The 230686-nt window shown below is 55.4% G+C and carries 194 protein-coding genes, 3 tRNA genes, 1 pseudogene, 1 riboswitch and 1 other annotated feature (2 of these 200 cut by a window edge); of the genes and pseudogenes, 87 read left to right on the forward strand and 111 right to left on the reverse strand.

Translation table 11 applies throughout. The features are described 5' to 3' along the window. On the reverse strand, nt 1-307 hold the 5' portion of the coding sequence (locus L384_RS02225; protein ID WP_023324927.1) for a universal stress protein. The gene continues 125 nt to the left of window position 1, outside the view; 307 of the gene's 432 nt are visible here — the first part of the coding sequence; the start codon lies at nt 305-307; its stop codon lies off the left edge, out of view. Between the two features lie 472 nt (nt 308-779). On the opposite strand from L384_RS02225, the gene L384_RS02220 reads away from it, so the two are divergent. From L384_RS02220 to L384_RS02210, 3 genes are read left to right on the forward strand one after another with little or no spacing between them, the layout of a single operon-like run. Then, the gene (locus tag L384_RS02220) at nt 780-1865 is read left to right on the forward strand and encodes an efflux RND transporter periplasmic adaptor subunit (protein WP_023324929.1); all 1086 of its coding nucleotides are present in this window, start codon (nt 780-782) and stop codon (nt 1863-1865) included. Next, entirely contained in the window at nt 1865-4927 is a 3063-nt protein-coding gene (locus L384_RS02215) for an efflux RND transporter permease subunit (RefSeq protein WP_023324930.1), read from the forward strand. The genes L384_RS02220 and L384_RS02215 overlap by 1 nt, the downstream gene beginning before the upstream one ends. Next, entirely contained in the window at nt 4924-5889 is a 966-nt protein-coding gene (locus tag L384_RS02210; protein ID WP_023324931.1) for an acyltransferase, read from the forward strand. The genes L384_RS02215 and L384_RS02210 overlap by 4 nt, the downstream gene beginning before the upstream one ends. Here the strand turns inward: L384_RS02210 and pagP are convergent. Beyond that, nucleotides 5886-6461, reverse strand: a complete 576-nt coding sequence (gene pagP, locus L384_RS02205) for a lipid IV(A) palmitoyltransferase PagP (RefSeq protein ID WP_023324932.1) — start codon at nt 6459-6461, stop codon at nt 5886-5888. The genes L384_RS02210 and pagP overlap by 4 nt on opposite strands. Nucleotides 6462-6717: 256 nt before the next feature. Here pagP and shiA point away from each other — a divergent pair, with 256 nt between their 5' ends. Both shiA and L384_RS02195 read left to right on the forward strand, forming a co-directional pair. After that, nucleotides 6718-8034 (forward strand): shikimate transporter, encoded by a 1317-nt coding sequence (gene shiA, locus L384_RS02200; protein WP_017383305.1) that lies wholly within the window; start codon nt 6718-6720, stop codon nt 8032-8034. 76 nt (nt 8035-8110) lie between these two features. Continuing rightward, nucleotides 8111-9565, forward strand: coding sequence for an AMP nucleosidase (locus L384_RS02195; RefSeq protein ID WP_023324933.1), 1455 nt, complete (start codon nt 8111-8113; stop codon nt 9563-9565). A gap of 135 nt (nt 9566-9700) precedes the next feature. Here L384_RS02195 and L384_RS02190 read toward each other — a convergent pair. Beyond that, nucleotides 9701-9776: transfer RNA gene (locus tag L384_RS02190), tRNA-Asn, on the reverse strand. 103 nt (nt 9777-9879) lie between these two features. Continuing rightward, nucleotides 9880-11298, reverse strand: coding sequence for a multidrug efflux MATE transporter EmmdR (gene emmdR / locus L384_RS02185; RefSeq protein ID WP_023324934.1), 1419 nt, complete (start codon nt 11296-11298; stop codon nt 9880-9882). A 226-nt stretch (nt 11299-11524) separates the two neighbouring features. Here emmdR and L384_RS02180 point away from each other — a divergent pair. Further along, nucleotides 11525-11600: transfer RNA gene (locus tag L384_RS02180), tRNA-Asn, on the forward strand. A 147-nt stretch (nt 11601-11747) separates the two neighbouring features. Here the strand turns inward: L384_RS02180 and L384_RS02175 are convergent. From L384_RS02175 to dacD, 4 genes are all read right to left on the reverse strand, one after another. Further along, nucleotides 11748-12083 carry a DUF496 family protein gene (locus tag L384_RS02175; RefSeq protein WP_000450410.1) on the reverse strand — a complete coding sequence of 112 codons (336 nt, stop codon included), beginning with the start codon at nt 12081-12083 and terminating at the stop codon, nt 11748-11750. Nucleotides 12084-12230: 147 nt separating this feature from the next. After that, on the reverse strand, nt 12231-13289 hold the full coding sequence (locus L384_RS02170) for an FUSC family protein (protein ID WP_023324935.1): 1059 nt from the start codon (nt 13287-13289) through the stop codon (nt 12231-12233). A gap of 91 nt (nt 13290-13380) precedes the next feature. Continuing rightward, a complete protein-coding gene (gene sbmC / locus L384_RS02165) occupies nt 13381-13854 on the reverse strand; it encodes a DNA gyrase inhibitor SbmC (protein ID WP_023324936.1) in 474 nt (157 codons plus the stop codon). 118 nt (nt 13855-13972) lie between these two features. After that, the gene (gene dacD / locus L384_RS02160) at nt 13973-15145 is read right to left on the reverse strand and encodes a serine-type D-Ala-D-Ala carboxypeptidase DacD (protein WP_047740833.1); all 1173 of its coding nucleotides are present in this window, start codon (nt 15143-15145) and stop codon (nt 13973-13975) included. A gap of 191 nt (nt 15146-15336) precedes the next feature. On the opposite strand from dacD, the gene sbcB reads away from it, so the two are divergent. Further along, nucleotides 15337-16773, forward strand: a complete 1437-nt coding sequence (sbcB, locus tag L384_RS02155) for an exodeoxyribonuclease I (protein ID WP_015572402.1) — start codon at nt 15337-15339, stop codon at nt 16771-16773. 123 nt (nt 16774-16896) lie between these two features. Here sbcB and plaP read toward each other — a convergent pair whose 3' ends face one another. The 4 genes from plaP to L384_RS02140 form a co-directional block, all read right to left on the reverse strand. Next, a complete protein-coding gene (gene plaP, locus L384_RS02150; RefSeq protein WP_003859499.1) occupies nt 16897-18255 on the reverse strand; it encodes a putrescine/proton symporter PlaP in 1359 nt (452 codons plus the stop codon). Next, nucleotides 18245-18307 (reverse strand): membrane protein YoeI, encoded by a 63-nt coding sequence (gene yoeI / locus L384_RS22575; RefSeq protein ID WP_099458931.1) that lies wholly within the window; start codon nt 18305-18307, stop codon nt 18245-18247. The genes plaP and yoeI overlap by 11 nt, the downstream gene beginning before the upstream one ends. A gap of 219 nt (nt 18308-18526) precedes the next feature. After that, nucleotides 18527-19456 (reverse strand): LysR substrate-binding domain-containing protein, encoded by a 930-nt coding sequence (locus L384_RS02145; protein WP_023314446.1) that lies wholly within the window; start codon nt 19454-19456, stop codon nt 18527-18529. Nucleotides 19457-19497: 41 nt separating this feature from the next. Next, a complete protein-coding gene (locus tag L384_RS02140; protein ID WP_023314447.1) occupies nt 19498-20322 on the reverse strand; it encodes an SDR family oxidoreductase in 825 nt (274 codons plus the stop codon). A 172-nt stretch (nt 20323-20494) separates the two neighbouring features. Here L384_RS02140 and hisL point away from each other — a divergent pair, with 172 nt between their 5' ends. From hisL to hisIE, 9 genes are all read left to right on the forward strand, one after another. Continuing rightward, nucleotides 20495-20545: a his operon leader peptide gene (gene hisL / locus L384_RS22580; protein WP_099516347.1), complete on the forward strand. Its 51-nt coding sequence runs from the start codon at nt 20495-20497 to the stop codon at nt 20543-20545. Then, nucleotides 20521-20644 (forward strand) — a sequence feature (His leader region). Its footprint overlaps the gene before it by 25 nt. Before the next feature lie 45 nt (nt 20645-20689). Continuing rightward, entirely contained in the window at nt 20690-21589 is a 900-nt protein-coding gene (gene hisG, locus L384_RS02135) for an ATP phosphoribosyltransferase (RefSeq protein WP_003859492.1), read from the forward strand. 5 nt (nt 21590-21594) lie between these two features. After that, nucleotides 21595-22899 carry a histidinol dehydrogenase gene (gene hisD / locus L384_RS02130; protein ID WP_023324937.1) on the forward strand — a complete coding sequence of 435 codons (1305 nt, stop codon included), beginning with the start codon at nt 21595-21597 and terminating at the stop codon, nt 22897-22899. Next, a complete protein-coding gene (gene hisC / locus L384_RS02125) occupies nt 22896-23957 on the forward strand; it encodes a histidinol-phosphate transaminase (RefSeq protein ID WP_003859488.1) in 1062 nt (353 codons plus the stop codon). Before hisD ends, hisC begins: the two co-directional genes overlap by 4 nt. After that, nucleotides 23954-25021 carry a bifunctional histidinol-phosphatase/imidazoleglycerol-phosphate dehydratase HisB gene (gene hisB / locus L384_RS02120; protein ID WP_003859487.1) on the forward strand — a complete coding sequence of 356 codons (1068 nt, stop codon included), beginning with the start codon at nt 23954-23956 and terminating at the stop codon, nt 25019-25021. The genes hisC and hisB overlap by 4 nt, the downstream gene beginning before the upstream one ends. Beyond that, nucleotides 25021-25611, forward strand: coding sequence for an imidazole glycerol phosphate synthase subunit HisH (hisH, locus tag L384_RS02115; RefSeq protein WP_003859485.1), 591 nt, complete (start codon nt 25021-25023; stop codon nt 25609-25611). Before hisB ends, hisH begins: the two co-directional genes overlap by 1 nt. Then, the gene (gene hisA / locus L384_RS02110; protein ID WP_003859483.1) at nt 25611-26348 is read left to right on the forward strand and encodes a 1-(5-phosphoribosyl)-5-[(5-phosphoribosylamino)methylideneamino]imidazole-4-carboxamide isomerase; all 738 of its coding nucleotides are present in this window, start codon (nt 25611-25613) and stop codon (nt 26346-26348) included. The genes hisH and hisA overlap by 1 nt, the downstream gene beginning before the upstream one ends. Continuing rightward, nucleotides 26330-27106, forward strand: coding sequence for an imidazole glycerol phosphate synthase subunit HisF (hisF, locus tag L384_RS02105; protein WP_003859481.1), 777 nt, complete (start codon nt 26330-26332; stop codon nt 27104-27106). Before hisA ends, hisF begins: the two co-directional genes overlap by 19 nt. Continuing rightward, complete coding sequence (gene hisIE, locus L384_RS02100; protein WP_003859480.1) at nt 27100-27711, forward strand: bifunctional phosphoribosyl-AMP cyclohydrolase/phosphoribosyl-ATP diphosphatase HisIE; 612 nt, start codon at nt 27100-27102, stop codon at nt 27709-27711. Before hisF ends, hisIE begins: the two co-directional genes overlap by 7 nt. Before the next feature lie 38 nt (nt 27712-27749). Here the strand turns inward: hisIE and wzzB are convergent, their stop codons facing one another. Continuing rightward, nucleotides 27750-28730, reverse strand: coding sequence for an LPS O-antigen chain length determinant protein WzzB (gene wzzB, locus L384_RS02095; RefSeq protein ID WP_003859479.1), 981 nt, complete (start codon nt 28728-28730; stop codon nt 27750-27752). 192 nt (nt 28731-28922) lie between these two features. Between wzzB and L384_RS02090 the strand changes: the two genes are divergently transcribed. Next, nucleotides 28923-29927, forward strand: coding sequence for an NAD-dependent epimerase (locus L384_RS02090; protein WP_003859478.1), 1005 nt, complete (start codon nt 28923-28925; stop codon nt 29925-29927). 48 nt (nt 29928-29975) lie between these two features. On the opposite strand, the gene ugd is transcribed toward L384_RS02090, so the two are convergent. The 31 genes from ugd to L384_RS01945 all read right to left on the reverse strand — a co-directional run bounded on the left by ugd (nt 29976) and on the right by L384_RS01945 (nt 64785). After that, on the reverse strand, nt 29976-31142 hold the full coding sequence (gene ugd, locus L384_RS02085; RefSeq protein WP_003859477.1) for a UDP-glucose 6-dehydrogenase: 1167 nt from the start codon (nt 31140-31142) through the stop codon (nt 29976-29978). A 239-nt stretch (nt 31143-31381) separates the two neighbouring features. Beyond that, complete coding sequence (rfbA, locus tag L384_RS02080) at nt 31382-32263, reverse strand: glucose-1-phosphate thymidylyltransferase RfbA (RefSeq protein ID WP_003859476.1); 882 nt, start codon at nt 32261-32263, stop codon at nt 31382-31384. Beyond that, the gene (rfbB, locus tag L384_RS02075) at nt 32264-33349 is read right to left on the reverse strand and encodes a dTDP-glucose 4,6-dehydratase (protein WP_003859475.1); all 1086 of its coding nucleotides are present in this window, start codon (nt 33347-33349) and stop codon (nt 32264-32266) included. It lies immediately after the preceding gene. Nucleotides 33350-33438: 89 nt separating this feature from the next. Next, the gene (gndA, locus tag L384_RS02070; RefSeq protein WP_003859473.1) at nt 33439-34845 is read right to left on the reverse strand and encodes an NADP-dependent phosphogluconate dehydrogenase; all 1407 of its coding nucleotides are present in this window, start codon (nt 34843-34845) and stop codon (nt 33439-33441) included. Nucleotides 34846-34973: 128 nt separating this feature from the next. Next, nucleotides 34974-35432 (reverse strand): PssE/Cps14G family polysaccharide biosynthesis glycosyltransferase, encoded by a 459-nt coding sequence (pssE, locus tag L384_RS02065; RefSeq protein WP_022651472.1) that lies wholly within the window; start codon nt 35430-35432, stop codon nt 34974-34976. Further along, complete coding sequence (gene pssD, locus L384_RS22195; RefSeq protein ID WP_022651473.1) at nt 35429-35923, reverse strand: PssD/Cps14F family polysaccharide biosynthesis glycosyltransferase; 495 nt, start codon at nt 35921-35923, stop codon at nt 35429-35431. Before pssD ends, pssE begins: the two co-directional genes overlap by 4 nt. After that, nucleotides 35910-36959, reverse strand: coding sequence for a glycosyltransferase family 4 protein (locus L384_RS02060; protein ID WP_003859470.1), 1050 nt, complete (start codon nt 36957-36959; stop codon nt 35910-35912). Before L384_RS02060 ends, pssD begins: the two co-directional genes overlap by 14 nt. Nucleotides 36960-36961: 2 nt before the next feature. Beyond that, complete coding sequence (locus tag L384_RS02055; protein WP_022651474.1) at nt 36962-38452, reverse strand: asparagine synthase (glutamine-hydrolyzing); 1491 nt, start codon at nt 38450-38452, stop codon at nt 36962-36964. A gap of 1 nt (nt 38453) precedes the next feature. Further along, entirely contained in the window at nt 38454-39632 is a 1179-nt protein-coding gene (locus tag L384_RS0121395) for a hypothetical protein (protein ID WP_022651475.1), read from the reverse strand. Beyond that, nucleotides 39629-40447 (reverse strand): WzyE family oligosaccharide polymerase, encoded by an 819-nt coding sequence (locus L384_RS02050; protein WP_003863578.1) that lies wholly within the window; start codon nt 40445-40447, stop codon nt 39629-39631. Before L384_RS02050 ends, L384_RS0121395 begins: the two co-directional genes overlap by 4 nt. Before the next feature lie 640 nt (nt 40448-41087). Beyond that, nucleotides 41088-41981 (reverse strand): GalU regulator GalF, encoded by an 894-nt coding sequence (galF, locus tag L384_RS02045; protein ID WP_003863536.1) that lies wholly within the window; start codon nt 41979-41981, stop codon nt 41088-41090. Nucleotides 41982-42155: 174 nt separating this feature from the next. Continuing rightward, complete coding sequence (gene wcaM, locus L384_RS02040; RefSeq protein ID WP_023324939.1) at nt 42156-43547, reverse strand: colanic acid biosynthesis protein WcaM; 1392 nt, start codon at nt 43545-43547, stop codon at nt 42156-42158. A 12-nt stretch (nt 43548-43559) separates the two neighbouring features. Then, nucleotides 43560-44780, reverse strand: coding sequence for a colanic acid biosynthesis glycosyltransferase WcaL (gene wcaL / locus L384_RS02035; protein WP_023324940.1), 1221 nt, complete (start codon nt 44778-44780; stop codon nt 43560-43562). Next, on the reverse strand, nt 44777-46057 hold the full coding sequence (gene wcaK, locus L384_RS02030) for a colanic acid biosynthesis pyruvyl transferase WcaK (protein ID WP_017383279.1): 1281 nt from the start codon (nt 46055-46057) through the stop codon (nt 44777-44779). The genes wcaL and wcaK overlap by 4 nt, the downstream gene beginning before the upstream one ends. Nucleotides 46058-46072: 15 nt before the next feature. Then, nucleotides 46073-47551, reverse strand: a complete 1479-nt coding sequence (gene wzxC, locus L384_RS02025) for a colanic acid undecaprenyl disphosphate flippase WzxC (protein WP_023324941.1) — start codon at nt 47549-47551, stop codon at nt 46073-46075. 1 nt (nt 47552) lies between these two features. Then, nucleotides 47553-48947: an undecaprenyl-phosphate glucose phosphotransferase gene (gene wcaJ, locus L384_RS02020; RefSeq protein WP_003863525.1), complete on the reverse strand. Its 1395-nt coding sequence runs from the start codon at nt 48945-48947 to the stop codon at nt 47553-47555. 128 nt (nt 48948-49075) lie between these two features. After that, nucleotides 49076-50446, reverse strand: a complete 1371-nt coding sequence (gene cpsG / locus L384_RS02015; protein ID WP_022648631.1) for a colanic acid biosynthesis phosphomannomutase CpsG — start codon at nt 50444-50446, stop codon at nt 49076-49078. Between the two features lie 109 nt (nt 50447-50555). Next, nucleotides 50556-51992: a mannose-1-phosphate guanyltransferase gene (gene cpsB / locus L384_RS02010; RefSeq protein WP_003863522.1), complete on the reverse strand. Its 1437-nt coding sequence runs from the start codon at nt 51990-51992 to the stop codon at nt 50556-50558. Nucleotides 51993-51995: 3 nt separating this feature from the next. Next, a complete protein-coding gene (gene wcaI / locus L384_RS02005; RefSeq protein WP_022651482.1) occupies nt 51996-53219 on the reverse strand; it encodes a colanic acid biosynthesis fucosyltransferase WcaI in 1224 nt (407 codons plus the stop codon). Continuing rightward, nucleotides 53216-53695 carry a GDP-mannose mannosyl hydrolase gene (locus L384_RS02000; protein WP_003863519.1) on the reverse strand — a complete coding sequence of 160 codons (480 nt, stop codon included), beginning with the start codon at nt 53693-53695 and terminating at the stop codon, nt 53216-53218. The genes wcaI and L384_RS02000 overlap by 4 nt, the downstream gene beginning before the upstream one ends. 2 nt (nt 53696-53697) lie before the next feature. Next, nucleotides 53698-54663 carry a GDP-L-fucose synthase gene (locus L384_RS01995; RefSeq protein ID WP_023324942.1) on the reverse strand — a complete coding sequence of 322 codons (966 nt, stop codon included), beginning with the start codon at nt 54661-54663 and terminating at the stop codon, nt 53698-53700. A 2-nt stretch (nt 54664-54665) separates the two neighbouring features. Continuing rightward, on the reverse strand, nt 54666-55787 hold the full coding sequence (gmd, locus tag L384_RS01990; RefSeq protein WP_003863514.1) for a GDP-mannose 4,6-dehydratase: 1122 nt from the start codon (nt 55785-55787) through the stop codon (nt 54666-54668). A 24-nt stretch (nt 55788-55811) separates the two neighbouring features. Continuing rightward, nucleotides 55812-56360 (reverse strand): colanic acid biosynthesis acetyltransferase WcaF, encoded by a 549-nt coding sequence (wcaF, locus tag L384_RS01985; protein WP_003863512.1) that lies wholly within the window; start codon nt 56358-56360, stop codon nt 55812-55814. Between the two features lie 16 nt (nt 56361-56376). After that, entirely contained in the window at nt 56377-57123 is a 747-nt protein-coding gene (wcaE, locus tag L384_RS01980) for a colanic acid biosynthesis glycosyltransferase WcaE (protein WP_023324943.1), read from the reverse strand. A gap of 16 nt (nt 57124-57139) precedes the next feature. After that, nucleotides 57140-58360 carry a colanic acid polymerase WcaD gene (gene wcaD, locus L384_RS01975; protein WP_003863508.1) on the reverse strand — a complete coding sequence of 407 codons (1221 nt, stop codon included), beginning with the start codon at nt 58358-58360 and terminating at the stop codon, nt 57140-57142. Next, nucleotides 58335-59552: a colanic acid biosynthesis glycosyltransferase WcaC gene (gene wcaC / locus L384_RS01970; RefSeq protein WP_023324944.1), complete on the reverse strand. Its 1218-nt coding sequence runs from the start codon at nt 59550-59552 to the stop codon at nt 58335-58337. Before wcaC ends, wcaD begins: the two co-directional genes overlap by 26 nt. After that, on the reverse strand, nt 59549-60040 hold the full coding sequence (wcaB, locus tag L384_RS01965; RefSeq protein ID WP_003863505.1) for a colanic acid biosynthesis acetyltransferase WcaB: 492 nt from the start codon (nt 60038-60040) through the stop codon (nt 59549-59551). The genes wcaC and wcaB overlap by 4 nt, the downstream gene beginning before the upstream one ends. After that, entirely contained in the window at nt 60040-60882 is an 843-nt protein-coding gene (gene wcaA, locus L384_RS01960) for a colanic acid biosynthesis glycosyltransferase WcaA (RefSeq protein ID WP_017383272.1), read from the reverse strand. The genes wcaB and wcaA overlap by 1 nt, the downstream gene beginning before the upstream one ends. A gap of 151 nt (nt 60883-61033) precedes the next feature. After that, nucleotides 61034-63196 (reverse strand): tyrosine-protein kinase Wzc, encoded by a 2163-nt coding sequence (gene wzc, locus L384_RS01955; RefSeq protein ID WP_015572374.1) that lies wholly within the window; start codon nt 63194-63196, stop codon nt 61034-61036. Nucleotides 63197-63198: 2 nt separating this feature from the next. Beyond that, on the reverse strand, nt 63199-63642 hold the full coding sequence (gene wzb / locus L384_RS01950; protein ID WP_003862078.1) for a low molecular weight protein-tyrosine-phosphatase Wzb: 444 nt from the start codon (nt 63640-63642) through the stop codon (nt 63199-63201). 6 nt (nt 63643-63648) lie between these two features. Beyond that, on the reverse strand, nt 63649-64785 hold the full coding sequence (locus tag L384_RS01945) for a polysaccharide export protein (RefSeq protein ID WP_003862079.1): 1137 nt from the start codon (nt 64783-64785) through the stop codon (nt 63649-63651). A gap of 693 nt (nt 64786-65478) precedes the next feature. Here L384_RS01945 and L384_RS01940 point away from each other — a divergent pair. Continuing rightward, a complete protein-coding gene (locus tag L384_RS01940; RefSeq protein WP_023314474.1) occupies nt 65479-67062 on the forward strand; it encodes a TerC family protein in 1584 nt (527 codons plus the stop codon). A 113-nt stretch (nt 67063-67175) separates the two neighbouring features. On the opposite strand, the gene asmA is transcribed toward L384_RS01940, so the two are convergent. The 3 genes from asmA to udk form a co-directional block, all read right to left on the reverse strand. Continuing rightward, a complete protein-coding gene (gene asmA, locus L384_RS01935) occupies nt 67176-69026 on the reverse strand; it encodes an outer membrane assembly protein AsmA (RefSeq protein ID WP_022651488.1) in 1851 nt (616 codons plus the stop codon). Between the two features lie 23 nt (nt 69027-69049). Next, nucleotides 69050-69631 (reverse strand): dCTP deaminase, encoded by a 582-nt coding sequence (dcd, locus tag L384_RS01930; protein WP_013097886.1) that lies wholly within the window; start codon nt 69629-69631, stop codon nt 69050-69052. 91 nt (nt 69632-69722) lie between these two features. Then, nucleotides 69723-70364 (reverse strand): uridine kinase, encoded by a 642-nt coding sequence (udk, locus tag L384_RS01925; protein ID WP_000130320.1) that lies wholly within the window; start codon nt 70362-70364, stop codon nt 69723-69725. Nucleotides 70365-70706: 342 nt separating this feature from the next. Here udk and L384_RS01920 point away from each other — a divergent pair, with 342 nt between their 5' ends. After that, nucleotides 70707-74036: a diguanylate cyclase gene (locus L384_RS01920; protein WP_023324945.1), complete on the forward strand. Its 3330-nt coding sequence runs from the start codon at nt 70707-70709 to the stop codon at nt 74034-74036. On the opposite strand, the gene alkA is transcribed toward L384_RS01920, so the two are convergent. Further along, nucleotides 74001-74873 (reverse strand): DNA-3-methyladenine glycosylase 2, encoded by an 873-nt coding sequence (alkA, locus tag L384_RS01915; protein WP_003862082.1) that lies wholly within the window; start codon nt 74871-74873, stop codon nt 74001-74003. The genes L384_RS01920 and alkA overlap by 36 nt on opposite strands. A gap of 130 nt (nt 74874-75003) precedes the next feature. Between alkA and yegD the strand changes: the two genes are divergently transcribed. The 11 genes from yegD (at nt 75004) to yegS (ending at nt 92537) form a co-directional block, all read left to right on the forward strand. After that, nucleotides 75004-76356, forward strand: a complete 1353-nt coding sequence (gene yegD / locus L384_RS01910) for a molecular chaperone (RefSeq protein WP_023324946.1) — start codon at nt 75004-75006, stop codon at nt 76354-76356. 216 nt (nt 76357-76572) lie between these two features. Next, nucleotides 76573-77775: an MdtA/MuxA family multidrug efflux RND transporter periplasmic adaptor subunit gene (locus L384_RS01905; RefSeq protein WP_023324947.1), complete on the forward strand. Its 1203-nt coding sequence runs from the start codon at nt 76573-76575 to the stop codon at nt 77773-77775. Beyond that, nucleotides 77775-80897, forward strand: a complete 3123-nt coding sequence (locus L384_RS01900; RefSeq protein ID WP_022651491.1) for an MdtB/MuxB family multidrug efflux RND transporter permease subunit — start codon at nt 77775-77777, stop codon at nt 80895-80897. Before L384_RS01905 ends, L384_RS01900 begins: the two co-directional genes overlap by 1 nt. After that, nucleotides 80898-83975 carry a multidrug efflux RND transporter permease subunit MdtC gene (gene mdtC / locus L384_RS01895; RefSeq protein ID WP_023324948.1) on the forward strand — a complete coding sequence of 1026 codons (3078 nt, stop codon included), beginning with the start codon at nt 80898-80900 and terminating at the stop codon, nt 83973-83975. Beyond that, the gene (locus L384_RS01890; protein ID WP_003862087.1) at nt 83976-85391 is read left to right on the forward strand and encodes an MFS transporter; all 1416 of its coding nucleotides are present in this window, start codon (nt 83976-83978) and stop codon (nt 85389-85391) included. It abuts the gene before it with no gap. After that, a complete protein-coding gene (baeS, locus tag L384_RS01885) occupies nt 85388-86791 on the forward strand; it encodes an envelope stress sensor histidine kinase BaeS (RefSeq protein WP_006811258.1) in 1404 nt (467 codons plus the stop codon). The genes L384_RS01890 and baeS overlap by 4 nt, the downstream gene beginning before the upstream one ends. After that, nucleotides 86788-87510 (forward strand): envelope stress response regulator BaeR, encoded by a 723-nt coding sequence (gene baeR / locus L384_RS01880; RefSeq protein WP_015572364.1) that lies wholly within the window; start codon nt 86788-86790, stop codon nt 87508-87510. The genes baeS and baeR overlap by 4 nt, the downstream gene beginning before the upstream one ends. Before the next feature lie 606 nt (nt 87511-88116). Beyond that, nucleotides 88117-89478, forward strand: a complete 1362-nt coding sequence (yegQ, locus tag L384_RS01875) for a prephenate-dependent tRNA uridine(34) hydroxylase TrhP (protein WP_022651495.1) — start codon at nt 88117-88119, stop codon at nt 89476-89478. A 410-nt stretch (nt 89479-89888) separates the two neighbouring features. After that, a complete protein-coding gene (locus tag L384_RS22660; protein WP_023324949.1) occupies nt 89889-90854 on the forward strand; it encodes a hypothetical protein in 966 nt (321 codons plus the stop codon). A gap of 7 nt (nt 90855-90861) precedes the next feature. Then, nucleotides 90862-91467: a hypothetical protein gene (locus tag L384_RS01870; RefSeq protein WP_022651497.1), complete on the forward strand. Its 606-nt coding sequence runs from the start codon at nt 90862-90864 to the stop codon at nt 91465-91467. Nucleotides 91468-91637: 170 nt separating this feature from the next. Continuing rightward, nucleotides 91638-92537, forward strand: a complete 900-nt coding sequence (gene yegS / locus L384_RS01865; protein ID WP_023324950.1) for a lipid kinase YegS — start codon at nt 91638-91640, stop codon at nt 92535-92537. Between the two features lie 397 nt (nt 92538-92934). On the opposite strand, the gene fbaB is transcribed toward yegS, so the two are convergent. Further along, nucleotides 92935-93987, reverse strand: a complete 1053-nt coding sequence (gene fbaB / locus L384_RS01860) for a class I fructose-bisphosphate aldolase (RefSeq protein WP_000129585.1) — start codon at nt 93985-93987, stop codon at nt 92935-92937. A 248-nt stretch (nt 93988-94235) separates the two neighbouring features. Here fbaB and L384_RS01855 point away from each other — a divergent pair, with 248 nt between their 5' ends. Genes L384_RS01855 through L384_RS01845 form a run of 3 tightly spaced genes read left to right on the forward strand, consistent with a single transcriptional unit; the run spans nt 94236 to nt 97464 of the window. Beyond that, nucleotides 94236-95513 (forward strand): nucleoside permease, encoded by a 1278-nt coding sequence (locus L384_RS01855; RefSeq protein WP_003859236.1) that lies wholly within the window; start codon nt 94236-94238, stop codon nt 95511-95513. Beyond that, nucleotides 95510-96514 carry an ADP-ribosylglycohydrolase family protein gene (locus L384_RS01850; RefSeq protein WP_023314524.1) on the forward strand — a complete coding sequence of 335 codons (1005 nt, stop codon included), beginning with the start codon at nt 95510-95512 and terminating at the stop codon, nt 96512-96514. Before L384_RS01855 ends, L384_RS01850 begins: the two co-directional genes overlap by 4 nt. After that, nucleotides 96511-97464 (forward strand): PfkB family carbohydrate kinase, encoded by a 954-nt coding sequence (locus L384_RS01845; RefSeq protein WP_003859240.1) that lies wholly within the window; start codon nt 96511-96513, stop codon nt 97462-97464. Before L384_RS01850 ends, L384_RS01845 begins: the two co-directional genes overlap by 4 nt. Here L384_RS01845 and L384_RS01840 read toward each other — a convergent pair. From L384_RS01840 to thiM, 3 genes are read right to left on the reverse strand one after another with little or no spacing between them, the layout of a single operon-like run. Beyond that, complete coding sequence (locus L384_RS01840) at nt 97438-98184, reverse strand: GntR family transcriptional regulator (protein ID WP_003859242.1); 747 nt, start codon at nt 98182-98184, stop codon at nt 97438-97440. The genes L384_RS01845 and L384_RS01840 overlap by 27 nt on opposite strands. A gap of 42 nt (nt 98185-98226) precedes the next feature. Continuing rightward, entirely contained in the window at nt 98227-99027 is an 801-nt protein-coding gene (thiD, locus tag L384_RS01835) for a bifunctional hydroxymethylpyrimidine kinase/phosphomethylpyrimidine kinase (protein ID WP_023324951.1), read from the reverse strand. Continuing rightward, nucleotides 99024-99794, reverse strand: coding sequence for a hydroxyethylthiazole kinase (thiM, locus tag L384_RS01830; RefSeq protein WP_023324952.1), 771 nt, complete (start codon nt 99792-99794; stop codon nt 99024-99026). Before thiM ends, thiD begins: the two co-directional genes overlap by 4 nt. 35 nt (nt 99795-99829) lie before the next feature. Next, nucleotides 99830-99926: riboswitch (TPP riboswitch) on the reverse strand. Nucleotides 99927-100541: 615 nt separating this feature from the next. Between thiM and L384_RS22875 the strand changes: the two genes are divergently transcribed. The 4 genes and pseudogenes from L384_RS22875 to L384_RS01820 all read left to right on the forward strand — a co-directional run bounded on the left by L384_RS22875 (nt 100542) and on the right by L384_RS01820 (nt 105434). Continuing rightward, nucleotides 100542-101633: a YadA-like family protein gene (locus L384_RS22875; RefSeq protein ID WP_071789853.1), complete on the forward strand. Its 1092-nt coding sequence runs from the start codon at nt 100542-100544 to the stop codon at nt 101631-101633. 184 nt (nt 101634-101817) lie between these two features. Next, a pseudogene (locus L384_RS22855) lies at nt 101818-102261 on the forward strand (hypothetical protein). 311 nt (nt 102262-102572) lie between these two features. Further along, nucleotides 102573-103949, forward strand: a complete 1377-nt coding sequence (locus L384_RS01825; RefSeq protein ID WP_032628325.1) for a diaminobutyrate--2-oxoglutarate transaminase — start codon at nt 102573-102575, stop codon at nt 103947-103949. Between the two features lie 18 nt (nt 103950-103967). Beyond that, nucleotides 103968-105434 carry a pyridoxal phosphate-dependent decarboxylase family protein gene (locus L384_RS01820; protein ID WP_023324955.1) on the forward strand — a complete coding sequence of 489 codons (1467 nt, stop codon included), beginning with the start codon at nt 103968-103970 and terminating at the stop codon, nt 105432-105434. A gap of 44 nt (nt 105435-105478) precedes the next feature. Here L384_RS01820 and L384_RS01815 read toward each other — a convergent pair whose 3' ends face one another. The 3 genes from L384_RS01815 to L384_RS01805 are packed head-to-tail and all read right to left on the reverse strand — an operon-like array spanning nt 105479 to nt 109265. Continuing rightward, on the reverse strand, nt 105479-107677 hold the full coding sequence (locus L384_RS01815) for a polysaccharide biosynthesis tyrosine autokinase (protein WP_023324956.1): 2199 nt from the start codon (nt 107675-107677) through the stop codon (nt 105479-105481). After that, the gene (locus L384_RS01810) at nt 107677-108126 is read right to left on the reverse strand and encodes an arsenate reductase/protein-tyrosine-phosphatase family protein (RefSeq protein WP_023324957.1); all 450 of its coding nucleotides are present in this window, start codon (nt 108124-108126) and stop codon (nt 107677-107679) included. Before L384_RS01810 ends, L384_RS01815 begins: the two co-directional genes overlap by 1 nt. Next, entirely contained in the window at nt 108126-109265 is a 1140-nt protein-coding gene (locus L384_RS01805) for a polysaccharide export protein (RefSeq protein ID WP_032628327.1), read from the reverse strand. The genes L384_RS01810 and L384_RS01805 overlap by 1 nt, the downstream gene beginning before the upstream one ends. 480 nt (nt 109266-109745) lie before the next feature. Here L384_RS01805 and L384_RS01800 point away from each other — a divergent pair, with 480 nt between their 5' ends. Further along, nucleotides 109746-110078: an RcnB family protein gene (locus tag L384_RS01800; RefSeq protein ID WP_003859260.1), complete on the forward strand. Its 333-nt coding sequence runs from the start codon at nt 109746-109748 to the stop codon at nt 110076-110078. After that, nucleotides 110029-110508 carry a GNAT family N-acetyltransferase gene (locus L384_RS01795; RefSeq protein WP_032609688.1) on the forward strand — a complete coding sequence of 160 codons (480 nt, stop codon included), beginning with the start codon at nt 110029-110031 and terminating at the stop codon, nt 110506-110508. The genes L384_RS01800 and L384_RS01795 overlap by 50 nt, the downstream gene beginning before the upstream one ends. Before the next feature lie 89 nt (nt 110509-110597). On the opposite strand, the gene apbC is transcribed toward L384_RS01795, so the two are convergent. After that, entirely contained in the window at nt 110598-111707 is a 1110-nt protein-coding gene (apbC, locus tag L384_RS01790) for an iron-sulfur cluster carrier protein ApbC (protein ID WP_003859263.1), read from the reverse strand. Between the two features lie 137 nt (nt 111708-111844). Between apbC and metG the strand changes: the two genes are divergently transcribed. Continuing rightward, nucleotides 111845-113878 carry a methionine--tRNA ligase gene (gene metG / locus L384_RS01785; protein WP_023324959.1) on the forward strand — a complete coding sequence of 678 codons (2034 nt, stop codon included), beginning with the start codon at nt 111845-111847 and terminating at the stop codon, nt 113876-113878. A gap of 109 nt (nt 113879-113987) precedes the next feature. Here the strand turns inward: metG and L384_RS01780 are convergent, their stop codons facing one another. The 3 genes from L384_RS01780 to L384_RS01770 are packed head-to-tail and all read right to left on the reverse strand — an operon-like array spanning nt 113988 to nt 116903. Further along, nucleotides 113988-114458 carry a YehS family protein gene (locus L384_RS01780; protein WP_023324960.1) on the reverse strand — a complete coding sequence of 157 codons (471 nt, stop codon included), beginning with the start codon at nt 114456-114458 and terminating at the stop codon, nt 113988-113990. A 46-nt stretch (nt 114459-114504) separates the two neighbouring features. After that, on the reverse strand, nt 114505-115224 hold the full coding sequence (gene btsR, locus L384_RS01775) for a two-component system response regulator BtsR (RefSeq protein ID WP_022648676.1): 720 nt from the start codon (nt 115222-115224) through the stop codon (nt 114505-114507). Further along, nucleotides 115218-116903, reverse strand: a complete 1686-nt coding sequence (locus L384_RS01770; RefSeq protein WP_023314534.1) for a sensor histidine kinase — start codon at nt 116901-116903, stop codon at nt 115218-115220. The genes btsR and L384_RS01770 overlap by 7 nt, the downstream gene beginning before the upstream one ends. 217 nt (nt 116904-117120) lie before the next feature. Between L384_RS01770 and mlrA the strand changes: the two genes are divergently transcribed. Then, nucleotides 117121-117861 carry an HTH-type transcriptional regulator MlrA gene (gene mlrA, locus L384_RS01765; RefSeq protein ID WP_023324961.1) on the forward strand — a complete coding sequence of 247 codons (741 nt, stop codon included), beginning with the start codon at nt 117121-117123 and terminating at the stop codon, nt 117859-117861. Between the two features lie 69 nt (nt 117862-117930). Beyond that, nucleotides 117931-118044, forward strand: a complete 114-nt coding sequence (locus L384_RS22380) for a protein YohO (RefSeq protein WP_022648678.1) — start codon at nt 117931-117933, stop codon at nt 118042-118044. Here the strand turns inward: L384_RS22380 and L384_RS01760 are convergent. From L384_RS01760 to bglX, 5 genes are all read right to left on the reverse strand, one after another. Beyond that, nucleotides 118019-118756 (reverse strand): ABC transporter permease, encoded by a 738-nt coding sequence (locus L384_RS01760; protein WP_003859277.1) that lies wholly within the window; start codon nt 118754-118756, stop codon nt 118019-118021. The two genes, L384_RS22380 and L384_RS01760, sit on opposite strands and share 26 nt — an antisense overlap. Next, complete coding sequence (locus L384_RS01755) at nt 118740-119690, reverse strand: ABC transporter ATP-binding protein (protein WP_003859280.1); 951 nt, start codon at nt 119688-119690, stop codon at nt 118740-118742. Before L384_RS01755 ends, L384_RS01760 begins: the two co-directional genes overlap by 17 nt. Beyond that, nucleotides 119683-120840, reverse strand: coding sequence for an ABC transporter permease (locus L384_RS01750; RefSeq protein ID WP_003859282.1), 1158 nt, complete (start codon nt 120838-120840; stop codon nt 119683-119685). The genes L384_RS01755 and L384_RS01750 overlap by 8 nt, the downstream gene beginning before the upstream one ends. 12 nt (nt 120841-120852) lie before the next feature. Then, complete coding sequence (locus tag L384_RS01745) at nt 120853-121770, reverse strand: glycine betaine ABC transporter substrate-binding protein OsmF (RefSeq protein WP_003859284.1); 918 nt, start codon at nt 121768-121770, stop codon at nt 120853-120855. A gap of 136 nt (nt 121771-121906) precedes the next feature. Then, the gene (gene bglX, locus L384_RS01740; RefSeq protein WP_023324962.1) at nt 121907-124204 is read right to left on the reverse strand and encodes a beta-glucosidase BglX; all 2298 of its coding nucleotides are present in this window, start codon (nt 124202-124204) and stop codon (nt 121907-121909) included. Nucleotides 124205-124393: 189 nt separating this feature from the next. Between bglX and dld the strand changes: the two genes are divergently transcribed. Together dld and L384_RS01730 are read left to right on the forward strand one after the other, a co-directional pair. After that, complete coding sequence (gene dld, locus L384_RS01735) at nt 124394-126151, forward strand: D-lactate dehydrogenase (RefSeq protein WP_003859288.1); 1758 nt, start codon at nt 124394-124396, stop codon at nt 126149-126151. 102 nt (nt 126152-126253) lie between these two features. Continuing rightward, nucleotides 126254-126808: a GNAT family N-acetyltransferase gene (locus tag L384_RS01730; RefSeq protein ID WP_003859289.1), complete on the forward strand. Its 555-nt coding sequence runs from the start codon at nt 126254-126256 to the stop codon at nt 126806-126808. A gap of 96 nt (nt 126809-126904) precedes the next feature. Here L384_RS01730 and pbpG read toward each other — a convergent pair whose 3' ends face one another. Both pbpG and L384_RS01720 read right to left on the reverse strand, forming a co-directional pair. Continuing rightward, complete coding sequence (gene pbpG, locus L384_RS01725) at nt 126905-127828, reverse strand: D-alanyl-D-alanine endopeptidase (protein WP_015572329.1); 924 nt, start codon at nt 127826-127828, stop codon at nt 126905-126907. A gap of 167 nt (nt 127829-127995) precedes the next feature. Further along, entirely contained in the window at nt 127996-128583 is a 588-nt protein-coding gene (locus L384_RS01720; protein ID WP_003859296.1) for a Yip1 family protein, read from the reverse strand. 157 nt (nt 128584-128740) lie between these two features. On the opposite strand from L384_RS01720, the gene L384_RS01715 reads away from it, so the two are divergent. After that, nucleotides 128741-129313, forward strand: a complete 573-nt coding sequence (locus L384_RS01715; RefSeq protein ID WP_023324963.1) for a DedA family protein — start codon at nt 128741-128743, stop codon at nt 129311-129313. Nucleotides 129314-129369: 56 nt separating this feature from the next. On the opposite strand, the gene L384_RS01710 is transcribed toward L384_RS01715, so the two are convergent. The 3 genes from L384_RS01710 to dusC all read right to left on the reverse strand — a co-directional run bounded on the left by L384_RS01710 (nt 129370) and on the right by dusC (nt 132870). Beyond that, the gene (locus L384_RS01710) at nt 129370-130134 is read right to left on the reverse strand and encodes an SDR family oxidoreductase (RefSeq protein WP_023324964.1); all 765 of its coding nucleotides are present in this window, start codon (nt 130132-130134) and stop codon (nt 129370-129372) included. Between the two features lie 50 nt (nt 130135-130184). After that, entirely contained in the window at nt 130185-131603 is a 1419-nt protein-coding gene (mdtQ, locus tag L384_RS01705) for a multidrug resistance outer membrane protein MdtQ (RefSeq protein ID WP_023324965.1), read from the reverse strand. Between the two features lie 331 nt (nt 131604-131934). Continuing rightward, on the reverse strand, nt 131935-132870 hold the full coding sequence (gene dusC / locus L384_RS01700) for a tRNA dihydrouridine(16) synthase DusC (protein WP_003859306.1): 936 nt from the start codon (nt 132868-132870) through the stop codon (nt 131935-131937). Between the two features lie 168 nt (nt 132871-133038). Between dusC and L384_RS01695 the strand changes: the two genes are divergently transcribed. The 6 genes from L384_RS01695 (at nt 133039) to L384_RS0121420 (ending at nt 137895) form a co-directional block, all read left to right on the forward strand. Beyond that, nucleotides 133039-133434: a CidA/LrgA family protein gene (locus L384_RS01695; protein WP_003859308.1), complete on the forward strand. Its 396-nt coding sequence runs from the start codon at nt 133039-133041 to the stop codon at nt 133432-133434. Then, on the forward strand, nt 133431-134126 hold the full coding sequence (locus L384_RS01690) for a CidB/LrgB family autolysis modulator (RefSeq protein WP_003859310.1): 696 nt from the start codon (nt 133431-133433) through the stop codon (nt 134124-134126). The genes L384_RS01695 and L384_RS01690 overlap by 4 nt, the downstream gene beginning before the upstream one ends. A 128-nt stretch (nt 134127-134254) precedes the next feature. Continuing rightward, complete coding sequence (cdd, locus tag L384_RS01685) at nt 134255-135139, forward strand: cytidine deaminase (protein ID WP_022651515.1); 885 nt, start codon at nt 134255-134257, stop codon at nt 135137-135139. Between the two features lie 127 nt (nt 135140-135266). Then, nucleotides 135267-135977, forward strand: a complete 711-nt coding sequence (gene sanA / locus L384_RS01680) for an outer membrane permeability protein SanA (protein WP_003859314.1) — start codon at nt 135267-135269, stop codon at nt 135975-135977. Between the two features lie 134 nt (nt 135978-136111). Next, nucleotides 136112-137461 (forward strand): type II toxin-antitoxin system HipA family toxin, encoded by a 1350-nt coding sequence (locus tag L384_RS01675; protein ID WP_023324966.1) that lies wholly within the window; start codon nt 136112-136114, stop codon nt 137459-137461. After that, entirely contained in the window at nt 137458-137895 is a 438-nt protein-coding gene (locus L384_RS0121420) for a helix-turn-helix transcriptional regulator (protein ID WP_003859317.1), read from the forward strand. Before L384_RS01675 ends, L384_RS0121420 begins: the two co-directional genes overlap by 4 nt. A 38-nt stretch (nt 137896-137933) precedes the next feature. Here the strand turns inward: L384_RS0121420 and mglC are convergent, their stop codons facing one another. The 7 genes from mglC to L384_RS01640 form a co-directional block, all read right to left on the reverse strand. Further along, complete coding sequence (mglC, locus tag L384_RS01670) at nt 137934-138944, reverse strand: galactose/methyl galactoside ABC transporter permease MglC (RefSeq protein WP_003859318.1); 1011 nt, start codon at nt 138942-138944, stop codon at nt 137934-137936. A gap of 15 nt (nt 138945-138959) precedes the next feature. Further along, a complete protein-coding gene (mglA, locus tag L384_RS01665) occupies nt 138960-140480 on the reverse strand; it encodes a galactose/methyl galactoside ABC transporter ATP-binding protein MglA (protein ID WP_003859320.1) in 1521 nt (506 codons plus the stop codon). Nucleotides 140481-140559: 79 nt separating this feature from the next. Further along, entirely contained in the window at nt 140560-141558 is a 999-nt protein-coding gene (gene mglB / locus L384_RS01660) for a galactose/glucose ABC transporter substrate-binding protein MglB (RefSeq protein ID WP_017383382.1), read from the reverse strand. A 295-nt stretch (nt 141559-141853) separates the two neighbouring features. Continuing rightward, the gene (galS, locus tag L384_RS01655; RefSeq protein ID WP_003859324.1) at nt 141854-142876 is read right to left on the reverse strand and encodes an HTH-type transcriptional regulator GalS; all 1023 of its coding nucleotides are present in this window, start codon (nt 142874-142876) and stop codon (nt 141854-141856) included. A gap of 155 nt (nt 142877-143031) precedes the next feature. Further along, nucleotides 143032-144189: a DUF418 domain-containing protein YeiB gene (yeiB, locus tag L384_RS01650; protein ID WP_023324967.1), complete on the reverse strand. Its 1158-nt coding sequence runs from the start codon at nt 144187-144189 to the stop codon at nt 143032-143034. A gap of 18 nt (nt 144190-144207) precedes the next feature. After that, nucleotides 144208-144876 carry a GTP cyclohydrolase I FolE gene (gene folE, locus L384_RS01645; RefSeq protein ID WP_003859328.1) on the reverse strand — a complete coding sequence of 223 codons (669 nt, stop codon included), beginning with the start codon at nt 144874-144876 and terminating at the stop codon, nt 144208-144210. Between the two features lie 102 nt (nt 144877-144978). Next, the gene (locus tag L384_RS01640; protein ID WP_023324968.1) at nt 144979-146127 is read right to left on the reverse strand and encodes a YbfB/YjiJ family MFS transporter; all 1149 of its coding nucleotides are present in this window, start codon (nt 146125-146127) and stop codon (nt 144979-144981) included. A gap of 137 nt (nt 146128-146264) precedes the next feature. On the opposite strand from L384_RS01640, the gene fghA reads away from it, so the two are divergent. Together fghA and L384_RS01630 are read left to right on the forward strand one after the other, a co-directional pair. Beyond that, a complete protein-coding gene (gene fghA, locus L384_RS01635; protein WP_023324969.1) occupies nt 146265-147092 on the forward strand; it encodes an S-formylglutathione hydrolase in 828 nt (275 codons plus the stop codon). A gap of 268 nt (nt 147093-147360) precedes the next feature. Beyond that, on the forward strand, nt 147361-149346 hold the full coding sequence (locus tag L384_RS01630) for a ligand-gated channel protein (RefSeq protein ID WP_023324970.1): 1986 nt from the start codon (nt 147361-147363) through the stop codon (nt 149344-149346). 57 nt (nt 149347-149403) lie between these two features. Here L384_RS01630 and L384_RS01625 read toward each other — a convergent pair whose 3' ends face one another. Further along, nucleotides 149404-150870, reverse strand: a complete 1467-nt coding sequence (locus L384_RS01625) for an amino acid permease (RefSeq protein ID WP_023324971.1) — start codon at nt 150868-150870, stop codon at nt 149404-149406. A gap of 170 nt (nt 150871-151040) precedes the next feature. Then, nucleotides 151041-151907: a DNA-binding transcriptional regulator YeiE gene (gene yieE / locus L384_RS01620; RefSeq protein ID WP_003859337.1), complete on the reverse strand. Its 867-nt coding sequence runs from the start codon at nt 151905-151907 to the stop codon at nt 151041-151043. A 97-nt stretch (nt 151908-152004) separates the two neighbouring features. Here yieE and L384_RS01615 point away from each other — a divergent pair, with 97 nt between their 5' ends. Together L384_RS01615 and nfo are read left to right on the forward strand one after the other, a co-directional pair. Beyond that, complete coding sequence (locus L384_RS01615) at nt 152005-153051, forward strand: YeiH family protein (protein WP_003859339.1); 1047 nt, start codon at nt 152005-152007, stop codon at nt 153049-153051. A 64-nt stretch (nt 153052-153115) separates the two neighbouring features. After that, nucleotides 153116-153973 (forward strand): deoxyribonuclease IV, encoded by an 858-nt coding sequence (nfo, locus tag L384_RS01610; RefSeq protein ID WP_003859342.1) that lies wholly within the window; start codon nt 153116-153118, stop codon nt 153971-153973. Nucleotides 153974-154019: 46 nt separating this feature from the next. On the opposite strand, the gene fruA is transcribed toward nfo, so the two are convergent. The 3 genes from fruA to fruB are packed head-to-tail and all read right to left on the reverse strand — an operon-like array spanning nt 154020 to nt 157790. Further along, on the reverse strand, nt 154020-155705 hold the full coding sequence (gene fruA, locus L384_RS01605; RefSeq protein ID WP_003859344.1) for a PTS fructose transporter subunit IIBC: 1686 nt from the start codon (nt 155703-155705) through the stop codon (nt 154020-154022). Between the two features lie 16 nt (nt 155706-155721). Then, a complete protein-coding gene (gene fruK, locus L384_RS01600) occupies nt 155722-156660 on the reverse strand; it encodes a 1-phosphofructokinase (RefSeq protein WP_006811313.1) in 939 nt (312 codons plus the stop codon). Beyond that, nucleotides 156660-157790: a fused PTS fructose transporter subunit IIA/HPr protein gene (gene fruB / locus L384_RS01595; protein ID WP_003859349.1), complete on the reverse strand. Its 1131-nt coding sequence runs from the start codon at nt 157788-157790 to the stop codon at nt 156660-156662. Before fruB ends, fruK begins: the two co-directional genes overlap by 1 nt. Nucleotides 157791-157865: 75 nt before the next feature. On the opposite strand from fruB, the gene L384_RS22590 reads away from it, so the two are divergent. Continuing rightward, complete coding sequence (locus L384_RS22590; protein WP_136129487.1) at nt 157866-158045, forward strand: hypothetical protein; 180 nt, start codon at nt 157866-157868, stop codon at nt 158043-158045. Between the two features lie 103 nt (nt 158046-158148). Beyond that, entirely contained in the window at nt 158149-159330 is a 1182-nt protein-coding gene (gene setB / locus L384_RS01590; protein WP_032609703.1) for a sugar efflux transporter SetB, read from the forward strand. On the opposite strand, the gene L384_RS01585 is transcribed toward setB, so the two are convergent. Further along, complete coding sequence (locus L384_RS01585; RefSeq protein ID WP_023324973.1) at nt 159327-159581, reverse strand: zinc/iron-chelating domain-containing protein; 255 nt, start codon at nt 159579-159581, stop codon at nt 159327-159329. The genes setB and L384_RS01585 overlap by 4 nt on opposite strands. A gap of 164 nt (nt 159582-159745) precedes the next feature. Here L384_RS01585 and yeiP point away from each other — a divergent pair, with 164 nt between their 5' ends. After that, complete coding sequence (gene yeiP, locus L384_RS01580) at nt 159746-160318, forward strand: elongation factor P-like protein YeiP (RefSeq protein WP_003859355.1); 573 nt, start codon at nt 159746-159748, stop codon at nt 160316-160318. Nucleotides 160319-160434: 116 nt separating this feature from the next. Here yeiP and uxuA read toward each other — a convergent pair whose 3' ends face one another. Next, complete coding sequence (gene uxuA / locus L384_RS01575; protein WP_023324974.1) at nt 160435-161625, reverse strand: mannonate dehydratase; 1191 nt, start codon at nt 161623-161625, stop codon at nt 160435-160437. A gap of 205 nt (nt 161626-161830) precedes the next feature. Here uxuA and L384_RS01570 point away from each other — a divergent pair, with 205 nt between their 5' ends. From L384_RS01570 to yejF, 9 genes are all read left to right on the forward strand, one after another. Further along, the gene (locus L384_RS01570) at nt 161831-163297 is read left to right on the forward strand and encodes a mannitol dehydrogenase family protein (RefSeq protein WP_023324975.1); all 1467 of its coding nucleotides are present in this window, start codon (nt 161831-161833) and stop codon (nt 163295-163297) included. A gap of 123 nt (nt 163298-163420) precedes the next feature. Beyond that, a complete protein-coding gene (locus tag L384_RS01565) occupies nt 163421-164407 on the forward strand; it encodes a CobW family GTP-binding protein (protein ID WP_003859361.1) in 987 nt (328 codons plus the stop codon). Between the two features lie 33 nt (nt 164408-164440). After that, entirely contained in the window at nt 164441-165154 is a 714-nt protein-coding gene (locus tag L384_RS01560; RefSeq protein ID WP_023324976.1) for a phosphatase PAP2 family protein, read from the forward strand. 415 nt (nt 165155-165569) lie between these two features. Further along, nucleotides 165570-166139, forward strand: a complete 570-nt coding sequence (mepS, locus tag L384_RS01555) for a bifunctional murein DD-endopeptidase/murein LD-carboxypeptidase (protein WP_003859364.1) — start codon at nt 165570-165572, stop codon at nt 166137-166139. Nucleotides 166140-166266: 127 nt separating this feature from the next. Beyond that, nucleotides 166267-167820 (forward strand): cyclic di-GMP phosphodiesterase, encoded by a 1554-nt coding sequence (locus tag L384_RS01550; protein ID WP_023324977.1) that lies wholly within the window; start codon nt 166267-166269, stop codon nt 167818-167820. A gap of 75 nt (nt 167821-167895) precedes the next feature. After that, nucleotides 167896-169701, forward strand: coding sequence for an extracellular solute-binding protein (locus L384_RS01545; RefSeq protein ID WP_032628329.1), 1806 nt, complete (start codon nt 167896-167898; stop codon nt 169699-169701). Nucleotides 169702-169710: 9 nt separating this feature from the next. Then, nucleotides 169711-170805 carry a microcin C ABC transporter permease YejB gene (locus L384_RS01540; RefSeq protein ID WP_003859369.1) on the forward strand — a complete coding sequence of 365 codons (1095 nt, stop codon included), beginning with the start codon at nt 169711-169713 and terminating at the stop codon, nt 170803-170805. Next, nucleotides 170805-171830 (forward strand): microcin C ABC transporter permease, encoded by a 1026-nt coding sequence (locus tag L384_RS01535; protein WP_023324979.1) that lies wholly within the window; start codon nt 170805-170807, stop codon nt 171828-171830. Before L384_RS01540 ends, L384_RS01535 begins: the two co-directional genes overlap by 1 nt. A gap of 1 nt (nt 171831) precedes the next feature. After that, nucleotides 171832-173421: a microcin C ABC transporter ATP-binding protein YejF gene (yejF, locus tag L384_RS01530; protein ID WP_023324980.1), complete on the forward strand. Its 1590-nt coding sequence runs from the start codon at nt 171832-171834 to the stop codon at nt 173419-173421. 3 nt (nt 173422-173424) lie between these two features. Here yejF and L384_RS01525 read toward each other — a convergent pair whose 3' ends face one another. The 3 genes from L384_RS01525 to rsuA form a co-directional block, all read right to left on the reverse strand. Then, nucleotides 173425-173769: a YejG family protein gene (locus tag L384_RS01525; RefSeq protein WP_003859372.1), complete on the reverse strand. Its 345-nt coding sequence runs from the start codon at nt 173767-173769 to the stop codon at nt 173425-173427. Nucleotides 173770-174045: 276 nt separating this feature from the next. Further along, nucleotides 174046-175245, reverse strand: coding sequence for a Bcr/CflA family multidrug efflux MFS transporter (locus L384_RS01520; RefSeq protein ID WP_003859373.1), 1200 nt, complete (start codon nt 175243-175245; stop codon nt 174046-174048). Nucleotides 175246-175260: 15 nt separating this feature from the next. Beyond that, entirely contained in the window at nt 175261-175968 is a 708-nt protein-coding gene (gene rsuA / locus L384_RS01515) for a 16S rRNA pseudouridine(516) synthase RsuA (protein ID WP_003859374.1), read from the reverse strand. A gap of 151 nt (nt 175969-176119) precedes the next feature. Between rsuA and L384_RS01510 the strand changes: the two genes are divergently transcribed. Together L384_RS01510 and rplY are read left to right on the forward strand one after the other, a co-directional pair. Further along, nucleotides 176120-177880 (forward strand): DNA repair helicase RadD, encoded by a 1761-nt coding sequence (locus L384_RS01510; RefSeq protein WP_023324981.1) that lies wholly within the window; start codon nt 176120-176122, stop codon nt 177878-177880. Nucleotides 177881-178005: 125 nt separating this feature from the next. After that, on the forward strand, nt 178006-178290 hold the full coding sequence (rplY, locus tag L384_RS01505; protein WP_003859376.1) for a 50S ribosomal protein L25: 285 nt from the start codon (nt 178006-178008) through the stop codon (nt 178288-178290). Between the two features lie 51 nt (nt 178291-178341). On the opposite strand, the gene yejK is transcribed toward rplY, so the two are convergent. Beyond that, entirely contained in the window at nt 178342-179349 is a 1008-nt protein-coding gene (yejK, locus tag L384_RS01500; RefSeq protein WP_017383403.1) for a nucleoid-associated protein YejK, read from the reverse strand. Nucleotides 179350-179483: 134 nt separating this feature from the next. On the opposite strand from yejK, the gene L384_RS01495 reads away from it, so the two are divergent. The 3 genes from L384_RS01495 to L384_RS01485 all read left to right on the forward strand — a co-directional run bounded on the left by L384_RS01495 (nt 179484) and on the right by L384_RS01485 (nt 181641). Then, nucleotides 179484-179711, forward strand: coding sequence for a YejL family protein (locus L384_RS01495; RefSeq protein WP_001135586.1), 228 nt, complete (start codon nt 179484-179486; stop codon nt 179709-179711). Between the two features lie 19 nt (nt 179712-179730). Continuing rightward, nucleotides 179731-181491, forward strand: coding sequence for an LPS biosynthesis-modulating metalloenzyme YejM (gene yejM, locus L384_RS01490; RefSeq protein WP_003859380.1), 1761 nt, complete (start codon nt 179731-179733; stop codon nt 181489-181491). A gap of 73 nt (nt 181492-181564) precedes the next feature. Continuing rightward, nucleotides 181565-181641 (forward strand) — tRNA-Pro (locus tag L384_RS01485). Nucleotides 181642-181707: 66 nt separating this feature from the next. Here the strand turns inward: L384_RS01485 and L384_RS01480 are convergent. Further along, the gene (locus tag L384_RS01480) at nt 181708-181968 is read right to left on the reverse strand and encodes a DUF2534 family protein (protein WP_006811332.1); all 261 of its coding nucleotides are present in this window, start codon (nt 181966-181968) and stop codon (nt 181708-181710) included. Nucleotides 181969-182170: 202 nt separating this feature from the next. Between L384_RS01480 and eco the strand changes: the two genes are divergently transcribed. Then, nucleotides 182171-182680: a serine protease inhibitor ecotin gene (gene eco, locus L384_RS01475; RefSeq protein WP_032609713.1), complete on the forward strand. Its 510-nt coding sequence runs from the start codon at nt 182171-182173 to the stop codon at nt 182678-182680. A gap of 134 nt (nt 182681-182814) precedes the next feature. On the opposite strand, the gene mqo is transcribed toward eco, so the two are convergent. Continuing rightward, nucleotides 182815-184464, reverse strand: coding sequence for a malate dehydrogenase (quinone) (mqo, locus tag L384_RS01470; RefSeq protein ID WP_032628330.1), 1650 nt, complete (start codon nt 184462-184464; stop codon nt 182815-182817). Between the two features lie 187 nt (nt 184465-184651). On the opposite strand from mqo, the gene L384_RS01465 reads away from it, so the two are divergent. After that, nucleotides 184652-185947 carry a SulP family inorganic anion transporter gene (locus L384_RS01465; protein ID WP_032628416.1) on the forward strand — a complete coding sequence of 432 codons (1296 nt, stop codon included), beginning with the start codon at nt 184652-184654 and terminating at the stop codon, nt 185945-185947. On the opposite strand, the gene mgtE is transcribed toward L384_RS01465, so the two are convergent. The 6 genes from mgtE to L384_RS01435 all read right to left on the reverse strand — a co-directional run bounded on the left by mgtE (nt 185910) and on the right by L384_RS01435 (nt 193251). Beyond that, on the reverse strand, nt 185910-187346 hold the full coding sequence (gene mgtE / locus L384_RS01460; RefSeq protein WP_006811337.1) for a magnesium transporter: 1437 nt from the start codon (nt 187344-187346) through the stop codon (nt 185910-185912). The genes L384_RS01465 and mgtE overlap by 38 nt on opposite strands. Nucleotides 187347-187486: 140 nt before the next feature. Then, nucleotides 187487-189130: a multidrug ABC transporter permease/ATP-binding protein gene (locus tag L384_RS01455; RefSeq protein ID WP_003859392.1), complete on the reverse strand. Its 1644-nt coding sequence runs from the start codon at nt 189128-189130 to the stop codon at nt 187487-187489. Nucleotides 189131-189206: 76 nt separating this feature from the next. Then, the gene (alkB, locus tag L384_RS01450; protein ID WP_023324984.1) at nt 189207-189857 is read right to left on the reverse strand and encodes a DNA oxidative demethylase AlkB; all 651 of its coding nucleotides are present in this window, start codon (nt 189855-189857) and stop codon (nt 189207-189209) included. Further along, nucleotides 189857-190915, reverse strand: a complete 1059-nt coding sequence (gene ada, locus L384_RS01445) for a bifunctional DNA-binding transcriptional regulator/O6-methylguanine-DNA methyltransferase Ada (RefSeq protein WP_023324985.1) — start codon at nt 190913-190915, stop codon at nt 189857-189859. Before ada ends, alkB begins: the two co-directional genes overlap by 1 nt. A gap of 72 nt (nt 190916-190987) precedes the next feature. After that, nucleotides 190988-192043 carry an FAD:protein FMN transferase ApbE gene (gene apbE / locus L384_RS01440; protein WP_015572290.1) on the reverse strand — a complete coding sequence of 352 codons (1056 nt, stop codon included), beginning with the start codon at nt 192041-192043 and terminating at the stop codon, nt 190988-190990. A 113-nt stretch (nt 192044-192156) separates the two neighbouring features. Next, nucleotides 192157-193251: a porin OmpC gene (locus L384_RS01435; protein WP_003859401.1), complete on the reverse strand. Its 1095-nt coding sequence runs from the start codon at nt 193249-193251 to the stop codon at nt 192157-192159. Between the two features lie 742 nt (nt 193252-193993). Here L384_RS01435 and rcsD point away from each other — a divergent pair. Further along, nucleotides 193994-196666, forward strand: a complete 2673-nt coding sequence (gene rcsD / locus L384_RS01430) for a phosphotransferase RcsD (protein WP_003859403.1) — start codon at nt 193994-193996, stop codon at nt 196664-196666. A 16-nt stretch (nt 196667-196682) separates the two neighbouring features. Then, complete coding sequence (rcsB, locus tag L384_RS01425) at nt 196683-197333, forward strand: response regulator transcription factor RcsB (RefSeq protein ID WP_003859405.1); 651 nt, start codon at nt 196683-196685, stop codon at nt 197331-197333. Nucleotides 197334-197444: 111 nt separating this feature from the next. On the opposite strand, the gene rcsC is transcribed toward rcsB, so the two are convergent. Both rcsC and gyrA read right to left on the reverse strand, forming a co-directional pair. Then, nucleotides 197445-200291, reverse strand: a complete 2847-nt coding sequence (gene rcsC, locus L384_RS01420; protein WP_022651523.1) for a two-component system sensor histidine kinase RcsC — start codon at nt 200289-200291, stop codon at nt 197445-197447. Between the two features lie 135 nt (nt 200292-200426). Further along, on the reverse strand, nt 200427-203063 hold the full coding sequence (gene gyrA, locus L384_RS01415; RefSeq protein ID WP_023324986.1) for a DNA topoisomerase (ATP-hydrolyzing) subunit A: 2637 nt from the start codon (nt 203061-203063) through the stop codon (nt 200427-200429). Nucleotides 203064-203209: 146 nt separating this feature from the next. Between gyrA and ubiG the strand changes: the two genes are divergently transcribed. From ubiG to yfaE, 4 genes are all read left to right on the forward strand, one after another. Next, the gene (gene ubiG / locus L384_RS01410; protein ID WP_003859413.1) at nt 203210-203938 is read left to right on the forward strand and encodes a bifunctional 2-polyprenyl-6-hydroxyphenol methylase/3-demethylubiquinol 3-O-methyltransferase UbiG; all 729 of its coding nucleotides are present in this window, start codon (nt 203210-203212) and stop codon (nt 203936-203938) included. A gap of 348 nt (nt 203939-204286) precedes the next feature. Further along, nucleotides 204287-206572, forward strand: coding sequence for a class 1a ribonucleoside-diphosphate reductase subunit alpha (nrdA, locus tag L384_RS01405; protein WP_003859415.1), 2286 nt, complete (start codon nt 204287-204289; stop codon nt 206570-206572). A 108-nt stretch (nt 206573-206680) separates the two neighbouring features. Next, a complete protein-coding gene (gene nrdB / locus L384_RS01400) occupies nt 206681-207811 on the forward strand; it encodes a class Ia ribonucleoside-diphosphate reductase subunit beta (RefSeq protein ID WP_023314567.1) in 1131 nt (376 codons plus the stop codon). Beyond that, nucleotides 207811-208065 (forward strand): class I ribonucleotide reductase maintenance protein YfaE, encoded by a 255-nt coding sequence (gene yfaE, locus L384_RS01395; protein WP_023324987.1) that lies wholly within the window; start codon nt 207811-207813, stop codon nt 208063-208065. The genes nrdB and yfaE overlap by 1 nt, the downstream gene beginning before the upstream one ends. Nucleotides 208066-208088: 23 nt before the next feature. On the opposite strand, the gene glpQ is transcribed toward yfaE, so the two are convergent. Both glpQ and glpT read right to left on the reverse strand, forming a co-directional pair. Continuing rightward, entirely contained in the window at nt 208089-209141 is a 1053-nt protein-coding gene (glpQ, locus tag L384_RS01390; protein ID WP_023324988.1) for a glycerophosphodiester phosphodiesterase, read from the reverse strand. An 11-nt stretch (nt 209142-209152) separates the two neighbouring features. Further along, nucleotides 209153-210505 (reverse strand): glycerol-3-phosphate transporter, encoded by a 1353-nt coding sequence (glpT, locus tag L384_RS01385; RefSeq protein WP_003859423.1) that lies wholly within the window; start codon nt 210503-210505, stop codon nt 209153-209155. A gap of 250 nt (nt 210506-210755) precedes the next feature. Here glpT and glpA point away from each other — a divergent pair, with 250 nt between their 5' ends. The 3 genes from glpA to glpC are packed head-to-tail and all read left to right on the forward strand — an operon-like array spanning nt 210756 to nt 214778. Next, entirely contained in the window at nt 210756-212384 is a 1629-nt protein-coding gene (gene glpA, locus L384_RS01380) for an anaerobic glycerol-3-phosphate dehydrogenase subunit A (RefSeq protein ID WP_015572285.1), read from the forward strand. Further along, entirely contained in the window at nt 212374-213591 is a 1218-nt protein-coding gene (gene glpB / locus L384_RS01375) for a glycerol-3-phosphate dehydrogenase subunit GlpB (RefSeq protein WP_023324989.1), read from the forward strand. Before glpA ends, glpB begins: the two co-directional genes overlap by 11 nt. Continuing rightward, complete coding sequence (gene glpC / locus L384_RS01370; RefSeq protein WP_023324990.1) at nt 213588-214778, forward strand: anaerobic glycerol-3-phosphate dehydrogenase subunit GlpC; 1191 nt, start codon at nt 213588-213590, stop codon at nt 214776-214778. Before glpB ends, glpC begins: the two co-directional genes overlap by 4 nt. A 31-nt stretch (nt 214779-214809) precedes the next feature. On the opposite strand, the gene L384_RS01365 is transcribed toward glpC, so the two are convergent. From L384_RS01365 to tctD, 4 genes are all read right to left on the reverse strand, one after another. After that, on the reverse strand, nt 214810-216009 hold the full coding sequence (locus L384_RS01365; protein ID WP_023314573.1) for a nicotinamide mononucleotide deamidase-related protein YfaY: 1200 nt from the start codon (nt 216007-216009) through the stop codon (nt 214810-214812). A 94-nt stretch (nt 216010-216103) separates the two neighbouring features. Further along, nucleotides 216104-216646 carry a YfaZ family outer membrane protein gene (locus L384_RS01360; protein WP_023324991.1) on the reverse strand — a complete coding sequence of 181 codons (543 nt, stop codon included), beginning with the start codon at nt 216644-216646 and terminating at the stop codon, nt 216104-216106. Between the two features lie 129 nt (nt 216647-216775). Continuing rightward, complete coding sequence (locus L384_RS01355) at nt 216776-218185, reverse strand: sensor histidine kinase (protein ID WP_023324992.1); 1410 nt, start codon at nt 218183-218185, stop codon at nt 216776-216778. Next, the gene (tctD, locus tag L384_RS01350) at nt 218172-218846 is read right to left on the reverse strand and encodes a transcriptional regulator TctD (RefSeq protein WP_017693014.1); all 675 of its coding nucleotides are present in this window, start codon (nt 218844-218846) and stop codon (nt 218172-218174) included. The genes L384_RS01355 and tctD overlap by 14 nt, the downstream gene beginning before the upstream one ends. 152 nt (nt 218847-218998) lie before the next feature. Between tctD and L384_RS01345 the strand changes: the two genes are divergently transcribed. Genes L384_RS01345 through L384_RS01335 form a run of 3 tightly spaced genes read left to right on the forward strand, consistent with a single transcriptional unit; the run spans nt 218999 to nt 221948 of the window. Next, the gene (locus L384_RS01345; protein WP_023324993.1) at nt 218999-219979 is read left to right on the forward strand and encodes a Bug family tripartite tricarboxylate transporter substrate binding protein; all 981 of its coding nucleotides are present in this window, start codon (nt 218999-219001) and stop codon (nt 219977-219979) included. Between the two features lie 11 nt (nt 219980-219990). Beyond that, nucleotides 219991-220422 carry a tripartite tricarboxylate transporter TctB family protein gene (locus L384_RS01340; RefSeq protein WP_003859443.1) on the forward strand — a complete coding sequence of 144 codons (432 nt, stop codon included), beginning with the start codon at nt 219991-219993 and terminating at the stop codon, nt 220420-220422. Nucleotides 220423-220433: 11 nt separating this feature from the next. Further along, nucleotides 220434-221948, forward strand: coding sequence for a tripartite tricarboxylate transporter permease (locus L384_RS01335; protein WP_003859445.1), 1515 nt, complete (start codon nt 220434-220436; stop codon nt 221946-221948). On the opposite strand, the gene menE is transcribed toward L384_RS01335, so the two are convergent. The 8 genes from menE to L384_RS01295 form a co-directional block, all read right to left on the reverse strand. After that, nucleotides 221949-223310 carry an o-succinylbenzoate--CoA ligase gene (menE, locus tag L384_RS01330; protein ID WP_023324994.1) on the reverse strand — a complete coding sequence of 454 codons (1362 nt, stop codon included), beginning with the start codon at nt 223308-223310 and terminating at the stop codon, nt 221949-221951. It abuts the gene before it with no gap. Beyond that, on the reverse strand, nt 223307-224272 hold the full coding sequence (gene menC / locus L384_RS01325) for an o-succinylbenzoate synthase (RefSeq protein ID WP_023324995.1): 966 nt from the start codon (nt 224270-224272) through the stop codon (nt 223307-223309). Before menC ends, menE begins: the two co-directional genes overlap by 4 nt. After that, the gene (gene menB, locus L384_RS01320) at nt 224272-225129 is read right to left on the reverse strand and encodes a 1,4-dihydroxy-2-naphthoyl-CoA synthase (protein ID WP_023314580.1); all 858 of its coding nucleotides are present in this window, start codon (nt 225127-225129) and stop codon (nt 224272-224274) included. The genes menC and menB overlap by 1 nt, the downstream gene beginning before the upstream one ends. After that, nucleotides 225126-225902, reverse strand: coding sequence for a 2-succinyl-6-hydroxy-2,4-cyclohexadiene-1-carboxylate synthase (menH, locus tag L384_RS01315; RefSeq protein ID WP_023324996.1), 777 nt, complete (start codon nt 225900-225902; stop codon nt 225126-225128). The genes menB and menH overlap by 4 nt, the downstream gene beginning before the upstream one ends. Continuing rightward, the gene (menD, locus tag L384_RS01310; RefSeq protein WP_023324997.1) at nt 225899-227569 is read right to left on the reverse strand and encodes a 2-succinyl-5-enolpyruvyl-6-hydroxy-3-cyclohexene-1-carboxylic-acid synthase; all 1671 of its coding nucleotides are present in this window, start codon (nt 227567-227569) and stop codon (nt 225899-225901) included. Before menD ends, menH begins: the two co-directional genes overlap by 4 nt. An 88-nt stretch (nt 227570-227657) precedes the next feature. After that, on the reverse strand, nt 227658-228953 hold the full coding sequence (gene menF, locus L384_RS01305; protein WP_003859458.1) for an isochorismate synthase MenF: 1296 nt from the start codon (nt 228951-228953) through the stop codon (nt 227658-227660). An 86-nt stretch (nt 228954-229039) separates the two neighbouring features. Continuing rightward, the gene (gene elaB, locus L384_RS01300) at nt 229040-229345 is read right to left on the reverse strand and encodes a stress response protein ElaB (protein WP_017693006.1); all 306 of its coding nucleotides are present in this window, start codon (nt 229343-229345) and stop codon (nt 229040-229042) included. Between the two features lie 50 nt (nt 229346-229395). After that, nucleotides 229396-229860 (reverse strand): GNAT family N-acetyltransferase, encoded by a 465-nt coding sequence (locus tag L384_RS01295; protein ID WP_023324998.1) that lies wholly within the window; start codon nt 229858-229860, stop codon nt 229396-229398. A 71-nt stretch (nt 229861-229931) separates the two neighbouring features. Here L384_RS01295 and rbn point away from each other — a divergent pair, with 71 nt between their 5' ends. Next, nucleotides 229932-230686: the 5' portion of a ribonuclease BN gene (gene rbn, locus L384_RS01290; protein WP_023324999.1), read on the forward strand. Its footprint extends 163 nt past the window's final position; the window shows 755 of its 918 coding nt (coding positions 1-755); its start codon is at nt 229932-229934; its stop codon lies off the right edge, out of view.

Consider the following 230686-nt stretch of genomic DNA (forward strand, 5'->3'; position numbering starts at 1 on the left):
CCGCCAGTTTGATTACCTCATCACGTATATTCCCGCTGCGAACATGCAGATGGACATTTGCTTCCGGCAGGTTGATTTTTTTTACCAGCGCAGCCAGTTTTTCTTTTGCATTATTAATCATATATTCATTCATCTTTCTCGCGTCTGCAATAAAACCGCGGGTCAGTTCCGCCGAGAACTTTGGCATAACGTACAGCAGATGGACATTACCCGATGCGCTTTGCGCCAGGAATTGGGCATGCTGTAGCGCTTTATCAGACAACGCTGTTTCGTATACATCCACCGGCACCAGAATCGTTTTATACATATCAAGCATCCTTTTTATAACCAACACAACAGTGAGTGAATCAGGAGAGATCGCATCAACCCCATGGGTACAGGCGTGAATGCCTTTTACGGAAAAAAGGAATGGATGCTATTAAACGTAGCACAGGAATATCAGGATGTTATTCAAAGGGGATACGCTATCGTAACGCTTGTTTCGCCTGAGTATGTCACGCCACTAATAATGGTTATTTAACATTTATTTATTCACCGACTATGCTCATAGTCAGGCATGCAACACGTTCATTCTCTTTATCCCGCGCCACCTTCAACCTCATGGAGGAATGCATGTACGGTTTAAGCCTGATTCGCCTTGGTTTGTTTATTGCGCTCGCCACTATCGCCAGCACAGCAATCGGTTTATTTACCTATGTGGTCGTCTCGGCCCTGGCAGAATAGCGCCACCCCAGCATTGATGACGAAATAAATAAAACAATTATTATCAGGGGAATACTGTGAAGCGCTACCTCTCTCTTCTGCCTGCTGTTTTATTGCTGCTGACGGCGTGCGATCCGAAATCCGACCGCGCCGCGCCCCTGCCGAAAATGGTAAAAGTCGCAGAGGTGGTGAAGGCTGGCAACGCGCAGCAGCGCGTCTTTCCCGCCCGTATCGAATCCGGCGACGCCACGGATCTTGCGTTCAAACGTGCCGGGCAGATTGAGACCCTGGACATTCGCCAGGGTGTCGTTGTCAAACAGGGGCAACGGCTCGCCAGTCTTAACGATCGCGAAGCCCGGCAGCGTCTGAACGACAGGCAAACGGCGGCGACCCTGGCTCAGCGGCAATTCGACCGCTTCCAGACCCTGGCAGGACGCCAGGCCGTGTCGAAGGCCGAGATGGATGTCCAGCGCGCAAACCGCGATTCTGCAAACGCCGCGCTTCAGATTGCACGCGAAGAATTGAGTCAGATGACGCTCGTCGCCCCCTTTAGCGGGACAGCGGCCAGCGTACATGTGCGAAACCATCAGGTCGTCTCAGCCGGCCAGCCCGTCGTCACATTGACCCGTACCGATCTACTGGACGTGGTGTTCAGCCTTCCAGAGAACCTGTTTAACACCTTCGATATTCGCAATGCGCAGTACAAACCGGTAGTGAGGATCAACGCCCTGCCCGGTCGCGAGTTTACCGCTGTGTACAAAGAGCACTCAGGCAGTAGCGACAGCAACACTTTGACCTGGCAGGTAATTTTAACCATGCCCCGCCCGGATGATTTTCCCGTCGTGGGCGGCGTCAGCGGAACGGTCACCATCAATTTAACCAACCTACCGGCGGGCGTGGGCAGTGAGGCGCTGGTGGTGCCGGTTGAAGCGGTCTTTAACCCGGATAACCGCCCGCGCAATGAGCCACACGTCTGGGTGGTGACGGGCGAAGGCGATACGTTGCACCTTGAAGATCGTAAGGTCAGCGTGGGGCAAGTCAGCGCTGAGGGGGTCATCATCGTCGGTGGGCTTAAGGCGGGTGAACGCGTGGTGGCCGCAGGCGTTAGGGAGTTACATCCCAACCAGCCGGTACGTATCTGGACGCGTGAACGGGGACTATAATGGATATCTCTCGTCAGTTTATCAGCAACCCGGTTCGCGTCTGGCTGACGATTTTGCTGCTGGGCGTAGGCGGCATTATTGCCCTGTTGAACATCGGCAGACTGGAAGATCCGGCGTTTACCATCAAAACGGCGGTGGTGATCACCCATTATCCGGGCGCGTCGGCGCAGCAGGTTGAGGAAGAGGTCACCCTGCCGCTGGAAAACGCGCTTCAGCAATTACCTTACCTGGATAACGTCAGCTCCATCTCCTCCAGCGGCCTGTCGCAGATTACGGTCAATATAGCCTCGCGCTACCACTCAAATGCGCTGCCGCAAATCTGGGATGAACTGCGTCGCCGGGTGGGTGATGCCGCCCGACAGTTTCCACCCGGCGTAGTGACCCCGTTTGTGAATGACGATTTTGGCGATGTGTTCGGCTTTTTCTTTGCCATTTCCGGCGATGAATTCAGCAATCCGGAACTGGTCCGGTATGCCGAGCAGCTGCGCCGGGAGTTGGTCCTCGTGCCAGGCGTGGGCAAAGTGGCCATCGGCGGAGCCCTCACCCAGCAGATTAACGTGGATATTTCTCTGAGCAAAATGGCCGCGCGCGGGATAACGCTGAACCAGCTTTCTGCCCAGCTCAGCAGGCTGAACGTGGTCTCCAGCGCGGGAGAGATCCCCTCCGGTACCGAGTCAATTCGTCTGCATCCTACCGGTGAATTCGAGAGTATTGACGAGCTGGCCGATCTCATCGTGACCCCGCCGGGCGTTGGGGCGGCTACCCGCTTACGGGATATTGCCACCCTTTCACGCGGGCTGGATGCCTCCCCTGCCAGCATCTACCATGCCAACGGCAGAGAAGCCGTCACCATGGGCGTCTCCTTTATCCCCGGCGTTAACGTGATCGACGTGGGAGATGCCCTGGAGGCGAAGCTTGAGCAGATGTCAGCCGAGAAACCGGCAGGTATCCATATCGACCTGTTCTACGATCAGGCGGCGGAGGTCGGGCATTCCGTTAACGGATTTATCATTAACTTCCTGATGGCGCTGGCGATTGTCGTCGGTGTGTTGCTGATCTTTATGGGCTTACGCAGCGGGATCATTATCGCCTTTTCCCTCGCGCTTAATGTGCTGGGTACGCTGCTGATCATGTATCTCTGGGGTATTGAACTACAGCGCATTTCACTGGGCGCGCTGATCATCGCCCTCAGCATGCTGGTCGACAATGCCATTGTTATTGTCGAAGGGGTACTGATAGCACGGCAGCAGGGCTCGTCCCTGATGAACGCCATTAGCAACATTATTCGCCGTTCTGCGCTGCCGCTGCTGGGTGCGACGGTGATCGCCATCCTGGCCTTTGCGCCCGTCGGGCTGTCGCAGGACTCTACCGGCGAATACTGTAAGTCGCTGTTTCAGGTTCTGCTGATTTCGCTCATGCTGAGCTGGTTCTCTGCCCTCACCATTACACCGGTGCTGATCAAATGGTGGCTGTTTAAACGGGACGCTGCGCCGCCAGAGGCTGACGAAACGGATCCCTATGACAAACGCATCTATCGGATCTATCAGGCGGTGCTCAACGCGCTGTTACGGCGTAAAGCGCCAACGCTGGTGGTGATGGCCGCACTGCTGGCAGCCGCCATCTGGGGCTTTGGCTCGGTGCGGCAGAACTTCTTCCCCTCCTCCAGCACGCCGATTTTCTTTGTCGACCTCTGGCTCCCTTACGGTACCGACATTAAATGGACCGAGAAGATGACCAGTGATATCGAGAAAACCATTAACGGCCAGCCTAGCGTGGAAACCACGGTCTCGACGATTGGTCAGGGAAGTATGCGATTTATTTTGACCTACAGCGGACAGCGGCAGTACAGCAACTATGCGCAAATCATGGTGAGAATGGACGACCAGCGTAACATCCCCGCCCTGACCCGCCACGTTGATGAGTACATCGCCCGGAACTATCCGCAGGTTAACGCCAGCACGAAGCGGGTGATGTTTGGCCCCTCCGGCGACAGCGCTATTGAAGTGCGTATTAAAGGCCCCGATCCCGACAGGCTGCGTCTGATCGCCAGCCAGGTAGACAACATTCTTACGCGCGATCCGGCGACGGACAGCGTCAGGAACGACTGGCAAAACCGCAGCAAAGTGATCCGCCCGCAGTACGTCACCGCGCTCGGACGTGAGCTTGGCGTGGATAAGCAGGACGTCGATAACGCACTGGAGATGAATTTCTCCGGCAGCCGGGCAGGACTGTACAGAGAAGGAAGCGATCTGTTACCCGTGGTGGTGCGCCCGCCGGAAAGCGAGCGGCTGGACGCCAACCACCTGAACAACGTCCTGGTCTGGAGCCAGACCCGGCAGCAGTATATTCCGCTGAGCAACGTCGTCAGCGGCTTCGCGCTGGAGTGGGAAGATCCGCTGATCCTGCGTCGCGACCGCTCGCGCGTGCTGACCGTGCAGACCGACCCTGACCCGTTGAGCCAGCAAACGTCCGGCGATATTCTCGCCCGCGTGAAGCCGCAAATAGATGCCCTGCCCCTGCCTCACGGCTACAGCATTGAGTGGGGCGGGGACGCGGAGAATTCCAGCGAAGCGCAGCAGGGGCTATTTACCACGCTGCCGATCGGGTATCTGGTGATGTTTGTGATCACGGTGCTGATGTTCAGTTCGGTGAAAAACGCCGTCGCTATCTGGCTGACCGTGCCGCTGGCGCTGATCGGCGTGACGCCGGGGTTTTTAATTACCGGCATCCCCTTTGGCTTTATGGCGTTGATTGGCCTGCTGAGCCTGAGCGGGATGCTGATCCGCAACGGCATTGTGCTGGTGGAAGAGATAGAGCAGCAGAAAGCGCAGCAGGATCAGCACAGTGCGATCGTTTACGCCGCCACGTCGCGCCTGCGTCCCATCCTCCTCACCGCCTTTACGACCGTACTCGGCCTCGCCCCCCTGCTGCTGGATGTGTTCTTCCAGAGCATGGCCGTTGTGATTATGTTTGGGCTTGGGTTTGCTACAATCCTGACGCTGCTGGTACTCCCCGTAATTTACGCGTGTTTCCATCGTAAGGACAAAGCTGAACAACAATGAATGCGACAGGGCTGAATATCATCAAGACGCTGGGCTGTATGACGGCGGTTACCTTTTTCACCATCTACAACACCTGGGATCATTACGATTATGACTATCACTGGATCCTCGGTTTTTTAACCTTCATTTCGACCATCGCCACGCCGTTGTTTTTTGTGGTTGCAGGGTATCTGGACGGGCAATCCCGACACGGCACGCGCTGGCAGCTGGATAAGATCAAACGCCTGGTGATCGTCTTTCTGTTCTGGGTAACGATTTACTACCTGTGGGAACCCTATCAGCGCGGATATCTGATCCAGCCCTGGTTCGTGTTCGCGTTTATCGTGATTTACACGTTTCACCCGGTGGTGGAGCGGCTCAGCCAGCGACGAATGCTCTTTTGCGGGGTGATTACCGCCCTGCTGCTTTTCTCTTACGGGTACGATTTGCTGTCGGCCCTCTATCCTGATGCCCACGTCCTTTCATTGTCGCCGCAGTATCGCCTGTGGACGTGGCTGCTGTTTTATCTGACAGGCCAGCTCTTTTGCGATCCGCAGATCGCGGCGTGGATCGGCCGCAAAAACGTGGTCAGGGCCGCGGTGATTGCGATACCGTTCATCTATCTCTTCACATGGTTTTACGAACGGCACTTCTTTTTTGCGCTATTTAAAGCAGACAGAAACGCCTTTATCCTCACCGGATCGCAAATTTACATTCTGATTATTGCCCTGGTGATTGCGGCAAATGGCGTGCGGTTTCGCCGCAATGCGGAGTTTAAAGAGTCCGTGCTGGCCGCCATTAGCAAAACGATGACCGGGGTCTATATCATGCACTACTCGGTGTTTCACCTGCTGACCGCGCTCATTCCGGTGACGTCCCTGAGCACCAAACTTGCTCTGATTGTGCTTACGTTTGTTACGTCGGTCCTGTTTTCGCTGCTGATCCTGTCCAACACAGTGGCCAAAAAAGTGATCACCCTCTAAAAGCCCAGGCGCAGCCAGGCAAACAGCACGTTGCCGTTGTTGTAGGTCCCAGGAATATACGTGAACTGGACGGTGACACGCTTATATCCGGCAGAGAAAAGCGGGAAGATAAACGGCAGCGGGACATAGTTGGCAAAGTCGTCGCGCGCGGTGATCCCCGCGGCGGCCCCGAGCCCCAGACGGAAATCTTTTGCGTTATCCAGAAACCACCCCTTCTCCCAGCCGTAGCCCATCGCGGGCTGCCACTCGTTGTGGGAATCTTTAAACATCATGGCAAACAGCGCGCTCCAGTTGCCCTCGTCGTTGTAGCGAGACACGCCCAGCCCCCCGCCCCACGGCATTTCGTTGTAATTATCCGTTTTCTCTTTGTCATACATGAAGCGTGCATGCCAGCTCAAAAACGGAAGGTAGAGATCGTAACGATCCGGCTGTTCCCAGGTTTGCGCAATATCGTCCGTTACTGCATCCCACCAGCGATGAATACGCTGTTCGCCATAGACTTTCGGCTCCGCATGCAGCGGAGATACGACTAAAAACAGGACTACCCACAGTGCAGGAAAGAGGCGTTGCATCGTTATTCCCTCAGCTTACGTCATACAGCGATCATTATTACTGTAAACCATTCAGCCCTAACCGGAGCCAAACAGGCTGATTTATGTTGTCGCCCGATAAGATGAAATTTATTTATTCTGCGCTTTCAGGAAAGATAAAAACGTTTTCTCAGGCCGCGTGTCGCGGTAGTCTCATACGTTCCGCCAATATGACGGCCGTGATGTGAGTGACCTTTTCTTATACCAATAATTAAAAATCAGTACAGACAGGACAACTATGGACTCCACCCTTATCTCCGCTCGCCGCAACGAGGAGACACCTTCGCTTAACCGCGCCCGCCGCGCCGCTTTAGGTAGCTTCGCAGGCGCCGTCGTCGACTGGTATGACTTTCTGCTCTACGGTATTACCGCTGCGCTGGTCTTTAACCGTGAATTCTTTCCCCAGATCAGCCCCGCCATGGGTACGCTTGCTGCGTTTGCCACCTTCGGCGTCGGTTTTCTGTTTCGTCCGCTGGGCGGGATAATTTTCGGCCACTTCGGCGATCGCCTTGGCCGTAAACGTATGCTGATGCTCACCGTGTGGATGATGGGTATTGCCACCGCGCTAATCGGTATTTTGCCCTCCTTTGCATCGATTGGCTGGTGGGCCCCGGTGTTGCTGGTGACGCTGCGCGCCATTCAGGGCTTTGCCGTTGGCGGCGAATGGGGCGGCGCGGCATTGCTGTCCGTGGAAAGCGCGCCGAAGAACAAGAAAGCGTTCTACAGCAGCGGCGTGCAGGTAGGTTATGGCGTGGGTCTGCTGCTCTCCACGGGTCTGGTGTCGCTAATAAGCCAGCTCACGACAGACGAGCAGTTCCTGAGCTGGGGCTGGCGTATTCCGTTTATCTTCAGCATTGTGCTGGTCGTGGTGGCCCTGTGGATCCGTAACGGCATGGAAGAGTCGGCTGAGTTTGAGCGGCAGCAGCGCGAAAAACCGGTCGCCAAAAAACGGCTGCCGGTGATGGAAGCGCTGGTGCAGCACCCTGGCGCTTTTCTGAAAATTATCGCCCTGCGCCTGTGCGAACTGCTGACGATGTATATCGTCACCGCCTTTGCCCTCAACTATTCCACGCAAAACCTCGGCCTGCCGCGGGAATTGTTCCTGAATATTGGCCTGGTGGTGGGCGGGATCAGCTGCCTGACCATCCCCTGCTTCGCCTGGCTGGCGGATCGCTTTGGGCGTCGACGGGTGTATATCACCGGGGCGCTCATCGGCACACTCAGCGCCTGGCCGTTCTTTATGGCGCTGGAGGCACAGTCGGTCTTCTGGATTGTCTTCTTCGCGATCATGCTTGCGAACATCGCTCACGACATGGTGGTCTGCGTGCAGCAGCCAATGTTCACCGAGCTGTTTGGCGCAAGCTACCGTTATAGCGGCGCGGGCGTGGGATATCAGGTGGCGAGCGTGGTCGGCGGCGGGTTTACGCCGTTTATCGCCGCCGCGCTGGTGACGTTCTCCGGCGGTAACTGGCATAGCGTGGCGATTTATCTGCTGGCGGGTTGCCTGCTTTCTGCTGCCACCGCCCTGTTGATGAAGGAAACCGCGCACAGCTGATCTCCTCACTTTTGTTTCACAGGCGTGTGACATACTATCGGGTATAGCCGCACACCTGTGGAACAAGGAGACAGACATGAATAATAAGGGCTCCAGCCTGACCCCGGCTCAGGCGCTGGAAAAACTCGACGCGCTGTATGAACAGTCTGTCAATGCACTGCGCAGCGCCATCAGTGACTATATCGAAACAGGGAAACTTCCCGATGAAAAGGCCAGAACCCAGGGCCTTTTTGTTTATCCATCGCTCTCTGTCACCTGGGACGGTAGCGCCAGCAGCAATCCGAAAACCCGCGCCTATGCGCGTTTCACCCACTCCGGCTGTTACAGCACAACCATCACGCGACCTGCGCTGTTCCGCCCCTACCTGGAAGAGCAGCTTACCCTGCTGTATCAGGATTACGGCGCGCATATCAGCGTTGAGCCGTCCCTGCACGAGATCCCTTACCCGTACGTGATAGACGGCTCAGCGCTGACGCTGGATCGCTCCATGAGCGCAGGGCTGACCCGTCATTTCCCGACCACTGAGCTGTCGCAGATTGGCGATGAGACGGCGGACGGGATCTATCACCCGGCAGAGTTTTCACCCCTGTCGCACTTTGATGCCCGCCGTGTCGATTTCTCGCTGGCACGCCTGCGCCACTACACCGGCACGCCAGCCGAACATTTCCAGCCGTTCGTGCTGTTTACCAACTACACCCGCTATGTAGACGAATTTGTTCGCTGGGGCTGTAGCCAGATCCTCGATCCGGACAGTCCTTACGTCGCCCTCTCCTGCGCGGGCGGGATCTGGATCACCGCCGAAACCGAAGCACCGGAAGAGGCCATCTCCGACCTGGCGTGGAAAAAGCACCAGATGCCGGCCTGGCACCTGATCACCGCCGACGGTCAGGGCATTACGCTGATTAACATCGGCGTTGGCCCGTCGAATGCGAAAACCATCTGCGACCATCTGGCGGTACTGCGCCCGGACGTCTGGCTGATGATCGGCCACTGCGGCGGCCTGCGTGAAAGCCAGCTGATTGGCGATTACGTCCTCGCCCACGCTTATCTGCGTGACGACCATGTTCTTGACGCGGTTCTGCCGCCGGATATTCCTATCCCGAGTATCGCGGAAGTGCAGCGCGCTCTGTACGACGCCACCAAAGAGGTGAGCGGCATGCCGGGTGAAGAGGTGAAACAGCGCCTGCGTACCGGTACGGTCGTTACCACCGACGATCGTAACTGGGAGCTGCGCTATTCCGCCTCCGCCCTGCGTTTCAATCTCAGCCGTGCGGTCGCAATCGATATGGAAAGCGCCACCATTGCCGCGCAGGGCTACCGCTTCCGCGTCCCTTACGGCACGCTGCTGTGCGTGTCCGATAAACCGCTGCACGGCGAGATCAAACTGCCGGGCCAGGCGAACCGTTTTTACGAAGGGGCGATCTCAGAGCACCTTCAGATTGGTATTCGCGCCATCGATTTACTGCGTGCAGAGGGCGACAAACTGCATTCCCGCAAGCTGCGCACCTTCAATGAGCCACCGTTCCGCTGATAACAAGGACACATCACGCACACCACTCACCCGGCCTGGGATTTCGTAGGTCGGGTAAGGCGAAGCCGCCACCCGACAATTTTACCGAACGCAGAAAAGCAAAAAGCCTGCTTTAAAAGCAGGCTTTTTTAAATTTGGCTCCTCTGACTGGACTCGAACCAGTGACATACGGATTAACAGTCCGCCGTTCTACCGACTGAACTACAGAGGAATCGTGTGAACGGGGCGCATATTATCGATGCGCCCTGAGGATGTCAAAGGGTGAATGCAGATTTTCAATCGTTTGCCGATTTATTCTCCACTTCGCACATTTGTCAGGCACTTGCCGTTTCCGAAACCTCCTGCTCCGGTTTTTTTCGCGGATATTTCCACAGCCAGCGCCCGCTCACCATGCGCCAGTAGAACAGCGCGCCGCGCACGGCCCAGTCAAGGAACATCCCCAGCCAGACGCCGACAACGCCCATACCTAACATTACCCCCAGCGTGTAGCCCGCCACGACGCGACAGCCCCACATGCCGAGCATGGAGACCCACATCGCAAACCGGGCATCGCGCGCCCCTTTCAGCCCGGCAGGAAGTACCCAGGACGCGGCCCAGATTGGCATAAACGCCGCGTTGAGCCAAATGAGTACCTTCACGACCTCTTTCACGTCATTTTCATGCGTATAGAACGAGGCCATCAGCCCGGCAAAAGGCGCAGTTCCCCACGCAATCGCCGTCAGTCCAATGGTTGAAAGCCAGAAGACATGCCGAAGCTGCCGTTCCGCCTGCCCTATCTGCCCCTTTCCGAGACGTCTGCCGGTGATGATCGTCGACGCCGACCCCAGCGCGTTTCCCGGCAGGTTAATGAGTGAGGCAATGGAGAAGGCAATAAAGTTGCCGGCGATGACGTCTGTTCCCATCCCGGCAACAAACATCTGCGTCAGCAGTTTCCCGCCGTTAAACAACACGGATTCGATACTGGCCGGAATCCCGATCCCCATCACTTCCCAGATGATGGCGAAGTTAAGCGGACGGAAATAACTTTTCAGCGTCAGGCGCAGCGATGGCGTAATTCCCGCCATCAGTACGCCAATTATCGCTGCCGCACCAATATAGCGGGAAATGGTCAGCCCTAAACCCGCGCCGACAAAGCCCAGCCCCTCCCAGGAAAAGACGCCATAAATCAAAACGCTGCTGATAATGATGTTCAGGATGTTCATGCCGCCGTTGATCAGCAGCGGGATTTTGGTATTCCCTGCTCCACGAAGCGCACCGCTACCAATCAGCGCGATGGCAGCCGCCGGATAACTCAGCACCGTCATTTCCAGGTAGGTGAGAGCCAGATCCTTCACCTCACTGGTCGCTTCTCCCGCGACAAAGTCGATAATTTCTTTGCCGTAATAATGGATAACCGCCGCAAGGATGATCGAAAAGAGGGTCATGATCATCAGCGACTGTCTGGCCGCTTCGCGGGCACGCTTCGGATCGAGCTTACCCAGGCTAAACGCCACCACCACCGTCGTACCGAGATCGATAGCGGCAAAGAAGGACATCACAACCATATTGAAACTGTCCGCCAGCCCTACCCCGGCCATAGCTTCTTTACCGAGCCAGCTCACCAGGAATGTGCTCAGCACGCCCATCAACAGGACGCAGGTATTCTCCAGGAAAATAGGCACAGCAAGGGGGGTGATTTCACGCCAGAAGAGAACTCGATAACTCTTACGTTTTGCATACCAGGGCGTGCGCATAATCGCCTGGCGTAGGGGTGCGGTGACGTTCAAAATGGACCTTAGCGAGAAAGTTGAAACTCCATTTCAAATGATGGGGCAGAAATGCGTATCCTGCAAAGTATTTTCCATAAAATTATGTTTGGATTTACAACAAAATGACGACAGAATCATCAAACAAACGCTTTTGCTTGAGATCAGGTTTGACAAAAGTTTTTTCGCCGCTAAGATAAGCCTCCACAACGATTCCTCTGTAGTTCAGTCGGTAGAACGGCGGACTGTTAATCCGTATGTCACTGGTTCGAGTCCAGTCAGAGGAGCCAAATTTAAAAAGCCTGCTTTTAGAGCAGGCTTTTTGCTTTTTTGCGTTCGGTAAAATTTTCGGGTGGCGGCTTCGCCTTACCCGACCTACGTGATAACAGTCCTGTAGGCCCGGTAAGCGCAGCGCCACCGGGCAACAGAGTGTGCGATTACTCGCCTTTAGCGTCGACGTTTTTGATTTCGCCCATCACTTTCAGCTTCTTGGAGATGTCGCGACGCTCTTTGGACAGCTCAGCGTTTTTGATGATGTAGTCATCAACGCGATCTTCATAATCGCTCTTCATGCTGGCGATGATGCCCTGAATAGCTTCAACGCTCATTCCTGGCTTGATGTAGTCGCTCAGGTTGTCCAGCAACAGGACTCGTTTCTGGTTGTCACGGATCTTCTTCTCTACGTCCTGGATTTCGCGCTGTAGCTTGTTTTTGCGGCGGAACAGGCGGACGAACTCCAGAACATCCTGGAACGAAGGCTTGGTAGTTTCCATTTTTACACCCCTGATAATGTGAGATTCGGATTCGTTAAAGCAACCGTTTTAACAGACAGCGGCTGCGAATGACAATGAGTATATCGTTTAAAACCATCATAACCCTAATTGTTGCTGAATCGAAGCAGCAGGCATCACATACGCTTTTTATTTGCGCAGAGCCCGGCAAATCAGCTGCGATAACAACTCCAGCTGCCGCGCCAGCTCCATACTCAGCCAGACATAACCATGGATGGGCGTTTCCGCCACATTGTCGCCCTGGCGCTCATTCATCAGCTGTTTGAGCTCGGCGACGATTTCGTTCAGCCGCTCGCTGTTCGCCCGTATTGGCTGCGGGTTACCTTCATAGAGCGCATGAGCGATGGTCAGCAGGGTTTGTTGCGTCATCTGCTGCGTCTCTTTCAGCGTATGCGCGTTGAGCATCAGAAGATGGCTGGGGCGTGAGGCCCAGTGGGCATTGATTTGCAGTTCAAGCATACAGACCAGATTACGGCTGACCGTCTGAATAGCTTCAAAGATGGCTTTCTGGATATGGGTTTCTTTGCTTGCTGGCGTAATTAACCCGCGCATTTTGACCACATCATTGAGGATTTTTTGCAGATGCTTTTCCAGCCGCGGACGCTCAATCAGATTCGGCGAAAACCCGGCCTGGTAGACCCGGTTAAATGCCGTGACGTAGTTTGCCATCTGAATGCGCCAGTGCAGGAAGGCGCGCTGCGGCCAGATGCCGGTAAACAGCATGGCGAGCAACGAGCCGAGGATCACGTCCCCGCTTCGCCACAATGCGGTGGTCATATCGCCCGCAGGTGCGCCGACCACAACCGCGAGCGTAATGCCAATCAGCAGCGCCTGATACGGTTTCTTGCCAAGGGCCAGCCATCCGCAAAGAAACATCGCCACCGCGCACCACAGCAACATGAACGGAAACGAGATCAGCTCCAGTTTCAGGGCGATAAGCCCAAGCGCTGAGCCTAAAACGGTACCGCCTATGCGTTCGAAAGCGCGAGGGACCACGTTCCCCCAGAATGAGATCGGCCCCATCACCACCACCAGCGTGATTAGCGGCCACGTCCCTTCCGGGATATCCAGCAAACGAACCAGTACGAAGGTCAACACAAACGCCAGCGCAATGCGGCAACCGTGCACCACGCGATAATGTTTGTATAACCGAATGTCAAAAGGGGTTAATGACTTGTCGGGGCGCACACCCGTCTCCAGCTCTACGGCAAACCACAATTGTACTGTGTTTTCAGCCGGGTGGATCGCGCCCGGCTGAAAAACCCTGCGTTTCGCAGGATTATCCCACTTTGTGCTCTACCGGTACAAACATCTCAATATCCCAGTAGCCGTCAGCATTGCCATCGTTCAGATAGCGTTCGAAGCAGGGTTTTGGTGCAATCTGGAATTTGCTGTCTTCCAGAAGGGAGTTGAAGAACTGATACCACGGCGTGGCGAAATCATGATTTTCGACGCGCGCGGCGGCAATAGCATACTCTCCGGCAGCAATTTCGGTCTTCATCACCCCTTCGCTGTTTTCAGGAATAGTGAAATCGTCTACTACCGTTACGGCGGTAACGCAGCGGAGCTTTTCTGCCGGCACGTCATCCGGATTGTCATAATAAACGGCCACCCACTCCTGCGGCTGAATATGACGACCATCTACCCACATGACCAGCTGTTCAAATCCCTGCTTGACCGTCTTTTCCCACGGCCCCACGAGATGAAAGCCTGCAATCGTACGTTTCTGTTGCTGCCTGATGCTGTAGTCCATGCTGCCTCCGTTTATTACTGTATATATATACACTGTAAAGCAGAATCGAGATTATCGGCAATCCAGGAGTGTTTATTATGTGAGCAGACTCGCAACACTGCCAGTCTGCCCGAAAAGGTCAGAGTTTATGATGCAGATAATCGCCAAGACGGGAGAAAAGCCCACCCTTTTCAACGCTTTCCAGCGTAACCAATGGCCAGTGCGCGACCACCTTGTCACGATCGTACAGCTGGATCTCCCCTACCCGCTGATGCGCGGCGATCGGCGCTTCCAGCTCTTTTTTATCCATCACGTATTTCGCCTTGATGTTCGGCACTTCCGATTTGGGTAATGCCAGCCAGAAGTCCTGATCCGTGCCCAGCGCGATCTGCTCTTTATCGCCGTACCAGATGCGCTCGGTTCCCACTTTTTTACCGTTATGCAGGATCTGCACCGTATCAAAATTTTGCTGTCCCCAGTGCAGCAGCTTGCGCGCCTGATCTTCACGTCCTTTCGGGCTGTCTGCCCCCATCACCACCGCAATCAGTCGACGCTGACCGTCCACCGCGGAGGCAATCAGGTTAAAGCCCGCGCCCGAGGTGTGTCCCGTTTTCAGACCATCCACGTTCATGGTCTTATCCCACAGCAGGCCGTTGCGGTTCTGCTGGGTGATGCCGTTCCAGGTCAGGCTCTTCTCGCTGTACATGTGGTAGAACTCAGGCTCGCCGTGAATGATGGCCCGTGAAAGCACGGCAAGATCGTAAGCGGAGCTGTGCTGACCCGGTGCATCCAGCCCGTGTACGGTTTCGAAGTGGGTATCGCGCAGGTTCAGTTTTTCAACATAGTCATTCATCATCCTGACGAACTGCGGCTGACCGCCCGCCACGTGATCCGCCAGCGCCACGCAGGCATCATTGCCGGAATCAACAATCAGGCCGCGGCTGAGATCGCGCACGGAAACCCGATCGCCCTCCTTCAGAAACATTAGTGACGAACCGTCAAAGACCGGATTGCCTTTTGCCCAGGCGTCACGTCCGACCGTCACAATGTCATCGGGGCTGATGCGGTGGCTATCAATGGCGCGATCGACAACGTACCCCGTCATCAGTTTGGTCAGGCTCGCCGGATTGCGCTGCTGATGTTCGTTGCCCGCCGTTAAGATTTGACCCGTGGTGTAATCCATCAATACCCAGGAGCCAGCCTGGATGGCAGGCGGCTGAGGTGAAAAATCCAGCGGCTCGGCAGCCAGCGCGGATGAAATACTCGAAGCGAGTAAAGAAACAGCAATAAACAGACGGCGTTTCAACGGTATATCCTCAGGTCAGTAAAAATCGATGACCTTTTTACGGCAGTTCTGATGTCGTTACCTGCCTTAATTGCAAAAAAATGTGACAGAACGCAGATTTTTTCGGAACAAATCTCGCAAATTTCTTGCCTGACGGTGCTTTTTGTTCGGACTGCTCACCCCAATCGTTTACCATAGAGACGTCAATTTTTAACAGGATGAGATTACTGGTGTCTGACTCTGCCGCGCGCCCGACTTTTTTGTTCCACGATTACGAAACCTTTGGCACCCATCCGGCGCTGGACCGACCGGCGCAGTTTGCGGCTATCCGTACCGATGACGAATTTAACGTCATCGGCGAACCCGAGGTGTTTTACTGTAAGCCCGCCGATGACTATCTGCCGCAGCCGGGCGCGGTGATGGTGACGGGCATCACGCCTCAGGAAGCGCGGGATAAAGGCGTTAGCGAAGCAGAATTTGCCCGTCGCATCCACGACCTGTTCACGGTGCCCAATACCTGCGTGGTGGGTTACAACAATATCCGTTTTGACGATGAAGTGACGCGCAATATCTTCTACCGCAACTTCTACGATCCGTATGCCTGGAGCTGGCAGAACCGTAATTCACGCTGGGATTTGCTGGATATCATGCGCGCCTGCTATGCGCTGCGCCCGGAGGGGATTAACTGGCCGGAGAACGACGACGGCTTGCCGAGCTTCAGGCTCGAGCACCTGACGCGGGCCAACGGCATTGAGCACAGCAATGCCCACGACGCGATGGCAGACGTTTACGCGACCATCGCAATGGCGAAACTTGTAAAAACCGCGCAGCCGCGCCTGTTTGAGTATCTATTGAGCCATCGCAGCAAGCAAAAGCTGATGACGCTGATTGACGTGCCGCAGATGAAACCGCTGGTGCATATTTCAGGGATGTTCGGCGCGTGGCGCGGGAACACAAGCTGGGTGGCGCCGCTTGCCTGGCATCCGGACAACCGTAACGCCGTCATCATGGTGGATCTTGCCGGAGATATCTCCCCGCTGCTTGAGCTCGACAGCGACACCTTACGTGAACGGCTCTATACGCCGAAAGAGGCGCTGGGTGACCTGCCAGCCGTACCGGTAAAACTGGTGCACATTAATAAGTGCCCGGTGCTGGCGCAGGCCAACACGCTACGCCCGGAAGACGCCGACCGGCTGGGGATTAACCGTCAGCACTGCCTCGATAACCTGAAAGTGCTGCGCGACAACCCGCAGGTGCGCGAGAAAGTCGTCGCCATTTTTGCCGAAGCAGAGCCGTTCGTGCCGTCTGAGAATGTGGATGCGCAGCTTTATAACGGCTTCTTCAGCGACGCCGATCGCGCGGCGATGAATATCGTGCTGCAAACCGACCCGCGTAACCTGCCCGCGCTGGATATCACCTTCGCAGATAAGCGCATTGAGAAGCTGATGTTTAATTATCGCGCGCGCAACTATCCCGGCACGCTGGATGAAGCAGAGCAGGAGCGCTGGTTACAGCATCGGCGCAACGTGTTTACGCCGGAGTTTCTTAATAGCTACGCCCAGGAGCTGGAGATGCTTTACGGTCAGTATGAAGGGAATGCTGAGAAGCAGGCGCTGCTGAAAGCGCTGTTCCAGTATGCGCAAGAGATTGTCTGAATAGCGGGTACAAAAAAGCCGGAGGCGATGTCTCCGGCTTTTTTATTGCCCGATGGCGCTTCGCTTACGCGGGCCTGCGGGGTATTTAGGTCGGGTAAGACGTAGCCGCCACCCGACGCAGTCTTACGCGACGTCTTCGTACTGAGGAACCGGGTTGCGGAAGCTCTTCGTCACACAGGCCAGGTAAACCAGGCCGATACCTGCCCAAATCAGGCCAAGCACCATTGAGCTCTCTTCCAGGTTAACCCACAGCGCGCCCACGGTCATAGCACCACACATCGGCAGGAACAGATACTGGAAGTGGTCTTTCAGCGTCTTGTTACGCTTTTCACGGATCCAGAACTGAGAGATCACCGACAGGTTAACAAAGGTAAACGCCACCAGCGCACCAAAGTTAATCAGCGCCGTTGCCATCACCAGGTCAAAGTTAATCGCCAGAAGCGCGATCGCACCGACCAGAATGATGTTCATCGCCGGGGTACGCCATGTTGGATGCACGTAGCCGAAGAAGCTTTTCGGGAATACGCCATCGCGGCCCATAACGTACATCAGACGCGCAACGCCTGCATGCGCGGCCATACCGGACGCCAGTACGGTGATGGTGGAGAAGATCAGCGCGCCGACCTGGAACGCTTTACCCGCCACATAGAGCATAATTTCCGGCTGAGAAGCATCCGGATCTTTGAAGCGAGAGATATCCGGGAAGTACAGCTGGAGGAAATAGGTCGAGAAAATAAAGATCAGGCCACCAATCAGCGCCGTCAGGAAGATTGCACGCGGAATTACGCGCTCTGCATCTTTCGTTTCTTCAGACAGGTTGCTGATACCATCAAAACCGGTAAAGGAGAAGCACAGAATCGTCGCCCCGGTAATCATCGGGATCACATGCGCATCACCAGACCAGAACGGCTTGCTGCTCGCCAGAGTGCCCGCGCCTTCACCGTGGAACACACCGTAAATCACCATGCCGAGGATCACGGCAATCAGTACAACCTGAAGCACAACGATAACGGAGTTAAAGTTGGCAACGGACTTGATGCTGCGAAGGTTGAAGGCCGTCATAAAGGCCACCAGCGCCACGACGAACATCCAGGATGGAATCGATGGCACCAGCGCTTCAAAATAAATTTTTGCCAGCAGAATGTTGATCATCGGCGCGAACAGATAGTCGAGCAGCGAAGACCAGCCCACCATAAAGCCCACCGTCGGGCTGATGGATTTCTGGGCATAGGTGTAGGCGGAACCGGCAGACGGATAGCGGCGCACCAGTTTACCGTAGCTGAGCGCGGTAAAGAGGATCGCAATCAGTGCAAAGCCGTAAGCCGTCGGCACATGACCGTCCGTGAGGCCTGAAACGATACCGAATGTATCGAACAGCGTCATCGGTTGCATATAGGCAAGGCCCATCATGACAACCGGAATCAACGTAAGCGTTTTACGTAATTCCACGCGAGAGGTGTTTGGAGTTGCGTTATGCGACATAGTTATTCTCCTTTACGGTGATAACCGCCACGTAAGCGAAAAATTGCCCCATTTCTTTCTTCCTCAGCGACAACAACTGTCGGATTTTAGTAAGTATCTATCCGGTACGAAGCCCGGCCTCTTGGTTTTTAGTTTCGTTTCGTACATGCAAAAAAAAATAACCGACGCCTTTTATATCGTCGATTATTTATTTGTTTGCAGCGGCGGCATTTTGCCCTATTCAAGATACAAAAGGCAATACATTGAGAAACCTGCCCATAAAATAATTTTTCTAACTGGTTGATTTACCATCATCTGCCTGAGTGTAAACTGTCGCGATAGCACTATTTGCTAAAATTTCGTCTCGCCACCAGGCGCTGGCAAGGCCGGCGGTCTGTTCATTCCAGCCCACCCATACCGATTCGTTACTGCTCTGCGCTAAAACTTGTTTTTCCACCAGCGCTCCGCTGTCAATAAACCGCTGCGCTAAATAACGGGGAAGGTAACCGCACCCCAGGCCGCTTATTTGCAGCTCCAGCTTGGTTTTAAAATCAAAAACGGTGATGGCCTCCTGCTCATCCAGCAGCTGCGATGAAATGCCGCACTCGGGGCGAGAACTGTCTCCAACCACAATGGCACGATAGTTTTTAATGACGCGTCGGGTAACCGGCTCCGGTTCATTCGCCAGCGGGTGATGAGGCGCAACGGCAAAAACCTGCTCCAGAACACCCAGCCGCGCAAAACCAAATTCGCTCAACTGGGGAGGCTCATGCAGCGCGCCAACGATGATATCCGCCCTGCCCTGCGTCAGGGCCTCCCAGGAACCGCCCAGCACGCCATTGATAAAAACCAACCGCGTGACGCTGTGGCGCTGATAGAACGCCTCAATAAGCGGGGTAAGCAGGGAGAAAGGGAATGTATCATCAACCCCAATCACCAGCTCATTTTCCCAGCCCTGATGAAGTTTGACGGCCTGTTTTTCCAGCTCGCGAACCGTATGCAGCACGTCACGCCCTTTTTCCAGCAACATCTGCCCTGTACGGGTGAAACGCGCGCGATGCCCGGTGCGGTCAAGGATTTGGATATTAAGATCGCTCTCGAGCTTTTGCACGGTGTAGCTCAGAGCCGAAGGGGTTTTATAGAGCTTCGCCGAGGCGGCGGCAAAGCTCCCCTCTTTTTCCAGCGCATCCAGAATAACAAGAACATCCAGCAGCGGTTTCATCTTCGCCCCCTTGCGGTGTGCGATTGTCTCCGCCGGCGCAATTATTCCATGGGCATTACCAGCGGATCGGGATACTGATATTCAAATCCCAGTTCATGGCAAATACGATTGCCATCAATAATTTTGCCTTTGCGCTCCCCCTGCGCATCACTGAATACCGGCGGCGCCAGGCCAAGCTGGCGCGCCATCAGCGGATAAAAGGTACTACGCGGCGGATGCGAAGGCGCACATATATTATAGATGTGCCCCCCTTTCGGAGCCTGTAAAAGCAGTTCTATTGCACCGATAACATCCTCAAGGTGCACAAGATTAACCCCGTGCTGGCCATCCGGCGCGGATTTACCGGCAAAGAAGCGCCCCGGATGACGCCCCGGCCCCACCAGCCCGGCGAGGCGTAAAATATCCACCTGCGTGCCAGGCAGATTGTGCAGCCAGTCTTCCAGCTCTTTCAGTACCCGTCCGCTGGCGGTCACCGGACGGCGCTCGGTGTTTTCTTTCGCCGTACCGTCGATATCGCCATAGACGGAGGTGGAGCTGGTGAAAATGATGCGCGGGATATGGTGCGCCAGGGCGCTGTCGACAATCTCCTGCACCGCCTGCAAGTAAAACGTCTCGCCCGGGCCGCTGCGCCGCGCCGGTAAGGTAATGACCAGCGCGTCCACATTCATCAGTTCATCCAGCTCGTCGGTATCGCAGATAAGCTCGGGTTCGAGACGCAGCTCGACACCATCAATGCCGCACATGCGTGCCGCTTCAACCCCATCTCGGGTGGTCTTACTCCCTGTCACCTGCCAGCCTTTCGCGGCTAATGACATCGCCAGTGGCATTCCTAACCACCCTAACCCGACAATCGCGACCTTTTTCATTACATTCTCCGCTTAACGATGCCTGTTATAAGGCTACGCCAGCCTGGTGGAACGCACAATTCATACCATCAATATGAAATGAATTAATGATCAAAAAAAGCCCTTGCTTTATGGCGTACAACTGGTTTAGGTTAAAAGACATCAAATGCATAAGCATTCAACGAGAATTTATATGACACGCGTTCCTTTTAAAAACCACCATCATCACCATCATCCTGACTAGTCTTTCAGGCGATGTGTGCTGGAAGACGTTTGGATCTTCCAGTGGTGCATGAACGCATGAAAAAGCCCCCGGAAGATCTTCTTCCGGGGGCTTTTTTTTGGACCGCATTCAGACAGGTTAAAACAGGTTAACGAGGAACACAGAATGTTAGATAACTCACGTTTACGCATAGCTATTCAAAAATCAGGCCGTTTAAGCGACGATTCACGCGAACTGCTGGCCCGCTGCGGGATTAAAATCAACCTGCACACCCAGCGCCTGATCGCCCTGGCTGAAAATATGCCGATCGACATTCTGCGCGTACGTGATGACGATATCCCGGGCCTGGTGATGGATGGCGTCGTTGATCTCGGCATCATCGGCGAAAACGTACTGGAAGAAGAGTTGTTAACCCGCCGCGCGCAGGGCGAAGATCCGCGCTACTTTACCCTGCGTCGTCTGGACTTTGGCGGCTGCCGCCTGTCGCTGGCCACGCCGGTCGATGAAGCCTGGGACGGCCCGGCCGCGCTGAACGGCAAACGTATCGCCACCTCTTACCCTCACCTGCTGAAGCGTTACCTCGATCAAAAAGGCGTGCAGTTTAAATCCTGTCTGCTGAACGGCTCTGTTGAAGTGGCGCCGCGTGCGGGCCTGGCCGATGCCATCTGTGACCTCGTCTCCACCGGCGCCACGCTCGAAGCGAACGGCCTGCGCGAAGTGGAGGTGATCTACCGCTCCAAAGCGTGCCTTATCCAGCGCGACGGCGAGATGGCCGACGCCAAACAGCAGCTCATCGACAAACTGCTGACCCGCATTCAGGGTGTGATTCAGGCGCGTGAATCCAAATACATCATGATGCATGCGCCAACCGAGCGTCTGGAGGAAGTGATTGCCCTGCTACCGGGCGCTGAGCGTCCAACCATTCTGCCGCTGGCGGGCGACCAGCAGCGCGTGGCGATGCACATGGTGAGCAGCGAAACCCTGTTCTGGGAAACCATGGAAAAACTGAAGGCGCTGGGCGCAAGCTCCATTCTGGTGCTGCCAATTGAGAAGATGATGGAGTAACGACCATGAGCTTTAACACAATCATCGACTGGAATACCTGTAGCGACGCGCAACAGCGCGAGCTGCTGATGCGCCCGGCAATTTCCGCCTCGGAGAGCATCACCCGCACCGTGGCGGAGATCCTCGATAACGTCAAAGCCCGCGGGGACGACGCGCTGCGCGAGTACAGCGCGAAGTTTGACAAGACGGAAGTCGGCGCTTTACAGGTTACCGAGCAGGAAATCATTGATGCCAGCAATCGTCTGGGTGATGACATCAAACAGGCGATGGCCGTCGCGGTGAAAAATATTGATACCTTCCACACAGCGCAGAAATCGCAGGCGGTGGATGTGGAAACCCTGCCCGGCGTGCGCTGCCAGCAGGTGACGCGACCGGTGGCGTCCGTCGGCCTCTATATTCCCGGCGGCTCTGCTCCGCTGTTTTCGACCGTCCTGATGCTGGCCACCCCGGCACGTATTGCCGGTTGTCAGAAGGTGGTGCTCTGCTCTCCTCCACCAATTGCCGATGAGATCCTGTACGCGGCGAAGCTGTGCGGCGTGCAGGCGATCTATAAAGTGGGCGGTGCGCAGGCGATTTCTGCCCTGGCGTTCGGGACAGTATCCATTCCTAAGGTCGACAAAATCTTTGGCCCGGGCAATGCCTACGTGACCGAGGCGAAACGCCAGGTCAGCCAGCGTCTGGACGGCGCGGCGATTGATATGCCTGCCGGTCCGTCTGAGGTGCTGGTGATTGCCGACAGCGGCGCTACACCGGATTTCGTGGCCTCTGACCTGCTCTCGCAGGCCGAGCACGGCCCTGACTCGCAGGTGATTTTACTGACGCCAGATGCCGACATGGCAAAACGCGTGGGCGACGCCGTTGAGCGTCAGCTGGCTGACCTGCCGCGTGCGGAAACGGCGCGTCAGGCGCTATTGGCCAGCCGCCTGATTGTGGCCCGCGATCTTGACCAGTGCATCGCCATCTCCAATCAGTACGGTCCTGAGCACCTGATTATTCAGACCCGTAACGCGCGCGATCTGGTCGACAGCATCACCAGCGCAGGCTCAGTGTTCCTCGGAGACTGGTCACCGGAATCAGCCGGGGATTACGCCTCCGGCACCAACCACGTGCTGCCCACGTATGGCTATACCTCAACCTGCTCCAGCCTGGGGCTGGCGGATTTCCAGAAGCGCATGACTGTGCAGGAACTCTCCCGCGAAGGGTTTGCCTCGCTGGCGTCGACCATTGAAACCCTGGCCGCCGCCGAACGTCTGACTGCCCACAAAAATGCCGTGACGCTGCGCGTTGCCGCCCTGAAGGAGCAAGCATGAACATCGAAGAATTAGCCCGCGAAAATGTCCGTCGCCTGACGCCCTATCAGTCTGCGCGTCGTCTTGGCGGCAACGGCGATGTCTGGCTGAATGCCAACGAATACCCCACGCCGGTGGCCTTTGAGCTTTCGCAGCAGACGCTGAACCGCTACCCGGAGTGTCAGCCGAAAGCGGTGATCGAGAACTATGCGCAGTATGCAGGCGTAAAGCCTGAGCAGGTGCTGGTCAGCCGTGGGGCGGATGAAGGGATTGAGCTGCTGATCCGCGCCTTCTGCGAGCCGGGTAAAGACGCGGTGATGTACTGCCAGCCCACCTATGGGATGTACAGCGTCAGCGCCGAAACCTTTGGCGTGGCCTGCCGCAACGTGCAGGCGCTGGACAACTGGCAGCTGGATTTGCAGGGCATCGCCGATAACCTCGACGGCGTGAAGGTGGTGTTTGTCTGTAGCCCTAACAACCCGACCGGGCAGATTATCAATCCGCAGGATATTCGTGCCCTGCTGGAAATGACGCGCGGCAAAGCGCTGGTCGTGGCTGACGAAGCCTATATTGAGTTTTGTCCGCAGGCCACGCTTGCTGGCTGGCTTGAAGAGTATCCGCATCTCGTTGTGCTGCGTACCCTTTCCAAAGCCTTCGCCCTCGCCGGCCTTCGCTGTGGATTTACGCTGGCAAATAAAGCGATTATCGACCTGCTGCTGAAAGTCATCGCCCCGTATCCGCTCTCGACGCCGGTTGCCGATATTGCGGCACAGGCGCTGGCCCCGCAGGGCATCAGCGCGATGCGCGAGCGTGTGGCGCAGATCCTGGAAGAGCGTCAGTATCTTGTCGATGCCCTGAAAACGATTCCGTGCGTGGAAGAGGTGTTCGACTCGGAAACCAACTACATCCTGGTGCGCTTCACCGCCTCAAGCGCGATATTTAAATCGTTGTGGGATCAGGGCATTATCTTACGAGACCAGAATAAACAACCTACCCTGAGCGGCTGCCTGCGTATTACCGTCGGCACCCGTGCAGAGAGCCAGCGCGTGATTGACGCCCTGAAAGCGGAGAAAGTATGAGTCAGAAGTATCTCTTTATCGATCGTGACGGCACCATCATCTCGGAGCCACCCAGCGATTTTCAGGTCGATCGTTTCGACAAGCTGGCCTTTGAACCCGACGTGATCCCGGTGCTGCTGAAGCTTCAGAAAGCAGGCTATAAGCTGGTGATGATCACCAACCAGGACGGTCTGGGCACCGACAGCTTCCCGCAGGCGGACTTTGACGGCCCGCACAACCTGATGATGCAGGTGCTGACCTCGCAGGGCATCGCCTTCGACGAGGTGCTTATCTGCCCGCATATGCCTGCCGACGAGTGCGACTGCCGGAAGCCGAAATTGAAGCTTGTTGAACGTTATCTGGCTGAAGAGGCGCTGGATAAAGCCAACAGCTATGTGATTGGCGATCGCGTCACGGATATCACGCTGGCGGAAAACATGGGCATTGCGGGTCTGCGCTATAACCGCGACACGCTAAACTGGGCGATGATTGGCGAGCAGCTCACCAGACGCGACCGCTATTCCCACGTTGAACGCAACACCAAAGAGACGCAGATCGACGTGAAGGTCTGGCTCGACCGCGAAGGCGGCAGCAAGATCCACACCGGCGTCGGTTTCTTTGACCACATGCTGGATCAAATCGCCACTCACGGCGGCTTCCGTATGGAGATCACGGTTAAGGGCGACCTGTATATCGACGATCACCACACCGTGGAAGATACCGGCCTGGCGCTGGGCGAAGCCCTGAAGCTGGCGCTCGGCGACAAGCGCGGCATCAACCGCTTCGGCTTTGTTCTGCCGATGGACGAGTGCCTGGCGCGCTGCGCGATGGATATCTCCGGACGTCCGCACCTGGAATATAAAGCTGACTTCACCTACCAGCGCGTGGGCGATCTCAGCACCGAGATGGTGGAACACTTCTTCCGCTCGCTTTCTTACACTATGGGCCTGACGCTGCACCTGAAAACCAAAGGCAAAAACGATCACCACCGCGTCGAGAGCCTGTTCAAAGCCTTTGGCCGTACCCTGCGCCAGGCGATCCGCGTGGAAGGTGACGCCCTGCCCTCGTCGAAAGGAGTGCTGTAATGAACGTGGTGATTCTGGACACCGGATGCGCCAATCTGAACTCCGTACAGTCGGCGATTATGCGCCACGGCTACGAGCCGGTGGTGAGCCGCGACCCGGACGTGGTGCTGCGTGCGGATAAACTCTTTCTGCCGGGCGTAGGCACCGCCCAGGCGGCGATGGATCAGATCCACGAGCGCGAGCTGGTTGATCTCATCAAAGCCTGTACTCAACCGGTGCTGGGCATTTGCCTCGGCATGCAGCTGCTTGGCCGCCGCAGCGAAGAAAGCAACGGCGTTGATCTGCTGGGCATTATTGAAGAAGACGTGCCGAAAATGACCGACCACGGCCTGCCGCTGCCGCACATGGGCTGGAACCGCGTTTATCCGAAGGCGGGCAACAGGCTGTTCCAGGGTATTGAAGACGGTGCGTACTTCTATTTCGTCCACAGCTACGCCATGCCCGTGAATACCTACACCATCGCCCAGTGCAATTACGGCGAGGCGTTCACCGCCGCCGTGCAGAAAGATAACTTTTACGGCGTGCAGTTTCACCCGGAACGCTCCGGTGCCGCCGGTGCGCAACTGCTGAAAAATTTCCTGGAGATGTGATGATAATTCCCGCTTTAGATTTAATTGACGGCACGGTTGTTCGTCTCCACCAGGGCGATTACGGGCAGCAGCGCGACTACGGCAACGACCCGCTGCCGCGATTACAGGCTTACGCCGCCGAGGGCGCTGAGGTGTTGCATCTGGTCGATCTGACCGGCGCGAAAGATCCGGCGAAGCGCCAGATCCCGCTGCTTAAAACACTGGTGGCTGGCGTGGACGTCCCGGTGCAGGTGGGCGGCGGCGTGCGTACGGAAGCCGATGTTGCCGCCTTACTGGACGCGGGCGTGGCGCGCGTGGTGGTCGGTTCGACCGCTGTGAAAGATCCTGAGACGGTCAAGGGCTGGTTCCGCCGCTTCGGTGCGGATGCGCTGGTGCTGGCGCTGGATGTACGCATTGACGAGCAGGGTAATAAGCAGGTCGCGGTCAGCGGCTGGCAGGAAAACTCCGGCGTAACGCTGGAAGAGCTGGTCGGGATGTATCTCCCGGTAGGGCTGAAGCATGTGCTGTGCACGGATATTTCACGCGATGGTACGCTCGCAGGATCTAACGTCTCGCTGTATGAAGAGGTATGCGCGCGTTATCCGCAGGTGGCGTTTCAGTCCTCTGGCGGTATCGGCGACCTGGCGGATATCGCCGCTCTGCGCGGAACCGGAGTACGCGGCGTGATCGTGGGTCGCGCGCTGCTGGAAGGCAAATTTACGGTGAAGGAGGCGATTCAATGCTGGCAAAACGAATAATTCCCTGCCTGGACGTGCGTGATGGTCAGGTTGTAAAAGGCGTGCAGTTCCGCAACCACGAGATCATTGGCGACATCGTTCCGCTGGCAAAACGCTATGCCGAAGAAGGCGCAGACGAACTGGTATTTTATGATATCACCGCCTCCAGCGATGGCCGCGTGGTGGACAAAAGCTGGGTGGCGCGCGTGGCAGAGGTGATTGATATTCCCTTCTGTGTGGCGGGCGGGATTAAATCTGCTGACGATGCGGCGAAAATTCTCTCTTTCGGTGCGGACAAAATTTCGATTAACTCCCCTGCGCTTGCAGATCCGGAGCTGATTACGCGTCTGGCGGACCGCTTTGGCGTGCAGTGCATTGTCGTGGGGATCGACACCTGGTTTGATACCGCGACGGGAAAATATCACGTTAACCAGTACACCGGCGATGAAAGCCGCACGCGCGTCACCCAATGGGAGACGCTGGACTGGGTGCAGGAAGTGCAAAAACGCGGTGCGGGTGAAATCGTTCTGAACATGATGAACCAGGACGGCGTTCGTAACGGCTACGACCTCGAGCAGCTGAAAAAAGTGCGCGCGGTCTGCCAGGTTCCGCTGATTGCCTCCGGCGGCGCGGGCACCATGGAACACTTCCTTGAAGCCTTCCGCGATGCGAACGTGGACGGCGCGCTGGCCGCTTCCGTGTTCCATAAACAGATTATCAATATTGGTGAGTTAAAAACGTACCTGGCCGACCAGGGCGTGGAGATCAGGGTATGTTAACAGAGCAACAACAGGCGCAGCTGGACTGGGAAAAAACTGACGGATTACTGCCGGTGGTTGTACAGCATGCCGTTTCAGGCGAAGTGCTGATGCTGGGATACATGAACCAGGAGGCACTGACAAAAACGCTCGACAGCGGCAAAGTGACGTTTTTCTCGCGCACCAAACAGCGCCTGTGGACGAAAGGGGAAACCTCGGGTCACTTCCTGAATGTGGTCAGCATTACGCCAGACTGCGACAACGACACCCTGCTGGTGCTGGTCAACCCGATTGGGCCTACCTGCCACAAAGGCACCAGCAGCTGCTTCGGCGAGGCGAGCCACCAGTGGCTGTTCCTCTATCAGCTGGAACAGCTGCTGGCAGAGCGTAAATCAGCGGATCCCGAGAGCTCGTACACGGCGAAACTGTACGCCAGCGGCACCAAACGTATTGCGCAGAAAGTGGGTGAGGAAGGCGTTGAAACGGCGCTGGCGGCCACCGTGCATGATCGGGAGGAGCTGACGAACGAAGCGTCGGATTTAATGTATCACCTGCTGGTACTGCTTCAGGATCAGGAGCTGGATTTAACGACGGTGATTGAGAATTTGCGGAAACGGCATAAATAAAAAAGACCGGGGAAACCCGGTCTTTTTTTGTGTGTAAATCAGGCTCTTGGTTTGTAGTTTCTCAGCGCGTTACGGCCGAGGACGACAGCAGAACCGATGACCCCGCCGAGGAGAACGGCAAGGATGAGGGTAATAGCAATTTTCGGGCTGTCGCGTCGGATAGGAAGGTTCGGCTTCATGACGTAACGATAGACGTGAATAGTGTCTGGGTTAACGTTGAGGTTCTGAATATCCAGTAAATTTTGTTTGGTTTGGTAGTAAGCGCCTGAGAAGACCAGTGGGCGAGACGCTTCGTTATCAATCATTGATTTCAGCGCTGCTGTCCCCAACAGGAACATAGTTTCTTGAGTCACATCCTGTGTTTGCTGAATCTGGGGTGTAGTAATCTTCGCGGCTTCCGCATTCTTAAATGACTCAGTGATCTGTTTAATACGCAGATCTTTTTGCTCCTGTGCGACTTTCTCCTGGTTCTGGAGGGAGTCGTTCAGGGTTGTGATCTGCTGCTTGAGATTGTCATTGAGGTCAAGCGCCAGTTCTTTTGCTGTCTGTTCATCGATCTGCTGGATATATTGCGCAAGCTGCTTTTGTGCCGCTTCAGCTGTCTCCCCCTGGTAGGTTACGGTCAAAGGTAAACCTTGACCTTTTACAGTAGGTTCAATAGTCAGTTCTTCGGGGTCTTCCTGATTCTCAAGTGCTTGTGCCAAAGCAGAGAAAGAAGAGTTGAAACGACTGATAGCTCGAGATTGAATGTCCAGCATTGAGGGAGCAGCACCGCCATAGAGAATATTCAACGCATTGGAATAAGTAGCTATTTGAGCAGCATCAGGTTGAGCGATGATAGCCGATGATGTCCATTTCTCTTTAGCAACAGTGATGTAAACAACGGCGAGAACGATAAAAGCAGCAATAACGGCCCCTATTACCCACTTACCACGCCACAGCTGTAGCACTAAATCCAGTAAATCAATTTGCTCCGGGTCATTGTTGCGTGTGACCAGGTTATCGTTGTTGTGCGTCATACAATCCCTAACAGATGAAAAAGGGCAAAAACAATCTTGTTTCCATAGTGTATCTGTTGCTGGCGATTTTTCTATAAGAATACGATGAGTTATATCGGAAAGATGGGTTATGTAAGTGAAGTGCGACGCGCTATCATAGTCGGATTCTGATGTCCTGGGACATCAACAAGAACACTGTGAATGAGGGAAGCTATGAAATTTCTTGTAACGGGCGCCGCGGGCTTTATCGGTTCTCATGTCAGTAAGCGCCTGCTTGATGCAGGTCATGAAGTTGTTGGGATTGATAATCTGAATGATTACTATGACCCTAACCTCAAGCTCGCTCGCCTTGAACTGCTCAAATCCGAGAGTTTCACTTTCCACAAGCTAGACTTAGCGGATCGCGAGGGCATGGCTGCGCTCTTCGCCAATGAGAAATTTGACCGCGTGATCCATCTTGCCGCCCAGGCGGGCGTGCGTTACTCGCTGGAAAACCCGCATGCCTATGCGGATGCGAACCTGGTAGGTCACCTGAACGTGCTGGAAGGCTGTCGCCACAACAAGGTTCAGCATCTTCTGTATGCTTCATCCAGTTCTGTTTACGGCCTCAACCGTAAGATGCCGTTTTCTACTGACGACTCCGTGGATCATCCGGTATCCCTGTATGCGGCAACCAAAAAAGCTAACGAGCTGATGTCGCATACCTATTCGCATCTGTACAATCTGCCTACCACTGGCCTGCGCTTCTTTACCGTCTATGGCCCGTGGGGACGCCCGGACATGGCGCTGTTCAAATTCACCAAAGCCATGATTGAAGGCAACAGCATCGACGTATACAACTACGGCAAGATGAAGCGCGACTTCACCTATATCGATGATATTGCGGAGGCGATTATTCGCCTACAGGACGTTATTCCTCAGGCCGATGCCGACTGGACGGTCGAAGCCGGTTCGCCAGCAACCAGCTCTGCCCCGTATCGCGTGTATAACATCGGTAACAGCTCACCTGTCGAACTGATGGATTACATCATCGCGCTTGAAGAGGCGCTGGGCAAAGAAGCGATGAAAAATATGATGCCGATCCAGCCGGGGGACGTGCTGGAGACCAGTGCGGACACCAAAGCGCTGTATGACGTTATTGGGTTTAAACCACAAACCTCAGTCAAAGAAGGCGTGAAAAACTTCGTCGACTGGTACCGCAACTTCTATAACGTTTAAAAACAAAAAACCCGGCACAGTGCCGGGTTTTTTATATCACGATTTTGATCAGTCGCTGCCGAACAAATCGCGGGTATAGACTTTATCTTTCACGTCCGCCAGCTCTTCCGCCATACGGTTGGAGATAATCACGTCCGCTTCTTTCTTAAACGCATCCAGATCGCGGATCACACGCGAATGGAAGAACTCGTCTTCCTGCATGGCCGGTTCATAAATAATGACCTGTACGCCCTTCGCCTTAATACGCTTCATGATCCCCTGAATGGAAGAAGCGCGGAAGTTATCGGAACCGCTCTTCATGATCAGGCGATACACGCCCACCACTTTAGGCTGACGCGCGAGAATAGAATCCGAGATGAAGTCTTTACGCGTACGGTTGGCATCCACAATGGCAGAAATCAGGTTGTTCGGCACCGCCTGATAGTTAGCCAGCAACTGCTTGGTGTCTTTTGGCAGACAGTAGCCGCCGTAACCGAATGACGGGTTGTTATAGTGGTTACCGATACGCGGGTCAAGACACACGCCCTCGATGATCTGACGGGTGTTCAGACCTAAGCTCTCGGCATAGCTGTCCAGCTCGTTGAAGTAAGCCACACGCATCGCCAGATAGGTATTAGCGAAAAGCTTAATGGCCTCTGCCTCGGTGGAATCGGTGAACAGCACCGGAATATCTTTTTTGATTGCGCCTTCCTGAAGCAACGCAGCAAAACGCTCCGCACGCTCGGAACGCTCGCCAATCACGATACGGGATGGGTGCAGGTTATCGTATAACGCCCTGCCCTCGCGGAGAAATTCCGGCGAGAAGAAGACATTATCAATACCCAACTCTTCTTTAATCGATTTGGTGAAGCCCACTGGAATCGTCGACTTGATGATCATCACTGCGTTCGGGTTAATTGCCGTAACGTCTTTGATCACCGCTTCAACAGTTGAGGTATTGAAGTAGTTGGTTTTAGGATCGTAGTCGGTTGGCGTGGCGATGATGACGAAATCCGCATCGCGGTATGCGTCTTCTTTGTCCGTGGTAGCGCGGAAGTTCAGCGGCTTAGTCGCGAGGTATTCTTCAATCTCTTTATCGACGATCGGGGACTTCTTCTGGTTAAGCATGTCCACTTTTGCCTGCACGATATCCAGCGCAACCACTTCATGGTTTTGTGCAATCAGAATACCGTTTGAGAGACCAACATAGCCTGTTCCGGAGATGGTTATTTTCATTTGTTTGACTTCTACACGTTTGAGTTTTTGATAGCCCTATAGTGGCCACCACAATGATTAACTAGGAGTTTTTTAGCGCTAATACTCATTCACTGTCAAGGTTTCAGGATTTTTGAAAAATGTTTTTGCTCAACAAAAAGTCCTGTCGTTACACTAAGCAAAGTACCTGTTTTACAGCGACAATAAGACGTTAAAGGGCTGTCGAGAGTAAGCAGAGGAAAACTGCTTACTTCGTCAAATCAGACTAATCCCTTGGTCAGATTCAGCAGATACTGCCCATACCCGGTCTTTTTCAATGGTTCAGCGAGTACCCGAAGTTGTTCGGCATCAATAAAACCTCGTCGGAACGCAATCTCTTCAGGACATGAAACTTTTAGCCCCTGTCGCTCTTCAATTGTGGCGATAAAATTGCTTGCTTCGATCATACTCTGATGCGTTCCGGTATCCAGCCAGGCGTAACCGCGCCTCATCATTGCGACAGACAATCGTCCCTGCTGCATATAGATGCGGTTGATGTCGGTAATTTCGAGTTCACCTCGCTCGGACGGCGTTAAACTTTTGGCCATCTCAACCACATCGTTGTCGTAAAAATAAAGACCGGTTATTGCGTAATTACTCTTGGGTTGCTGAGGCTTCTCCTCAAGACCAATTGCAGTACCGTCTTTATCAAACTCAACGACGCCATAGCGTTCCGGATCGCTGACATGATAGGCGAATACGGTCGCCCCCTCTTGCTGGCTTGCTGCGCCTTCAAGCAGTCTGGGGAGATCGTGTCCGTAGAAAATATTATCGCCTAATACCAGCGCACAATTATCCTCACCGATAAACTCTTCACCCAGAATAAAAGCTTGTGCCAATCCATCAGGACTTGGTTGCACTTTGTACTGGATATGCAATCCCCACTGGCTACCGTTCCCGAGCAGTTGTTCAAAACGCGGAGTGTCCTGAGGCGTACTGATAATCAGAATATCCCGTATACCTGCCAGCATAAGCGTAGAGAGCGGGTAATAGATCATTGGCTTATCGTAAATTGGCAACAATTGCTTACTTACGGCCATAGTCACGGGATAAAGACGTGTACCCGATCCGCCAGCTAATATAATCCCTTTACGTTTCGTCATTTACTTACGCTCCCCATAATTCTGCTCAATCCAGCTCTTATAGGCGCCGCTTTTCACATTCGATACCCATTCCAGGTTATTCAAATACCATTTAACCGTTTTACGGATGCCGCTTTCAAAGGTTTCCACAGGAGTCCATCCGAGCTCGTCGCTAATTTTATGAGCATCAATTGCATAACGTCTGTCGTGTCCAGGACGATCCGCTACATAAGTAATTTGTGCGCGATAGGATGTTTCTTTCGGTACCATGTCATCGAGCAGATCACAAATGGTCTGAACGACTTCAATATTTTTCTTCTCGTTATGGCCGCCAATATTATAGGTTTCTCCCGGCTTACCCGTGGTCAGAACCGTATACAGTGCACGAGCATGATCTTCAACGTATAACCAGTCACGGATTTGATCGCCCTTACCGTAGATCGGCAATGGTTTATTATCCAGCGCATTAAGGATAACAAGAGGGATCAGCTTTTCAGGAAAGTGGTATGGGCCATAATTATTCGAACAATTTGTCACAATCCCAGGTAAACCATAGGTGCGTATCCAGGCCCGAACTAAATGGTCGCTGGACGCTTTTGACGCTGAGTAAGGGCTACTTGGCTGGTACGCTGTTTTCTCGGTAAACAGCGGTAACGGGACAGAATCATGATATTCATCAGGATGTGGCAGATCGCCGTAAACCTCATCAGTTGAAATGTGATGGAAACGGAAGGTAGATTTTGCTGCCTCGTCCAGTGAAGACCAGTAAGCACGGCTCGTTTCTAACAGGTTATACGTGCCAACAATATTGGTTTCAATAAACGCAGCGGGACCTGTAATAGAACGGTCGACATGGCTCTCGGCAGCCAGGTGCATTACCGCATCAGGCTGATGGGTAGCAAAAATACGCGCCATTGCCTCTTTATCACATATATCGGCATGCTCAAAAACATAGCGTTCGCTATCGCTTACTTCACGCAAGGATTCCAGATTACCGGCATAGGTCAATTTATCAACGTTAACAACGCTATCCCGAGTATTGCTAATAATATGTCGGATAACCGCGGAACCGATAAAACCGGCACCGCCAGTAACTAGAATTTTCACGCAATCTATTCCATTAAACAGTAGGTGGATCGGGCAAGATAAAAAAGCCCGGTATCTCTACCGGGCTTGATCGCATGGCTAAGCGTATATTAATCCAGCCATTCGGTGTGGAACACACCTTCTTTATCCGTACGCTTATAGGTATGCGCACCGAAGTAATCACGCTGTGCCTGAATCAGGTTAGCTGGCAGAACGGCAGAACGATAGCTGTCGTAGTATGCCACCGCAGCGGAGAAGGTCGGAACCGGGATACCATTCTGCACCGCGTACGCAACAACATCACGCAGCGCCTGCTGATATTCGTCAGCAATTTGTTTGAAGTAAGGCGCCAGCAGAAGGTTTGCGATACCCGCATTTTCAGCATAGGCATCGGTGATTTTTTGCAGGAACTGGGCGCGAATGATACAGCCGGCACGGAAGATCTTCGCTATCTCGCCATAGTTCAGATCCCAGTTGTTCTCGTCTGAAGCTGCACGCAGCTGAGAGAAGCCCTGCGCGTAAGAGACGATTTTACCCAGGTACAGTGCACGACGGACTTTTTCAACGAATTCAGCTTTGTCACCAGCGGGTTTAGCCTGAGGACCAGACAGCACTTTAGATGCCGCAACGCGCTGCTCTTTCAGAGAAGAGATATAACGTGCAAATACGGATTCGGTGATCAGGGATAATGGCTCACCCAGATCCAGAGAGCTCTGGCTGGTCCATTTACCGGTACCTTTGTTCGCCGCTTCATCCAGAATCACATCAACCAGGTATTTACCCTCTTCATCTTTCTTGGTGAAGATATCTTTGGTGATGTCGATCAGGTAGCTGTTCAGCTCGCCTTTGTTCCACTCGGTGAAGGTCTTTGCGAGCTCCTCGTTGGAGAGGTTCAGACCGCCCTTCAGCAGAGAGTAGGCTTCAGCAATCAGCTGCATATCGCCGTATTCAATGCCGTTGTGAACCATTTTCACGTAATGACCAGCGCCATCAGGACCGATATAGGTCACGCACGGCTCGCCGTCTTCAGCTACGGCTGCGATTTTAGTCAGGATTGGCGCAACCAGTTCGTACGCTTCTTTCTGACCGCCAGGCATGATTGATGGACCTTTCAGAGCGCCCTCTTCACCACCGGATACGCCGGTACCAATGAAGTTGAAGCCTTCAGCAGACAGTTCACGGTTACGACGAATGGTGTCCTGGAAGAAGGTGTTGCCACCATCAATAATGATGTCGCCTTTATCCAGATACGGTTTCAGTGAATCGATAGCTGCATCGGTACCTGCGCCCGCTTTCACCATTAACAGGATACGACGAGGTGTTTCCAGAGACTCAACGAACTCTTTAACCGTATAGAAAGGAACCAGTTTTTTGCCTGGATTCTCAGCGATGACTTCTTCGGTCTTATCACGGGAGCGGTTGAAAACGGAGACGGTATAACCACGGCTTTCGATGTTGAGCGCCAGGTTGCGCCCCATCACTGCCATACCGACAACGCCGATCTGTTGCTTGGACATTACATACTCCTGTCAGGTGTGGTCGCCGCGACTGTGCGCGGCTTGAAAGTATAAATATCTTAACTTAGGTTTTATTATGAGTATATACAAATTTTGATGTGCCACAAAAACTATAATAACCAATATAGTTAAGGCAATGAGTTAATATAATCCGCTATTGCGTCATACTTATTGAAAGGGATCTTTTGATATTCGTTAGGTACAAAAGTTTCGATCCTTTTCATTAAATCTTCAAAATTGATATAATCCCACCATACTAAGAGATAACCGAATCTCTCCATATAACATGCTAAGTCACTTTGATGCTTGTCTATCCTTTCTAAATTTGGAACAGCTATAATTTTCTTTCGTTTTTCAACCAAAGAATAAATAGTACCAGCTCCGGAGTGGGTGATTATTAAATCAGAATTGATATAGTAACTTTGGATATCATCAGTAAAACCAAAGTACTCACCGCTACGAGGCATATATTTTCCATCAGCCATCTGGAACGTTACCTCATAGTCTTTTCGTCCAAAAAAGTACTCATCAATTCTTTTAATCATTGAATCAAAAGAAGTTGTACCTACTGTGACAAAAACCTTCATAATCTTCCTGAAAAAATTGCTTTAGGATATAATTGCAATAAAGACTCATTTTGAACATAAAATTTTGAAGCCAAATGATACATAATTCGTCCTGAAAATGAGCGTGTTGTAAAGCGTGACCATGTTTCAATATGAATGATTTTAACATTTAGTAGTTTCGCTGCAATTGCAGCAGAAATCGCAATACCGGGTCCTGTAGTAACAATTGCACGACAGTTAGTCCGACGTATAATTAAGAAAGTCTTTAAAAAAATGTTCAACGGCCCTAAATTTTTCAGGACATTTACCCAAGCATATTTATTTCTGAACTCTTGAGTAATAAAATGCTCATCTGCCCATAATGGCTTTTTCTTAGAATCAGATAATGTTATAGCATAATAATTATCAAGTTTATTTAAAAGGTTCGGCGCAAATCTATTCATTTGAGCTTCATGCCCACCTTCGCCATAAACAAACATCAATACTTGCTTAGTTTTTTTATTGAAAAACACCTTTTAGCACCTCTTTAACATTATCAGCTCCATATTTTTGAATAACAATTTCACTATTGCATTTGTTTATATTATTTAATTCATCGTCCCCAAACTGGGAAAATTTCACAATAGCGTCTCGAATCGCGTCAGATTCAAAATTATCAATTTGTAAGAAATTCAACCCCTGGCTTTTGAATTCATTAAAAGCAGGTATTTTTGTTAAAACACAGTATACACCACAAGCCATAGCCTCCAAAGGAACTAATCCAAGGCTTTCACTTTCAGAAGGATAAATTAGCAGGTCGATTTTTTTAAACCAAGAAGCAAGTTCGGTATGAGGTAATGGTTTGATGAATTCTACATTTACATCTTTGCTGATCGCCATCAACTCATTTTTCTGCTCACCGTCTCCTACAATTGATAACTTTAACTTTTCAGTTCCTTTGATTGCCTTGATTATCAGATCAACATTTTTTGATTGAACCAACCTTCCAGCATATCCAATCACTATTTCATCTTTGGATCTTAGAACTGCCCCCTTATAATTAAAGCACCTATCCACGCCTCCAGAAGGATATACGACAATATTTTTATCGTTTGCTTTAAAATTTGCGAGCAAGAATTCTGAATAACTGGGTGAAGGGCATATTATTGTGGAACTTTTTTTAAAAATTGATGTAGTAAGTTGATTTTTCAATCGATGGAATAATTTATTTCTTCCTTTCAAGAGTTTAATATCACCGCCATGTACATGGCTTACAATATTCATTTTTTTACCGAAAGATGAAGCAATTAAAATTGGCAATGCTGTATGAGACACATAATGGCAATAAATGAAGTCGTATTTATTAAAGAATAACTTATAGATCGTTTTAAAATATAGGGTAAGGTAGCTTATAACTTTGGCAAGTTTATTTTCACCTTTACTATCTCTCACGCACAAGTGAATATTATTATTGTTGGCTTCAAGCTCTTTTACTATTCTTTCTACAAAAATCCCAAAATCAGGATGTTTCTTTGAAGGATACATGTTACTGATCAAAAGAATATTCATTCTTATTCCTTTGTATAATTTTTAAATTTCGGATGGAAATTTGTAATAACTCTTCCGAAAAGATTCAAAAAAGGCACTAAATTTGGATTTGTTCCAGGACTGTAGGCACCCTCAGATTTCATTTTCCTGTAAAAGTCATCTTCATTTTTCCAAACCTTGTAAAAAGTTTTATACGTTAATATATCTGAAGCTTTTTGATTAATAAAGTAATTAAATATATTGCGCGAGGCGAATAAGGGAATAGTTGTTTTAAAACAAAGATTCATTACTAAAGCCCCACTAGTAATAAAACGAAGTCCTCTGCCATAAATAAACTCATAGTATGTAACTTTTTGTAAAGAATCTATGGCATTTATTTTTGAGGTTTTATTATAAAAATCTTCTAAAACATATTTAAACTGCTGATTGTTCAATTTTTTGTAACGCTTTCTTAGCAAATACTCAGGCTTTAAAAAAGAAGAGGATAAAAACGGGAAAAGTTTATAAAACTCACCTAACTTTCCTCCAAAGGACATATAAACACCTCGCTGCAATACATCCCCTAAATAGCCATCAAGAGCAATGGTGTTTTTCTCCGATAAACTGGCAGCATGGCGATAGTTACTAAAAAATTGGGGGTTATATGCTTTGACACTTCCACTGAAAAGCTGTTTACATATTGATTTATCGATTTCGGTAACTGGGTTACTTTTAAACCTAAAAGACTCGAATTTAATGTTACGGTATGCAGCTAATTTTTTACCATTCTGTACGTCAGCAGAATTCTCGGGCCCCCAAGTATACGCAAATTGAGGTTCTGAAACTGAGAGAATAAATCTCGAATCGAATCCTGCTGATAATGCTATAGATTGTAAATCAGAAGGTGTGGTTGACAAAAGGGCTCTTGCTTCTTGAATCACATCAATATTAGCTGCTTCAATTTCATAGCCATAGTTAGAAATCTTAATATTAGAATTTTCTATTTCAATTATATCTCCGGGTATAAAGCGATACACATCCTCATAAATTGTATAGTTACCGAAAAGATGTCCCTGTGCTAAAAGGATTTCTTCAATTTTTTTGTTTTTTGGCTGAGAGAATACTGCTGCGCATGGAGAAATATGAAGACTGCCGTCAGAAACATTGTAATAATGAGGTGATAGAGAAAAAGGATCAGTGAAGACCTTAACTTTACCAACATTTTTATCGTGGTAAAAAGCTATAAACATGCCGGAAATTATTTTTTTAGTTATAGTTGCAAACTCCTCACCTTCATCAAGACATTTTTTTAACCAATGTATGTTATTACGTTCATATTTGTCATTTACAAACCAACCTGAAACAATTATCTCACTTTGATTAGATTTCATATGGGGCACATCTAGCCAATCGCTTGAATCATAATATATACAGCCTTCCTCATTAGCTAGAGTAAATTTATATGATGTTTTTGAGGTACGTATAAAATTATCAAACTCTAAATTTATGTTGCTGTTATAAGTTAAAAAAGACACCTTAGACCTCCGCCAATACTTTCTTCATAATAAAATATCTTACATAGTAAGCCATAAGCACTGTACCACTTAAAATAACAATAGCTATTAAAGGTGGGAACGAAATAAATTTATGCATTACGTAATACATAATGATAAAAATTGTAAACGTAATAGCATTTAATAATAATGATAGTTTTTCTTTTCCGACAAGATTTATCAATGTCGATTCAATAATTGAATATTGGCCAACGGAGATAAATGAAAATATACATAAACCTACGATCAAAATCTCAATAGTAGAAGCGTCTTTAGCAGCGATGTAAACATAGCTGATCATAGCAACGAATCCCAACATCATTATATATAGTATCTGTTTTTTGAAAGTTCTTGATTGCTCATGATATTCATCTTTATTATTTAACAGTATTAAATGAAAATCCTTTACTTTCAAATTTAGCATAGCTCTTGGAAAGACAGTAATTATCCCAGCAGCTGTAACCATTAGGGAGATGATTGACGTTATCTCCGCTCCAGACAATGAAAACGCAATCATTGGTAGGAAATATAGAATACCTGAAGAGATAAGATTGGAGTTACCTATATAAAAAGTTCCTTTGAAGGAACTCAGTTTAGGGTTATTTGAATTCTTGAAAAAAATTAGAACAATGAGTAACGATTGTATGATATACATTATTCCTAAAATAGAAATCAAGTCCATTCGACTCATCATCAAAAAAATTAAAGATGGCAACATAAGGACTAATTCGTTTAATGCACCTATTTTAAAGTTTTTGTTCAGGACGATCATATATCTGAGTATTTGATTCATAATCAAACCAACAGATAAAATAATTAAACCTAGCCAACTTGATGATAAAAGATCTTTAAAGAAAAATAAAATAATTAGCGCTGAGCATAGGCTAGTCACGAAACCAATTATTGTAGCTTTAACGAAGCCCAGCATACCAAATTCGGTATTATTTTTTAATATTACTGTTCCAACACCAACTCCACCAATCATTGATATGATAACAGCGATAGAATATACGGAAGAGAAAAGCGCAAAAGTATGTGTTGTAACTACGTGCGATACGATAAAGAACAACACCACTCTATTTACACCAGGCAAAACCGTAAAAAGCAGTGACCAAAATTTATCGCTAACAATCATTGAGAAAATTAAGTTTATTCTATTCATCTTTTTATAATCAACGAACTCATAAATGAATTAAAAGCATACATAATCATCATTATTATCCCGAACTTTATCAAGACATAGCAATATACTTCAAATCCGTCCTGCACCCAGAAGAACAGATATCCAATACTACTTAACAATAATAGTTTCATGTAGCGTGTTTTTGAAGACGATATTATTTTATCAAATATAAAAATAATTAAACCGCATAGTATACCGCCAATCCAATAGAACGTCTGCCCAAACATAATCAAACAACTTCCTAAGAAAGTAGGTGACATTGTCAGATTTGTATCTAAGCCTAATATTTCGGCTGTGTAAAAATAGCCGTTATTGTAAACATTGATAGGTTTCCCTTCCCATAAAAACCTAGGAATAATTATCGAAAATTCATTTAAGAAAGTGGTCGCATATTGAATCTCGAAATAATTCTTTGTTAATGCATCATTTATATTCAATACTGCATGCATAGGGGAAAAAGACTCAAACGCAAATAAGATGACCTGGACTCCTCCATTGAAGATAAAATCTAATGCGTCAGAAAAATTATTTACATAACGATATAACTCCAGGAGCATCAATGTCATAACCCCTATGGCCAGTGCCAAAAAGAGTTGTTTCTTGTTTATATTCTTATATAAAAGTGCCAGATAAACTAAAGAAAACACACCTGCCGCTAATACGTTTCGGGAACCGCCAATAACAATATAGTATATAATGCCACATAATGTACTCAAGCAAAGACAAAGAAATAGATTTTTTCTGTTAGGCATACTTATATATGCTAAAATCATTGCCGGTATATATGCGTACATTAATATGATGGATCAACCTCCGCCTGTATTTGCAGTCAAGCGTTCATTATAAGACAGTCCAAGTGCGATTCCATTTTGCAGAGTGTAAATAACAACTCCAATTGAATATAACAAAAGAAGAAACCGATGGCCTACATTAAATTTAAGAATATTGATTTGAGGTGGACCAATTTTGATAATGACAGATGCAAAACGATAGGTTACAACTGTCACTAATAATAATATGACAGTTTGCCAAAAAGCTTGCCACTCTGAGTCATTCAAATTAATGTCTAAAAAACCATCCTTGCTTATAAAATACACGAAATGACATATTATAAAAAAAGAAATATAACAAATGTAGTAAATACTGTAATTACTATTTTTTGTCCTTAAAAAAATCAAACAGATAAAAAAACCAACCCTAGTGTTAACATTTTGAGTACTTGGATTATTGTAACTTAGAAACTATATCGAACTGGTCACTCAAATAAATGACCACAGCTGATCATTTTTTACTCAGATTTTAATATAAAACTATAATTAGTAGGCACGCTACCGCACTGGCTAAACTTCAGCCAGTGCTACATTATGATACTAATGGTTCCTTTCATAGAACTATTAGCTTAAATAACAATCAAATTTTAGCTCTAACAAATTATTACGAGGAAAGCAACTTGACTACAGTTTCTCTGAACTTCGCCCCTTCCTTCAGGTTACGCAGGCCATAGTTCACAAACGCCTGCATATACCCCATTTTCTTACCGCAGTCATAGCTGTCGCCGGTCATGAGCATGGCATCAACGGACTGCTTTTTCCCCAGCTCGGCAATCGCATCGGTCAACTGGATACGGTCCCAGGCACCCGGCTCGGTTTTTTCCAGCTCAGCCCAGATATCCGCATTCAGCACATAACGGCCGACTGCCATCAGGTCAGAGTCCAGAGTCTGCGGCTGATCGGGTTTTTCGATAAACTCAACGATCCGGCTCACCTGCCCTTCTGTCTCCAGTGGCTCTTTAGTCTGAATAACAGAATACTCGGAGAGATCGCCCTTCATACGTTTCGCCAGCACCTGGCTGCGGCCCGTCTCGTTGAAGCGAGCAACCATTGCCGCCAGGTTGTAACGCAGCGGATCGGCGGAAGCGGTATCAATAATGATGTCCGGCAGAACCACGATGAACGGGTTATCACCCACCACCGGGCGCGCGCAGAGGATTGAGTGGCCCAGACCCAGCGGCTGCGCCTGACGCACGTTCATGATGGTCACGCCAGGAGGACAGATAGACTGAACTTCTGCCAGAAGCTGACGCTTAACGCGCTGCTCAAGCAGCGCTTCGAGTTCATAAGAGGTGTCGAAGTGGTTCTCAACGGCATTCTTCGAAGAGTGCGTCACCAGAACGATTTCTTTGATCCCCGCAGCAACAATCTCGTCGACGATGTACTGAATCATCGGCTTGTCAACGATCGGCAGCATCTCTTTAGGAATGGCCTTTGTGGCGGGCAACATATGCATGCCCAAACCCGCTACCGGTATGACTGCTTTCAAATTAATCATTATTTCTTCCACCTTAAAATGGTTGACGAATTATAGCTTTTAAACCTGTTTTCGCCAGCATGTTTTGCCGTAAATATGAAGTAATCTTAGGTCACCCCACCACAAATTACAGTAGTTGTAATCTGAATAGATCGCGATTCTGTTCCAGGAATAGTCGCAAAATAGTCTGTGCGATTACCTGTGCGGCAGCGCAAAATTCAACCGTTCCGTATTCACCACGTGTTGATCGACCCGATCAATATCCACCGAACTCTGCCCCTTTTCATTAACCGCTTTTATGTTCGCAAGCGACAACAGCGTCTCTTTTTTGGCCATAAACTTCCCGCGCACGTCTTTGCGCAAGTCGAAGTTCATCTTAAGCGCTGGCCCCGTCGCTGATTCCTGCATCACGTTGATATTACGTAAGAAAAGGTGCTGGGGTTTGTTATGCAGCTCAAGCGTTGCCCGCTGCATGTTGACATTGGTGATGGCAACAAACGAGGTGGCATTGCCGGAGGAAATCTGTATCCCGCGCAGCTTATAGGCAAGCTGTCGGTTATCCAGGAGAATATCGTTAAGTTTGAAGTTTTGCGGTATCGACAGATAATCGCCCTTGATCACGCCATACCCGATTAACATTCCGGCGCTGTTCACCATATCGATATTATCGATAACGAAATTATCACAGCCATAAATAGCTACCGTTGCGTTATCAATTCCGGCCTTTTTACTGAAGTCGGGAGTAATATTGCTGGCCTTGATATTACGGATCACAAAGTGTTTACCGTTTTCGACATGCACCAGCTGCCGACAGTTGCTGCCGGTGATATTCGCCACCACGAAGTTTTTAACGGTCTGCTGTTCCGGATAGTCATTGTCGTACGTGCTGCCAGCCAGCCCAATGCCTATGCCCCAGTTGATCTTGCCGTTTGTGCAGTTGATGTTATCGATCACGTGGTCAGAGATCAGGATGTTACGGTCGTTAATCGCCACGTTCCACTCAATCGCGTCACCCTGCAAATGGCTGAATTTGCTGTTGGTAATGCGCGCACCGTCCACCTGATTATGGAAACCCTGGCGCAGAATGGCGTAGTTGGCCTGACTCACGGCAATGCGATCGATAAGCAGGTTACGCATCACTCTCGGCTTTTTACCGCCGATGTAGATCTGGGTGACGGGGCCGAAGCCGCTCATCGCCAGCCCTTTAATGACACAGTCGGAGCCACGCACGTCCAGCGTAATGTTATGCGTGCGCCCCTCTCCTTCCCCAATGACCTTGCAGCCTTCCTGGAGCACAAACCGCCCGCGGCCGTTGCCCTTCAGCGCACCGCGGATCAGCAGGGTTTTGCCATCAGGAATGAAAATGCCGGTATTGATGTTTTCACAGGTTAACCCGGCGGGAACAACAACGGTATCGCCCTCGGTAAATGCCTGCTTAAAGGCGGCGATCCAGTCGTTATTGTTGTAGCGATCGACAGAAACCGTCTTCCCGGTCGCCGCCCGCGCAGCGCGGGGTGACAGCAGCGGCATGGCAGCCAGGACGGATAAAGAAGAGACAAATCGGCGTCGGGTAATCTTTTTCAGCATACAACCTCAGCGTTACAGCGTTTGCAGCAGGCTCGCTAACTGGCGATTAATCACCTGCTGATTGAATTCTGCTTCAACTTTTTGCCGCGCATTTTGCAGCACAGGGATCAGCGTCTGCTGATCGATATCACTGAACGCAGCCAGACGATCCGCCAGCGCCAGCGCATTGTTTTCAGGGACCAGCCAGCCGGAATGCTCAGAGGTGATCAGCTCCGGGATCCCGCTGTGCAGGGTCGAGACCACCGGAATGCCGACCGCCATCGCCTCCATCAGCGCCACGGGAATGCCTTCCATATCGCCGTCGGCGCCGGTTACGGAAGGCAGCAGGAACACATCCGCGTCATCAAGCATGGCTTTCACTTCGTGGCTCGGCTTGAAGCCCGGCATCTCGACCACGTCTTCCAGCTGATACTGTTCAATCAGCGTGCGCAGGCGACGCTCCCACGGCCCGATACCCAGGATGCGGTAGTGGAAGTCCACACCACGCGCCTTCAGCTGGCGACAGGCTTCGATGGCTACGTGCAGCCCTTTCTTTTCGGTCAGGCGGGCAACAGAGATAATTTGCAGCGGCTTGCCCGGCACCTTGACCGGTCGCTGGGTGAAGCGTTCCATGTCCACGCCCATGCGTGAAACGGTGATTTTCTCGCTCGGGCACCCCATGGTTTTCAGGCGCCCGGCCCACAGGTTGCTTATCGGCAGCATCATGTCGCCACGGCGAAACAGCTGCTGATATTCCGGCGTGTAGTGGTTCAGCACTTCCCGGCTGGAGATGTCGATACCGTGGAAAATGGTCGCGATTTTGCCGTCAATCACCCCCAGCTCACGCAGTTTTGCCGCCGTTACGCCCGCCGGGCCAAAGTGGGCGATAAAGACATCTGCCCGGTACGGCTGGGCCGTTTGCCCGCAAATGGCGGATAAGATCAGGTTGCGGGCCTCCGCCCCATAGCGCGACATATTCAGCGCCCGCCACGTCGAGGCGCGATGCAGGCCGCGCAGCGTCTGTCCGGCGCGATGGCGCAATTTGTTCATCCGTCCGGCGGGTTCATCCTGCAACCAGCGGGTTTTTGCCTCCAGCCCATACCGGGTATACGCCGCATGGGTGTTTTGCGTATCGCCCTTTTGCAGGGCGATAATCTCCACGTCATACCCCATATCGATAAACGCGGTGATTTGGTTCAGCACAAAAGTTTCAGACGACAGCGGAAATTTCAGTAAGAAGAAACCAACCTTCATTTCCCCTCCCGGACGCGGTCGAGTACGGATTTCACCATGCCAATACCTTTTTCGCGTTCGGCTTTTACCGCTATCGCCAGACGTTCGTTGATCGCAGGCAGCTGGCCGAGCGTGTCCCCCACCATCGCACCCAGCGATCCGTCCAGCAGATGACGAATATCAACGGCCATTTCCGGCATACCGAGCTGCTGCATAATGCCCGCGGACTTGTGCTCGTAGTTAATGGCGATGGCTGGCGTGCCGAAGTTCATCGAGATAATGGCTGAGTGCAGACGCGTGCCCACGGTCAGGTCGCAGGCGGAGAGCAGCTTGCCCATCTCAAGATCGTTTAGCTCGTCCATCACCACGTGATAGCGGGACGGATCGTTCACCAGGTTGCGCAGGTTGAGCGCCACCATACGGTCATCTTTGTTGTAGCTGTCGATACCGGTACAGGTGGAGAGCGCCAGCACCTGGTAACCGCTGTCCAGCACGCGGTTCACCACGTCGGCAAAGGCTTTCTCGTACGCCGCCTGGGTCGTGCCGAGGCGTTTATCGAACGGCGCAAGTTCACGCAGGGTAATGGCGACGGTTTTCTGCTTTGCCGCCACGTCCAGCCAGTGCTGTACCGCGTAGCTGGCCTGGAAGCTGTCATCCTGATGATCCACCAGCCAGGCGGTGTCTACACCGTGCTCCACTTTGGTGGTGTCGATTTCGCTGCGCTTCATCATGTCGAGGCTGACCGATTCACGCAGGATCAGCGCGTCGCAGTGGCCGAAGACATAGTTCGCCAGCTGGTTAAACTGCGGATCCTGGAATGGCCCGACGCTGTGGCCAATCATAAACAGCGGCTTTTTCGCCATGAAGGTACAAAGCGCATGCTCAAACTGCGGCACGCCGTAGAGATCGACGAAGAACGAACCGCCCACCTGAATAATGGCGTCATAGCCGGACAGCAGACGCACAAAATCGGTAAAGCCCTGCGCGATGGCGATGTTGCGCAGCTTGCCGGTGTCGGTTACGCGAGAAAGCAGCACCTGATGCTGATAGCGGCGACGCAGGACTTTCTTCACGCGCCCCATCACGCCCGCGGCGTTGTTGTGCTGTTTCATCTGGCTGTAGAGCGGGTCGCCCATCACCGGGCGGTTCAGTAACCAGGATGAGCTGACCGGATAACGGCTCATCACATCCACTTCTGTCTCAGGCTTAAGAGTGTTAATTGCATCCAGTAAACCGCGCAGGATGGCGCTGTCGCCACGGTTGCCGCAGGTATGGTTGCCAAGAATAAGTAATTTCATAATGGCCTCGTAAAATTAGCCTGCGCGAAGCAGCGTTTTCATTTTTTCGTTACGGCAAAACTGGCGCTTCATCTCGACCACCAGCGCATTGCGTGACAGCACAATCATCACGCCGAACGCCAGCGCGCCTGCCGCGACCTGCACCGCAAGCAGCGCCGCCAGCGGCAGATGCCCGTTGAGCACCACGCCCAGGCCGTAGCTCACCGCAAGCGTCGGCAAGGAGAGATAAAACGGCAGCCACAGGCTGAGGATGTACTGACGGTAGCTGGAGCCCAGCACCGGTTTGATCATCACGAAGTAGCTCAGCACGGTATTGACGATTTGCACCAGCAGGAAGCCGAGCGTCACGCCAATGGCACCCGCCATGTGCCCGCCCACAATAATTGCCGGAATAAACAGGAAGGTTTTAAACACGTTGAACTTGAAGCTGATATCCACGCGCGCCTTTGCCATCAGCAGAGAACCAATCGGGTTCCCCACCGAGCGCAGCAGCCCCACGACGCACAGCAGTTGCAGGATTGGGATGATGCTGTTCCACTTCTCGCCAAACACCAGCGGTACGAAATTGCTGGCGACCACCATCAGCCCCAGCAGGACCGGGAAGTTGATGATCCCCACCACGGAGAGCAGCTTGTAAAAGTTCACGCGCAGCTTTTCGGTATCGTCCTGAATTTTGGCGAACGCCGGGAACAGGACGCGGGTAATAATCGGGTTGAGCTTCATCGGCGGGACAACCGCGACGTTATACGCCAGGTTGTAGCCACCCGCGACGCTCGCGCCCAGAATGCGCGCCAGCACCAGCGTGGAGAGGTTAGTATTTACGTAGTTGATAATGCTGTCTGCCGTCAGCCACGCGCCGAAGCGCAGGTTGGATGAAACAGACGCCAGCGAAAAATGCAGCCCCGGGCGATAAATCCTACGGCCAAAGAAGCCGAACAGCAGCGTGCGCACGGCAGAGTTAACGAGGTAGCCGAGGATGGCGGTCATCGCCAGCGGCCAGAAATGGGCGCTGACCACGGTGAAGGTAAAGCCCGCCAGCACGGCGCTGGTCTCAATCATGCCGATTTTGTTGAACTCCAGCTCTTTCTGCATCAGCGCGCGGAACTGCTGCCCGTGCGGGATCACCACGAAAGCGAACGACAGGGTGCGCATCAGCGGCGCCAGGTCCGGGTTATGCAGCACGCCGGCAATCACATCGCTCAGCAGGAACACCAGCACAAAAACGAAGATACCCAGCCCGACGTTCAGCCAGTAGAGGGTGGTCAGCTCCAGATGGCTGATCTCTTTGCGCTGGATAATGGAGTTGGCGATACCAAAGTCCGACAGCGTATCGGCCAGGGCGATAATCACCAGCGAGACGGTCAGCAGACCAAACTGGTGATTATCGATAATGCGCGCCAGCACCGTCATCTGCACCAGGCCGAGGCCAATGATGACGATGGTGGCCATGGCTGACCATTTCGCACCGCTGATGGTTTTTTCTCGTAAGCTCATCTTAGTACGCCGCTTTGTTCACGAAACCTTTGAAAATGGTCAGAAAAACAATCTTGATATCGAACCAGAGGCTCCACTCGCGGATGTACTCCAGATCGAACTCGATGCGTTTTTCCATTTTTTCCAGCGTATCGGTCTCGCCGCGCCAGCCGTTGATCTGCGCCCAGCCGGTGATGCCCGGCTTCACCTTATGGCGCAGCATGTAGCCTTCAATCAGGGTACGGTACTGCTCGTTATGGGCCACGGCGTGAGGACGAGGCCCGACGATGGACATCCCGCCGGTGAACACGTTGATGAACTGCGGCAGCTCATCGAGCGAGGTACGGCGCAGGAAGTTGCCCACACGGGTGACTCGCGGATCGTTCTGCGTCGCCTGGGTCACCACCTTGTCGTTCTCCATCACCTTCATGGAGCGGAATTTCCACACCATGATCGGCTTACCGTCCATGCCGTATCGGGTCTGACGGAAGATGATCGGCCCCGGCGAGCTGAGCTTTACCGCCAGCGCAATGCAGCACAGCACCGGGGAGATGAGCAGCAGGATCAGGGACGAAAGCACGATATCTTCCACGCGCTTCAGCACGCGGTTAATCCCCGACAGCGGCGTGTCGTACAGCGGAACAACCGGTACCCCGTTCACCTCTTCAATACGGGAGTGGAGAATATTGAAGGTGAAGACATCCGGGATGAGGATCACCGAGCAGGTGGTATCCGCCAGCTCGCGCATCAGTTTCTTGATGCGGGATTCATCTTTCATCTGCATGGCGATGTAGACGTTATGAATTTTGCCGGCTTTCGCATCGTCAATAAGCTGTTCGTAGTTACCAGCCCAGTCGGACGGCACGCCGCCGGGCTTCGCGTCGTGATAAATCCCGACCACTTCAAAACCTAACCACGGCTCTTTGCGGAAGCTGTCGAGCAACACCTGCCCCACCGGCAGATCGCCCGCCACGGCAACGAAGCGACGGTTATACCCGCGGTTGCGCAGCCAGCCCGCGCCAAAGCGGATCAGCGAGCGGCAGACCACCATGCCAATGCTGGTTAACAGATACCAGCAGAGATAGGTCACAAGACGGTTATCAAAATCATGGCTGAACGCCACCAGGCCTGCGCTGAAAATCAGGCTTAAGGTCCAGTTCTGGAGCAGCAGCATCAGTTCGGTGGTCATTTTGACGCCGCGCCATGAACGATAGAAATCGGTCATGCCGCCGATCATCTGAAACACCACCAGCGCAATCAACGCCATCAGCAAGTGCATGTATAAGAACGACTGCCCGCTGACCCAACACACCGCCCACAGTCCGCCGACCATGATGGTGATATCAGAAAAACGCTGCACCATAGAGATTAACGATGCATTCGTTCTCGCTCGTTCGCGCTTTTTTAGATTTGTCATCGTTGTTCCTTTAGTTCTAAACCTTACCCCTCGCCCCTCACCCCGGCCCTCTCCCCAAAGGGGAGAGGGTGTTCAAGTTCCCTCTCCCCTTTGGGGAGAGGGTTAGGGTGAGGGGTAAGGTTTTCTTTTTACTGATTCAACAGCGCCAGAATGTCCTTCGTTCGGGCTTCCATCAGCGCGGTGTCAGCGCGGGACTCCACGTTCAGGCGCACCACCGGCTCGGTATTGGACGAGCGCAGGTTAAAGCGCCACTGCGGGAACGCCATGCTGATACCGTCGGTACGGTCAATCTCCAGCGCATGAATGGCAAAGTGCTGTTCCACGCGGGCAATGGCCTCAGCGGGCTGTGCCAGTTTGCTGTTGATCTCCCCGCTGGCCGGGAACGCCGCCATGCGGTCGCGCACCAGTTCGCCCAGGCTCTGCCCTTTCAGGCACAGCAGCTCGGTCACAAGCAGCCACGGGATCATCCCGCTGTCGCAGTAGGCAAAATCACGGAAATAGTGGTGGGCGCTCATCTCGCCGCCGTAGATGGCGTCTTCCTCACGCATACGCTCTTTGATAAACGCGTGGCCGGTTTTGGACATCACCGGCTCGCCGCCCGCGGCCTTCACCACGTCGACGGTGTTCCAGGAAAGACGCGGATCGTGAATGATTTTCGCCCCCGGGTTTTTCTCGAGGAACGCTTCCGCCAGCAGGCCAACGATGTAGTAGCCTTCGATAAACTGCCCTTTCTCATCGAACAGGAAGCAGCGGTCGAAGTCGCCGTCAAAGGCGATACCCATATCGGCGCCGTGCTCAATCACCGCGTTGCGGGTGTCGTCGCGGCACTCCGGCAGCAGCGGGTTAGGAATACCGTTCGGAAAGTTGCCGTCTGGCGTGTTGTGCACTTTGACGAAGGTCACCGGCACGTTCAGCGCCTTAAAGCGGGCTTCAAGTGCATCGACAACCGGGCCTGCCGCGCCGTTGCCGGAGTTAATCACCAGCTTCAGCGGTTTGAGGTTTGCCACATTGATGTAGCCCAGCAGGTGGTCGATGTACTCTTTTTGCAGGTTAATCTGCTTATAGCTGCCGCGCTTCGCTTCGTTCACCGGCGGGAAGTCGTTGGCCTCGGCCAGACGTTGCACGTCGCGCAGGCCGGTGTCGCCGCTGATAGGACGCGCGCCCTTGCGCACCAGCTTCATGCCGTTGTAGTCCATCGGGTTATGGCTGGCCGTCACTTCGATACCGCCGTCCACGCCCAGGTGGAATGTGGCAAAATAGATCTCTTCGGTACCGGAAAGGCCAATGTCCAGCACATCGACGCCCGCGTCCTGTAGCCCTTTCGCCAGCGCCAGCTTCAGGGATTCGCTTGTCAGACGCACGTCGCCGCCAAGCACGATAGTTTGTGGTTTCAGGTATTCGCCGTACGCGCGGCCGATGCGCCACGCAATGTCTTCGTTCAGCTCTTCGCCCAGCTTGCCGCGAATATCGTAGGCTTTAAAACAGGTTAATTTTTCCATGATGACCCCTTTTTCAGGCAACAGTTGGCCCTGACCATGTAATGGCCAAATTTATTTTTTTCATTCGTAGGCCCGGTAAGCGCAGCGCCACCGGGCATGATGCGGAGTGCTACACGCGCCCGTAGCGATCCTGGAAGCGGATGATGTCGTCCTCTTCCAGATAGGAGCCGGAACGCACCTCAATTAAGTCGAGCGGAATTTTCCCCGGGTTTTCCAGACAGTGGGTGGCGCCCAGCGGAATATAAATGGACTCGTTTTCACCGAGCAGCTTCACTTCACCGTCGATGGTCACTTTGGCGGTCCCTGCCACCACCACCCAGTGTTCGGCGCGGTGATGGTGCATCTGCACCGACAGCCCTTCTCCCGGCTTCACGGTGATGCGTTTCACCTGATAACGCTCGCCGGCGTCGATGGAGTCATATTTGCCCCACGGGCGGTAGACTTCACGGTGAATATGGTGTTCGTGACGGCCATCGGCCTTGATCTTCTCCACCACTTTTTTAACGTCCTGCACGGCATTACGGTCGGCAATCAGCACCGCGTCTTTGGTCTGCACGACCACCAGATCCTTCACCCCTACCGTAGTGACGAGGCCTGATTCGGCGTAGACGTAGCTGTTTTCCGTTTTGTGGCTGATCACATCACCGTGATGGACGTTACCCTCCGGGGTATGCGCGCTGATCTCCCACAGTGACGACCAGGAGCCGACGTCGCTCCAGCCCGCATCCATCGGTACCACTACCGCATCTGCCGTACGTTCCATCACCGCATAGTCAATGGACTCTTCCGGACAGGCGAGGAAGGCTTCTTCGTCCACGCGGATAAAATCGAGATCCGGATCCACCACCGCCATCGCTTTTTCGCAGGCGCTTAAGATATCCGGACGGTATTTTTCCAGCTCTTCCAGGTAGCGACCGGCGCGGAACAGGAACATACCGCTGTTCCAGTAGTATTCACCGCTGGCCACGTAGGCCTGGGCGGTTTCCAGATTCGGTTTTTCGACAAACTGCGCCACGTCAAAGGCCACGCTGTCGCCTTCACCAGGCGTAACGCTGCCGCGGCGAATGTAGCCATAGCCGGTTTCCGGGAGATCCGGCACGATGCCGAAGGTCACCAGCTTGCCGTTCTCAGCGTAAGGAATCGCGGCGCGTACCGCGTCGCGGAAGGCCTCTTCCTGCTGGATGACGTGGTCAGCCGCCAGCACCAGCATCAGCGGGTCGCAGTCCGGGCTGCTGCGTTTTGCCGCCAGCGCCGCAAGGGCAATGGCAGGCGCCGTGTTGCGTCCGGCAGGCTCCAGAATGATATTTTCGGTCAGTTTGTTCAGCTGGCGCAGCTGCTCCGCAACGATAAAGCGGTGCTGCTCGTTACAGATCACCACCGGGCTTTCACACTCCACGCCGTGCAGACGGTTAACCGTCGTTTGCAGCATGGTGAGGTCGCCTTTCAGGCACAGAAATTGTTTTGGATAAAGCACGCGGGACAGTGGCCACAACCGGCTCCCGGATCCACCCGCCATTACGACCGGATACAAAGTGGTTTGACTCATGATTTATCCCCGTATATCTGCAATAAATTGGCTCAGCACGTTCTCTTTCTCGAGCGTGCGTTCGGCATATTCACGTGCCACCGTGTTCTCTTTTGGCATGGCGAGTGCCTGCTCAATTCCGGTCACCAGCGCAGGAACCGATTCAGGCTCTACGCAAACGGCAATGCCCGGGTAGCTGTTGCACAGCTGGCCTAATTCTGTTGCGGCTTCTGCCGTAATCACCGCGTTTCCGCCCACTGCCAGAATGTTGGTCAGCTTGGACGGCAGCACCGCATCCGCCGCGCCGCGTTTTTGCACCACCAGATGGCAGTCCGCCATTTTCAGCAGCGCGGGCAGCGCGTCATAAGACTGAAGCGGGAAGAAGCGGATATTGGTCAGTCCGCGCTCGCTGGCCATTTTTTCCAGCCGCGCTTTACCACCGCCCTGCCCGACTATCACGAACATCCACGGGTGTTCGCTCAGCTGAAGCGCGGCGTCAATCACGCTCTCCAGCCCCTGTTTTTCGCCGATGTTGCCTGAGTAAAGAATGATTTTTTGCTCAGCAGGCAACCCGAGTTGCGCGCGCAACGCCTGCGCGTCCTGGTCTGTCACATCGCGGAAGCGCGCCACTTCGGACCAGTTCGGAAAGAAGATCACTTTTTCCGCCGGGACGCCCTTCTCCTGCGCCTTGTTCATCATCGAGCGCGAGATGGTCGAGACGTAATCCACGTTGTGCAGGCCGCTGCGCTCAAAGGCGCTGGCGAGCTTCGCCACCTTGCCGCCCTTGCCTTTCCCGGCCATACCCAGCCCGAGCATGGCGTCCACTTCATAATCCTGAATGTGCAGCAGGGTGCGCGCGCCGGAGAGTTTTCCCAGCAGGCGCATGCCTGGCGTGCAGAACAGGGTCGGCACCACGCCGATGATGCGATCCGGCTTCCAGCGACGCTGCGCCATCAGCGGGAAGAAACTGCTCAGGGCAAAGCTGCCCAGATGAATTAAACGTTTCAGCGTCGAGGGCTGTTTCGGCACGTAGAGCGGGCAGCGCCAGACGGTCGCGGCGCCCTCTTCGCGGCGGTAGCGCCAGCTGGAATAGCGTTCGCCTACCTTCCACTCCGGGTAATACGGCGGGGCAGTAATCACCCGCACGTCATGTCCCTGGCTCGCCATCCACTCGACCATCTCGCCGGTGTATTTCCCGATACCGGTAAGCTCCGGCGAGTAGTTAATTCCGTAGACGAGGATTTTCATAGACCTGGCACCTCGGCCTGACGTTCCGCAAGGAAGTACGCCCGACTGTTGTCATGGACGTTGTCGCTTGCCAGCAGCGCCTCTGGCGTTAACCAGCGGTAATCGTCATGCTGAGAATCAGGCAGACGCAGGTCTGCCTCACTCACCTTCAGGCGGAACCCCAGCACGACGTAGTGCGTGGTGAACCCGGTGCCTGAAAAGTTATCGTCATAGAAGTGCTGCCAGACCCCGTAAAACTGGCCCGCTGCCATCGGCAGTTGCAGGCCCAGTTCCGCCAGAGTGAGACGCTCAAACGCATCGGTAAGCGTCTCATCCTTCTGCACGCGCCCGCCGGGCACGAACCAGAAGCCCTGTGCAGGACGATTGGTTCGTTTCCCCAGCAAGAACTCGCCGCGTTCGTTCTCCACGATCAAATCAATTGAGATCAGCGGAGTGGAACGCACTACCGTGGCAAAATCTTCCTGACTTAAAAACATCATTACCCCCGGAAGCGGTGCTGGTTTTCCAGGAACCACTGGTAGGTGCTGGCCAGCCCCTGCTCCAGTGAGACCTCGTGATACCAGCCCAGCTGATGCAGACGGGTCACGTCCAGCAGCTTGCGCGGCGTGCCGTCCGGTTTGGTGGCGTCAAACACCACGCGTCCTTTGTAACCCACCACCTGCGCGATGGTCTGCGCCAGCTCGCGAATGGTGCAGTCTAAGCCGGTCCCGACGTTAATGTGCGACAGCATCGGCTCGGTGTTTTCCTGCCACACTTCGCGATCCAGCTCCATGACGTGAATGCTGGCCGCCGCCATATCGTCCACGTGAAGGAACTCGCGCATTGGCGTACCGCTGCCCCACACCACCACGTCCGGGGCGTTTTCGGCAGTCGCCTCGTGGAAACGACGCAGCAGCGCCGGGATCACGTGGGAATTGCTCGGGTGGAAGTTGTCGTGCGGTCCGTACAGGTTGGTCGGCATCACCGAGCGATAGTCGCGGTTATACTGACGGTTGTAGGATTCACACAGCTTGATCCCGGCAATTTTGGCAATCGCATACGGCTCGTTGGTGGCTTCAAGCGTGCCCTGCAACAGTTCGCTCTCGGCGATCGGCTGCTTCGCCATTTTCGGGTAGATACAGGATGAGCCGAGGAACAGCAGCTTATTCACGTTGTGGATATGCGCCGCGTGAATGATGTTGCTCTCAATCATCATGTTCTCGTAGATGAAATCCGCCGGGTAGGTGTTGTTAGCGACGATGCCGCCCACCTTCGCCGCCGCCAGATACACCTGGTCGATACGTTCACTGGCGAAGAAGTCCTGCACCGCTTTGCTGTCAAGCAGGTTCAGCTCGTCGCGGGTGCGAACAATCACCTCCACGTCACCGCGCTGTTCCAGCTGGCGAACAATCGCGGAACCCACCATTCCGCGATGACCGGCGACAAAAATACGTTGTTTTGTCATTCTCAGGACTCCAGCGCGATGGCAACCTCGTAGCCATGAGACTTGAGCAGGGAGTGTTTTTTCGCTGCTTCAAGATCTTTGGCCACCATCTCGGATACCATTTCTTGCAGGGTGGTTTCTGGTTTCCAGCCCAGCTTCTCGTGCGCTTTGGTTGGGTCGCCCAGCAGGGTTTCCACTTCAGCAGGACGGAAGTAACGCGGATCAACCTGGACAATCACGTCGCCTGGCTTCACGCCCGGTGCGTCATGGCCGGTCACGGAAACAACGATACCCTTCTCTTCCACGCCGGTGCCTTCGAAGCGCAGCTTGATGCCCAGCTGTGCCGCAGCCATCTCAACGAACTGACGTACGGAGTACTGCACGCCGGTCGCAATCACGAAGTCTTCTGGCTGCTCCTGCTGCAACATCATCCACTGCATTTTCACGTAGTCTTTCGCATGACCCCAGTCACGCAGGGAATCCATGTTGCCGAGGTGCAGGCAAGACTCCAGGCCCTGAGCGATGTTAGCGATCGCGCGGGTGATTTTGCGGGTCACGAAGGTTTCGCCACGACGTGGAGATTCGTGGTTGAACAGAATGCCGTTACAGGCGTACATGCCGTAGGATTCACGGTAGTTCACGGTGATCCAGTAGGCGTACAGTTTCGCCACAGCGTACGGAGAACGCGGGTAGAACGGCGTGGTCTCTTTCTGCGGAATTTCCTGCACCAGGCCGTACAGCTCAGAGGTAGATGCCTGGTAGAAGCGAGTTTTCTTCTCAAGACCCAGGAAGCGAATCGCTTCCAGCAGACGCAGCGTACCCATGGCGTCCACGTCAGCGGTGTACTCCGGGGACTCGAAGGAAACCGCAACGTGGCTCATCGCGCCCAGGTTGTACACTTCATCCGGCTGTACTTCTTGCAGGATACGGGTCAGGTTGGAGGTATCGGTCAGGTCGCCGTAATGCAGGTGGAATTTCGGGTTCGCCGCGTGAGGATCCTGGTAAATATGATCGACACGCTCGGTATTAAATGAAGAGGCACGACGCTTAATACCGTGAACTTCATACCCTTTTTCCAGCAGCAATTCTGCCAGGTAAGAACCATCCTGCCCGGTAACGCCGGTGATGAGAGCGACTTTAGACATGTTTATATTCCTCTACTTATGAATTTAATCAGTTTCAACGCGTTCGCGTATCACCACTGCGGGGTTGCCACGGCAAATTTTATTTGCCGGAAGCGATTTAAAAACGCTGCTGCGGGCACCGACTACCGTGCCATCACCAACAGAAACACCGGGTGCAACAAAGACGTCTGTTGCCAGCCAGCATTTTTCACCGATCACAACAGGCGAAGCGGTAATATCAAAATGCGGGCTCATAAAATCGTGGCTACCGGTGCACAAATAACACTTCTGTGAAACCACCGAATTTGCGCCAATCGTAATCTCACCAAGGGTATATAACACCGCGTCATCCCCAACCCAGGCGTAATCCCCAAGCGTTAATTTCCAGGGATAAGTAATTTTCACCGAAGGTCGAATGACTACGTTTTTTCCTATTTTTGCGCCGAACAGACGCAGTAAAAATGCGCGCCAGCGGTACAGTATTTGCGGCGACCAGGCAAATAACGTTGCCTGTACAGCCCACCACAGTTGAACTTTAATACCGCTCCCGCCCCGAAAACCTTTCGGTACGGAGAATCCATTTAATTCCTGCATTACGTTTCCTTATATCTCAGGCTTTGTTATATAAGGCTTTCGCTTTACCCGTCGTTTTCAGACGTAAGAAATAAGATAATTTCGCCCAGACCCCTGGCACGCGTAATATTTTACGCTGCACGTTTTTCGCATCCTGGCACAGTTCCAGATTATTCGAGGTTGACACGCCGCCCATTGAAAATTCAGATACCAGTCCTTTAATTCGACGGAACGGGTAGCCAGATTTGTAAAGGCTGGCGGCCAGGGCATAATCTGATGACACTTTATAGCGCAAATCGTAAGGCTGTTTTTTCAGGCCGCTCATTGGGAAGAAAATAGCCTGATGGCTGGCCGGGAGGCTGTGGTAGATATACCAGCCTGGTTTCGCACCGCGCAGCACTTTTTTCCCCTCGCCGAAATCAAGCAGCGCATCACCGATAAACATGGCATCTTCTTTCTGGCGCGCCAGCTGACGGGCAAACAGCGCCACATCTTCATGGAACACATCGCCGGAATTGAGGAAGATGGCGTAACGCCCCTGCGCCATGTTGATGCCTTTATTCATGGCATCGTAAATGCCTTTATCTTTCTCGCTGATGTAACGTAAGTTGAACTCACCGTTGAGTTTTTCCAGGAACTCCGCCGTGCCGTCGTTCGAGCCGCCATCGACCACGATCCACTCAAACGTGAGGCTCGGATCGCGCGCCAGGTTGCGCAGCGAGCGCCAGGTTTTTACCACCCCTTCGTAGTTACGAAAGGCGACAGTAATGACGCTAAGAAACATAAATCACCTCATTTCGTCATACGCTCGTAATATTCAGCGCTTTGCGCAAAATAAACGGACATACAATTAAGAATGCATATTCCGGGCTAAATATTGACCCGGTAAAAAACAACGACACCGGTGTGAACAGATAAAGTTGCACGCGAAAGTTCTGGTTATCACCAAACGCGTTAATCATCATTTTGAAAACTTTAAACAGATACCACAGTGTCAACAGTACGGCGAACCAGGAAAAATAGATAATTAACAGATACAGACCATTGTCTATGGTTTTACCGACATCCGCACCGTTAAAGATTCCGAATGATGCAACATATTCGTAAAGTGAGCCGAATCTTACTACGCCATCAATATGGGTTAAGGAATAACCCACCATCACCAGTGGACCAATGATGCGATAATAGGACGACGAACCTTCCGTTCCCAAATCACCCAGACGTTCAGAAATGTACGGAAACGCAAATATTACGCCCACTAAAAATACCGTCAGAGAGATTATCGCCAGCGGCAGTTTTTTCTTAATCGCCTCTTTGTTCAGGTACTGGAACGCCCACTCCAGCAGGTAAAACAGAATAAACGTCATTACCCCGGAGAACGACCCTGACAGAACGATTCCTGCAAGAATCATAGCATCGGTCTTGGGGGTTTTGATACCGAACTGTTTGATGCTGAGCCAAATTGAGATTAATGCCAGAGCAAAAAACGCCGGTTCAAAATAGAGCGCGGTTGTACGCTTGCCACCAAACTTAATGAAGTTCAGTACATAGCTGTTACTGTATATAAGATATTTCGAAATTATTTCCATCAGGCTGCTTCCGCCTGTGAGAATAATTTGCGCCATCTCCATTGCCGCAAGCACAACAATCAGCCCGACGACAATATAAAAGAACCTGAGGATTTTCCTATAATTGTGCGGAGAAATAGTTTTAAAGCGAATACTCCACACCATGCCAATAATGATAACGATATAAACAAACAGCATGGTGGAGGTGACATATTTGCTGGCGTCCAGCGACTGACCAAAGATGTAGTTAAACGCCGTAAGACCAAACCCGATGCCCAGCGCAATCATCAGCTTTTTGAGGTTAAGCTTGTCAACGTAAAGCAACAGCAGAACCGGCAGGAAGGTGACGATAGTGATCGGGAAGCTTTCGCCGAGCTGGGCAATCTTAACGTTGACCAGCAGGTAGATTAGCGGCAGCAGCAGATAACTACAGATTCTGATAGAACGAGACATACTCCTCCAGCATCTGTTGTCCACTGTACGCTTTACGGCTGCGGTTGCGGAACGATTCCAGGTCAGTGCCAAAAACAGCCTGCGCGATATCGGCCTTCGACAACTGCACCAGCGGCAGCACCTCGTTTTCACTGAAGGTTTTACCGCCGGATTTCTCCAGCACTTCCCGCGCGGCGTCGCTGTGGGTGGCAATCACCGGCACGCCGATGGAAAGCGCTTCGCACAGGATCAGCGGGTAGTTGTCCACGCGGGAGCTGAACACCAGCGCGTCCATACCGTTCAGCGCGCTCATCAGTTTGCGTTTGTCGGTTTCAAACCCGTGGTTCACCACGTTAGCGCCTTCAAACGGGGAGAATTTGCCAAAGGTATGCAGCTCAATCTTGTCGCCGAGCGCCATCATGTCGCGCACCAGCTGCTGGTTGGTTTTGCCGTCGTAACGCAGGTCATGGGCGACGACCGCAATTTTCGGCTTACCGGCGGTAACGGCTACGGGCGTCAGTTCGGCCAGGATCGCTTCCGTCGCCACATCAATACCGTTGTTGATGATCTGGCAACGCCCTGCTCCGTACAGGCTATTAAAAGCATCCGCCACGTGCTGGCTTGGGGAGATAAAGGTGCAGCCGAGCGAGAGCATATTGCGGAACAGCTGACGCTTACCCTCAACCAGCTGATGCGCGCGATCGATCTTCACCGGCGGGTAGTTGCTGAGCGTAGGGCATTTCTGACAGTTATCTTTCCAGCCTTCGCAGCCGTCGGTAAAGGCGCAGCGTCCGGTCACGCTCCAGTGGTCGTGCAGCGTCCAGACGAATCGGGTATCCGGCTTATGCGCCTTCACCTTGCCACAAAACGCCACCACCTCTTCCAGATTCAGCCAGTAGCTGTGCAACACGTGAAAGTGCAGCACAACCGGGCCGCGAGTGCGGGTGACGGTGCGGTAGAGATTATTCAGGTTGCCGAACAGGTCGCGGTTAAACAGGCGGAACAGCGCGATATTGGCGACGGAGGTCAGACGTGGCGTCTGCTTCAGCACCTGCGGATAGTTATCATGGCTGACGCTTTTCTTGCCACCTTTGCCGTAACCGTAAACGAAGCGCGACTGTAATCCTTTTTGCAGCGCGCGCTGGTGCAGATCCAGCGCTACGCCTGCCGCCCCGCCCTCTGCGAGGCGTACGTTAAATTGCAGAATGTTCATTTTATCACCTTCACGCGGGCTTTCTCGCCCACCACAAGCGCGTTGTCCGGAATGCTGTCCAGCACCACGCTGCCTGCGCCAATCGTCACGTTATTGCCCACGGTAATGTCCCCGATCATCACCACGTTGGCGCCCAGCTCGACGTTATTGCCGATGACCGGGCAGGCCAGGCTGTCCGGCCCGCGGTTGCCGATCGTCACCCCGTGGCGAATGGTGAAATCATCACCCGCGACGACGAACTTGTTGATGACCACCGCATAACCGTGATGAATGGTAAAGCGGCGGCCAATGGTGGCTGCGGCCTGAATTTCATAGCCAAAAAAGCATTCGGTGATGATGCGGTACAGCACCAGCACCGGCGCGGCCCAGATATTGTTCAGCACATTTTTTTTGCGCCACACCGAGCAAAAGTGCGCAATACGGTAGGCCAGAACCATGCAGCACGGGCGCAGGCTCCAGCTGTTAGCGCGGCAATCTTCCAGAAACATTATTTCCCCCGAAGCCCGTCAGCCAGACGCTTGCCGTTACGTACCGACAGCAACGTCAGCAACGTGCGCCAGTTCATGCGCTTGTTACGGATCTGATACAGGGTGAAGAGCTGATACTTCCGGCTGGCACGGTCAAACTTGTCCTTGTGCTTGCGGTAAAAATGGAAGTAGCCCGAGAATTTCTTCGGCGACGAGGTGATTTGCATCTCCCCGTGATTGATGTGCAGGATCTGCGTGGCCTCTTCCACCTTCCACGGCTCGCCGTACTCCACCACCATCCGCAGGAAAATGTCGTAATCCTGCGCGGCCTTCAGCTCGGTATCGAACAGGCACTCCTTAAAGCGCCATGCCCAGGTAAACACCTGATTGCCGATAATGTTGCGCTTGTAGAACAGGCGTCGGGAATACGGTGATTTCGGATACAGCGGCAGGCTGGCCGGCTGCGAGTACACTTCACCCTGGCAAACGTAGTCATTGGCATACAGAAACGCGTGGGTCACCAGCTGCGCTTTGTGCGACAGGAAGATTGACAGACGGTTTGGCGTCCATTCGTCATCGTCGTCGATACCGGTCAGATACTGCCCTTTCGCCTGCATAATCGCCTGGTTGCGCACCGCACACGCCCCGGAGTTGATGGCGTTGTGCGTGTACACCACGCGCGGGTCGTTCAGGTCTTCAACAAACTTTTGCAGTTGTTCGTAAGAGGAGGAACAGTCATCCACGATAATCAGTTCCCAGTTATCGTAATCCTGACGCAGGACCGATTTAATCGCGCGGATCGCCAGCTGCTGACGATTCCATGTCGGCATATAGATAGAAATCAAAGGGCGTTGTGTGGTCATATTTTCCCCTCACCCCGGCCCTCTCCCCATAGGGGAGAGGGTGAAAGGCATCCAGTGGTTATCATTACGTTCGTCCCCCAAATCCAGCACCGAACAGTCCCCTCTCCCCTTTGGGGAGAGGGTTAGGGTGAGGGGTGTGGGGTGCATTTTGTTATTTACTGTCAGACTTGTATTCGTACTCGTAATAGCCGTAATCCTGATACCCGGTCGCGCGGCGGAAGATGGAGTTCAGAATGACCCCCTTCACCTCAATACCGTTCTGCTCAAAGCGGCTCAGGCTGGTTTCCACTTCCTTCAGGGTGTTCACCGCATAGCGTGCGACCATCAGCGTGGTGCCCGCATGACGCCCTACCACGGCGGCGTCGGTAACCGCCAGAATTGGTGGGGTATCGATCAGCACCAGGTCGTAGTTTTTGCTCGCCCACTCAATCAGCTGCGTAAAGCGCTCGCTCATCAGCAGTTCAGACGGGTTCGGCGGCACCTGGCCACGCGGGATCAGGTCAAATTTCGGAATCGACGTCGGCTTGGCGCTCTCGCTGATTTCCCCTTTACCGAGCAGGATTTCCGACAGACCGTTAACGTTGTTGGTCCCCAGCAGCTCATGGGTGTAGCCCTTACGCATATCGCAGTCGATCAGCAGCACGCGTTTGTTGGTCTGGCTCACCACCGCCGCCAGGTTGGCGCAGACGAAGGTTTTACCGATTGATGGGCTAACGCCGGTCATCATCAGGACGTTGTTTTTGGCCTGCATCATGGCGAAGTGGAGGCTGGTACGCAGGCTGCGCACCGCTTCAATCGCCAGGTCAGTCGGGTTACCCACGGCCAGCAGCTGGCTCTGTTTGTAACGCTTGACGCCCTTAACGGTTTTGACGCTGTCACGGGACTTCTGCCACTCGGAGAGCGGGATGCTGGCGTACACGCTGATCCCGTTCTCTTCCAGCACCTGCGGGCTTTCGATACCGCGGTTGAACAGCGAGCGCAGCAGCACGCCGACGATGGAAAGCATCAGGCCGAGAATAATGCTGCCGAGGATAATCAGCGCCTTCTTCGGCTTCAGCACGCCCGGCTGGGTAATCGCCGGGTCAACGATACGTACGTCGCCGACGGTGCTGGCTTCGGTGATTTTCAGCTCCTGCTGTTTGTTCAGCAGCTGCATGTAAACCTGCTGGCCGGATTCCACATCACGCGTCAGGCGTACAATTTCCTGCTGCGTCTTCGGCATCGCGGTCACGCGGTCATTCAGCTTTGCCTTCTCTTCTTCCAGGGTACGACGTTTCTCCAGCAAAGTGCGGTACGCCGGGTGACGTTTGGTATAGAGCTTGGAAATCTCCGCCTCTTTGAAGGTCAGCTCGTTCAGCTGCGCATCAATATTCACCATGGAGTCGAGAACCGATTTCGCCTCCAGCGGCAGATCGACGGAATCTTTGTCCTGACGGTACGCGTTAAGCTTGTTCTCAGCGTCATCCAGACGGGCGCGCACCTCCGGCAGCTGTTTACTGAGGAACGCCAGGCTTTTTGCGGCTTCCGCTGACTTGCGCTCTACGTTCTGCTCAAGATAGTTGCGGGTGATGCTATTAAGGATGTCGCGGATTTGATCCTTGTCTTCACCGGTGAAGGTCATGCTCAGGACGCCGGTATCCTTGCCGTTTTCGGTGACGGTCAGGTTGTTTTGCAGGTTGTTGATCATCCCGAGCGTCGAGAATTTGGTGACCGTAAACTCCCCGCCCTCATGCGCCTGAATTGCGCTGACCTTGATGCTGACGCCCTCTTTAGTCAGCATCTGCCCCACCTCGCCGCGCGCGCTGAAGCCCGCGTCGCTGGTCAGCTGATACTGTTTTGGTCCCAGCACGGTCAGGGTAAAGGTTTGGTCCCCTGCCCCTTTTGGGATCACGAAGTCGGTCACTTTTACCGTATCGTTACTGCGCCCCATCAGGCGATCCCAGCCTGCGCCAAACACCGGGAAGGTGTTTTTGGTGACCGCGATATCCAGCCCCAGATCGTGAACCGTTTTGCCCAGTACCAGGCGCGACTGGATCAGCTGAATTTCGGCTTCCGATGCCGGCGGCTTGTTGGCCAGCGCCGAACCGATATCCTGAACCAGCGAGTTTCCGGTATTTTGTTCGATCTGCACCAGCGCGTCGGCGCTGTAAATAGGCGTCGCGAACAGCGTATAAACGATCGCCGCCACGGCAAAGATGGCGGTAATACCCAGCACCCACCATTTCGCTTCAATAACGGTCCCGACCAGGCGACCGATATCGATTTCATCACTGCCCGACGTCGGGGCGGCAGAAGGTCTTGTTTTTTCTGTCATTGTTATCCCTGCTGAGCTTTCAGTGCCTGCGCCCACTGACGGGCAGACTGGTCTAGTAAGGTGTATACCGCCTCAAAGGCCTCGCGGCTCTTGCGATACGGATCGGGAATTTCGCGCTCACCATCCCAGTGACCAAACAGCATCACCTTGCCGCGCATCTCCGGTGCGATATCGCACAGCGCGTGAATGTGGCGTTTTTCCATCGCGAGGATCAGGTCATATTCCCGGCACATCCGGCCAGAGACCTGACGGGCAACGTGCCCGTCGAGTGAGAGGTTATGCTCAAGGGCAACGCTTGCGGCACGTTCGTCGGCACCTTTTCCGACCAGCGCGCCCAGCCCTGCGGAGTCGACCGTTAACGCAGGCTGGTAATTTTTCAACAGCCTTTCAGCCGTGGGGGAACGGCAAATGTTCCCCACGCACACCACCAGAATTTTGTTAAACATCGCGGCTTACCAGTTATGAACGTCGCTCGCCGTATCCGTCATGTAGCGAACGCCACTGATGGTAGGCAGCAACTGGTTGATCAGACGGTTCCAGCGGGCGACCGGCGCGGTGGTGACATAGACCACATCGTACGGCTGGAGACGGAACGACGTTGCCATGACCAGCGACGTCGCGTCGGACATATCCAGCTGGTAGATGTTGGCAATCTTGCCCTTCGCGTTCTCGCCTTTGATAGGACGGATCACGAAGATACCGCTGGCGTTGGAGGCGGTCAGGTCGATGCCTTCCGCATTGCCCAGCGCTTCGGTCAGGGTCATACCGCTGAAGTCCATCTTGAGGGTGCTCTGTTTCTTCACTTCACCCATCACGAACACTTTCAGATCGTCATTGCGCGGCACGTACAGAATGTCGCCCGGATAGAGGAGGCGGTTCTGGGTCAGGTCACCGTTTTGCATCAGCGCCTGAAGCGAAATGCGCTGCTCTTTGCCGTTGTGGGTTAGCACCACGTTGCGCCAGTCGGCGCCGTCGGTTAAGCCGCCTGCGGCATTGATCGCATCAAGAACGGTGAGCGGGACGTTAGTAATAGCCTGCTGGCCGGATTTATTGACCTGGCCAGAGATATAGGCTTTCTGGGATCGGAACGCGGCGATATTAACGTCCACCTGCGGGTCAGCAATGTACTGCGCCAGGCGGCCGGTAATATCACTACGGATCTCAGCAAGCGTTTTGCCCGCGACGTGCACTTTGCCAATGTAGGGATAGAACATGGTGCCATCGGACTGTACCCAGTTACCGGTGTCGCTTGAGCTGCGGTACTGGCCCGCAGGCGTGGTCAGCTCCGGGTGATCCCAGACGGTCACGTTAATGACATCACCCGGACCCACGCGATACTGGTAAGAGGCAATTTCCTGGTCCAGAGACATATTTGGCTGAGCAACATTTGGACGTGGGCGTAATTGTTCCACCAGACGTGGGGTTAATGGATACACATTCACCATTTTGTCGAGATCAAAATCAGCATCCTGCTGTTTAATCACATCCTTGCCCATTGTCGACATATTGCTGCCGGGAAAGACCGTGCAACCACTCATCAAGGTCACAGACACCAATAATGGCATCAATTTCATTTTGGATTTCATCATTGATTATTTATCACTTTGGCAGAGTAATTATCCTGTGCAATTAAAATAAGCGCGGGTCGTGGTGACAATCAGAATGCAGTTAATCATTTAGCAATATAACTGGCATCAGTCCTAAAAAAAGCTTATTCATCCATTGGCTATTGACAGAATAATTGAGGCTGATTCACACGCTTTCAGGCACGCTACCGCCCTTGGCTTTCAGTTACCAATCCACTGACTAAACAATGCGTTATGGTTGGACACCCTCTTGGATAAGGCCTTTTGCGAAATATATCAAACGCCTCACAGGGGCGATTGATAATGTATAACCTTCACCAAAGACCGAAACAAAAATAGCAACAAGGAGTTTTAACATTTGATGCTGGAAGAATTGTTGCAGCTAACCTAATAGCAGGCAAGGAGACAACCGTCCTAATATTCGTTTTTAAGATTAATATTAAGAGCAAAGTTTTAAGGTTTTCGGATTTTCTTTATATTGACAAAATAGATCGCCGGACCATTTATTGCGATATTTCCTAAATAACGACTTCTGTAATTAAATCTTCGCAATTAACTTATTTACACCGCCCGGCAAATGGGGTTTACCTGAGTGTAGCATTAAGAGAAATCTCACCCCGGCATTGCAATTTCCGTCGGCTTTATCCATGATCGAAGTGTGACATTAGTCATATAACAGAAGGTATTGCATTTACTATGGAATGGATTGCCGATCCATCAATCTGGGCCGGGCTGGTGACGCTGGTCGTCATCGAATTAGTGCTCGGCATTGATAACCTGGTGTTTATCGCCATCCTTGCCGATAAATTACCCCCTTCACAACGCGACCGCGCCCGCGTGACGGGTCTTCTGCTCGCCATGGTGATGCGTCTGCTGTTACTGGCCTCAATCTCGTGGCTGGTGACGCTGACCAAACCCTTATTCAGCGTGCAGGGTCTGAGCTTTAGCGCCCGCGACCTGATCATGCTTTTCGGCGGATTGTTCCTGCTGTTCAAAGCCACGGTTGAGCTTAATGAGCGGCTGGAAGGAAAAGACAGTGAAAACCCCACCCAGCGACGCGGCGCTAAATTCTGGCCGGTGGTCGCACAGATAGTGGTGCTGGATGCCGTCTTTTCTCTCGACTCCGTGATCACGGCCGTCGGGATGGTTGACCATCTGGCGGTGATGATGGCCGCCGTGATCATCGCCATCACCCTGATGGTGCTCGCCAGTAAAGCCCTGACGCGCTTCGTGAACAGTCACCCGACTATCGTCATCCTCTGTCTGAGCTTCCTGCTGATGATTGGCTTTAGCCTGGTAGCGGATGGTTTTGGCTTCCATATCCCGAAAGGGTATCTGTACGCCGCCATTGGTTTCTCGGTGCTGATTGAGTTTCTCAACCAACTGGCCATTTTCAACCGTCGCCGTTTTCTTTCCGCGAACCAGACATTACGTCAGCGCACCGCAGATACGGTGATGCGCCTGCTGAGCGGCAAAAAAGAGGATGCCGAGCTGGATGCTGAATCCGCGGCGATGCTTGCCGACCATAGCGACGGGCAGATCTTCAACCCGCAGGAACGCCGGATGATAGAGCGCGTGCTTAACCTCAACCAGCGCACAGTGAGCAGTATCATGACCTCCCGCCATGACATTGAGCATATTGACCTGACGGCGCCGGAAGAGCAGATCCGTGCCCTGCTGGATAAAAACCAGCACACCCGCGTGGTCGTGACCGGCGGTGAAGAGGAAGAAGAGCTGCTGGGCGTGGTACACGTGATTGACCTGCTGCAACAGCAGCTTCACGGCGAGCCGCTAAACCTGCGCGCGCTGGTGCGCCAGCCGCTGGTCTTCCCGGAAGCGCTGCCGCTGCTCTCCGCGCTGGAGCAGTTCCGCAACGCGCGCACCCACTTCGCGTTTGTCGTTGATGAGTTTGGTTCTGTGGAAGGGCTGGTGACGCTCAGCGACGTGATGGAAACCATCGCCGGTAATCTGCCTAATGAGGTGGATGAGATCGATGCGCGCCACGATATTCAGAAAAACGCCGACGGCAGCTGGACCGCCAACGGCCACATGCCGCTCGAAGATCTGGTGCAGTTCGTTCCGCTTCCGCTGGACGAGAAGCGCGAATATCACACCATCGCCGGTTTGCTGATGGAAAATCTGCAACGTATTCCGCAGCCGGGGGAAGAGGTCCAGGTGGGGGATTACATGCTCAAAACCTTGCAGGTAGAGAGCCATCGCGTGCAGAAGGTGCAGCTGATACCGCTGCGCGGTGAAGATGAGATGGATTTTGAGGTGTAGGTAAAAAGCAAAACGGCAACCTCGTTGCCGTTTTTAGTGTTTGCTCCCTCTCCCCGTCGGAGAGGGCCGGGGTGAGGGCATCAGGCCGTACATGCCACCCGGCACAACAGGCATCACAGCTTATCGAGCAGTTTTTTCACGTCCTTACCTGACTGAGACTCTTTATTGCGGTCCGCCCAGTCATTCAGCCGACGTTTCGCTTCATCCTGAAGGTGCTTACGCAGGATCTGATCGACCTGCAAACTGTAATTCAGCGCCTGCCATTTTCCATAAACGCGCAGCGGTATCGGCGTCTCTTTCAGGAACTCTACAAGCTGGCCTTCGCCTTCCCAGCCAGCCTTCACGCGGACGTTGAAGCGGGTGTCTGCCGTCTCTTTCACCAGATCCAGCGCGCCGGTTCCGGTCAGCGCCAGCAGTGACGAAGTGCCCTGCATGTCGTCCAGCGAGAGCTGACCGTCGTCGAGGGCAAGCTCACTGGTAAAGCTGTCGAGACGGGTTGCGCTGTCGTAGTTTTCATTCGCTTTCACGCTGCTGCTGCGCTCTACCGCCTGCTGCACCAGCTGCTGGAAGTTCAGCCCTTCCATGCGCGTATCTTTCAGCTCAACGTGCGCCTGCCCCTGCCAGCTACGACGGAAGGCATCCGCATCAATCTTCGTGCCAGAGAAATCCCCTGCCAGCGACAGCTGCCCCGTGAGGGCAATTGGGTAATTAAAGGCTTTCAGGATGGTGCCAATTTCAACGTTTTCCAGACGCGGCTGGAACGCGGCGCTGGCAACGTCTTTGCGTACATCCAGCGTGCCCGGCAGGGAGAGGTTCCCTGCTCCCATTTTTCCGCTGAGCTCGGAGATGACCAGCAGGCCGTTGTGGTTGAACATCTGGCTGCTGACGTCAGTAAAATCAATTCCACGCCAGCGCACGCTGTTCGCTTTCAGCAGAATGTCGGCGGTAAATCCGCGCAGGCCGTTGTAGTCAGGCAGATCGAGATTTGAGGAGATCACCGGACGCGACTGCGTGGCCTGGCTTTGCCCTACCTGCGTGGCTCCCTCATCGGTCGCGTTCACCGGTTGGAGCGGAAGCAGGTTCTCGAGATTCAGCTTGTCGAATTGCAGATCCAGCACCCACTTAGGTTTCTCATCAAGCGTGACGCTCGCCTGCCCCTTCAGGGAACTGTCGTTGGCCTGAAGGTTGAGCGCGTTCAGTTCGAGCTGTTTGCGCTCTTCATGCCACACCGCCTGCATCGTGCCCTGGCCGGCAATCCCCTTCGCGGGTAAATCCGCGCCGGTCAGCTGCCAGTTGAGCTGCTGAACGTCCGCCGTCAGCTGGTGCGGATAGTCAGAAGCGTTCACGTTTGCGTTCATCGACAGGTTGAGATCGCGCTGATTGCGGTTGATCCGCCCGGAGAACTCCATGGTGGCGTGATGATTGGCGTCCTGCTCCATCCTGAGATTGATATTGCGTACGGTGATCTGTTCGTCATCCTCATGCTGGAAAACCAGCACGCTGTCAGCAACTTTCAGATTACCAATATCGAACGACCAGCCGGTATCAGAGGGGACGTCAGGCAAGGTGTTTTCACGCGGTGCGACCGGCGCATCCGCCTGACGAACGGCTTCGGTTTGCGGCGTAAGCTGAATCACCGCCCCTTTCAGCATCACCTGTTCAACCTGGAGCTGATGGGATAAGAGCGGGATGAGCGCAACATCAAGACGCATGTTATCCGCCGTCACCAGCGGCTGCGCGGCGCCCGGCGCGGTGAGCGACATACGTCCGGAGAGAATGCTGAGCTGCGGCCAAACGTGCCAGCGCAGGGGCCCGTCCAGCTTGAGTTCATACCCGCTGCGCGCTTCCACCTGCCGCACCATGTAGGCCCGGAAGTCATTCGGGTTAACCAGCAGCACCAACGCTGAAAGGCCAGCCACCAGCACCACCAGCAAAATCATCAGCGTTGTCAGAACTCTTCTCATGGCTTCCTCAGTGAACTCACAGATCAGTCTTTATCGATACGACTGGCAACCGCACCCTGCTGGTCGCGATATTTTGCGTCCTGACGGCGGTTATAAGGACGGTCTGCCGGGCCGGTCAGCGGTTCGAAGCTCAACGCACCAATCATCATTCCCGGACGAAGCGCCAGCGGCAGTTTACCGGCGTTAAAGAACTCCAGCACGATACGGCCCGACCAGCCCGGATCGATACGGTGCGCGGTGACGTGCACCATCAGGCCCAGACGCGCCAGGGAAGAGCGTCCGTCAAGCCAGCCGACCAGATCCGCAGGCAGCGTGACCGATTCAAAGGTCACCGCCAGCGCCAGTTCGCCAGGATGGAGATAAAACGCCTCTCCTTCGTCGATGACGATTTCGTCGCTCATGACGCGATCCAGCGCCGCGCTGACTTCGTCTTTCGGCCCGCTGAGGTCGATAAACGGTGCCGTGTGGCCGCTGAAGGTGCGGAATTTATTCCCCAGACGCACATCGACGGTCACGCCGTTAATACGCTCAACCGGCGGACGCGGGGTGATAGACAGGCGGCCTTCATCCAGCCAGGCTTCTATATCGCGGTCACAAAGACGCATGGCACTTTCTCCTTTCGTGCATCGCGCCCTGAAGCCTTACGGCGTCAGGGCAAAACCAGGTTATCTCTGAACGGTACACAATTCACACGGCTTATTCAAAAAACTGACTGATTTTCGCTTTTAAGATATCAATGGCAATACGGTTTTTACCGCCACGAGGCACGATAATATCGGCGTATTGTTTCGAAGGCTCAATAAATTGCAGGAACATCGGGCGAACGGTTTTCTGATATTGCGCCATCACCGAGTCCATGGAGCGGCCACGTTCATTAACGTCGCGTTTGATACGCCGCATCAGGCAGATATCCAGCGGGGTGTCGACGAAAATCGAGAAGTTCATTGATTCGCGCAGACGGGCGTCGGTGAGCAGCAAAATCCCTTCAAGGATAATCACCTTCTTGGGCTCGATACGGATCGTTTCCTGGGTGCGGGTATGTTCCACGTAGCTGTAGACGGGCAGCTCAATTGCCTCGCCGCGCTTTAGCGCTTCCAGATGCTGGAACAGCAGGCTGTGATCCATCGCACTGGGGTGGTCGTAGTTGGTTTTTACGCGCTCTTCCATCGAAAGATGGGATTGATCTTTGTAATAGCTATCTTCGGGAATAACACCGATATGCTCATCACCCACTTGTTCACGCAGTTCGCGATAAAGCGTACTGGCAATAAGACTTTTACCTGAAGCCGATGCGCCGGCGATGCCTATGATGACGCACTGATGAGACTTATCAGTCATAAATTTAGCGACCTGATTAACCTGGATGTAAGGAAGGACGACGCCGGAGCGTCAAACGCGGCAATTATAGGGATTTCGGGGGCGTGATACCAGTCGAATGCGCAGGTTATGCGAGGCGGGCTGAAAAGCGCCGTTTCACGCCTTTAGCGAAATTTTTACGCGCGGATTTTCACCATTTCATCACCATTCTTCGCAGAGTAACTATTTTATAAGTCTATGAAGTCAAAATCTGAGCACTCGGCATATGAATTGTAAAATGTTTGTACTAGCATAAACCAAATTATTAATTTCACGCGTCCGGACCTGGCTCCTGACAACATGGCGTCCCTGGATAGAGCGGTAATGAATAAACAATACCAGCGGGTTTTGGTTACTACCCCACATCCTTTACTGCGGCTTGTCTGTCTGGGTCTGGTCACGTTCATCTTCACCTTATTTTCCCTCGAACTGACTCGCTTCGGTACGCTGCTGGCGCCATTGTGGTTCCCGACTTCAATAATGATGGTAGCGTTTTACCGCCACGCGGGAAAAATGTGGCCCGGCATTGCCCTCGCCTGCTCTTTTGGCAATATCTTTGCCTCGTGGATGCTCTTCTCATGGGAATCGCTCAACATCACCTACACGGCGATTAATATCATTGAGGCCACGGTTGGCGCGCTGTTACTGCGTAAACTGCTCCCCTGGTATAATCCGCTGCAAAACCTCAACGACTGGGTCCGGCTTGCCCTCGGCAGTGCCCTTGTGCCGCCGCTGGTGGGGGGCGTTCTGGTTCATTTTCTGGTGCCGAGCGCGGAGCCGCTGCGTAATTTCCTTGTCTGGGTACTTTCAGAGGCCATTGGCGCGCTGGCGCTGTTGCCTTTAGGTCTGCTGTTTAAACCGCATTACCTGCTGCGCCACCGCAATCCGAAACTGCTGCTGGAAACGCTGGTGACCCTGGTCGTTACGCTGGTTCTTTGCTGGACGGCAATCACCTGGCTGCCGTGGCCATTCACCTGCATCATCGTTCTGCTGATGTGGAGCGCGGTACGTCTGCCGCGTATGGAAGCGTTCCTGATATTTTTATTCACCATCATGATGGTGTCCCTGATGATGGCGCGAAATCCGCTCTCCATGACGCCCTCCTCCATGATCGTCACCTTCAACGCGCCGTGGCTCCCCTTCCTGATGATGCTGCTCCCCGCCAATATTATGACGATGGTGATGTATGCCTTCCGGGCCGAGCGTAAACATATTACGGAAAGCGAAGAACGTTTTCGTAATGCGATGGAATATTCCGCGATTGGTATGGCGCTGGTGGGCATTGAGGGCCAGTGGCTCCAGGCCAACAAGGCGCTGTGCAATTTCCTCGGTTACAGCCAGTCTGAACTCCAGTCGCTCACGTTTCAGCAGTTAACCTGGCCAGAAGATTTAAATACCGACCTGGAGCAGTTGGGACAGCTGATTAACGGGGAGATCAATAGCTACAGCCTCGAAAAACGCTACTACACTCGCAGCGGAGAGGTGGTGTGGGCGCTGCTGGCCGTCTCCGTTGTGCGCCATGCCGACGGCACCCCGCTCTACTTTATTGCCCAGATTGAAGATATCAACGACCTGAAACAGACCGAGTGGGTCAATAAGCGTCTGATGGAGCGTATCACCCTCGCGAACGAAGCCGGTGGCATAGGGATATGGGAGTGGGATCTCGAGCCGGACGTGATCAGCTGGGATAAGCGGATGTTTGAGCTGTACGAGATCCCCCCGCACATTAAACCCACCTGGCAGCTCTGGCATGCGGCCATGGTGCCTGAAGATCGCACCCACGCCGAACAGGTGCTGCGAGAATCCCTTCAGGCCAGGGTGCCTTTCAAGCTGGAATTTCGCATTCGCGTCAAGGATGGCATCCGCCACATTCGTTCGCTGGCGAACCGGGTACTGAACAAACAGGGCGAAGTGGAGCGGCTGTTAGGGATCAACATGGATATGACCGAGGTGAAGCAGCTGAACGAGGCGCTGTTCCAGGAAAAAGAGCGCCTGCATATCACCCTCGACTCCATCGGCGAAGCGGTGCTGTGCACCGATATCGACATGAACATCACCTTTATGAACCCGGTCGCCGAGAAGATGAGCGGCTGGTCGCAAAGCGAAGCGCTGGGTCAGCCCGTTCTGAAGGTGCTGCACATTACCTTCGGCGAGAACGGTCCGTTAATGGAAAACATCCACAGCGGCGATATGTCCCGTACCGATATCGAACAGGACGTGGTGCTTAACTGCCGCAATGGCGGCAGTTTCGACATTCATTACAGCATTACCCCCCTCAGCACTCTGGAAGGTAACACCATCGGCTCGGTGCTGGTGATTCAGGACGTGACCGAGTCGCGCAAAATGCTGCGCCAGCTGAGTTACAGCGCCTCACATGACGCCCTGACCCACCTGGCGAACCGCGTCAGCTTTGAAAACCATCTGAAGCGTCTGTTGCAGACAGTACAGGAGACCCATCAGCATCACGCGCTGGTCTTTATCGATCTTGACCGTTTTAAGGCGGTGAACGATACCGCAGGTCACGCGGCGGGCGACGCGCTCCTGCGCGAACTCTCTTCGCTGATGCTGACTATGCTGCGTTCCAGCGACGTGCTGGCGCGTCTGGGCGGCGACGAGTTTGGCCTGCTGCTGCCGGACTGCAACGTCGAAAGCGCACGCTACATTGCGGGCCGGTTGATCGACGCCATCAACAACTATCATTTTTCCTGGGAAGGACGCCTGCACCGTATTGGTGCCAGTGCGGGGATTACGCTGATTGACGACACCAATTATCAGGCTGCGGAAGTGATGTCTCAGGCCGATATCGCCTGCTACGCCTCGAAAAACAGCGGGCGCGGCGTGGTCACCGTCTACGAACCCCAGCAGGAGAGGATCCACAGCACGCGCAGCATGATGTCGCTGGATGAGCAGTGGCACATGATTAAAGATAACCATCTGCTGATGATCGCCCGCAGCGTCGCCTCGCCGCGCATTCCCGAGAGCAGTAGCTTCTGGCTGATTTCCTTGCGGCTGTGGACCAGCCAGGGGGAAGTGCTGGAAGAGCATGCCTTCCGCGCCGGGCTGGCGGAGCCGGAGCTGCTGCACGCCCTGGACCGACGTATCTTCAGCGAATTCTTCCGTACCTATGCCGCACAGGTGGCGGCCAAAGGAATGGGCGTCGCGCTGCCGCTCTCAGAAGCGGGTTTAGCCAGCGTCACGCTGGTGGATGAGCTGCTCGACCTCATTACCAAAGGTCCGCTGCCGGCGCGGCTGCTGCATCTGGCGATTGCCGCTGATGTGCTGAGCAATACGGATGAAAACGTGCAGCAGGGTCTGCAAAAGCTTCGTCAGGCTGGCTGTCGCGTGGTGCTGACGCGGGTTGGACGCGATATGAACGTCTTCAGCCAGCTCAGCGCCAACACCGCTGATTATCTGCTGCTGGATGCAGACGTGGTGACCAACGTCCACGGCAATCTGATGGACGAGATGATGGTGACCATCATTCAGGGCCATGCCCAGCGTCTGGGCATAAAAACCATTGCCGGGCCATGCCATCAGTCGATCATGATGAATACGCTGTCGGGCATCGGCGTTGACTTTATCTACGGCGACACCATTGGGGAAGCGCAGCCGCTCGATCTACTGCTGAATACCAGCTATTTCGCCATCAACTGACGGCGACCAGCCGTCGGTGTACCAAATATGTAACAGCGCATACGAGCGCCACGGCTGCCAGCGCTCGGCGTAGCGACGGATCTGCGCGGGCGTCATACCGGCAAAGCGCTGTTTAATCAGATAATCATCCGGCAGGAAAACATCCTTCGCCTGCCAGCCGCGCAGGGCCAGATAATTCGCGGTCCAGCGCCCGATGCCGGGGCGCTGCTGTAGCGCCTTCATCCCGTCCTCAACGTTCGCGGGCGGGAACAGCGGGAATTCACCGTCCACCACCGACTGCGCCAGATGAATCAACGACTCCGCACGCTTGAGCGGCATCCCGAGGGCTTTCAACGCCAGCGGATCCACCGCGGCCAGTACCTCTGGCGGAGGAAAGCAGAGGTAGCCCGGCGCGTCCTGGATGGGTTCACCGCACAGCGCCACCACCCGTGACGCCAGTTTAGCCGCCATCGCCACGCTTACCAGTTGTCCGAGAATGGCGCGCACGCCCTGCTCGTAAGCATCCATTGCGCCGGGCAAACGTAACCCCGGCCGCGCCGCGCCGAGATCGCCGAGGGTCTGTGCAATGTGCTGCGGGTCGCAATCGAGGTCAAAAAGGCGGGCGATGCGGTCCAGGCAGATATCCGCCACCGGGATCAGGCCAGGGCTAAGCGACACCGCAAGCGTATGGGTTGCGCTGTCTGGCGTAACCCGGAAAACGCCCTTGTGCCCGGCATAGCCAAAACTGCGCTCGTAGTAATCCTTCGTAACGGTCTCAACCCCCGTGACCGCACGCGCGGCAAGAAAGCCAAACATCCACGACCAGTCGTAAGGCGGTTGCCAGTTCAGGGTGTACATTGTCTCTCCTTTTGTATTTACCTCAGCATAAACCGAAAGATCGCGTTGCGCCTTGCTTTCATATTCCTGTTGTCGCCTGGCAGACATTTCGCTAAAGTCTCGCCCCTTCTCACCGGCATGGGGATTTATTGTGTTTATTGGATTCGACTACGGCACCGCAAACTGCTCGGTTGCGATAATGCAAAACGGACAACCGCAGCTCCTGAAAATGGAAAACGGCAGTACGCTGTTGCCGTCAATGCTCTGTGCGCCGACGCGTGAAGCGGTGAGCGAGTGGCTGTTCCGCCATCATCAGGTTCCTGCTACCGCAGCGGAAACCCAGGCGCTGCTGCGCCGTGCGGTCAGCTTTAACCGCGAGGAAGATATCGACGTTACCCCTTCCAGCGTGCAGTTCGGCCTCTCTTCCCTCGGGCAGTACATTGAAGATCCGGAAGAGGTCTACTTCGTTAAATCGCCGAAATCCTTCCTCGGCGCCAGCGGCCTGAAGCCACAGCAAGTGGCGATGTTTGAAGATCTGGTCTGCGCGATGATGCTGCACATCCGCAATCAGGCGCAGTCCCAGGTGCCGGATGCCATCACCCAGGCGGTGATTGGCCGTCCGATCAACTTCCAGGGGCTGGGCGGCGACGACGCCAACCAGCAGGCGCAGGGGATCCTTGAGCGTGCAGCGCACCGGGCTGGCTTCCGTGACGTGGTATTCCAGTATGAGCCGGTTGCAGCGGGGCTGGATTTTGAAGCCACGCTGACAGAAGAACAACGGGTGCTGGTAGTGGACATCGGCGGCGGAACGACGGACTGCTCATTACTGCTGATGGGTCCGAAGTGGCATCACCGTCGCGATCGTGAAAACAGTCTGCTGGGGCACAGCGGCTGCCGAGTGGGCGGTAACGATCTGGATATTGCCCTGGCATTCAAGAGCCTGATGCCGCTGCTCGGCATGGGCGGTCAAACCGAGAAAGGCATCGCCCTGCCGATCCTGCCGTGGTGGAACGCGATTGCCATCAACGACGTCCCTGCCCAGAGTGATTTTTACAGCACCGCGAATGGCCATTTCCTCAACGATCTGGTGCGTGATGCACAGGATGCAGAGAAGGTCGCGCTGCTGTATAAGGTGTGGCGTCAGCGCCTGAGCTACCGCGTGGTGCGCACCGCCGAAGAGAGCAAAATCGCCCTTTCCGATCGTCCTGAGCATGCGGTTTCGCTGCCGTTTATCAGTGACGATCTGGCTACGGCTATCACCCAGGAAGGGCTGGAAATGGCGCTGACTCAGCCGCTTCAGCGTATTCTGGAGCAGGTGCAGCTGGCGCTTGAGAATGGCAAAGTGAAGCCGGACGTGATTTACCTGACCGGCGGTAGCGCCCGTTCGCCGCTGATCAAGAAAGCGCTGGCGGAACAGCTGCCGGGGATCCCGATTGCCGGCGGCGATGACTTTGGCTCCGTTACAGCAGGGCTGGCGCGCTGGGCGCAGGTGGTGTTTAGCTAATGGAGTTGTGCCGGGTGGCGGCTTCGCCTTACCCGGCCAACAAGATCCTCCAACCGTTGGCCGGGTAAGCGCAGCGCCACCCGGCGAAGGCGAAACCGCGGCACCACACTCAGACCATTCCTGACAGTCTTCCATATTTCCTCCATTTTTCCACTGTGTTACCTGACTAAACTAGTATCATTCCCCGAAAGAGTTTCAGGATGAGAACGTATAACGATGAAAGGCAGTAACAAATCCCGCTGGGCAATCGCCGCTGGTCTGATTGTGGTGGTCCTGGCCGCCGCCTGGTACTGGCACAGCCAGTCCGCGAACTCCACGGCACCTGCTGGCGCCAGTAGCCCCTCACAACGCCCAACGGGCGGCGGGCGCCACGGTATGCGCGGCGGTGCGCTGGCACCGGTGCAGGCGGCAACGGCGGTGAATAAAGCGGTGCCTCGTTATCTCTCCGGGCTGGGAACCATCACTGCCGCCAACACCGTGACGGTACGTAGCCGCGTAGACGGTCAGCTGATGGCCATCCACTTCCAGGAAGGTCAACAGGTGAAAGCGGGCGATCTGCTGGCGGAAATCGATCCAAGCCAGTTTAAGGTGGCCCTGGCGCAGGCGCAGGGGCAACTCGCGAAAGACAAAGCCACCCTCGCCAATGCCCGCCGCGATTTAGCCCGCTATCAGCAGTTGGTAAAAACCAACCTCGTGTCGCGCCAGGAGCTGGATACCCAGCAATCTCTGGTCAGTGAATCTCAGGGCACCATCAAGGCCGACGAAGCCGCGGTCGCCAGCGCCCAGCTCCAGCTCGACTGGAGCCGGATCACCGCGCCGATTGACGGCCGCGTGGGCCTGAAACAGGTTGATATCGGGAACCAAATCTCCAGCGGCGATACCACGGGCATCGTGGTGATCACCCAGACGCACCCTATCGATCTCGTCTTTACCCTGCCGGAAAGCGACATTGCGACGGTGATACAGGCGCAGAAGGCCGGAAAATCGCTGGTAGTTGAAGCCTGGGATCGCACCAACAAGCAGAAGCTGAGCGAAGGTTCGCTGTTGAGCCTGGATAACCAGATCGACACCACCACCGGCACCATCAAGTTAAAAGCACGCTTCAACAATCAGGACGATGCCCTGTTCCCGAATCAGTTCGTCAATGCGCGAATGCTGGTCGCGACCGAAGAAAACGCCGTGGTGATCCCGACGGCGGCCCTGCAAATGGGCAGTGAAGGCAACTTTGTCTGGGTGCTGAACAGCGAAAACAAGGTCAGCAAACACCTGGTGAAAACCGGGATCCAGGACAGTCAGACGGTGGTGATCAGCGCCGGGCTGTCCGCAGGCGACCGCGTCGTAACCGACGGTATTGACCGGCTGACCGAAGGGGCGCAGGTCGAGGTGGTGGAAGCGCAGAATGCAGGAGCAAAAGCCTGATGCAGGTGATGCCGCCGAGCTCTACAGGTGGGCCATCACGCCTGTTTATCTTACGTCCAGTTGCGACGACCCTGTTGATGGTGGCGATCCTGCTGGCCGGGATCATTGGCTACCGTTTTCTGCCCGTGTCGGCGCTGCCGGAAGTGGACTACCCGACTATTCAGGTTGTCACCCTCTATCCGGGCGCCAGTCCGGATGTGGTGACATCCGCCATCACCGCCCCGCTGGAGCGTCAGTTTGGCCAGATGTCTGGCCTGAAGCAGATGTCCTCCCAGAGCTCGGGCGGCGCCTCGGTCGTCACGCTTCAGTTCCAGCTCGCCCTGTCGCTGGACGTCGCGGAACAGGAGGTGCAGGCCGCCATTAACGCCGCCACCAACCTGCTGCCGTCTGACCTGCCGAACCCGCCGGTTTACAGCAAGGTGAACCCGGCAGACCCGCCGATCATGACGCTTGCCGTCACCTCCTCCGCCATGCCGATGACGCAGGTGGAAGACATGGTCGAAACCCGCGTGGCGCAGAAGATTTCGCAGGTGACCGGCGTCGGGCTGGTTACGCTCGCAGGGGGACAACGCCCCGCGGTGCGCGTTAAGCTCAATGCCCAGGCCATTGCCGCGCTGGGGTTAACCAGCGAAACCATTCGCACCGCCATCAGCAGCGCCAACGTTAACTCAGCGAAGGGCTCGCTGGACGGCCCGACCCGCGCGGTCACGCTCTCCGCCAACGACCAGATGCAGTCCGCCGATGAATACCGTCAGCTGATTATTGCCTACCAGAACGGCGCACCGATCCGCCTGGGCGACGTGGCAACCGTCGAACAAGGCGCGGAAAACAGCTGGCTCGGGGCGTGGGCTAATAAGCAGCAGGCGATTGTCATGAACGTTCAGCGCCAGCCGGGCGCGAACATTATTGATACCGCCGACAGCATTCGCACCATGCTGCCGCAGCTGGTGGAAAGCCTGCCAAAATCGGTCAGCGTGAAAGTGCTCTCTGACCGCACCACGAATATTCGCGCGTCAGTGACTGACACCCAGTTCGAGCTGATGCTGGCGATTGCGCTGGTGGTGATGATCATCTACCTGTTCCTGCGCAACGTTCCGGCAACCATCATTCCCGCCGTTGCCGTGCCGCTCTCGCTGGTCGGGACGTTCGCGGTAATGGTATTTCTCGACTTCTCGATTAACAACCTGACGCTGATGGCGCTCACCATCGCCACCGGGTTTGTGGTGGACGACGCCATCGTGGTAATCGAAAACATCTCGCGCTATATCGAGAAAGGTGAAAAGCCGTTAGCCGCCGCGCTGAAGGGCGCGGGGGAGATCGGCTTTACCATTATTTCGCTCACCTTCTCGCTGATTGCGGTGCTGATCCCGCTGCTGTTTATGGGCGATATCGTCGGGCGGCTGTTCCGCGAGTTTGCCGTGACGCTGGCGGTCGCCATTCTGATCTCTGCCGTGGTGTCGCTGACGCTGACGCCGATGATGTGCGCCCGCATGCTGAGCCACGAATCTTTGCGCAAGCAAAACCGCTTCTCCCTCGCCTCCGAGCGGATGTTCGAGCGCATTATTGCCGCCTACGGCCGCGTGCTGGCGAAAGTCCTGAACCATCCCTGGGCGACGCTCGGCGTGGCCCTCGGCACGCTGGCGCTCAGCGTCATGCTGTGGATTTTCATTCCGAAAGGCTTCTTCCCGATTCAGGACAACGGCATTATTCAGGGCACGCTTCAGGCGCCACAGACGGTCTCCTTCGCCAACATGGCGCAGCGCCAGCAGCAGGTGTCTGAGATCATCATGAAAGATCCGGCGGTGGAAAGCCTGACTGCCTACGTGGGCGTAGACGGCACCAACCCGTCGCTTAACAGCGCGCGCCTGCAAATTAACCTTAAACCGCTCGATGACCGTGACGATCGCGTCAACGCGGTTATTGAGCGTCTGCAAAGCGCTGTGGCGCGCGTACCGGGCATTGAGCTGTATCTGCAACCGATCCAGGATTTAACCATTGATACGCAGGTGAGCCGCACGCAGTACCAGTTTACGCTCCAGGCCACCTCGCTTGATGCACTCAGCACCTGGGTGCCGCAGCTGGTGGACAAGCTGAAAGCACTGCCGCAGATTTCTGACGTCAGCAGCGACTGGCAGGATAAAGGGCTGGCGGCGTACGTGAACGTCAACCGCGACACCGCCAGCCGTCTGGGCATTACCATGTCCGACGTGGATAACGCGCTGTATAACGCCTTTGGCCAGCGCCTTATCTCCACCATTTACACCCAGGCGAATCAGTATCGCGTGGTGCTGGAACATAACACCGAGAACACGCCCGGGCTTGCCGCGCTGGACTCGATACGCCTGACCAGCAAAGACGGCGGGATTGTGCCGCTCAGCGCCATTGCCAGCGTGGAAGAGCGTCACACCCCGCTGTCGATTAACCATCTCGATCAGTTCCCATCCACCACCATTTCGTTCAACGTGCCGGACGGTTATTCCCTGGGCGAAGCGGTGGAGGCCATTCTGGGTGCGGAGAAAGAACTCAGCTTCCCGTCCGATATTCAGACCCAGTTCCAGGGCAGTACTCTGGCGTTCCAGGCCGCGCTGGGCAGCACCGTCTGGCTGATTGTCGCGGCGGTGGTGGCGATGTATATCGTGCTTGGCGTGCTGTATGAAAGCTTTATCCACCCGATCACCATTCTCTCCACCCTGCCGACGGCGGGCGTGGGGGCACTGCTGGCGCTGATGCTGGCGGGGAGCGAACTGGACGTGATTGCGATCATCGGCATCATTCTGCTTATCGGCATCGTGAAGAAAAACGCCATCATGATGATCGACTTTGCGCTGGCCGCCGAGCGCGAGCAGGGTATGGCGCCGCGCGAGGCCATTTACCAGGCCTGTCTGCTGCGTTTTCGCCCGATCCTGATGACCACCCTCGCCGCCCTGCTGGGCGCGCTGCCGCTGATGCTGAGCACCGGCGTGGGGGCCGAACTGCGCCGTCCGCTGGGCATCGGGATGGTCGGCGGCCTGCTCGTAAGCCAGGTGCTGACGCTGTTTACCACGCCGGTTATCTACCTGCTGTTTGACCGTCTGGCCCTGTGGACGAAAAGCCGCTTCCCGAAACGTGAAGAGGAGGCGTAAGTGAAGTTTTTCGCCCTCTTCATTTACCGTCCGGTGGCGACGATTTTACTCTCCGTCGCTATCACCCTGTGCGGCGTGCTGGGCTTCCGGCTGCTGCCGGTGGCCCCGCTGCCGCAGGTCGATTTCCCGGTGATCATGGTCAGCGCCTCGCTGCCGGGTGCCTCGCCGGAAACCATGGCCTCATCGGTGGCGACGCCGCTTGAGCGCTCGCTTGGCAGAATTGCCGGGGTTAACGAGATGACCTCCAGCAGTTCGCTGGGCAGCACGCGCATCATTCTGGAATTCAATTTCGACCGGGACATCAACGGCGCGGCACGTGACGTGCAGGCCGCGATTAACGCCGCCCAAAGCCTGCTGCCGAGCGGCATGCCGAGCCGTCCAACCTATCGCAAGGCCAACCCCTCCGACGCGCCGATCATGATCCTGACGCTTACGTCAGAGACCTACTCCCAGGGCGAGCTGTACGATTTTGCCTCCACCCAGCTGGCGCAAACCATCGCCCAGATTGACGGCGTGGGCGACGTGGACGTCGGCGGCAGCTCCCTGCCCGCCGTGCGCGTGGGGCTGAATCCGCAGGCGCTGTTTAACCAGGGCGTGTCGCTGGACGACGTGCGTTCCGCCATCAGCAACGCCAACGTGCGTAAGCCGCAGGGCGCGATTGAGGACAACAGCCACCGCTGGCAGATCCAGACTAACGACGAGCTGAAAACCGCCGCCGAGTATCAGCCGTTGATTATTCACTACAACAACGGCGCGGCGGTGCGCCTGAGCGACGTCGCCAGCGTCACCGATTCGGTGCAGGACGTGCGTAACGCCGGGATGACCAACGCCAAACCGGCGATTTTGCTGATGATCCGCAAGCTGCCGGAAGCCAACATCATTCAGACGGTGAACAGCATCCGCGCGCGCCTGCCGGAGCTTCAGGAAACGATTCCGGCGGCCATCGATCTCCAGATTGCGCAGGACCGCTCCCCCACCATCCGCGCCTCGCTTGAGGAGGTAGAGCAAACGCTGATCATCTCCGTCGCGCTGGTGATCCTGGTGGTGTTCCTGTTCCTGCGCTCGGGGCGCGCGACGCTGATCCCGGCGGTGGCGGTGCCGGTATCGCTGATAGGCACCTTTGCCGCCATGTACCTGTGCGGCTTTAGCCTTAACAACCTGTCGCTGATGGCGCTGACGATTGCCACCGGGTTTGTGGTGGATGACGCCATCGTGGTGCTGGAGAATATCTCGCGCCATCTGGAAGCGGGCATGAAGCCGCTCCAGGCGGCGCTTCAGGGGACGCGCGAAGTGGGCTTCACGGTCCTGTCCATGAGCCTGTCGCTGGTGGCGGTATTCCTGCCGCTGCTGCTGATGGGCGGCCTGCCGGGGCGACTGCTGCGCGAATTTGCCGTCACGCTCTCCGTCGCCATTGGTATCTCACTGGTGATTTCGCTGACGCTGACGCCGATGATGTGCGGCTGGATGCTAAAGCGCAGCCAACCGCACTCGCAGCCGCGCAGGAAAGGCTTTGGCCGCGTCCTGATGGCGATGCAGTCCGGCTACGGCAAATCGCTGAAATGGGTGCTGAACCACACGCGTATTGTCGGGCTGGTGCTGATCGGCACCATCGTCCTCAACGTCTGGATGTATATCACCATCCCGAAAACCTTCTTCCCGGAGCAGGATACCGGGGTGCTGATGGGGGGCATTCAGGCGGACCAGAGCATTTCGTTCCAGGCGATGCGCGGCAAACTGCAAGACTTTATGAAAATCATCCGGGAAGATCCGGCCGTGGATAACGTCACCGGCTTTACCGGCGGCTCGCGCGTTAACAGCGGGATGATGTTTATTACCCTTAAGCCGCGCGGTGAACGTCACGAAACGGCGCAGCAGATCATTGACCGCCTGCGGCTGAAGCTTGCCAAAGAGCCGGGGGCAAATCTGTTTTTGATGGCCGTTCAGGATATCCGCGTCGGCGGACGACAGGCTAACGCCAGCTATCAGTACACCCTGCTCTCGGATGACTTAGCCGCCCTGCGCGAGTGGGAGCCGAAGATCCGTAAAGCGCTGGCCGCGCTGCCGCAGCTGGCGGACGTGAACTCTGACAGCCAAAACAACGGTGCGGAGATGGCGCTCACCTACGATCGTGAAACCATGGCCCGCCTGGGCATTAACGTGGAGGCGGCCAACAGCCTGCTGAACAACGCCTTCGGGCAGCGTGAAGTCTCTACCATCTATCAGCCGATGAACCAGTACAAGGTGGTGATGGAGGTGGATCCGCGCTACACCCAGGACATCAGCGCGCTGGACAAGATGTTTGTGATCAATGATGACGGTAAGGCGATTCCGCTGTCGTACTTCGCCAGCTGGCAGCCGTCGAACGCCCCGCTGTCGGTGAACCACCAGGGGCTTTCCGCCGCCTCGACCGTCTCGTTTAACCTGCCAACCGGCTCGTCGCTGTCTGAGGCCAGCGATGCCATTAATCGCGCCATGACCCAGCTCGGGGTGCCCTCCTCGGTGCGCGGCAGCTTTGCCGGTACGGCGCAGGTGTTCCAGGACACCATGAACTCGCAGGTTATTTTGATTCTGGCGGCCATTGCCACGGTTTATATCGTGCTGGGCGTGCTGTACGAAAGCTACGTGCACCCGTTGACCATTCTCTCCACGCTTCCCTCTGCGGGCGTGGGGGCGCTGCTGGCGCTGGAGCTGTTCGGTGCCCCATTCAGTCTTATCGCGCTTATCGGGATCATGCTATTGATTGGCATCGTGAAGAAAAACGCGATAATGATGGTCGACTTTGCCCTGGACGCCCAGCGCAACGGCAACCTGACGCCGGACGAGGCGATATTCCAGGCCTGTCTGCTGCGTTTTCGCCCGATCATGATGACCACGCTGGCCGCGCTGTTCGGCGCGCTGCCGCTGGTCATATCCGGCGGTGACGGCTCTGAACTACGCCAGCCGCTGGGGATCACGATCGTTGGCGGCCTGGTGATGAGCCAGCTGCTGACGCTCTACACGACGCCGGTAGTCTATCTGTTCTTTGACCGCCTGCGGCTGCGTTTTTCGCGTAAAAAGAGAACCACGGTGACCGAGTAAATGACCGACCTACCCAGTAACGTTCGCTGGCAATTGTGGATCGTCGCGTTCGGCTTCTTTATGCAGTCGCTGGACACGACTATCGTGAACACCGCCCTCCCCTCGATGGCGAAAAGCCTGGGGGAGAGCCCGCTGCACATGCATATGGTGATTGTCGCCTACGTGCTGACGGTCGCCGTGATGCTGCCTGCCAGCGGCTGGCTGGCGGATAAAGTCGGCGTGCGAAACATCTTCTTCACCGCCATTGTGCTGTTTACCACCGGGTCGCTGTTTTGCGCCCAGGCCAATACCCTCGACCAGCTGGTGATGGCGCGCGTGCTACAGGGCGTCGGCGGCGCGATGATGGTACCCGTCGGGCGGTTAACGGTGATGAAAATTGTTCCGCGCGCGCAGTATATGGCGGCGATGACCTTCGTCACCCTGCCCGGTCAGGTCGGCCCGTTGCTTGGCCCGGCGCTGGGCGGGATTCTGGTGGAGTATGCCTCCTGGCACTGGATCTTCCTGATCAACCTGCCGGTCGGTATTATCGGCGCGATTGCCACCCTGACGCTGATGCCGAACTATAAAATGCAGACCCGGCGCTTTGATTTCTTTGGCTTCATCCTGCTGGCAGCTGGCATGGCGACGCTTACCCTCGCGCTCGACGGGCAAAAAGGGCTGGGGATCTCCTCCCTGTCGCTCGCCCTGCTGGTAGCGCTGGGTGTCACCGCCATTCTCTGGTATCTGTGGCATGCCAGAGGTAACGCTAACGCGCTGTTCAGCCTGAATCTGTTCAAGAATCCCACCTACCGTCTTGGTCTGTTCGGCAGCTTTGCCGGACGCATCGGCAGCGGCATGTTGCCGTTTATGACGCCGGTATTTTTACAGATTGGGATGGGCTTCTCGCCGTTCCATGCCGGGCTGATGATGATCCCGATGGTACTTGGCAGCATGGGGATGAAGCGTATTGTGGTGCAGGTGGTGAACCGCTTTGGCTATCGCCGCGTGCTGGTGGCCGCCACGATCGGGCTGGCGTTGGTCTGCCTGCTGTTTATGGCCGTGGCGCTGCTGGGCTGGTACTACATCCTGCCGCTGGTGCTGTTCTGCCAGGGGATCATCAACTCCATGCGCTTCTCGTCGATGAACACCCTGACGCTGAAAGATCTGCCGGACGAGCTGGCAAGCAGTGGTAACAGTCTGCTGTCGATGATCATGCAGCTCTCCATGAGCGTGGGGGTCACGGTTGCCGGATTGCTGCTCGGCATGTACGGTCAGCACCATCTCAGCGCCGACACCCCCGTCGCGCATCAGGTCTTTTTATACACTTACCTCAGCATGGCGGTAATTATCGCTCTGCCCGCTTTTATCTTTGCCAGAGTGCCGAATGACACGACCAAAAACGTCGTGATCCGACGCGGCAAAAGGAGTGCACCATGAAATTCTGGCGTCCGGGGATCACCGGTAAGCTTTTTGTGGCGATTTTCGCCACCTGTATCGTCCTGCTGATTACTATGCACTGGGCGGTGCGGGTCAGCTTTGAGCGCGGCTTTATTGACTACATCAAGCACGGTAACGAACAGCGTTTACAGGGCTTAAGCGACGCGCTGGGGGAACAGTATAGCCTGCACGGTAACTGGCGTTTTCTGCGCAACAACGATCGCTTTATATTTCAAATTCTGCGCTCGCTGGAGCACGATAATGACGACGACCGTCCGGGACCGGGCATGCCGCCGCACGGCTGGCGCACCCAGTTCTGGGTAATTGATCAGGAGATGCGCGTGCTCGTTGGCCCACGCTCTCCGGTACCGCCGGACGGCACAAAGCGCGCCATTACCTCGAACGGCGCCACGGTGGGCTGGGTTATCGCCTCCCCGGTCGAGCGGCTGACGCGCAACACCGACATCAACTTTGACCGCCAGCAGCGTCAGACCAGCTGGTTGATTGTCGCGCTTTCTACCCTGCTTGCGGCGCTCGCCACCTTCCCGCTGGCGCGCGGCCTGCTGGCGCCGGTTAAGCGCCTGGTGGAAGGCACGCACAAGCTGGCGGCGGGTGATTTCTCGACCCGCGTGGACACCCGCAGCCAGGATGAACTGGGCAAGCTGGCGCAGGACTTCAACCAGCTCGCCAGCACGCTGGAAAAAAACCAGCAGATGCGCCGCGATTTTATGGCCGACATTTCGCACGAGCTGCGCACCCCGCTGGCGGTGCTGCGCGGCGAGCTGGAGGCGATTCAGGACGGCGTGCGGCAGTTCACCCCCGAGTCGGTGGCCTCGCTTCAGGCGGAAGTCGGTACGCTGACCAAACTGGTGGACGATCTGCATCAGCTTTCCATGTCCGACGAAGGCGCCCTGGCTTACCAGAAAGCACCGATCGATGTGATCAATATCCTTGAAGTCGTGACCGGCGCATTCCGCGAGCGCTTCGCCAGCCGTGACCTGAAAATCAACCTTTCGCTGCCGGACAGTGCGGTGGTGTTCGGCGACAGAGATCGCCTGATGCAGCTGTTCAATAATCTGCTGGAGAACAGCCTCCGCTACACCGACGGCGGCGGCGCGCTGCATATCTCCGGCAGGCAGGAAAACGGGCGCTTTGCCCTGACCTTTGCGGACTCCGCCCCTGGCGTGAAGGATGCGCAGCTGGAAAAACTGTTCGAGCGCTTCTATCGCACCGAAGGTTCACGCAACCGCGCCAGCGGCGGTTCCGGCCTTGGGCTGGCCATTTGCGTTAACATTGTGGAGGCCCATGGCGGCACCATCCGCGCCGCCCATTCGCCTTTTGGCGGGGTTAGCATTACAGTAGAGTTACCTCTGGAACGGGATTTATCGAGGGAAGCATGACCGAGTTACCGATTGACGACAACACACCGCGTATTTTGATCGTGGAAGACGAGCCTAAACTTGGGCAACTGCTGATCGACTATTTGCGCGCTGCGAGTTACGCGCCAACGCTTATCAGCCACGGCGACCAGGTGCTGCCCTACGTGCGCCAGACGCCGCCGGATCTGATCCTGCTGGATCTGATGCTGCCGGGTACCGACGGCCTAACCCTGTGCCGCGAAATTCGTCGTTTCTCCGATGTGCCCATCGTGATGGTGACGGCCAAAATCGAAGAGATCGATCGTCTGCTGGGGCTCGAAATCGGCGCCGACGATTACATCTGCAAGCCTTACAGCCCGCGGGAGGTGGTCGCTCGCGTGAAAACCATCCTCCGCCGCTGTAAGCCGCAGCGTGAATTGCAGGTGCTGGATGCGCAAAGCCCGCTGATCGTCGACGAAAGCCGTTTCCAGGCGAGCTGGCGCAGCAAACTTTTGGATCTCACCCCCGCAGAGTTTCGCCTGTTGAAAACGCTCTCCCACGAGCCGGGCAAAGTGTTTTCCCGCGAGCAGCTGCTTAACCATCTGTATGACGATTACCGCGTGGTGACCGACCGCACCATCGACAGCCACATCAAAAACCTGCGCCGCAAGCTGGAGGCGCTGGACGCCGACCAGTCGTTTATTCGCGCGGTGTACGGCGTGGGGTATCGCTGGGAAGCGGATGCGTGCAGGATTGCCTGAATAACCCCCCTCACCCTGCCGTCTCCCCAAAGGGAGAGGGTTCCCCAGCAATTTGAAAGCAAAAGCTATAACGTTGCCTCAGAATAACTGAGGGCTTTCAGCGATGCCTCGGTCCGGCTGTAAATCGCTGAGGCGTTTCCTGTAGGCCGGGGCGAGGCGCAGGGATGCGCCGAGAGGGCGGGCTTTACAGGGATGTTACCTCCGCCCGTCCCCGATAAGCCGGTAGGAATAAGCCGAAGACACCGCGAAGCGGCGATTTTCCGCCGGAAGCCCGGGTCGCCAGGGTGGTGGCGACTGAGCCACCCTGGCACGTTCACCGGCCATGTCGTGACAGAGTAGCAAGGAACATAACGTGAACGGAATGACCACCAGAGCCGTATGTTCCCCCTCACCCCAGCCCTCTCCCTCAAGGGAGAGGGGGCCGTCTGTGCAGGCATTATTTTGTGGGGAACCCTCAGCCCCAAAGGGGAGAGGGTTAGGGTGAGGGGCAAAGCTTTACCTCTCTTCCCCGCAGCGCTACAATGCCCGCCCTTAAAGTGGGGGATCTCCCCTTACCGCTGCATCAGGTGCATGCGGATCTGACCTGTCATCAGAACGAGAACAAACATGTTTAAACCGGAACTCCTTTCCCCGGCGGGAACGCTGCAAAATATGCGTTACGCTTTCGCCTATGGCGCCGACGCCGTCTACGCGGGCCAGCCGCGCTACTCGCTGCGCGTGCGTAACAACGAATTCAACCACGAAAATCTTCAGCTCGGCATCAATGAAGCGCATGCCCTGGGCAAAAAATTCTACGTGGTGGTGAACATCGCGCCGCACAACGCCAAGCTGAAAACATTCATTCGTGACCTGAAGCCGGTCGTGGAGATGGGGCCGGACGCGCTGATCATGTCGGACCCGGGTTTAATCATGCTGGTTCGGGAGAATTTCCCGGAGATGGACATTCACCTCTCAGTGCAGGCTAACGCCGTCAACTGGGCAACGGTGAAATTCTGGAAACAGATGGGGCTGACCCGCGTCATTCTGTCCCGCGAGCTGTCCCTCGAAGAGATCGAAGAGATCCGCACCCAGGTGCCGGATATGGAGATCGAAATCTTCGTTCACGGCGCGCTGTGCATGGCCTACTCCGGCCGCTGCCTGCTCTCTGGCTACATCAACAAGCGTGACCCGAACCAGGGTACCTGCACCAACGCCTGCCGCTGGGAATATAACGTTCAGGAAGGCAAAGAGGATGACATCGGTAACATCGTGCATAAACACGAGCCGATTCCGGTCACCAACGTTGAGCCAACGCTGGGAATTGGCGCGCCTACCGACAGCGTGTTTATGATCGAAGAAGCCAAACGTCCGGGTGAGTACATGACCGCCTTCGAAGACGAGCACGGCACCTACATCATGAACTCTAAAGATCTGCGCGCCATCGCGCACGTCGAGCGTTTAACCAAGATGGGCGTACACTCCCTGAAAATTGAAGGCCGCACCAAGTCTTACTACTACTGCGCCCGTACCGCACAGGTATATCGCAAAGCCATCGACGATGCCGCTGCCGGTAAACCGTTCGACACCAGCCTGCTGGAAACGCTGGAAGGTCTGGCGCATCGCGGCTATACCGAAGGTTTCCTGCGTCGTCACACTCACGACGACTACCAGAACTACGAGCATGGCTATTCGATTTCCGAACGCCAGCAGTTTGTAGGCGACTTCACCGGCGAGCGTAAAGGCCCGCTGGCCGCCGTCGCCGTAAAAAACAAATTCACTAAAGGCGACAGCCTGGAGCTGATGACGCCGCAGGGCAACATGAACTTCCGACTGGAGCACCTGGAAAACAAAAAAGGTGAGGCGATTGAGGTCGCACCTGGCGACGGCCATGTGGTCTGGCTGCCGGTTCCTGAAGAGGTGGAGCTGGAGTTTGCGCTGCTGATGCGTAATTTTGAAGGTGAAAATACCCGAAATCCACACGGCAAATAGTCAATCAACGGGATTTTTTCACGCTGGGATAATTCTTAGAATCGGATCACATACCGCTTCGTTCAATACGGGTATTATCCCCCCGCTGAAAAACATAACCCATAAATGCTAGCTGTACCAGGAACCACCTCCTTAGCCTGCGTAATCTCCCTTACGCGGGCTTATTTTTTTTGTTAACTCCTGAAATTTTTCCCCCTGATAAATATGGCGTTGCATTGACCCGGGAAAGGTTTGTGTCAGCATTAGGCGTATCATCTAAGCAAATCGAACGAACAAAGGATCCTAATCACATTTTTTAATGGATTTGAGAGGGATGAACACTATTCGGAATATTCCTAATTTTAAGTGTTAACAGGACCTTTACTCTTGATTTATTAACAATCAACGTTTCACATGGACGGAGAGATGAAGTGACATTCACAGGACAATTTTCAAAGGATCTTCCAGATTACGAACTCGCACGCAGTCTTGGTCTTGCCTCTGGCGGCGATATAAATTTCACAGCACTTGCAGGTCAACTGGACTGTAGCAGAAATTTTAGCCAGGCCGGGATTATCTACTCAGACGGTACACGTCAGTGGCTAGTACGGCCATCAAGAAGGATTGCGACACCAAACGAAAGCTCGGTTAGTCATGTAGTCATAACCAAAGTAAATGCCTCATTAGTTAACCCTGTTCAGGCAACAACGGCGACGATTAATTCCCCTTCCCTGGCAACTGAAATTGGTTCAACGGCCATTTCCTGCGGAGCCGCAATTCTTACTGTTGTACTTGCGGCAGGGGCCGGTATGGCTATACCTCTCACTGCAGGGTCTTCCGGTGCTATAGCCGCTGTGATTTTAGCCGGTGGTGTAGCAACTGGAATTCAATGTGCAAATGGGCTTGGCCGACTATCGTTGATTGCTATGAATCATGATGATTACGTTGCGTGGATGGATTCCCAGGAGTGGTATACAGCAACCAACACAGCCCTGGATGCGATTTCTCTTGCCGGGGCTGCTGCGGGTTTAAAAAGCGCTGCATTAACATATCGCCTTCTTAACCGTTCATCGTCTGAGAGTTTGCTCTCCTTATTACAAAAAATGAGCCGGGCCGACCGTACGCGATTAACAGAGGAGATTATTCGTATCCGCAATCCCGGCATCTCGAATTCAGGTGTAAAAGCAGCAATGAAGGCAGGCGTGTATCCCAAACGTTATCCGTCAGAAGCGTTGCAGTTGCTCTTACAGCGTGAGTTGCTGAATACCATTTCAAATTCTTCTGCCTTCGTTGGAAGTGCCATCTCAGGAAATATCAGAAATCCACAGAATGTTGCACAAACGGGTAAATACATTTTTGGTTTAATTCAGTCTTTTTCATTTACAGGAAGTTATTGACCCGTCCATGATGAAATACATTAAAGATAGCCTTGCATTAAGTGCTTTGGTTAAAAGTAAAATGGCGACCGATGATCTCAACCAGCTTGAAACATTAAAAGAACAGTTAAAAGATCGGTTCGGCGTTCCTGTGGGCGTCCATATGACAGGAATTCCTTTGGCAGTGAGCACGTTACTGGCTATTTTTTGCTACGCCATGCTGCAAGTGTCCCTCTGGTTGTTGCTGTTTCGCTGGCTCGGCTTACCCGAATTTAAGGTTATGATGGGAGTATTCATTGCAGCGATTGTGTATTGTCTGGTAGTGATGAGCACGATGTTTCTGACTACACGAGGTTCTTTACCTGGATATAAACTGCATATTTTCGTCATTACGCTGACAGGCATAATGAGCATCATTTATTTCATCTGGACGGGGATTTCGCTTTTATTCGGCCCTGTTGAGAACTACACACCGCAAATAACCTCTTTGCTGGGGCTGGGATGTTTCTTTCTGAACATTATGTGGATGAATTCATCGATTTTTTACCGCTCCATTGCGCTAACGCTACATAATCGGGTCTGGCGTAAGCAGCTCAAAATCGAGGCAAGGCCAATGTCACACCTCAAACGTTGACCACAATAGTCAATTGAGCGGCAGTAGTATGCACTGTAAGCGCTACGGGGTTCTTTAGTCGATTTCAAAGCCCTTACGCGGGCTTATTTTTTGCCTTTCATCCTGTTCTTACCCGCTTTTTCCCTCTCTGGGATACACTCTTTCTATAGCTAAAAAAGGGAGCAACCCGGATGGCAACCTATCCAGACAGTTTATTAATTCTTAACGGCAAGAGTGCAGGCAACGATCTGTTGCGCCAGGCGATCACCGAATTGCGTGAAGATGGAGCATGCATTCACGTGCGCGTGACATTTGAAAAAGGCGATGCGGCGCGCTACATCGACGAGGGCATCAGGTTAGGTGTTCAGACCATCATTTCCGGCGGCGGCGACGGAACAATCAACGAGATTGCTGGCGCGCTTATTGATCTCGACACAGCCCATCGCCCGGCGATGGGCATTTTACCGCTCGGTACCGCCAATGATTTTGCCACCAGCGCCGGTATTCCGGAGGATGTAGGCAAAGCACTGCAACTGGCTATCCTCGGGAAAGCTACCGCCGTCGATATTGCTCAGGTGAATGAAAAAACCTGCTTTATCAATATGGCGACGGGCGGTTTCGGCACCCGCATTACCAGCGAAACGCCGGAAAAACTGAAGGCCGCGCTGGGCGGCGTTTCGTATCTCATCCATGGCCTAATGCGCATGGACACCCTCAAGCCCGACAGCTGTGAAATTCACGGTGAGAACTTCCACTGGCAGGGCGACGCGCTGGTGATTGGTATCGGCAACGGGCGGCAGGCGGGGGGCGGTCAGCAGCTTTGCCCGGAAGCATTGATCAACGACGGTCAATTACAGCTGCGTATTTTTACCGGCGACGGGCTGCTGCCTGCGCTGTTTACGACGCTGACGCAGCCAGAGGAGAGCCCCAATATCATCGACGGGAAATCCGCGTGGTTTGAAGTGATCGCCCCACACGGCATGACCTTTAACCTCGACGGAGAGCCGCTCAGCGGCGAGCGATTCCGCATTGAGGTGTTGCCCGGGGCGTTGCAGTGCCGATTGCCGCCGGACTGCGTGCTGTTGCGCTGATTTTTTACAGCGTGCGCGATAATGCCCTCTCCCCACAGGGCTGAGGGTTCCCCAGTAATTTGAAAGCAAAAGCGATAACGTTGCCTCAGAATCACTGAGGGCTTTCAGCGATGCCTCGGTCCGGCTGTAAATCGCTGAGGCGTTTCCTGTAGGCCGGGGCGAGGCGCAGGGATGCGCCGAGAGGGCGGGCTGTACAGGGATGTTACTTCCGCCCGTCCCCGATAAGCCGGAAGGAATAAGCCGAAGGGACCGCGAAGCGGCGATTTACCGCCGGGAGCCCGGGTCGCCAGGGTGGTGGCGACTGAGCCCCCCTCTCCCTCAAGGGAGAGGGGGCCGTTTGTGCAGGCATTATTTTGTGAGGAACCCTCAGCCCACCGGGGAGAGGGATACGGTGGCGTCAGGCAATCGTGACTTTACTGTCCAGATAGACATCCTGAACCGCATTAATCAGCTTCACGCCGTCGGCCATGGATTTTTTAAACGCCTTACGGCCCAGGATCAGCCCCATACCGCCCGCACGTTTGTTAATGACCGCCGTGCGCACCGCGTCGGTCAGGTCGGTTTCACCGCCTGCCGCACCGCCGGAGTTAATCAGCCCGGCGCGGCCCATGTAGCAGTTCGCCAGCTGGTAGCGCACCAGATCGATCGGGTTGTCGCTGGTCAGCTTGCTGTACACGCGGTCGTCGGTATAGCCAAAGTTCACCGCTTTATAGCCGCCGTTATTCTCGGCCATTTTCTGCTTCACGATGTCCGCGCCGATGGTTGCTGCCAGGTGGTTTGCCTGACCGGTCAGATCCGCTGATACGTGGTAATCCACGCCGTCTTTCTTGAATGACGCGTTACGCAGATAGGCCCACAGCACGGTTACCATGCCCAGCTCGTGGGCACGCTCGAACGCCGCGGAGATTTCTTCAATCTGACGTCGCGACTGTTCAGAGCCGAAATAGATGGTTGCCCCGACCGCCACCGCGCCCATGTTGAACGCCTGCTCGACGCTGGCGTACAGCGTCTGGTCATATTCGGTTGGGTAGCTCAGGGTTTCGTTGTGGTTCAGCTTGACGAGGAACGGAATGCGGTGAGCATAGCGGCGAGAAACGGAGGCCAGCACGCCATACGTCGATGCCACACAGTTACACCCTGCTTCAATCGCCAGCTCGACAATGTTTTTCGGGTCAAAGTAGAGCGGGTTAGCAGCAAACGACGCTCCCGCCGAGTGCTCTACGCCCTGGTCAACGGGCAGAATGGAGAGATAGCCGGTCCCGCCCAGACGGCCGGTATTGTAAAGCGTCTGCATGTTTCGCAGTACGGCAGGCGGACGGTTGTTGTCGACCATGACCCGGTCTACGTAATCATGGCCAGGCAGATAAAGCTGGTCGGCTGGAATGGTCATACAACGATGCTGTAAAAGGCTGTCGGCGTCTTTGCCAAGCAGCTGCGCAATATCAGTCATAGTGATGCTCCCGTAAGTCCGACATGATGTCGGAGCGTGTGATCCAAGCCCACGTTTTTGCAGGCAGAGTAAGCCTGGTACCGACTTAACCTATTTTCCACCATTTGCAACTTTTTTAAGCACAATCTGCTGGCTCGTTTCGTGTACAACATTTTTGTTACACTGATCAAACAATCGCCTTAAAGGTATTTAAAAGGTATTATCACATGGTATGTTACATGCGTACCTCTGACATGCAGGATTAAAAAATGAAAACGAAAGTCCAACTGTCATTCATGATGTTCGTTGAATGGTTTATCTGGGGCGCATGGTTTGTGCCGCTGTGGCTGTGGCTGAGTAAGAGCGGGTTTACCGCCGGGGAAATTGGCTGGTCGTATGCCTGTACCGCGATTGCCGCGATCCTCTCTCCTATCCTGGTCGGCTCGCTGACGGACCGTTTCTTCGCCGCCCAGAAAGTGCTGGCCGTGCTGATGTTCGCTGGCGCGATTCTGATGTATTTCGCAGCACAGCAAACCCAGTTCAGCACCTTCTTCCCGCTGCTGCTGGCCTACTCCCTGACCTATATGCCGACCATCGCGCTGACCAACAGCATCGCCTTCGCAAACGTCGATGACGTAGAGGCTGATTTCCCGCGCATCCGCGTGATGGGCACCATCGGCTGGATTGCCTCCGGCCTGGCGTGCGGCTTCCTGCCGCAGATGATGGGCTATAGCGACATCTCTGACACCAATATTCCGCTGCTAATGACCGCTGCCAGCTCCCTTCTGCTCGGCGTCTTCGCGTTGTTCCTGCCGAATACCCCGCCGAAGAGTACCGGCAAGCTGGATTTCAAAGTGATGCTGGGGCTGGATGCGCTGATCCTGCTGCGCGATAAAAACTTTCTGGTGTTCTTCTTCTGCTCGTTCCTGTTCGCCATGCCGCTGGCCTTCTACTACATCTTTGCCAACGGCTATCTCACCGAAGTGGGGATGAAAAACGCCACCGGCTGGATGACCCTCGGCCAGTTCTCTGAAATCTTCTTCATGCTCGCTCTGCCGTTCTTTACCAAACGCTTTGGTATTAAGAAGGTCTTGCTGCTGGGCCTGATCACCGCCGCCATTCGCTACGGTTTCTTTGTTTACGGCGGCGCCGAGCAATACTTCACCTACGCCCTGCTGTTCCTCGGCATTCTGCTGCACGGCGTAAGCTATGACTTCTATTACGTCACCGCGTACATCTACGTGGATAAAAAAGCGCCCGTGCATATGCGCAACGCGGCGCAGGGCTTGATCACGCTGTGCTGTCAGGGCTTTGGTAGCCTGCTGGGTTACCGTCTCGGCGGCGTGATGATGGAAAAAATGTTCGCATATAAAGAGCCGGTGAATGGGCTGACCTTCAACTGGGCCGGAATGTGGACGTTTGGTGCAATCATGATTGTGGTGATTGCCGTGCTGTTTATGCTGTTTTTCCGCGAATCGGATAAAGAGATCACCGCAATTGAGGTGGTTGATGGCGATACCGCGCTGACACGAGGGGAAGTTAAATGAAACAAGACCGTATTCTCGGTGCTCTTTACGGGCAGGCGTTAGGGGATGCGATGGGAATGCCGTCGGAGCTGTGGCCGCGCAAGCGGGTGAAAGCGCACTTCGGCTGGATCGACCGTTTCTTACCCGGCCCGGCTGAGAATAATGCCGCCTGTTACTTTAAGCAGGCCGAATTTACGGATGATACGTCGATGGCGCTGTGCCTGGCCGATGCGATTATCGAATGCGAGGGGGAAATTAACCCTGACGTTATCGGTAAGCATATTCTGGACTGGGCGCTGGATTTTGACGCGTTCAATAAGAATGTACTCGGCCCGACCTCCAAAATTGCCCTGAACGCCATCCGTGACGGCAAGCCGGTGAGCCAGCTGGAAAACAACGGCGTCACCAACGGTGCGGCGATGCGCGCCTCCCCGCTGGGATGCCTGCTGCCGGCCACGCGTCTGGCGCACTTTGTGGAACAGGTTGCGTTAGCCTCCAGCCCGACCCATAAATCGGATCTCGCCATCGCCGGTGCGGTGGTGATCGCCTGGGCGGTTTCACGCGCTATCGACGGCGAGCGCTGGCAGAACATCGCCGATGCCCTGCCGGGTATTGCCCGTGCGGCACAGGAGGCGAACACGACCACCTTCAGCGCATCACTTTCCGCTCGTATTGAGCTGGCCCTGAAAACCGTGCGCGAAGCCAACGGTACCGAGTCCGCCAGCGAGCAGATCTATCAGCTTATTGGCGCGGGCACGAGCACCCTTGAGTCCGTTCCGGCGGCGATTGCGATGGTCGAACTCGCGGGCACCGATCCGAACCGCTGCGCGGTGTTATGCGCCAACCTGGGCGGTGATACTGACACTATCGGCGCGATGGCAACGGCCATCTGCGGTGCGCTGCACGGTGTACAGGCCATTGATCCGGCACTCAAAAACGAACTTGATGCCGTAAACCGGCTCGATTTCGGCCACTACTGTGAAAAACTGCTGCACTTCCGGGAGCACAGGGAGGGCGTATGAGTGCTTTTGCCCGCCGTCTCGAAACCCTTCACGCCACGCGTCCCGTAACGGTGCTCGGCGCGGCGGTCATCGACGTGATTGCCGACGCCTACGCCCTGCCCTGGCGCGGGTGTGATATCGAACTGAAGCAACAGGGAGTGAATATTGGCGGCTGCGCGCTGAATATCGCCATCGCCCTGAAGCGGCTCGGCATTGCTGCGCAAAACGCGCTTCCTGTCGGCCACGGCGTGTGGGCCGATATTATCCGTAACGCCATGGCGAAGCAGGATCTGCACAGCGCCGTGGAAGCGGAAACGGGTGATAACGGCTGGTGCCTGGCGCTGGTGGAGCCTGACGGTGAACGGACCTTTATGTCGTTCAGCGGCGTGGAGAATCAGTGGCAGCAGCGCTGGCTGGACGGGTTAAGCGTGCCGGCAGGGAGCCTGATCTCTTTGTCCGGCTACCAGCTGGCGTCCCCCAGCGGTGAGCTGCTGACGGCCTGGCTGGAAAGTCTTCAGGATGCGACGCTCTTTATCGATTTCGGTCCGCGCATCGCGGATATTCCCGACCCGCTGATGGCAAGGATTATGGCCTGCAAACCGATGGTCTCGCTTAATCGTCAGGAGGCGGAACTTGCCGCAGAATGGCTTGGCGTAAGCGTGGAAGAGCTCGGCACACGGTGGCAGCAGAGGTTTGGCGCTGCGCTGATCGTACGCCATGATAAAGACGGGGCGGTCTGGTATGACGGTGACGCTTCCGGACACGTTCCGGCGTTTCCTGCTACCGTGGTCGATACCATCGGCGCGGGTGACAGCCATGCGGGAGGTACCCTTGCCGGTCTGGCCGCGGGATGGTCACTGCCAGAGGCGGTGCAGCTTGGCAATGCCGTAGCAGCCTGGGTAGTCAGCCATCGCGGTGGCGACTGCGCCCCCACGCGCGAGGCCCTACTCCTCGCACACAAAGACGTATAGGTCGCTGCGGCAGTAGCTGATGCTGTACTCAATTGGCCGGTGCTGTTGATCGAGCGCGACTTGCTTGATCACCAGCACCGGTATCTTATCGTCCATCTTGATATGCGCCTGAAACTCGCTGTCCGGCATCCGGGCGCTGACGCGGGACCGGGTGCGCTGCGGAAAGATATTCTGGCTGCGGAAGTAATCATAAAGCGAGACGCCAATGTCGTCCGGGTTGGGAATTAATCCTACTGGTACCCAGGACTCCTCTATCGATACTGCATCGTCATCCACATAGCGGATGCGCTTAAGCAGAAATACATCACTGTCTGGCGCAAGGGAAAGGTGGCGGGCGATCTCCTCCGGACATTTCACGACGCGTTTATTAACCCACAGCGTGTTGGGCGTTTTGCCCCGCAGCACCACCTGCTGAGAAAACCCGCGCGCCTCTTTTAGCGAATATTCAAAGATATTGTTGATTTGCGTACCGTATCCACGCGCGCGGGTGACGACGCCAGCCTCTTCCAGCGCCTGCATCGCTTTACGCACCGTAATGCGCGACACACCGGCAAGCTGGCTCAGATCGCGCTCGCCAGGCAAAATATTACCGTGCGCGAGCACGCCGCTGCGTACCGCGTTTTTAACCGTTTCGGCAAATTTCAGATACAGCGGCGTGTTGTCCGGTGCGGCAATTCGTTCCTTGAGTTGAGCAATTAACCGGGTATGCGCTTGTTCCATCTCTGTTTTTCTCTGGCATAAGGTTTTATGCCAGTATACGGCTTACCACCATGCATGAAAATGGTGAACCGGCCCAATACCGTGACCCACTTCCAGAGAATCGGCTTTTGCCAGCGCGTCCGAGAGCCAGATCTTCGCCTCCTGTACCGTATCCGCCCAGTTCGCGTTTCGGGGACGCAGCGCCGCCAGCGCCGCCGAGAGCGTACAGCCCGTGCCGTGGGTGTTTTTGGTCCGTACGCGCGGGGCGGTGAAACGTTGCGCGCCATCGTGGGTGAAGAGCCAGTCCGGGCTTTCTGCATCATCGAGATGACCGCCTTTCATCAGTACCGCGCGACACCCCATCGCCAGCAGCGCATTGCCCTGCTCTTTCATTTCACGTTCGTTTTGCGCGTGTGGCGCATCCAGCAGCGCGGCGGCCTCAGGCAGGTTTGGCGTGATCAGCGCCACCTGCGGCAGCAGCTTTTTACGCAGGGTGTCGACGGCCGAGGCGGAGAGCAGCGGATCGCCGCTTTTGGCCAGCATCACGGTATCGAGCACCACGTTTTTTATCTGATAACGTTTGAGACGTTCAGCAACAGCTTCAACAATGTCCGCCTCTGCGAGCATGCCAATTTTGGTGGTGTCGATACGTACATCGCTGAATACCGAATCCAGCTGTGCGGCGACAAAATCCGGCTCAATGCGATACACCGACTGTACACCGCGCGTGTTTTGCGCCACCAGCGCGGTGATAACCGAGCATCCATAAGCGCCGAGCGCAGAGAAGGTTTTCAAGTCTGCCTGGATCCCCGCTCCGCCGCTGGGATCGGTTCCCGCAATAGTCAGGGCATTTATGCGTGTCATACCTGTTCCTCCAGCGCGTAAAGCGCGTCCAGAAACGCGGAGGAAAAGCTGCCGGGCCCCCGGCTTTGAGTCAGGGCAACTGACCCTGCGCGCTTCATGAAGCCGCAGGCAGCCGTCGCTTTATCAAGCCTGTCGCCAGGCAGCGAGCAGCAGGCGGCGACGACCGCCGAGAGCGCACAGCCAGTTCCTACCACGCGGGTCATCAGCGGGTCGCCGCCCGCGACCGTACGGGTTCGCTGACCATCAGTGATGTGATCCACTTCTCCTGTGACGACCACAACGGCATGGGTCTGACGGGCGAGCGTCTGCGCAGCGGTCAACGCGCTCGCTGCCGTATCGGTGGAATCAACCCCGCGCCCGCCCGCACTCATTCCGGCAAGGGCGAGGATTTCGGAGGCGTTTCCACGAATGGCCGCAGGTTTAAGGGATAATATTTGCTGGCAAAAACGGGTGCGGAACGCCAGCGCGCCAACCGCAACCGGATCCAGAACCCAGGGTGTGCCCGCGGCTACAGCGCTCTCAATAGCCCGACGCATCGACTGGGCGCGCGGTGCGGTGAGTGTACCCACGTTGATGAGCAGAGCATCGGCAAGCGCGGCAAACTGTTCCGCTTCCTCGGCTTCGATCACCATTGCCGGGGAAGCGCCCAGCGCGAGCAGCACGTTGGCGGTGAAGGTCTGCACGACATCGTTGGTCATACAATGCGTGAGCGGGGAACGGGTTCGGAATTGATGTAAAACGTGTGAGTCGAGCAGGTCAGGCTGCATGGTTTCGCTCCTGCCGTGCGTGAAGAAGCGATGACCGGGTAGGCATCTGACTTCCCTACGCTGGCATTATCCAGATCAGGTAATACGGGTATTTCTCAGCCTTCACAAAGAAGGGCACCCCGAGTCAAATTACTTATAAAACAGTTACTTACAAAATGGCATTTCGTAGTCATGTAGTGTAACCGGGGGGTAACCCGGGTGCAAGGAGTTTTGGGCTGTCCGTTAACCCCCTGTAACGAACAATAAACGACAAGATATTAACTACGCTCAATATGTATACATTATTGTTCAGTTAATTATCCCGCCATATTTGTTAAGAACTCATTAAATATAATATTTACTTTTTGTGCTGAGAAATTTTATTTTTATCCATAATGACTCACCGGGAGTGATTTTATAAGACAGCCCACCTGCTTTCGTATGAAATAAACTCAGGCATCAATGCAAACATTTATTTTGCAGAAATTTATTTCTGTCAATTACTTAATCTGACCCTCTCATTTTCCTCGTCATTTTCACTTTAATGTTTACATTAATAACAACCGCAAAATGACTTTTACGCCCTCGGAACTATTCATAGTATTTATGACTTAGATCAACATCATTGGTTTGCGTTTAATTGATAGTTCACTCTCGTTACTAAATAAGATTTAGATAATCTTCAACCGTTTTTTAAATCCAAAAAATAAAGCTGTTCAGCTTCAGTATTTTCGATAATTAATGATGTGAGCTTTTTAAATGAAATCTATGAATAAAAACTTTACTGCTATTTTTGTAATGGGCATTGTCTTAGCGGGTACAATGAGCCAGGCTGAAGCCGCGAATACGGTTTGGGACGATCAGCAAATCACTAATATTGTAAATGACCATCAAGATCAAATTACACAAAACAACGCTGATAGTATTAACCGTGATAGCGCAACGGATAACCGCTTAACGCAGGTTAACGACGACCTTCAGTCCACAAAACTGGGCGTGTTAGTCGTGGATAAAATGGCTAACGACGCACATCAGAAAGCGTTGCTTGCTGGCGCACTTGCCGATACCGCCAGTCTGAAAAGTGAGACGGCCTTACAGGGTGTGGCGACTAACGGCACAGCCATTATCAACCTTCAACACGTCGATAATATTCAGGATAGCCGCCTTACTGCTCTCGAAAATGCACCTAAACCCATCAACGGTGCAGATGGAGCGAAAGGTGATAAAGGGGATACCGGTGCGACTGGCGCAAAGGGTGATAAAGGGGATACCGGCGCGACTGGCGCAAAGGGCGATAAAGGGGATACCGGTGTAACTGGCGCGAAGGGTGAAAAAGGCGATGCTGGCGCGACAGGTATGAAAGGTGATAAGGGTGATACTGGCGCACAAGGCATTGCGGGAAGAAACGGTCGCGACGGTGCAGACGGTCATAACGGTAAAGATGGTGTGACAACCACCGTGACACAACGACAGCTGGATACAGCTACCCAGGCGAAGGTCGCTAAAAATAGCATGGCTGTTACTGCCGCCACGCAGGATCTGCAAGCCACCAGGCAGTCATTACAGGCAATGAATACTAACACCAGCCAGCAATTTAAATCTCTGCGTGATGAAGTGGACAATAATAAGAAGCAGGCTAATGCCGGTATTTCAGGGGCGATGGCGATGGCGGGTTTGCCACAAGTGCAAACCAATCAGCGCGTCATGTTCTCTGCTGGTGGTGCGACTTACAACGGTGAGAGCGCGCTTGCTGTCGGTGCGTCCGTTAACTTTAATTCCCATGTCATCGCGAAAGTGAGCTTCTCAGATGACACTGCGAATAATATGGGCGCTTCGGTTGGGATTGGTATGGGCTTTTAAAGCGTAAAACAATCGTCGGGACAAGTATAAAGCCTCATTTTGCGGATGAGCATTTCGTTGATACAAAAAGATGTCTAAATATATTTTTATTTCGGTAGCCCTGTATCTAATGCTGATTTCGGTCGGGATCTGGATCGGCGTGATGTATGTCTCCTGGTATTTGTGTCGTTTTTAAGGCAATAAAATGAAAAAATTAATGATGTTAGTCATAAGTGGTACCGTGCTTGCAGGTTGTGTCTCGCCTGCGCACGCCATAAACGACCATTATCGCGCTCAATTAGAACGTTCGGGATGCACGTAAATTAGCGCTGGCGATGGCTCTTGCGATGTCAGCAAAACCAAAGCGGAAAACACGGCACAACACGAACCAACGGCATCCGTTCACGATCCCCTGCGTGAAGCCTCGTTCTCGTCGGACACGGTTAACGCCACGCTTTCTAACGGCTTTTTTAGCGCTACCGTGAACGGCAAAAAAGCCAGCGTTAAACGTCTGAATGCGAATTTCTATGAGATCCATGGTAACGGTTTTGTGATATCGATAAGCCTGGATGAAAACGGTATTACGGACGCGTCATGGAATAAAACGAAGGGACGCGAACACGGCGTTTTACGCGTTAGTCAGAAATAAACAGCGTAAGGAGGCTCTCTGCCTCCTTTTCGCCTGCCAATCGCACGATTTGTCACACTCTTTTGTCTGATTTTACAATGCTGACAAATCATACGTAAGCTGCTGTTTTTATTTAGCATAAAGTGCAATCTTCCCCATACAAACGGCGTTCTTCCCTGCCCTGTGCCCTGTGTCACAAAACAGTAAACAAATTAACCATTGAGCCCGGTGACAAAAGGCTCTATATTGGCGGCGTTTTTTTCAGGCCCCATCTGTTTTTTAACTTTTTATTCAATCGTGGCTCATAACGAAGCGGCGGTTGTAGGAGTGATATGATGACGGATAAAGTCCGTATTGACACCGTAGATGCCCACAAAAGCAACGAAACCTATCTGGCCCGTCAGGCCGAATTTGAATCTAACGTCAGGAGTTATCCGCGCAAACTGCCTTTAGCGATCACAAAAGCAGAAGGCGTGTGGATCACCGATGCAGATAATAAAGAATACCTTGACTGTTTAGCAGGCGCAGGCACCCTCGCGCTTGGACACAATCATCCTGATGTGCTGAAAAGCATCCAAAATGTCATTACCAGCGGCTTGCCGTTACATACCCTGGATCTGACCACGCCGCTGAAAGACGCGTTTTCAGAATACCTTCTCTCTCTGTTGCCTGGTCAGGGCAAAGAGTACTGCCTGCAATTCACTGGCCCGTCCGGGGCTGACGCCGTTGAAGCGGCGCTGAAGCTGGCGAAAAAAGTGACCGGTCGTAGCGGTATCATCAGTTTCTCTGGTGGTTACCACGGTATGACCCACGGCGCACTGTCCGTCACCGGCAACCTGTCTCCTAAAGAAGCGGTTGACGGTATGATGCCAGAAGTCCAGTTCATGCCTTACCCACACGAGTACCGTTGCCCACTGGGTATCGGTGGTGAAGCGGGCGTGAAGGCGCTGACCTACTACTTCGAAAATCTGATTAACGACGTTGAAAGCGGCGTGCGTAAACCTGCCGCGGTGATCCTCGAAGCCGTTCAGGGTGAAGGTGGCGTGAACCCGGCACCTGTTGAGTGGTTGCAGCGCATCCGTAAAGTCACTCAGGAACACGGTATCCTGCTGATCCTCGACGAAGTCCAGGCTGGCTTTGCCCGTACCGGTAAATTCTTTGCCTTCGAACACGCAGGTATCGAGCCAGACATCATCGTGATGTCTAAAGCAGTCGGTGGCGGTCTGCCGCTGGCCGTGCTCGGTATCAAAAAGCAGTTCGATGCATGGGCGCCAGGCCACCATACCGGTACCTTCCGCGGCAACCAGCTGGCGATGGCAACCGGTCTGACGACGCTGAAGATCCTGAAAGACCAGAATATCGCGAGCAAAGTGGCCGCACAGGGCGAATGGCTGAAAGGCCAGCTGAAAGAGATGGCGAAACGCTATCCGGTTATCGGTCACGTTCGCGGTCTGGGCATGATGATCGGTATTGAGATCGTTAAGCCGCACGAAGCCGCTGACCACATGGATTGCTTCCCGGGCGACGGCGAGCTGTCTGCACTGATTCAGAAGAAGTGCTTCGAAGCAGGCTTGATTCTGGAGCGTGGCGGCCGTAACGGTATCGTTCTGCGTCTGCTGCCTTCTCTGCTGATCAGCGATGACGAGCTGAAAGTCTTCCTGGATAAATTCGAGCAGGCACTGCTTGCTGCGGGCGTTAGCCCGGCGTAACCGGAGTTATTGATTACGATGTCTGATTCAAACCCAATTTTGTTCTCCTCTGCGCAGAGCATTGAAGCTTACCAGCAGGCGATTGAACAAAGCACTCAGGCTGTGATGCAGTGGCTGAAACAGCCTGAGATGTACCAGGGCAAAACGGTCGCGGAGCTGCGCGACCGTATTAAGCTGGATTTCAACCCGAAAGGGCTGGGCAACGAAGCGGCGATTGAACGCGCCGTGGAGTTCTTCCTGAAAGACAGCTTGTCCGTTCATCACCCGCAGTGCGTGGCGCATCTACACTGCCCAAGCCTGGTGGTTAGCCAGGCGGCGGAAGTACTGATTAACGCCACCAACCAGAGTATGGACTCCTGGGATCAAAGCCCGTCCGCAACCATCATTGAGATCAAACTGATCGAGTGGCTGCGTACCCGCGTGGGTTATCAGGCTGGCAACGCAGGCGTCTTCACCAGCGGCGGTACCCAGAGTAACCTGATGGGGCTGATGCTGGCGCGTGACGCGTTCTTTGCGCGTCAGGGCCATTCTGTTCAGCAGGACGGTCTGACAGGCGATCTGCGTAAGATCCGCGTTCTGTGCTCGGAAAACGCACACTTCTCCGTGCAGAAAAACATGGCGCTGATGGGTCTGGGCTACCAGTCCGTGGTGCAGGTGAAAACGGACGAATTCTCCCGCATGGATCTCACCGATCTGGCGGCGAAAATCGAACAGTGCAACGCGAACGGCGAGCAGATCCTGGCGATTGTGGCCACGGCCGGTACGACCGATGCGGGTGCTATCGATCCGCTGCGTGCTATTGCTGAGCTGGCTGCGAAACACAATATCTGGGTGCACGTTGATGCGGCCTGGGGCGGCGCGCTGCTGATGTCTGAGCAGTATCGTCACTACCTGGACGGTATCGAGCTGGTGGATTCCGTCACCCTGGACTTCCACAAGCAGTTCTTCCAGACCATCAGCTGCGGTGCGTTCCTGCTGAAGGAAGCGCGTCACTATGAGCTGATGCGCTATCAGGCGGCCTATCTGAACTCTGAGTTCGATGAAGAAGCAGGTGTACCTAACCTGGTCTCCAAATCTCTGCAAACCACGCGCCGTTTCGACGCGCTGAAACTGTGGATGAGCCTGGAAGCGCTGGGTCAGGAGCAATACGCGGCAATCATCGATCACGGCGTGACGCTGGCACAGCAGGTTGCGGCTTACGTGAAAGAGCAGTCTGCTCTGGAACTGGTGATGCAACCCCAGCTGGCAAGCGTGCTGTTCCGCTTCCGTCCGCAGGCGCAAATGGATGACGCCGGTATTGCCCTGCTGAACCAGAAAATTGGCGATGCGCTGCTGGAGTCTGGCCGTGCAAACGTCGGTGTGACCGAGCATAACGGTATCACCTGCCTGAAGCTGACTCTGCTGAACCCAACCGTGACGCTGGAGGATGTTAAAGTCCTGCTGTCTCTGGTTGAGCGTACCGCGCAGGAAGTGATGGCGAAGTAATGCTTATCCCTCTCCCACCCGGGAGAGGGATTGTTTTTCCCGCTCTAACGCCTGTCTCCTTTTTTCCTCGAAGCATAACCGTAATCACACTGGCTGTACCCCGAGCTGTAAAACAGCGCTGCGGATTTAACAATATCGTTGAGGATTGTGCCGCTGACCTTCACACCAACATGCTGGAGACGTTTAACAGTATTCTCCATCTCTTTCACGCTGGTTTTATCGAAACGGGCAACCATTAGCGTTGTTCCGGCTGCTCTGGCGACCAGCGAGGCATCGGTGACGGCCAGGACTGGCGGTGTATCGATGATGACAATGTCATATTGCTCGTTAACCCAGGACATGATGTCAAGGAAGCGTTCGCTTAACAGCAATTCTAACGGACGCAGGGGTTCCGGGCCGCAGGTGATGACGTCAATCCCCGCTTTTTCAGCATGCTGAATGACCTCTGTAAAGTCGCATTTCCCTTCGAGCAGGCAGGACAATCCGTAGCGGTTCTCCAGGCCAAAAATATTATGAACATAGCCCTGGCGCATATCCGCATCAATAAACAGCACCCGCTGACCGCTCTGCCCGGCGACGGCCGCCAGATTCGTCGCCACCAGCGTTTTTCCGCAGTCCTGAGTGGGGCCAGAAATCATCACAATGCGGTTCTCAGCCTCCATCATGGCGAAATACAGACTGGTTCGCAGCCCGCGTACCGCTTCAACAAACATATCAGCAGGGCGATCGACGGGCAGGAAAGGCACATCCGAGGTTTTGTGTTTCCAGCGACGAGAGAACGGATTTTTTCTGCGCAAATGCGTTTTACTCCACAGCCACTGGGAACGTGGCAACGTAGCCAGAACCGGCAGCCCCTGCGCTTCCAGCTGCTCGGAAAGCGTGATCCCACGTTTGAACGCCTGGCGTACCAGCACGGTCCCCATTGCGAGCATTAGGCCGAACAGCGCACCAAGAATGATGATTAACGCTTTTCGCGGCTTTATCGGATCCGGGTGCGTAACCGCCTCATCAATGATCCTCACGTTCCCGACAGCGCTGGAGCGGGAAATATTCAGCTCCTGCTGACGCGTCAATAGCTGTAAATAAATGGTGCGGCCCGACTCAACATCGCGGCTCAGGCGTAAAATCTCCTGCTGCGTGGAGGGCATAGCTGACACACGGTTATTCAGGCGATCCCGTTCCCGCTCAAGGGTCTGTCTCTTTTCATGCAATGCACGATAGGTAGGGTGACTCTTTTTAAAGAGCTGGGAGATCTCTGCCTCCCGGAACGTCAGCTCATTTAGCTGGTTCTCAACGTTCACTACCTGATCCAGTACGGATTTTGCCTCTAAAGACAGATCCACCGAGTCACGCTGCGCCCGATAAGCATTCAGCCGTGCTTCAGCCTGATCCAGATCCGCTCTGATTTTCGGCAACTGCTCTTGTAAAAAATCCAGACTACGAGAATCCTGAGCCTCCTGGCGCGCGATATTTTGCTGAAGATAATTGTCAGCAATCGCATTTAGCACCCGGGCGATGTTGTCAGGATCTTCACCCGTCAGGGTTAAGGTCACGATACCACTCTGTTTCTCCGACTCCGCAACCGTGAGGCTCTTCTTCAGGGCGTTGATCGTCTCCAGCCGCGTCAACGATTTAAGCGAAAATTGCGTGCCTGGCGTCGCCTCAATCGACGTCACCAGCAGAACGATCCCTTGCGTGACCAGCGTTTTCCCAACCCGACCGTCTGCCTCAATGTTTTCGCCCGTCAGGTGATATTTTCCCGCTTCCTGTACGGTCAGCGTGAGCTCTTGCGCTTTGCCCTCCACCTGCGGGATCTGGAGTTCGCCTAACGTGATCTTACCCTGCCCACGCCCTTGCAGACGCTGCCAGAGACGCCCCACCACAGGCAAAACGCGCTGCTTTGCCTGCTGCGTCAGACCTAATTTGTCGACGGTCTCGCCGAGGATCATGCGTGATTTCAGCAGTAAAATTTCAGGGGCAACATCCGGCGAAACATCGGTGCCCAGCTGACTCAACCCTTTAAGCAGACTGTTATCCTGTTTGCTTTCTATTTGCACCATGGCATCCGCCTGATAAACAGGGGGCGTAACCCAGGCATAGAGACCGGCGCATAGAGTGAACAGGAATGTTACGCACAGAATCATCGTGCGGTGGTCGATCATCTCGACGAGCAAACGAACGAGATCGACTTCATGTTGTTGGGGTGCCGCTGCACCATAATTGTCTGTTGTGTAAGACGACATTAATGCTTCATTCCTTTCTGACCTAAACGACGTGCCCATTCCTGGCTGGCTTTACCCAATAGCCCGAACACATATTCAAACGCTTCCCGGCTTTTACGGTAGGGATCGGGGATATCCTGCGGCTCCAGCCATTGCCCAAAAAGCAGCGACTTTCCCCTGCTCTCCGGCGCCATGGCCGCAATGAAGCGAAGATGTTCCGGCTCCATCACCAGGATAAGATCGGCTCCCTGCATCAGATTGCGTGTCAGCCGGCGCGCCACATGACCGTCGAGGGAGATCCCATGCCGCCAGGCCACGTCCTGGGCTCTGTCATCCGCCGGGCACCCCTCAAGCCCGTATATCCCCGCCGAGGCGATATGTCTGTCGGGCAGGTGCTGGCGTAAAAGCCGCTCCCCAATCGGAGAACGGCAGATATTTCCGGTGCAAACCACGAGTATTGATTTGAACATTATTGCGGCCACGATCTGATGTAACGAACCGTTTCGGTAAGGTCATGCACCCCGCTGATGGTCGGAACAAGCAGTGATATCACGCGATTCCAGCGGGACAGTGGTGCAGTGGTGACATAGACAATGTCATAAGGCTCAAGCTGAAACTCGGTGCCTAACACCATGGCTGATGCGTCCTGAGCATTGAGCTGGTAGATGTTGGCAATTTTCTCTGAACGCTCGCTTTTCGGCAGCGAACGAATGACAAAAATTCCGGTGGCATCGGCCATATTCTGGTTCAGCCCACCCGCACTGCCCAGCGCTTCGGCCAGGGTCATGCCGCTGCGATCCATTTTCAGCGTGCTCTGTTTAACGACCTCGCCCATGACGAACACTTTCAGCGCATCGTTACGGGGGACAAACAGAATATCGCCGGGATAGAGCAGCTTATTTTGGGTGAGATCGCCATGCTGCATCAGCGCATATAGCGAGAGGCGCATATCCTTCCCATTATGCGTCAGCACGACATTGCGCCAGTCCGCGTCGGCAGAGAGCCCCCCTGCGGCGTTCACGGCATCCATTACCGTTAACGGGATATTGGTGATAGCCTGCTGCCCCGACTTCACCACCTCGCCCGTCACATAGGCTTTTTGCGAGCGGAAAGAGGCGACGCTGACGTCCACCTGCGGACTTTCAATGACATTGTTCAGCCGGGCCGTGATCTCCTCGCGTACCCGTGCGACCGTTTTGCCTGCCACCTGCAATTTACCGACATAAGGATAGAAAAGCGTACCGTCGGCATTAACCCAGTTACCGGTGTCACTGGCGCTGCGATACTGCCCTGCCGGGGTTGTCAGTTCAGGGTGATCCCAGACGGTGACGGTCAAAATATCCCCAACGCCGATACGGTATTCCCAGTTTTTGACCTGTTCATCCAGCTTAGGATTTGCCTGAGATTTCAGGGCCGATGGTCGCAATTTTTCAATTAACGAAGGCGTAAGAGGATAAACATCAATCCGCTTCTCCAGACGATCGTTTGCATTTTCTGTGGCCATCACCTGTTTTCCAGCAAGATCCAGATGCTGACCCGGTGAAAATACGCAGCCAGATAATGGCGTAATAATTAAAAACAATATCGAAAAGACTGTTGTGTTTTTCATTGAGTAAAAATATCTTTTTATAGTATTGATTATCGAATACGTGCCGAAATGATGCTTTCCATTCTAAAACAACCCCTTACCGCTAAATTAATTAACAGTGATGGCAGTAATATTTAAAAAACCACAGCATTCCTGCGGCCTGGCTTTTACAGCCATGCATCGTCTGACTTACGGATTAGGAAAGAGGGTTTCGGGCAATCTTAAATGTTCTATTCGTTTAATGCATGCCTGGATCTTTGTAAATTTGCTTTGAAAAAGTTTTTTCAGAATTAATTAATAAACCCATAATTATGTTATCTGCGTAAGCCAATATTTATTCATCGAAGAAATAATTAATGACGGTTGCGACTACACAAAACCGTGCGCTTTTGTTACATTTTTTGCAAACTCACCCTGTGAGGATACTTAAAATGAACTGTCTGCCATCCGTTTGCGGATCTGCACACAAAAAGTATCAGTAACGATATGACTGGAGAAAAAATGGCTAAGCGTAAATTGTTGCTTCTGGGTGTATTAGTGTCACTGGCGGGGGCCGCGCACGCTGCACCGCAAGCGTCGACAGCGCCTTCCGGCATCAAGGCCTACGAAGAACAAGAGTTTATTGCCGATTTTACGAAGTTCAAAATTGGCGACACCGCGCCCGCGCAGTATCAGACGCCCGAGTACACCATCAAACAGTACCAGCTACGTAACCTTCCTGCGCCCGATGCCGGCACACACTGGACCTACATGGGCGAGAATTATGTTCTGATTGGCGATGCCGATGGCAAAATCTACAAAGCCTATAACGGAGATATTTTCTATCACCGCTGATACGATCCTAATCCGTCCGTGGCAGGAGAGCGATCGCCCTTTCCTGCGCACGCTGTTCCTCCACGCCCGGCGTGAAGCTTGGCCGTGGCTGGACAGTTCTGCGTGGCAGCTTGAAGATTTTGACGCGGCAACCCTGGACGAAGAGATTTGGGTGGCGGAGCAGGATGGGCACCGACTTGGCTTTGCCTCAGTCTGGACGAACGATAATTTTCTGCACAACCTGTTTGTCGATCCGCAGTATCAGCGTCTGGGAGTGGGTCATTTGTTACTGGAACAAGTACAGAAGACGTTTACCAGTACAGGCGCGCTGAAGTGTCTGGTGAAGAATGAACGGGCTATTGCGTTTTACCATCGCCACGGCTGGCACATTGAAGCGACGGGAGATTCTCCGGACGGGGAGTATTATTTGATGCACTATCGGCTTGGGTAAAGTCAGGTAGCGCTATGCTTACCTGACCTACAAAATCGAGGTAGGCCGGGTAAGGCAAAGCCGTCACCCGGCACTAACGCGCAGAGGCGTTACACCGCGCGGAAGGCGATTTCACCCGGGATCACTTCTCCCTGCCAGTAGAGCTGCGCCGCAACGCGCCCTGCAAGCTGGCGATACATCTGGGCAAATTCGCTGTCCGGGCGGCTGACCACCGTTGGTTTCCCGCTGTCCAGGTCTTCACGCAAGGAAATATGCAGCGGCATCTGCCCCAGCAGCTGGGTGTGATACTGCGCAGCCAGCTTCTCCGCACCGCCGGTACCAAAGATGGGCTCATGGTGTCCGCAGTTGCTGCAAATATGCATGCTCATGTTCTCGACGATACCCAGTACCGGCACCTCTACCTTCTCGAACATGACGATGCCTTTTTTGGCGTCGATCAGCGCGATATCCTGCGGCGTGGTGACTACGACGGCGCCGGTAACCGGAATGTTCTGCGCCAGCGTCAGCTGGATATCACCGGTGCCCGGCGGCATGTCCAGCACCAGATAATCGAGGTCAGGCCACATTGTCTCCTGCAACATTTGCAGCAGCGCTTTGCTGGCCATCGGGCCACGCCAGACCATCGCGTTATCGTCAGTAACCAGATATCCAATGGAGTTGGTCGCCAGACCGTGCGCCACGATTGGCGCCATGTGGGTGCCGTCCGGCGAAGTTGGACGCTGGTTTTCCGCCCCCAGCATGTTTGGAATGGACGGGCCATAGATATCCGCATCCAGAATGCCGACCTTCGCCCCTTCTGCCGCCAGTGCAAGCGCCAGATTCACGGCGGTAGATGATTTACCCACCCCTCCCTTGCCAGAGCTGACGGCGATGATGTTCTTCACGCCGTTAACGCCCGGCTGATTTTTCACGCGCTTGAGCGTGGCGATGCTGTGGCTTAGCTTCCAGTCAATTGCTTTTGCGCCGGTAATGCGCAGCAGCTCAGAGCTGGTTTGCTCTTTCAGGGCATCAAAGGCGCTGGTCCAGACGAACGGCATCTGTAGCTCGATGTGCAGCGTATCGTCCAGCCATGCGACGTGATGAAGCGCTTTCAGCGTCGTGAGATTGTGCTTCAGGGTTGGATGCTGAAAATTAGCCAGCGTCCCGGCGACCATTGCTCGTAAGGCTTCCGGTGATTTGGCCTGGGATTGAGAACTCATCCCGACTCCTTTGTTCTTGTGAATAAGACCTTAGACAAACAAGTTTACCTGAAAGGCCGCGGTTTGTGCTTACTTAATAATGCCCCTTTTGGTAATATCGAAAACCCTTTTCACAGTTAAAAGAAGTAATGCCTACTATGACTCAAGTCGCGAAAAAAATTCTGGTAACGTGCGCCCTGCCGTACGCCAACGGCTCAATCCACCTCGGCCACATGCTGGAGCATATCCAGGCTGATGTCTGGGTCCGTTACCAGCGAATGCGCGGCCACGAGGTGAACTTTATCTGTGCGGACGATGCCCACGGCACGCCGATCATGCTGAAAGCGCAGCAGCTGGGCATTTCCCCGGAACAGATGATCGCCGAAATGAGTCAGGAGCATCAGACCGATTTTGCTGGCTTTGACATCAGCTATGACAACTATCACTCCACACACAGCGACGAAAACCGCGAGCTGTCGGAGCTGATCTACACCCGTCTGAAAGAGAACGGTTTCATTAAAAACCGCACCATTTCTCAGCTGTACGATCCGGAAAAAGGCATGTTCCTGCCGGACCGTTTCGTTAAAGGCACCTGTCCGAAATGTAAATCCCCGGACCAGTACGGCGATAACTGCGAAGTGTGCGGCGCGACCTACAGTCCGACCGAGCTTATCGAACCGAAATCCGTGGTTTCCGGCGCGACGCCGGTGATGCGTGACTCCGAGCACTTCTTCTTCGACCTGCCGTCGTTCAGCGAAATGCTGAAGGCGTGGACCCGCAGCGGTGCATTGCAGGAGCAGGTCGCGAACAAAATGCAGGAGTGGTTCGAATCCGGTCTGCAACAATGGGATATCTCCCGCGATGCGCCATACTTTGGCTTCGAAATCCCGAACGCACCGGGCAAATATTTCTACGTCTGGCTGGATGCGCCGATTGGCTACATGGGCTCCTTCAAGAATCTGTGTGACAAGCGCGGCGACACCGTAAGCTTCGACGAATACTGGAAGAAAGATTCCGATGCCGAGCTGTATCACTTCATCGGTAAAGACATCGTTTACTTCCACAGCCTGTTCTGGCCAGCAATGCTGGAAGGCAGCAACTTCCGCAAGCCGACCAACCTGTTCGTACATGGCTACGTAACGGTGAACGGCGCGAAGATGTCTAAATCTCGCGGGACGTTTATTAAGGCCAGCACCTGGCTGAACCACTTCGACGCGGACAGCCTGCGCTACTACTACACCGCGAAGCTCTCTTCCCGCATCGACGATATCGACCTGAACCTGGAAGATTTCGTGCAGCGCGTGAACGCGGACATCGTCAACAAGGTGGTGAATCTGGCGTCCCGTAACGCAGGTTTTATCGCCAAACGCTTTGACGGCGTGCTTTCTGCCGAACTGGCCGATCCTGAGCTGTATAAAACCTTCACCGACGCCGCCGCTGCGGTTGGCGAAGCCTGGGAAAGCCGTGAATTCGGTAAAGCCATTCGCGAAATCATGGCGCTGGCAGACGTGGCCAACCGCTATGTGGACGAGCAGGCGCCGTGGGTGGTGGCGAAACAGGAAGGTCGCGACGCCGACTTGCAGGCGATCTGCACCATGGGTCTGAACATGTTCCGCGTGCTGATGACCTGGCTGAAGCCGGTTCTGCCGCAGCTGGCAGCCCGCGCGGAAGCATTCCTGAACACCGAACTGACCTGGGATGCCATCCAGCAGCCGCTGCTCGGCCACAAGGTGAACACCTTTAAAGCGCTGTACAACCGCATCGAGATGAAGCAGGTTGAAGCCCTGGTGGAAGCATCCAAAGAAGAGGTGAAAGCGGCTGCCGCACCGGTGACCGGCCCGCTGGCGGACGATCCGATTCAGGAGACCATCACCTTTGATGATTTCGCTAAAGTCGACCTGCGCGTGGCGCTGATCGAAAACGCGGAGTTCGTGGAAGGCTCTGACAAACTGCTGCGTCTGACGCTGGATCTGGGCGGCGAGAAACGTAACGTCTTCTCCGGCATTCGTTCCGCGTACCCTGATCCGCAGGTGCTGATCGGTCGTCAGACCGTGATGGTGGCAAACCTGGCGCCGCGTAAAATGCGCTTCGGCATCTCCGAAGGGATGGTGATGGCCGCAGGCCCGGGCGGAAAAGACATCTTCCTGTTAAGCCCTGACGAAGGCGCGAAGCCGGGTCAGCAGGTGAAGTAATAAAAAAGCCGGATGAGAATCCGGCTTTTTTTTGCCTGGCGGCGCTACGCTTGCACGGGCCGACGGGTTTTGTAGGCCGGGTCAGGCGAAGCCGCCATCCGGCTAAAAATCACCCCTTCTGGTTATGCACCCGCTGCGTCAACCCACGCAGGAAATAACGCAGAAATTGATCCCCACACTCGCGGTAATTCTTATGATCCGGCGCGCGCATCATGGCGGTGATTTCCGGCATCGACACGCGAAATTTCTGCTCGGTCATGATCGCCAGAATGTCGTCAGTTTTCAGGCAGAAAGCAATACGCAGTTTTTTCAGCACCGTGTTGTTATTCACCCGACGCTCCAGCGCCAGCTCAGGAGCAGATTCATCTTTGCCGCGCTTGTCGTAGATCAGGCCGTTCAGAAAGCCCGACAGAATGATGTCCGGGCAGCGAACAAAACCCTCTTCATCTTCTTTAGTCATCCAGGTGTCGAACCCGGCGGACGTGGATTCCATGTCGGAGCGCGCAAGAATGCGCACCATGTCATTATTGTTCGCTTTCAGGGTGTAGCGCAGGCTACGAAGAATATCGTTACTTAGCATAGAGCCTTCGAATGTCGATGATGCAATGGCGCGCAGTGTATCAGTTTTACAGCCCTATCGCCTCTTTCAAACTTTTCAGGTAGCGACGACTGACGGGAACGGTTTGCCCGGCACGTAACACCAGCTCGGCCTGGCCGTTATCTTCCAGGCGGATCTCCTTCAGGTGCGCCATGTTCACCAGATACTGACGATGGCAGCGGATCAGCGGCGTGCGGCTCTCCAGCGTGCGCAGGGTCAGCTCGGTAAAGCCTTCGTTGCCTTCGGCGCTGGTGACGTATACCCCGCTCAGACGGCTGCTGACAAAAGCAACGTCGTCCATTTGCAGAAGGTAAATCCGGCTGTGCCCGGTACAGGGGATAAACTTCAGGGGCTGCTGATGCTCCGGCAGCAGCGTCACGTCCTGCGCGGTACGCTCCTGGCGCAGACGGGTCAGGGTCTTTTCAAGCCGTTTCTCTTCAATCGGTTTCAGCAGATAATCAAACGCGTGCTCTTCAAACGCCTTTACCGCGTACTCATCAAAGGCCGTCAGAAAGACGATATAGGGACGGTGCTCCGGGTCGAGCATGCCGACCATCTCCAGCCCGCTGATGCGCGGCATCTGAATATCGAGGAACAACACGTCAGGGCGCAGTTTATGCACCGCACCGATGCCTTCAATGGCATTGGCACATTCCCCCACAACCTCGATATCACTCTGCTCCTGCAACAGGACACGCAGGTTTTCCCGTGCTAACGGCTCATCATCAACAATCAGCACTCTTAACATGCGTTCTCCTCCAGCGGCAATCGTAAGGTAATTCGGGTATAGCGGTCTGGCTCACAGGCAACGGTGATACCGCAGTCGTCACCAAAATGCGCGCGCAGGCGTTTATCCACCAGGCTCATGCCCAGACCGCCTGACGCGGAAGCTTCATACAGCCCCGCGTTGTCTTCGATATCCAGCACCAGATGGTGGTTAAAACGGGAAGCGGAAATCATGATTTCTCCGGTACCCAGCAGCTGCGAGGTCCCATGCTTAATGGCGTTCTCTACAATCGGTTGCAGGGTAAAGGCCGGAAGATGCTGATACGCCAGCTCATCCGGGACGGATAACGACACCTGTAAACGTGACTGGAAGCGCGCTTTTTCAATTTGCAGATAGGCGTTTACGTGCTCAATCTCGTCCGCAAGGGTGACGATCTCCGAGGGACGCTTCAAATTTTTGCGGAAAAAGGTCGACAGAAATTGCACCAGCTGCGCGGCCTGATCGCTGTCGCGGCGGATCACTGCCTTCAGCGTATTAAGCGCGTTAAACAGGAAATGCGGATTCACCTGAGCGTGCAGGAGCTTAATTTCTGACTGCGTCAGCAGCGCTTTTTGCCGTTCATACTGCCCCGCCAGGATTTGCGCCGAAAGCAGCTGGGCGATCCCCTCCCCCAGCGTGCGGTTGATGGAGCTGAACAGGCGGTTTTTGGCTTCGTAAAGCTTAATGGTGCCCATAACGCGCTGATTTTCGCCCCGCAGGGGAATGACCAACGTAGAGCCGAGTTTGCACTGCGGATGCAGGGAACAGCGGTACGGCACTTCATTTCCGTCGGCATACACCACTTCACCCGTTTCAATAGCGCGCAGGGTATAGGCCGATGAGATCGGTTTGCCCGGCAGATGGTGGTCGTCGCCGGTGCCGGTAAACGCCAGCAGCTTTTCGCGATCGGTAATCGCCACGGCCCCGATATCCAGCTCTTTATACAGCACCTGCGCCACCTTCATGCTGTTCTCCTCGTTGAATCCCTGCCTCAGGATCCCTTCCGTCGACGCCGCAACTTTTAAGGCGGTGGCAGAAAATGCCGAGGTGTATTTTTCGAACATGGCGCGTTTGTCGAGCAGAATGCGCATAAACAGCGCCGCACCTACGGTATTGGTGACCATCATCGGTGCGGCAATGCTGCTGACCAGATGTAACGCATCGTCAAACGGGCGCGCGATCAGCAGGATGATCGCCATCTGCGCCATTTCCGCCACGAAGGTAATCGCCCCTGCGGTAAAGGGACTGAACACTTTATCCGGGCGTCCGCGCTTAATCATATAGCTGTGGACGAGACCACCGAGCAGCCCTTCGACAATGGTGGAGATCATGCAGCTTAGCGCCGTCATACCGCCCATCGAATAGCGGTGCAGGCCGCCGGTTAACCCCACCAGACCGCCCACGACCGGGCCTCCGAGCAGCCCGCCCATTACCGCGCCGATGGCGCGCGTATTGGCGATGGAATCCTCTATATGGAGACCAAACCAGGTCCCCATAATGCAGAATATGGAAAATACGACGTAGCAGAGGAATTTGTGCGGCAGACGGACGGTGACCTGCATCAGCGGAATGAACAGACGCGTTTTGCTCATCAACCAGGCGATGACAAGAAACACGCACATCTGCTGAAGCAACAGCAGCACCAGATTAAACTCGTACATACTCACAAACCGCACATTCTAAAAACGCGTAACATACACTGATAGCGGTTAACTTTCTTTGAAACGTGCCAAAAAAGCGATAAATCGTGTCCGTCATCACACCTTTTGCCGGAGATAACCTTTCTTTCGTATAATTTGTACAAAAAGAATCAAATCTTCCTGGTTCCGCAAAGTGGGTCTACAGTTAAGCTGGGGACGCGCAAGCCTGGGGGCGAAAATGGCGCTTTACACAATAGGTGAAGTGGCACTCCTGTGTGATATCAATCCCGTTACGCTACGGGCGTGGCAGCGACGGTATGGATTGCTTAAGCCGCAAAGAACGGACGGCGGGCACCGCCTGTTTAACGATGCGGATATTGACCGGATCCGCGAGATAAAAAGCTGGATCGACAACGGCGTACAGGTCGGCAAGGTAAAATCGCTTCTAAGCCAGGACGATCCTGATACGCAGCATCTCTGGCGCGAGCAGCAGGAAACCCTGCTGAGGCTGTTGCAGAGTGGCAATTTGCAGCGTCTGCGCGGCTGGATCAAAGAACAGGGTCGAGACTACCCGGCGCAAACCCTGATCACTCATCTTTTTATTCCCCTACGGCGTCGGCTTCAGTGTCAGCAAGCCACCTTACAGGCGCTGCTCAGCATGCTTGATGGCGTGCTGATTAACTATATTTCCGTCTGTCTTGCCTCAGCGCGGAATAAAAACAGCAAAGATGCACTGGTGATCGGCTGGAACGTACACGATACCACCCGGCTGTGGCTCGAAGCCTGGATTGCCACCCAGCAGGGCTGGCGCGTTGACGTGCTTGCCCACTCCCTGGCCCAGCTCAGGCCGGAACTGTTTGAGGGACAGACGCTGCTGGTCTGGTGCGGCGAAGTCCCCTCCGCTTCCCAGCAGCAGCTCCTTACGGAGTGGCGCGAACATGGTTATCCCGTTTACTCACTGGGTCCAAATGCGTCGTAACGGCATTTAATGGTTCATTAACAGCTGCGCTTCACCGTATAATTGTTCCGTTAACAACAGGAGCACATGATGAAGGCAACGAAACTGGCCGTAATTACCCTTTTTGCACTGATGGCTGTCAGCGGTATCGGTGGCGTTATGCTTGCAGGTTATTCATTTATTGTTCGCGGCGGTGTTGGCTGAGGTATCCGGCCAGGCGTTCAAACAGGCGATCCACCACAATTGCCGCCAGCGCAACCAGAATCGCCCCCTGAATAATGTAAGCCGTATTAAACCCGCTTAACCCGATAATGATCGGCGTTCCCAGCGTATTGGCTCCGACCGTCGAGGCGATGGTTGCCGTACCAATGTTGATTATCACGGACGTTCGCACGCCAGCGATAATCACCGGTGCGGCCAGCGGCAGTTCGACCTTCACCAGCCGCTGCCAGGCGCTCATCCCCATTCCTTCCGCTACGCTCAGCACCGATGCAGGCACCGCCGCAATCCCTGCCAGCGTCCCTTGCAGAATGGGCAACACGCCGTACAAAATCAGCGCAATGATGGCAGGCTCCTGCCCAAAACCGATCGCCGGCACGGCAATCGCCAGCACGGCCACCGGCGGGAAGGTCTGCCCCGTTGCGGCGATGGTCTCCACCAGCGGACGGAACTCCCTGCCCGCAGGCCGCGTCACCGCAATACCGGCGCCTGTGCCCAGCACGATAGCAATCACGCTTGACACCGCCACCAGCCAGAAGTGCGCCAGGGTGAGATTAACAAAGCTCTCCTGCTGGTATACCGGACGTGGCAGCCCGGGAATAAGCGCATTAAACAGCGCCGCGCTGTGCGGCATCAGGTAGAGTAAGGCGATAAACAGCCCTGTCAGCCAGAGTAACGGATCACGGACCCACTTCACGCGTCACCTCCCCCGCCAGCAGATCGCGAAAATGGATCGTCCCGCATGGTGTCCCCTGCCCGTCCGAAACGGGTAACACCTCACACTGCCGGGCGACAAACGCCGACAGGGCATCGCGCAGGCTCATCCCATCGTGCAGCGGTTCACCACCGATTTGCGCATCCTGCGGACGCAGATAGTCCCTGACGGTGCGCAGCGAGAGCAGCCTGACGCCCAGCTCGCTGCGGCCAAAGAATTCACGCACAAAATCGTTTGCCGGCGACGTTAACAGCTCAAGCGGCGTACCCTGCTGGACGACTTCGCCGTGATCCATCAGTACCAGACGATCGGCCAGCCGCAGTGCTTCGTCGATATCATGCGTCACCAGCACGATGGTGCGCCCGAGAATACGGTGGATGCGGCTCATCTCGGCCTGAAGTGCGCCGCGGGTGACCGGATCCAGTGCGCCGAAGGGCTCATCCATTAGCAGTACCTGCGGGTTAGCGGCCAGCGCGCGCGCCACCCCGACCCGCTGCTGCTGTCCGCCGGAAAGCTGGTGCGGATAGCGGTTACGAAGCGACGCGTCCAGGCCCAGCAGCGCCATCAGTTCGTCGACACGCTCATTGATCTTCCCCCGGGACCATTTTTCCAGCTGTGGCACGGTGGCAATGTTCTGCGCCACCGTCCAGTGGGGAAACAGGCCGATGGACTGAATGGCGTAGCCCATACGCCGCCGCAGCTCCAGCACCGGCAGGCTGCGGATCTCCTCTCCGGCAAAGCGAATCGTCCCGCTGTCGTGTTCCACCAGCCGATTGATCATCTTCAGCGTCGTCGATTTTCCCGACCCCGATGTCCCGATCAATACCGAGAACGCCCCCTCGGCAAAATGCAGATTAAGGTGGCTTGCCGCCGGACGGCCCGCAAAGGTTTTACTCACATCATGAAATTCAATCATTGGCTCTTCTCCTGAGCAGCGCGAGCCACAGGGCAAACAGGGCATCCAGTACGACCGCCAGCGCAATTGTGGGCACGACGCCCAGCAACACCAGATCCAGCGCGCTACTGAGCAGCCCCTGGAAGACCAGTGCCCCAAAGCCGCCCGCCCCGATCAGCGCGGCAATAACCGCCATCCCCACGGTTTGCACTGTCACCACCCGCAGGCTGCGAACCAGCAGCGGAAGCGCAAGCGGCAGCTGTATTTTCCAGAAACACTGGCGCGCGCTCATCCCCATCGCATGGGCGCTTTCCAGCACGTCGGGCGGAACCTGGCTTAACCCCGCCACCACGCCGCGCACCAGCGGCAGCAGCGCATACAGCACAAGGGCAATCAGCGCTGGCGTCAGCCCGGTTCCGGCAATGCCTGCCGCAGCCAACGCAGGGAAGGATTTCACCAGACCGGCGAGGGGGGCAATCAGCAGGCCAAACAGGGCGACGGAGGGGATGGTCTGAATAACGTTGAGCACGGTAAAGACGGCGCCCTGGCGGCTGGTATGTCGGTAGCACCACATGCCCAGCGGCACGCCCAGCAGCAGCGCCGGGATCAGCGTCCCGAACAGGATCGTCAGATGTTGCGCCAGCGCGTTGTCAAATACCTCCTGGCGGTTGACGTACTCTTTTAACAGCGAGAGCTGATTCAGATCGCCGCTGAAGAGGATCAGCAGAGGGATAACCCAGAATTGCGCGTTCAGCAGCCAGCGCCAGACGGGTTGCGGCGTCAGACGGCGAATGGCATCGCTACAGACCAGCAGACAAAGTGCCAGCCACAGCCACAGCCCGCTACCAACCGACGTGCGCGCCAGCGGGCTTTCAACCGCGGCCATCTGCGTTGCCGCCTGTCCCGCGCTCCAGAACAGTACGATAAACAGCGCTTCGCTGAGCAAAAACGTCAGCCACAGGGCGGTTCGCCCCGGCCAGAAGGCTAAAGCAACAGTACTCGCCAGCGCCGCGCCCAGCAGCAGCGGCGTAAATGCCCAGATCTGCCAGAGCGCGCGCGGTTCGCCCGACACCAGACGGTTTGGCGCGACATTCACAAAAGGTAACGCGACCGCCGCGATGGCCACACAGGCCAACAGCAGCAGGACGCGGTTATGGCATTTTATTGGCACAGCCTTATCCCGTTACTTCACAAGCCCTTGTTGTTTCAGGAAGTCGGCAGCCACTTTTTTGGCATCCAGCCCCTCAACGGCAATGCTGGCATTCAGCTGTTGCAGCGTTTTCGCATCCAGTTTTTCAAATACCGGTTTGAGCCATTCCGCAATATCCGGGTAGGCTTTCAGCACCGCCTCGCGCACGACCGGGGTTGGGGCGTAAATAGGCTGAACGCCTTTCGGGTCGGTCAGGGTTTGCAGGCCAAGCGCCGCGACCGGGCCGTCTGTGCCGTAGGCCATCGCCGCGTTGACGCCGGAGGTTTGCTGCGCCGCCGCCTTAATGGTCACTGCCGTGTCGCCGCCTGCCAGAGAGAGCAGCTGTGCCTGATCGAGCTTGAAATCATAGGCTTTTTCAAACGCTGGCAGGGCATCAGCGCGCTCGATAAACTCTGCCGAGGCCGCGAGCTTAAACTCGCCCTTCTCTTTCAGGTAGCGGCTGAGATCGTCAAGCGAGGTGAGCTTGCCTTTCTCGGCGATATCTTTGCGCACCGCGATGGTCCAGGTGTTGTTGGCCGGTGCCGGCGTTAGCCAGACCAGCTTATTTTTTTCTGCGTCCAGCTTTTTGACTTTTTCGTACCCGGCTTTGGCATTTTTCCAGGCCGGATCGTTTTCATCCTTGAAGAAGAATGCCCCGTTGCCGGTGTATTCCGGGTAGATATCCAGCTCGCCGGAAGTGATGGCACCGCGCACGACAGGCGTGGTGCCAAGCTGTACTTTATTGACCGTTTTCACGCCGTGGCTTTCGAGTACCTGCAAAATGATATTGCCGAGCAACGCGCCCTCGGTATCAATTTTGGAACCCACCTTAACCGGCTCTGCGGCCTGTAACGGCAGGCTCAGCGCCGCCAGAAGCACCGCCGACCCTGTTATCCCCTTAATCATCGTCATTCTGCTTTCCTCATTATTTTGTGGCCTTTTTCATAGGCTTGAGAGAAAAGCGTAGCTTAAAACAGTGAATTTAACCGTTTTTCGTACAAGATGAGAGGCATCCCCCGCCAGGCGGGGGATAGGGAGAAAGGTAAGATTATTGCAGTTCGAACTCGGCTTTGTTCACGCGGGCGGAATCCACGCCGATGAAGACGTTGAATTTGCCAGGCTCAGCATCGTATTTCATCTGCTGATTCCAGAACTTCAGCGCATTTACGTCAATCGGGAAGCTGACCGTTCTGGTTTCGCCCGGTTTCAGGTTGACCTTTTCGAAGCCGCGCAGCTGTTTCACCGGACGGCTCATGGAGGCCGTGACGTCCTGAACGTACATCTGGATCACCGTCGCGCCTTCGCGTTTGCCGCTGTTGGTCACCTCTACGCTGGCGGTCACTTTGCCGTCACGCTTCAGGGTCGGCGCCGACATTTTGACGTCAGACACCTTGAAGGTGGTGTAACTCAGGCCATAGCCAAACGGATAGAGCGGGCCGTTAGCTTCGTCGAAGTAACGGGACGTGTACTTGTTCGGCTTGTCGGCGTTATACGGACGACCGGTGTTCAGGTGGCTGTAGTAAACCGGGATCTGCCCGACGGAGCGCGGGAAGGACATCGGCAGCTTGCCGGACGGGTTGTAATCGCCAAACAGCACGTCGGCAATGGCGTTACCGCCTTCGGTACCGGCGAACCAGGTTTCCAGAATGGCGTCAGCCTGCTGATCTTCTTTCACCAGCGCCAGCGGGCGCCCGTTCATCAGCACCAGCACCAGCGGCTTGCCGGTGGCTTTCAGGGCCGCGATCAGATCGCGCTGGCTCTGCGGAATGGTAATATCGGTACGGCTGGAGGCTTCGTGCGCCATCCCCTGCGCTTCACCCACCACGGCGACCACCACGTCGGACTGCTTCGCGGCTTTAACCGCTTCGTCGAGCATCTCTTTCGGCGTGCGCGCATCCACCTTCACCGCTTCCTCATACTGGTTGAGGAAGGTCACGATGTCTTTATCGTCGGTGACGTTCGCACCTTTGGCGTAAACCACTTTTGCGTTATCACCCACGGCGCTCTTAATGCCGGTCAGCACCGTAACGGACTGATCCGCCACGCCTGCGGCGGACCAGCTGCCCATGACGTCGCGCTTGCTGTCGGCCAGCGGACCGACCACGGCAATGGTGCCGGTTTTTTTCAGCGGCAGCGTGTCGAGACGGTTTTTCAACAGCACCAGGCTTTCGCGAGCTACTTCCCGGGCTTCTTTACGGTGCAGACGGCTTTCGGCGTTGGTGTCCGCCGGGTCTGAATCCTTCGGCCCCAGATGGCTGTAAGGATCGTTAAACAGTCCCATGTCATATTTCACGTTCAGCACGTGGCGAGCGGCATCGTCCAGCTCCGCCATCGTCACCTTGCCGCTCTTCACCAGCCCCGGCAGGTATTTGCTGTAGTACTCGTCGCTCATGCTCATGTTGATGCCGGACTTAAGCGCCACGCGTACCGCATCTTCCGGGTCAGACGCCGTGCCGTGTTTGATCAGCTCTTTAATCGCGCCGTGGTCAGAAACGGTGATGCCCTTGAAGCCCCACTGGTCGCGCAACACGTCTTTCAGCAGCCACGAATCGGAGGTGGCAGGCGTGCCGTTCAGCGAGTTCAGCGCTACCATCACCGCCCCGCTGCCCGCGTCCAGCCCTGCCTTGTATGGCGGCATGTAGTCGTTAAACAGGCGCTGCGGGCTCATGTCGACGGTGTTGTACTCTTTACCGCCCTCCACCGCGCCGTAGGCGGCGAAGTGCTTGACGCTGGTCATCACCGAGTAACGATCTGCCGGACTTTTGCCCTGCATCGCTTCCACCATGGTTTTGCCCATCGTGGCGGTTAAATACGTGTCTTCTCCAAAGCCCTCCGAAGCGCGGCCCCAGCGCGGATCGCGGGAGACGTCAACCATCGGCGCCCAGGTCATGTTCAGGCCGTCGTCTGCGGCTTCATATGCCGATACGCGCCCGACGGTTTTCACCGCATCGAGGTTAAAGGAGGAGGCTAAGCCGAGGCTGATCGGGAAGACGGTACGCTGGCCGTGCACCACGTCATAAGCGAAGAACAGTGGGATTTTCAGGCGGCTCAGCTCCATCACCTGATCCTGCATCTTGCGGATATCCTGGCGGGTAACGGTGTTAAAAATGGCTCCTACCTGCCCGTCTTTGATCATCTCGCGAATGGCTTCTTTCGGGTTATCCGGGCCGACGCTGATCAGGCGCAGCTGGCCGATTTTCTCATCGACCGTCATTTTTTTGAGTAAATCCGTGACAAAGGCGTCGCGGGCTTCGGGCGTGAGCGGGTGATTACCAAACAAATCCTCTGCCAGCGCAGGTTGCAGCGCCAGGCTGACGGCGACACCTACAGAACATAGCCATTTCATGTTGTTATTCTCTCTCATCAATAACCGCGGGAAGCACCCGGCCAGACCGTGCGAAAAGCGCAGTGTGCCACAAAGCCTGAAAACCTTGCAGGGTTATTCTCTGATTTTTCTCATGAATACCCGACCGCTCAACGGCTAATCGCGCTATGCTTTACAGCGAGAAATTTGCCCCACCACAAGGAGTGGAAGATGTCTTCTGTTCGAACTGACGATAACACTACATTTATTAACGAACTGTCGCGCCTGGTTGGTCACTCTCACCTGCTTACCGACCCGGCTAAAACCGCCCGCTACCGCAAGGGCTTCCGCTCCGGTCAGGGCGAGGCACTGGCGGTGGTCTTCCCCGGTACGTTGCTCGAACTGTGGCGCGTGCTCAGCGCCTGCGTTGCGGCAGACAAGATTATTTTAATGCAGGCTGCTAACACCGGCCTGACTGAAGGCTCCACGCCGAACGGCAACGATTACGATCGTGACATCGTGATTATCAGCACCCTGCGCCTCGACAAACTGCACCTGCTGGACAAGGGCGAACAGGTACTCGCCTTCCCCGGCACCACGCTCTACTCGCTGGAAAAGGCGCTTAAGCCGCTGGGTCGCGAACCGCACTCGGTGATCGGCTCGTCGTGCATTGGTGCCTCGGTGATCGGCGGGATCTGCAATAACTCCGGCGGCTCGCTGGTGCAGCGCGGCCCGGCCTACACGGAGATGTCGCTGTTTGCCCGTATCGATGAAAACGGCAAGCTGACGCTGGTTAACCATTTGGGGATCGATCTGGGCGTAACGCCAGAGCAGATCCTCAGCAAACTTGACGATGACCGCGTGAAGGACGAAGACGTTCAGCACGATGGCCGTCACGCGCATGACCACGATTACATCACCCGCGTGCGCGATATCAATGCCGATACACCGGCGCGCTATAACGCCGATCCGGATCGCCTGTTTGAATCCTCCGGCTGCGCGGGCAAGCTGGCCGTTTTTGCGGTGCGCCTCGATACCTTCCCGGCAGAGAAAAAGCAGCAGGTGTTTTACATCGGCACCAATCAGCCGGAGGTGCTGACGGAGATCCGCCGTCATATTCTGGCCGAGTTCACTCACCTGCCGGTGGCGGGCGAGTATATGCACCGGGACATTTACGACATCGCCGAGCGCTACGGCAAAGATACCTTCCTGATGATCGACAAGCTCGGCACCGACAAAATGCCGTTCTTCTTCACCATGAAGGGCCGCACCGATGCGATGCTGGAGAAAGTGTCGCTCTTCAAGCCGCACTTCACCGACCGCTTTATGCAGAAGCTGGGCAACGTCTTCCCGGCGCATTTACCGGAGCGGATGAAGACCTGGCGCGACAAGTATGAGCACCATCTGCTGCTGAAAATGGCCGGGGACGGAATTGACGAAGCGCAGAGCTGGCTCACCGAATTCTTCAAAACCGCCGACGGGGATTTCTTTGCCTGCACGCCGGAAGAAGGCAGCAAAGCCTTCCTGCATCGTTTCGCCGCGGCGGGTGCCGCTATCCGTTATCAGGCGGTGCATTCCGAAGAAGTGGAGGATATTCTGGCGCTGGATATCGCCCTGCGTCGCAACGATACCGAGTGGTTTGAACATCTGCCGCCGGAGATCGACAGCAAGCTGGTGCATAAGCTCTATTACGGCCACTTTATGTGCTATGTCTTCCACCAGGATTACATCGTGAAAAAAGGGGTTGATGCACACGCGCTGAAAGAACAGATGCTGGCGCTGCTGCACGAGCGTGGCGCGCAATATCCTGCCGAGCACAACGTGGGACACCTGTATAAAGCGCCGGAGACGCTTAAACAGTTTTATCGCAAAAATGACCCTACAAACAGTATGAACCCCGGCATTGGTAAGACAACGCGGAAGAAATACTGGAAAGAGAGTGCTGAATCAGAGCAGCACAATACGCAAGCCTCTGATGAACTCATATAGCCAAATTTAAGAGATTGTTAAGCTCTCCTCAAACGTACTAGAGTATCTGCCTGTTGCCAGAGAAACGTTTCTCTGGCTTTCCAAACAAGGAGCGGGCAGAACATGTCGGCTGTAGAAACTTTCCCCGAAACTGAAATCGAGGTGCGCGACGCCCTTCCTGACGATGCGCATGCCATCTCGGCGATATACGCCTGGCATGTGCTTCATGGCCGTGCGTCCTTCGAGGAAGTTCCCCCCACCGTCGATGAGATGCGTCAGCGGATGAAGAGCGTGACCGACAGCGGTTTACCGTGGCTGGTTGCGCTGTATCGCGGCATTGTTGTCGGCTACTGCTACGCCACGTTTTATCGTCCACGCCAGGCTTATCGCTATACCCTTGAAGAATCCATTTATGTGGATGCCAGCACCACCGGCCGCGGGTTTGGCTCGGCCTTACTCCAGGCACTGATCGCCCGTTGTGAACAAGGACCGTGGCGGCAGATGATTGCCGTGGTCGGCGACGGGCAAAATAACCCCGGGTCGTTGCGGCTGCATAAAAAGCACGGTTTCGAAATTGTGGGTCAGCTCAGAAGTGTGGGATATAAAAAAGGCGACTGGCGGGACACGGTGATGATGCAGCGCCCGCTCAACGACGGGGACTGGACGCTGCCGGAATAAACGCAGTGCGGTCTGGTGCCCTCACCCCGGCCCTCTCCCACAGGGAGAGGGAGAAAACATAAAAAACGGTAACATGCGTTACCGTTTTGCTTTTTCCTAATCGTTCTGCGCCGTCGCCATCTGTTCCGCTTTCTGCTTTTTATACGCCAGCGCTGAAGCCGGCACCGGCTGCACTTTCCCGGTTTCAATCCAGGTACGCAGGCGGCTGGCATCCGCGAAGTGGGTATATTTGCCGAAGGCGTCCATCACCACCAGCGCCACTGGCTTACCGTTAAATACGGTGCGCATCACCAGGCAGTGTCCTGCCGCATTGGTGAATCCGGTCTTGGTTAACTGAATATTCCAGTTATCGCGATACACCAGATGGTTAGTGTTGCGGAACGGCAGCGTATACGCCGGGTTCGAGAATGTCGCCATCTCCTCACGCGTGGTGCTGAGCTGACCAATCAGCGGGTATTGCTTACTGGCGATCAGCAGCTTTGTTAAATCACGCGCCGTCGAGACGTTATGGATCGATAGACCGGTTGGCTCCACGAAATGGGTATTTTTCATCCCCAGCGCTTTGGCTTTGGCGTTCATCGCGCGGATAAACGCGTCGTAACCGCCAGGATAATGGTGGGCAAGGCTCGCCGCCGCGCGGTTCTCTGAGGACATCAGCGCCAACAGCAGCATATTTTTACGGCTGATTTCACTGTTCAGACGCACGCGAGAGTAGATCCCTTTCATCTCTGGCGTGTGGCTGATATCCACTTTTAGCTTTTCGTCCAGCGGCAGTCGTGCATCAAGCACCACCATCGCGGTCATGACTTTGGTTATGGAAGCGATCGGGCGCACCAGATCCGGATGACTGGCGTAGATCACCTTGTTGGTATTCAGGTCAACGATCATCGCGCTGCCGGACGCAATCTGGGGTTGCGCAGCAGCGGTGGCGACTGCGGTCGTTTTGGCGATGGCTGGCGCGGTAGCGGAGACGCCCAACAGCAGCGCAAGACTAAGGAGTGACACTCGAAATTTCAGCATGATGAGACTTCTGATAATGATTCACGCACGTTATGACGTACACCGCCTGTGTCGACGGATAAACACAGGCTGGCTTCGGCATCATAGCGGTCACCGTGCGTTGTCGCCAGCGGAGAATCATAACCAGATGCTGCATTGCTGGCATTTACGCCAGCAATGCAGGGAACTTAGAAGAGACGGTATCCATAACCCCAAAGAATAACTGTCAGGGCCAGTAGCGCCTCCAGGACCAGTACGCCGATGGCAAGCGTAGAGCTGGAGAAGCTCAGGCCCTCTTCTTTATTGATATTGAGGAAGGTTGGCACCCCTACATACAGCAGATAACCGGTATAAAAGAGGGCAACCGTACCGATCAGCGCGCACAGCCAGACCAGTGGATAGAGCGCGACAATACCGCTTAAAAACAGCGGGGTCGCGACGTATCCGGCGAAGACCATACAGTGTGCCAGCGACGGGCGCTGCGGATAGTTGCGCGCCATCCAGTGGATGACCCGCCCCATCACCGCCACCCCGGCCAGCATCAGGCCATAAAACAGAATGGCCAGGTACAGTCCGGTAAACCACGAAAGCTGAACCACGGTGCCGTCACCAAAGTTCCAGCCTATCTGCGTAGTACCAATAAATGCGCAGACCACCGGCACCGCTGCCATCAGCAGGACATGGTGGGTATAGTGATGCGCGACCGTTTCGTTCTCGTTACGGATGACCTGCATTTCACGATCGGGATGGGAGAAAAGTCCCCAGACATGGTTCATAACGCCCCCTTGTTGTCGGCCCGTCAGCGATAGCTTAAGTATAATGCAGGCTTTAGATTATTTTATGTACAGTGGGAAATTTCCGTTGATTGCCGCGCGGTTAATGGATGGGGTATATGATTAACGCAGGCACAGTAAGGGAGACGACGTTTACGTAATGGATATCAACGGTCTTATTGAACAATATGGATACGCCGCGCTGGTGATCGGCAGCGTGGCGGAAGGCGAAACCATCACGCTGCTGGGCGGGGTGGCCGCACACCAGGGATTGCTGAAATTCTCGCTGGTGGTCGCCGCCGTCGCGTTGGGCGGTATGATTGGCGATCAGCTGCTCTACTTTCTGGGGCTGCGCTTTGGCCCGACGCTTTTGCAACGTTTTGCCAGGCATCAAAAGAAAATTCGCCGTGCTCAGCGGCTTATCCAGCGACGTCCCTGGCTGTTTGTGATTGGTACCCGCTTTATGTACGGTTTTCGCATCATTGGGCCGATACTGATTGGCGCGAGTCGTTTACCACCGAAAATTTTCCTGCCGCTGAACATTCTCGGGGCGATTGCCTGGGCGCTGATTTTCACCACGCTTGGCTACGTGGGTGGCGAAGTGATTGGCCCATGGCTGCATAATCTTGACCAGCACCTGAAGCACTGGGCGTGGTTGATCCTGGTGGTTGTGGCGGTGATTGGGGTACGGCTGTGGCTGAAGCATCGTGAAAAGCGGCAGGATGAAGAGTGAGTTCGGCCTGCTGCCCTCACCCCGCCCCTCTCCCACAGGGAGAGGGAGAAGGGTATCTACCCTTCCGGCTTAAACTGCGGATTCGCCAGCATAAAACCGCCGTCAACGATAAACGACTGCCCGGTGGTGTAGCTGGCGTCACTGTCACACAGCCACGCCACCAGGCTGGCAATTTCTTTGGTATGCCCTGGCCGTGCCAGCGGGATTTCCGGCATTGAGCCTTCTTTCACTTCGCTGTCGTCCATATCATTCATCGGCGTGGCGATCGCACCGGGCGCAACGGCGTTCACCAGAATCTTATGTTTAACCAGCTCCAGCGCCATCGACTTGGTTAACCCGCCCAGCGCATGTTTGGCCGCCGTATAGGCGCTGGCGTCCGGCAATGGCGTATGTTCATGCACCGAGGTGATGTTCACGATCCGCCCCCCTTCCCCCTGCTTCACCATCTGACGCGCCGCGATTTGCGAGCAGAGAAACGCGCCGTCCACGTCAACGGTGAATATGTGCCGCCAGTCGTCAAACGACAGGTCTAGAAATGGCGCTTTGTTCATCGCCCCGGCATTGTTAACCAGCACATCCAGCCGCCCGAAACGCGTAATCAGGGTTTCAATGGCCTTTGCGCCTTCCGGTAAATGGCTTAAGTTGAGTTGAATGGCCTCGGCACGCTGCCCGCGCGCTTCAATTTCACGGCAGGTTGCCAGCGCCCCTTCCTCATCTGAGTGCCAGGTCACCCCGATATCAAACCCGCGCTCGGCCAGCATCAGGGCCGTCGTTTTGCCAATTCCTGAATCCGATGCGGTAACAATTGCGACTCGCGTCATACTCACCTCCTGAAAATCTGCAAAGAGGTAAGTATAGATAATGCGCAATGTTAGCCGTGATGATATCCGCCACCCAGCGCGGAGGTGAGCTGGAGCGTGGCATCCACGTACTGACCTTTCAGCATCAACCCGGCAATACGCTCTTTGAGCGCCGGAATTTTTGCTTCACTCACCCGGGAGCCGGCAATGATCCCCGCGCTGAAGCGCGCCTGCGCCAGCGCAACGACGCGCGCCGCATCTTTTTCGATCTGCTGCTGGTGCTGATTTTTGGCGGTCAGCGTTTCCACTTCGCTGGCCGTCCGGGAGACCTGGTTTACGGCATCTACCACGGCCTTGTTGTAGTTCGCCACGGAGAGGTTGTTTTGCGCCTGGGCGATATCCAGGTTCGCATTCAACCGACCGCTGTCAAAAATTGGCAGCGTCAGCCCCGCGGTTACGCCCATTTGCTGCGCAGATGAGCGGAACAGGTCGCTCAGGTGCAATGCATCCTGCTGCAAGAACGCCATCAAATTGATGTCAGGGTAGAACGCGGCTCTGGCGGCATCGACTTCGCTCATGGATGCTTCGATATACCAGTGCGCCTCCTGCAAATCCGGCCGCCGAGCCAGCAGTTCATAACCGAGCGTTGATGGCAGCGATGCCTCTGCGTCAGGTAAGGCATGCCGTGCGAGCGTGACTGAAGGGGTATTGGTCAACGCATTCAGACGCGCCTCAATGGCCTTCATTTTGCCGTGCACGTCAGCGAGCTGTTCATCGGTTTTGCTGGCACTGATATCCGTTTCAACCCCTTCCACCGAGGAGGTAATGCCGTGCTGATAAAGTTCCCGATCGGCACCGATGATATTTTCCTGCTCCCGTTTGATCTGCGCGAGCACGTCACCCACCGCGGCCTCGGTCTGCCAGTCCCAGTACAGCCGCGCGACGCTGCTGGCGAGCAGCTGGCGGGTCTGCTCCAGCTCCGCTTTTTGCGCATTCACCTTACCGATGCGGGCCTCAATTTGGGCGCGGTTTTTACCCCATAAATCCAGATCCCAACCCGCCGTCAGACCAAAGGTGCCGTTGGTATACCAGGGGCCGGTGGTCCCCGCTGCCGGGTCGGTCAGTGCAAATGGCCCCATCAACCCCTCTGCCGACATCTTTTGCCGTTCCACATCTGCGGAAAAATCCAGTTGTGGACCCTCAGCAGCGACAGCGGCTTTCGCCTGTGCTTCCGCCAGGGTGATACGCTGACGGGCAATTTGCATATCCGGCGCATCCGCCAGCGCTTTGTCGATCAGCGCGTTGAGCTGGGGGTCGTTAAAGTCTTTCCACCATTCGCTTTTTGGCCAGTCGGCATGACGCAGTTGGGTATTTACAGTTGCGGCGGCGGCTTGCGTTTTTACTGGTGACACCGTGGCATGTTCCGGCGCGCAGGCGGCCAGCATAAAAACAAGAGGAGTACTCAGAGATAAAGTAAGAGAACGTTTCATTACGCCATGAACTCAAAAAAATAAAGGCGCAACTTACGCTTACTGACGTTCCGTTTTTTAGTAATGCGTGGCAATCCGCATATTGTTATACATTTTCATATCCGGAAATTTATTCCCCAAGACAATGAGTTAATTTCATGTATTCATGCTAATTATGAATTGACTGCTACACTTACTTCGACAGACATACGCAGGAGAGGCGAATGAAAATATTATTGTGGGTTATTTTGATTATATTTCTGATAGGGCTGCTGGTGGTAACCGGCGTATTCAAGATGATTTTCTGATTCCGTTGCCCGGCTCCGCGCCGGGCAAACTCTTCACACTTCGCTCAGGACTTCGACTGGATCACCCGGGCAATATCCGCAGACGTCTGTAGGGTACGGATCTCCTGAAATAATCCCAGCGCGTCGTCGTACTCTTTACGCAAATAACTCAGCCACTGTTTAATGCGCGCGACGTGATACAAGCCGGTATCGCCCTGCTTTTCCAGCCGCGTGTATTTTTGCAGTAGTTTCACCACATCCGCCCACGGCATCCGCGGCTCATTATATTTCACCACCCGGCTGAGGTTCGGCACGTTCAGCGCACCGCGGCCAATCATCACGGCATTACAGCCGGTCTCTTTGAGGCAGGCCTGCGCGCTCTCGTAATCCCAGATTTCGCCGTTGGCAATCACCGGAATCGTAAGCCGTTTGCGGATCTCGCCAATCGCCTGCCAGTTAATGCGCTCGGCTTTATAACCATCCTCTTTGGTTCGCCCGTGCACCACCAGCTCGGTGGCGCCCGCCTGCTGCACCGCGTCAGCAATTTCAAACTGCTTATCGCCGCTGTCCCATCCCAGACGGACTTTGACCGTCACCGGCAGATGCGATGGCACTGCCTCACGCATGGCCTTTGCGCCGCGATAAATCAGCTCCGGATCTTTAAGTAGCGTCGCCCCCCCGCCGCTGCCGTTGACCAGCTTTGACGGACAGCCGCAGTTAAGATCGACGCCGTACGAACCAAGCGCTACCGCGCGGGCGGCGTTTTCAGCCAGCCACTCAGGATACTGGCCGAGCAGCTGGACGCGCACCAGCGTACCGGACGGCGTGCGGCTCTGACGATGCAGTTCCGGACAGAGACGATAAAATGATTTTTCTGGCAGCAACATATCGACCACGCGCAGAAACTCCGTCACGCAGAGATCGTAATCGTTCACCTCGGTAAGCAGCTCGCGCACGAGAGAGTCGAGCACGCCTTCCATCGGGGCCAGTAAAACACGCATTCTGAGTACCTGTGAAAAAAGACGCGCTATAGTAGCTGCTCTCTATGTATGTTGAAAGCCCGGCGTTCCATTCCGGAATGTCTGGTATGCCCAAAATTCATGATGTGATCCGTGGCACATTTTCAGGTTTAATTGTATGATGAATACGTCTCAGCAAGGACTTTCACCATGAGCAAATCACTGAATACTATCTGGCAATACCTTCGCGCCTTCGTCCTCATTTATGCCTGCCTGTACGCCGGCATTTTTATCGCTTCGCTGCTGCCGATTACGATACCCGGCAGCATTATCGGCATGCTGATCCTGTTTGTACTGCTGGCATTACAGGTGCTGCCCGCAAAATGGGTCAACCCAGGGTGCTTCGTTCTCATTCGCTACATGGCCCTGCTTTTTGTGCCTATCGGCGTTGGGGTTATGCAGTATTACGATGTGCTTAAAGCGCAGTTCGGCCCGATTGTGGTCTCCTGCGCCATCAGTACGCTGGTGGTTTTCCTGGTCGTCAGCTGGAGTTCACACATTGTGCATGGCGAACGTAAGGTCGTCGGGGAGAAAACAAAAAAATGATGGCGAATATCTGGTGGTCCCTGCCGTTAACCCTGGTGGTGTTCTTTGCTGCGCGTAAGCTTGCGGTGCGTTTCAAAATGCCGTTGCTCAACCCGCTGCTGGTCGCCATGGTGGTGATTATTCCTTTTCTGCTGCTCACCGGCATTTCTTATGAGCGTTACTTCGCCGGGAGCAAGATCCTTAACGATTTGTTGCAGCCTGCCGTGGTGGCGCTGGCGTTTCCTTTATATGAGCAACTGCATCAGATCCGCGCGCGCTGGAAATCCATCATAACCATCTGCTTCGTGGGGAGCCTTGTTGCGATGATCACCGGCACCTCGGTGGCCTTAATGATGGGCGCATCGCCGCAGATCGCCGCCTCTATCCTGCCTAAATCCGTCACCACGCCGATTGCCATGGCCGTGGGCGGCAGCATCGGGGGCATTCCGGCCATCAGCGCCGTGTGCGTGATTTTCGTCGGTATCCTGGGCGCGGTGTTTGGTCATACGCTGCTGAATATCATGAAAATTCGTACCAAAGCGGCACGCGGTCTGGCGATGGGTACCGCCTCGCACGCGCTGGGCACCGCACGCTGCGCGGAACTGGATTATCAGGAAGGGGCATTCAGCTCGCTGGCGCTGGTGATCTGCGGGATTATCACTTCCCTGGTCGCGCCGTTTATCTTCCCGATTATTCTGGCAGTAATGGGCTAAAATTTGCGATGCGTCGCGCAAATTTCATTTTCATTTCATAAGTTGCAAACATAATGAGATTTGGATCACATATAAAGGCCGTACGGCTCCGTACACTACCGATCCATTAACCTTGATGAGGCAACGTCATGCATCCACGTTTTCAAGCTGCTTTCTCTCAGCTTGCAGAGAATTTGCAATCAGCCCTGGCTCCGGTTCTGGCGGATGCGCATTTCCCCGCCCTGCTGACAGCAGATCAGGTCACGACGCTTAAACAGGCAACGGGGCTGGACGAAGACGCGCTGGCTTTCGCCCTGCTGCCCCTGGCGGCTGCCTGCGCCCGCGCTGACCTTTCCCATTTTAACGTAGGCGCAATTGCGCGCGGTGTGAGCGGGACCTGGTACTTCGGCGGAAACATGGAGTTTCTCGGTGCGACCATGCAGCAAACCGTCCACGCGGAGCAGAGCGCCATCAGTCACGCCTGGCTACGCGGCGAAAAAGCCCTGCGCGCCATCACCGTCAACTATACCCCTTGCGGCCACTGCCGCCAGTTTATGAATGAGCTGAACAGCGGTCTTGAACTGCGTATCAACCTGCCGGGACGCGCACCGCATACGCTGAGTGATTACCTGCCGGATGCTTTCGGCCCGAAAGATCTTGAGATCAAAACCCTGCTGATGGACGAGCAGGACCACGGTTATGCGCTCTCAGGGGATGAGCTGAGCGAAGCGGCCATTGCCGCCGCCAATAAAAGCCACACGCCATACAGCAAATCTCCAAGCGGCGTCGCCCTTCAGTGCCGCGACGGCCGCATCTTCACCGGCAGTTACGCAGAGAACGCCGCGTTTAACCCGACGCTGCCTCCGCTTCAGGGCGCCCTGAACCTGCTTAGCCTGAACGGGTATGACTACCCGGATATTCAGCGCGCAATCCTGGCTGAAAAGGCCGATGCGCCGCTGATCCAGTGGGACGCGACCGCAGCCACGCTGAAAGCGCTGGGCTGTTCAACCATCGACCGCGTGCTGCTGGCATAATCTGTTCGGCGGGCAGAGTTGCCCGCCAGTCTGACGAAAAACCCCTCAGTTGAATCGCTGTTTCTTGCGCTAACCAGGCGGGTACAGTAGCCTGAGGGAAATTTCATCATCGGTACGAGCCATCTGCATGTTAAAGCGCGTGTTTTACAGCCTGTCTGTCCTGGTCGGCATACTGCTGTTGATCGTGCTGGGTCTCGACCGCTGGATGAGCTGGAAAACAGCCCCCTACATTTTTGATGACCTACAGGACCTCCCCTACCGTCAGGTTGGCGTGGTGCTTGGCACCGCCAAGTATTACCGCACCGGCGTCATAAATCAGTATTACCGGTATCGTATTCAGGGCGCGCTGAACGCCTATAACAGCGGCAAGGTGAACTATCTGCTGTTGAGCGGCGATAACGCGCTGCAAAGCTATAACGAGCCGGTGACGATGCGCAAAGATCTGATTGCCGCAGGCGTCGACCCGGCCGATATCGTGCTCGACTACGCCGGATTCCGCACGCTTGATTCCATCGTGCGTACCCGCAAGGTGTTCGACACCAATGATTTCATCATCATTACCCAGCGTTTCCACTGCGAGCGGGCGCTGTTTATCGCCCTGCATATGGGCATTCAGGCGCAGTGTTATGCGGTGCCTTCGCCAAAAGATATGCTGAGCGTGCGCGTGCGTGAGTTTGGCGCCCGTTTCGGCGCGCTGGCTGACCTGTACCTGTTCAAACGTGAACCGCGCTTTTTAGGCCCGCTGGTGCCGATCCCAACGATGCATGAAGTGCCGGAAGATGCGCAGGGTTATCCGGCGGTAACGCCGGAGCAGTTGCTGGAAATTCAGAAGAAGTAATCCAGATCTACAGTGCGTGATATAAAACGCATTACTCTCTTTTTAGACACCTAATGAGTGATATAAGTAGCAATACTTGTTTTTATCACTGACTATGAGTAATATTTTACACATTGTCGCGTTATGGAGGTGAGATGGAGACGTTAACCGTACAGGCATATCTGAACGAAACATGGACGGATATCGCTCTCATCAAATATCCTGGAAGTGAAAAAAATGACTGGAATATCACGCAGTTAGACTATCTTACTGAGTATGCGATTAATTTTCTCGACTATGATGATTTTCACGCAGTCTCAGTCAATCACCCTGTATCACTCTTTTTTGATGACCATGGCCAACCGGGCTGGCTGCGATTTATCGACGATATCATTCCCGCCGGAGCAAGCCGCCGTTACTGGATTAATGCGCTCGACATCAGTGAGTTACCCGTTGGCCAGCAAAATTTCTTATTGCTGAAATTTGGCACAATGTCCCCTGTGGGGAATTTGCGCATAAAGGAATCCGTCCCAGAATGGAATAAATTCGCCAGCACTAAAACGTTTACGGTTGCGGACGTCATCGATCGTGCGGCCGATTTTCTGGATTATGCCCAGGAAAGAGGCGCGGCGGCGGGTGGTGCAACCGGTGCTGGCGGTGAAGCGCCTAAACTTTTGCTGCGCTGTAGTGAAACTGATGCCATCTGGATCGATACTTGGCAAAACGAGCCGGATAACCGGGACCGCTATTATTTGGTTAAATATCCACGCGGTAACAGGACAGAAGTGGATTGTAATATTCTGCGAGCTGAATTCCATTATTATCATGAGCTTAACGCGATGGGTTTTTCCACGATCCCAGTGGAAACAATGCGCCTTGAAGAAGGTAGCCATTACCCGTCTCTGTGGTTACCGCGTTTCGACATAGTGAGAAATGAGCAGGACCAACTGGTCAGGCTGGGTATGGAATCGGTGTATTCGCTATTACAAAAGGCACCCGGCACCCTCCTTGATCATGAGACAACGTTGCGCGCGTTAATTAATAAAATCACCTCCAGCCATATGGTCCAGCAGCAGGGTTATCATTTTGATATTCCGGGATTTGTAACAGAATGGGTGCGTCGCGATCTGCTAAATATTATTTTTGGAAATAGTGACAACCATGGGCGAAATACCGCCTTTGTGAAGGCTGAAAATCAAATTATGCTCTCCCCTGTATATGACTTTGCGCCGATGAAAGCCGATCCTATAGGGATACCAAGAACCCTGAAGTGGTCATTATCTTGCGAATCAGGGGGGGATTATAATTTCAACACTATCGCACAAACGCTGGCGGAGTGGATCCCTCCCGCAACATTACTTGATGCTCTGCATGAAACAGCCGTTCAGCTTATTGATCTCCCGGAAAGGCTGGCGGCGCGAGGCGTTCCCGAACAGATAATGGAAATGCCCGCGATGGGTTTTCGCTACATCCCGGATAAACTTTCCCGTTGGGGTTTATTATGAAAACACCTAATGAAGCTGAATCAGAGCTTTTACAGACATTAGCTCAAGTACGCAGCGTAAATAAAAAGCGACATCATGACGAGGCGGAAGAGCCGGATAAGCCATCGGTAGTGAAGAGGCAACGCGTTACACAAGGCTTAACGCGGATTAGTACTCTCGATCGCCAGGCTGTACTGCATGCAGCCATACGGGACATTTTGCTGGGGAAAATCACACAGGGAGAGGCGCTGAAAAGGCTCAGGGTCGAGGTGTTAGGGCTGAAGCAGGATGAATATGCAAAGCTGGTCAGCGTATCCCGGAAAACATTGTCGGATGTAGAAAATAACAGAGGCAATTATTCCGCTGACGTCATAAATAAAATCTTTAAACCCTTTGGGCTTCAAACCGGACTAGTGCCCGTTTCAAAATCGCTTATCGCTTCACTTTTCTCATAAAAAAACCCGCATCGCTGCGGGTTCTTTCATTCCAGCGCTTATTTCTTACGCGCGTACTTCAGTGAATCCAGGGCAACTGCGAAGATGATGATCGCACCCTTGATAATGTACTGCCAGTACGGGTTCACACCGATGTAGGTCAGACCGTAGTTGATAACGGTGAAGATGATCACACCGGTCACCACGCCCAGCACGGTACCCACGCCGCCGCTGAAGGAGACGCCGCCAACCACGCAGGCCGCAATCGCATCCAGTTCGTACATAAAGCCGAGGTTGTTGGTTGCAGAGCCGATACGGCCTGCTTCCAGCATCCCGCCGAAGGCGTAGAAGACCCCGGACAGAGCATAAATCATCAGCAGGTTCAGAGCCACGTTGACCCCGGAGACCTTCGCCGCTTCCGGGTTACCGCCGATAGCAAAGATGTTTTTACCGAAGCGGGTTTTGTTCCACAGGATCCAGACGAATGCCACCGCAATCAGCGCATAGAAGGTGATATAGGAGAGACGGAAGCTGCCGAGCGCAACAAACCCCTGCGTGAAGGTCGAGAAGCCGCTGTCGAAGCCAGAGATTGGAGACGCGCCGACGAAATCGTAGTACAGGGAGTTGATACCATAAACGATGATCATCGTGCCAAGCGTAGTGATGAATGGCGTCACGTTCAGGTAAGCAATAATGATGCCGTTAATCAGGCCAATTACCGCGCCGATGGCACACACGATCAGGATCACCACGAAAATCGGCATGGTCGCCATCTCCGGGAATACCTTGTTGGCGTTTTCCATCGACTGCAACAGGGTCGCCGCAATGACCGCCGCCAGACCCACCTGGCGCCCTGCCGAAAGGTCAGTCCCCTGAGTAACGATAAGCCCCGCCACGCCAAGCGCGATAATAATACGGACGGAAGACTGGGTCAGAATGTTACTCAAGTTCAGCAGACTTAAGAACGTAGGGTCCTGGAAAATAATAATCGCCAGCAAGACTAAAAGAACAACGTAAATACCGCCTTCTTTCAGATAAGTGAGAAAACTTTTTTTATTTAACGCACTCATGAGGAGCCCCTGATCTTAAAGGTGCAAAGACGCAAGACGCAAAATTTCGTTTTGCGTTGTCGTTTTGGTTTCAACAATACCGGCAACGAGACCATTGCTCATAACCAGAATACGGTCTGTGATCCCTAACAATTCCGGCATTTCGGAAGAAATAATAATGATCCCTTTATCTTTTTTCGCCAGCTCTGCGATAAGCTGGTAAATCTCGAATTTTGCACCCACGTCGATACCGCGCGTAGGTTCATCCAGCATCAGAATTTCAGGCTGGGTTAATAGCCAGCGACCAATAATGACTTTCTGCTGGTTTCCTCCCGAAAGTGAGCCAATTTGCGTGCGGTGGCCCGGCGTTTTCACGCGCATGGAGTCAATCACCCACTGGGTATCGCTCTTCATGCGGGAATTATCCAGCAGCCCGACCTTGTTTTTGTAATTGCGAATATTAGAAATTAACGAGTTAAAGTTAATATCCAGATAAGCGTAAATACCGGTGGAACGACGCTCTTCCGTCACCAGCGCAAAGCCATTATTAATGGCTTCGTTGGCGTTGTGGTTGTTGATCTTCTTACCGTGCAGCGTAATGGTGCCTTCGGCTTTCTCACGGATACCAAACAGGGTTTCCACGATATCGGTGCGCTTAGCGCCCACCAGCCCTGCGATGCCAAGGATCTCCCCCTTGTGCAGATCGAAAGAGACATCGCGGATAGACGGCTGACGCAGCGAGGTCAGGTTACGCACCTCCAGAATCACTTCGCCTGGCTTGTTTTCTTTATCCGGGAAGCGCTGGTTCAGAGAACGGCCAACCATCATGGCGATGATCTTGTCCATGTCCAGCCCTTCCAGCGGCTGGGTGGCAATCCACTGACCGTCGCGCAGGATGGTGATTTCATCGCACAGCTGGAAGATCTCTTCCATTTTATGTGAGATATAGACAATGCCACAGCCGCGATCTTTCAGCTTACGAATAATGGTAAAAAGGTGGTTAACCTCTTTTTCCGTTAATGACGATGTAGGTTCATCCATGATCACAATTTTCGCATCATATGAGAACGCTTTGGCAATTTCGATCATCTGCATCTGGGAAACGGATAATGTCCCGACGCGGGCGCGCGGGTCGATATCAATATCCAGCTCATCAAAAATGGCTTTGGTGTCGCGATACATTTTATCCTGATCGACAAAGACACCTTTGGTTGGATAACGACCCAACCACATATTATCCATAACTGAACGTTGCAGGACCAGGTTTAATTCCTGGTGTACCATCGAGATACCGTTCTCCAGCGCTTCTTTCGCTGAATGGAAGTCGATCTCTTTTCCCTGAAAAAGAATGCTGCCAGAATCTTTTTGATAGATCCCAAAAAGGCATTTTAATAATGTTGATTTACCCGCACCGTTTTCACCCATTAATGCATGAATAGAGTGAGGACGAACTTTTAAATTAACATTATCGAGCGCCTTAACACCGGGGAATGACTTATTGACACCGGTCATTTCCAACAAGTATTCACCGGACGACTGAGTAGTTGTGCTGACCATAATTATACCTTGTTGGCCTCGCATATCGCGTTATAAAAGGGCGCAACGAATTGCGCCCAGTGAAGACAATGCAGATAACTTATTTACCGATAAACTCAGCCAGGTTGGACTGGTCTACGCCCACGTAAGGAACGCGAACGATTTTGTTGTCAATTTTCCAGTTAGTCCCGTCTGCGGCACCTTTACCATCGGCCAGATTTTTCGCCAGATCGAAGGTGGCTTTCGCCTGGTTGTTGGCATCGTTCAGCACGGTACCGGCCATAGCGCCAGATTTCACCAGCGCCAGCGCTTCTGGCAGGGCATCCACACCGAATACAGGAATGGCGGATTTGTTGTGTGCTTTCAGCGCTTCTACCGCACCCATTGCCATCGCATCGTTGTTGGCAATGACCACTTCAATTTTGTTGGCGTTAGGGCCGGACAGCCACGCGTCCATCTTATCTTTCGCCTGAGCGGTATCCCACATTGCGGTGTCTAACGCCAGTTGCTGGGTTTTGAGGCCCTTGTCGTTCAGCTCTTTAATAACGTAGGTGGTACGTGCTTCAGCATCTGGATGGCCCGGTTCGCCTTTCAGCAGAACGAACTGAATCTGACCATCTTTGTTCAGATCCCAGTTTGGGTTCGCCGCCCAGTGTTTCGCAATCAGATCGCCCTGGATAATCCCGGACTCTTTGGAGTCGGTACCCACGTAATACGCTTTGTCGTAGCTGTCCAGCGCTTTACGGGAAGGTTCTTTGTTGAAGAAGACAATTGGCACGTTCTGGCCGCGCGCTTTCTCGATCACCGTGCCTGCCGCAGCCGGGTCAACCAGGTTAATAGCCAGCGCTTTCACGCCTTTTGCCAGAAGAACGTCAATCTGATCGTTCTGTTTGGACTGGTCATTCTGGGAGTCATTCATCAGCAGCTGCACGTCTGGCGCTGATTTAGCATCTTTTTCAATTGCTTTACGCACAACGGACATGAAGTTATCGTCGTATTTATAGATAGTCACGCCAATACGGGTATCCGCTGCGTGTGCTGCTGCGCCAAAAAGCATGCTTGCCATGACAGCAGACAGAGTCAACACCTTCTTATTCATGGTATCTCCGGTTTTTTTTATGCAGGGTAGTTCTTGTGAAAAACGGTCGGCGGGCAGATGTTAATAAAACGTTACTGATCGCCGAAGTTCACTTATAAAATGTCCAGCTTCCGTGTTCGGTAACGCTCCAGAAATGCGTTTTATTCGTTGTTTGAGGCATTGTGATAACGGTAAAAGTGAATAATCACCGTTACATTGTGTTTCAGCCCCTAAAACGCTGACATCATAGACAGCGGCTTGTTAAGATACTGTGAATTTACTCACAGATTGAAAACGGTTACATCACGTGATGTTATCAGTTAGTGATCGGAGCCACAGTTTGCCGGATAGCGACCGAATGGCGGCGTACTAAAGTCGGCATAAAACAATGCGTTGCGTCAGGATCTAACAGCCCAGCCGCCCCCTGTAACGCCAGCTCTGTCGCCAGTTTCGCCATCGACGCAATGGGATAACGTACCGTTGTCAGCTGCGGATCGGTGTAACGGGCAATGGGGATATCATCAAAACCGATCAGCGATAAATGCTGCGGTACCGCAATGCCATTATCTTTCAGCGCGGTAAGCGCACCTGCCGCCATGCTGTCGTTATAGGCAAACACGGCCGTCAGCTGAAGATTACGCCCCAGCAGTTCAACCATTGCCGCTTCACCGCCCTGCATGTCCGGCGAACCGGTACCTACCCAGCTCTCCAGCGGCGCAATGCCCTGCTCTTTCAGGGCGTTTTGCCAGCCCTCGCGGCGCATCATGTCGTCTTCAATACCGTGGCTGGAAGCCAGATAACCTATGCGCTGATGGCCGTTGCTGATGAGCATCCGCGTCGCCATCATCGCGCCGCTGATGTTATCCAGACCGACGCAGCGATGCGCGTAGCCGGGGACGATACGGTTGATCAGCACCATGCCGGGGATCTGCTCCATAAACCCGGCCAGCTCTTCATCGCTCAGGGCTTTTGAGTGCACAATCAGGGCGTTACAGCGCTGGCGGATCAGTACCTCAATGGCATAACGCTCTTTTTCAGCCTCGTGATAGCTGTTGCCAATCAGCACATATTTCTGGTGCTGCTGGGCAACCACATCCACCGCTTTGACCAGCGCGCCGAAGAAGGCGTCCGACACGTCCATCACCACTACGCCAATGGTATCGCTGACCTGCGTCGCCAGCGCCTGGGCATTGGCGTTTGGCCGGTACCCCAGCTGGGTCACGGCTTTCATTACGGTTTCACGCGTTTCAGGGCTGACCAGCGCACTGTTGTTCAGCACACGGGAGACAGTAGCAACAGAAACACCCGCCTGGCGGGCGACGTCACGAATGGTGATCATATTCACCACCCTTTAAAGGATTGCAGCAACTCACAGACACCCCCTGTGTTTAGCAAGGTGGCTATTCTGGCAGCGAGAGAGAGGAGACTACGTGAAGAAGCTCACACAGATGAAAACGCTTACATTCGTTTTGTTAATGATTGTGATCCAGATCGTTATCTGGATGTATTACGCAATGACACGCCCGAAGCACGAGCGGTTAACTGTCGCCATGCCCATTCCAGCGGGCCCTGACGGAAAAAACGCAGCCAGACAACTGAAAACACCACGTTAACAATCCAGACCGGAATAACAAACGCCAGCAGCGTCAGGCGTTCGAATTTCATAAACAGGCCGAATCGGTAGAAAAGCGTGGTGCATATCAGCGTTTGCAGGATGTAATTGCTTAACGCCATCCGCCCGACGCAGGCCACCGCACTGACGATCCACAGGCGAGAAAGCTGGGGCCAGAAGCCATAGATCAGCGCCGCATAGCCAATGGTCTGGAACGGCGCGCTCAGTTCGCGCGGCACCTGCAACAGGAACGCACACCAACGGTAATCCCATTGTAGATGCCACTGCATCATCACCGCCGGGAGGTTGATGATCACGCCGAGCAGCACCAGCCCTGCACCCGTACGACGATAGTGTCGCAGGCTAAATTCCCCTTTCAGCCAGCCGGTGCGCATCAGGGCTGCACCCATCAGCATCATCCCCGCCAGCTGCCAGCCGTATTGCGCGCCCAGCGCCAGCAGGTTATCGCCGAGCATATCGGCCCGGTTGCCGATCGCTTCCATGCCGCCTTTCAGCTTCCAGAACTGCTCATATTGCAGGTTGGCCGCATCCGGGATCCATGAACGACTGGTGGAATCATCGGCAATCATGCCAAGCAGCAATAACACGGCCAGTCCCATGACATAGAGCATCACGCCGGTGTTAAACAGGCTTTTCACACCGGGTGCGTCGCGGATCAGCCGCCAGCAAATCAGGCCCACCAGACCATACGCGAGCAGAATATCGCCGTCCCAGAAAAGCAGCCCGTGAATAAAACCGAGGATAACCAGCAGCGTTAAACGCGACTGGATCCAGCGCGTACCGCGTTTGAGCAGAAGCTGAAGTCCCGCGCCAAACAGAAGCGCAAAGAGGGTCAGGAATTTCACCTGTGCAAAGAGATCGAGGATTGCCCACGTCCAGGCGTCGCTACGCGTGATGTCGCCATACCACGCAGGATTCAGATAGGCGGCCTTCGGCAGACCGAAGGCGCTGATATTCAGCAGCAGGATACCGAGAATGGCGACGCCGCGAACAAAATCGAGCGTGACGTTTCGCTCCATGGTCCCTGCCCTGTCTGATTAGTTGTGGTGACGCACGGCGCGCAGGAACTCCTGGCGGGTGTTCTGGCTCGATTTGAACAGGCCGCCCAGCGAAGTGGTGGTGGTTGCGCTGGTAGCATCACGCACGCCGCGCGCTTTCACGCAGTAGTGCACCGCGTCGATAGACACCGCCACATTGTTAGTCCCCAACAGGGTTTGCAGTGCGGTCAGGATCTGCTGCGTCAGACGTTCCTGCACCTGCGGACGCTGGGCAAAGAACTGCACGATGCGGTTGATCTTGGACAGGCCAATGACCGTATCTTTTGGAATATAGGCCACCGTCGCTTTACCATCGATGGTCACAAAGTGATGCTCGCAGGTGCTGGTCAGCGTGATATCGCGTACCGTCACCATCTCATCGACCTTCATCTTATTTTCAATGACGGTGATTTTCGGGAAGTTCGCGTAATCCAGGCCGGAGAAAATTTCGTCGACGTACATCTTCGCGATGCGGTGCGGCGTCTCCATCAGGCTGTCGTCGCTCAGATCGAGATTCAGCAGTTGCATGATCTCCGTCATATGGCCGGCGATCAGACGCTTGCGGGTAACATTGTCCAGCTCCTGCACGGGCGGGCGCAGTGGCGTTTCAAGACCGCGCGCAACCAGCGCTTCATGGACAAGGGCTGCTTCTTTACTGAGTGATGACATTCTTTTCTCCTGCAGGTGTGGCGTCTTTTGCCCTCGTTGTGGCAAAAGTGTGCGCTCATTGTGCGTGAGGCGACGCACATAATCCAGTATTCACGACGATAATTATTGCAATTGCTGTTGCCTTTCAGCCTGACGGTTCCAGACTAACGCTCCGCCAACGAACAGCGCGATCCCCGCCAGCCCCAGCGCAGGTTCCAGACGGTGCGTGAGCCAGGTCGACAGAGCCGACGTGACCGGACCCACCAGCTGACCAATGGCATACCCGGTGGTGAGCAGTCCCGCCATGTAACGCGTGTGGTCTGGCGCCAGCTCGCGACCGTACAGAAGAGAGAGCTGCACGGCGCAGAGGAACCCGCCGCCCACCAGCAGCCCACCCGTCAGCAAGCCGCCTATGCCCGGCAGCAACCAGGCCGCCAGCACGCCAATCCCCTGTAACCAAAGAACAATCGCCAGCCTGCGGTTAGCGCTTGATATATTCCGCAGGGCAATGCTGAGCGCAATCCCCACCACCGAGGCGGCGCCAAATATTGGCCAGACAAACTGGGCAAACAGGCTGCCGGGAAAACGCACCGCCGCCATTTGCGATAAAAAGGTCGCCGGGAGGATATAGCCGAACCCTGCCAGGCTGTAGCTCCAGACCAGACGCCTGAGATCCGCAGTCAGCAGCAACGGCTCAGGCGCGGTACCAGGGCGATGAAGCTGACCTGCGCGCGGCAGGTAGCGCGCCACCAGTACGATCAGCACCAGCGCCAGTACGCCGTAGATTTGCCATGCCGCCCCGGCGGACAAGGATTTCGCCTGAATATAGACCGCCAGCAGGCCGCTCAGGGCGATGCCGGCCCCGGGTCCGGCAAAGACGGCCGCACTGAGTCCCGGTTTGCCCAGCTGCCCCAGCCGCTCGTTGGTCCAGGCGGCAATCAGCACCATCGACCAGCCGCTCATGCAGCCGATCACAAAGCGCAGCAGACCGTGAACAACGGCATTCTCTGCCGCCGCGGAGAGCAGCGTCAGCGCCACCGCACCGGTGATGCCAAGCCAGAGACGTGTTTCAACGAAGCGATGGGCGCGCATGGCATCCCATGCCCCTACCAGATAGCCCAGATAGTTCATTGCCGCCACCAGCCCCGCGCTGGTAAGCGTGAGTTGCCCGGCGGCTATCATCAGCGGCACCTGAGGTGTGAAGGCGAAGCGTCCTATCCCCATCGCCACGACCAGAACCACAAATCCGCTGAGCGCGATACGCAGCGCCATGATCGCTCCAATTGTTAAAGAAAAGTAAATTTATGATGCAACATCTCGCCGTCCTGCGAAAGTGAAAGTTGCTCACAGGTCAATGAAAACTCTGTATTATGCGTTTTATGAATAGTCTTTCGTATTAGGAGCCCTGCATGGAACTGCTCGAAGAGCATCGTTGTTTTGAAGGTCGACAGCAGCGCTGGCGGCACGACTCCACCACGCTGAATTGTGCTATGACGTTCAGCATTTTCCTGCCCCCTGCGGACAATCCACCGGTGCTGTACTGGCTTTCAGGCCTGACCTGCAACGACGAAAACTTCACCACCAAAGCGGGCGCCCAGCGTATTGCCGCCGAACTGGGCATTGCGCTGGTGATGCCAGATACCAGCCCGCGTGGCGAGGACGTGGCCGACGATGCCGGATACGATTTGGGTAAAGGCGCCGGCTTCTATCTCAACGCCACGGAACAACCGTGGGCGAGCCATTACCGCATGTATGACTACATTCGCGATGAACTGCCTGCCCTGGTGCACTCTCAGTTCGCGGTCAGCGAGCGCTGCGCGATAAGCGGACATTCGATGGGTGGCCACGGGGCGCTGATAATGGCGCTAAAAAATCCGGGGAAATACACCAGCGTGTCCGCATTTGCGCCGATTGTGAACCCAACGCAGGTGCCGTGGGGGCAAAAAGCCTTTAGGCAATATCTGGGTGAAGATGTAGAGAAATGGCAGGAATGGGATAGCTGCGCGCTGATGCTGGCGAGCCAGTCAGAAGACGCTATCCCTATGCTGGTGGATCAGGGTGATGCCGATCAGTTCCTCGCCGGGCAGTTACAGCCTGCGGTGCTGGCGGAAGCCGCGCGCCAGAAGGACTGGCCGCTGACGCTGCGCATTCAACCGGGATACGACCACAGCTATTACTTCATGGCGTCCTTTATTGAGGATCATCTCCGCTTCCATGCGGAGCATCTGTTCAGGTAAGTTCCGCCTTTTGCCCGGTAGCGCCTCCCGCCTGCCGGGTCTTTCCCCTCCCCCTCTTTACATACTTCTATCCGCTTGAATCCAGCCTGTTTTCCGTCGTCATCACTCAAACACAAATGATTTCAATTATCATTTGTGTTTACAATTCTACATTCTTTTGTACAATTCCAAGCTCTTCTCCATCTCAAAGAGTTCTTACAAGACAAAAACATACAGTTCTCAGGGTTATCCCGATGGAGTTTTTTTCATTTTTATACGGAATGTACAAATGACAATACCACGCATTAAGCTCCTGGCCGTCGCCATTGGCGCTGCCACATGTTCCCCCTTCGTTCACGCAGCCGATCAGGACACCGTTGTCGTCACTGCAACGGGTTTTGAACAAAAGATCCAGAATGCCCCCGCCTCCATCTCTGTGATTTCAAAACAGCAGATTGAAGATAAAGCCTACCGTGATGTTACCGATGCCCTGAGAGATGTCCCGGGTGTTGTCGTCACTGGCGGCGGAAGCAGCAGTGATATCAGTATTCGCGGCATGGCCTCTCAGTACACCCTGTTCCTGGTGAACGGCAAACGCGTCAGTACGCGAAGCACCCGCCCCAACAGCGACAACTCGGGTATTGAACAAGGCTGGCTGCCGCCGCTTGAGTCCATTGAGCGCATCGAGGTCATCCGCGGCCCGATGTCCTCGCTTTACGGCTCCGATGCGATGGGTGGCGTCATTAACGTCATTACCAAAAAAGTCTCGAACACCAAAGCCTGGACCGGTTCGTTGCATGGCGATGCAACCTTCCAGGAAAATCATGATTCCGGCGATATCTTCCAGACCAACGCCTACGCCTCTGGTCCCCTGATCGACGGACTTCTGGGCGCAAAGGTGACGGGGCTGTTGTCACGCCGCGCAGAAGATAAAATCGTGAACGGCTATAACGAGCAGAAAATGCGTAACGGTGGCATTACGCTGAACTTCACGCCGGACGAGAAGAACGATTTCGACCTCGACTTTGCTCGCGAACTTCAGGACAGAAACAGCACCCCGGGGATGTCGAAAGCGGCTGAAACCTGCCGGGGAACAACCTGTACGCCAAATACCAAAAGCGACTCGCGCTATGAGCACACGACCTACTCGTTAACCCACAGTGGTTATTACGAAGACTTCAATACCACCAGCTATATCCAGCAGGAAGAGACCAATAATCCAGGTCGCGAAATGCGCTCCTATAACACCACCTTCAACAACCAGAACCAGATTTTCCTCGGCGATCATACGTTGACCCTCGGCGGGCAGTATCGCTATGAGAAACTGCGCGACAACGGTAATCAGCTGGAAGCTGCTGACGGCCTGAACAAACTGACGCGCTGGAGCTGGGCCCTGTTTGCCGAAGATGAATGGTCAATGACGGAAAGCTTTACGTTGACCGGCGGCCTGCGTATGGACAAAGACCAAAACTACGGTACTAACTGGACGCCGCGCGGTTACGGCGTATGGCACCTGGCCGATCAGTGGACGTTGAAAGGCGGGGTTTCTGCTGGCTATCGTGCGCCGGATCTGCGTCAGTCGTCTGCCAGCTGGGGCCAGGTGACAGGTGGCGGCCGTCTTGACGGTATCATCGTCGGCAACCCGGATCTGAAACCAGAGAAGAGTCTGAGCGAAGAGCTCGCCCTGCTCTGGGATAACACCGATAACCTGAATGCCGGCGTAACGCTGTTTAATACCGACTTCAAGGACAAAATTACGGAAGTTCGCCGCTGTAACAGCAGCGCCGATCCCGCCTGTACGATTGGCGGTCACAGCTATGATTTCGTCAGCGATCGCGTCAACGTGGACAAAGCCAACATGCGCGGTGTGGAGTCCTCCTTCGGGTGGAAGATCACGCGTGATGTGAACTGGACTGCAAACTACACCTATACAGAGTCCGAGCAGAAGAGCGGCCAGTTCTCCGGCAAGCCGCTGAACAAAATGCCGAAACACATGTTCAACACCACCCTGGACTGGCAGGCGACGCCAGACGTCGGGTTCTGGAGCCGTCTGAACCTGCGCGGTAAAACGTCTGAGTACCTGAGCCGCACGTCAATGTCCCAGGGTACACCGTCCTACACTCAGATTGATGTCGGTATGCGCTACAACGCCAACAAAAACCTGCTGGTTACTGCCGGTGTGTATAACGTGCTCGATAAGCAGATTGATTACGATACGTATGACACCGTGCTGGATGGCCGCCGCTATACCGTTGGCATGACCTACAGCTTCTGATCTGCCCATAAAAAAGCCCGCTCAACTGAGCGGGCTAAAAGAGAGGAAGTGCGGTTATTATTTAAATCGTTCCGGGAAATCCATTTCACTGTAGCGAACGAAGCGTGTTCCTTTCGTCAGTTTGTAGCCAAACCAGATGATCAGGAACAGCGGAATGCCAATATAGGTGGCCGTGACGGCGCCCCAGTCAATGGTGTCCGCAAGGAAGGCCTCATAGTTCTGACCCAGGGTAATAATCAGGCACAGAACGAAGGCGAAGATCGGCCCCAGCGGGAAGAATCCTGACCGGTACGGCAGGTTATTCAGATCATTCCCCTGCTTGACGTACCCGCGACGGAAACGGTAGTGGCTGATGGCAATGCCCAGCCAGGCAATGAAGCCCGTCATACCAGAGGTGTTCAGCAGCCACAGGTAGACCGTCTGGTTGCCGAACATGGAGGTCAGGAAACAGAGACCCGCAATCACCGTGGTCGCATACAGCGCGTTGCGTGGCACGCCACCGCGAGACAGTTTCGAGAAAATACGCGGCGCTTTACCGTCGCAGGCCAGGGTGTAGAGCATGCGGGTGGAGGCGTACATCCCGGAGTTACCCGCAGACAGTACCGCCGTCAGGATCACCGCGTTCATCACCGCCGCGGCTGAGAGCAGACCCGCGTGCTGGAAGACCAGCGTGAACGGGCTGACGCTGATGTCTTTTACGTCGTTACGCAGCAGGCTTGGGTCGGTATACGGAATGATCAGGCTGATAATCAGGATCGCGAACACATAGAACAGCAGGATACGCCAGAACACCTGACGCACCGCGCGCGGAATATTCTTCTCCGGGTTTTCGGATTCACCGGCCGCAATGCCAATCAACTCGGTACCCTGGAAGGAGAAGCCGACAATCATCGCCACGCCAATCATCGCCGAGAAGCCCCCGGCAAACGGCGCATCGCCTATTGTCCAGTTACTCCAGCCCGCCGGTTCAGCCCCTTTGAAAATACCAACGATCATCGCCACACCGACGACGATAAAGATGATGACGGTTGCCACTTTAATCAAAGAGAACCAGTATTCCGCTTCGCCGAAACCGCGCACGGAGATGTAGTTCAGCAGGAAGATGACCGCCAGGAACAGGGCGCTCCAGATCCAGCCGGGCGTGTCCGGGAACCACCAGGTCATTACCAGCTGTGCCGCGACGAGGTCAACGGCGATGGTCACCGCCCAGTTGTACCAGTAGTTCCAGCCCAGCGCGAAGCCGAAGCCTTCCTCAACGTATTTTTGTCCGTAGGTCGAAAACGAACCAGACACCGGCATGTATGCCGCCAGTTCGCCCAGGCTGGTCATCAGGAAGTAGACCATCAGGCCAATCAGGATATAAGAGAATAATGCCCCACCCGGGCCGGCTGCCGAAATTGTTGCGCCAGAGGCAACGAAAAGACCCGTACCGATGGAGCCGCCAATGGCGATCATCGTCAGGTGACGCGCCTTAAGTGCGCGACGTAGCGCGGGCGCTTGTGTGGTTTTAGTTTCTGAAACCATGTGAAAATGCTGTCCATTCAATAAATGAGGCGCGATTGTAGCAGACGATCTGCGTTGCTTCCGGCAGAAATACTCAGTTATAAGAGAGCTTCATGATTCGGCCAGGATTATAAGTAAAGCATAATTTTTCCCTCTCCCCTTTGGGGAGAGGGCCAGGGTGAGGGGCGCTTTTACATCTCGCAGTAGCGCAGAAAACGCTGGAGCGAGCTGGAAAGGTGTTTCTGACGATGATGGATGCACCACAGCGTGCGCACCAGCTTCGGCAGCGGAACGGGGATCTCAACCAGTGAGCCGGTTTCCAGCTGTTCGGCAATCACCCGTCGGGAAAGACAGCTAATGCCCAGACCATGGCGTACGGCATGCTTAATGGCCTCGGAGTTACCTAATTCCATCCCTAACTGGAACTGCGGTAGATGGGACAGCAGCAGATAATCGACAATCTCACGCGTGCCGGAGCCCTGCTCTCGCAGGATCCACTGCGCTTGCGCCAGCCGCTCCAGCGTGACCTCGCCCTGGAGTAAAGAAGAGGCCGGAGAGGCAAACACCACCAGCTCATCCTCCAGCCAGGGCTCCGCAATGATATCCACGTTGTGGCACGGCCCTTCGATAAGCCCGATGTCCACGCGGAAATCAATCACCGCGTTGATCACGTCCTGGCTGTTGCCGACGCTCATCTCCAGCGGCAGGGTCGGAAAATCCCGGCGGTAGCGGGCAATCACTTCCGGCAGGATGTAGTTACCGATCGTGCTGCTGGCGTAGACGCGAATAGCGCCGTTGTCCTCGCGGAACAGCTGTTCAATCTCCGTCGCCTGCTCCAGTAAAGCCAGGGCACGCGGATACAGCAGGCGGCCATGTTCGTTCACCACCAGCCGCTTCCCTACCCTGTCGAAAAGCTGGACGCCCAGTTGCCCTTCAAGATCGGTCAAGGCCGCGCTAACGGCGGACTGCGAGAGCGCCAGCATTTGTGACGCCTGGGTTGTCGAGCCGCTTTTCAGCACCTCGGCAAAAACTTCCAGCTGACGCAATGTAATGTGCATGGTTGCTTACCACTTATAAAGATTGATTATAAATATATAATCAATTTTATTTTTAAGCCAGAGCGCCGTAACCTTTAGCCAGACAAAGGAGAAGGTTATGTCAGAAATCACCTTACAACATCATCGTACAGTGTGGCACTTCGTGCCGGGTCTCGCGCTCAGCGCCGTGGTTACCGGCGTGGCCTTATGGGGCGGCAGTATACCGGCGGTTGCCGGTGCAGGGTTCAGCGCCCTGACGCTGGCCATTCTGCTCGGCATGGTGGTCGGGAACACCGTTTACCCGCACATCTGGAAATCCTGCGACGGCGGCGTGATTTTCGCCAAGCAGCATTTATTACGTCTCGGGATCATCCTTTATGGCTTCCGTCTCACCTTTTCGCAGATTGCGGATGTGGGTGTCAGCGGGATTGCCATTGACGTCCTGACCCTTTCGAGCACCTTTTTACTGGCGTGCTTTATCGGCCAGAAGATCTTTGGGCTGGACAAACAGACCAGCTGGCTGATCGGTGCGGGTAGCAGCATCTGCGGCGCGGCGGCGGTACTGGCAACAGAACCCGTCGTTAAAGCCGAAGCCAGTAAAGTCACGGTTGCCGTCGCGACGGTAGTTATCTTCGGTACGCTGGCGATCTTCCTGTATCCGGCCATGTATCCGCTGGTGGCGCACTGGTTTAGTCCGGAAACCTACGGCATTTATATCGGCTCAACCATGCACGAAGTGGCGCAGGTGGTGGCGGCAGGTCACGCCATTAACCCGGAAGCGGAAAACGCGGCGGTCATCGCCAAAATGCTGCGCGTAATGATGCTGGCCCCGTTCCTGATTTTCCTCGCGGCGCGGGTTAAACAGCTTGCTCCGGCAGGCGGCAGCGAGAAAAGCAAAATCACCATTCCGTGGTTTGCGATCCTGTTCATCGTGGTCGCTGTCTTCAACTCTTTCCACCTGCTGCCAAAAGCGATGGTGGATATGCTGGTCACGCTGGATACGGTCCTGCTGGCGATGGCAATGGCGGCGCTGGGCATCACCACGCACGTCAGCGCGCTGAAAAAAGCCGGGGCGAAACCGCTGCTGATGGCGCTGGTGCTGTTCATCTGGCTGATAGTTGGCGGCGGTGCGATTAACCTTGCGGTACACAGCCTGTTGGCATAAACCATCTCGTCCTTCTCCTGTTAACCCGTTATCATAGGCATTTCGGGTTAACAGGAGTCTTTTTATGAAATATGTTGGAGCGCACGTCAGCGCTGCCGGTGGCCTTGCGAATGCCGCCATTCGCGCCGCCGAAATCGAGGCGACCGCTTTCGCCCTGTTCACCAAAAACCAGCGCCAGTGGCGCGCAGCTCCCCTCACCGCGGAAGTGATTGATGACTTCAAAGCCGCCTGCGAGAAATACGGCTACGGGCCTGGCCAGATCCTTCCCCATGACAGCTACCTCATTAACCTCGGTCACCCGGTTGCCGAGGCGCTGGAAAAATCCCGCGAAGCGTTCTTGGATGAGGTTCAGCGCTGTGAGCAACTGGGGCTAACGCTGCTGAATTTCCATCCCGGCAGCCATCTGATGCAAATCGACGAAGACGCCTGTCTGGCGCGCATCGCCGAGTCAATTAACATGACGCTGGATAAAACCCAGGGCGTGACGGCGGTGATTGAGAATACCGCCGGTCAGGGCAGCAACCTCGGCTTTAAGTTTGAGCATCTGGCGGCGATCATCGACGGCGTGGAAGACAAATCCCGCGTGGGCGTGTGCATTGATACCTGCCACGCGTTTGCGGCCGGTTATGACCTGCGCACAACCGAGGCCACAAAAAATACCTTCGAGGAGTTCGAGCGTATTGTTGGTTTTAAATATCTTCGCGGTATGCACTTAAACGATGCGAAAAGCGCCTTTGGTAGCCGCGTTGACCGCCATCACAGCCTGGGCGAAGGCAACATCGGCCACGATGCGTTCCGCTTTATCATGCAGGACGCTCGCTTCGACGGTATTCCGATGGTGCTGGAAACCATCAATCCGGACATCTGGGCAGAAGAGATTGCCTGGCTGAAGGCACAGCAAACCGCTGAACAAGCGGCATAAAAAAAGCCGGGTTGCATTAGCACCCGGCTTTTTTATTGCTTACCGCTTACGCTGCTTTCGCCACAACTTCCGCTTCCGGACGTTTCAGCACCGCGTAAGAGAGGCCCGCCACCAGCGTACCGGCAACAATCGCCAGCAGATAACCCAGCACCGGCGTGATGGCGCCAGGGATCAGCAGGACAAACAGACCGCCGTGCGGCGCCATCAGTTTCGCACCTACGGCCATGGAGATAGCCCCCGTCACCGCACCACCCACGATACAGCACGGCAGAACACGCATTGGATCGCGCGCCGCAAACGGAATTGCGCCTTCGGTGATGAAGCACAGGCCCAGCACCAGCGCAGCTTTACCGCCTTCCTGCTGCGCTTTATCGAACTTACGACGGGCAATGATCGTCGCCAGGCCAAGCGCCAGCGGTGGCACCATACCTGCCGCCATGATCGCCGCCATCGGCGCGTAGGTCTGGGTACTCAGCAGGCCAACGCCAAACGCATATGCCGCTTTGTTCACCGGACCACCCATGTCGGTACACATCATACCGCCGAGGATTGCGCCCAGCAGCACCGCGTTCGCCGTCCCCATGGTTTGCAGCCAGTGGGTCAGACCTTCCAGAATGCCCGCGACCGGCTTACCGATCAGGTAAATCATCGCCAGACCGACCACCAGGCTGGAAATCAGCGGGATGATCAGGATAGGCTTCAGCGCTTCCATGCTCTGCGGCAGCTTCAGCTTCGAGCTGATCAGCTTCGCCACATAACCGGCGAGGAAACCGGCAATGATACCGCCGATAAAGCCAGAACCGGTGCTCACGGCCAGCATACCGCCGATAAGACCCGGCGTCAGACCCGGACGGTCAGCAATGGAGAAGGCGATAAAGCCCGCCAGCACTGGCACCATCAGCGCAAACGCGGAGCCGCCGCCAATCTGCATCAACGCGGCCGCCAGCGTGCCCGGCTCTTTAAACGCCTCGATACCAAAGGCGAAGGAGAGCGCAATACACAGGCCGCCCGCCACCACCATCGGCAGCATGTAGGACACGCCGGTCAGCAGGTGACGATACGCACCCGCAGACTCTTTTTTCCCTTCAGTCGCAGTTTTAGCCGCACCGGTTGCCTGATACGGTTTGGCTTCTGCCAGCGCCTTATCAAACTCCTGCGCGGTCTTCTTCAGCGCCAGGCCGGTAGAGGTACGGTACATCGGCTTGCCGGCAAACTTCGCCAGATCCACTTCGATATCCGCCGCCACAATCACCAGATCGGCTTCCGCCACCTCTTCAGGCGTGATGGCATTGCCCGCGCCAACAGAGCCGCGAGTTTCAACCTTCACCCACCAGCCACGTTTTTTCGCTTCGGTTTCAATGGCTTCAGCCGCCATAAAGGTGTGCGCCACACCTGTCGGGCAGGCCGTTACCGCAACAATGCGTTTCGGCCCAACGGCGGCAACCGGCGCCGCCTCAACAGGTGCGCTGTAAACCGTCGCATGACCTTTTGCTTCGCTCAGAAACAGTTCAGGATGTGCCACCGCGCGATTAATATCACCCAGCCACACTTTTTTGCCGTTCAGGGCGCTGTCAGCGGGGATTTTGTCGCCCAGAACAATCGCCATTTCAGCATCACCCGGGTTATCAATGATATCCAGGTGCGCTTTTTGTGCCGCCGCGCCCAGCAGGGTCTTCGCCATATAGGCACGAGCCTGTCCGAGACCGGAGTCAATGATCAGCAGCGTTTTCATTATTCCTCTCCTGCTGTTAGTTAAAAGGTTTTAAGTCAACGCGCGCCATCATCGCGGCTAACTGGGTACGATCGGTAATACCGACATTGCTCTGGCTCACGGCCAGGGCCGCAACGGCGGTAGCAAGACGTAAGGTATGTTCACTGGATTCGCGCATCAGCAGACCGTAGATCAGACCGCCAACCATCGAATCCCCGGCACCCACGGTGCTGACCACCTCCATTGAAGGCGGTTTGGCAATCCATTCCCCGGAGGCGTTAACCCACAGGGCACCTTCTGCACCCAGCGAAATCACCACGTGAGCGATACCCTGCTCGCGCAGCGCATGGGCAGCGTCAATCACATCCTTTAATTCTGGCAGCTTACGGCCCGCCCAGATCTCCAGTTCGCGGCGATTAGGCTTAACCAGCCACGGAGAGGCTTTCAGACCGGCGACCAGCGCGTCGCGGCTGCTGTCGAAAATAATGCACGGGCACTGGCTGCGCAGGCGCGTCATCCAGTCGGTGAACGCTTCCGGGCTGACGCCGGAGGGCAGACTGCCGCTGACGCACACCATGTCAAACTGGCCCAGCCAGCTCAGGGAATCGGCAACAAAGCGCTCCCAGTCAGCCGGGGTCACTTCGAAGCCGGAGAAGTTCAGATCGGTCACTTCACCGTCTTTCTCGGTCAGCTTAACGTTAATGCGGGTACGGCCCTGCACAACCTGAAAACGGTTGGCGATGCCCAACTCGCTGAACAGCTGCTGAAAACCGTCCTGGTTGTCTTTACCGAGGAAACCGCCAACGGTGACGTCGATGCCGAGATCTTTCAGCACCTTCGCCACGTTAATCCCTTTTCCTGCGGCATGCAGGCCGGTCGTCCGCACCAGGTTAACTTCGCCACGCTCAATTTCCGGGCAGAAGCCCACCAGATCGTAAGCCGGGTTCAGCGTAATGGTCGCAACACGTCTGCTCATTATGCGCCCTCCCCCAGACCGGCCGCGATGGCGTCGCCAATCGCTTTCAGCGCCTGTTCAGCATCCGCACCCTGCGCGGTAAAGCGCAGACGATGGCCTTTCTTCACGCCCAGCGCGACAACTTTCATCAGGCTGCGCCCGTTGGCTGGTTTACCCGAACCGTCCAGATTGGTCACGGTGATCTCACTTTCAAATTGTTTAATGGTATTCACCAGCATGGTGCCCGGACGGGCATGCAGGCCATGTTCGTTACGCACCACGTACTCTGCGCTCAGCAGGTCATCCGTCAGCGCATCGTCGCTGGTCAGCAGAGCCAGCACCGTCGCCGCGTCTGCGTTCAGCAGTTTTTCAGCTTTATTGTTCAGCAGCAGATCGCCCAGACGCTTCAGCACGGAAACCGGCTGATCGTCAGTCATGGCAACCGTTACCAGCATCGCGGCGCGTTCGCCGTCGGTCTCAAAGGCAACCGCAGCACGGCTGACCGCGATAGCGCTGCGCAGGTTACCTTCAGCGCTGTCGTTCAGCCAGATGCCCTGCCCCAGGTTTAATGGCTTATCATTGATTGCGCGCGTCACAAAAGCGGTATCCGCCGCACCGACCTCTTTCAGGCGAGCCGCATTCAGCGCCTGGAGCGTTACCAGATCGGACGCAACGACGTCCAGCGTCAGGGTTTCATTATCCAGCTTCAGCGCTTCGCTCTGTTTTTCGCCCATCAGCAGGGCACGCAGTTCTTCAGCAGTGGTGGCGGATTTAAGCTGTTCCGCGACGGCATCATCACTCAGCACGTGCGTCAGCTGACGCAGCAGGCCCAGGTGTTCGTCACCGCTGGCCGCGATGCCGATCGCCACATAAGCCACCTGACCCTCGCCCCACAGCACGCCCTGCGGGAACTGGAAGACCTGCACACCGGTTTTCAGCACCTGATCGCGGGTGTCCGTGGTGCCGTGCGGAATTGCAATACCGTTACCGAGGAAGGTGGAGGTCTGCTGTTCACGCGCCAGCATGCCGTTGACGTAGCCGTCAGCCACGTTGCCAGCCTGCACGAGCGCAGCGGCGACCTGGCGAATAGCCTCTTCTTTATTCCCGGCCTGTTCGCCCGGGTGAATATCCTGAACAGATAACTGGAACATGATTCTCCTCTCCTGCTGAAATTGAATCGTTTCAGCTTAACTGAGAAAATAGGCGCTAACCTGCTTCTTCAGGACATGCAAGATAGCGCTGAAACGTTTCAAGAAGTCTTGTCTTTTCTACAAAAGGTTGCAAGAAAAGTTACATTTCTTGTTGCAGAATTTAGAAGTGCAGCACATTTCTTCTTCAGTTCAGGGGATTTTGTTGATGTTCAGCAAACAGGTTCAGCACGCTTCAGCGAGGCGGCGCGAAAGTGAAATGCCATTTTGATTTTTTGTAGCAATCTTGACTTTACCCTCTGTTTATTTAATGACGGGCGGCGTAAACTCCGCCTCTCTCTGTTACTCGCAAAGACTGAACATGCATAACACCCCCGCTGCCGCCTCACCAAAGCCCTTTGATTTGACGTCAACGGCGTTTTTGATCGTTGCTTTCCTCACCGGTATTGCCGGTGCGTTACAAACGCCTACGCTGAGCCTCTTTCTGACCAACGAAGTCCACGCCCGCCCGGCGATGGTTGGCTTCTTCTTTACCGGGAGCGCCATCATTGGCATTTTTGTCAGCCAGTTTCTTGCCGGTCGTTCAGACCGCAAAGGCGATCGCAAAAGCCTGATCGTTTTTTGCTGCCTGCTCGGGGTATTTGCCTGCCTGCTGTTTGCCTGGAACCGTAACTACTTCATTCTGCTGTTCGTGGGCGTCTTCCTGAGCAGCTTCGGCTCGACCGCCAACCCGCAGATGTTCGCCCTTGCCCGCGAGCATGCCGACCACACCGGGCGGGAAGCGGTGATGTTCAGCTCGATACTGCGCGCGCAGGTGTCGCTGGCGTGGGTGATTGGCCCCCCGCTTGCCTACGCGCTGGCGATGGGTTTTGGCTTTACGGTGATGTACCTCAGCGCAGCCGTGGCCTTCGTGGTATGCGGCGCGATGGTCTGGTTCTTCCTGCCCTCCATGCGTAAAGAGCCGAAAGTGGCGACTGGTACGCTGGAAGCTCCGCGACGCAACCGCCGCGACGCACTGCTGTTATTCATTATCTGTACGCTGATGTGGGGAACGAACAGCCTCTATATCATTAATATGCCGCTGTTTATTATTGATGAGCTGCATCTGCCGGAGAAGCTGGCCGGGATCATGATGGGAACCGCCGCGGGGCTTGAGATCCCCACCATGCTGATTGCGGGTTATTACGCGAAGCGCTTCGGCAAGCGCTTTTTGATGCGCGTCGCCGCCGTAGCCGGGCTGCTGTTTTATGTCGGTATGCTGACGGTTCATACGCCAGCCCTGCTTCTGGCTTTACAGCTGCTGAACGCCATTTACATCGGTATTCTGGCCGGTATCGGCATGCTCTACTTTCAGGACCTGATGCCGGGTCAGGCAGGCTCTGCCACCACCCTTTATACGAATACCACCCGCGTGGGCTGGATTATTGCAGGCTCACTGGCGGGCGTTGTGGCTGAAATCTGGAACTATCATACGGTGTTCTGGATTGCGCTGGTGATGTGCGTCATGACGCTGAGCTGCCTGACGCGAATCAAAGACGTTTAAGGCGCGGTGAGCGCTTCCAGCTCAAGCAGATAAGTGATGGCCTGCTGGCGCGTACTGCCGCACATTTCGGCGGTTGGCTGGAGCCCGGAGCACACCTTCGGGCGTAAAGGCGAGCCAAAGATCATGCACAGGTTAGTGTCAGAGAGCTGAACGCAGCGGGTATTGGCAGGCTTGCCCGCCGGCATGCCTGGAATGGGGCTTGAGATGGACGGTGCGGTACAGCACGCGCCACAGTCGGAACGACAATCCATACATGCCCTCTGTTGGTGGCTGATACCCGCGCAGTCGGGCATTGCGCGCACAGTAACACCTTTTATGTATTGATAGCAAAACCCACGAATTCCGCTTGCCTGAAAGGCCGCGCGCGAGTAATTTGGCGCGATATTTTTTACCTCCCGTAAACAGGATTACTGCAATGCCAAGAGCGAACGAAATTAAGAAAGGTATGGTACTGAATTACAACGGCAAACTGCTGATTGTGAAAGATATCGACATTCAGGCACCCAGCGCCCGTGGCGCAGCAACGCTGTACAAAATGCGTTTCTCCGATGTCCGCACCGGCCTGAAAGTGGAAGAACGTTTTAAAGGCGACGATATCGTCGATACCGTAACCCTGACCCGTCGCTACGTTGATTTTTCCTACATTGACGGCAACGAATACGTGTTCATGGATAAAGAAGATTACACCCCGTATATCTTCACCAAAGATCAGATCGAAGAAGAGCTGCTGTTTATTCCTGAAGGTGGGATGCCGGACATGCAGGTGCTGACCTGGGATGGCGTGCTGCTGGCGCTGGAACTGCCGCAGACCGTTGATCTGGAAATTGTTGAAACGGCACCGGGCATCAAAGGCGCGTCTGCAAGTGCGCGTAACAAACCGGCTACCCTGACTACCGGTCTGGTCGTACAGGTGCCAGAGTACCTGTCGGCGGGCGAGAAAATCCGTATCCATATCGAAGAAAAACGCTATATGGGTCGTGCTGACTGATTGTGGCATTTGCCGGGTGGCGGCTACGCCTTACCCGGCCTACAAAAACACAAAAACCGGCCTCAGAGCCGGTTTTTCGTAGGCCCGGTAAGCGTAGCGCCACCGGGCAATGAGACTTAAAGAAGTTCAGGATACTTCGTCATTTTCAGCGCCAGCTCGATACCGCGCACTTCCGCCATCCCTTTCAGACGGCCAATCGCCGAATACCCTGGATTCGTTTTCTTGCGCAGATCGTCCAGCATCTGGTGCCCGTGATCCGGACGGAACGGGATAGGACGAACATCTCCTGCCTGCTTACGACGAACCTCTTCAGAGAGAATGGCATCCACCACCGCAACCATGTTCACGTCGCCGCCAAGATGGGCTGCTTCGTGGAAGGTTTTTGGATTCTCTTCACGGCAGGTTGCACGCAGGTGGGTGAAATGAATGCGATCGCCGAAGGTTTCGATCATCCGCACCAGATCGTTATCCGCCCGCACCCCATACGAGCCCGTACACATGGTAAAGCCGTTGTAGATGCTATCCACCGTCTCTTTTAGCCACTGCATATCTTCAATCGTAGACACAATACGCGGCAGGCCGAGGATAGGACGCGGTGGATCGTCCGGATGAACCGCCAGCCGCACGCCGACTTCTTCTGCCACCGGCACGATAGCGCGCAGGAAGCGCGCCATGTTTTCACGCAGCTGGTTTTTATCGATATCGCCATATTCCGCCAGGCGCGCGCGGAACTGATCGAGGGTATAGCCCTCTTCCGCCCCCGGCAGGCCCGCGATGATATTGCGAACCAGCTTCTCAATGTCCGCTTCACTGGCGGCATTGAACCACGCCAGCGCCTGCTGCTGCTCTTCGGCGGTGTAGTCTGCTTCCGCACCCGGACGCTTCAGAATGTGCAGCTCGAAAGCCGCAAAAGCGATTTGATCGAAACGCAGCGCCTTCGAACCATCGGCCATTACATATTCCAGGTCGGTACGCGTCCAGTCCAGAATCGGCATAAAGTTGTAGCAGACGGTATCAATACCGCAGGCTGCCAGGTTACGAATGCTCTGCTGATAATTCGCAATCCAGGTATCACACTCACCGGAGTGGGTTTTGATATCTTCGTGAACCGGAATACTTTCCACAACAGACCAGGTTAACCCCTTCTCTGCCAGCTGAGCCTGACGCTTTTGGATTTCCTCCACCGGCCACACCTGACCGTTCGGAATATGATGCAGCGCCGTGACCACACCCGTTGCGCCAGCCTGACGCACATCATCAAGAGAAACCGGATCGTTCGGCCCGTACCAACGCCAGGTTTGTTCCATTGCCCCACCCTCTCAAGTTGTTATACCAATACGTGTTACCTCAATGACGACTACCATACATGTTTAATCGAAGTGGTCAATACAGCGCGTGACATTGATTGATCAAACTCACATAACAGGGATATTTACGGCTTACCAATTTAATTTGTTGTCATATAACTTTACACTGGCATTGTTAATTAATGGTTAATCAGGTGTGTACTACATGAAGACTATTGCCTCCACCGCGCTTCCTGCTCATGTCCAGCAGCCCCGCTACGATCGCGAGCAGTTACGCTCCCGCATCGTCCATTTCGGTTTTGGCGCGTTCCACCGGGCGCATCAGGCGTTGTTAACAAACCGGGTACTGAATGCCAGAGGAGGCGACTGGGGAATTTGTGAGATTAGCCTCTTTAGCGGCGATGTCCTTATGCGCCAGCTCCGGGCGCAGGATCATCTGTTTACCGTTCTGGAGAAAGGTGCCGAAGGCAATCAGCCCATTATTATCGGTGCAGTAAAAGAGTGCCTGAACGCCAAACTCGACTCGCTGGCAGCCATTATTGAGAAGTTCTGCGAACCACAGGTGGCAATTGTCTCCCTCACCATTACCGAAAAAGGCTACTGCATCGATCCGGCGACGGGAAAACTGGATATGCAGAACAGCCGTATCCTGCACGATCTCGAGCATCCGTCTGAACCACATTCCGCACCGGGTATTCTGGTCGAAGCGCTTCATCGCCGCCGCGAGCGTGGCCTGCCGGCGTTTACCGTGCTCTCCTGCGACAATATTCCCGACAACGGCCACGTGGTGAAAAATGCCGTTCTCGGCATGGCCGGAAAGCGTTCCGCAGAGCTGGCCGCATGGATCGAGGCGCACGTGAGCTTCCCTGGCACCATGGTCGACCGAATCGTGCCCGCCGCCACCGACGCCTCACTCGCGGAAATCACCCAGGAACTTGGCGTTGAAGATCCCTGCGCCATCAGCTGTGAACCGTTCATTCAGTGGGTAGTGGAAGATAACTTTGTCGCCGGACGTCCGGAGTGGGAGGTTGCAGGCGTACAGATGGTTGAGGATGTCCTGCCCTGGGAGCAGATGAAGCTTCGGATGCTGAACGGCAGCCACTCCTTCCTCGCGTATCTGGGCTACCTTGCTGGCTACGCGCACATAAATGAATGTATGCAGGACGACAGTTTCCGCGAGGCTGCCCGCAGGCTGATGCTGAATGAGCAGGCCCCTACGCTGCGCATCACCAACGTTGATCTGACAGCCTATGCTGACAGCCTGCTTAACCGCTTCGCCAACCCGGCCCTTCAGCATCGTACATGGCAAATCGCCATGGACGGCAGCCAGAAGCTGCCTCAGCGCATGCTGGATGGGATCCGCATGCATCTTGAGCGTAACACCGCCTGGCCATTACTGGCGCTGGGGGTGGCGGGCTGGATGCGCTACGTCAGCGGTACGGACGAACAGGGCAACGCCATTGACGTCCGCGATCCGCTGAGCGACAAGTTTCAGGCCATTGTCGCCACCAGCAGCGACGCAGAACGCGTTAACGCCCTGCTGACGCTGAAAGAAATTTTTGGCGACGACCTGCCGCAAAACCCTGTCTTTGTCGACGCGATAGCCGGGGCGTACCGGCGCATCACCCGCCTCGGCGCGCGTCAGGCCGTTATCGAAACGTTAAAAATTTAGCGATTATTGCGTTTAAGGCGAACGGTTTTACGCTCCGTTCGCCCTTCCTCTTCTCAATGCCCGATTTTTTCGTCAGGATGATAGGTAGTTGCTACTACATCACAATTATTTATCGGAGCGCACGTGACCAAAACCAACCTGATCACCGGTTTTCTCGGCAGCGGTAAAACTACGTCCATTCTACATTTGCTGGCCAATAAAGATCCGGCGGAAAAGTGGGCCGTGCTGGTCAACGAATTTGGCGAAGTCGGCATCGACGGCGCGTTGCTCGCCGACAGCGGCGCGATGGTGAAAGAGATCCCGGGCGGGTGTATGTGCTGCGTGAATGGTCTGCCGATGCAGGTCGGGCTGAATACGCTGCTGCGTCAGGGCAAGCCTGACCGTCTGCTGATTGAGCCTACCGGGCTGGGTCATCCTAAGCAAATCCTTGATTTACTGACCGCCCCGGTATACGAGCCGTGGCTTGAGCTGCGTGCGACGCTTTGCCTGTTAGACCCCCGCCAGCTGCTGGATGAAAAAACGATCAACAACGACAATTTCCGCGACCAGCTCGCCTCGGCAGATATTATCGTGGCGAATAAATCCGATCGCGCGACGGCTGAGAGTCAGGCCGCGTTCGAGTCCTGGTGGCAGCAGGCTGGCGGTGGACGTCAATACGTGCAGACCACCCAGGGCAACATTGATGGCGCCCTGCTCGATCTTCCCCGCCTCAACCAGACGCAACTGCCTGCCAGCGCAGAGCATTCGCATAGCCACGGCGCGAAGCAAGGCCTGGCTGCACTGAGCCTGCCGGAACATCAGCGCTGGCGTCGAAATTTGAACAGCGGTCAGGGGCACCAGGCCTGCGGGTGGATCTTCGATGCCGATACGGTTTTCGACACCATTGGTATACTGGAATGGGCGAGACTGGCGCCGGTTGAGCGGGTAAAAGGGATCATGCGCACTCCGGATGGTCTGGTGCGCATTAACCGTCAGGGCGAGGATTTCTTTATTGAAACCCAGAATGTCGCGCCACCCGACAGCCGGATAGAGTTAATTAGTGCGGTTAATACCGACTGGAATGCTCTCCAGTCAAGCCTGTTGAAGCTTCGTTTAAGTTTGGGCGGCTAACGTTGCCCCTGATTTCACACATTGCTGAAGACTATGACGACTCGACTTCCTGCTATTTTATTGCTCAACGCTGCCGGTCTGGCGCTCTTTTTCTCCTGGTATATCCCGGCGGATCACGGTTTCTGGTTCCCGCTGGATTCCGGGCTGTTCCACTTCTTTAACCAGGCGCTGGCGAAGAGTGAAGCCTTCCTGTGGCTGGTGGCGATCACCAACAACCGCGCGTTTGACGGCTGTTCGCTGCTGGCAATGGGCTGTCTGATGCTCTCCTTCTGGCTGAAGGAAGACAAAACGGGTCGTCGCCGTATTCTGATTATCGGCCTGGTGATGCTGCTGACGGCCGTGATTATCAACCAGCTGGCGCAGCATCTGATGCCGGTTAAACGCGCCAGTCCGTCGCTCTTTTTCCCGAATATTAACCGCGTCAGCGAGCTGCTTCATATTCCAACCAAAGATGCCTCGAAGGACAGTTTCCCGGGCGACCACGGTATGATGCTGCTGATTTTTGCAGGCTTCATGCTGCGCTATTTTGGTAAAAAAGCCTTCGCCATCGCCCTGGTTATTGTGGTGGTATTTGCATTCCCGCGAGTGATGATTGGTGCTCACTGGCTGACAGATATCGCCGTAGGCTCCCTCACGGCGGTGTTAATTGGTTTACCGTGGGTGCTGATGACCCCACTGAGCGATCGCGTAATAGGTATTTTTGATCGCTATCTTCCCGGTAAATTTAAACAAGTCAGAAACAGATAAATAACGCAAATTAACACCATTCATCAGGGATCGTTTTCGGTCCCTGAGTCTCTTCTTTCCGGCGTCATTCAACGCTGTCATCATCCTGTCATACAATTCGTGATAAAAATGAAGCAATTGCAGGGATTATCGGTATGAATGGCGGCATTTTGAGCAATTCCGCGCTGTAACTTTGTGTATCACATTTTCTTATAAAAAATCGGACTTTTTTGCTCGCAATACCCCGTGCAATCGGTTAACCTCGAACTCGTTTTGCCCCACTGAGATAATTATTATCATGGTGAATAATTTTGTGCGTTGAGCCACAGTTTTCACCATAAAGAATTGTCTCATTGTGAACAGATAATTAGTCTCGTCACGGTTGGCATTTTTATAACGATATTTTCGTTAAGGACTTCAAGGGAAAACAAACAAAATGGTCAAATCTCAACCAATCTTGAGATATATCTTGCGGGGGATCCCGGCGATTGCAGTGGCGGTTCTGCTTTCGGCATGTAGTACGACGAATACCGCGAAGAATATGCATCCTGAGACGCGTGTTGTGGGAATGGAAGATTCCTCTTCACTGCAAGCCTCTCAGGATGAATTTGAAAATATGGTACGTAATCTCGACGTTAAGTCGCGTATTATGGATCAGTATGCTGACTGGAAAGGCGTGCGTTACCGTCTGGGCGGCAGCACCAAGAAAGGCATCGATTGTTCCGCTTTCGTACAGCGTACGTTCCGTGAGCAGTTTGGGTTAGATCTTCCGCGTTCTACCTATGAACAGCAAGAGATGGGCAAATCCATTTCGCGCACTAAACTACGCACGGGCGATTTAGTCCTGTTCAGAGCAGGTTCAACCGGTCGACACGTTGGCATCTATATCGGTAACGATCAGTTTGTCCATGCTTCCACCAGCAGTGGTGTGACGATTTCCAGCATGAACGAACCTTACTGGAAGAAACGCTACAACGAAGCTCGCCGCGTTCTGAGCCGTAGTTAATATTGTTGTCGTATCGTTGGTTATCCCTTGGCTGGCGATACGATAAAAAAAGCACTGCTCCGGCAGTGTTTTTTTTTGCCCGTTACACTGATAACTATCCAGCGGCATTTCAGGAATCACGACATCTATGTTTACCCGCTACTTCTCCAGCAACCGCAAGATACTGTTTATCAGTTTCCTTACGGGGTTATTCACTGCCCTGCTTCTGGGAGCATTACAGTTTTACTGGAGTTATCACAAGCGAGAAGTCAGATTCGATACTCTCATTACCGATTTAAGCGTCTACATGGAGAGCTATTTCGATGAGCTCAAAATGTCGATTGATACGCTCCAGCCACTCACGCTGAACAGCTGCGAGGAAGTGAGTGCCGCCCTGACATCCCGGGCGGCCTTTAGCATCAACGTGCGCGCCTTTTTGCTGGTCAGGGATAAACAGGCCTTCTGCTCCTCGGCAACAGGCCCGATGAATACCCCGATGGAAAAGCTTATCCCTCAGCTACATATCAGCAAACCTGTTGATATCGCGCTCCTGCCGGGCACGCCAATGCTGCCGGATAAGCCCGCGATCGCCATCTGGTATCGCAATCCGCTGGTGAAAGACGGCGGCGTGTTTACGTCCGTCAACCTCAACCTGTCGCCCTATCTTCTCTATACGTCACGTCAGGATGAATTTGCCGGGATATCGATCGTCATTGGCGATTCCGCGTTATCTACACAGTCCGGAATGCTGATCCAGGCGCGGGATTTGCCTGACGTCCCTGCCCGTAGCGCCACGCTGAAAAATATTCCATTGACCGTTAACGTTTATGCGCAAGCCTGGACAACCGATGAACTGCTCTACGCGGTGTTTTTCGGACTGGTCTGCGGTATCGCGGCGGGCCTGTTGAATTTCTATATTCTTACTATCCGTCTCAATCCGGGGAAAGAGATCCTCACGGCCATCAAGCACGACCAGTTTTACGTGGTCTATCAACCCGTCGTGGATGCGCAGTCGCTCAGAATGACCGGGCTGGAAGTCCTGATGCGCTGGAAGCATCCGGTGATGGGCGAAATTCCACCGGATGCCTTTATTAACTTCGCTGAAGCGCAGAAGCTGATTGTCCCGCTGACGCTGCATCTTTTTGACCTGATTATCCGCGATGCCCCTGTCCTGCAAACGGTGCTCCCGCCTGGGGCCAAGTTTGGGATCAACATCGCGCCCGGGCATCTGCATGCGGAAAGCTTTAAAGAGGATATGCGCGCGTTTCTCGCCGCCCTTCCGCCCGATCACTTCCAGATTGTGCTGGAAATAACCGAGCGCGACATGATTAACCACCGCGAGGCAAATCAGCTGTTCGAATGGCTGCACAATGAAGGTTTTGAAATCGCCATCGATGATTTTGGCACTGGCCACAGCGCGCTGATCTATCTGGAACGCTTCACGATGGATTACCTGAAAATTGACCGTGGCTTCGTGAATGCCATCGGGACTGAAACCGTCACCTCGCCAGTGCTTGACGCGGTGCTGACGCTGGCAGAACGTCTGAATATGATAACCGTCGCCGAGGGTGTTGAAACGCCCGAGCAGGCGGCGTGGCTGCGCGAGCATGGCGTAAACTATCTTCAGGGCTACTGGATTGGCCGCCCGATGCCGCTGGAGCAGTTCAGGACGTGGCAACCCGATATCACGCTCGGGGAATAATTTCACAATCACGGCGCTGTCCCTTATTATTCTGTTCAACCGAGCCTGTCTGTGAACAAAGGGATCCGCCGCACTATGATTATGCGCGTTGTGTTGACGCTGTTGGCGCTGGTGAGCCTGTCGAGCCAGGCGCAGACCATCAAAGAGAGCACGGCCTTTGCCGTCATTGGCGAGCCGAAGTACGCGGTTAACTTTAACCACTACGATTACGTCAACCCAGCCGCCCCGAAAGGCGGAAACGTGACGCTTTCCGCCACGGGAACATTTGACAACTTTAACCGCTTTGCCCTGCGCGGCGTAGCGGCAGCGCGTACCGAATCCCTCTATGACACGCTGTTCGTCACCTCCGACGACGAGCCCGGCAGCTATTATCCCCTGGTCGCCGAGAACGTACGTTACGCCGAAGATTTCAGCTGGGCAGAAATCGCGATTAATCCGCGGGCGCGTTTTCACGACGGTACGCCGGTTAGCGCCCGCGACGTGGCGTTCACCTTTAATAAATTTATGACCGAAGGCGTGCCGCAGTTTCGTCTGGTGTACAAGGGCACCACGGTGAAAGCCATCGCCCCGCTGACCGTGCGAATCGAACTCCCTGAGGCGAACAAAGAGAATATGCTGAGCCTGTTCTCCCTGCCCGTCATGCCCGAATCCTTCTGGAAAAACCATAAGCTGAGCGATCCCCTCTCTACCCCGCCGCTGGCCGGAGGGCCGTATCGCATTACCGACTGGCGAATGGGCCAGTATGTGATCTATTCCCGTGTGAAAGATTACTGGGCAGCCACGCTGCCGGTAAACCGGGGCCGCTGGAACTTCGATACAATCCGCTACGACTACTACCTGGATGATAACGTGGCCTTCGAGGCATTTAAGGCAGGCGCATTTGATTTACGTGTCGAGAACAGCGCCAAAAACTGGGCGACCCGCTATATCGGAAAAAATTTCGCGAAAGGCTATATCGTTAAAGACGAACACAAAAACGAATCCGCGCAGGACACGCGCTGGCTGGCGTTTAATATTCAGCGCCCGGTTTTTTCCGATCGTCGGGTGCGTGAAGCCATTACTCTGGCGTTTGATTTCGAATGGATGAACAAAGCGCTGTTTTACGGAGCCTACAGCCGGGCGAACAGCTATTTCCAGAATACTGAATATGCCGCCCGTGATTATCCCCACGCGGACGAGCTGGTTTTGCTGGCGCCATTGAAAGCGGAGCTACCGCCGGAGGTGTTCACCCGCATATTTGAACCGCCCAAATCCGACGGAAACGGGTTCGACCGGGACAACCTGCTGAAAGCCAGCAGCCTGCTGGATGACGCTGGCTGGGTGCTGAAAAATCGGCAACGGGTTAATGCGCAAACCGGTAAACCGCTCAGCTTCGAACTGCTGATTGCCTCTGGCGCAAACGATCAGTGGGTGCTGCCGTTTAAGAAGAACCTTGCCCGGCTTGGCGTCACTATGAATATCCGCCAGGTCGATATGGCCCAGTTGACTAACCGCAAGCGCAGTCGCGATTACGATATGATGCAGACCCTGTGGGCCGCCCAGCCGTGGCCGAGTTCAGATCTGCAAATCTCCTGGGCATCGGGGTATATCGACTCCTCCTACAACGCCCCGGGCGTAAAGAGCCCGGTGATTGATGCGCTGATTGCAAAAATTGTGGCCGCTCAGGGCGATAAGAACAAGCTTCTGCCGCTTGGCCGCGCGCTCGATCGGGTATTAACCTGGAACTATTACATGCTGCCGATGTGGTATATGGGCGAAGATCGCGTGGCCCGCTGGGATAAATTCTCCCTGCCTGCCGTTCGCCCGGTTTACACCCTCGGCTTTGACACCTGGTGGTATGACGTGAATAAAGCCGCAAAATTGCCCGCAGAGCGGCGTTAAGGAGTGACGATGGGCGCTTATCTTATCCGCCGGCTGCTGTTAGTGATCCCGACGCTGTGGGCCATCATTACCATTAACTTTTTTATCGTCCAGATCGCCCCCGGCGGTCCGGTGGACCAGGCGATTGCGGCAATAGAATTTGGTCACGCTGGCGGCATGCCGGGCGGCGGCGGCGAAGGAATGGGGGCCAGCCATGCCCGGACGGGCGTGGGCAACATCAGCGAAAGCCACTACCGGGGCGGTCGGGGACTGGATCCGGAGGTGATCGCCGAGATCACCCATCGCTATGGTTTTGACAAGCCGCTGCACGAGCGCTATTTCAGGATGCTATGGGATTATGTCCGTTTCGATTTTGGCGACAGCCTGTTTCGCAGCGCCTCGGTGTTAACCCTGATCAAACAAAGCCTGCCGGTTTCCATCACGCTCGGACTGTGGGGGACGCTGATTATTTATCTGGTCTCCATTCCGCTGGGGATAAGGAAAGCGGTCTACAACGGTAGCCGTTTCGATATCTGGAGCAGTACGTTTATTATCATCGGCTACGCTATTCCGGCGTTTCTGTTTGCCGTGCTGTTGATTGTGTTTTTCGCAGGCGGCAGTTATTTCGACCTCTTCCCGCTGCGCGGGCTGGTCTCCGCGGATTTCAGCACGCTGCCGTGGTATCAGAAAATCACCGATTACTTCTGGCACATCACGCTGCCGGTGCTGGCGACGGTCATCGGCGGTTTTGCGGCGCTTACGATGCTGACCAAAAACGCCTTTCTTGATGAGATCCGCAAACAGTACGTCGTCACCGCGCGCGCCAAAGGCGTCGGTGAAAAGCAGATCATGTGGAAGCACGTTTTTCGTAACGCCATGCTGCTGGTGATTGCAGGTTTCCCCGCCACGTTCATCAGTATGTTTTTTACCGGCTCGTTGCTGATAGAAGTGATGTTCTCGCTCAACGGATTAGGGCTGCTGGGCTATGAGGCCACCGTCTCCCGTGATTATCCGGTGATGTTTGGCACACTCTACATTTTCACCCTGATCGGCCTGCTGCTGAACATCATCAGCGATATCAGCTATACGCTGGTCGATCCCCGTATCGATTTTGAGGGCCGCTGATGTCGCGTTTAAGCCCCGTCAATCAGGCCCGCTGGGCGCGCTTTCGCCACAACCGTCGCGGCTACTGGTCGCTGTGGATCTTCGCCGTCCTGTTCGCTTTAAGTATGTGTTCGGAACTGATTGCCAACGATAAACCCCTGCTGGTGCATTTCAAAGACCGCTGGTATGTACCGGTGCTTACTACCTATAGCGAAAGCGATTTTGGCGGCCCATTTGCGACGCCAGCCGAGTACCAGGATCCCTGGTTACGTGAGCAGATAGCGCAGCACGGCTGGGCTATCTGGGCACCGATTCGTTTTGGCGCGAACAGTATTAACTTCGCCACGTCTACCCCCTTCCCTTCGCCGCCTTCCGCGCAAAACTGGCTGGGAACGGACGCCAACGGCGGCGATGTGCTGGCGCGCATCCTCTATGGCACCCGCATCTCGCTCCTGTTTGGGCTGCTGCTGACGCTCTTTAGCAGCGTAATGGGCGTTGTGGCGGGCGCCGTGCAAGGCTATTACGGGGGTAAAATAGATTTATGGGGACAGCGCGTGATTGAAGTCTGGTCCGGTATGCCAACGCTGTTTCTGATTATCCTGCTGTCCAGTGTGGTACAGCCTGGCTTCTGGTGGCTGCTCGGGATCACCGTCCTGTTCGGCTGGATGGCGCTGGTCGGCGTGGTGCGCGCGGAGTTTCTGCGCACGCGGAATTACGACTATATTCGCGCCGCGCAAGCGTTAGGCGTGAGCGATCGCGCAATCATCTTCCGCCACATGCTTCCCAATGCGGTGGTGGCGACCCTCACCTTCCTGCCGTTTATTTTGTGCAGCTCCATTACCACCCTGACGTCGCTTGATTTTCTTGGTTTCGGTTTGCCACTGGGCTCACCGTCCCTTGGCGAACTGCTGTTGCAGGGCAAAAACAATCTCCAGGCCCCCTGGCTGGGCATCACCGCATTCCTCTCCGTGGCGGTGCTGCTTTCCCTGCTGATTTTTATTGGCGAAGCCGTGCGCGATGCCTTCGATCCCAACAAGGCGGTATGACATGACCCGGCCTCTTCTGAGCATTGAAAACCTGTCGATTGCGTTTTCAAAGCAGGGCGAATCACGCACGGTAGTGACGGATTTATCGTTGCAGATCCAGCGCGGAGAGACGCTGGCGCTGGTCGGGGAATCCGGTTCCGGTAAAAGCGTCTCGGCACTTTCGGTGCTGCGCCTGCTCCCCTCCCCGCCGGTCAGCTATCCGCAGGGGGATATTCTGTTCCATGGACAATCGCTGCTGAACGCTGACGAGCAAACCCTGCGCGGCATTCGTGGCAATAACATCGCCATGATTTTTCAGGAGCCGATGGTGTCGCTCAACCCTCTGCATACGCTGGAAAAACAGCTCTATGAAGTGCTGTCCCTTCATCGGGGAATGCGTAAAGAGGCAGCGCGGGGTGAAATTCTGGACTGCCTTGAACGCACCGGTATTCGTCATGCGGCGAAACGGCTGAACGATTTCCCGCACCAGCTTTCCGGCGGCGAGCGCCAGCGCGTGATGATCGCAATGGCCCTGCTCACGCGCCCCGAACTGCTGATTGCCGATGAACCCACCACCGCGCTGGACGTCACGGTGCAGGCGCAAATTCTGCAACTGCTGCGCGAGCTTCGCGACGAGCTGAAAATGAGCCTGTTGTTCATTACGCACAACCTGAGCATCGTGAAAAAGCTTGCTGACACGGTGGCCGTGATGCAAAACGGCCGCTGCGTGGAACAGAACCGGGCATCCGTCCTGCTGAACGCGCCTCAGCACCCGTATACACAGCGCCTGCTCGATAGCGAACCCGCTGGCGACCCGGTTCCGCTTAACGCTGACTGCGCGCCGTTGCTGAGGGTTGAGGGGCTGTCGGTGTCATTCCCGATCCGCAAAGGCATTCTCCGTCGCGTGGTCGATCACAATCATGTCCTGAAAGACATGAGTTTCGCTCTGCGTCCGGGCGAGTCGCTTGGGCTTGTGGGCGAATCCGGCTCGGGCAAAAGCACCACTGGCCTGGCGCTGCTGCGCCTGATCGCCTCTCAGGGAAGCATTGTCTTTGACGGCATGCCGCTGCAAAACCTGAATCGCCGGATGATGCTTCCTGTCCGCCCGCGGATGCAGGTGGTATTTCAGGATCCAAACTCTTCGCTTAACCCGCGCCTGAGCGTATTACAGATTATTGAAGAGGGCCTGCGCGTCCACCAGCCGACAATGACGGCGCAACAGCGTGAAATCGACGTGAAGCGGGTGATGGCGGAAGTGGGTTTAGATCCCGAGACCCGGCACCGGTATCCGGCTGAGTTTTCTGGCGGACAGCGCCAGCGTATAGCGATTGCCCGCGCACTGATCCTGAAACCGGAGCTGATCGTGCTGGACGAGCCAACCTCTTCCCTGGACCGCACCGTGCAGGCGCAAATTCTGGCGCTGCTGAAGGGGCTACAGGAAAAGCATCGGCTGGCCTATATCTTTATCAGCCACGATTTACAGGTGGTGCGTGCGCTTTGCCATCAGGTGGTGGTATTGCGGCAGGGAGAAGTCGTTGAGCAGGGAGAGTGCCAGCGCGTATTCACCGCGCCGACGCAGGATTACACGCGCCAGCTATTGTCCGCTGACTAGCACTCAGAAAGGGTATTGACCGGAGAACGGCTCGGCAATGGCCACGCCGAAGTTTTTCAGACGACAGGTGGCGGCAAACTCATCCTGGCTGTTAACAAACAGGCACGGCTCACCTTCGCATTCCAGCACGGAGCTGTCCACTTCTATGTCCGTCAGCGCCTGGCTGAGACGTTCCATAACCGGCCACGCATTTTCATCGCTCGGGCTGAGCAGTTTGAGCGCCACCAGGCAATTATCCTCCCCGGCAACGCTTTGCGGAATCGGTTCAACTTTCGAACCTGCAAAACCCGTCGACCAGCGATAGCTCTGGGGCAAGCGATGGACAATGGAGAGTTGTAATGTATTCACGTTCAGATCCCCGGAAGCAAATTTACTTCACAATTTATTTACATTTATAGTAACACATCATCGCCAACCTGCACTGTTTAGCGGATTTTATAGGCGTTGCAGGCTCGCGTCGGCGCTATATGTACCCGTTTCTGCGATCTAACTCAACCTTTTTAAATACAATGATGTGACTTTTTACATAAATAGATTTTACATAAAAGAAACAAACACAGGGTAAACGAACGTAGGGTTGGTTGATATGGGTCAACAAAAAGGCCCGTATCGGGCCTTAAGTGGTCATTTATGCGCCGTCTTTCGCGGCCGGCTGGCGTAAAGATAAAAAAGAATGGAGCAGGTCGCGCAGAGGGCAATCGCCCACAGCATCGGCCAGGCGGTATTAAACGTCGCCGTCGAGAGCAGCGCCCCGACTATCGCGCCAATCCCGAAACGGAACGTTCCTGCCAGCGACGAGGCGGTACCCGCCATATGCGGGAATTCGTCGAGGATCACCGCCATCGCGTTGGATGAAACCATCGACACGCAGCCGACAAACGCCGCCACGCCCACCACCAGCGCCCAGAAACCGACGCCCAGCAACGCGCTCAATACCAGCCAGATAGCCATCACGAACTGGATCCACAGCCCGGCGCGGAACATATTCAGCGCCCCAACCCGCCGGACAAAGCGGCTGTTGATAATGGTCATCACAAACAGGAACACAATATTCAGCGCGAAGTAGTAACCAAAATGCTGGGGTGACACATGGTTCAGTTCGATGTACACAAACGGCCCCGCACTCAGGAACGAGAACATTCCGGCAAAGCTGAAGCCGCTGGCAAGCATATAACTGAGCACACGCTTATGGCGAAACAGCGAGGCAAAGTTGCCAAGCGTGGTGCGAACGTGGAACTTCTGACGTCGCTCGACCGGCAGCGTTTCATCGATAAAGACGAAGATCATCACCGAGGCCAGCAGCGCGGCAATCGCCAGGATCCAGAAAATCGCATGCCAGCTGAACCAAACCAGCACCGCCCCGCCCACCATGGGGGCGACCAGCGGCGCAATTGTCGTGACCAGCATGACGAACGACATCATGCGTGAGAACTCTTCCTTCGGGTAGACGTCGCGCATCAGCGCGTTAATTACCACGCTTGCCGCAGCCGCCGCCAGGCCATGGAAGAAACGCATCACAATCAGCTGATCGATACTCTGCGCCAGCGCGCAGGCCACCGCCGCCGCGGCAAATATCAATGTCCCCCCCAGAATAACTGGTTTACGCCCCAGGCTGTCGGCCATTGGGCCATAAAAGAGCTGACCGAGGGCAAAACCAAGAATGTAGGTGCTGAGCGTCATCTGCGCGCTGCCTGCCGGTACGCCAAACTGCGCGGAAATCACCGGCAGCGCGGGCAGATACATATCGATAGACAGCGGCATCAGCATGGCCAGCAGGCCAAGGATAAATACAATTTTAAACGACGAGTGTGGCCTGGTGGTCACAGAGTTCTCCTGAATTTAGCGTGAAGGCAGCCCGACGCTGGCAATCTCTTCTTCCGTCAGCGGGCGATATTCCCCTGGCGCCAGGTCTGGATCGAGTTCAATCGCGCCGATACGTTCACGATGCAGCCCCACAACGTGGTTGCCCACGGCGGCAAACATCCGTTTCACCTGGTGATAGCGGCCTTCACTGATGGTCAGGCGCACGTCGGTTGGAGTGATGATTTCCAGCACCGCCGGTTTGGTCAGATCTTTTTCATTATGCAGCTGAACGCCTTTTGCGAACTGCTCTGCCGTGTCATCCGAGACCGGAGACTCAAGCGTCACCCGATAGGTTTTCTCACAGTGATGGCGCGGGGAGGTGATGCGATGCGACCACTGGCCGTCATCGGTCATCAGCACCAGGCCGGTGGTATCGATATCCAGTCGCCCTGCCGCATGCAGCTTGTGCGCCACAGGTTCGTCGAGGAAGTAGAGCACCGTCGGGTGATCCGGATCGTCCGTTGAACAGACGTAACCTTCCGGTTTGTTGAGCATGAAGTAGCGCGGACCATTCTGCTGGGTCAGCGGGTTGCCGTCATACTCCACCTGGTGCTCAGGCTGGAGTTTAAAAGCGCTGTCTTTCACAATGTCGCCGTCCACGGTTACGCGGCTGGCGCGAATTTCACGCCCGGCAATAGCGCGGCTTACGCCGAGTTGCTGAGCGATAAACTTATCAAGTCGCATGAAATCTTTTTAGCCTTAATGGTGCTGGAAGTCGGACTACGCGTCCGAAAAAGAAGCAGTCAGAAACAGTTCAGTATAATGGTCTGGTTGCGCCACTCAAGGGAAAAAGTTTCGTGGCATACTATATGCGAGTTAACTGAATAGAGAAGCCATGACGTTCACATTACGCCCCTATCAGCAGGAAGCCGTTGATGCCACCCTCGCCTGGTTTCGCAAGCATCGGGAGCCCGCCGCCATCGTACTCCCGACCGGAGCCGGCAAAAGCCTGGTGATTGCCGAACTGGCGCGCCTGGCCCGCGGACGCGTGCTGGTGCTGGCGCACGTCAAAGAGCTGGTGGCGCAAAACCACGCCAAATATTGCGCGCTCGGCCTGGAGGCCGACATTTTTGCCGCCGGACTGAAGCGCAAAGAGAGCCACGGAAAAGTGGTGTTTGGCAGCGTACAATCCGTTGCGCGCAACCTGGAACTGTTTCGCAGCGAGTTTTCCCTGCTGATTGTCGATGAGTGTCATCGCATCAGCGATGACGACGACAGCCAGTATCAGCAAATCCTCACTCATCTGAAAAAGGTGAATCCTCACCTCCGTCTGCTTGGCCTCACCGCCACGCCGTTTCGTCTGGGCAAGGGCTGGATTTATCAGTTTCATTATCACGGCATGGTGCGTGGCGATGAAAAGGCCCTGTTCCGCGACTGTATCTATGAGCTTCCGCTGCGCTACATGATCAAGCACGGCTACCTGACGCCGCCGGAGCGGCTGGATATGCCCGTCGTGCAGTACGATTTCAGCCGCTTACAGGCGCAGAGCAACGGGCTGTTCAGCGAGGCAGATCTTAACCATGAGCTGAAAAAACAGAAGCGGATCACGCCGCATATCATCAGACAGATTGAAGAGTTCGCACAAACGCGCAAAGGGGTGATGATTTTTGCTGCCACTGTCGAACACGCGCGCGAAATTACGGGGCTGCTGCCCGCCGACGACGCGGCGTTAATTACCGGTGAAACCCCCGGCCCGGAGCGCGACAGCCTGATCGAGGACTTCAAAGCTCAGCGGTTCCGCTATCTGGTGAATGTCTCCGTACTAACCACCGGCTTTGACGCCCCGCACGTCGACCTGATTGCGATTCTTCGCCCGACGGAATCCGTCAGCCTGTATCAGCAGATTGTTGGCCGCGGGCTGCGTCTGGCGCCGGGCAAAACCGACTGTCTGATCCTTGATTACGCCGGTAACCCGCACGATCTCTATTCGCCAGAAGTAGGCACGCCAAAAGGCAAGAGCGACAACGTTCCCGTTCAGGTTTTTTGCCCTGCCTGCGGGTTTGCCAACACCTTCTGGGGGAAAACCACCGCCGACGGCACGCTGATTGAACATTTTGGCCGCCGCTGTCAGGGCTGGTTTGAAGACGATGAAGGCCATCGCGAACAGTGTGATTTCCGCTTCCGCTTCAAAAACTGCCCGCAGTGCAACGCTGAAAACGACATTGCCGCCCGCCGCTGTCGGGAGTGCGACACGGTCCTGGTCGACCCGGACGACATGCTGAAAGCAGCGCTGAAACTAAAGGATGCGCTGGTGCTGCGCTGTTCCGGCATGGCCTTACAACCCGGCGCGGATGAAAAAGGCGAGTGGCTAAAAATCACCTATTACGACGAGGATGGCGCAGACGTCAGCGAGCGGTTCCGGGTCCAGACGTCCGCCCAGCGCACCGCGTTCGAGCAGCTCTTTATCCGCCCGCATACCCGCACGCCTGGCGTACCGCTGCGCTGGCTAACCGTTGCCGATATCGTGCGCCAGCAGGCGTTGCTGCGGCATCCTGATTTTGTTGTCGCCCGCAAAAAAGGGCAGTTCTGGCAGGTACGTGAGAAGGTCTTTGACTATGAAGGACGCTTTCGCCGGGCAAACGAATTGCGCGGTTAACGGGACTTTTCGTTGATGTGCGAGCTATTTGAGTATAAAATGCCGCCCGCTTCACATCCGTGAGGCAGAACACTCACCTGCTGCTGGGTCGCCTGTAGTAGGGTTTTAAATACAGAGAGAAATCAATGTTCACTATCGAAGCAGAAGTACGTAACGTGCAGGGTAAGGGTGCGAGCCGCCGCCTGCGTACCGCAAACAAGTTCCCGGCTATCGTTTACGGTGGCGAAGCTGCTCCAGTTGCTATTGAACTGGATCACGACAAAGTATGGAACATGCAGACCAAAGCTGAGTTCTACAGCGAAGTTCTGACCATCGTTGTTGGCGGTAAAGAAGAAAAAGTGAAAGTTCAGGCTGTTCAGCGTCACGCGTTCAAGCCAAAACTGACTCACATCGACTTCGTTCGCGCGTAATCGCAAACCTGTCGAGAAAAACCCCGCGTTTGCGGGGTTTTTTTATGGCTGTTACTTACCGCCTGAGGTGCGACGCTGAAGCTGGTCGCGCAGATTCGGCGGCGTGCCTTTAATGGTCAGCGTGTCGGTGGCCGGGTCCCAGAAGATACGTTCCCCGAGCAGCATGGCATCAAAGTTAATGGTTAACCCACCGCCGCTACCGGCAAATTTCGTCAGCTGACGCAGCGTACTGCGATCCGCCGGGAAGCTCTCTTCCAGCTCATAGCCTTTTTCCGCGGTAAATTCCTGGAAGCTGACTTCGCTGACGCCTGCCAGCTCTTTGGACAGCGACTCCAGCTCAATCTCTTCCCCGGCCTGTAACTGCTCGTTGCAGTAGCTGTAAACCTGCTGACGCACGTTTTGACGCTCAGATTTATCAAGCTGCGCCTCAGCCGTAAAGTCATCCACCGCCTGGAGGAGACCTTTGTTCTGCGCTTTGGCATTCAGCCCTTCGCTGGCACCGAGGAAGTCCATAAAGAAATCGGCCACTTTGCGGCCCACGCGACCTTTAAGGAAGGTCAGGTAGCGCGTCGATTCCGGGTTGGTTTCCCATTCGGTTAAATCGATACGCGCCACAATATCCGCATGGTTGATATCCAGGTAGTGCGTTGAGCTGATATCCAGCTGCTCGTTCACGCGCATGCTGCTTAAGTTATTCAGCACGGTGACCAGCAGATACTCTACCGCCAGATAGCGGTAGTGGCAGAACAGGACGATACCGCCATCGGCGAAGGGATATTTCGCCAGTTCGTCACGCAGACGGCCAGTAGCAGCGCGGCTGAATGCCAGGAAATCCTCTTCGCCCTGACGTTGCAGGCGCAGGCTATCCGCCAGTTCGCTCTCTTCGCTGAACAAGCCATAGGCTTTATTTTTCGCGCTGTAGACGCGATGCAACTCCGCCATCATCTCGACAACGGTAGGCGTTGGTTCCAGTAACGAATCGCGCAGCACCACTTCAAGGGTTTGCTCATCACGCTTGATAAGCTGGTGCAAGGCAATCTGGTTGATTTCCAGACTCATGATAAACTCTCCTTTTAGACCGGGCGGTATTCAACCACCACCAACGCATGTGTGCAACAGAAGATAAAAAAGGGGAAAAAAAGCTGTTGCTACGGTAATATGTCGCCCTTCTCTCAACAAACTGATTTTGATTTATGCCACAACATTCCCGCTACAGTGACGAACACGTTGAACAACTGCTCAGTGAGCTGGTCAACGTACTGGAAAAACATAAAACGCCAACCGATCTCTCCCTGATGGTTTTGGGAAATATGGTTACCAACCTGATCAATACCAGCGTTGCTCCGGCTCAGCGTCAGGCGATCGCCAAATCTTTCGCCCAGGCTTTGCAGTCCTCCGTTAGCGACGACCAGGCACACTAAGGGAAACGAACAACAGTTTATGGTGACGAATCGTCAGCGCTACCGTGAAAAAGTCTCCCAGATGGTCAGCTGGGGGCACTGGTTTGCCCTGTTCAACATTCTGTTGGCGATGGTGCTCGGCTGCCGTTATCTGTTTGTGGCGGACTGGCCAACCACATTAACCGGGCGCGTCTACTCGTGGATGAGCCTTGTGGGTCACTTTAGCTTTCTGGTCTTCGCCACCTATCTGCTGATCCTGTTCCCACTGACGTTTATCGTCATGTCGCAGCGGCTGATGCGCTTCCTGTCTGCCATTCTTGCAACGGCGGGCATGACGCTGTTGCTGATCGACAGCGAAGTCTTTACCCGATTCCACCTGCACCTGAATCCTGTCGTCTGGGAGCTGGTGATTAACCCGGATCAGAACGAGACCGCGCGCGACTGGCAGCTGATGTTTATCAGCGTGCCGATTATCCTGCTGATCGAAATGCTGTTCGCCACGTGGAGCTGGCAAAAACTCCGCAGTCTGACCCGACGCCGCCATTATGCGAAGCCCGTCGCGGCGCTCTTTTTCGCCTCATTTATCGGTTCGCACCTGATGTATATCTGGGCAGATGCGAACTTCTACCGCCCGATTACCATGCAGCGCGCAAACCTGCCGCTCTCCTATCCGATGACGGCGCGTCGTTTCCTCGAAAAACACGGCCTGCTGGACGCGCAGGAGTATCAGCGTCGTCTGGTCGAACAGGGTAATCCGGAAGCGGTCAGCGTGCAGTATCCCCTGAGCGATCTGAAATATCGCGACATGGGGCGCGGTCAGAACGTGCTGCTGATTACCGTCGATGGCCTGAACTATTCCCGCTATGAGAAGCAGATGCCAGCGCTGGCTGAATTCGCTGAGAACAATATCGTATTCACTCAGCATATGAGCTCCGGTAATTCGACCGACGCGGGTATTTTCGGCCTGTTCTATGGCATTTCACCGAGCTATATGGACGGCGTGCTGTCGGCCCGTATTCCGGCGGCATTGATTACCGGGCTTAATCAGCAGGGCTACCAGCTGGGGCTGTTCGCCTCTGATGGTTTCAACAGCTCGCTGTACCGCCAGGCGCTGCTGTCTGATTTCTCACTGCCCGCCGCGCAGAGCCAGTCTGACGATCGGACCGCTGACCAGTGGATAGACTGGCTGAAGCGCTATGCGCAGGAAGATAACCGCTGGTTCTCCTGGGTTGCGTTTAACGGCACAACGCTTGATGACAGCAATCAGAAAGGCTTCGCGCGCCGCTATAGCCGTGCGGCGGGCGATGTTGATGCGCAGATCGGCCGCGTGCTGACCGCCCTGCGCGACGCGGGCAAGCTGGACAATACGGTCGTTATTATCACGGCGGGGCATGGCGTGCCGCTCGGCGACGAGGCGAAGGGCATGGAGTGGTCGCGTCCGAACCTGCATGTTCCCCTGGTGATCCACTGGCCGGGCACTCCCGCGCAGCGCATCAACATGCTGACCGACCATAAAGACGTCATGACCACGTTAATGCAGCGGCTGCTGCACGTCAGCACACCGGCAATTGAGTACTCGCAGGGCCAAGACCTCTTTAGCGCCACGCGGCGTCATAACTGGGTCACGGCTGCTGGCGGAAACACGCTGGTGGTGACCACACCGACGTTGTCCCTGGTGTTGAACAGCAACGGCAATTACCAGACGTATAGCCTCGAAGGTGAGAAGCTGAAAGACCAGAAACCGCAGCTCAGTTTGCTGTTGCAGGTGCTGACAGACGAGAAGCGCTTTATCGCTAACTGATTATTTATGAATCAGTTAGCGTTGCTTGCCCCTTGCATTCAAAAAGGAATAGAGTAGTATTCCTTTTATGCGTCGGCACGTAGCGCAGCCTGGTAGCGCACCGTCATGGGGTGTCGGGGGTCGGAGGTTCAAATCCTCTCGTGCCGACCAAAACTACACAAAAAAACCAGCCGCTTATGGCTGGTTTTTTATTGCCTGTCTCCGCATGCGCAATGCTTAGTGTTTTTCACGCCCACCGAGAAAGAAAATCCCCAGCGGAATCGCCAGCAGCACGGTGAACACCAGGCTGTAAACAAAGATCATCGCCGATTGCAGGACAAACATGCTGGTTGTCCACGCAGAGAGCGGGATGTTGTACTGCTCGATTACGCCGACAATGGTTGCTCGCCCCACGCATGCAGCAGCAATCATAAACACAACCAGTAACGCCAGCAGGAACTTGCGGCCTTCAGGTGTCTTCAGTTTTTCCCGTACCATCTCTCCTCCCTTTACAGATAAATAACAATAATTAACGCGTAAAATAACACGATCGCCGCATCGACTCCACTACAGCATTAAACACCAGTAAAAGAACACAAAAGCAGTGCATTACTCCGTTTAAAATGAAAATGTGAGTAAATTACGCCAACCATTCACGTATATTATGTTAGTCTTTCCAGGATCGTTTTAACAAAAAGGAATGACAGTGAAAAACGCACCTAAATTTGCCATCGCCCTCATCGCCGCTGCGTGCGCCAGCAGCAGTGCTTTCGCCAGCGAAACCCAGAAAGAGCAGCCGCTGGAAAAAGTTGCTCCGTATCCGCAAGCGGACAAAGGGATGAAGCGCCAGGTTATTCAGCTCCCGGCTCAGCAGGATGAAGCAAATTTCAAAGTTGAGCTGTTAATCGGCCAGACGCTGGAAGTGGACTGCAACCAGCATCGCCTGGGCGGCCAGCTGGAAAGCAAAACGCTGGAAGGCTGGGGCTATGACTACTATGTCTTCGACAAAGTAACCTCGCCAGTCTCCACCATGATGGCGTGCCCGGACGGCAAGAAAGAGAAGAAATTTATTACCGCGTATCTGGGCGATAACAGTCTGCTGCGCTATAACAGCAAGCTGCCGATCGTCGTATATACGCCGGAAAACGTGGATGTGAAATATCGCGTATGGAAGGCGGATGAGACGGTAGGACAAGCAGTAGTTCGTTAAAAATAAGTCGGGTGGCGCTCTCGCTTACCCGACCTGGAAAGGGTGCGTTCTGGTGCCCTCACCCCAACCCTCTCCCACAGGGAGAGGGAGAAAACACTAGAAACGGTAACGGATGTTACCGTTTTGCGTTTATCTTACAGCGCGATATCCGCTACCGGCTTGCTTTCCGCCTGAGGCTTCAGCTCTGCCTTTGGCGCAGCATCCGCAGCCTGCGGTTTGACGTATTGCAGTTGCAGAACGCGGCTGGTGTATTCCAGCTCTTGTTCCGTGGCCTCAACGTTACCGTTCAGCTTCGTACCGTAGGATGGAATAATGGTTTTCAGCTTCGCCTGCCATTCCGGGCTGGATACTTTGTCCTTAAACACTTTTTCCATCAGGTGCAGCATGATTGGCGCAGCGGTAGACGCCCCCGGAGATGCCCCCAGCAGCGCGGCAATGGTGCCTTCCTTATCGCTTACCACTTCGGTACCCAGACGCAGCACGCCGCCCTCTTTCGGATCGCGTTTGATGATCTGCACACGCTGACCTGCCTGCCACAGACGCCAGTCTTCTTTCTTCGCCTGCGGATAGTACTCTTTCAGCGCCTCGAAGCGTTCTTCATCAGAGAGCATCACCTGGCTAATCAGGTATTTCACCAGATCGAAGTTATCCAGCCCCACGTCCATCATTGGCTTGACGTTTGACGTTGTGGTCGCGCTCAACAGATCCCACAGGGAACCGTTTTTCAGGAACTTGGTGGAGAATGTGGCGAACGGCCCGAACAGCACTACACGCTTACCGTCCAGCATGCGGGTGTCGATATGCGGAACGGACATCGGTGGTGCGCCCACAGAGGCCTGACCGTACACTTTTGCCAGATGACGGTTAACCACTTCCGGGTTTTCCGACACCAGGAACTGGCCGCCAACCGGGAAGCCGGCGTAGTCGTCCGCTTCCGGAATACCGGACTCCTGCAACAGTTTCAGCGCCGCGCCGCCCGCACCGATAAACACGAACTTGGCCTTAATCACATGTTCGGCTTCGTTGTTTTTCAGATCGGCAACGGTCACGCTCCAGCTGTTATCCGCATTGCGCTTGAAACCACGCACTTCGGAGCTAAGTTGCAGGTTAAAGTTCTCTTTTTTCTTCAGAGAGGCCACCAGCTGACGGGTGATTTCACCGTAGTTAACGTCAGTACCAATTTCAGTGCGGGTCGCCGCCACTTTCTGGTTCGGATCGCGGCCTTCCATGACCAGCGGCGCCCACTCTTTGATTTGAGCGTGATCTTCAGAGTATTTCATCCCGCGGAAAAGCGTGCTCTGTTGCAGGGCAGCGTAGCGCGCGCGCAGGAAGTTGACGTTTTGATCGCCCCACACAAAGCTCATGTGCGGTACGGTGTTGATGAAGGAGTGCGGATTGTGCAACACACCGCTATTCACCTGGTGAGACCAGAACTGACGTGAGATCTGGAACGCTTCGTTGATCTCTACCGCCTTCTCGATACTAATGGAACCGTCCTTTTTCTGCGGCGTATAGTTCAGTTCCATGAGTGCCGAGTGCCCCGTCCCGGCGTTATTCCAGCCGTTAGAGCTTTCCTGTGCCACGCCATCGAGGCGCTCGACCATGGTCATGGACCAGTTCGGCTCTAATTCCTGAAGATACGTTCCCAGCGTGGCGCTCATGATGCCGCCACCAATTAAAAGGACATCCGTTTCCTGCTCTTTTGGTGCGTCAGCCTTCGCCGCCAGCGAGACGGCGTTCAGCCCCACGGCCAGAGAAAAGAGCACGGCAGTCATTTTTTTCATCATTTATGCCTTAGTTGAATAGTGCTTGATGCGTGGAAATTACAGGTGAAACACGCTGCGGTGGCACGGTAGCAACTTTTAAATATTGTTTAAAGGTTACGAAATTATTGTAATTGTGAAATTTAATGATGGATTGTTTGTAGGGTTTTGGCAGACAGGCTGGCACCCGACGATTTTCCTGGCTATGATGCTGCACTTTGTGATCGCGCGCACGGAAGCCTGCCCCTACCAGCGAATTGTTATGTCATTACCCCACTCGTCTTTACCTCAAGAAGGCCATGTCGCCACTGTTTTACGTTCGCCTCACCGTCTGATGCGCGAAACCCTGGCCGGTGTGATTACCGCGCTGGCGCTGATCCCGGAAGTGATTTCGTTTTCCGTGGTCGCGGGCGTGGATCCGAAAGTGAGTCTTATCGCCTCCGTGGTGCTCTGTTTCGCCCTTTCCCTGCTCGGCGGGCGTCCGGCCATGGTGACGGCGGCGGCAGGTTCCGTCGCGCTGGTGATTGGCCCGATGGTCCATCAACACGGCGTACAGTACATTCTGCCCGCGGTGGTGATGGCAGGCATGATTCAGATCCTGTTCGGCGCGCTGGGTATGGCGCGGCTGATGCGCTTTATTCCCCAGTCGGTGATGACCGGGTTTGTTAACGCCCTTGGCATCTTGATTTTCTTTGCCCAGGTGCCCCATTTCTGGAGCCGAAGCCCGTTGATTGTGGGCCTGTTCGTGCTGACGCTGCTGATTGTGCTGTGGGTGCCACGCTATATCAAAAGCGTGCCCTCCCCGCTGATTGCCATTGTGCTGTTGACTTTGTTCACCGTCACCAGCGGGCAAATTCTGCCGACGGTAGGGGATGAAGGCTCCATGAGCGGCGGTTTGCCGGGCTTTACGCAACTGCTGGTGCCGCTCAATCTGGAAACCCTGAGCATTATCTGGCCGTGCGCGCTAAGTATCGCTTTCGTTGGCCTGCTGGAATCCTTACTGACGGCAAAACTGGTGGATGAACTGACCGCTACCCCCTCCAGTAAGCGTCGCGAGAGCATCGGTCTGGGCGTGGGGAATATTATGGCCGGGTTCTACGGTGGCATTGCGGGCTGCGCGATGATTGGGCAGACCATCGTAAACGTGGAGATGGGGAAAGGCAGAAGCCGTATCTCCACCCTTGCGGCGGGTATCGTACTGCTGGTGCTGGTTACGGCGCTCAGCGAGGTGATGGCCAAAATCCCGATGGCGGTACTGGCGGGTATTATGGCCATTGTGGCCGTCAAGACCTTTAGCTGGCATAGCGTTCAGCCCGGAACGCTGAAAAACGCGCCGGTGGCTGAAACCGTCGTGATGCTGGTGACGGTTGTGGCAACGGTTTACACCGGCAACCTGGCGATTGGCGTGCTGGGCGGGATTGTGATGATGTTCATCCTCCCTGCCCGACTTAAGCAAAAAGCACTGGCTAGAGAAGAAAAATCGTCGCCAGTCCAAGAAAAATAAAGAAACCGCCGGTATCGGTAATGGCGGTGATCATCACGCTCGACCCCACCGCGGGGTCGCGCCCCAGCCGGGTCATCGTCAATGGGATAATCACGCCCATCATCGCCGCCACCAGCAGGTTCAGCACCATCGCCAGCATCATGACCCCGCCCAGCGCCATATCATCGTACAGCCACCAGGTAATGCCGCCCATGATGCCGCCCCAGACCAGGCCGTTAATCAGCGCGACGCCCATCTCCCTGAAAATCAGCCACGAAAAATTACCCGGCTGAATGTTTTCCAGCGCCAGGGCGCGAACGATCATGGTGATAGTCTGGTTGCCGGTGTTCCCGCCGATCCCCGCCACAATCGGCATCAGCGACGCCAGGGCCACCAGCTGGGAAATGGTATGTTCGAAGCCGTCAATAACGCGGGACGCCACGAACGCGGTGCATAAATTGATGGCGAGCCACGCCCAGCGGGTTTTGACGGCCTTGCCGACGGAGGCATGAACATCGTCTTCGGCACTGATCCCGCCAAGGGCTCGCAGGTCGTTATCGGTCTCTTCATAGACCACGTCAACGATCTCATCGATGGTCAGACGCCCCATCAGCTTGCCCACCGAATCCACCACCGCCGCGCTCACCAGGTCATCACGTTCGAAAGTACGCGCCGCTTTTTCGGCATCGTCTTCCGGCGAGAAGACCATCGGCTCGGTTTCCATGACCTCACTCACCCGCTGCTGGGTGCTGTTCAGCAGGATCGTTTTCAGCTCCAGCTCCCCGAGCAGGGTTTTATCCCGCGAGGTGACGAACAGTTTATCGGTGTTGTCCGGCATACTGCCCAGGCGACGAAGATAGCGCTGCACCGTCCCCAGGGTGACGTCCGGACGCACGGTGATGACGCCAAACTCCATGATCGCGCCGACGCTGTTTTTCTCGTAGTGCATCACCTGACGCACGCGCGCCCGCTCTTCGGCAGGCAGGGAAGCCAGCAGGCGTCCGGTCAGGTTGCGCGGAAGATGCTGAACGAGGTAAATCTGCTCATCGATATCCAGCGTTTGCAGTGCGTCAAGAATGTCCCGGTCGCTCATCTCATCGATAAGGTCATCCCAGACGTTTTCCGAGGCTTCCAGCAGCACCTGACCGCGCTCGTGATCCTGCACCAGCCGCCACAGGGCGTGGCGCTCCTCGGAAGGCAATGCCTCCAGGGTGTCCGCCAGATCCGGAGGTGGTAAATGTGCAACCAGCGCACCTACCTCAGCAATATCGTCGGCCAGCGTGCCGACATCATATTGCTCAGCCAGGGTTAGCTTACCCAATAACGTTGACGTGACCGCTTTATCGGTCGTCAGGAGCCAGATGAGCCGCGCACGCTCCTGGTCACGCTGCCTGGCGCTGTTTTTCTTTAATACCGACATCAATCATAAATCCATTAAATGAGTTGGCGTTAAGCATAGCGCGGGGATATGTAAATAAGAATAAACGGCGGGTCGGGATGGAGAAAAAAACGGCATATATGAAAAATTAGTGTGCCGGGGTTCACCCGGCACAATTGCAATCAGGCCGTACGCGCCACCGCGTCCCGTGACGCCGCATCGCGCTCATCGCCGGTCAGCTCGCTCAGCTTGCCGTCGCGCATCTCCAGCAGACGGTCGGCGTGAATGAAGTAGTGATCGTCATGGCTGATGGCAAAAATGGTTTTTCCCATCGCCTGCATCAGCGGCAGCAGGACCTGATAAAACTCGCGACGGAAGTGCGGGTCCTGATCGGCGGCCCATTCATCCAGAAGGATGATGTCGCGCTCTTCGGCCAGCGCCAGCAGCAGCGCCACGCGCTTCTTCTGCCCTTTCGACAGCTTGAGATTCAGGATTTTGCCATCCTGAAGCTCCAGCTTGTGCGACATTTGCAGGTGCGCAAGCCACTTCTCCACCAGCGCCGGATCCGCCTGCTGCCCTTCCGGTCCCAGCAGCCGGTCGAACAGCCAGACGTCGGTAAATACCGCCGAGAAGAGCTTGCGGTAGTCCTCCGGTTTCTCCGCGCTCAGCGCTTTACCATCCAGCAAAATTTCACCCGACTGCGGCTGGTAGAGGCCCGTCAGCAGCATCGCCAGCGTGGATTTGCCGCTGCCGTTACCGCCGATCAGGAACAGGAGTTCGCCGCGGTGAATGGTCAGGTTGATCGGCCCCACTGAGAAGGCGTTATCCTGATAGCGGAAGGTAACGTTACGCAGCTCCAGCGTTTGCCAGTTCGGGAAGGCCTGCGGGCGCGGGAACTCAGCCTTAAACGGCGCAAGGTCGAACTTCTTCAGCTTGTTGAAGGCCACCTGTGCGCTCAGCAGCGTCGGCAGTGCGCCAACGGCCGACAGCAGCGGCGTGCGTAAAAACAGCAGCGTCAGGGAGTAGGTTGCCGCCACGTTGGTATCCGCCCACCCCAGGCTGTTCGCCATCCAGAACACCAGGCCAATCGCGCCCAGCATCATGATGTTGGACCAGTTCACGGCGCTCAGGTGGAACGTATCGGCGCGAATAATGTGATGACGATATTCGTGCGCATCCGGGATATAGAGATGGTTGAAGATATGTTCGGCGCGCTCGCGGTTCAGCGTCAGCTCTTTACGCCCTTCCAGCACCGTCTGGTAATCGTTATAGAGCTTGTCTTCCGTTTCGCGCAGCACCGCCATGTGCTTATAGACGCGTGATACCAGCAGGAACCCGCCCCAGATGGTAATAACAATCCACAGCGCCGTTACCGCCAGCATTTTGCTGGAGAGCCAGGCGAGATAGGCTGCCGAGCCAAAGGTCAGGATGATGCCCTGCACCAGCTCCGGCAGGCGCACAAAGGCGATGGTAATGGCGCGCACATCGCTGGTCAGCCCCGCCAGCAGAGAAGCACTTCCCAGCTGTTCGATGCGTTCCACTTGAGTATCAAGGATCCGTTTGATGAACTCACTGCGCAGACGGAAAACGAAGTGGTGGCCGAGCGCGGTCAGCGCCAGCTGTGACCCGAGCGTGACTGCCATCAGCAGCAGCAGTAAACCCAGAAATTCCGGCAGGACGGAGAGTGACGTGTCGACCATTTCGATCAAACGCACGTTAATGAAGGCAATCAGGCCGATCCCCAGCGCCGCGCTGGCAAGGCTTAACGCCATCACCGCGATAAAAGGCCAGCGATACTGCCGCCAGACAAGAAGAAGTAGTTGCATGCAGAGCAATCCGGACAAGAAAAATCAGCCAGCAGTGTAAACTGCCTTTCACACACATCAAGAATAATTCTTATTTTTATTCTCTGTACGCTGCCTGGCGGAACGTGAGGTTGTAGCGAAACTCCCCCGCCACCGGGTGATCGCCTGGTTTAAGCGGCTGAATACCGTGATAAAAAAGCCGTGATTCACCGCCCCAGACAACCACATCGCCATGCTCCAGCATCAGCCGTTTGAGCGGGTCGTTGCGCCGCAGGCCGCCAAACTGAAAGACAGCGGGCAGCCCAAGGGATACCGAGACAATCGGCGCGCGCAGGTCCGGCTCGTCCTTATCCTGATGCAAGGAGAGCTTTGCCCCAACGGCATAGCGGTTAATAAGACAGGCATCGGGTCGAAAATCAGGATAGCCGGCCGCCACGGCGGCATCATGACACAGCGCCTGAAACGCCTCCGGCATCGGCGGCCACGGCTGATCCGTCAGCGGATCGTACGCGGCATATACATAGCCCCGCTCATTCGTCGCCCATCCCAGTTCGCCGCAGTTGGTCATCGCCACGGACATGGTATACCCGCCCGGCGTAACCATATGGCGAAACGGCGAACGGGCGGTGACGGCTTTAATGCCGTCGAACAGCGCCGCCGCGCGGGAAAGCGCGAAGCGTCTCAGGATCGTCGCCCCCGGCGCGAGCGACTCCTGCCAGGGTTCAGCATCAGCAAAAAGATCGAGCATTATTCCTCCGGGTTGTTCGCCTCACGTTTCAACAATAGCACCTTACGCGCTGCGCCCCAGCGATAACCCGACAGCGCACCGTCGTTACGCACCACGCGGTGACAGGGGATGACTATCGCCAGTTTGTTGGCACCGCAGGCCCCCGCCACGGCACGTACGGCATTGGGTTTACCAATGGCCTTTGCCACCTGCTGATAGCTTGCCGTTTCTCCGCAGGGGATAGCCCGCAGCGCCTGCCAGACCTGCTGCTGGAAGGCGGTACCCCGGATATCCAGCGGCAGCGTCAGCGGCGTCGTGCGGCTGTCGACAGAGGCAATCACCTGACGTACACGCCCGGCAAATGCGCCTTCCATCGGTTCACGGACGGCAAGCGGAAACAGTGACAGCAGCTCAGCCGTCAGCCCGGCGTCGTCATCACCCAGCAGTATTGCGCAGATCCCGCGCTCGCTTTCCGCCACCAGACAGCGGCCTAGCGAGCAGTCACTGATGGCATAGCGGACCGCAGCCTCTCCGTTGCGGTACTGTTTTGCCGTCATGCCCAGCGCGCCGTTGGCTTTACGGTAGTAACTGCTGCCGTCCGGAAAGCCAGCGGCCAGTACGGCGTCGGTGATTTTACCGCCCTGTGCAAGCAGGCTGCGCAGGCGTTGTTCACGCGCGGCCTGCTGCCATGCTTTCGGCGTCATGCCGGTGACGGATTTAAACAAGCGGTGGAAATGGAACGTACTCATGGCAACCTGCTGCGCCAGTGCCTCCAGGTTCAGCGAGGCATCCTGTTCAAGCAGTCGACAGGCCAGCGCAATGTTGGCCTTTTTCTGCGCCATTGGGTCGCCCTGGTCCGGCCTACAGCGCTTACAGGGGCGGAAACCCGCCTGCGCGGCCTGGTGAGCATCAGGATAAAAGCAGACATTTTTACGCAGCGCGTGGCGGGCGCGACAGGACGGACGACAATAAATGCCGGTCGTCTGCACGGCAAAGACAAACTGGTTATCCGCACGCGGGTCGCGGGCCAGTACGGCCTGCCAGCGATCCTCATCGGTAAGATAGGTTGTGTTTTTCATTATCGGCTCCTCTTACAAGCATACGCTCAGCTTGCCTGAACGCCACCGAACAAAAACCCGCAACCTTGCTTTTTAATTTTTTTCGCTCACCAGGAAGCTATTGAACTGCGGCGAACTCCAGGTTTTAAACCCGTCAGCCTCTTTAGTGATCATATAGACGGCCAGCCCTTCCTGACGCACTACCTCTTTGGCCTTCTCCGTGCCGAGCACCATCAATCCGGTATCCCAGGCATCCGCCTCCAGCGCGGTTGGGGCTATCACCGTCACGGACACCAGGTTATGGGTAATCGGGCGTCCGGTTTGCGGATCAATCACGTGCGAGATACGTTTGCCATCCAGCTCGTAATAGTTGCGGTAGCTTCCGGAGGTGCTTATACCGTGCCCGTTGATGTCGACAATCGCCTGCACCGCGTTCTGCTGATCGGTTGGTTTTTGGATGGCCACTCGCCACGGCCTGCCGCTGGCGTTCATGCCCCGGCTGACGAGCGCGCCCCCGACGGAAACCAGATAACGCGGAATGCCTTCCTGCGCCATCAGGGCCGCGAGATGATCCGCAGCATACCCCTCGCCTACCGTGGAGAGATCGACAAACAGGTCGGGAATATCTTTTTGCAGGTATTGCTGACCGTACTGGGAGATCACCGCCAGATGCTGTAACCCTGTACGGGCGCGGGCGTCGTCGATGGCGGCTTGATCGGGTGTAGTCACCGGCTGCTTGTTGGGGCCAAATCCCCACAGGTTCACCAGCGGCCCCACGGTCACATCCATTGCGCCGTTGGTTTTGTAGCCCACGCGCATGGATTCCGTGACGATATCGGCCATCGCTTCGCTCACCGGCCACAGCGAGGTGCTGCTGGAGCGATTGAAACGCATCAGCGCTGAGTCATTTTTATAGGTAGAGAGTAGCTGATCGTCGGCATCCAGCTGCGCCTGAATTTTACCGCGTAATTCTTCAGCGCGGGATTTATCAATATCCATCACGCTGACGCGCCAGAAGGTCCCCATGGTTTTCCCTTCCAGCACCGTCGCGGCGGGTGCGTCGATTTTTGCGGGCTGTGTGGAAGAGTCACACGCGGTCAGGAGTAAAAAAGTCGCCAGAACGCTGGCGCGTAAAAAAGTCATATCCATTGGTTATTATCCTCATGCCAGGGCGGCAAGAGTACACTAAAACAGCGTATTTGAAGACCCTAAAAAAGCATGAAAAAAGGGGCCTGAAGGCCCCTTTGTCGCTGTATGAGCAATTAGAACTGGTAAACCAGACCCAGCGCGACGATATCGTCAGTACCGATACCTGCTGCGCGAGTGAAGTCGTTCTCATCAACCAGGTTGATTTTGTAATCAACGTAGGTGGACATGTTTTTGTTGAAGTAGTAAGTCGCGCCAACATCAACATATTTCAGCAGATCCTGGTCGCCGTAGCCGTTTTCCAGGTCCTTACCTTTAGATTGCAGGTACGCCACGGATGGACGCAGACCGAAGTCGAACTGATACTGCGCAACCACTTCGAAGTTCTGCGCTTTGTTAGCCCAGCCCAGGTCGCCCGCACGGGTCGCGTTGTAAGTCTGAGTATACTGTGCAGCCAGGTAGATGTTGTTCGCGTCATATTTCAGACCACCGGTGTAGGTCTCTGCGCGATCGCCTTCACCGTAGTAGCCCGCAGCGTTCTGGTCAGCAGTACGTTTAGAACTGGTGACTGCCGTACCGATAGCGAAGCCTTCGCCCAGATCATAGGTCAGAGAGCCGCCGTAGCCATCACCGTTCTGACGCAGTGCCTCACGACCGTTGTTGGTCTGGCCTTCGCCGCTTGCGCTGCCGTTTTTACCCTGGTACTGCAACGCGAAGTTCAGACCATCAACCAGACCGAAGAAGTCCTGGTTACGGTAGGTCGCGAAGCCGTTACCACGCTGCTGCATGAAGTTGTCAGAACCGTAGGTATCGCCGCCGAATTCCGGCAGAACGTCGGTCCAGGAAGTTACATCGTAAACAACGCCGTAGTTACGACCATAGTCGAATGAACCCGCATCAGCGAATTTCAGACCTGCGAACGCCACACGCGTCCATGAGTTGTTTTCGTTCTCACCAGAGTTACCCTGGATCTGGTATTCCCACTGGCCGTAACCGGTCAGCTGGTCGTTAACCTGAGTTTCGCCTTTGAAGCCCAGACGCATGTAGGTCTGGTCGCCGTCTGCACTGTCGTCATCAGAGAAATAGTGCAGGCCATCCACTTTACCGTACAGATCTAATTTGTTGCCGTCTTTGTTATAAATTTCAGCCGCATTTGCTGCGCCTGCCACCAGCAGAGCTGGTACCAGGAGGGACAGTACTTTAACTTTCATTTTATAACCCTCTGTTATATGCCTTATTATTTACCACTGCTTACTGGTCAACCCTCTTAACCAGTCGGCAAGTTCATTCTCCTCAAAAATGCAGAATAATCCAACAGGAATATGATACGAAAACTTTGAAGATGTTTCACTTTACCATCAAGATGTTTCAATTTGTAAATTTGGAGGAACTTTTACAGAGCATTAATAGTTTAAAAATATAGCACGGATAATCAAAACAAAAATATATCGCATTAAATTCAGCAAATTGCCGTAAAAAACAGTACAGCACTGAATGACAAAAAAATTCCCTTCAACACCACTAAAATAACCCTCGCTATCATCATTAACTTTATTTATTACCGTCATTCAGTTCTGAATGTCTGTTTATCCCTAATTGAACCGGATGCTTCGCATTCGGTTTTTTTTTACCTTTCTTTACGTCAACCTACATTTAATGTGCTACCGCTTGGTAATGATAACGACTATTAACTAAATCCCGAATACGGCTTGCACTTAATTGTTTTTATGCTATAGAAATTAATTTCTTGTTTATTCGTGCTATTTTTCTGCCGGTGCGACGGCGTATTTATACATTTCATGTGGTTTTGTACACCTTTCACCCGGGGACGTTGAAGCCGGTTACCCGGATAAAAAGTCAAGGTTATACCGATAACGACGCTGGAAATTCAGTTATTACCCTTTATACTGCCCTATCCCATTACCGCGCGGCCATTACGGGTTAAACACATCGATGAGTCAGACTGAAACTACCGCCCCGAGCAAATTCTCCCTTCTACCGGGCAGCATCACCCGTTTCTTTCTTCTGTTGATCGTTGTGCTGTTAGTCACAATGGGAGTGATGATCCAGAGCGCCGTTAACACCTGGCTTAAAGATAAAAGCTATCAAATCGTCGATATCACCCATGCGGTGCATAAACGCATTGATACGTGGCGCTATGCGACCTGGCAAATCTACGACAATATCGCTGCCGCGCCTGCCACCTCGTCAGGCGAAGGGTTGCAGGAAACGCGCCTTAAGCAGGATGTGTATTACCTTGAAAAACCGCAGCGTAAGACGGAAGCCCTGATTTTCGGCTCGCACGACAGCGCAACGCTTGAGATGACGCAGCGGATCTCCTCCTATCTGGACACCCTGTGGGGCGCCGAGACCGTACCGTGGTCCATGTATTACCTGAACGGTCAGGACAACAGCATGATCCTGATCTCGACCCTGCCGCTTAAGGATCTCTCGTCGGGCTTTAAAGAGACCACCGTTGGCAGTATTGTCGATTCCCGTCGGGCAGAAATGCTGCAACAGGCCAACGCGCTGGACGAGCGCGAAAGTTTCTCGTCATTACGCCGTCTTGCCTGGCAGAATGGTCACTACTTCACGCTGCGAACCACCTTTAACCAGCCGGGCCATCTGGCGACCGTGGTTGCCTTCGACCTGCCGATTAACGATCTCATCCCACCGGATATGCCGCTGGACAGCTTCCGTCTGGAGCCAGACAACAGCACCCAAAATATGCGCTCGCCGTCGGATAAAGAAGGCGCGGACAGCGTAGCCATCTCATTTAATGGCTCAAAGATTGAGATTGCCTCATCGCTCAACTCAACCGGTATGCGTCTGGTGTGGCAGGTGCCTTTTGGCACCCTGATGCTTGATACTCTGCAAAACATTCTGCTGCCGCTGCTGCTGAATATCGGCCTGCTGGCGCTGGCGCTGTTTGGTTACAGCACCTTCCGTTTCCAGTCGGGCCGCCAGAGCGACTCGACGTCGGTATCAGCCGGGACCAGCAACGAGCTGCGCATTCTTCGTGCCCTGAATGAAGAGATTATTTCCGTGCTGCCGCTTGGGGTGCTCGTTCACGATCAGGAGGCAAACCGCACGGTAATGAGCAATAAAATTGCCGATCACCTTCTGCCGCATCTTAACCTGCAAAATATTACGGCCATGGCGGACCAGCATCAGGGTGTCATCCAGGCCACCATTAATAATGAACTGTATGAGATCCGTCAGTTCCGCAGTCAGGTCGCGTCGCGCACGCAAATCTTCATCATTCGCGATCAGGATCGCGAAGTGCTGGTGAATAAAAAGCTCAAGCAGGCGCAAAGACTGTACGAGAAAAACCAGCATGGCCGCGCCGCGTTTATGCAAAATATTGGCGATGCCTTTAAACAGCCGTTGAAGTCACTCGCCACGCAGATTGCTGATCTGAGCACGCCAGAAAGCCGACAGCTAAGCAGCCAGGCCGATTCACTGGTTCGTCTGGTGGACGAAATCCAGCTTGCGAACATGCTGGAGAATGACATCTGGAAGGGCACCCCTACGCTCTTCTCCATCCAGGACCTGATTGATGAGGTGGTGCCGGAAGTCCTGCCGGTGATCAAGCGCAAGGGACTCCAGCTGCTGATCAACAACCATTTACCGGCCAACGACGAACGTCATGGCGATCGCGATGCCCTGCGTCGCATCCTGATGATGTTGATTCAGTATGCCGTCACCACGACGCAGATCGGCAAGATCACCCTTGAAGTCAGCACCGATGAGTCCACCGACGATCGTCTGACGTTCCGCATCCTGGATACGGGCGAAGGCGTGACCGTGAGCGAAATTGATAACCTGCACTTCCCGTTCCTGAACGATACCCAGCGCGACCACTACGGTAAGGCGAATGCCCTCACCTTCTGGCTTTGCGATCAGCTGGCGCGTAAGCTGGGCGGTCATCTGAACATTAAGGCGCGCGAATCCCTCGGCACCCGCTACTCTTTACACGTTAAAATGGCGGCGAATCCACAGGAAGAGGATGAAGAGCGTCTGCTGGACGATGTGGTGGTGATGGTGGATGTGACCTCCAGTGAGATCCGAAATATCGTCGTACGTCAGCTGGAAAACTGGGGTGCGTCCTGCATTACCCCGGACGAAAGGCTCGCGAGTCAAGAATTTGATCTATTTTTAACTGATAATCCGTCTAATCTTACTGCCTCAGGCTTGCTTTTAAGCGATGATGAGCCAGGCGTGCGGAAAATCGGCCCTGGGCAGCTGCGCGTCAACTTTAATATGAGCAATGCAATGCAGGAAGCTGTATTACAACTGATTGAAGAGAATCTGGCGCAGGAAGAGATCCTGGAGTCACCGTTAGGCGGCGATGAAAATGCCGAACTCCATGCCAGCGGATATTATTCGCTCTTCGTTGATACAGTACCAGATGATGTTAAGCGGTTGTATACTGAGTCCGCTGCGCAGGATTTTGCAGCGCTGGCACAGACAGCACACCGGCTTAAAGGGGTGTTTGCCATGCTTAATCTGGTTCCCGGCAAGCAGTTATGTGAAACGCTGGAACATCTAATTCGTGAGAAAGATGCCTCTGGCATTGAAAAATACATCAGCGACATTGACGCTTACGTCAAGAGCTTGCTGTAGCAAGGTAGCCTTATACATGAACAATATGAACGTAATTATTGCCGATGACCATCCGATTGTACTGTTCGGTATTCGCAAATCACTTGAACAGATCGAGTGGGTGAATGTAGTCGGTGAATTTGAAGATTCCACAGCCCTCATTAACAACCTGCCTAAACTTGATGCGCACGTGCTCATTACCGATCTCTCCATGCCTGGAGATAAATACGGTGATGGGATCACGCTCATCAAATACATTAAACGCCACTTCCCGGACATTTCGATCATTGTTCTGACCATGAACAATAACCCGGCGATCCTGAGCGCCGTTCTGGATCTCGATATTGAAGGGATTGTGCTGAAACAAGGCGCACCTACCGATCTGCCAAAAGCGCTGGCGGCGCTACAGAAAGGGAAGAAATTCACTCCTGAGAGCGTCTCACGCCTGCTTGAAAAAATCAGCGCGGGTGGTTATGGCGACAAGCGTCTCTCGCCTAAAGAGAGTGAAGTTCTGCGTCTGTTCGCTGAAGGTTTCCTGGTCACTGAAATCGCCAAGAAGCTGAACCGCAGTATTAAAACCATCAGTAGCCAGAAAAAATCCGCGATGATGAAGCTGGGTGTGGATAACGATATCGCCCTGCTGAACTATCTCTCTTCCGTGACGCTGAGCGCAACGGACAAAGACTGATCTTCGCTGTCTATGCCGGGTGGCGCTCGCGCTTACCCGGCCTACAAACCCCGCAGGCCCGCGCAAGCGCAGCGCCGCCGGGCACATAAAAAAGGCCCTTTCGGGCCTTTTTTATTGTCTCGCTTTTCGTACCCGCTCCGCATAGACGGATAGCGTCTGCTTCAGTACATCCAGCGTGACCGGCTTCGACAGGCAGCTGTCCATTCCCGACTCCAGACAGCGCTGCTTCTCCTCCGCCAGCGCGTTGGCTGTCACCCCCACCACCGGCAGCGTCAGCCCCAGCTGTCGGATACGCTGCGTCAGACGGTAGCCGTCCATGTTAGGCATGTTCACATCGCTGAGCACAATATCAATATGGTTCTTACTTAAGACATTCAGGGCATCCACGCCATCATTGGCCGTTTTACACTGATAGCCCAGAGAGCCAAGCTGGTCTGCGAGCAGACGACGGTTAATCGGATGATCGTCGACGACCAGAATCATCATATCGTCATTCACCGACGCCAGCTCATCAGGGGAAGCCAGCACGGTGGCGCCGTCGCTGTCTTCAAGCTGCACGCTGTAAATGCGCGCCAGCAAGCCCAGCAGCTCGTGCGGTGTCGCCACGCTGTGCACCCATACTCCAGGCGAACGCTCAAGCGGAATACCGATATGACGGCGGCAGAACATCACCACGCCGCGCCCCGCCCACGCCTGTTCCGGCTCAACGTCGGTGATCAGCATGTCATCCGCGCCCGGCGTCTGGCCTTCGTAGCGCGAAACCCGCACGCCGCTGCTGGTCAGCATTGAGGTCAGGAAATCATGTAAGGAGGCGTTGTGCACCGCCAGCCAGCAGTGCTTATCGCTCAGGCCGTCGACCGTGGTTTTCGCCGGATAATGCGCCGAATAGAGCGGAATACGAATGGTGAACTGGCTGCCCATACCCGGCTCAGTATCGACAGAGATATCCCCGTCCATCATGCTGATAAGCTTCTCGCAAATAGCCAGACCAAGCCCGGTCCCCTGGAAATTACGCTGGACGCCGGTTCCTACCTGGAAGAACGGATCGAACAGGCGAACAACTTCTTTCGCCGGAATCCCCACCCCCGTGTCGCGCACGCGAATGGTCAGGTACTCCCCTGCCCGACAGACGTGCAGCACAATACAGCCGATATCGGTGAATTTGATGGCGTTGCTCAGCAGGTTTGAGATGACCTGTTGCAGACGCATCGGATCGCCATGCAGCGTCAGGGGCACATCCGGCTCGATAAAGCAGTACAGCCCAAGCTGTTTACGCACCACCAGCGGCAGATAGTTAGCGCAGATATGGTTCATCACCTCGCGCGGGGAGAACTCGCGCGGCTCTATTTTCAACTGCTCGGATTCAATTTTAGAGAAGTCGAGAATATCGCTGATGATTTTCAGCAGCAGGCTGGACGAGTTGTTCATGGCCGTCACCAGCCGGTCGACCCCTTTCGGCAGCTCTTTGGTCTGGAGCAGATCGAGGTTACCGATAATACCGTACAGCGGCGTACGCAGCTCATGACTGACGGTCGCGAGGAACATCGATTTCGACTGACTGGCCTGCTCCGCCGCCTGCGCCATATCCTGCAACGACTCTTCCATTTTCACGCGCGCAGAGACGTCCACCAGCACGCAAATCGCCACGTTTTCATTACGGTAGCGCGAATGGACAAAGCTGATTTGCAGGTTGGTGTGGGTGCTGGTCAGCACATCCACAAAGTTAACCTGTTGCCCACAGATGATCTGCGTTAACCGCTGACGGTCTTCATGCGTGAGCATGTTCAGGTAGTTATGGGCAAGCTCGTTACTGAGGATATTTGTCCCGTCCTGAGTACGCAGGATGCAGATCCCCACCGGTGCCGAGGCGACAATTTTACGGTTAAACTGCTCGTGCTCCTCCAGACGCTGAGCATCCGCCTCCGCCGGAATAAAGATCCGCCGCTCATACATTCTCGCCAGCATAAACAGCGCGACACCTACCGCGATGTTCAACAAAATGGCGTTAAGGATCAGGATGCGAATGCGCTCCAGCACCTTATCCACCGGCAGCGAGTAGACAATGCTCAGCGACGATGGCGGTAAACTTTTCTTGAGCACCAGCTCGCGGAACCCGGAGGTATAGCCAAACCATGACCGCTCCTGCATCCAGCTGGGTTCCACCTTCAGGCGGTTTTCAGGCCCGGTAAGGGAGATGAGCGGATGGCCGTTTTCATCCAGAATGGTCACGCCCATCGGCAGACTGCCCGGCGTGAAGAAGTTTTCCATGCGGATGGTTTGTTCAATCCCCAGCAGCGCTTGCAGGCGGTTTCCGAGGTAAACCGGAGTCAGGGCATAGAAATAGCCGACCCCCATGCGCGGCCCCTGGCTTATCCAGAAGATGTTGTTCCCGCGCTCTTCCTGAGGCGCATTGCGATATTTCACTATGCGCTCATGCAGACTTTTCAGCGCGTCTTCACGTTCGACGGGCATATCCCGCAGGCCGAAATCTGCCATGCAGAGATTTTCGTTGCTAATCAGATAGACGCGGTTCAGATCGTAAGCGGCCGAGAAGTTATCGCGCCAGTAGCGCATAAACCATGACAGGGACTCCAGTGAACCACGCCAGGCTTTGCCCATGGCGGAACAATCGGAATCCGGGAAGAGCGGTTCGAAATCAGGCACTTCGGTTTTTTCATCCCGACCGCGGATGGCAAGAATGCCGTTCTCCGCCGTCAGTCGATTCTCAGCAATATACTTAAGCTCTTTCATCACGTCAGACGTACGCTGGATATAGCGCTGAGCCTGATCCGAGCTCAAATTAAACTCCTGGCGGATCTCCGCTTCTTTCTGGTGTAACGCGTTAACGATGTAAAACACCGAGAGCAGTGCCACCAGCAACCATAGCAGTAGCGCAAGCGCCCGAAACAGATAGCGGGAGACTTTTAACGTGGTACGAAAGGAGACGAGGTATTTCAAAGGGGCGAGGCTCCGCCGTCGGGGTCAAAAAGAATGTGGTTAAGGTAGCGGTAAACGCGGCTTGTCGCAACGTTCACTTGTCTGCTTGCGCAAAACAAAAGGGCCGGAAACCGGCCCTTTATGCGTCAGGAGACGTTACTCGTCAGCGTCATCCGCTGCTTCATCATCGATGTCCGCTTCCGGGGCGATTTCATCATCCCCTTCCGCGACGCTGCCGTCGATAGAGTCGAGCTCTTCGTCATCCACCGGCTCAGCAACGCGTTGCAGACCGACGACGTTTTCATCTTCCGCAGTGCGGATGAGGATAACGCCCTGGGTGTTACGACCTACCACGCTGATCTCTGACACGCGGGTACGCACCAGCGTACCGGCATCGGTGATCATCATGATCTGGTCCGCGTCGTCCACCTGCACCGCGCCAACAACGGAACCGTTGCGCTCGGTCACTTTGATGGAGATAACGCCCTGCGTGCCGCGTGACTTGGTTGGGTATTCACTTTCCGCCGTACGTTTACCGTAGCCGTTCTGGGTGACGGTCAGGATTGCGCCTTCGCCACGAGGAACGATCAGGGAAACAACGGAGTCTTCACCCGCCAGCTTGATACCACGCACGCCGGTCGCCGTACGACCCATTGCGCGCACGGCGTTCTCTTTAAAGCGCACCACTTTACCGGCGGCAGAGAAGAGCATCACTTCATCAGAACCGGACGTCAGATCCACGCCGATCAGTTCGTCGCCTTCGTTCAGGTTCACCGCGATAATCCCGGCAGAACGTGGACGGCTGAACTCGGTCAGTGCGGTTTTCTTCACGGTACCGCTCGCGGTCGCCATAAAGACGTTCACGCCCTCTTCGTACTCGCGTACCGGCAGTATGGCGGTGATACGTTCGTTCGCTTCCAGCGGCAGCAGGTTGACGATTGGACGTCCACGCGCGCCACGGCTTGCTTCCGGCAGCTGATAGACTTTCATCCAGTACAGACGGCCCCGGCTGGAGAAGCAGAGGATCGTGTCATGGGTGTTCGCCACCAGCAGACGATCAATGAAGTCTTCTTCTTTAATACGCGCCGCAGATTTGCCTTTACCGCCCCGACGCTGAGCTTCGTAGTCGGTCAACGGCTGATACTTCACGTAGCCCTGGTGAGACAGCGTCACTACCACGTCTTCGCGGTTGATCAGATCTTCAATGTTGATATCAGAGCTGTTGGCCGTGATTTCGGTGCGACGCTCATCGCCGAACTGATCGCGAACCAGCTCCAGCTCTTCACGGATCACTTCCATCAGGCGCTCTGCGCTACCCAGGATATGCAGCAGCTCGGCAATCTGCTCCAGCAGCTCTTTGTACTCGTCGAGCAGTTTTTCATGCTCAAGGCCGGTCAGTTTCTGCAAACGCAGATCCAGAATCGCCTGGGCCTGCTGTTCAGTCAGGTAGTACTGACCGTCACGCACGCCGAATTCCGGCTCCAGCCACTCAGGACGCGCAGCGTCATCGCCGGCACGTTCCAGCATCGCCGCCACGTTGCCCAGATCCCATGAACGCGCAACCAGCGACGCCTTCGCTTCTGCTGGCGTCGGCGCACGGCGGATCAGCTCGATGATCGGGTCGATGTTCGCCAGCGCAACGGCCAGTGCTTCAAGGATATGGGCACGGTCGCGCGCTTTGCGCAGTTCGAAGATGGTACGGCGAGTCACCACTTCACGGCGGTGACGCACGAACGCGCTCAGGATCTCTTTCAGGTTCATGATCTTCGGCTGGCCATGGTGCAGCGCAACCATGTTGATACCGAAGGAGACCTGAAGCTGAGTCTGGGAGTAAAGGTTGTTCAACACAACTTCACCCACCGCGTCGCGCTTGATTTCAATCACGATGCGCATACCGTCTTTGTCAGACTCGTCACGCAGCGCGCTGATGCCTTCAACGCGTTTTTCTTTTACCAGCTCGGCGATTTTTTCAATCAGTCGCGCTTTGTTCACCTGATACGGGATCTCGTGAACAATAATGGTTTCACGGCCGGTTTTGGCGTCCGCTTCCACTTCGGCGCGGGCACGGATGTAAATCTTGCCGCGACCGGTACGGTACGCTTCTTCAATACCGCGACGGCCATTGATGATTGCCGCCGTCGGGAAGTCCGGGCCAGGGATGTGTTCCATCAGCCCTTCAATGCTGATGTCTTCATCGTCAATGTAGGCCAGGCAGCCGTTGATCACTTCCGTGATATTGTGCGGCGGAATGTTGGTTGCCATACCGACGGCGATACCGGACGAACCGTTCACCAGCAGGTTTGGGATCTTCGTTGGCATGACGTCAGGAATTTTTTCCGTGCCGTCGTAGTTATCAACGAAATCAACCGTCTCTTTTTCCAGGTCAGCCATCAGCTCATGGGCAATCTTCGCCAGACGGATTTCCGTATAACGCATTGCCGCGGCGGAGTCGCCGTCGATAGAACCAAAGTTACCCTGACCATCTACCAGCATGTAACGCAGCGAGAAGGGCTGCGCCATACGGACAATGGTGTCGTACACCGCGGAATCACCATGAGGATGGTATTTACCGATTACGTCACCAACGACACGGGCAGATTTTTTGTAGGCTTTATTCCAGTCATTGCCCAATACGTTCATGGCGTATAGTACGCGACGGTGTACCGGCTTCAGGCCATCGCGGACGTCCGGCAGCGCACGGCCAACAATGACCGACATCGCATAGTCCAGATAGGAGCTTTTCAGCTCTTCCTCGATGTTAACCGGTGTAATTTCTCTCGCAAGGTCGCTCATCTAACCGCTATCCCTCTACTGTATCCCGGATTCAAAGGTCGCAAATTATAACACAGCCGCGGTGATACAGGTAAACCTATACGCTTTATTCACAGGGATTGCCTGATATACTCATTTGTCTTGCTAAATAAGGAGTAAAAGCGCCCATGAATGCCGAAAAATCCCCGGTGGCTCACAACGTTGACCACGAAGAGATTGCCAAATTTGAAGCGGTGGCGTCCCGCTGGTGGGATCTCGAAGGTGAGTTCAAACCTCTGCATCGTATTAACCCGCTGCGTCTGGGCTATATCGCGGAGCGTTCCGGCGGTCTGTTCGGTAAGAAAGTGCTCGACGTCGGCTGCGGCGGCGGCATCCTGGCGGAAAGTATGGCGCGTGAAGGGGCCACCGTCACCGGTCTGGACATGGGCTTCGAACCTCTACAGGTTGCGCGTCTTCATGCGCTGGAGTCCGGCATACAGGTAGAATACGTTCAGGAAACCGTGGAAGAGCACGCGGCAAAACATGCGCACCAGTATGACGTGGTGACCTGCATGGAGATGCTGGAGCACGTTCCCGATCCGCAGTCGGTCGTCAGCGCCTGTGCAAACCTGGTGAAACCGGGTGGACAGGTCTTCTTCTCGACCATCAACCGCAACGGCAAAGCCTGGCTGATGGCCGTGGTAGGCGCGGAATATGTGCTGCGCATGGTGCCGAAAGGGACGCACGACGTGAAGAAGTTCATCAAGCCTGCCGAACTGCTGGGCTGGGTTGACCAGACATGGCTTAAGGAGCAGCACATGACGGGCCTGCACTACAACCCGTTGACGGATAAATTCAAACTTGCCCCGGGTGTGGATGTTAACTATATGTTGCACACAACCGCCAAAAACGACTAACGTCATTCGTTATTCTTATAAAGATTGCGCGACATCATGTTGCGCAATTCTGACCTCCCGATGAAGAAATCAGCACTCGATCAAATTTTGAATTTTTTTTCTTAATTATTGACATCTCTTCCAGGCCTTACGGCACGAGGACTTAGCCTTTTTTACCCTTTCACAACCTCAATTTAACGTCAAAATCAACCCTTGTACTGAAAAGAATCCTTACTAGAATACTCACCATATAGCGTTCTTCTTATCGCAAAACCCCTATATGTAGTATTTATCCACAGAGTTAGTCACAAGACGGGTCTGTGGATAAGCGGGGGATATTTTTTATTTCACGGACAGGTAAAAACCCACATGAATCAGAGTCTGCTGGTGACAAAGCGCGACGGTACCACCGAGCGTATCAATCTGGACAAAATCCATCGAGTTCTCGACTGGGCAGCAGAAGGACTGAACAACGTATCTATCTCCCAGGTTGAACTGCGTTCTCACATTCAGTTCTACGACGGCATCAAAACGTCTGATATCCACGAAACCATTATCAAAGCAGCGGCAGATCTGATCTCCCGCGACGCACCGGATTATCAGTACCTCGCTGCGCGTCTGGCGATTTTCCACCTGCGTAAAAAAGCCTACGGTCAGTTTGAGCCGCCGAAGCTTTACGATCACGTAGTGAAAATGGTTGAGCTGGGCAAATACGACACGCATCTGCTGGAAGACTATACGGAAGAAGAGTTCGAGCAGATGAACGGGTTTATCGATCACTGGCGCGACATGAACTTCTCCTACGCGGCGGTGAAGCAGCTCGAAGGCAAATACCTGGTTCAGAACCGTGTAACCGGTGAGATCTACGAAAGCGCCCAGTTCCTCTATATTCTGGTGGCCGCCTGCCTGTTCTCTAATTATCCACGCGAAACCCGTCTGGACTACGTGAAGCGTTTCTACGATGCGGTGTCGACGTTCAAGATTTCTCTGCCTACGCCAATCATGTCTGGCGTGCGCACCCCTACCCGTCAGTTCAGCTCCTGCGTGCTGATCGAGTGCGGTGACAGCCTGGATTCCATCAACGCGACCTCCAGCGCCATCGTGAAATACGTTTCCCAGCGTGCCGGTATCGGCATCAACGCCGGTCGTATCCGTGCGCTTGGCAGTCCAATCCGCGGCGGTGAAGCGTTCCACACCGGCTGTATCCCGTTCTACAAGCACTTCCAGACGGCAGTAAAATCCTGCTCTCAGGGCGGCGTGCGCGGTGGCGCTGCGACCCTGTTCTACCCGATGTGGCACCTGGAAGTGGAAAGCCTGCTGGTTCTGAAGAACAACCGCGGCGTGGAAGGCAACCGCGTGCGTCACATGGACTACGGCGTGCAGATCAACAAGCTGATGTACACCCGCCTGCTGAAAGGGGAAGACATCACCCTGTTCAGCCCATCCGACGTCCCGGGCCTGTATGACGCGTTCTTCGCCGATCAGGATGAGTTCGAGCGTCTGTACACCAAATATGAAAAAGACGACAGCATCCGTAAGCAGCGCGTGAAGGCGGTCGATCTGTTCTCCCTGATGATGCAGGAACGTGCTTCTACCGGCCGTATCTACATCCAGAACGTTGACCACTGCAACACCCACAGCCCGTTCGATCCGGTGGTTGCCCCAGTGCGCCAGTCCAACCTGTGCCTGGAGATCGCCCTGCCGACCAAACCGCTGGACGATGTGAACGACGAAAACGGCGAAATCGCGCTGTGTACGCTCTCTGCGTTCAACCTGGGTGCGATTAAGAGCCTGGACGAGCTGGAAGAGCTGGCGGTGCTGGCTGTTCGTGCCCTCGACGCCCTGCTGGACTACCAGGATTACCCAATCCCGGCGGCAAAACGCGGCGCAATGGGCCGTCGCACTTTAGGTATCGGCGTAATCAACTTCGCCTACTGGCTGGCGAAAAACGGCAAGCGTTACTCCGACGGCAGCGCCAACAATCTGACGCACCAGACGTTCGAAGCGATCCAGTACTACCTGATGAAAGCCTCTAACGAGCTGGCGAAAGAGCAAGGCGCGTGCCCGTGGTTCAACGAAACCACTTACGCGAAAGGCATTCTGCCGATCGACACCTATAAAAAAGACCTGGATGCGATCGTCAGCGAGCCGCTGCACCTCGACTGGGAAGGCCTGCGCGAGTCCATTAAAACTCACGGCCTGCGTAACTCCACGCTCTCTGCCCTGATGCCGTCCGAGACCTCTTCGCAGATCTCCAACGCCACTAACGGTATTGAGCCACCGCGCGGGCACGTCAGCATTAAAGCGTCGAAAGACGGCGTGCTGCGTCAGGTGGTACCGGATTACGAAACGCTGGGTGACAACTACGAGCTGCTGTGGGAAATGCCAAACAACGACGGCTACCTCCAACTGGTGGGTATCATGCAGAAGTTTATCGACCAGTCGATCTCTGCCAATACCAACTACGACCCGACGCGCTTCCCGTCCGGCAAGGTACCGATGCAGCAGCTGTTGAAGGACCTGCTGACAGCCTACAAATTTGGCGTGAAAACGCTGTACTATCACAACACCCGTGATGGTGCGGAAGACGCCCAGGACGACCTGGCGCCGTCAATTCAGGACGATGGCTGCGAAAGCGGCGCATGTAAGATCTAATAAATTCCCTCACCCTAACCCTCTCCCACAGGGAGAGGGAACTCTTTCCCCCTCTCCCTGTGAGAGAGGGCCGGGGTGAGGGGAAATAACACCACAGGACTCACCGCAATGGCATATACCACCTTTTCACAGACGAAAAACGACCAGCTCAAAGAGCCGATGTTCTTCGGCCAGCCGGTCAACGTGGCACGCTACGATCAGCAAAAATATGACATCTTCGAAAAGCTGATTGAAAAGCAACTCTCCTTCTTCTGGCGTCCGGAAGAAGTTGACGTTTCCCGCGACCGTATCGATTTCCAGGCGCTGCCGGAACACGAAAAGCACATCTTCCTCAGCAACCTGAAGTACCAGACGCTGCTGGACTCCATTCAGGGACGTAGTCCGAACGTGGCGCTGCTGCCGCTAATCTCGATTCCTGAGCTGGAAACCTGGGTAGAAACCTGGGCGTTCTCCGAGACGATCCACTCCCGCTCTTACACCCACATCATCCGCAACATTGTGAACGATCCGGCGGTGGTGTTTGACGATATCGTCACCAACGAACAGATCCAGAAGCGCGCCGAAGGCATTGCGCACTACTACGACGAGCTGATCGAGATGACCAGCTACTGGCATCTGCTGGGCGAAGGCACGCATAACGTGAACGGCAAAACCGTTACCGTAAACCTGCGGGCCCTGAAAAAGCAGCTCTATCTGTGCCTGATGAGCGTCAACGCGCTGGAAGCAATCCGCTTCTACGTGAGCTTCGCCTGCTCCTTCGCGTTTGCCGAGCGCAAGCTGATGGAAGGTAACGCCAAAATTATCCGTCTGATCGCCCGTGACGAAGCCCTGCACCTGACCGGTACCCAGCACATGCTGAACCTGCTGCGCAGCGGTGCGGACGACCCGGAGATGGCGGAAATCGCCGAAGAGTGCAAACAGGAGTGCTACGACCTGTTCTTGCAGGCCGCCCAGCAGGAGAAAGAGTGGGCAGACTACCTGTTCCGCGACGGCTCCATGATTGGCCTGAACAAAGACATTCTGTGCCAGTACGTGGAGTACATCACTAACATCCGCATGCAGGCTGTGGGTCTCGATCTGCCATTCCAGACGCGCTCTAACCCAATTCCGTGGATCAATACCTGGCTGGTGTCCGATAACGTGCAGGTTGCGCCGCAGGAAGTGGAAGTGAGTTCTTATCTGGTCGGTCAGATTGATTCTGAAGTCAACACCGACGACCTGAGCGACTTCCAGCTCTGATGAGCCGCGTAACGCTGAGCCTTTCTGGTACAGAGGTGTTGTGCCAGGAAGAGCATCCTTCTCTGCTGGTGGCGCTTGAAGCGCATCAGGTGGAGGTAGAGTACCAGTGTCGTGAAGGCTATTGCGGTTCGTGCCGCTGCCGTCTGGTCGCAGGCCAGGTGGACTGGCTGACCGAACCGCTGGCCTTTATCAATGAAGGGGAAATTTTGCCCTGCTGCTGCCGGGCAAAAGGCGATATTGAGATCGAGATGTAAAAAAGGGCCTTACGGCCCTTTTTCTATTTTAAGAACGTCACCGCTTTATCCGGGAAATCCGTAAACAGCCCGTCCACGTCCGCCTGCTTATACAACACCTCGTAAAGCTGATTCACATCGGTGGCATATGGCGGCAGCTGATCGGCACGCACCGTGTACGGATGCACCTGCATCTTGCTGGCGTGCGCCTCTTTCACCATCGCCGTCAGCTTCACGTGCCCAGGCGTTGAGCCTTCCGCCACCAGCATGTGATAATCCGGCCCGATGCCGTCAGCGTACTGCGCAATCTGCTTCATCGCGCCCGGCTTGAACATCCAGTCGTAGCTGTAATTCATCCACTTCCCGTCCGGCTGTTTCTCCTGGGTTTCATTCCAGTCGGTATAGGCAATCAGCTGCACCAGATTGAGATCCATCCCCATCTTCGGCTCCAGCTCGGTTTTGATGCGCTTCAGCTCGGCGGCGTCAAAACACTGCAGGAAAACCTTATCCTGCTTGCTGGTGTAGCCGTACTTTTTCAGTACCTCCAGCGTCTTCGCGGCAATGTCCTTCCCTTCCTGATGGTGGAACCATGGGGCTTTGATTTCCGGGTAGATGCCGATGTTTTTACCGGTGGAGTGGTTCAGTCCCTGAACAAACTCAATCTCTTCCTGGAAGGTATGGATCCGGAAGTCAGATTTGCCCATCGGGAAACGTCCCGGATAGACCTGCACCTTCTTGCCGTTTTCAATCTCGAAGCCTTCGGTGAACTTCAGGGAGCGGATCTCCGCCAGCGTGAAGTCGATAGCGTAGTAGCGACCATCTTTACGGGCGCGATCCGGGAAACGCTCTGCCACGTCCGTCACGCGGTCAAGATAATGGTCGTGCAGGACGACCAGCTGGTCGTCCTTCGTCATCACCAGATCCTGCTCCAGATAATCCGCGCCCTGGGCATAGGCCATCGCTTTTGCCGGCAGCGTATGCTCCGGCAGATAACCGCTGGCGCCACGGTGGGCGATAACGATTTTATCCGCCGCCAGCGCGGAGCCTGTCATCAGGCCCGCCAGCAGCAGGCCGGTTGCTAACTGAGTTAATTTCATCGCAATGCTCCTTATTGACGACGCGCCAGCACTTCGGCGTGGTGACGTTTTTCACCAATCATCACAACAACCAGCAGCAGTACCGCCAGCACGCTTCCGCCGATCATCACCATAAAGCCGCCGTCCCAGCCGAAGAAGTCAACGGTATAGCCCACAATGGCGCTCGCCGCGACCGAACCGCCGAGATAGCCGAACAGACCGGTAAAGCCCGCAGCCGTGCCTGCCGCTTTCTTCGGTGCCAGCTCCAGCGCGTGCAGGCCGATCAGCATAACCGGACCATAAATCAGGAAGCCGATGACGATCATACAGGCCATATCCACACCCGGATTACCCGGCGGGTTAAGCCAGTAAACGACCGTCGCGATGGTCACCAGCGTCATAAAGAACACGCCCGTTGCCCCACGGTTGCCCTTAAACACTTTGTCCGACATCCAGCCGCAGATCAGCGTGCCGGGAATGCCCGCGTATTCATACAGGAAATAGGCCCAGGAAGATTTATCCAGCGCGAAATGCTTCACCTCTTTCAGGTAAGTCGGGGACCAGTCGAGGATGCCGTAACGCAGCAGGTAGACAAACACGTTCGCCACCGCGATGTACCACAGCAGCTTGTTCGGCAGCACGTACTTCATGAAGATTTGCTTCGCGGTCAGCTCTTCTTCGTGCTTCTCGCTGTAATCATCCGGATAGTCATTTTTGTACTCTTCAATCGGCGGCAGGCCGCAGGACTGTGGGGTGTCGCGCATCAGAGCGAAGGCGATAATCGCCACCAGAATGGCGCCAAAGGCAGGCATATAGAGCGCCGCGTGCCAGTCGTTGAACCAGGCCATCCCCAGCAGGAACAGCAGCGGCGGAAGCCCGCCCCCGACGTTATGCGCACAGTTCCAGACCGATACAATTCCACCACGCTCTTTCTGTGACCACCAGTGAACCATGGTGCGTCCGCATGGCGGCCATCCCATCCCCTGGAACCAGCCGCAGAGGAACAGCAGCACGAACATGATGGCAATGCTTGAGGTCGCCCACGGCACAAAGCCCATGAACAGCATCACCGCTGCCGCGAGGATCAGACCGGCGGGCAGGAACACGCGCGGATTCGAACGATCCGACACCGACCCCATAATGAACTTTGAAAAACCGTACGCGATGGAGATCCCCGACAGCGCAAATCCCAGATCGCCGCGAGAGAAGCCCTGCTCCACCAGGTACGGCATGGCGAGCGCAAAGTTTTTACGTACCAGATAGTACGCCGCATACCCGAAGAAGATCCCGAGGAAGATTTGCCAACGCAGACGGCGGTAGAGAGGATCAATCTCTGCCTCTGGCAGTCGCGCACGATGTGGCGCAGGTTTAAAGATACTGAGCATAACAGCCTCCGTGGCCTTTCAAAAAATGACCGGGCATCTCGCGCCCGGCTACAGAGGCGGCGATGTTAAGAAATCACGGTGAATGTTACTGTGAATCAACGCACAGATTGTTACAGAAATATGACAGAATGCGCAAAAAAGCGCATGAAATCACGTTTCACTTTCGAATTTCGCGCGTTTATGTTCGAAATCAAACAAACCACACGATCAATGTGGCTAAATGCAAAAAAACGAACATAGAGGAAAGGCAATGACAATTCACGATCCACGCTTCAGCGATGTGATTATCATTGGCGGTGGCGCGACGGGTGCCGGCATCGCACGCGACTGCGCCCTGCGGGGATTGAGCGTCACGCTTCTGGAACGCCACGATATCGCCACCGGCGCGACGGGACGTAACCACGGTCTGTTGCACAGCGGCGCCCGCTATGCGGTCACTGACGCTGAGTCAGCGCGCGAGTGTATCGCTGAAAACCAGATCCTCAGGCGCATCGCCCGCCACTGCGTTGAACCGACCAACGGTCTTTTTATCACCCTTCCAGAAGACGACCTCGGCTTTCAGCAAACCTTTATCACCGCCTGCACGGCGGCAGGCATTCAGGCCGAGGCGATCGATCCTGCGCAGGCGCGCCGTCTTGAACCCTCGGTAAACCCGGCGTTACTGGGCGCGGTAAAAGTACCGGACGGAACCGTTGATCCTTTCCGCCTGACCGCCGCCAATATGCTCGACGCGCGGGAACATGGCGCCCAGATCCTGACCGGGCATCACGTCACCGGGCTTATTCGCGAAGGGAATACCGTGCGCGGAGTGCGCGTGTTTGATGCGCAGTACAACGAACACCGCGAGCTGTATGCCGCCGTCGTGGTCAACGCGGCGGGGATCTGGGGCCAGCGCATCGCGGAATACGCGGACCTGTCGGTGCGCATGTTCCCGGCGAAAGGCTCGCTGCTGATCCTCGACCACCGCATCAATAACCATGTCATCAACCGCTGCCGTAAACCGTCTGACGCCGATATCCTCGTGCCGGGGGACACCATTTCGTTAATCGGCACGACCTCAATGCATGTGGACTACAGCGAAATTGATTACAACCGCGTCACCGCTGAAGAGGTGGATATCCTGCTGCGCGAAGGGGAAAAGCTGGCCCCGGTGATGGCGCAGACGCGTATTCTGCGTGCCTACGCGGGCGTGCGTCCCCTCGTCGCCAGCGATAACGATCCGAGCGGGCGTAACGTCAGCCGCGGCATCGTACTGCTCGATCACGCCGAACGTGACGGCATGGACGGATTTATCACCATTACCGGCGGCAAGCTGATGACCTACCGGCTGATGGCCCAGTGGGCCACCGATGCCGTCTGCCGTAAGCTCGGCAACACCGCGCCGTGCGTGACGGCGGAACAGGCCCTGCCCGGCTCGCAGCAATCGACAGAAAAAACGCTGCACAAAATCATTTCACTCCCTGCCCCGCTTCGCGGTTCGGCGATTTACCGCCACGGCGACCGCACCCCGACCTGGCTCGGTGAAGGGCGACTCAGCCGCAGCCTGGTGTGCGAATGCGAAGCCGTGACCGCAGGCGAGGTGCAGTATGCCGTGGAAAACCTGACGGTGAACAACCTGCTCGATTTACGCCGCCGCACGCGCGTCGGGATGGGCACCTGTCAGGGGGAGCTATGCGCCTGCCGTGCCGCCGGGCTGCTGCAACGTTTTCACGCCACCACGTCAACCCAGTCGCTTGCCCAACTCAGCGATTTTTTAAACGAGCGCTGGAAAGGCATTCAGCCCGTCGCCTGGGGCGATGCCCTGCGCGAAAGCGAATTTACCCGCTGGGTCTATCAGGGGCTTTGCGGTCTGGAGAAGGAGCACAACCATGAAATTTGATACCGTGATTGTGGGTGGGGGGCTGGCGGGCCTGCTGTGCGGCCTCAAACTGACGCAGCGGGGTCTGCGCTGCGCCATTGTCACTCGCGGTCAGAGTGCTCTGCACTTCTCCTCCGGCTCGCTGGATTTACTGGGCGCGCTATCGTTCGCCGATCTGCCGCCTGAACATCCCTACCGCCTGACGGGCGCAGAGAATATGGCCCGCTTTGCCTGCGAAACCGAACACCTGCTCACTGCCTGCGGCGCACGCATGCAGGGTGACGCCGAGCAAAACCATCAGCGCGTCACGCCACTCGGCACCCTGCGCGCCGCCTGGCTTAGCCCGGAAGAGGTGCCTGTCGCTCCCATCGCTGCCGAGCGCGTGCGGGTGGTGGGGATCAGCGGTTTCCTTGATTTCCAGCCACATCTGGCCGCCGCGTCTCTCAGACAGCAGGGTGTTCAGGTGGATACAGCGGAGATTGATCTCCCCGAGCTCGACGTGCTGCGCGAAAACCCCAGCGAGTTTCGTGCGGTGAACATTGCCCGCCTGCTGGATAATGAAAGTTACTGGCCGCAGCTGTACGCGGCGCTTCAACCGCTCGGCGAGACCTGCGACGCCCTGTTTATGCCCGCCTGTTTTGGCTTAACGGACAACCGGCTCTGGCGCTGGCTCTCGGCGCGCCTGCCCTGTACGCTCGGTTTACTGCCGACGCTCCCCCCTTCCGTGCCCGGCATTCGTCTGCATACCCAGCTTCAGCGTCAGTTTGTCGCCCAGGGTGGCGTCTGGATGGCAGGCGACGAAGTGAAAAAAATCACCCTGGTTGAGGGCGCGGTAAGCGATATCTGGACCCGCAACCACGGCGACATCCCGCTTCGCGCACGCTATACGGTGCTGGCAAGCGGCAGTTTCTTCAGTAACGGTCTGCTGAGCAGCCGGGATGGCGTGCGTGAGGCAATACTCGGGCTGGATGTCCGGCAAAGCGCTTCCCGCGCGGACTGGTATCAAAGCGATTTCTTCACCCCGCAGCCCTGGCAGCAGTTCGGCGTGATCGTCGACAGCCAACTGCGCCCGCGGCTGGGCGGTGAACCGGTTGAAAATCTTTACGCCATCGGCTCGGTTCTGGGCGGGTACGATCCCGTGGCGCAGGGCTGCGGTGGCGGCGTCTGCGCCGTCACTGCGCTGCATGTCGCGGAGCAGATTATCCAGCGCAGGGAGGGAGCACAATGAACGACACCCCATTTGAAAGCTGTATCAAATGCACGGTCTGCACCACGGTTTGCCCGGTCAGCGGCGTCGATCCGCGCTATCCCGGCCCGAAACAGGCCGGTCCCGACGGGGAGCGTCTGCGCCTGAAGGATGGCGCGCTCTACGACGAGGCGCTGAAATACTGCATCAACTGCAAACGCTGCGAAGTTGCCTGCCCGTCGGACGTGAAAATAGGCGATATCATCCAGCGCGCCCGCGCCCGCTACAGTACGCAAAAACCGACGCTGCGTGACGCGATACTGAGCCACACCGATCTAATGGGCAGCCTCTCGACGCCTTTCGCGCCGGTCGTCAATGCCGCCACCGCCCTGAAGCCGGTGCGCAGGCTGCTGGATGCGACGCTCAAAATCGACCATCACCGCAGTCTGCCGAAATATTCTCACGGCACCTTCCGCCGCTGGTATAAATCCGTGGCGGCAGAACAGGCGCAGTTCGCTGAGCAGGTCGCCTTCTTCCACGGCTGCTACGTGAACTACAACCATCCGCAGCTGGGAAAAGACCTGCTGAAAGTGCTGAACGCCATGGGGACGGGCGTTCAGCTGCTGAGCAAAGAAAAGTGCTGCGGCGTTCCGCTGATTGCCAACGGTTTCATCGACAAAGCGCGCAAGCAGGCGAGCAGCAACGTCACCTCTTTACGTGAGGCGATCGTCGACAAAGGGATACCGGTACTGGCGACGTCGTCAACCTGTACCTTCACGCTGCGCGATGAATATCCGCATCTGCTGGATGTGGATAACACCGGCCTGCGCGAGCACATTGAGCTGGCGACCCGTTTTCTCTGGCGCAAACTGGACAGCGGGCAGACGTTACCGCTGGGCAAATTGCCGCTGAAGGTGGTATATCACACGCCATGTCATATGGAGAAGATGGGCTGGTCGATCTATACGCTTGAGCTGCTGCGGCTGATCCCGGGGCTGGAGCTGACGGTGCTGGACTCACGCTGCTGCGGCATCGCTGGCACCTACGGATTCAAGCGTGAAAACTACCCAACGTCACAGGCCATTGGCGCGCCGCTGTTCCGGCAGATTGAAGAGAGCGGCGCAGATATCGTGGTGACGGACTGTGAAACCTGCAAGTGGCAGATCGAGATGTCCACCAGCAAACGCTGTGAACATCCCATTACCTTGCTGGCAAAAGCGCTGGCGTAACCGTTGCCGGGGACACTGCCCCGGCACACTCTCACTCTACGAACAGCGATTCCACGACGTTGATCCAGCCGTGCTCACTGGCGACCTCTTTCCCGTTCAGCCAGCGGCGCAGCATGTTCAGCGCCATCATCGCGCACACCTCCTGACGTACGGCCAGGCTGTGGCGGGTAATGCTCATCCTGACGCGCAGGGCGTGCGTTCCTTCCGGCGTTGCCAGGGCAAAGTTGAGGTGCTCCTCATCCAGCCCGCCCACAAACAGCGCCAGTCCGGCGAAATGCTTCACTCTGCGCTCGGATGCCCAGCGCGCCGTCTGCGCCAGCGTCTCCTGCTGGAACGGCACCACTTCACTGGCCAGCAGCGGCGCACCCGCCCGGGTAAGCTGAAGCGCCAGAAGCCCACCGGTAAACTGCTCGCTTAACGTCACGCTCAGCTGGCGGGACTGCAAATGCGCTGCGATCTGCGCCGGCAGCCCTTTCGTGCCTTCGAAAATCAGGCTTTCCCCGGCGACGCGCCGCACTTCCGGCCACAGTGCCAGCATAGCGGCTTTCTCTGACGCCGGTCCGGTCAGCTTCAGTTCAATAATCGGCATGGAGGAGCGATAGCCCATCGACACGCCGGGAGGCAGTTGCAGGTGATCGAGGCTCTGAGCGAGATCGCTTTCCGAGCGACCAAAGGTGGTCAGACGCAGGCACAGCGGCGGTTCAGGCAGCGTAAAGCGCGCGCGCAGGCGCGGCAGGATCTGCTGCTCGACCATCACTTTAAATTCCGACGGCACGCCCGGAGTGAAGAACATCAGGCAGCGGTTCAACTGAACGGCAAACCCGCAGGCGGTGCCGACCGGGTTATCAATCAGTTCCGCGCTGGCGGGAATTTCAGCCTGCTTGCGGTTGCTGGGGGCCATCACGCGGCCACGCCCGGAGAAAAAGCGCTCCATCTGCGCCAGCCACGCCTCGTGCAGGACCAGGCCTTCGCCTTTGGCCGTGGCGGCGGCCAGCGCGCTGAGATCGTCGCTGGTAGGTCCCAGCCCGCCGTTCACAATCAGCACGTCGCAGCGTTCGCTGCGCTCGCGCAGAACGTTGACCAGCGACTCAAGGTTGTCACCTACGGTGTTGCGGCGCGTTAACGGTAATCCTTGCTCAAAGAAGAGATCGGCGAGCCAGGCGGCATTGGTATCAATGATTTGCCCATGAAGCACTTCGTCGCCAGTGGATAACATTTCCACGTTTATCATTGTGTTCTCCCATTTCAATGGTCAAAACACTATAGCGCAATCAAAGACCGGGGGAAGAGAGAAACTGGCGCGACTGAACGCCGCGCCGAGAGGATTAGAAACCGGCGCTAACGCCAACGTACGGGCCGTCTGCCAGGGCGTTGTCGCGGTTGCCGTCTTTACCGGCCAGGTTCAGATAGCGATAACCCGCTTCGATGGTGATTGGACGCATGATGGTCCAGCGCGCGCCGGCGTTAGCTTCCTGATAGCTGTCGATGCCGCTGGAGAGGGAATCAGGAGAGTAGTAGTACTCACCGAACAGGCCAAAGCTGTCGCCAATTTTCCACTGCAAGCCGCCGCCCACTGCCGCCGCGTAGCCTTCGTCGCCGTCGTTCGGGTTGGTGTAAATGCCTTTACCGCCGACGGTCGCCAGGAAGGGACCCAACGGCACGTTGAAGCCGAGGCCCAGGCTTGCCGCATCGCCGTCGTCGTCGTTATGCGTCCAGCCGCCGGTCATTGCCAGGCCTGCGCTGTCCGTGCCAAGACCGAAGCCCAGATGGGTATAATCTTGTCCCGCCGAGCCGTTGAAGGAAATTGCGTTTGCCGCTGCTGAAACAAACATCAGGCCGCCTAAGCCCATTAATGCCACTTTTTTCATTGTCGTGATCCCGCACAATTTATTCAGAGATGTCCAAAAACCGCGAGATTTTAACCTGCCTGCCTGTGTGATCAATGGACTCCACGTGCGGCAGGCAATTAGTTTGTAACGATTTGATAATATCGGCATTTATATCAGCATCAGAAAGCGCATTTTCACGCTCAGCCCACCCAGATTTTCACTGGGCATCAGCTGAAGATGGCTGCGGTGCAGGCGGGCAATATCGTTAGCCAGCGCCAGGCCAATGCCGGACCCGGCGGCATCACCCACGTTTTCCAGACGATGAAACGGCAGCATGGCCTGGGAGATCTGGTCTTCAGCAATACCCGGTCCGCTGTCCTCCACGCTCAGCTCAACGGCATCGTTAGCCGTGCGCAGGTACACCGTCACGATGCCCTGCTCCGGCGTGTATTTGATCGCGTTCTCCAGCAGGTTGGCGCAGAGTTCACCCAGCAGCACGTCATCACCCTCAATCATTACCGGCTGCTGTACGCCGTCATAACCGAGATCGATACCCTTGCTGCGCGCCTGCGCCAGCCGGGAAAAGCAGCAGTTTTGCACCACCTGCACCAGATCGACAGGGGCAAACTGTCGCTCCCCCTGCTCTTTTCGCTTCACCGCTGAAAGCTGCAACAGCCTTTCCGTCAGCACGATGGTGTTATCCAGCGTGACGTTCATCGCCCGTAAGCTCTCCTGCCACAGGGCCGGATCGTTACGCGTCAGGGCAACCGATACCTGGGTTTTCAGCACCGCCAGCGGCGTTTTGAGCTGGTGTGAGGCGTCAGCATTAAAGCGCGCCTGTCGCGAAAGCACGCCGCGTAACCTGTCGATATAGCGGTTAAATGCCACAATCAGCAGCCGCGTTTCCGACCAGGGCAGCAGCTCCGGCAGCGGGGCCAGTAGCCCGGGCTCACGGCGCACCATCAGCGAAGAGAGCTGCCGCATCGGGCGCAGCACGCGACGCAGCAGCCACGCGGTCAGGACCAGCGTCAGCAGCACCAGCAGCCCCTGCGACACGAGCGAGGAAAACAGCAGCTGAGTGGCCAGATAGCGCCGCGACTGCAACGTTTCGGCGACGTAGATTTCCGCCATGCCGAACACACTCTCCTCGTTAACCGGCTGGAGCAGCTTCGCCACGCGGATCGCCTGCCCGCGATACTCGGTATGATAAAACCACGCCAGCGCCGGATAGTGGGAGGTGCGCGACGTGGAGGGGGGCATATTCGGCAGATCGTCATAGCCGGAGATCGTCCGCCCGTCAGGGTCCACGACCTTGTAGTAGAGGCGATCGTTCATGTTCAGCTCGAAGCTGTCGAGCACGACCCACGGCACGTTCACCTGGAGCTTGCCGTTGTGCACCACCAGCCGCTCTGACACCGTGCGCGCCGAGGATAACAGCGTGCGGTCATAGGCCTGCGTCGCCGCCTGTAGCGCGCTAACGTAGCTGTTAAAGGCTGACAGCCCCCATAACAGCAGCAGCGGCAAACCCAGAAAAAGCATAAGTTGCAGGTAAAGCGACTGCGGCTTAACCCACTTCATCGCCGCACTCCAGCACGTAGCCCAGCCCCCGGAGGGTGGTGATCCGCACGCCGCTGCCGGTCAGCTTCTTACGCAGACGGTGAATATAGAGATCGATGCTCTCGGGGCTGACGTCGTCGTTCAGGCTGAACACCTGGTCGAAAAGCTGTTGCCGGGAGACGGGACGGGTCCGACGGTGCATCAGCACCTTCAGCAAAGAGAGTTCGCGCGGCGTGAGGGAAAGGGGTTCATCGCGCAGCAGAAAAAAGCCTTCATCATCGTACTCCAGCTCTCCCAGCCGCTGGCGCTCCTGGGTTCGCCCTTCACTGCGGCGCAGCAGCGCACGCAGGCGGGCATCAAGCTCCTCCAGCTCGAACGGTTTCGGCAGGTAGTCATCCGCCCCGGCATTCAGCCCCTTAACCCTGTCTGCCACGTTGCTGCGGGCGGTAAGAAACAGCACGGGCAACGTCTGCCCGCGCTTTCTCAGCCGATGCACCACCTCCAGCCCGTCGAAACCGGGCATGCCGATATCAAGGATCGCGACGGCATAGTTTTCTCCCTGCAAAAGATGATCGGCCGCCCGTCCATCGTTGACGCAATCCACGGCAAATCCGTTTTGTACCAGCGCTTTTTCCAGCCAGTGAGCCAGCTCACGATTATCTTCCGCCAGTAAGAGACGCATATCACATCCTGTAAAGTTGGTGTCGCAGTGAAAGGGAAATGAAAGGTTATTGTTTTAACAATCACGCAACGGAACCGCTACAAGGTGGTTCACATAATCAGAAAAAAGACACCCGTACCCGTACTCCCGGTTCTCCGGCGTGAGGATAAACGATGAAAAAACAATTACTTTCTACCCTTGCTGCAAGCGTATTGCTGTTGAGTGCCTCTGTCGTCCAGGCGCAGGACGCGCCATCCCGTACCGAATGTATCGCCCCGGCCAAACCCGGCGGCGGCTTCGACCTGACCTGTAAGCTGATTCAGGTCAGCCTGCTGGAGACGAAGGCCATTGAGAAACCGATGCGCGTTACCTACATGCCCGGCGGCGTGGGCGCGGTAGCCTATAACGCCATCGTCGCCCAGCGCCCTGCCGAAGCGGGCACAGTGGTGGCCTTCTCCGGCGGTTCGCTGCTGAATCTGTCACAGGGGAAATTTGGCCGTTATGACGTGGACGACGTGCGCTGGCTCGCCACCGTAGGCACCGATTACGGCATGATCGCCGTGCGCGCGGACTCTCCGTGGAAATCCCTCAAAGATCTGCTGACCGCCATGGAAAAAGATCCGAACAGCGTGGTCATTGGCGCGGGCGCCTCTATTGGCAGCCAGGACTGGATGAAAGCCGCGCTGCTGGCGCAGCAGGCCAAAGTGGATCCGCACAAGATGCGTTACGTGGCCTTTGAAGGCGGCGGCGAGCCGGTGACGGCGCTGATGGGCAATCACGTCCAGGCGGTATCGGGCGATCTCAGCGAAATGGTGCCCTACCTGAGCGGGGATAAGATCCGCGTGCTGGCGGTCTTCTCAGAAAACCGTCTGCCGGGCCAGCTGGCAGACGTCCCAACCGCCAAAGAGCAGGGTTATAACCTGGTCTGGCCGATCATCCGCGGCTTCTTCGTCGGGCCAAAAGTGACCGACGCCGAATACCAGTGGTGGGTGGATACCTTCGCAAAACTTCAGCAAACCGAGGAGTTCAAAAAACAGCGCGATCTGCGCGGGCTGTTTGAGTTCAACCTGAACGGCAAGCAGCTGGACGAGTATGTCAAAAAACAGGTGAATGACTACCGCGTACAGGCGAAAGCCTTTGGTCTGGCGAAATAACCGGAGGCGCTATGAGCGATCGCATTTTTGCCGGGATATGGCTGCTGCTCTGCATTGGCGGCATGTTCGTCGCCTGGCAGATCCACAGCGAATACAGCTATGAACCCGTGGGGCCACGCCCCTTTCCCGTCGGCATTGTCGGCCTGATGCTGCTCTGCTCGGTAGCGCTGCTGCTGCGCCATCCGGATACCGTGGAGTGGCCGCCACGCCGAACGCTGCAACGTCTGCTGGTAATGGTGATTGTCCTGCTGATGTACGCGTGGGGCTTTGAATGGCTCGGCTTCCCGATTGCCACCGCCCTGCTGACGATGGTGATTGGCATACTATTTAACGCCTCGCTGCCTGCGGCGGGGATCTCCGGGGTCGTACTGGGCATTTTACTCTGGTACGCCTTCGACCGCCTGCTGGACGTGACCCTGCCGCTTGGCGCATGGTTTAACTAACGGAGCACGCTATGGATACCTGGATCTATCTCTCTCAGGGGTTCGCGGTAGCGATGACCCCGGAAAACCTGGTGATCGCCCTGATCGGCTGTTTCGTCGGGACCATCGTCGGCCTGCTGCCGGGCCTTGGACCTATCAACGGCGTGGCGATTTTACTGCCGCTGGCCTTTGCGCTGCACCTGCCTGCGGAATCGGCGCTGATCCTGCTGGCGACGGTTTATATCGGCTGCGAGTACGGCGGACGAATTTCCTCGATACTGCTAAACGTGCCCGGCGATGCCGCCGCCATTATGACCGCGCTGGATGGCTATCCAATGGCGCAGCAGGGACGCGGCGGCGTGGCGCTCTCTATTTCCGCCGTCAGCTCGTTCTTTGGCTCCCTGATCGCCATTGGCGGCATCATCCTCTTCGCCCCGGCGCTGGCCCAGTGGTCGCTGGCGTTTGGTCCGGCCGAGTATTTTGCCCTGATGGTGTTCGCCATCGCCTGTCTCGGCAGCATGATGGCGCAGAATCCGCTGAAGTCGTTTTTGTCTGCGTTGATTGGCCTCAGTCTGGCCACCGTCGGCGTGGATGCCAACACCGGGGTTTATCGTTTTACCTTCGACAGCGTTCATCTCTCCGACGGCGTGCAGTTTATCGTCGTGGTGATTGGTCTGTTCTCTGTCTCAGAAATCTTACTGATGCTGGAACATACCAGCAGCGGGCAGACGCTGGTGCGTAAAACCGGACGTATGCTCTTTAATGCCAAAGAGGGGGCGCAGTGTGTGGGAGCCACCCTGCGTTCGTCGGTGATCGGTTTCTTCGTCGGCATTCTGCCCGGCGCGGGGGCGACTATCGCCAGCGCCATCACCTACATGACCGAGAAAAAGCTGAGCGGTAACAGCGACAGCTTCGGCAAAGGCGATATCCGCGGCGTGGCGGCGCCGGAGGCGGCGAATAACGCCTCGGCCTGCGGCTCGTTTATCCCGATGCTGACCCTCGGCGTGCCGGGCTCCGGCACCACGGCGGTAATGATGGGCGCGCTGACGCTCTATAACATCACCCCGGGTCCGGCGATGTTTACCGAGCAGCCCGATATCGTCTGGGGTTTGATTGCCGCCCTGCTGATCGCCAACGTGATGCTGCTGGTAATGAACATCCCGCTGATCGGCCTGTTCACCCGCATGCTGACCATTCCCCTGTGGTTCCTGGTCCCGGCCATCGCCGCCGTCTCTGCGGTTGGGGTGTACGCGGTGCACAGCACCACCTTCGACCTGGTGTTGATGGTGCTGCTCGGCGTGCTGGGCTACATTCTGCGCAAGATGCACTTCCCGATGTCGCCGCTGATTTTAGGGTTTGTGCTGGGGGAAATGCTGGAGCAGAACCTGCGCCGCGCCCTCTCCATCAGCAACGGCAACATGGGGATCCTGTGGGAGAGCAGCGTGACGAAGATCCTGCTGGCAATGGCGATTATGGTGATTGTCGTGCCGCCGGTGCTGCGCTGGATCCGCCGACGCCAGCACAAACCGCAGCCGGATATCGGCTGATTAGCCCCTCAACAGGGCATTGACCCACTGCTTTAACGCCTGGCGGGAGATTTTAATCCCGCCATTTTTCAGTTCTGACGGCAGCGCCAGCCAGTGTACCGGCTGCTCAAAGCGCGCCAGCCTGCCCTGAACCCACTCCGGCAGCAGCGTGATATCCGTGCCCGGCTCGCATTCCACTACCGCCACCGGACGTTGCCCGTACTCAGCATCATCCAGCGGAACGACAAACGCCTGGCTTACCTGCGGATGCGTGGCGATAACGCGCTCCAGCGCTTCCGGCTGGATCCCTTCTCCGCCGCTGAAAAAGAGATTGTCCATTCGGCCCAGAATGGTCAGGCGTCCGTCATGCCACTCGCCGCGATCGCGGGTGGCGAACCAGCCCTGCGCATTGACCAGCGGCAATAATGCGCCGTCTCGCCAGTAGCCTGCCGCCATGCTTTCCGCCCGGATCCAGACTTCACCGTTTACCACCTGAACGTCTCTGCCCGGCAGCGCGCTGCCCACGTCCGGCGCGCCGTCGGCCTCTTTGGCGCAGACGGTGGAGGCGAACTCGGTCAGACCGTAGCCGCAGAATGTACGGATCCCCTGCTCGCGCGCCTGTTCGGTCAGCGCAACGGGGATTTCCGCCCCGCCGAGCAACACGGCTTTCAGCGCGACGGGATGGTGTGAATTAAGCAGTCGCCACAGCTGCGTTGGCACCAGCGAGGCATGGGTACAGCCCTGTAGCGCCTGCTCAAGCGGCTGTTTTACGCGTACGGTGAGACGGCCTCCGCCCTGTAACCAGCGCCACAAAATCCCCTGACCGGAGACGTGAAACAGCGGCAGAGAGAGCAGCCAGTCGTCGCTATCGCCGTAAGGCATCAGCGCCAGCACCCCTTTTGCGCTGGCAAGGTGGGCGGCACAGGTGTGCACCGCCGCTTTTGGCAAACCGGTGGAGCCGGAGGTGAGCGTCATTGAGGCCAGTCGTTCTGCCCGCCACGTCACGCCCCCCTGCCCCTCGCCCTCTCTTAATGCCAGCGCGGGCAGACCGTCATACTCACCGTTAAGCACCAGCGCAAAACGCAGGGTCATCTGCGGCAGGAGGACGTCCAGCAGCGGACGGGGAAGCTGAGGGTTCACCGGCAAAATGCGGGCGCCGCACTGAAGCAGCGCCAGCCAGGCCAGCAGGGTCTGCGGGTGGTTGTGGGCGAGCAGCATGACGCCGTCACCGTCAGCAACGCCCTGAGACTGAAAACCGGCTGCCAGACGATCGATACGCTTGCCCAGCTGAGTCCAACTGAGCGTTGCATCGTCTAAACGCAGCGCGGGTTTATCGGCACGCCGGGTGCGCCAGTGCCGCCACGGCCAGTCGGTAAAACTCATCGCAATGGCTCCAGCGCCCCGACGTCGAGGCACGGCAAGGTGCTGCCAGGCCACTGGCGAATCAGCTGGGCCTGCATCAGGTTTAGCGTATCGAGACCGGGAACGGTGTCCGGCGTTAACCATGCAGCGATGCGCGCCAGCTGCGTCAGGCCGAGGCTGGATTCGATGGATGAACTGATCACCGCCGTCAGCCCTGCGGCATGGGCCGCCGCAACCTGCTCGCGCACCTTGTCGAGGCTGCCGGTCAGCGTTGGCTTAATCACCACGGCCCTGACGCCCGGCTCGGCGGCAAACGCGAAATCGGCTTCGCGCAGGCTCTCATCCCAGGCAATGGCGATGCCGGTTTCCCGGGCGAAGGCGCGAGAGTCGTCGCGCGTTTTGCACGGCTCTTCGAGAAACGCGATGCGGTTGCGGTACGCCGGGTTGACGTACTTCGCAAACTGCTGCGCCCTGAGCGGTGTCCAGGCGCGGTTGGCGTCCAGGCGCAGGTACAGATCGGGAATGGCTTCCAGTAACAGATTAACCACCATCCCGTCGCGCACCGCTTCGTACAGGCCGACCTTTATTTTCGCCACCTTCTCGCCAGGCATCGCGGAAAGGAGCGCGAAAAGTTCATCCGGATCGCCGGTACAGAGCGGCGCGGCGCAATAGTTCGCCGCCTCCGGCAAACTGCCGTCCAGCTCTGCCAGCGCGCAGCTGATGCCGAACGCGACGGAAGGAACGTCCGGCAGCGCCGGATCTGCTCCCTCGCGCCAGGCGTGCGTCCAGGCCATCAGCGCGGCCTGCGCCTCGTCGAGCGTTTCCAGGCTAAAGCCCGGAAGCGGGGCGATTTCGCCCCACCCTTCCCGCTCGCCCTGCCGGAGATGCATGAAAAAGCCGTCACGGGTTTTTAACCGCCGTTCACGCAGCACCACGCCCGCGTCCATCGGTATCTGCCAGCGGTAAACCTGCACGCGACGCATTACGGGTTCCGTTTGTATTTGCTGAAGTCCGGCTGGCGTTTTTCGTTGAACGCGTTGCGCCCTTCCTGACCCTCTTCGGTCATATAGAACAGCATGGTGGCGTTACCTGCCAGCTCCTGAAGGCCCGCCTGACCGTCACAGTCGGCGTTGAGGGCCGCTTTCAGGCAGCGCAGCGCCATTGGGCTGTTTTGCAGCATTTCGCGACACCAGCGCACGGTCTCTTTTTCCAGATCGGCGATCGGCACCACGGTGTTAACCAGCCCCATATCCAGCGCTTCCTGCGCATTGTACTGACGGCACAGGAACCAGATTTCGCGGGCTTTTTTCTGGCCGACAATGCGCGCCATATAGGACGCGCCCCAGCCGCCGTCGAAAGAGCCGACTTTCGGGCCAGTCTGACCGAAAATGGCATTTTCCGCCGCGATCGTCAGGTCACACATCATGTGCAGCACGTGACCGCCGCCGATGGAATACCCTGCCACCATCGCGACCACCGGTTTTGGACAGGTGCGGATCTGGCGCTGGAAATCCAGCACGTTCAGGTGGTGCGTGCCCGCATCATCCTGGTATCCGCCGTAGTCACCGCGGACTTTCTGATCGCCGCCGGAGCAGAAGGCTTTCTCCCCTTCCCCGGTGAGGATGATGACGCCGACAGTGTCGTCATAGCGGGCATCCGCCAGCGCCTGGATCATCTCTTTTACGGTCAACGGACGAAACGCGTTGCGCACCTGTGGACGGTTGATGGTGATTTTGGCGATACCATCGGCGGATTTGTGGTAACGAATGTCGGTATAGCCTTCGGAGCAGTCCTGCCATTCAACCGGCGCGTAAAGCATGTGTTCATCAGGATAGATCATAGCGTGTCCTTTGTTCGATAACGCAGTATCTGAGCCAGACTCGCGGCAACCGCTTCCGGGTTGTCCCGGTGGGCGTTGTGTCCGGCGTGAGGGATAGCATGACGCGTGGCGTTAAGTTCAGCGGCGATAGCTGCAAACTTCCCGTCACGTTCGCCATAGAGATAGTCAAAAGAAAAATCACGCGCGGTGAGCGCGGGACGTAAATCAGGCTGAACGGCAAGCGAGGTGGCTTCCAGCATCTCTGCCAGCCTCGGGCCGTTGTTCCGGCTGCGCAGCGCGATCAGCGCCTTGCGCTGTTCATCAGTAAGGGAGGCAAAGACCGGCTGTTGATACCAGTCGGCAAAGACGGCCTCCAGCGGCTCACTGCGTAAACGTGATGCCCAGCGGCGGTCAGAGGTCAGCCGCGCCTGGCGCGCATCGGGGTCTTGCAGGCCCGGGTGTCCACCTTCCACAATAACCCCGTCTAACCCCGCTGGATGCTGGCAGGCATGGAACATCGCAATGCGGCCGCCGAGGGAGTACCCTATCAGCCAGTACTTTAGTATGTTGTAACTAAAAAGGGTGTGCGTGAGCAAATCGCTCACCTCTGCAAACCCCGTCACGTCCGTATCCGCTGAACCACCGTGCCCGGGCAGGTCAAGGTAGAGCCGGGGGTAGTCATGCAGCGACGCCCCGACAGCCTGCCACTCGCGACAGTCGCCGGAAAAACCGTGCAGGAAAACCAGCCAGGGGTAGCCTGGATTTCCTGGCTGGGTGACGCCTGCGAGGATCACAGGTGACTCACCTGCGCCAACAGATGTTGCAGCTTCTGCGCGCCGTCAGCATCGTTTACCACCAGCTCAATGAGCGTCGCGCCAGGCTGCCGCCAGGCGGTGTTCAGCGCCGTCTCCAGCGCGTCCCAGTTTTCCGGGCAATGGTATTTAAGGCTGAACATGGCGGCGGCGTGTTCGAACTGCACGTTTTGCGGCATCAGATAGAAGCGCTCACGTTCGCTTTGCGGCGTCGGCAGCAACGAGAAAATCTGCCCGCCGTTATTGTTCACAACAATCAGCACGAACGGGGCCGACGCCTGACGCAGGAGCGCCAGCGCGTTGAGATCGTAGAGGGCTGAGAGATCCCCCACAATCGCCAGCGTGGATTTCGCGCTGGCCCTCTGTACGCCAGCGGCGGTGGAGATCAGGCCGTCAATGCCGCTCGCGCCCCGGTTGCTGTACACCGGATAACCCGCCGGCAGCTGCGAAAAGGCGTCAATCAGGCGCACCACCAGGCTGTTACCGACAAAAAGTTGTCCCTGCTCGGGAAGATATTTGCGGATACGGTGCGCCAGCCCGGCTTCACTGAACGCCTCGCACTGCGCTTTGGTGAGTTCCCACGCCTGACGTGACAGCGCCGGGATCTCCACCGCCCAGGGTTTGCGTTTTTCCGCCGGATGCAATTCCAGCCAGCTGTTAATATCGCTCACCAGGCGGCGGCCACGATGGTGCGCCGGGTCAAGGCGTCCTTCGAGCGGGTCCACCAGCCAGTACTCTTCAGGCGTACAGGTGGCCTGCCACTGGAGCAGACGCTTCCCCGTCAGGCTCGATCCCAGCTGGACGACAATCTGCGCCTGCGCCAGCTCGGTGACCGCTTTCGCGTTCCCCAGCCAGAGGTCGGCGCAGGGCAGCGGCTGGCCCGTCTGGGAAAGCACGTCACCAATCAGCGGCCAGCCAAGCGTTTGTGCCCACTCCGCCGCAAGCTTACCTTCCGCCGCACTCATCCGCCCGGCTATCACCACGCCGCGCTTCTGACGCCAGAAGAACCAGTCGCGCTGTTTAGCGCTTTCCAGATGCGTCTGCTCGCGCAGCCAGGGTTTTTCGCTCTCCCACCAGTCTCCCAGCTGCTGTTGCCAGACGAGGCCAGTATCGTTCATTTCACCGTACAGCGGCTCGGCAAACGGGCAGTTAATGTGTAGCCCGCCGCTGCGCAGTGCGTTCATGGCGTGGTCGAGGGTTGAGACCAGCCAGCTGGCGGGAATGTCCTGGGTGGGGCGCGGCAACGAGACCGTCTGTGAAGGATGCGAGGCAAAAATGCCAGGCTGACGAATAGCCTGGTTAGCGCCGCAGTCGATAAGTTCCGGGGGACGGTCGGCGGTGAGTAAAATCAGCTTTTCGCCGGTTAATCCCGCTTCTATCAGCGCCGGATAGAGGTTCGCCACCGCCGTGCCGGAGGTGACGATCACCGCCACGGGCGCTTTACTGACTTTCGCCAGCCCGAGCGCCAGATGGCCCAGACCACGCTCATCAAAATGGGTGTGGTGAATAAAAGCCCGGTTTTCCGCGGCAGCAAGGGTGAGCGGCGTGGAGCGAGAGCCCGGGGCAATACACACATGCCTGACACCATGACGGGTCAGGGCTTCAAGGATCACCGCCGCCCAGCGTCGGTTAAAAGAACTTACTGACATGAGATTGTCCAGTATCAAGAATGCGACACAGTATAAATAATAGAAAAAGTCAGAATTTTGATATGAATCGGGATTGCACGAATCAGTATTAATCCCTTAGGAGAAGGGAACGCAGCCCGGCGGCCTTGTTTTCGATCTCCTGCCACTCCTGCTCAGGATCGGAGCCGCTGACGATGCCCGCCCCCGCATAAAGACGCAGCGCAGCGTTGTGAACGCGGGCGGAGCGTAATGCCACACAGAATTCGCTCTGATCGCGCGATAAATAGCCCGCCGAACCGGCGTACCACTCCCGGTCAAACGGCTCGACTTTCGCAATAAATTCTCGGGCCGCCTGTCGCGGCAGCCCGGCCACCGCCGCCGTCGGTTGCAAAATATGCAGACACTGTTCGTCGTCAGGCTGTTTAAGTTCGGTCCAGATACAGCGGCGTAAATGCTGCACCTTGCGCAGACGCAGCACCTGCGCAGGCAGGATCTCCAGCGTCCGGGTATGGTGCTGAAGACGCTGGCAGATATCTTCCACCACCAGCATATTTTCCCGCTGATTTTTATCGTCGTTCATCAGCCAGTCGCCCAGACGCTGGGCCTGCTTATCGTCAGAATGGCTGGCGACGGTGCCTGCCAGCGCTTCAGTGCGCAGCAGCGTGCCGCGTCGCCGCCACAGGCGCTCGGGCGTCGAGCCGAGGAAGGCATTGCTGGCGTCAAAGACCATACAAAAATGATAGCAGTTGAGGTTTAGCGCGCGGCTTGCAGCCATCAGCGCGATGGCGTTCACGGGCTGCTGGCACTGAACGTCTGTAGCACGTGCGAGCACCACTTTCTCAAAATCACCGCGAGCAAGGGTATCCGTCGCCTGACGAATCAACGCCAGCCAGTCCGGTTTTTCCGGATGATGGGTTTCCTGCACAATCTGCACGGACAACGGGCGGATCGGCGCGGCGTCGCGCAGGTTATCGACAAAATTCAGCGCCTCACGGGCATCTTCCCGCAGCGACGTTTCGCTCCACAGTTGCAGACGCAGCGTGGCGACCCCGCCAGACCGTCGCCAGAGAAGGCGCGGTAAAAACAGCTTGCCCTGCGCCGGGTTGAAGGCGTTCAGGCCGCAGATACGGGTGTCATTGGCTACGTCATGGGCATGCAAAAACCGCGAGGCCGAAGCCAGAGAATCAAACTGGGCGAGGCTTCCGAGCGCGGCAAGTTCTTCATCGCCGCTGCGCTGTTGCCAGTAAAACTGAGGATAGCATCGCTGCACACCCAGCCAGGCCAGCGGATCGAAGGCGTCGTTTAACGGGAAAGAGACATCGAAATGGCGTAAACCGGGTATAGCAGGCAATGCTTGCGCAAGCTGAGTGCGCAGGCTTTGCAGCGCGAGGAAAATCGAGTGCACGCGAACCTCTCCCTGTTAAAGCCTTATATTATACGGGGTACTGACGATAAATAGCAGTACCCACGTGTAGGGAGTGGTTTACCGGCTTAACGACGGGCTAACAGCAGACCCAGCACCAGCCCTACGGCCGCACCGACCCCAATGCCCTGCCACGGTTTTTCATGCACATAATCGTCGGCACGATAAACCGCCTGTTTGGCGCGGTAGTAATAATTGTCGGAGGCGTTACTGACGCGGTTTTTCACGTCATGCAGCGCCTGCTCGGCGCGGGCTTTGAGCTCAATGTACTTCTGATCGGCAGGATCGCCTGAAGAGCGCAGCACTTCTTCCAGCGTTTCGCTTAGCAGCGTCAGGTCGTCGTCGACTCGGGTATCCCAGGATTGAAATGACATATTTTTCTCCATGTTAGTACACCAGTCCGGTAACTATAGACAACGTATTGCTATTGCGCCTGTTTCGCTTCGCGTGCCATGCCGATGTGTGGGATGCCGTCTTCGTCGTAAATGTCCGTGACCGGGGTAAAACCAAAATGGCCATAGAATGATTGCAAATGCGCCTGCGCGCCCAGGTATAACGCCTTGTCCGGCCACTGTTTCTGGCATGCGTCCAGCGTTTTTTCCATCAGCTGATAGCCCAGCTTTTCACCGCGCGCGCGGCCACTGATAATGACGCGCCCAATGACGACAGGGTCAAATTCCTCTTCGCTTTTCAGAATCCTCGCATACGCCACCAGCTCGTTATCGCGCCAGCCGAGGATGTGCCGGTTCTCGCCGACCAGGTCATCGCCGTCGATATCCTGATACGGGCAGGTTTGTTCAACCACGAAGACTTCACTGCGCAGTTTGAGCAGGGCGTAGAGTGACTGCACGGTCAGTTCGCTGTGGTGTAGATCTTGCCACTGGATCATGTGTTTCTCCTTCCTGGGGTTCATCACGTTATACTAAACCCCTTCCCATTCGGCAAAGGGCTGATTGCGTTATGGAACTGATTTTTCTGGGTACGTCCGCCGGGGTGCCAACCCGCTCACGAAACGTGACGGCGATTCTGCTGGATCTTAAGCATCCTACCCGCGGTGGGCTGTGGCTGTTTGACTGCGGCGAGGGTACGCAGCATCAGCTGCTGCATACCTCATACCACCCGGGGAAAGTGGATAAAATATTTATCACCCATCTACACGGCGACCATCTGTTTGGCCTGCCGGGCCTGCTGTGTAGCCGTTCGATGGCCGGTAACGCTAACCCGCTGACCATTTATGGCCCTGCGGGTATTCAGGAATTTGTTGAAACCACGCTGCGCCTGAGCGGCTCGTGGACCGATTATCCGCTGGAGGTGGTGGAGATCGGCGAAGGTCTGGTGTTCGACGACGGAGATTATCAGGTGCGCGCTTACCCGCTTAACCATCCGGTGGAATGTTACGGCTATCGCGTTGAGGAGCATGACAAGCCCGGTGCGCTGAACGCCGCCGCGTTGCAGGCCGATGGGGTGAAACCTGGCCCGCTGTTCCAGCGTCTGAAGCGCGGCGAGACCGTCACGCTGGAGGACGGGCGCGTCATCAACGGTCAGGATTACCTCGCGCCGCCGCAGCCAGGCAAAAAACTGGCTATTTTTGGGGATACCGCCCCCTGCCCTTCGGCGCTCAGGCTTGCCGGGGGTGTGGATGTGATGGTGCATGAGGCGACGCTGGAAGCGGCGATGGAAGAAAAAGCCAACAGCCGGGGGCACAGCTCAACGCG

It is taken from the genome of Enterobacter sp. MGH 38 (assembly GCF_000492855.1).
GTDB lineage: Bacteria > Pseudomonadota > Gammaproteobacteria > Enterobacterales > Enterobacteriaceae > Enterobacter > Enterobacter hormaechei_C.

Coding starts and splice junctions, on each gene's coding strand:
- L384_RS02215 (WP_023324930.1), top strand. CDS start 1,865: ATGGATATCTCTCGTCAGTTTATCAGCAACCCGGTTCGCGTCTGGCTG.
- L384_RS02210 (WP_023324931.1), top strand. CDS start 4,924: ATGAATGCGACAGGGCTGAATATCATCAAGACGCTGGGCTGTATGACG.
- pagP (WP_023324932.1), bottom strand. CDS start 6,461: ATGCAACGCCTCTTTCCTGCACTGTGGGTAGTCCTGTTTTTAGTCGTA.
- shiA (WP_017383305.1), top strand. CDS start 6,718: ATGGACTCCACCCTTATCTCCGCTCGCCGCAACGAGGAGACACCTTCG.
- L384_RS02195 (WP_023324933.1), top strand. CDS start 8,111: ATGAATAATAAGGGCTCCAGCCTGACCCCGGCTCAGGCGCTGGAAAAA.
- emmdR (WP_023324934.1), bottom strand. CDS start 11,298: ATGCGCACGCCCTGGTATGCAAAACGTAAGAGTTATCGAGTTCTCTTC.
- L384_RS02175 (WP_000450410.1), bottom strand. CDS start 12,083: ATGGAAACTACCAAGCCTTCGTTCCAGGATGTTCTGGAGTTCGTCCGC.
- sbmC (WP_023324936.1), bottom strand. CDS start 13,854: ATGGACTACAGCATCAGGCAGCAACAGAAACGTACGATTGCAGGCTTT.
- sbcB (WP_015572402.1), top strand. CDS start 15,337: ATGAGATTACTGGTGTCTGACTCTGCCGCGCGCCCGACTTTTTTGTTC.
- plaP (WP_003859499.1), bottom strand. CDS start 18,255: ATGTCGCATAACGCAACTCCAAACACCTCTCGCGTGGAATTACGTAAA.
- L384_RS02145 (WP_023314446.1), bottom strand. CDS start 19,456: ATGAAACCGCTGCTGGATGTTCTTGTTATTCTGGATGCGCTGGAAAAA.
- L384_RS02140 (WP_023314447.1), bottom strand. CDS start 20,322: ATGAAAAAGGTCGCGATTGTCGGGTTAGGGTGGTTAGGAATGCCACTG.
- hisG (WP_003859492.1), top strand. CDS start 20,690: ATGTTAGATAACTCACGTTTACGCATAGCTATTCAAAAATCAGGCCGT.
- hisD (WP_023324937.1), top strand. CDS start 21,595: ATGAGCTTTAACACAATCATCGACTGGAATACCTGTAGCGACGCGCAA.
- hisC (WP_003859488.1), top strand. CDS start 22,896: ATGAACATCGAAGAATTAGCCCGCGAAAATGTCCGTCGCCTGACGCCC.
- hisB (WP_003859487.1), top strand. CDS start 23,954: ATGAGTCAGAAGTATCTCTTTATCGATCGTGACGGCACCATCATCTCG.
- hisH (WP_003859485.1), top strand. CDS start 25,021: ATGAACGTGGTGATTCTGGACACCGGATGCGCCAATCTGAACTCCGTA.
- hisA (WP_003859483.1), top strand. CDS start 25,611: ATGATAATTCCCGCTTTAGATTTAATTGACGGCACGGTTGTTCGTCTC.
- hisF (WP_003859481.1), top strand. CDS start 26,330: ATGCTGGCAAAACGAATAATTCCCTGCCTGGACGTGCGTGATGGTCAG.
- hisIE (WP_003859480.1), top strand. CDS start 27,100: ATGTTAACAGAGCAACAACAGGCGCAGCTGGACTGGGAAAAAACTGAC.
- wzzB (WP_003859479.1), bottom strand. CDS start 28,730: ATGACGCACAACAACGATAACCTGGTCACACGCAACAATGACCCGGAG.
- L384_RS02090 (WP_003859478.1), top strand. CDS start 28,923: ATGAAATTTCTTGTAACGGGCGCCGCGGGCTTTATCGGTTCTCATGTC.
- ugd (WP_003859477.1), bottom strand. CDS start 31,142: ATGAAAATAACCATCTCCGGAACAGGCTATGTTGGTCTCTCAAACGGT.
- rfbA (WP_003859476.1), bottom strand. CDS start 32,263: ATGACGAAACGTAAAGGGATTATATTAGCTGGCGGATCGGGTACACGT.
- gndA (WP_003859473.1), bottom strand. CDS start 34,845: ATGTCCAAGCAACAGATCGGCGTTGTCGGTATGGCAGTGATGGGGCGC.
- pssE (WP_022651472.1), bottom strand. CDS start 35,432: ATGAAGGTTTTTGTCACAGTAGGTACAACTTCTTTTGATTCAATGATT.
- L384_RS02060 (WP_003859470.1), bottom strand. CDS start 36,959: ATGAATATTCTTTTGATCAGTAACATGTATCCTTCAAAGAAACATCCT.
- L384_RS0121395 (WP_022651475.1), bottom strand. CDS start 39,632: ATGAATAGAATAAACTTAATTTTCTCAATGATTGTTAGCGATAAATTT.
- L384_RS02050 (WP_003863578.1), bottom strand. CDS start 40,447: ATGTACGCATATATACCGGCAATGATTTTAGCATATATAAGTATGCCT.
- galF (WP_003863536.1), bottom strand. CDS start 41,981: ATGATTAATTTGAAAGCAGTCATACCGGTAGCGGGTTTGGGCATGCAT.
- wcaM (WP_023324939.1), bottom strand. CDS start 43,547: ATGCTGAAAAAGATTACCCGACGCCGATTTGTCTCTTCTTTATCCGTC.
- wcaL (WP_023324940.1), bottom strand. CDS start 44,780: ATGAAGGTTGGTTTCTTCTTACTGAAATTTCCGCTGTCGTCTGAAACT.
- wcaK (WP_017383279.1), bottom strand. CDS start 46,057: ATGAAATTACTTATTCTTGGCAACCATACCTGCGGCAACCGTGGCGAC.
- wzxC (WP_023324941.1), bottom strand. CDS start 47,551: ATGAGCTTACGAGAAAAAACCATCAGCGGTGCGAAATGGTCAGCCATG.
- wcaJ (WP_003863525.1), bottom strand. CDS start 48,947: ATGACAAATCTAAAAAAGCGCGAACGAGCGAGAACGAATGCATCGTTA.
- cpsG (WP_022648631.1), bottom strand. CDS start 50,446: ATGGAAAAATTAACCTGTTTTAAAGCCTACGATATTCGCGGCAAGCTG.
- cpsB (WP_003863522.1), bottom strand. CDS start 51,992: ATGAGTCAAACCACTTTGTATCCGGTCGTAATGGCGGGTGGATCCGGG.
- wcaI (WP_022651482.1), bottom strand. CDS start 53,219: ATGAAAATCCTCGTCTACGGAATTAACTACTCGCCGGAGCTTACCGGT.
- L384_RS02000 (WP_003863519.1), bottom strand. CDS start 53,695: ATGTTTTTAAGTCAGGAAGATTTTGCCACGGTAGTGCGTTCCACTCCG.
- L384_RS01995 (WP_023324942.1), bottom strand. CDS start 54,663: ATGACAAAACAACGTATTTTTGTCGCCGGTCATCGCGGAATGGTGGGT.
- gmd (WP_003863514.1), bottom strand. CDS start 55,787: ATGTCTAAAGTCGCTCTCATCACCGGCGTTACCGGGCAGGATGGTTCT.
- wcaF (WP_003863512.1), bottom strand. CDS start 56,360: ATGCAGGAATTAAATGGATTCTCCGTACCGAAAGGTTTTCGGGGCGGG.
- wcaE (WP_023324943.1), bottom strand. CDS start 57,123: ATGTTTCTTAGCGTCATTACTGTCGCCTTTCGTAACTACGAAGGGGTG.
- wcaD (WP_003863508.1), bottom strand. CDS start 58,360: ATGTCTCGTTCTATCAGAATCTGTAGTTATCTGCTGCTGCCGCTAATC.
- wcaC (WP_023324944.1), bottom strand. CDS start 59,552: ATGAACATTCTGCAATTTAACGTACGCCTCGCAGAGGGCGGGGCGGCA.
- wcaB (WP_003863505.1), bottom strand. CDS start 60,040: ATGTTTCTGGAAGATTGCCGCGCTAACAGCTGGAGCCTGCGCCCGTGC.
- wcaA (WP_017383272.1), bottom strand. CDS start 60,882: ATGACCACACAACGCCCTTTGATTTCTATCTATATGCCGACATGGAAT.
- wzc (WP_015572374.1), bottom strand. CDS start 63,196: ATGACAGAAAAAACAAGACCTTCTGCCGCCCCGACGTCGGGCAGTGAT.
- wzb (WP_003862078.1), bottom strand. CDS start 63,642: ATGTTTAACAAAATTCTGGTGGTGTGCGTGGGGAACATTTGCCGTTCC.
- L384_RS01945 (WP_003862079.1), bottom strand. CDS start 64,785: ATGATGAAATCCAAAATGAAATTGATGCCATTATTGGTGTCTGTGACC.
- L384_RS01940 (WP_023314474.1), top strand. CDS start 65,479: ATGGAATGGATTGCCGATCCATCAATCTGGGCCGGGCTGGTGACGCTG.
- asmA (WP_022651488.1), bottom strand. CDS start 69,026: ATGAGAAGAGTTCTGACAACGCTGATGATTTTGCTGGTGGTGCTGGTG.
- dcd (WP_013097886.1), bottom strand. CDS start 69,631: ATGCGTCTTTGTGACCGCGATATAGAAGCCTGGCTGGATGAAGGCCGC.
- udk (WP_000130320.1), bottom strand. CDS start 70,364: ATGACTGATAAGTCTCATCAGTGCGTCATCATAGGCATCGCCGGCGCA.
- L384_RS01920 (WP_023324945.1), top strand. CDS start 70,707: ATGAATAAACAATACCAGCGGGTTTTGGTTACTACCCCACATCCTTTA.
- alkA (WP_003862082.1), bottom strand. CDS start 74,873: ATGTACACCCTGAACTGGCAACCGCCTTACGACTGGTCGTGGATGTTT.
- L384_RS01905 (WP_023324947.1), top strand. CDS start 76,573: ATGAAAGGCAGTAACAAATCCCGCTGGGCAATCGCCGCTGGTCTGATT.
- L384_RS01900 (WP_022651491.1), top strand. CDS start 77,775: ATGCAGGTGATGCCGCCGAGCTCTACAGGTGGGCCATCACGCCTGTTT.
- L384_RS01890 (WP_003862087.1), top strand. CDS start 83,976: ATGACCGACCTACCCAGTAACGTTCGCTGGCAATTGTGGATCGTCGCG.
- baeS (WP_006811258.1), top strand. CDS start 85,388: ATGAAATTCTGGCGTCCGGGGATCACCGGTAAGCTTTTTGTGGCGATT.
- baeR (WP_015572364.1), top strand. CDS start 86,788: ATGACCGAGTTACCGATTGACGACAACACACCGCGTATTTTGATCGTG.
- yegQ (WP_022651495.1), top strand. CDS start 88,117: ATGTTTAAACCGGAACTCCTTTCCCCGGCGGGAACGCTGCAAAATATG.
- L384_RS01870 (WP_022651497.1), top strand. CDS start 90,862: ATGATGAAATACATTAAAGATAGCCTTGCATTAAGTGCTTTGGTTAAA.
- yegS (WP_023324950.1), top strand. CDS start 91,638: ATGGCAACCTATCCAGACAGTTTATTAATTCTTAACGGCAAGAGTGCA.
- fbaB (WP_000129585.1), bottom strand. CDS start 93,987: ATGACTGATATTGCGCAGCTGCTTGGCAAAGACGCCGACAGCCTTTTA.
- L384_RS01855 (WP_003859236.1), top strand. CDS start 94,236: ATGAAAACGAAAGTCCAACTGTCATTCATGATGTTCGTTGAATGGTTT.
- L384_RS01850 (WP_023314524.1), top strand. CDS start 95,510: ATGAAACAAGACCGTATTCTCGGTGCTCTTTACGGGCAGGCGTTAGGG.
- L384_RS01845 (WP_003859240.1), top strand. CDS start 96,511: ATGAGTGCTTTTGCCCGCCGTCTCGAAACCCTTCACGCCACGCGTCCC.
- L384_RS01840 (WP_003859242.1), bottom strand. CDS start 98,184: ATGGAACAAGCGCATACCCGGTTAATTGCTCAACTCAAGGAACGAATT.
- thiD (WP_023324951.1), bottom strand. CDS start 99,027: ATGACACGCATAAATGCCCTGACTATTGCGGGAACCGATCCCAGCGGC.
- thiM (WP_023324952.1), bottom strand. CDS start 99,794: ATGCAGCCTGACCTGCTCGACTCACACGTTTTACATCAATTCCGAACC.
- L384_RS22875 (WP_071789853.1), top strand. CDS start 100,542: ATGAATAAAAACTTTACTGCTATTTTTGTAATGGGCATTGTCTTAGCG.
- L384_RS01825 (WP_032628325.1), top strand. CDS start 102,573: ATGATGACGGATAAAGTCCGTATTGACACCGTAGATGCCCACAAAAGC.
- L384_RS01820 (WP_023324955.1), top strand. CDS start 103,968: ATGTCTGATTCAAACCCAATTTTGTTCTCCTCTGCGCAGAGCATTGAA.
- L384_RS01815 (WP_023324956.1), bottom strand. CDS start 107,677: ATGTCGTCTTACACAACAGACAATTATGGTGCAGCGGCACCCCAACAA.
- L384_RS01810 (WP_023324957.1), bottom strand. CDS start 108,126: ATGTTCAAATCAATACTCGTGGTTTGCACCGGAAATATCTGCCGTTCT.
- L384_RS01805 (WP_032628327.1), bottom strand. CDS start 109,265: ATGAAAAACACAACAGTCTTTTCGATATTGTTTTTAATTATTACGCCA.
- L384_RS01800 (WP_003859260.1), top strand. CDS start 109,746: ATGGCTAAGCGTAAATTGTTGCTTCTGGGTGTATTAGTGTCACTGGCG.
- L384_RS01795 (WP_032609688.1), top strand. CDS start 110,029: ATGGCAAAATCTACAAAGCCTATAACGGAGATATTTTCTATCACCGCT.
- apbC (WP_003859263.1), bottom strand. CDS start 111,707: ATGAGTTCTCAATCCCAGGCCAAATCACCGGAAGCCTTACGAGCAATG.
- metG (WP_023324959.1), top strand. CDS start 111,845: ATGACTCAAGTCGCGAAAAAAATTCTGGTAACGTGCGCCCTGCCGTAC.
- L384_RS01780 (WP_023324960.1), bottom strand. CDS start 114,458: ATGCTAAGTAACGATATTCTTCGTAGCCTGCGCTACACCCTGAAAGCG.
- btsR (WP_022648676.1), bottom strand. CDS start 115,224: ATGTTAAGAGTGCTGATTGTTGATGATGAGCCGTTAGCACGGGAAAAC.
- L384_RS01770 (WP_023314534.1), bottom strand. CDS start 116,903: ATGTACGAGTTTAATCTGGTGCTGCTGTTGCTTCAGCAGATGTGCGTG.
- mlrA (WP_023324961.1), top strand. CDS start 117,121: ATGGCGCTTTACACAATAGGTGAAGTGGCACTCCTGTGTGATATCAAT.
- L384_RS22380 (WP_022648678.1), top strand. CDS start 117,931: ATGAAGGCAACGAAACTGGCCGTAATTACCCTTTTTGCACTGATGGCT.
- L384_RS01755 (WP_003859280.1), bottom strand. CDS start 119,690: ATGATTGAATTTCATGATGTGAGTAAAACCTTTGCGGGCCGTCCGGCG.
- L384_RS01745 (WP_003859284.1), bottom strand. CDS start 121,770: ATGACGATGATTAAGGGGATAACAGGGTCGGCGGTGCTTCTGGCGGCG.
- bglX (WP_023324962.1), bottom strand. CDS start 124,204: ATGAAATGGCTATGTTCTGTAGGTGTCGCCGTCAGCCTGGCGCTGCAA.
- dld (WP_003859288.1), top strand. CDS start 124,394: ATGTCTTCTGTTCGAACTGACGATAACACTACATTTATTAACGAACTG.
- L384_RS01730 (WP_003859289.1), top strand. CDS start 126,254: ATGTCGGCTGTAGAAACTTTCCCCGAAACTGAAATCGAGGTGCGCGAC.
- pbpG (WP_015572329.1), bottom strand. CDS start 127,828: ATGCTGAAATTTCGAGTGTCACTCCTTAGTCTTGCGCTGCTGTTGGGC.
- L384_RS01720 (WP_003859296.1), bottom strand. CDS start 128,583: ATGAACCATGTCTGGGGACTTTTCTCCCATCCCGATCGTGAAATGCAG.
- L384_RS01715 (WP_023324963.1), top strand. CDS start 128,741: ATGGATATCAACGGTCTTATTGAACAATATGGATACGCCGCGCTGGTG.
- L384_RS01710 (WP_023324964.1), bottom strand. CDS start 130,134: ATGACGCGAGTCGCAATTGTTACCGCATCGGATTCAGGAATTGGCAAA.
- mdtQ (WP_023324965.1), bottom strand. CDS start 131,603: ATGAAACGTTCTCTTACTTTATCTCTGAGTACTCCTCTTGTTTTTATG.
- dusC (WP_003859306.1), bottom strand. CDS start 132,870: ATGCGTGTTTTACTGGCCCCGATGGAAGGCGTGCTCGACTCTCTCGTG.
- L384_RS01695 (WP_003859308.1), top strand. CDS start 133,039: ATGAGCAAATCACTGAATACTATCTGGCAATACCTTCGCGCCTTCGTC.
- L384_RS01690 (WP_003859310.1), top strand. CDS start 133,431: ATGATGGCGAATATCTGGTGGTCCCTGCCGTTAACCCTGGTGGTGTTC.
- cdd (WP_022651515.1), top strand. CDS start 134,255: ATGCATCCACGTTTTCAAGCTGCTTTCTCTCAGCTTGCAGAGAATTTG.
- sanA (WP_003859314.1), top strand. CDS start 135,267: ATGTTAAAGCGCGTGTTTTACAGCCTGTCTGTCCTGGTCGGCATACTG.
- L384_RS01675 (WP_023324966.1), top strand. CDS start 136,112: ATGGAGACGTTAACCGTACAGGCATATCTGAACGAAACATGGACGGAT.
- L384_RS0121420 (WP_003859317.1), top strand. CDS start 137,458: ATGAAAACACCTAATGAAGCTGAATCAGAGCTTTTACAGACATTAGCT.
- mglC (WP_003859318.1), bottom strand. CDS start 138,944: ATGAGTGCGTTAAATAAAAAAAGTTTTCTCACTTATCTGAAAGAAGGC.
- mglA (WP_003859320.1), bottom strand. CDS start 140,480: ATGGTCAGCACAACTACTCAGTCGTCCGGTGAATACTTGTTGGAAATG.
- mglB (WP_017383382.1), bottom strand. CDS start 141,558: ATGAATAAGAAGGTGTTGACTCTGTCTGCTGTCATGGCAAGCATGCTT.
- galS (WP_003859324.1), bottom strand. CDS start 142,876: ATGATCACCATTCGTGACGTCGCCCGCCAGGCGGGTGTTTCTGTTGCT.
- yeiB (WP_023324967.1), bottom strand. CDS start 144,189: ATGGAGCGAAACGTCACGCTCGATTTTGTTCGCGGCGTCGCCATTCTC.
- folE (WP_003859328.1), bottom strand. CDS start 144,876: ATGTCATCACTCAGTAAAGAAGCAGCCCTTGTCCATGAAGCGCTGGTT.
- L384_RS01640 (WP_023324968.1), bottom strand. CDS start 146,127: ATGGCGCTGCGTATCGCGCTCAGCGGATTTGTGGTTCTGGTCGTGGCG.
- fghA (WP_023324969.1), top strand. CDS start 146,265: ATGGAACTGCTCGAAGAGCATCGTTGTTTTGAAGGTCGACAGCAGCGC.
- L384_RS01630 (WP_023324970.1), top strand. CDS start 147,361: ATGACAATACCACGCATTAAGCTCCTGGCCGTCGCCATTGGCGCTGCC.
- L384_RS01625 (WP_023324971.1), bottom strand. CDS start 150,870: ATGGTTTCAGAAACTAAAACCACACAAGCGCCCGCGCTACGTCGCGCA.
- yieE (WP_003859337.1), bottom strand. CDS start 151,907: ATGCACATTACATTGCGTCAGCTGGAAGTTTTTGCCGAGGTGCTGAAA.
- L384_RS01615 (WP_003859339.1), top strand. CDS start 152,005: ATGTCAGAAATCACCTTACAACATCATCGTACAGTGTGGCACTTCGTG.
- nfo (WP_003859342.1), top strand. CDS start 153,116: ATGAAATATGTTGGAGCGCACGTCAGCGCTGCCGGTGGCCTTGCGAAT.
- fruA (WP_003859344.1), bottom strand. CDS start 155,705: ATGAAAACGCTGCTGATCATTGACTCCGGTCTCGGACAGGCTCGTGCC.
- fruK (WP_006811313.1), bottom strand. CDS start 156,660: ATGAGCAGACGTGTTGCGACCATTACGCTGAACCCGGCTTACGATCTG.
- fruB (WP_003859349.1), bottom strand. CDS start 157,790: ATGTTCCAGTTATCTGTTCAGGATATTCACCCGGGCGAACAGGCCGGG.
- L384_RS22590 (WP_136129487.1), top strand. CDS start 157,866: ATGCAAGATAGCGCTGAAACGTTTCAAGAAGTCTTGTCTTTTCTACAA.
- setB (WP_032609703.1), top strand. CDS start 158,149: ATGCATAACACCCCCGCTGCCGCCTCACCAAAGCCCTTTGATTTGACG.
- L384_RS01585 (WP_023324973.1), bottom strand. CDS start 159,581: ATGGATTGTCGTTCCGACTGTGGCGCGTGCTGTACCGCACCGTCCATC.
- yeiP (WP_003859355.1), top strand. CDS start 159,746: ATGCCAAGAGCGAACGAAATTAAGAAAGGTATGGTACTGAATTACAAC.
- uxuA (WP_023324974.1), bottom strand. CDS start 161,625: ATGGAACAAACCTGGCGTTGGTACGGGCCGAACGATCCGGTTTCTCTT.
- L384_RS01570 (WP_023324975.1), top strand. CDS start 161,831: ATGAAGACTATTGCCTCCACCGCGCTTCCTGCTCATGTCCAGCAGCCC.
- L384_RS01560 (WP_023324976.1), top strand. CDS start 164,441: ATGACGACTCGACTTCCTGCTATTTTATTGCTCAACGCTGCCGGTCTG.
- mepS (WP_003859364.1), top strand. CDS start 165,570: ATGGTCAAATCTCAACCAATCTTGAGATATATCTTGCGGGGGATCCCG.
- L384_RS01550 (WP_023324977.1), top strand. CDS start 166,267: ATGTTTACCCGCTACTTCTCCAGCAACCGCAAGATACTGTTTATCAGT.
- L384_RS01545 (WP_032628329.1), top strand. CDS start 167,896: ATGATTATGCGCGTTGTGTTGACGCTGTTGGCGCTGGTGAGCCTGTCG.
- L384_RS01540 (WP_003859369.1), top strand. CDS start 169,711: ATGGGCGCTTATCTTATCCGCCGGCTGCTGTTAGTGATCCCGACGCTG.
- L384_RS01535 (WP_023324979.1), top strand. CDS start 170,805: ATGTCGCGTTTAAGCCCCGTCAATCAGGCCCGCTGGGCGCGCTTTCGC.
- yejF (WP_023324980.1), top strand. CDS start 171,832: ATGACCCGGCCTCTTCTGAGCATTGAAAACCTGTCGATTGCGTTTTCA.
- rsuA (WP_003859374.1), bottom strand. CDS start 175,968: ATGCGACTTGATAAGTTTATCGCTCAGCAACTCGGCGTAAGCCGCGCT.
- L384_RS01510 (WP_023324981.1), top strand. CDS start 176,120: ATGACGTTCACATTACGCCCCTATCAGCAGGAAGCCGTTGATGCCACC.
- rplY (WP_003859376.1), top strand. CDS start 178,006: ATGTTCACTATCGAAGCAGAAGTACGTAACGTGCAGGGTAAGGGTGCG.
- yejK (WP_017383403.1), bottom strand. CDS start 179,349: ATGAGTCTGGAAATCAACCAGATTGCCTTGCACCAGCTTATCAAGCGT.
- L384_RS01495 (WP_001135586.1), top strand. CDS start 179,484: ATGCCACAACATTCCCGCTACAGTGACGAACACGTTGAACAACTGCTC.
- yejM (WP_003859380.1), top strand. CDS start 179,731: ATGGTGACGAATCGTCAGCGCTACCGTGAAAAAGTCTCCCAGATGGTC.
- L384_RS01480 (WP_006811332.1), bottom strand. CDS start 181,968: ATGGTACGGGAAAAACTGAAGACACCTGAAGGCCGCAAGTTCCTGCTG.
- eco (WP_032609713.1), top strand. CDS start 182,171: ATGACAGTGAAAAACGCACCTAAATTTGCCATCGCCCTCATCGCCGCT.
- mqo (WP_032628330.1), bottom strand. CDS start 184,464: ATGAAAAAAATGACTGCCGTGCTCTTTTCTCTGGCCGTGGGGCTGAAC.
- L384_RS01465 (WP_032628416.1), top strand. CDS start 184,652: ATGCTGCACTTTGTGATCGCGCGCACGGAAGCCTGCCCCTACCAGCGA.
- mgtE (WP_006811337.1), bottom strand. CDS start 187,346: ATGTCGGTATTAAAGAAAAACAGCGCCAGGCAGCGTGACCAGGAGCGT.
- L384_RS01455 (WP_003859392.1), bottom strand. CDS start 189,130: ATGCAACTACTTCTTCTTGTCTGGCGGCAGTATCGCTGGCCTTTTATC.
- alkB (WP_023324984.1), bottom strand. CDS start 189,857: ATGCTCGATCTTTTTGCTGATGCTGAACCCTGGCAGGAGTCGCTCGCG.
- ada (WP_023324985.1), bottom strand. CDS start 190,915: ATGAAAAACACAACCTATCTTACCGATGAGGATCGCTGGCAGGCCGTA.
- apbE (WP_015572290.1), bottom strand. CDS start 192,043: ATGGATATGACTTTTTTACGCGCCAGCGTTCTGGCGACTTTTTTACTC.
- L384_RS01435 (WP_003859401.1), bottom strand. CDS start 193,251: ATGAAAGTTAAAGTACTGTCCCTCCTGGTACCAGCTCTGCTGGTGGCA.
- rcsD (WP_003859403.1), top strand. CDS start 193,994: ATGAGTCAGACTGAAACTACCGCCCCGAGCAAATTCTCCCTTCTACCG.
- rcsB (WP_003859405.1), top strand. CDS start 196,683: ATGAACAATATGAACGTAATTATTGCCGATGACCATCCGATTGTACTG.
- gyrA (WP_023324986.1), bottom strand. CDS start 203,063: ATGAGCGACCTTGCGAGAGAAATTACACCGGTTAACATCGAGGAAGAG.
- ubiG (WP_003859413.1), top strand. CDS start 203,210: ATGAATGCCGAAAAATCCCCGGTGGCTCACAACGTTGACCACGAAGAG.
- nrdA (WP_003859415.1), top strand. CDS start 204,287: ATGAATCAGAGTCTGCTGGTGACAAAGCGCGACGGTACCACCGAGCGT.
- nrdB (WP_023314567.1), top strand. CDS start 206,681: ATGGCATATACCACCTTTTCACAGACGAAAAACGACCAGCTCAAAGAG.
- yfaE (WP_023324987.1), top strand. CDS start 207,811: ATGAGCCGCGTAACGCTGAGCCTTTCTGGTACAGAGGTGTTGTGCCAG.
- glpQ (WP_023324988.1), bottom strand. CDS start 209,141: ATGAAATTAACTCAGTTAGCAACCGGCCTGCTGCTGGCGGGCCTGATG.
- glpT (WP_003859423.1), bottom strand. CDS start 210,505: ATGCTCAGTATCTTTAAACCTGCGCCACATCGTGCGCGACTGCCAGAG.
- glpA (WP_015572285.1), top strand. CDS start 210,756: ATGACAATTCACGATCCACGCTTCAGCGATGTGATTATCATTGGCGGT.
- glpB (WP_023324989.1), top strand. CDS start 212,374: ATGAAATTTGATACCGTGATTGTGGGTGGGGGGCTGGCGGGCCTGCTG.
- glpC (WP_023324990.1), top strand. CDS start 213,588: ATGAACGACACCCCATTTGAAAGCTGTATCAAATGCACGGTCTGCACC.
- L384_RS01365 (WP_023314573.1), bottom strand. CDS start 216,009: ATGATAAACGTGGAAATGTTATCCACTGGCGACGAAGTGCTTCATGGG.
- L384_RS01360 (WP_023324991.1), bottom strand. CDS start 216,646: ATGAAAAAAGTGGCATTAATGGGCTTAGGCGGCCTGATGTTTGTTTCA.
- L384_RS01355 (WP_023324992.1), bottom strand. CDS start 218,185: ATGAAGTGGGTTAAGCCGCAGTCGCTTTACCTGCAACTTATGCTTTTT.
- tctD (WP_017693014.1), bottom strand. CDS start 218,846: ATGCGTCTCTTACTGGCGGAAGATAATCGTGAGCTGGCTCACTGGCTG.
- L384_RS01345 (WP_023324993.1), top strand. CDS start 218,999: ATGAAAAAACAATTACTTTCTACCCTTGCTGCAAGCGTATTGCTGTTG.
- L384_RS01340 (WP_003859443.1), top strand. CDS start 219,991: ATGAGCGATCGCATTTTTGCCGGGATATGGCTGCTGCTCTGCATTGGC.
- L384_RS01335 (WP_003859445.1), top strand. CDS start 220,434: ATGGATACCTGGATCTATCTCTCTCAGGGGTTCGCGGTAGCGATGACC.
- menE (WP_023324994.1), bottom strand. CDS start 223,310: ATGAGTTTTACCGACTGGCCGTGGCGGCACTGGCGCACCCGGCGTGCC.
- menC (WP_023324995.1), bottom strand. CDS start 224,272: ATGCGTCGCGTGCAGGTTTACCGCTGGCAGATACCGATGGACGCGGGC.
- menB (WP_023314580.1), bottom strand. CDS start 225,129: ATGATCTATCCTGATGAACACATGCTTTACGCGCCGGTTGAATGGCAG.
- menD (WP_023324997.1), bottom strand. CDS start 227,569: ATGTCAGTAAGTTCTTTTAACCGACGCTGGGCGGCGGTGATCCTTGAA.
- elaB (WP_017693006.1), bottom strand. CDS start 229,345: ATGTCATTTCAATCCTGGGATACCCGAGTCGACGACGACCTGACGCTG.
- L384_RS01295 (WP_023324998.1), bottom strand. CDS start 229,860: ATGATCCAGTGGCAAGATCTACACCACAGCGAACTGACCGTGCAGTCA.